Consider the following 226,754-nt stretch of genomic DNA (forward strand, 5'->3'; position numbering starts at 1 on the left):
ATCAGTTGACTAAACAGATTGCCGCCGATTTATTTAATACCGGCATCCGTTGCAATGCGATTGCACCAGGTTATTTTTTGACAGAAATGGTGGCGGAGTACTTTGAGACAGATCAGGGTAAAGAAGAAATTGCTCGTCTGCCATCCAAACGAGTAGGACAAGTTGAAGAGTTGTCCGGGGTTGTTTTGCTGTTGGCGAGTAATGCCTCCTCTTTTATTAATGGTGCGGTTATTCCCGTTGATGATGGACAGGTGTTGCAGCTCGCCTGATTTGACACTTAAGAAAAATAAATCTAATAGAGGACAAAGTAATGAGCGCAGAGCAAAACAAAGCCATTGTAGCGAGCTTTTGGCAGGCTTTTTCAACAGCTAAATATGACCAGGCGTTAGATCATTTGGATGATCAAGAATTTACCTGGTGGATTGCCGGTGACAAAGCAAACTTTCCATTGGCGGGTAACCGCAACAAGGCCGAGTTTGCTGAGCTGCTTTACGGTGTGGCTGACAGCTGTGAGGATGGTATCACCATGACGCCCTCTGCGTGGACGGTTGAGGGTGACCGAGTGGCGATGGAGGCAGAGTCGTATGCCGTGGTTAATGGTAAGGTCTACAATAACCTCTACCATTTTTTGATTGTGGTGAAGAACGGTAAAATTCGCCAAGTTAAAGAATATTTGGACACGACCCACGCCAGTGCAGTGCTGTGTTAGGACTAGGCTTGAAAGAGCGCGTCGCCCATAAAATGTGCTTGGCGATGCGCCTTCTGCTGCTCTGCGGTACATTCATTTAAAGCAAAACCGGATAACGTTATGACGAAAAAAATTGGGGTGGGGATCATTGGTGCCAGCCCGCAACGAGGCTGGGCAACAGATGCTCATATTCCCGCATTGTCGGCACTGGACCAGTTTGAGTTTGTGGCGCTTTCCACCAGTCGTAAGGAATCAGCCGACGCCGCCGCTAAAGCTTTTAAGGTGGATTTAGCTTTTGATAATCATATGGATTTGGTGAACCGTCCGGAGGTGGACGTAGTGGCGGTGACAGTCAAAGTCCCTTATCACTACGAGCTGGTTAGCGCAGCAATAGCAGCGGGTAAAGCGGTGTATTGTGAATGGCCGTTGGGTAATGGTCTTGAAGAGGCCGAAGCTATGGCCGAGATGGCCAAGAACAAAGGCGTGTACAACGCCGTGGGCTTGCAGGCCCGGTCTTCGCCTGTAATTAATTACGTCAAAGCATTGATCGCCGAAGGTTATGTCGGTGAGGTGTTGTCATCCAGCATTGTGGCCGATGCTATGAACTGGGGGGCAGAGGTTATGGATTGCTATCGCTATCTGCTGGATAAGAAAACCGGCGCGTCGATGATGACGATCCCTTTTGCCCACACCATGGATGCGTTCTGTTTTACCCTTGGCGAATTTACCCAGCTGTCGGCGACGACGGCTACCCGGCGCAAGCAGGTCAAATTGCTAGAAACCGGTGAGATGATTCCCAGCGATGTGGCAGATCAGCTGGCATTACAGGGCATTTTGCAAAATGGCGCGGTGGCGTCGGTGCATTTTCGGGGTGGCATGTCCCGATCTACCCATTTTTTATGGGAGATTAACGGTACCGAAGGTGACCTGGTGATTCGGGCAGATGGTGGCCATATCCAAATGTTGCCGCTACGTCTCTTTGGCAGCCAAGGCGATGCGCCCTTGGCCGAATTGCCGGTGCCAACATCTTACGATCCCGTGGCTGGCTTATTGCCAGATGGCCCCTCAGCCAGTGTGGGTCGAGCCTATTCCCGGCTATCCCTGGATCGGGAGGGATCGCAGCAGCTTCCTAGTTTTGACGATGCCGTGCTGCGGCACCGGATGATCGATGCGATTGAACGCGCTGCTGCAACGGGTAAGGCCCAAACTTATCTGTAATATTTCTACGTTTTCAGCCACGTTGTCTGCAATATGCGTGGCGGTTGCTTGTTTTTTTAAACGACTGCCGCTGCAAAGCAGGCGAGAAATTCTAAAGGGTATTACATACACTACCCATTAAGCTGCGCCCACTCAGCGATAAGCCAGTCATCAATAAACGGCTGCAAGCCGCGATGTTGCTACCTCCTCAAGCTCATCTTTACTGACAGCAGCCCTCGTTTTGCGTGACCCAAAGGCCGGTAATTACGGTAGCTGCGTTATTTTTGTCATTGATGGTAAAACTCCCGTTGTGTCCTCATTTTCGTCGAAATAACGCAGATCACTGCTCTATGTGTCGTCAAGGTTCTGATAAGGCCTTTAGCCGCGCTATTGATCTAAAACATTTTTTTTGCACTAATTACTTATTCTGTGCCATTAATATATAGCTTGCGAACTACTGTGCTCAGAAGTTCGCTATGATGTACTCGGGTTCCGAGATAAGGAATCGCTGATAACTATAAAGAAAGAGAGGGTGCCGTATGATGAAACTCGCCGATGCTGGCTTTTTACTTACCGATACAACGCGGAGTAATGCCCAAGTCAGTATGCTGACAACGTGGTATTTACCCAAAAATGCGAAAGAAGACTTTTTGTCCAGCTTGGTGGAGCAATGGCGCAAGAGCGTAAAATTTGCTGAGCCGTTTAATTTACGTCTTAAGCCGGGGATTTTGCCAGATTGGGAGGTTTTAACCGCCGATCAAATTGACTTGGACTATCACCTGCGTCATTCGGCATTGCCCAAGCCCGGCGGCGAAAAAGAGTTAGGTATTCTGGCATCGCGACTGCATTCCAATCCCCTCGATAAAAAGCGACCGCTCTGGGAAATGCATGTTATTGAAGGCCTGGAGCGCGGGCGCTTTGCGGTGTTTTTGAAATTGCACCATTCTCAAATTGACGGCATGGGCGCCATCCGTATGTTAGAGCGGTTTTTGTCGCCGTCACCAACGGCGAATGACCTGCCCGCTTGGTGGGAGGTGGCACCGCGCAAGAGTGCTCCCGCGCCAGAAGAGCCCGCTAAAAAGAAAATCAGTTTTAAGAAAATCCCCCGTGTCGATAAATTGATGGGGGCGTTGGGCGACGCCTATTTAAACTCAAACCCTTATAATGCAGCGCCATTCTCAGCGCCGATGACACCGTTAAATGTGCGTCTGGGGCCCGCTCGTCGGGTGGCAACTCAGCTCTATGCGGTAGAACGATTAAAGAAAATAGCCAAAGCGGCCAGCGTGTCGATGAACGATGTGGTGTTGTGTATTTGCGCGGGAGGTCTGCGTCGCTATCTAATCGAAAACGATCAGCTTCCCACAAAAACCATGACCACGGGGGTGCCGGTTTCGGTTCGCGACAATGAACAAGTCGGTAACGCCATCACCTTTATGTTGGCTAAACTTTATACCGATATTGAAGACCATGAGGAGCGGTTGCAGGAAATTCACCACTCCACGTTGCTGGCCAAAGATCGCCTGCACGGCTTGCCGGATAAAGGCAGCCGGGAGATGTTTGGTGCTGCCATTATGGGACCGTATATGGCGCAGCTGGGCCTGCAAATGGCGGGACGGTTCAGACCGGTGCATAACATTGTTATTTCAAATGTTCCCGGTCCGGATAAGCCCTATTATATGTATGGAGCCAAGCTGGAGGCCTTCTTTCCTATCTCGGCAATTATGGATGGCCAAGCTCTTAATATTACCTTTTTGAGCTATGCCGGTTACTACGGTGTGGGTTTTACCGCTTGTCGGGAGGCCTTACCGAGCATGCAGCGAATTGCGGTATACACCGGGGAGTGTCTTGAAGAGTTGGAAGCGTCGCTGGGTTTAACCGAGAAGTAATTAGCCCTAGCGCTTAGTTTGCTACAGCCCCGTAATATCTCCGATGTTGCGGGGCTGTTTTTATTTGAGAACTAACGCAATCTTCTAGCTACAGTTTATTGCTACTTTACTAACAATAATGCCGAGAGGGTTTTACTCTTTTTACGACAAAGGGTTTAGCGCTGCTTAAGATAATAAAAACGGAAGAGGTCGATTTGTGAGAGCACTCCCAAAACGTATTTTTGCCAGTGTGTTGGCCAGTACTATGATTGGCTGTGGTGGTGGCAGTAGTGGTGGGTCGGGAGGCGGTGTTGATAACGCCGTGAGCGTGACGCCAACAACGCCAGAAAATCTCGACACAAGCTGCGATGAAGCGACATTCCCGTCGTTGGCCTTAACAAACTGCGAAGTGGGTAACTATGCCCGTACTCTGGAGGCGACCACCGAGCAGCTGGATGTGGCTTTTGGCGTTCGCGTTGCCGAACAGATGGTGACCAACCTCGCTAATTTTACCCAGCGAGCACTTGATGATCCAAGTTGGTTGTCGCCATTGTCGGGGAATACTCCAGTGACGCCGGTGTGTGCCAGCTGGGATCTGCATTGTGTTGGCGATCCCTTTCGCTATCCCGAGGCAGATGGGCCGGATGGCGCCGGGTTTTATGAAAATGAAGCCCATGTTCAGCCCGTTGTGTTTTATGACCGTGATTGCGCTCGGCTGTCGGGACGGGTATGGATGCCCAGAAATGCTGATGAAGGTCGCTTGCCAGCGGTGGTGATTACACCGGGCTCGTTCCAAGCGACGGAAACGGCTTATTGGTGGCTTGCTCAGCGTTTGGTGCGGGGAGGTTACATGGTGATGACCTTCGATGCTCGGGGGCAGGGCATGTCTGATTTTCAAACACCCAGCTTTCAGCAGGGCAGCAATTTAAACGGCAAAGTGTTTTGGGAGGGACAGGTCGATGCCATAGATTTTATATTATCCTCACCTGAGCAGCCGTATATTCACGACCAAAACTGCGCGGATAGCTACCCAACGATAAGCAATAACCACAACCCTTTTTATGAAAACCTGGATCCGAACCGCTTGGGTATTGCCGGTCACTCCTTGGGCGCCATCGGCGTGTCTGTGGTACAAGGTTATGGTGGCGAGGGGGCTGCGCCTTGGCCGGGCACGCAAACCACAGAAAACCCCGTTAAGGTCGCTGTGGCCCTCGACAGTCTGGTCACCCCCGATGTTGAAGGCTTTGCCCCGGCGAGCAATCTAGGGCTGAGCAATGAGCTGACTCAGATTGTGATTGATGCTGGTATTCAAGCGGAGGCACCGGCATTTAATGCCAATGTGCCAGCACTCAGTTTTGCGGCAGATTACGCCGTTGCTCCTATTACCTATTTAACGCCGCCAGACCCTCAGGGCCACAAACAGGTGTTTGATGTGTGGACGGCGGCGGATCAAGCAATTTATGTGATTAGCTTTCAAGGCACCACGCATTTTGACTTCAGCTTATTTTTGGCAGCACCGGCAACATCCTGGTGTGCAGACACCAGTACAGGTGCCTGTCGGGGCAGCTGGGGGCGTGAGGCCATTGAATATTACTCGCTTGCTTGGTTCGACCGCTGGTTAAAACAGGCCGGTGAGGCAGGTTATGACGATGCCGATGCACGCTTGGTCGACGATGCGGGTGAGCATGGCGCGACCAAAATGAGTTTCTATTTTGAGTCTGCCCGCAATTTTGTGGATCGTGGCGGCAAGCGGCAACGCTGTGACAATATTCGCGCAGGCTGTTTGTAAGACGGTTTTGTAAAATGGCATCACTGCGGTCAGTGGGTATTCGTCCCTCCTTGACCGCTTCTTGTTTGGCTTCTTGCTCCCAGCTTTTTTGTGGCCACGACACCCATGTTGTCGGCATTGGTGCCCTAGGCCTCTTTTCTTTGTGCGCTGTTAATGCTAAAAAGTGCAGCAAATAATGTTTACAGTGTAAATATGCCTAACAAACAAAACAGCGCTTCTAAAATTCAATACGACTATGACGTGATCGTGATTGGCTCGGGCTTTGGCGGTAGTGTGTCTGCGCTGCGGCTGGCAGAGAAAGGCTACTCCGTTGCGGTAATGGAAATGGGCAGACGTTGGACTCCCGAGCGTTTACCCAGCAGTAATTGGCGGTTCTGGAAGTATCTCTGGCGTCCCGGTTTGGCACTGCGGGGCTTTTTTAGCTTGCGGGTGTTTCGTCACGTTATGGTTCTGCACGGCAATGCGGTTGGCGGCGGCTCGGTTACGTATGCCAATACCTTGTTGGTGCCGCCCAAGTCGGTTTGGGACGACGGCAGTTGGCGAGAGCTGGACGACTGGAATGCGGTGATGCCAGCCCACTATGCCACCGCAAAGAAAATGTTAGGCGTTACCGAAAATCGCCGGCTGGGCGCCGCTGATAATGCCTTGCAAAAGATGGCAGCAGCGCAAGGGGTTGGAGAGAGTTTTTATCGCACCTCGGTGGGCGTTTTTTTTGGGGATGAGAGCGACGAAGGCGGTGGGCGACCCTACAAAGACCCTTATTTTGGTGGCGCTGGCCCAGAGCGTCATAGTTGCATTGCCTGCGGCGGCTGTATGACCGGCTGTAAATACAATGCTAAAAACTCGCTGGATAAAAACTATTTGTATCTGGCGGAGCAACTGGGCACCAAGGTTTATGAAGAAACCCGGGTCAATCGCGTCGAGCCCCTCAACGGCAGCGATGGCAGCGACGGTTATCATATTAGCACCGAAGATACCTTTGCGATGTTTAACAAAAAACGTCGCCGCTTTACCGCAAAAAAAGTGGTGTTTGCCGGTAGCTCCCTGGGGACCCAGGCGCTGTTATTTCAGCTAAAACAATCTGGCGCGATGCCCCATATTTCCGACCAGCTGGGCAACCGGGTTCGCACTAATGCAGAATCTTTGCTGGCAGTGAGGATGCCGGGTGGCGAGGATATGTCCAAAGGCATTGCGATTGGTTCGGGCATTTATCTTAAAGATAATACTCATATCGAAGCAGTTCGATACGGTGCGGGTCACGATTTAATGGGGCTGTTGTTTACGCCGTTAACTCACGGTAAACCGGGGCCGGGGCGAATCCTGTTATGGCTGGCGACCTGTTTTAAGCTGTTATTTACCCGGCCGAGCTTGTTTATCAAAAGCCTGAATCCAAAAGGCTTTGCCCAGCAATCCATTATTTTTCTGTGTATGCAGACTATTGATGGTTATTTGAATATGCGCTGGCGGCGACCCTGGTATTTCCCCTTTAAAAAAATGCTTTGTTCTGAGGGCGATAGAATTCCCACCTATATTCCCACGGCCAATGAATTTGTCGATCGTAGCGCCGATATCATGGGGGGAGTAGGGGCCAGTACCATTACCGAAATTCTGTTTAATGTGCCGGCCACAGCCCACTGCATGGGTGGCTGCGCCATGGGCGAGAATGCAAACAATGGCGTCATAGACAGAGAAAACCGTTTGTTTGGCTATCGTAACGCCTATGTGTGTGATGGCTCGATGCTGGGGGCTAATTTGGGCGTCAATCCCAGTTTGACCATTACCGCCTTAACTGAGCGGGCTATGAGTTTTATTCCTGCTAAGGACTCAGCCAGCAACGGCGGATAGCCTGCTTACAGCCCTTAAACAGCCTGTCGTGGTTCTCTATCCCAGTTGAGAAGGCTACACTAACTTCAAATGGAATGAGGTTAGTGATGAATTCAGATTACAAAGATACCCACCGGCTCAGCCAATTTTTAGCCTATTCACTGTATGCGCAACTGGCTGTATTGGCGTTGATGTTGTTTTCACACTATCTGCAGCTGCAATTATTTTACGATTTTAAAAGCGGCATATATGTCACCGACTATCAAGCAACAATCGATGCCGAGGCCAGTGACCGTCGGCAGATGATTATCGGTGGCGTTTACATGCTGTCCTTTCTTGTGTCTGGCATCCTGATTTTGCGCTGGATATACAGTGCCAATCACAACAGCCGTCAACTGGGCGCCGAAAAAATGGACTTTAGCCCCGGCTGGGCCGTGGGCTGGTATTTTGTGCCCATTGCCAACCTGTGGAAGCCCTATCAGGCTATGAAGGAAATTTGGCAAACCAGCCATCATTTGCAGAACTGGTCTACCAGTAAAGTCCCTCCGTTATTGTTTGTCTGGTGGCTGCTGTGGTTGTTTTCAGGCTTGTTTAGCAATATTGCTCTTCGTAAGTTAAATGAGAGCAGTGCCATCGACGAGTTCATTACCATGAGCTATTTTCAAATGGCTGATGCGGTGGTGAATGGCATATTGATTCTGGTGTTTTTGAAAGTCGTCAGTGCGATACAGACTGCTCAGGAAACGCGTTATGCTGAACAAAAGGGGCTTGAGCAAGAACAGCTTGCTGTTGAGCACCGCAGCAGCGAGACCGAATAAATCTGTTAATTAGCCGTTTTGTTAGGGTTGCGTAGGGGTTGATAAAGAAGTTGATCTATCCGCTGCTCGGTATTCAGGCGAAATTCTTTTAAGCCTATTTCCATCTCCTGATGCCCCAGGCTTGGCTGGGCACAATAACTGCTGAAAATCCGGTCCCAGCAACTGAGATTAAAACCGAAATTAGAGTCAGTCTCTTTTTGAATACTGGAGTGGTGTACCCGGTGCATATCGGGGGTCACAATAAACCAGCGCAGCCATTGGTCGACTTTTTTGGGAATATAAATATTGCCGTGATTGAATATCGAGCTGACATTCAACAGCACCTCAAAGATCAATACCCCGATAATGGGCGCACCAAGGATAAAAATAATCACGGCTTTGAATAACAATGACAACATGATTTCCAGCGGGTGAAAGCGAATACCGGTGCTAAAGTCGAAGCCAGTATCGGAGTGGTGTACCCGGTGCAGCCGCCACAACCACGGCACAAGATGAAACAAGCGGTGCTGAAACCAGATAGCCAGATCCAATGCGATAATGCTGAGAAAAATGGCGATTAAAGGGCCGGGATGTATGTGGTTAAGCAAGCCCCAGCCCCGTTCTTGCGCCAGCGCCGCAAAACCCAAGGCGGAACTCGGGAAGATGATTCTGGCCAAAACACTGTTGAATATCAGTAAACCGGCATTGCTAAACCAGCGCTTTCGGCCCACAGGCGGGAGGCTGCGCCGGGGTTTAAGCCCTTCCCACAGTGCGATAAGCAAGATGATGCCGATGGCTGCGGTCAGTCTGATGTAGGCATCATTTTCCACCGTGTTATTACCGCCTCCGGGAGCTAAGAGTTTGTGCTTGATATGCTCGGCTTAGGCACTTTATGCGTAGCAAGTAGGCTGCGAGCAAAAAACCTACTGGTATTGTAATAATTCGACTTTTAGCAACGTCTTATTGCACAGGCGAATTAAAATTAACAGGAGAGACTCATGCATGCCACCCTGCCGCTTCTTGAAGTCAGCGATTTTCCGGCGATAAACCGCGGCCAGCTCGATACCCTCCAAGTGAATTTGGGTTACAAGTGCAATCAGAGTTGCATTCACTGCCATGTTAACGCTGGGCCCCAGCGAACCGAGATGATGACGCCTGAGAATCTGGCGCTGATTTTACCGGTAATAAAGGCTCAAGGTATTTCTACCTTAGATTTGACTGGCGGCGCACCAGAACTCCATGAGCATTTTCGGCGTTTGGTGGCTGAAGCCAGTCAGGCGGGAGTGAACGTCATTGATCGCTGTAATTTAACCATTTTGTTTGAGCCGGGGCAGGAAGATTTAGCGCCGTTTTTGGCTGAGCACAAAGTAGAGATTGTTGCATCACTGCCTTGCTACTCGCTGGAAAATGTCGATCAGCAACGGGGCAATGGTGTTTTTGATAAAAGCATTAAAGGGCTGCAGTGGCTCAATCGCTTGGGTTATGGCGTTGAGGGGTCGGGCTTGGTACTCAACCTGGTTTATAACCCGCAAGGTCCTTCATTACCGCCGAATCAGCAGGCATTAGAAGCGGATTACAAGCGCGAGTTACAGGCTCACTTTGGCATTCAGTTCAATCAGCTGTTTGCCTTGGCCAATATGCCGATCAAACGCTTTGGCTCTACTTTAATCTCCAAAGGGCAGTTTGGTGATTATATGGATTTATTAAAAAACAATTTTTACGCCAGTAATCTCGACCAGCTGATGTGTAAAACCATGGTTAGTGTTGATTGGCAGGGCAATCTGTATGACTGCGATTTTAATCAACAACTCGAACTGGGCTTGGGCTCAACACTGGGGGTTGATACAACGCAGTTGGGCAATCCGCAACGGCATTTGCGCGACCTGCTTAATGGCAGTGTAAACGGTGACGGCATTCGGGTTGCCGATCATTGCTTTGCTTGTACCGCGGGGCAGGGTAGTAGCTGTGGTGGTGCGCTCTAGCATGAGTATTAAAAAACGAGTGTTGCTGGCCGCAATTGTACTTTTGATTGCCGCATTTTTTTATTTTGACCTACAGCAACAGCTGAGTTTTAACGGTGTGAAACAAGGGCTGGGGCAGTTTACCGCCTGGAAAGACGCCTCTCCTGTGCTGGTGTCGGTACTGTTCTTTTGTCTGTATGTATTGGTCACTGGCTTGTCGCTACCCGGCGCGGTGGTCATGACGCTAGCCGCGGGGTCCTTGTTTGGTTTTTTGTGGGCGGCGGTGTTGGTGTCTTTTGCCAGTGCAGTTGGCGCCACGCTGGCATTTTTGGTGTCGCGTTATTTACTGCGAGATTGGGTGCAGAACAAATTTGGTCGTCGCTTAAAATCGATCAATGAAGGTGTTGAGCGCGATGGCAGTTTTTATCTGTTCAGTTTGCGTTTGGTGCCCGTGTTCCCGTTTTTTCTGATTAATCTGTTAATGGGGCTGACCCCCATTCCGGTGCGAACATTCTATTGGGTCAGCCAGGTTGGCATGCTGGCGGGCACGCTGGTGTACATCAATGCGGGCACCCAGTTGGCACAGCTCGACAGCTTGGGGGGGATTGTTTCGCCCAGTTTATTGCTGTCGTTCTGCTTATTGGGGGTGTTTCCCCTTGTTGCCAAATCGATACTCGCCCGCATTAAAGCGCGTCGGGTGTATCGCGGCTTTAGCAGGCCCCGTCACTTTGACCGCAATATTATTGTGATTGGTGCCGGTGCGGGCGGCTTGGTCAGTGCTTATATCGCCGCTGCGGTAAAGTCGACGGTGAGCTTGATAGAAGCGCATAAAATGGGAGGCGACTGCCTTAACTATGGCTGTGTGCCCAGCAAAAGTCTTATCCAATCGGCAAAGCTGGCCGCCCAAGTCCGTGATGCAGAACGTTATGGGGTCGGCAAACTGAAGCCTGAAATTGATTTTGCCGCAGTGATGCGTCGGGTTGCCGATAATATTAAAGCGATAGCCCCCCACGATAGCCCGGAGCGTTATCGGCAATTGGGAGTCGATGTTGTTCAGGGTTACGCCAAACTCCTGGACCCTTGGCGAGTTGAGATAAGCACTGGCGGTGACGAAGCCGTTCGTCAGCTCAGCGCACGCAGCATTGTGCTGGCAACCGGCGCAAGGCCGGTGATTCCTGATATACCGGGTATAGCAGCCGTTAAGCCCTTAAGCAGTGATTCGCTGTGGGCGCATTTAGCTGAGCTGTCGTCGCCGCCAGAGCGGGTCGCCATTATCGGCGGTGGGGCAATTGCCTGTGAACTGGGTCAAAGCTTGGCTCGGCTTGGTTCAAAGGTGAGTCTTATTGTTCGATCAGAGCGATTGTTAAAACGAGAAGATCAAGACGCCGTCGACTATGTTTTGACCGCATTGGCAGCGGATGGTGTTGAGGTATTGCGCGAGCATACACCGCTGCGTTTTGACGTCGATGCCGGCGTAAAACGCTGCTGGCTGGATCATCGTGGGCAAGAGCGGAGTATTGATTTTGATATGCTGCTTTGTGCGGTGGGGCGTCAAGCCAGATTGAGCGGTTATGGCCTGAATGAATTGGGCTTTGATGAAAATGCTGATATTGAGGTTAACGATTATTTGCAAACCCGTTTTCCTAATATCTTTGCCGTGGGGGACTTGGTTGGTCCTTATCAACTGACCCACGCCGCGGCGCATCAAGCGTGGTATGCCGCGGTAAATGGTCTGTTTGGCCAGTTTAAAAAATTCCGCGTTGATTATCGGTTTATCCCTTGGGTGACCTTTACCGATCCCGAAATTGCCAGAGTGGGTCTGACAGAACAGGAGGCTCAGCAACAAGAAATACCGTATGAAGTGAGTCGCTATGATCTTGCGGATTTGGATCGAGCCATTGTAGACGGCGAAGCTAAAGGTTTTGTGAAGGTGTTGACCGAGCCTGGCAAAGATCGAATTTTAGGGGTGACGATAGTGGGCAAAAATAGCGGTGAGTTGATTGCAGAATTTGTGCTGGCAATGAAACATAATTTGGGATTGAACAAAGTGCTGGGGACGATTCACGCGTATCCCACCTGGGTTGAAGCAAATAAATTTGCCGCTGGTGAGTGGAAAAAAGCCCACGCTCCCGCCCGAGTTCTGGCGTGGTTGGAGAAGTATCATGCTTGGCGTCGCTAAGTACTTGTCTCGTGCTTGGGCATTCGCTTTCGTGTGCTGTTGCTTGATTGCTGTGGCACTTATTTTTGCTAGCGCCGGGCTGGCCCAGCCGCAACAGGAGCATAAGCAGGATCAACAACAGCACGTCGATCATTCGCCGTGGTCGTCGTTGTTAAGCCAACATGTTTATCCCCTGGCGGGGGGCCGGGCCACCGAAGTGGATTACCAGGGCTTTAAGGGCGATACCCAAAAGCTGAAAAGCTATCTTAACAATTTGTCGGCGGTTGATCAGAATCGCTTTGATGAGTGGGCCAAGCAAGAACAGCTCGCTTTTTTGATCAACGCCTACAACGCCTGGACGGTGGCCTTTGTACTGCAAAAATGGCCGGACCTGAATTCCATAAAAGACTTGGGTAGTTGGTTTCAATCGCCTTGGCGCAAAAAGTTTATTCCCTTGTTGGGTGAAACACGCTCGCTGGACAATATTGAACATGAGTTGATACGCGGTTCGGGGCGCTATCAAGAACCGCGCATTCACTTTGCGGTGAACTGTGCCAGCGTTGGTTGCCCCGCACTTAGGGATGAAGCCTACACGGCAGATAAACTAACAACGCAGCTGGAGGAACAAACCCAGTTATTTTTAGCGGACCAGTCCCGCAACCGTTTAGCGGATGGCGAGTTGTTACTGTCGCCAATCTTTAAATGGTATCGGCAAGATTTTGAACAGGACTGGCAGGGTTACACGCGGCTACAAGACTTTTTGTTAGATTATGCTGCAGCATTGGCTTTAGATAATACCGCGAAGGCGTCGCTAAAAACGGGAAGTATGCCTATTGGGTTTTTGGACTACGACTGGAGCCTGAATGCCAAGTCCAAATGAGCAAGCTAACCCCGGTGATCAAACACGCTCTAGTAAGCCGCCAAGCCCTGTGCAAATCAGCATTATTGTGCCGATGCTAAACGAAGCTGATCAGCTTTCTGGCCTGTGTTCCCACCTCAATGCTTTGAAAGACAGTGCTTGTGGTATTCATCAACAAAGCCATTGTGACATTATTATTGTTGATGGCGGTAGCCATGACGGCAGTGAAACGCAAATGCGTGAGGCTGGCTTTACGGTGATTTGCTCAGAGCGGGGGCGGGCGAAACAGATGAATGCTGGCGCGGCGATGGCAAGCGGCGAGCTTCTGGTTTTTTTACATGCCGATAGCCAGTTGCCAGAGCAAGGCCTGATGGCGCTTCAAAACATAGTATCTACGGCCGATGATGTTTGGGGGCGATTTGATATCAGCCTGCAAGGGCAGTCCTGCATGTTGCCCATTATCTCCTGGTTTATGAATAGGCGTTCACGGCTCAGCGGCATTGCGACTGGAGACCAGGCTATGTTTATCAGCCGTAGCCTGTTTGAGAAGGTTGGTGGCTTTGCAAGCCAGCCCTTGATGGAAGATATCGAATTATCCTCGCGGCTGCGCAAGCTTATGCCACCGCGGTGTGTTGCTGATAAAGTGCTTAGCGCTGGTCGTCGTTGGGATGAGCGAGGCCCGTGGTCAACCATCGTTTTAATGTGGCGGCTGCGTTGGCAGTATTGGCGAGGGGTGAGCCCTGAGCAGTTGGCGGAACGTTATCGTTGAATACTCAAGCCCAGTTCAAATATCACGTTATTGTTTTTGCCAAAGCGCCACTGCCGGGCTATGCAAAAACCCGGCTTATTCCCGCATTGGGTGACGTGGCCGCTGCCGAGCTGGCAGCCAAAATGCTGCGCCGAACAGTCTGTGCCGCTTTGGATGCGGGGGTGGGGAGTGTCGAGCTTTGCGTTGCCCCCAGCGCCGATTTAGAGATTTGGCAGCAGCTGGATTTGCCAAACGTTAGCATCAGCGAACAAGGTAATGGTGATCTGGGGCGGCGAATGGCTCGGGCGATGGCACGAGGACTCAGTAATCACAGCGGCGTCTTGTTGATGGGAACGGACTGCCCCGACCTGACTGCAGCAATAATCACCGAGGCAGCAGCGATGCTGCAAAACCACGACTGCTGCATGGTACCGGTGGAAGATGGTGGTTACAGCCTGATTGGACTCACACACTTTGATCCCCACATTTTTAATGGTGTGACATGGAGTAGTGAATTCGTTGCTGAACAAACCCGACAACGCTTGGCCGATTTAACATTGTCATTGGCAGAACTGGCATGCCTGCGGGATATCGACAACCCCGACGATTTGGCAAACCTGCCTTCCGAATTGCTGAACGGATAACAGCAATAACAACATTGGTTTAAGCGGATCAGCGGACTGTTTTCGTCTGTGTAGCAGATAATTCCGTGTTCTGCGTGAAAATAAATCTGTCCCCTTTTTATTCCACTGTCGTCATGTCGGTTTGCTTCAATTAATCAGACCCTTCTTAAGTTGAGCGCAGTGCTGACTACCAGTGATACCTATAACCATCACCATGTAATAAAGTGATCTGCAAGTAGCAGCAACTGAGCTTTGCTTCTTTCAATTTTTAGTCAAGAGGTGTCGCTGGGCCAAATATCTCACAATGGCGCTGTTTTTTAGGATATCCCAATGTTTCTAAAAGGTTATCTAATGCACCCATAAACGGTTTTGGGCCACAAAAATAAACGTTAGCATCACGATTTTTTAACCAACTATTTAGTATGGCGCTATCTAAGTATCCTTGATGGTCTGCCCCTTCCTCTTTTTCGTATGCGACTTTATATATGAATCCGTACTCTTTGCTCAGGGCTTTTAATTTATCTTTCATAATGTGGTGAGCAGCATTACGACAACACAAGATAAATGTAATGCCATCACCATTCCCGCGCTCATCTAGGCGATTGAGTAACATACTCAGTAATGGAGTGATACCCACGCCACCAGAAATCAGTACTAAGTCCTCGCTGTTGTTCTCAATAGTGAAGTCTCCTGTAGGGGGTTGGAGATGCAGCCTATCCCCAATGCGCGCTTTATGGATATAGTGAGAAACGCGCCCGGGGTAATCTACATTGCTTGCCTCAGACTTAACCGTAATACGATAAAACGGCTCACTAGGTGCCGCAGACATTGAGTATTGACGAATCTCATCATACTCACCACCGAGCTTCTTAATTTTAACGCCAACATATTGTCCAGGCTCGAAATTTACTATATCGCCACCGTCCTCTGGCTCTAAGTAGAACGAGGTCACATCTTCAGCTTCTGGAACAATTTTGCTGATAACGAATGGTCTAAAACCACGCCATCCTCCAGGCTTATTTGCATTATCGCTGTAAATTTTTTCTTCTGTGTTCACGAAAATTGCCGCCAGTTGTTGATAAGCATCTGACCACGCACTAAGAATTGGATCATCTGAAGGTAAGTTAAGATGTTCCCCAATCGCTTCGAGGAGGTACTTACCAACTACTGGATATTGTTCCGGGGCGACGGACAAGCTGGCATGCTTATGCGCTATTCGTTTTACTAGCGGGCCAAGTTCCTCAAGCTTATCAATATGACTTGCGTATTTGAATACTGAGTCTGCCAACGCACGAGGTTGATCTCCCTGTATTTGGTGAGTCATATTAAACACATTCTGTAATTCAGGATGGTTAACGAACAGCTTCTGATAAAACAACTGAGTAATCTTTTCGCCTTCCTTAGCCAGTATGGGAGCGGTACTCTTAACTATGTTAATTACTTCGCTTTGCAGCATAAAGAAGATTCCTATAATTGACGGATTGGACCCGCGATAAACTATGAATGTTGTGTGATATCTTGCCAATCTATAAACATGCATATTATATGCATGTTTATAGATTGGCAAGATACCCCTTTTATTATTTCATTCTATTTCTATTAAAAATGATTAAGGAATAGGAATAGGAATAGGGGACAGATTTATTTTTGCAAATACGTTCCAATAGAGTTTAGATGCCGTACTGCGCACAGCAGATAAACGCTAAGGAGTTAAAAGTCTAGGCGACGATCTTGCCAACCTCTCAAAAAAGGTATAATTTTTATACCTATGTATTCATTCGAATTTGACCCGAAGAAGAGCGAATCTAACCTAGAAAAGCATGGTATTGACTTCGTTGATGCTCAGGCTATCTGGCAAGATTCTGATTTTGTTGAAGTTATGGCTAGATCGGATGATGAACCAAGGACTTTGGTGATTGGCATGATCGGCGGGAAGCATTGGTCAGCAATTATTACTTACCGTTCGGACACGATTAGGATTATCTCCGTCAGGCGGTCCCGAGATTCTGAGGTGGCACTGTATGAAAGCTAAATCACTGGATAAGAAATTCGACGATAACCAATCGGATATCGTCGATGAACTCGATCTATCAACCATTAAGCGTCCTAATCAAGCGCAGAAGCGGGTCAACGTAGATTTTCCCACCTGGATGGTTGAGTCACTCGACAAAGAGGCTTCACGGCTGGGGGTTACACGTCAGTCTATTATCAAGGTGTGGCTTGCCGAACGTTTGGAGCAGTCAACTTTTAACAAGCAAATGCGGTCGACGCAGAAAACGCGCGGCTGATTTGGCGTTAAATGGGTCATGAAAGGAAAAGGGGACAGATTTATTTTTGTTTAAACCTTGATGCACTTCGGCTAGGAACTGCGTGGAAATAAATCTGTCCCCCTTTTTATCGAAGTTCATAGATAACAGGTGTTGTGAGGCGTATGAAAATCTGTGTTTCCTTGAATTAGAAATTCTACAGCCTCGTTATGTTGTATGGAGATAAATTGAAAGCCTCAAGGATAGTCAAATACACTTTCATCATATTGGTAGCGCTTACAGCATTAAGTACATTTACGAGTATGGTGATAGGTGTCGACAATTTAGCGGCGCTTTCGTTTGGCGAATATTTTATATATCGATTACTACCGCCATCTACACTAGCAGTATTCATGTATGCGCTAATGGCGAAACGAGACGTAGCTAAAGCCTGGAGCTATGCTGCCAGTGTATTTATGCTCGGCTTCCTATTAAGCGCTTTAATCCTTTCGTTGCTAATGCAAGAGCTGTATATCTCACCAACATGGTTCGTAGAGCTGCCTTTGTCCATAGCCTCAGCTATTGTTGGTACTTTAGCCGGGATAAAGTGGGGTACAAAAAATGCAATTGCCACATAACAAGGGAAAATCATGGTTTTTCAATCATACAAGCACAGCAGGCGGACAAATTGCTCGCTGCGCTCCCAATTTTCCACTGTTGCGGTCGTTATGAGTAATCATGGATAAAACGCTATCGCCAACTCAGAGGGAGCTCTATAGAAGGATCGATGAGGTTCTTTTCTATAAATGGGACCCAATAGGTATTTCCGATAGCGACTGGGATCGAGATGAGTACCAAGTGTACCTGCCTCAGGTTTTTAGGCTGGTACTTGAAAATGAAAGCCCGGAGCCAATTGCTGAATACTTGACCAAGGTGGCTTCAGAGCGAATGGGTCTTGGCAAAGCCGCGAAGCACGATCTAGATATCGCGGAGCTTGTTTTGTCTATTAAAGAAAAATGCTTGGAGTAGTTTATGGGCGTTACTCATAACAAATACGCGCAGTTGCCGCTGAAAAGCGCGGCGGGACAGCCAAAACTCCGCGCGTTTTTGTGCATTCGCTGCGCTCAGTGTCGCACAAAAACGCGCTCCATTTGGAAAAATGGGGACAGATTTATTTTTGCTTAGTGCTATTCAAGGCAGTGAGAAACTGAATGGATAAACGCAAAATGAGCAAGATGGGTTTGAACGAATAAATGCGCGCACAGGGCTGTGCGCGCATTGTTTTGTTGGTTTAACGAGGTGTGATTTCTACGCCGTTAACGGCATCTTCTTCGCTTACTTGGGGAGAATCTTTAAATTTCTCCAGGTCGTTGCGACGCATTACTGGCAGGTCGGGACGTGCACAGGCAATGCCGGTTTCGGGTCCACACATTCCTGCGCCTTGGGTAAAGAAGGCGGGCAGATCATCTGGGAAGGGGTCTGCATTGGCGGTGAACAGGGGCATTGGCAGCACATAAAGAATCACTTCAACCACTGAGCAGAAACCAATAACGGCAACGCCACGAACGATGGACTGGCGGAAGTTTGAGTTTTTGCAGATGTCGAGTTTATCCACACCGCGTTCAACCCAAGTCCGACCTTTGTCGTCTTTGAAGTAAACCAATACGCTGGTGCAACCGACCCATGCGCCGAACAGGCATTCGTAGATGGGGAACTGGTACCAGTGGCCGCCCCATAAGCTTAGTGCTCTGATCGAGCCGGGGTAAGCGTAGATGCCAGAGAAACGAATCAGCAGGCTTTCCAATACCAGGTCCACTACCATGGCCGCAAAAATACCGCAGGCTGACAGGGCAACGTTGTTGATCTCGGGGAAGCGGGCTTTAACAAACCGCATGGTGGCCAAGCCGCCCATGGTCATCCACAACAAAAAGCCGGGATAGCCGCCAGCCCAGGTTAGTAGGGGTTCTGGCAGGCGATGACCGTTGATGCTTAACCAGCCGGGAATTTCAGCAGATAAAAAGCCAAGGTTGGGCGCATAAGGGTTGTAGACGCAGCCCACCTGAATCCAGTTCATGGAGGGGTCCCAGAAGATCATCACAAAAAACGCGATGCCTAACAGTCCCAATGTGTTGGGTTGGCCGGTCTGGCGAATGGGCTTGATGATCTGGGTCCAGATCATATACAGCCATACCAGTCCCATGCCGATGGTGACGGTCCAAACCCCAATTTTAAAATTAATGGGCACTTCAACACCGGGCGCCAGTTCAGTGGGGCCAAAGTACGGGGCGGTTACCCACTGGTAAATAACGTACAGGTAAAAGGCGATAAACACGGCCCCGATCGCGCCCCAGGTTTTGATGGGGCTGGTCGGGTCCGTGCCAGCCACATCCCGCGGCTGATTTGAGCTAGTGGATTTATCCATTGTATTTCTCCGGTCGATAACGCAAAACGTTAAGCAATACGATAGCGGGCATAATTTGTGTGAACAGACGTGGCCTGCTTTTTTCGATATTACTTACCACCCTCCAGGCAGTAATGCCTTATTTTCGGGAAGCCCCTGCGGCCCAGAAGGGCAGGCAGGGGCTTCCCGAAAATTCTTTTTTGTGAACAGCTTAAGCGACTTTTTTCATGGCGGTGGCAATGGCCGACTCAACCAGTTGGTGGAGTTTTGGCACGAGTTGCTCACTGCGGTGAATCGCCAGATAGTTGCTGGCACCGTACACTTTTTCTAGACGTTTTTTGTCGGCATCGCTGCCAACACTTAAACAGACACAGGCCACACCTTGGTCTCTGGCTTCTTCTATGGCTTTGCTGGTGTCTTCCCCGGCGTACTCGCCCTCGTATTGGTCGTCGTAGGGATAGCCGTCGGAGATCAAAATTAACAGTTTATAAGGCGTGCCAGCCTGTTCTTGCATTTGGGCGGTGGCATGGCGGATAGCGGCACCGCAGCGAGTATAGCCGGCGATGGCCATATGCCGAAGTCGAGATTCTAATGCGGCCCCAGAGGGTTCATCAAAGGTTTTTACAGTTTGAAAGCGCACCAGGCCCCGGCCCCAAGAGTTAAAACCGTGCATGGCGACCCGATCACCTAAGGTGGCGAAGGCGCGACATAGACTCCAGCCGGTTTGGGCTTGCAGGTCAAAAACCCGTTTGCCGTCAGCGCTGTATTCCAAGGTGGAGCTGGACGCGTCTAATAAAATGGAAACGCTTAAATCCCGGCGGGTTTTTAAACTGGCAGAGTAAATTCGTTCGTCGCCGCTGTGGCCGGTGCGGATATCGATGGCCAGGCGCACCATTTGGTCTAATACCAGGTCGTCACCCTGGGGTTGGCCGCGATGGCGTTGAAAGCCCAAGTACAGCCCCGCCAAAGCGCGCTGAAAGGGCAAGTTGCTGCCGCTTAAGGTGCCGGGCTCAAAATTGGATTCCAGCGCGTGGGGGTCGGTTTCTTCCACGCTGACCCAATCGGGTTTGTATTGTTTTTTGTGACAGTCCCATTCGTGATAGCTGTGGGCACCGGCCTCCGCGTGGGCAAAGGCGCTGGGCAAGGTAATATCCATTTCTGAACGTATCGCCATGGCGATGTCCCGAAAGCGTTGCGCAGCGCGACCCGATACCATTTGTGAGCCTGCACTGCCTTCGTCGGACTCTTCCTGACCTGGGGATGAACCCATATCCAGCAAGTCTTGCAGCATTTTGGAGAGAAATGATTCTTTACCTAACGGTGAGGTAAACCACTTCCAGAAGCTGGCTTTTTGGATATTTTCGTCGTCTTCTTCCTCGTCATTTTCTTCTGTGATCATTGCCAGCTGAGCTTCCAGCTCGGCCAGTTTTTGTTCGGTCATGGGTTTGCTGCCGCCCTGGGCATTGCGGCGCAATACCCGCCAAGGACGAAAGCCCCCGTACCATTCCGGGGGCTTTGGCAGGCTTTTTCTGCTTTGGGCTATTTCCAGAGAGGCCTCGGCATTTTGTGGTGTAAAGCCGCTGCGGTAGGGCGCCAGCATGGTTATCAGCTGGGAGGGCAGTCGAGATTCAATTGCCATGCAGCAACGTTCAACTTCCAGTACTAAAAAGCGCTCTGATAACTCGGCCCGACCCAGAATCCGCTGCATGATCTTGTTAGAAAATGCCCCGCCGCTGATTAATGCCGCTTGAATCATGACCTCAATACGGCGGGTAGATAAATCTTCGTGGGCGGGCAAGTAAATACGGTCGCCGTCGCTATAACTGCGGGCCTTGTCTTTCATGACATAGGTAATAGAGACAGGGTGGCCAATGACGGCGGCAGCGAGGATCCGCAATGGCCGGTCGTCATGATCGACGTCTTTTGATACGGGCTGTTTTGCGGTGAGTTTTGCCACGGCGTATCGGCTCAGTCTGCCAGATAAGATTGTATGACTTCTGCCAAGCCGCGCTGCACATCGGCGTCGTCAGTCAGTGGCATTAGCATAGCTGCTCGGGCAGCTTCCCGCGGTGACAAGCCTTCTTGCATCAGCAAGCCAGTCGCCACCAAGGAGCGGGTGGACGACACCTCGGGCAGGGTGCTGTTATCGAGCTTGCGAATGGCGCTGGCGAGCTTGACCAAATCTTTGGCCGCCTGCTCGGTGATACCAGACTCCTGCATCACAATCTTCACTTCGTGATCAAAACCGGGGTAGGTCATTTCTACTGCCACCATGCGTTGGCGGGTAGAGGGTTTGAGATCTTTCAGTACGCTTTGATAACCGGGGTTATACGACACCACCAGCATAAAGTCGTCAGGGGCTTTTAAGGTTTCACCCAAACGTTCAAGGTTCAGCTCCCGGCGGTGGTCGGTAAGGGGGTGAATAACCACGGTAGAGTCGGCCCGGGCTTCAACAATTTCATCTAAGTAGCAGATGGCACCTTCTCTGACCGCGCGGGTAAGCGGGCCATCGACCCAGACGGTTTCGCCACCGGTAAGCAAATAGCGCCCTACTAAATCGGCGGCGGTAATATCTTCGTGACAGGCGACACTGATTAAGGGGCGTCCTAATTTGTGCGCCATATGCTCGACAAAACGGGTTTTACCACAGCCTGTAGGGCCTTTTAGCATGATAGGGAGCTTGCGCCGAAACGCGGCATTGAAGACGTCGATTTCATTGCCGGTAGACAAGTAATAGGGTGCTGAATTATCCGTATTGCTGGCTGTGTCCGATGAACTCATTGTTGACCCTGTCTGGTAGTGAGCTTGCGTGTTACAAACTGGATGCTGTTTTCATTTGCTAAGAACAACGCGTCCGGCTCTGCTAGCAGTGGCTTAAGTAGCAGGTCAGTACGGTATTTATTGAGCATTAAGATTGATAACAGCAGGATTGTCGTTATAAAAAAATCTCAGATCAGTCGGAGATTACATTGATCTCCAACTTGATCTGAGACAGTTCCACCCTTGCGTATTTTGAATTAGTTTATCGCGATTGTTGACCATCGCCCCACCATTATCGCCTATTGGCCAAATCGTGATGAGTGTGTCTAACTAACTCGCAACGGCGGAGATGTTGACAAAAAAGCGAATATTCCGTCAAATCACTAATCTTCTCAAGGTATTCTGTTTTGTAATATATGAACGTCGTTAAATTAAAGAATGTTATCGCCGTCGATCAGTTTGGCTCATTTTCTGCTGCGGCCAAAATTGTTCATCTTACCCAGTCGGCCCTCACCAAGCATGTTGCCGATATTGAACAAGACGTTGGCTTTGCCCTGTTTGAGCGCCACGCCAAAGGTGTGCACGCCACGGCTGAAGGCCGGGCCTTTATCGATAGGGCGACACGGATTGTGGCGGATTTAGAGCAATTGTCCTCTGATACTAAAGCGGGGCATATTCTTGGCGTGCCCAGGCTGCGGGTGGGCATTAGCCCACCATCGCTGGTGTCTTTGCTCAATGCGCCATTGACCAAAGTACTGGAGCGACACCCTGCTATTCGACTGGAGGAAACCGCAGGCTGGGCCGAGCAAACGGTACAGCAATTAAAAAATGGGGATATTGATGTGCTTATCGGCCCCGCTGGGCCTATTCAACAACATAAACAGTTTAAAGTTTATGATCTTGAGCCATTTACGATGTGTTTCTTTGTTCGCAAAGGCCATCCGCTGAGCAAGGTGACTAAACTCCGGGTGGAGCACTTGCACCAATATCCCATTGCCTTGGCCGACCGAAGTGCCGCCACACTGGATTTAATCAATCAGTTGTTTGGGGTGCCGGAAATCCCCCAAGAGAAGCAGGTACACATCATTGGTCACTTTCCCCTGACCTGCAAAATTGTCGCAACGTCTGACACCGTGGGTAATGTGGGCGCGGCATTTCGGCGCGATGAGCTGTTTTGTCAAAAATTTTCGATTCTTGAGTTTGATAGTTTAAAGCCGATTCCGTTGGCGATAGCTTACGACGGCAAACGACAACCCGCGCCGCCCATTTTGGAATTGGTGAATCTGTTGCGGTCTGAGCCGCATTGGGCGCGGGGCGAGTAAAGCGCTTGTCAACTCAAGGATTTATTTAACCTGCTGCTTTGCCAGCTTACGGGCCAGGGTGCGTCGATGCATTCCCAGCCGCCTTGCCGTTTCTGAAATATTAAATCCCGTTTCTGCCAAGGTCTCGTGTATACGCTCCCACTCCAGAGTTTTGATAGAAGTGGCTCGGCCGCGAATCTCGACTTCTACATTACCTTCGGCGTTGTTAAAGGCGGCTTCGATATCGTCGGTGTTTGAGGGCTTGGCGAGGTAGTGACAGGCACCGAGTTTGACGGCCTCGACGGCGGTGGCAATGCTGGCATAACCGGTTAGCACGACAATGATCATCTCGGCGTCGTGCTTATGCAGGGCTTGCACACACACCAGCCCAGAGGCTTCACCATCCAGTTTTAAGTCGACCACGGCGTAGTCTGGGTTGTGGTCTTGGAGCAGTGCCAGTGCTTTTTCTAGTCCATTAGCCGTTAACACTTGGTAGCCTCGGCGTTCAAAGGAGCGGGCCAATGTGCGAGCAAAAGCGGCATCGTCTTCAATAATCAGCAGGGTGGGTGAGTCTAATTTGGCGAGTTCGTCGCTCATGTTTTTGGGGTCAGGCATATTTTTTTGATCAGTCACGGCATCAGGCCTCTTTCAACATCAGGGCATCTAGCGGCAGTTGCAGGCGTATTTCAGCGCCGCCCTCATCACGATTGCTTGCCTGCACTGTGCCGCCCAGTATACGGGCAACATTAAACACCAAAAACAAACCCAGGCCGCTGCCGGGTCGGCCTTTGGTGGACTGATAGGGCTGCCCTAAGTGGTCAAAGACTTGCTGCGCAAAGCCGGGACCTCGGTCGACAACTTGGATGATAAGGGTGTCGTCTTGCCGAAAAACTTCAAGGCTGACCCATTGGGGTGAGGCTTCTAAGGCGTTGTCTAGCAGATTGCAGATGGTTTGTTTGAGCACCGTGTCAGAGGCGATATCGAGGTCTTCGCCAAAGTGGTTTTTAAATTCCAGCTCGGTTACTTTGCGGGTGTGTCGCCATTCATCCACTAATTCTTCAAAAAACTCGCAGATGGTGGTTTCGCCAGAGGACTCGCCACGGGTTTCGCCCGCCGACATTAAAATGCCGCTGACGATGGTTTTACAGCGTTGGATTTGGGCCTGCATCTCTACAATTTCTTCATTCATATCGGGGTCATTGGCAAGGCTGGGCATGCGTCGCCAGTCGCCCAGAATGACCGCAATGGTAGCCAGTGGCGTGCCCAGTTCGTGGGCCGCCCCAGAAGCCAACAAGCCCATGCGCAAAATATGTTCTTCTTCTGCTGCCCGCTGGCGCAATTCGGCCAGTCTGGCATCGTGCTCTTGGCGGGTACGGGTAATGCGATTGATGAAGACCACCAGCAAGGCAGCGGTCAGCATCAGGCAGATGAGCATGCCTTCTAAATAATAGCTGCGAATACCCAAATGATAATCTTGGGGCAGTGCCAGAGGCTGGGCTTTTTCTGCCAGCCACAGAAAGCACAGCGTCGAGATGCCCAGCAGCGAATAGGCATAAGGGGCGGCAAGTAGCACCGCGGCCAAACCGACTTGTAACAGATACAGGTAAACAAAGGGGTTGGTGGCACCGCCACTGAGGTAGAGCTGGGCGGTGAGGGCGGCCATATCCACCAGTAAGCCCATAAACAGCTCAATGGTGCGTACCCGGTGGCGAAAACGCATAGCGAGTTCATTGGCCGCGTTAAACACCGATAACGCAGCCAAAATACTCAACATGGTTTGGAGCGGCAGTTCTACGCCAAAGCCATAATGAGTGACCAGTATGGTTAGCAGCTGTCCCAGCACGGCCATCCAGCGCAGTAATACCAATTGCCGCATATGCTTGCTGAGGGTGTTGCGCTCATTGTCATTGGAGTCGGTTTGGTCGAGGGGGATATCGTTGCCTACTACTCTTGCGGTATCTGTCATTGCTTAGCGCCTACGGATATAGATTGGCGTGTCACGGCTGAGTGTTTTTATACGGGGCATGTGTTGGCCCTTTTTTAGTTTGGCCAGATTAGTCGCGACCGTTTTCATGTGGAGCAGTATACGCCTTGCCGCGTGTTAAGCGCGCTTATCTCGGCGGCCTTGCTCTCGTTTTACCAGTACAGCGGCGCCGATAACCATCAGCGCAAGACCGTACCAGGTAATGGCATAAACCAGATGACTGTTGTGAAATTGGATGATGGTCAGGCCGCCCGTTGGGCCGGGGGCTCCGGGGCTGCCGGGTTGGTTGGCGGCAGCATCAATAAAATAGGGGGCGAGCTGCAGATCTTGGGCCTGGCCAATAGCTTGGGTGTCACGGGAATACCAGCGGTTTTGGCTTGGCTGGTTGTCACGTAGCACGCTGCCGTGTGGTTCGCTAATACGCAGCAGACCCGTTACTTCAACGTTGTTGCTTGGTGCTGGCGTGGGCGTGACGCCTTGATTAATAAACCCCCGGTTGACCAGAATCAGGCCGCCGGATTCACTCCGAAACGGGGTCATGACCCAGTAGCCGCTACCCAGCTCACTGGCACCGACCACCAGGGTGTCGCGGTCGGCAAGAAACTGTCCTTGGAGAGAGAGCTTGCGGTATTCGTCGGCTTCTTGGCTGATTTGCGGCCACTGGCTCTGCTTGGGGGCCGCTTGGGGAGCCGCGTGAGCCCGCTCATTAACCCGCTCAATCAGGTCCAGCTTCCACACCCGACGCTCCAGCTGCCAATTTCCCAATGCAACAAAGCCACAAAAGGCCAGTAGGGCGCAAAGGCTGATTAACAGCTTGGCAGGTCGCCGGGGTGCGGGTGCCGACATGGGCGGGCTTAACTGCCGCTCATCATGGACGGCATCATATTGACATTCATGTGGTACATCACCCAGAGGGAGCCGAACAGAGTAATGAACAGCAAGACCATGGTGAAAATTAGCGACAGCATGGTCCAGCCGCCTTCTGCGTGAAAATTCATATGCAGGAAGTAAATCATATGCACAAGAATCTGCACCACGGCAAAGCCGATGATGACCGCAATGGTGACGTTGCGCGATGGTATGACATCACCCATGACCAGCCAGAATGGCAGTGCTGTTAGCAGTATTGAGGCAAAGAAGCCAATCATGTAACCGCTAAAGGTGCTGTGAGGACCTTCTTCTTCGTGATGGTCGTGGTGTTCGCTATGTTCGCTCATGTCATGGACCCCATCAGGTAAACAACAGTGAAAACGCCAATCCATACCACATCCAGAAAATGCCAAAACATGGATAGGCAAAATAGACGGCGACGGTTGGCACCGGTCAAACCGTGTTTGCGAAGCTGAAATAACAGCGTCACCAGCCAAATGATACCAATGCTAACGTGTAGGCCGTGGGTGCCGACCAGGGCAAAAAAGGCTGATAAGAAACCACTGCGTTGAGGGCCAGCCCCTTGGTGAATCATGTGTTGAAATTCGTACATTTCCACACCGAGAAAGCAAAGCCCGAACACGCCGGTAATGGCCAGCCAAAGCATGGTGCCGCCCAGTTTCTTTTGCTGCATTTGCAGCATGGAGAAACCGTAGGTGATCGACGAGAACAACAGAAATGCCGTGTTTAATGCCACCAATGGCAGGTCAAATAGCTCGGCGCCAGAAGGGCCGCCGGCAAAGTTTTGGCTCAGCACCGCGTAGGTGGCAAACAGGGCGGCAAAGATGAGGCAGTCGCTCATCAGGTAAAGCCAAAAGCCCAGCAAGGTGCCGTTGGCAACGTGGTGTTCGCCGCGTTCTAAAAAATCAATATTGCCGGATTGACCGGGGGCCGATACTGCTGCGGAAGTAGACATCTTAAGCCAGCACCTCGTGTGTTTTGTCTGGGTTTGTCTTGCTTGCGAATTCCGCTTCTACCGCTGCCACCTCATCGGCGGGAATATAGTAGTCGCGGTTGTAGTTAAAAGTATGGACGATGGTGACAATAATCAGCGCCGCAAAAGACAGTCCTGCAAACAGCCACATATGCCAGATCATCGCAAAGCCCAGTGCCGCACTGATACCGGCAAGGATGATGCCCGCTGCCGTGTTTTTAGGCATGTGGATGGGCAGAAAGCCATCTGTGGGACGCTTAAAGCCGTGGGTTTTCATTTGCCACCAGGCATCGTTGTCGTGCACTTTTGGCGTAAAGGCAAAGTTGTATTGGGGTGGCGGTGACGATGTTGACCACTCCAAAGTCCGGCCATTCCAGGGGTCGCCGGTTTCGTCCCGCAGCTCGTCGCGTTTGCGATAGCTCACGTAGAGCTGAATTAAGAAGCAGAGAATACCGATGCCAATTAAGACGGCGCCGACCAAGGCGATCTGGAACCAGATTTGAATAGACGGATCGTCAAAGTGACTCATGCGCCGGGTGACACCCATCAGGCCCAACACATACAGCGGCATAAAGGCCAGGTAGAAGCCGATTAACCAGCTCCAAAACGAGGCCTTGCCCCAGAACGGATCCAGCTTGTAGCCGGTGACTTTGGGGTACCAGTAAGTGATGGCCGCAAAGACGCCAAAGATGACGCCGCCGATAATCACATTGTGAAAGTGGGCGATCAAAAACAGGCTGTTGTGCAACACAAAATCTGCCGGGGGCACGGCCAACAAGACGCCGGTCATACCACCGATAACAAAGGTCACCATAAAGCCGAGGGTCCACAACATGGGCACATCAAATTGAATGCGGCCCCGGTACATGGTGAACAGCCAGTTGAAAATCTTCGCCCCGGTGGGGATGGAGATGATCATGGTGGTGATGCCAAAGAAGCTGTTAACGGTGGCCCCTGAGCCCATGGTAAAGAAGTGATGCAGCCACACTAAGTACGACAGGATGGTAATAACCAGGGTGGCGTAAACCATGGACGAGTAGCCGAACAGGCGCTTACCGCTGTAAGTGGAAACGATTTCTGAGAACACCCCAAACACCGGCAGAATCAGAATGTAGACCTCGGGGTGACCCCAAATCCAGATCAGGTTGACGTACATCATGGCGTTGCCGCCAAGATCGTTGGTAAAGAAATGGAAGTCTAAATAGCGGTCTAGTGACAGCAGCGCCAGTACCGCGGTGAGTACTGGGAAGGCGGCCACGATAAGGATGTTGGTGGCCAATGCCGTCCAGGTAAAGATGGGCATTTTCATCATGTTCATGCCCGGCGCCCGCATCTTGACGATGGTGACGACAAAGTTGATGCCCGATAACAGGGTGCCCACCCCGGCAATCTGCAGGGACCAGATATAGTAATCTACTCCCACCCCCGGACTCTGTAATATCCCCGTTAGCGGCGGATATGCCAGCCAGCCAGATTTGGCAAACTCGCCGATAAACAGCGATACCATAATCAGTACGGCACCGGCAGCGGTCATCCAGAAACTGAAGTTATTCAAAAAGGGGAAGGCGACATCTCGGGCGCCGATTTGCAGCGGCACAATGTAGTTCATCAGGCCGACCACAAAGGGCATGGCCACAAAGAAAATCATGATGACGCCGTGGGCGGTAAAGATCTGGTCGTAGTGTTCTGGCGGTAAATAGCCGGTGGAATCACCAAAAGCCATGGCCTGATGAATACGCATCATGATCGCGTCGGCAAAGCCTCGCAGCAACATGACGATGCCCAGAATCATATACATCACGCCAATGCGTTTATGGTCGATGCTGGTAATCCATTCTCGCCACAGATAACCCCACACTTTGTAGTAGGTCAGTGCTGCCAGCAACGCGCCGCCACCGAGGGCCACCATAGCGAAGGTCGCGATGATAATCGGGTCGTGGAAGGGGATGGCGTCCAAGCTGAGCCGGCCAAAAATAAGCTTGCTGAGTTCGAATTTATCAGACATGAGGATACTGGCGCTCTGTCGGTGAATGGGGCGTATTAAAATGAGGTGTCGTGATGCTAGCCAGCGCGTAGGCGCTGATATAACTAATGGCTTGCATGGGGTGCCTCGTGCTTATCTGCGGCCGATTTGTCATGTTTTTTATCATGACCGGCGTGATGGCTATTACCGTGGCTCATCATGTCTTTCATGCAGATGGTGCCGGGTACAACGCAGCGATTAAGAATTTTGTCGTATAGCTTGGGGGCGACACGGCTGTAGTACTGAACTGGGTTGTATTCGCTGGGTTTTTCAAGCTCGCCATAAACCTGACGGCTGAGCGGTTCGCCTTGGGTTTTGACCTTGTTCACCCACTTATCAAAACGTTTTTCGCTCATGCCATGAAATTTGAAGCGCATGCCGTTAAAGCCGGCGCCGGAATAGTTGGCAGAGAAACCGTCGTAGGTGCCGGTTTCGTTAATCACCGCGTGGAGCTGGGTTTCCATGCCGCCCATGGCGTAGATTTGCCCCGCCAGTGCCGGAATATAAAACGAGTTCATCATGGTGGTGGAGGTGATTTTAAATTTAATAGGTCGATCGACTGGCGCGGCCAGCTCATTGACCACGGCGATACCGTGCTCCGGGTAAAAGAACAGCCATTTCCAGTCCATGGCGACCACCTCGACCACCAAGGGCTCAGTGCCTTCGGGAACCGGTTGGTCTTTGCTGATGCGGTCTATTGGTCGGTAGGGGTCCAGCTGGTGGGTGCTGACCCAAGTCAGGGCCCCTAGGGCTATAATGATGGCCAGCGGCGCGGCCCAGATAACCAGCTCCAACAGTGTGGAGTGGTCCCACTCGGGGTCGTAGGTCGCCTCTTTATTGGAGGCGCGATAACGCCAGGCAAAAAGCAGTGTCAGTACAATGACAGGCACGACAACAATGAGCATGAGAATTGTCGCCCATACGATCAAGTCTGCTTGTTGCGAGGCAATATCACCGGACGGTGACATGACTACGGCATCGCAACCGGCTAGCAGAAAAGTCGAACTGACGGCCAGGAAAATCATGCTTTGGGTTCTGGAAATAGGCATCGCCACTCGCATATCCGGATGTTAGTAGGAGAGAGGGTGAACTCTAAGCTAAACGGCAGTGAGAGAGAATTGGACAATTTGTCCTATGGTCGCCTCGATGCAATCGGAGTAGTCTTTCCAATATTACCGCTTCTCAATTGGATACCGCCACGCCATGGCCAGTACGACTAACTCAGTTTCAGCCAACAATTTGCAAACTCCCGCAGGGCATTCGCCTGTTGCCCCAGGCGAAATCGCCATCGGGGTTGTTGTAGGCCGAGCCTCGGAACACTTTGATTTCTTTGTGTTTGGCATGGCCTGCGTGCTGGTGTTCCCCGGTGTGTTTTTTCCCTTTGCAGATCTTCTGGAGGGGATACTCTACGGTTTTGCCATTTTCTCTATGGCCTTTGTGGCGCGCCCCTTTGGTACCGCCATGTTTATGGCCATTCAACGCCGTTGGGGCCGCAGTGTAAAGCTCACTACTGCGCTGTTTTTATTGGGGACTGCCACAGCGGGTATTGCTTTTTTGCCCAGCTACGAAACCATTGGCGGCGTATCCATCTTTTTGCTGGCGATGTTCCGAGTGCTGCAGGGGTTTGCGCTGGGCGGTTCTTGGGACGGGCTGCCGTCGTTATTATTGCTGAATGCGCCACCGTCCAAGCGCAGTTGGTACGCGATGATCGGCCAGCTCGGCGCGCCGACCGGTTTCTTAATTGCCAACCTGTTGTTTCTGTATTTAATTAGTAGCGTCACCATTGAAGACTTTCAGTCCTGGGCCTGGCGTTACCCCTTCTTTGTCGCCTTTGCTATTAACGTGGTTGCCTTGTTTGCCCGGTTGCGGTTGGTGTTGACCGAAGAGTACACCTTGGCCCTGGAAGAGAGTGAACTGGAACCTATCAGCACGCGAGAAATGCTAGACAAGCAAGGGCCCAATGTTTTTCTGGGGGCCTTTGCCTCTCTGGCCAGCTATGCCTTGTTTCATATTGTGACGATTTTCCCTCTGTCCTGGATCGCATTTAGCGAATCCCAGACCATCTACCGGGTACTGACTATTCAGATCTTTGGTGCCTGCGTCGGGATTGTGGCCACCATTGCCTCGGGCTATATCGCCAACCGGATTGGTCGCCGCACCACTGTCGGCTTAATGGCGGTGTTGATTGGCGTGTTTGCCCTGTTTGCGCCGTTGCTGATGAATGGCGCAGCGTGGATGCAAAATACCTTTATTCTGGTGGGCTTCGCTTTGCTGGGCGTGTCCTATGGTCAGGCTTCTGGCACCTTGACCGCCAACTTCGAGCGACGCTTCCGCTATTCTGGGGCGGCACTAACCTCCGATTTGGCTTGGCTGTTTGGTGCTGCTTTTGCGCCGCTGGTTGCGTTGGGGGTCTCTGTACATTTCGGCCTGTCAGCGGTAAGTCTGTACCTGCTTTCAGCTGCAGTGTGTACCTTGGTCGCGCTGCGTATTAACCGTCAGCTTGAAGCGGCTGATTCTGATTAGTCGCTTTGCTCTTACATTTCAACTTTCTACATTATCTCGCTAAGCCGCCGTTTATTATGGGCGGCTTAATGCGGTCTGCCTTCTGAAGATAGTATTACTTCTCGCGGGACATCATTTGCTGGGAAGTGATGCGTAGGGTATCGAGTTCTTTTTTTAAGAACTCAATTTTTTCATCAAGGCTGACGTTACGGGGCATTTCCTTGTGAATCGCATTGTGGCGGATACTCAAAAATTCCTGCGCGCTGAGTTTTGGCAGCGTATCTAAATTAGAGAAGCTTGCCACTTTGCTATTGTAGCGGCGAACAGGGATGCGCTTTACCGGTGTTGCGGGATAGATATTTCTTCGACCACGGTCATCGTTTGAATCGTACATCTTCATGGCCTCTTGTTCTGATAGGTCAATAAAAACGTTTATAAAGACGGATATTGCCCGCGTCTAGGCGGCTAAGCTCGTCGGTGCTTTTTGATTGTAGACGTGTTTTGTTTCACTTTATTTGTTTGCTGGCAGCCTAGTGCTGACGAGACCAGCGGCCAGCGGCGGCGCCATTCAGACAGTTGGTTGCTGAGTAACGGGGGTGATACCAAGGCTCCCTGAGCGAAGTGATTTCCCAGCGAGGCCACGGCTTGCCAAGCTGCGGCGTCGTTAATACCGTCAAATACAACGTAGCAGCCAGATTTAGACCAGTCGTTTAGTGACTTACTCAGCGTTAGATGATGTCCCGCTGCCGCATCGGCAATCAGCACAGACTGATTGAGTTTTATCAGATCCAGCGGGATAAACTCCGGTGAAGCTTCAGGAATTTTGTTCATTTCGCTGTGTTGTACCGACAGTGCAACACCACTGCGTTTTAATGTTTGTATTTGGCGCATTTTTTCCGGCGATATGCGGCCGTTTTGGGGAAGACATATCCCAATCACCAGGCAAGAAAGTGGCACCTCAGATTGGAGTGCACAGGCCTGTAGGGTATCGATGAGCTCTCGGTTAATATCTTGTGTGTGCAAAGACAAGAAAATAGGGGTGTATTCATTTTGTTTATGGAGCGCTTCCATCCCTGCAAAAACCTTGGCAATCGCACTGTCTATAAAAATTTGTGCCAGCTTTGGCTTGCTGTTTCTGACCTGAGTAATGACGGGATGACTAAAGGCATAGTCACGATCTTGCTGGCGGGCAAATGCTTCAAGAGCCACCAGTCGCCCATTTTGCATATCCACAATGGGTGAGAACGATAAATCGAATTTATTAACATTAAATGCGGCAGTGTTTTGTAAGTCTGTGCTGCTCGCCTTGAGGTCAGTTGCCATGTTGCTCCGTGCGCTATTTCTAGATGCTGATCTCTCAGCGTATGATGAGTAGTTTCGTTACTTTTCCAGTCTAGTGAGTTGGATTTGTATCGGAACGAGTTTGATTAAAGCTGCTTCAAAAGCTAGATACCACCATCAGGATATTACTTCGTATTGTTTATAGATCTATGACAAATTTCGTTTTTGTGATCGCCCATTGAGACTCAAATTTCCAGAGAAAATTCCCGGTTAAACCATCAATATGTGATGGTCGCCACATGCTTTAGAATGTGATGGTCGCCACATGCTTTAGACTAAGCAAAAATCGTGACGTTTTTATGAGAGCGGAACGAGATAAAGGTCTCTGGATTTATTGCATCTAGCTTTATAGCTGTGACTAACTTTATAGATGCGACTTTGCCGGTAATGCTCTTAGGGCTTGCAGATAGCAAGCTTGGCAGAGCTTAATTGAGGTAGACGCAGAATTTGGAACAGCATCAGCCGTGTTACCGGTAATAAAAGGCAGGAATTATGATGAAAAAGCGTGAACAACACCGGGTCGCAGTAATAATTAAACACCATAATGACTACTTGGTGTGTCAGCTCCCCGGTAAAACATCTAGCTCAAAGTGGGAGTTCCCAGGGGATCATATTCGTGATGGCGAAGCCCTTAGTGATGCCGCCCGTCGCATTGCAGAAAAAAAACTGGGTATGTCGGTAAGCAAGGTGGGCGATGTCGTGTTTGCTGCCGACGAGGCGTTTGTCCCCTTGAAAGAAAGTTTTTTTGAAGTCGACGCCACCGGCCCCGTTAATGCGCCAGCGTATACCGACAGTGCTTGGTGCTCTCTAGATGACTTGCTCAAACTGGATATGTGGCTACTGGATAAAACCGTGGTAGATATTTTGCGTAATGGTAGCCATTAGTATTGAGTACGGGTTTTGTAGTAACGGACTGATGAGCGGCTAAAAGGGAGTTAACAGAGTGAGATGAGTGCCATCCTCCGTTAAATTAATGGGGTAGAGCCGGAGAGTCTCTAAACCCAGTTCTCGGTTCGGAGTCCTTTCACTCGCTCGAATTCACCGAGATTATTGGTGACAAGAACCAATCCCTCACTTCGGGCGTGGCCTGCAATATGTAGATCGTTGACGCCAATCACCTTACCCTCGCGCTCCAGGTCGGCACGAATATCGCCATAATGCCCCGCTGCTTTGGCCCCATATTCCAGCACCTCTAGCCGTGAAACAAAGTCCTCCAATGCCTGACGGTTTTGTTCCGGCCTGGTACTTTTCTCCACGCCATGAAGAAGCTCCGCCAGGGTGATAGTGCTAAGGCAAAGCTGACCCGCGTGGGCGCCGAAGGTCGGCATGATCTCTATCGGACGGCGCTTGATAACATAGATAGCAATCTTGGTATCTAGCATGTGCTTGAGCATTTAAAACGCTCCCCTCGGCGTTTGATCCTGGCTCGCCCGCTCATCCATAAAATCATCGGTTACGGCCTCGCCCTCCAGGAAAAAGCTATCCCAGGTATTCTCGAGCGGCGAAATGATCCGGTCTTTGCCCTGAACCCGAACGTTTACTTTCTTGATTCCATCAGGAAAGCGTGAATCAGCCGGAAGTCTAACTGCCTGGGTGCGGTTGTTTTCAAATACGGTGCCTGTAGACATAGAAATCTCCTAGATCTTGTATATAGCTAGCGTATATAGCTATTCGGTTGGGGCGATGTACTACCGATCTTACCTTATAATCAAGGTGATAATATTGGAATGGAAATGAGCCAGCCGGTAGAGCCACATATTTGTCGTCATCCCGGACGCCATCAGGCGATCCGGGATCCAGCATCGGAGTAAGGTATTTACTAAGGCGGAGGTGTATCGCACCGAGGTTGACTGGATACCGGCTTAAAGCCGGTATGACGAGAGAGATGAGTGCCATCCCCCGTTAATGGGGTAGAGCCGGTAGAGCCCAGTTTCTTAGGGTAGGGTATAAAGTGGTGGGCCCACCAGGACTTGAACCTGGGACCTGCCGATTATGAGTCGGATGCTCTAACCAACTGAGCTATGGGCCCTTCATGTGCAGCTTGTCTCAAGGACCGCTGTTTTGAAGTGGGCGCATTATAAAGGTGGATTGCGACCAATGCCAGCACCGGGCGGTGAGAGTTTTACGCCAGGCTTGTGGCGTGGGGTGTGGTAATTCTGCAGTGTAGTGCCATAATCGTTCGCCAATCTTGCCAAATATTTGGGGGCTGTCCTTGGCTGATAAAGACCGCATATTTAAAGCCTATCTCGATGACCTTAATCAATCATTGCAGGCGCCGTTGCAATCCATGTCTGCTTATACTGAGGCCTTGTTAGAGCATCCCACGGTGGCGGTGAATCAGTCGCTCAGGGACGATGCGCAGCGTATTTCTACTGCCTTGGATGAGATGATGCAAACCTTGGCGTCTTTGTATGAGCTGGCGCCGGGGGATGAAGTGGCGGTGTCGCGGATGCGGCATGATTTGCGCAATGCCATTGGTGTTGTTGATGGCTATGGTGAGATGCTGCGGGAGGATTGTGGTGAGGATGAAGTTCAGCATTTTCTGGGCTTGATACAGCGGCAATCTCGGCTCTTTCAAGAGCGGCTTGAGAGCTTTTCTTTACGGCGGGAGTCGCCTTCTCGCAAAGACCCTATTGCCGGTATTTTCCGCAGTTTTAAGCGCGGTGTGATTCGCGAAGACGGTCAGCAGCTTAACGGCACAATTCTGGTGGTTGACGACAATGATAGTAGCCGGGAGTTATTGGCGCATCAGCTGCAGCGCCAAGGTCATTTGGTGATAGAGGCAAGTAGTGGCGCCCGGTGTTTAGAGGTGATGCGCAGTGCCGGGCCCGATTTGCTGTTGTTGGATTTGGTGATGCCAGATATGAATGGTTATGAGGTATTACAAACCATTCGTGCAGACGATAACTTGCGGCACATTCCGGTACTGATTATTAGCGGTATGCAGGATGAGGCTGGGGCGGTGCATTGTATCGATGCCGGCGCCAGTGATTATCTGCTTAAGCCCATTAATGCCACGTTGCTTAAAGCGCGGCTAGATGCTCTGCTGGAAACCAAAAGCTGGCGTGATCGTGAGCGTGAGTATTTGGCCGAATTGGAAAAGAGTCAGCGCTTTATTCGTAAAGTGTTTGGCCGGTATCTCTCTGATGAAATTGTCCAGCGTCTACTAGATGATAATGACGGCCTTCAGCTGGGTGGTGAGCGTCGTAAAGTCACCATTCTGATGGCGGACATCCGGGGGTTCTCAGGTATTAGTCAGCAGCTTAATCCTGAGCAGTGTGTACAGCTGTTAAATAATTATTTGGCGGTGATGACCGAAGTCATTCAGCGGTTTCGGGGCACGGTCGATGAGTTTGTTGGCGATGCCATTTTGGCGATCTTTGGCGCGCCGGTGAGCGATAACGATGACTGCGACCGAGCGTTGGCTTGTGCGGTGGCCATGCAATTGGGCATGAGTGATGTTAATGAGCGTAATCGCCGAGATGGTTTACCGCAATTAGAAATGGGGATCGGCTTAAATACAGGCGATGTGGTTGCTGGCAATATTGGCTCCGAGCTGCGTTCTAAATATGGGGTGGTGGGGCATAACGTCAACCTGACATCTCGAATAGAGTCCTGCACGATAGGGGGACAGATATTGGCGGCACCCAGCACGCTGGATGATACGGCGCTGCAGGTGTTGCGGGGTAAGACGGTGACGGTTGCTGTAAAAGGTGCAGAAAAGCCGTTGGCCTTGTCGGAAATTCTGGGTGTGGGTTTGCCCTACGATTTGATTTTAGATCGTCAACAGAGTCCGTGGCAGACGTTGGCTGCGCCATGGCCGCTGTCGGTGATTGTTATGAGCGGTAAGCAACTGGCGGGTGAGCCGTTGCCTTGCGAATTGGTGGCTTTTGCGGATCATACTTTGCAGATAGTTTGTGAAGCGCCGTTAAAATTATTGGCTGATATTCAGTTAAGCGGTTTGGCAAAAAATAAAGTGATATACGCTAAGGTCACTGCTGTAGAGGCTGATTATTACGAAGTGGCTTTAACCTCGTTGAGCGATGATTTGCTCGGGGCATTAAGTGAATTAAAAAAGCCTGCGTTGTAAGGGAGTAACCATAGGCTATGGCGAAGCTATTATTAGTTGAAGACAATGAAATGAACCGGGATATGCTCAGCCGTCGTTTGGGGCGCAAGGGCTATGATGTCATTGTGGCGGTAGATGGCGAACAGGGCTTGTCGATGTGCCGTGATAGCCAACCAGATTTAATGCTATTGGATATGAGTTTACCGGTGAAGGATGGCTGGCAGGTCGCCTCTGAAATGAAAGCCGATACGGATTTAAAGGCGGTGCCAATTATTGCCTTAACGGCCCATGCAATGGCGGATGATCGCCAGCGGGCGTTGGCTGCTGGCTGTGATGACTACGACACCAAGCCGGTCGATTTACCACGGCTATTGGGCAAAATAGAGGCGTTGCTGAATTGCACGGAATGAGTTTTACCCGCCGTTTAACCCTGTCTTTTGTGGCCATTTTGATGTTGTCACTGATCAGTGTGTTAATTCAAATTTGGAGTAACGACACGCGTCGCCGCAATGTTTGGATGCTGCAACACGTTATTCGCGCCCAGTCTCAAGTCAATAGTTTTAGCCAGCGCTTATACACTACGCATCGCAAAGTGTTGGTGATAGACGCGTTGTCCCAATCGGTGGCTGGAAACAGTATCAGCAACGAGGAACGTCAGGAAATATTGGCATCTTTGCGAGAGTTGCGGGAGATGCAGGAGGAGCTAAATAGGGATCTTCAAGAGTATCTCGAAGAAGGGAATTATCAGCTGCTTAGTGCGGAGCCTTTATTGGCAGCGTGGCAACGCTATCTTGATGACGGCAAGCCGATTGATTCCGACCGGCTGATTCGGATTTACGAAGAGTTAAGTAGCCGTCTCAGTTCTGATGAATGGTATTTGCTGAATCGCTCAGACGAAATTAATGCCCGTTTGAAAGATGTGGTAAGCCTGACAAACAAAATTGCCCTCGGCGTATTTGTGTTTACGCTGCTGATTACTTTTTTGCTTGGCTACTACATTACCCGCTATACCCGCCGTTCTATTCGCCAGTTACAGCGTGGCACTTCGGAGTGGGGGCAAGGGAATATGGACTACAATATTCCCGCCATGGGCCACGATGAATTTGGCCAATTAGCAGACTCCTTTAATGACATGGCCTTGAACCTGCGGGCGGCAATGGGTCGAGTCAGGGAGGCGAGCCGTCGAGCTGATGCGGCAAACCAGGCGAAAAGTGGGTTCTTGGCGAATATGAGTCATGAGCTTCGCACGCCGATGAATGCGATTATCGGCTATTCCGAAATGCTGCTGGAAGAAATTGAAGAAGAGAGTGATCTCAGCGCTGATGCCTTACAGCCAGACCTGGAAAAAATTCAGGCTGCGGGCAAACACCTTTTGACCTTAATCAATGATGTACTAGATATTTCCAAGATTGAGTCGGGTCGAATGGCGGTATTTTGGGAGGACGTGGATATCAGTGGTGTGCTGGCGGATATTGAATCTACGGCCGAGCCGCTGATGGCAAAGAATAATAATCGCTTTCGGTGTCACTATGATTTGCCTAACCCGGTATTGCGCACAGACGTTACCCGCTTGCGGCAAATCCTGTTAAATCTATTAAGCAATGCTGCCAAATTTACCCAAAATGGTGCGGTAGACCTGACCGTAAAAGAGCTGAATGACTCTGGGGAGCGGCTGTTATTTGTTGAGGTGAAAGACACGGGCATTGGCATGACCCCAGAACAGTTGGAGCGGATTTTTGACGCGTTTGTGCAAGCGGATTTATCCACCACAAAGCAATACGGTGGTTCGGGGCTGGGGCTGACGATCTCGAAGAAATTTGCGGAGTTAATGGGCGGCAGTATTCGTGCAGAAAGCACGGTGGGTGAGGGGGCGAGTTTCGTTCTGCGTTTGCCCTTGGTGCAGCAAGCATTAGGCTTGCAAGAAGAGCTGGGCGAAGGTGATAGCAGTAAAGGCGAGGTGTTGGTTATTGATGATGATCCCGCTGCATTGGATTTGGCTCGCCGGGTGTTGGGTAAAGAAGGGTATCGGGTGCGTATTGCAGACTCGGGTCCCAAGGGTTTGGCGTTGGCCAGAACGATTAAGCCCGATTTGATTGTATTGGATGTCATGATGCCGGGAATGGATGGTTGGCAGGTTTTGCATTCCTTGCGAGGTGATTCAGAACTGGCTGAAATTCCGGTGTTGATGCAATCTATGCTCAATGAGCGAGATTTGGGATTGCTGCTGGGGGCCAATGAGTATCTGGTGAAGCCGGTAGAAAAAACCGACCTGACCACTGCAGTGCGCGATTTACTGCCCGCTTCGGCGGTGGGGAATTTGTTGCTGGTAGAAGATCAGCCGATTCTCGAAAATACGATTTCAGCGCTGCCGGGGGCCGAGCACTGGGCTGTGTACAGTTCTGGAGATCTTCGGCGGGTGGGCAGCCTATTAGATGAATTGCCGTGGCAGCTGGTTGTTATTGGTCGCCATGCCGATGAAGAAGGAATTAGCCGCTTGCTGGACCGCTTGCACGATGAGCAATGGCGGCGAGTGCCGGTGATGTTGGCACGAACCGAGTCTGATCACCAAAGCCTCAATGATCAGTTGGCGCATTATCTTAATGCTCTGGGTGATAGGCCTAAAACAGAGAGCGACAGACCTAAAACAGATAGTGATTAATATGCTTGTTTTGGGGGCTTGTAGATTATTGCAGAGTAATGCGGCGCAGCCGTTCCAGTGCCGTTTCCAACCCTTTGACACGATTCTGCAAGGCGCTGATTTCGGCCTGTTGCTTGACACCCGCTTGCTTTAGCTGGGTGAGCAATACGGTGTTTTCTAGCAGCTGTTGCAAGCTATTAAACTGCAAACGCTGGGCGCTATTGTGGCTTAATGTGGCGTTTAGCTGGTCCATCATTTCAATCGCGGCATTCATATCAAAACCTGGGTTGTCAGGCTTTAAGTACAAGATCGTTAAGCTGATTAACGCGTGCTGTCGCAATGCGGAATTTTGTTGCGGGGCTGCCGCTACTGAAAGATAGAGCTTCTCTGCTTGAGTGTAATTACCTTCGCTGACCGCATTATTGGCTGCATTAAAGGTATCTGCGGGGTTAGCTGGGGGATGAGCTGCTGTCGGCTTAGGGCTTGCTGCTGCCTTGGCTTGTGGCGCTGGGCTTGAGTTGGGCGAAGGGGCGGAATTGTCAGAGTTAAGGCTACCGTTAAAGCTGCTGCAGCCGCTTAAGCCAACAGCCAGTGCCAGTAACATAGCGTGAGAGCGAATTGCCAAAGCACACTCCATCGAGGTAGGCGTTATATCGTTAGGCAATAAGCCCCCGGCAGGCGGGGGCGTATTTGCTTACTCGTCCAGGAAGCTGCGCAGATGATCTGAGCGGGTGGGGTGACGAAGCTTGCGTAGGGCTTTAGCTTCAATTTGACGGATACGTTCCCGAGTAACGTCAAACTGCTTACCCACTTCTTCCAGCGTGTGGTCGGTATTCATATCAATACCAAACCGCATCCGCAGGACCTTGGCTTCACGTGCGGTCAAGCCAGACAGTACGTCGCGGGTCGCTTCGCGCAGGCCTTCGCCTGTGGCTGAATCCACCGGTGAAGAGATGGTGCCGTCTTCAATAAAGTCGCCTAAATGCGAATCTTCATCATCGCCAATGGGGGTTTCCATTGAGATAGGCTCTTTGGCGATTTTGAGGACTTTACGGACTTTGTCCTCAGGCATTTCCATGCGCTCGCCCAGCTCTTCTGGCGTAGGTTCGCGACCCATTTCCTGAAGCATCTGCCGTGAAATACGGTTGAGCTTATTGATGGTTTCAATCATATGCACCGGAATACGGATGGTGCGGGCCTGGTCCGCAATAGAGCGGGTAATAGCCTGACGAATCCACCAGGTAGCATAGGTTGAGAACTTGTAACCGCGGCGATATTCAAACTTGTCTACGGCTTTCATCAACCCGATATTGCCTTCCTGAATCAGATCCAGAAATTGCAGGCCACGGTTGGTGTACTTTTTGGCAATAGAGATAACCAAGCGCAGGTTGGCTTCGACCATTTCTTTTTTGGCGCGACGAGCGCGGGCTTCGCCAATTGAAATGCGGCGGTTTATCTCTTTAATGTCAGAGATAGTCAGGTCTTGACGCTCTTCTATAATGCCAATTTTGCTTTGAATACGGGCAAGCACATCCTTGTAGTCCGCCAGATTCGGGTATTCCTTCATCTGCTCGGTTACCCACTTGGGGTTGGATTCGTTGCCTTGGAAGCTGCGAATAAACGCTTTGCGCTCCATGCCGACGTTCTTAATGCTGATCACCATGATTTCGCGCTCTAGGGCACGAATGGAACTCAGCGTAGTGCGAACTTCTTCAACTAATGGCTCGAAAAGAGCTGGTGTCAGTTTAAAGAATTTAAAAATTTCAGCTAACTCGGCCAGCTCTTTAACGGTCTGTTTGCTGTAACGACCATTTTTGGCAAGGCTTTTTTCGACCTTGTCATACTGTTTTTGCATGGCGCCAAAACGCCGCGCCGCTTCTTCGGGGTCTGGGCCAGAAGGCGTTTCATCGTCGTCGTCACTGCTTTCGGCGGCTGCAGCAGCTTGAGCTTGGGGCGAGGGTACGTTGTCTTCGGGGTTCAGGTAGCCATTAATGATGTCGCCAAGGCGGCGCTCTTCGGTGGCGACCTTGTTGTACTCACCCAAAATGCCAGCGACCACACCGGGGTAGTAAGACAAGGCAGCCATGACTTCACGGATGCCTTCCTCTATACGTTTGGCGATAACTATTTCGCCTTCACGGGTCAGCAGTTCAACCGTACCCATTTCCCGCATGTACATCCGTACGGGGTCAGTGGTCCGACCGGTTTCGGTCTCGACTGCAGCCAGTGCGGCGGCAGCCTCGGCGGCGGCGATATCGTCTGGCGAATCGCTGCCTGCCATGATCAGGGTATCTTCATCGGGGGCATGCTCAAAGACCTGGATACCCATGTCGTTGATCATCTGGATGATTTCTTCCACCTGATCCGGATCAGAAATATCTTCCGGAAGATGGTCATTCACCTCAGAGTAGGTTAAATAACCCTGCTCCTTGCCTTTGGCAATGAGTTGTTTGAGGCGAGATTGATGATTAGCGTCACTCATTCTGGCAATGTACTCGTGGGCTGAGGGTTAAAAAAATAGCCGCGAATTATACTGCATCCGCCTAGTGTAGGACCAGTAAAATTCCAGCTCGTTCTTGGTGCGTTTACCGTTTATGCCGTTGTTGCAGCATTTCTTGGATCGCTGTTAGGCGCTTTTTTTGCTCTTCATCAAGTTGAGCGTAGTTTGCGCTTTGGCTTTTGTCGACTTTCTGACCAGCTTCTTTAGCTGTTTGAGGCTTGTTTGTTTGAGATAGTGCTTGGAGTTGTTCCAGCTCGTTCTGTAGATATTGGGCCATTTTTTGTTTTTCCAAGTGCTTGAGCACATCAAAAAATGCCGCGCTGGCGAGGTCATCGTTTAGAGAGGGGCCCAGCAGCTCAATGGTTTTTAGGGCTTGGGTTAATTCTTCGTATTCAGGCTGGCCGTGCCAGTAACCCAAAATGGCGGCGGTATTGGTGTCCGGGCGCCTGCGGAGCAGCTGACTCAAGTCTTTGAGTAAGGTGGCGGCTTTGGAGCCCTCAATGTCAGGAAGGGTCGCCGCTTCGCCGCTAACCATGCAGCGCGGGTTGAATAAAAGCATGGCCAAGGCAAACTGCAGTGGATCCCGTTGGCCTTTGGGCAGCTTTGCAACCAGTGCCCGATCGGCCCGGCGGGGCTTGGGGGCGGCAGCGGCATTTGAGTCGGTGGGCGCCTCAGGAGTCGCGACCGTTTGCTGATTCGCAATGAGCTGATCGAGGGCGTTGCGGCTTAAGCCTGTGCGCTGGGCCAGATCGTCCTGCATGAGCTGGCTGAATACGCCCTCGGGTAGCAGAGCCAGCATCGGCGCTGCCAGCTTTGCCAGTCGGGCCCGGCCCTCCATGGTGTCTGGGTCTGCTTGACTGCGAAAGTTGTCAAAAAAGAAAGTTTCTAGGGGCGTCGCTTGAGCAAGCAATTTATGAAAGCCGCTGCTGCCTTGGGTTCTTACCAGGCTGTCGGGGTCTTCGCCGTCGGGTAAAAATAAAAACCGAATCTGGCGGCCATCTTCCATGGCGGGGAGGGCATTTTCCAGTGCGCGCTGGGCTGCACGGCGACCTGCATCATCGCCATCAAAGCAAATAACGACTTCATTGCAATAGCGAAAGGCGGTGCGGAGGTGATCGGTATTGCTGGCGGTGCCCAGTGTCGCGATGCCAGTGTTAATGTCGTGTTGAGCTAGGGCGACAACGTCCATGTAGCCTTCGACAATCACGAGCTGTTCCAGGTGGCGATTGCGCTGTCTGGCTTGATATAAACCGTAGAGCTCGCGGCTTTTATGGAAAATGTCGGTTTCTGGGGAGTTCAGGTATTTGGGTTTGTCGTCGCCCAATACCCGGCCGCCAAAAGCGATGATACGGCCACGGTTGTCCCGAATCGGAAACATAATCCGGTCGCGAAAGCGGTCATACACTTTACCGTCTTCCCGCTCGACCAGCATGCCCGCGTCCATCAGCTGCTGGCGCTGTTCTTCGCTGCTGCCAAAGGCTTTAAGCAAGCCGTCCCAACCGGGTGGGGCGTAGCCGATATCAAAATCTCGGGCGATGCGACCGCTGAGGCCGCGGCTCTTGAGATAGTCGATGGCGCGGCTGGCTTGGGGATGGTCCCGCAGTTGCTGTTGGTAGTGTTTGCCAATCTGATCCATCAAGTCGTAGATGGTGCGTCGGCGCTGTTGCTTGGCGGCTTGGCGGGGGCTGAGTTCTTCGCGGGGAACTTCAAGCCCCGCGCTGGTGGCCAGATTTTCTACCGCGACCGGAAAATCGTGGCGCTCGTAGTCCATTAAAAAGCCGACGGCATTGCCGCTGGCACCACAGCCAAAGCAGTAATAGAACTGTTTGTCAGGGTTGACGCTAAATGAGGGGGTTTTCTCATCGTGGAACGGGCAGCGGGCCGTGTAATTGCGGCCGGCTTTTTTCAAGGGCACTCGACGATTTATAACGTCGACGATATCCACTCGGGCGAGGAGGTCGTCGATGAAATACTGTGGAATGAGTCCTTTGGCGGCCACGTAGGAGCTTCCGTTAACGGTAAGGAGAAAATCGTATCACAGGCTCCGGAAATTCCGGCAATTTACCGTAGCGTTGCGAGCTTATTGCAAGCTGGCTTTAATTTGCTTGCTGACGGCGGCCATATCGGCTCGACCTTGAAGTTGGGGTTTGAGAATCCCCATGACTTGCCCCATGTCTTTCATGCTGCTGGCGCCAGTTTGGGCGATGGCATCATTAATCAGTTCTGCCAGTTCGGCGTCACTGAGCGGGGTGGGCATAAACGTCTGGATAACGTCCATCTCAAAACGTTCTATGGCGGCAAGTTCTTCCCGGCCAGCATTTTCGTATTGGGTGATGGAGTCTCGGCGCTGTTTGCACATTTTATCTAAAATGGCCAGCACGCGAGCATCGTCGATATCGATGCGTTCGTCGACTTCGATGCGTTTGACGTCTGAAAGGATAAGCCGAATGGCAGACAGGCGCTCTTTTTCTTTAGCTCGCATGGCGTCTTTCATTGCCGATGTGAGCTGTTCTTTAAGAGTCTGATCTGCCATGGCGTAAGCTACAATGGTCTCTTAGTAGAGACGTTGTTGCTTTTTGGTGTCGCGAGAAACTTTTTTGGCGTGGCGCTTTACTGCCGCGGCAGCTTGGCGTTTACGCACTGCAGTTGGCTTCTCGTAAAATTCGCGGCGGCGTACTTCTGCCAATACACCGGCTTTTTCGCAAGAGCGCTTAAAGCGGCGCAGGGCGATATCAAATGGTTCGTTCTCTTTGATTTTCACTGAAGGCATTCGTTAAACCTGTCCTGATATAGTGGGCAAAGTTGCGTCTTTATTGCACATGATGTGGCCTTCTCTGAAGTCACACCTCTAAGGGCGCAGAATTCTATACCTTGATGCGGAAAAAAGCAAAGCCTAACAAAGAGATATTCTTTAGCGCCGCTGGTGTGGGTAGGCTGAACTCAGTATCATGCGCTCCTTCTTTATTAACCGATATTTTGGGCAGTGTTGTGCGGGTATTAGGAATAGAAACCTCCTGTGATGAAACTGGTGTCGCTATTTACGATAGCGAGGCCGGTTTGCTGGCGCATGCTCTCTATAGCCAAATTGCCTTGCACGCCGAATTTGGTGGCGTTGTGCCGGAGTTGGCGTCTCGGGATCATATTCGCAAATTGCTGCCGCTGGTAAGCCAGGTGCTGGCTGAAGCCCAGCTGGTCGCGACAGATATTGATGCTGTGGCTTACACCGAAGGCCCTGGTTTGGCAGGAGCACTAATGGTGGGTGCCTGCACGGGCCGGTCGTTAGCGTATGCATGGGGTGTGCCCGCGGTAGGGGTGCACCATATGGAAGGGCACCTGCTGGCGCCCATGCTTGAGGTTGATCCGCCGGCGTTTCCGTTTATTGCCTTGTTGGTATCGGGTGGTCACACCCAGTTAGTGCGGGTTGAGGGTATTGGCCGTTATCGCCTGCTGGGTGAATCGCTGGACGATGCCGCGGGTGAAGCGTTTGATAAAGCTGCCAAAATGCTGGGGCTGGGCTATCCCGGTGGTCCGGCGGTTGCCAAACTGGCGGCAACGGGTGATCCGAAACGTTTTACCTTTCCCAGGCCCATGGTGAACCGGCCGGGCCTGGACTTTAGTTTCAGTGGCTTAAAAACCTTTACCCTTAATACTGTTGCGGACTGCCGAGGTGACGGGGTGTTGAGCGTTAAAGACCAGGCTGATATTGCGACCGCGTTCCAGCAAGCTGTGGTGGATACCTTGGTGATTAAATGCAGCCGGGCGCTACAGCAAGAAAATCTCAGCCGTTTGGTCATTGCGGGTGGCGTTAGCGCGAATATTGAGCTGCGCCAAAAGCTGGAAGAAAAGTTAAGCAAATTTGGCGGTAAAGTGTATTACCCCCGACCCGAATTTTGCACCGACAATGGTGCCATGATTGCCTATGCTGGTAGCTGTCGTTTAATGGGTGGCGCAAGCGAGGGTTTGTCACTGAAGGTTCGGCCTCGCTGGCCAATGGATGAACTGCCGCCAGTGCCGAGCAATCAGGATTAAGATCAGGATTATAAGAGATGGATATTGTCTACATTCGCGGTTTGCGAATTGACACGGTCATTGGGATTTTTGACTTTGAGCGCGCGCACCGCCAGCCCGTTGTGCTGGACTTGGAAATGGCGACGGATATTCGCCCTTCCGCAGCCATTGATGAAATCGGCCTGACCGTCAGCTATAAAGACGTCAGCGAGCGCTTGATCGCCTTTGTTGAAAACAGCGAGTATCAACTGGTAGAAACCTTGGCTGAAGAGTGCGCTGCCTTGGTGATGAACGAATTCTCGGTGCCTTGGTTGCGCCTACAGCTGGGTAAACCACAGGCACTCAGTCGCGCCGCTGATGTGGGCATTATTATTGAACGAGGCGTTAGGCAGGGCGGCGTCGATTGTGGCTGAGGTTTTTCTTGGCTTGGGCAGTAATCGCGATCGTTACCGGCACCTTAGTTTGGGCTTGGATGCGTTGAGTGACCGTTTTGGATCATTGGGCTTGTCCCGCGTGTTTGAAAGTGAGTCGGTGGGTTTTGAGGGCAGCCTGTTTTTGAATATGGTGGTGTCGTTAAGCACTGAGCTGTCAGTAGGCGAGTTGTCACAGTGTATTCGAGAGATTGAAGTGGATCATGGCCGCATTCCCAATGCCGCCAAATACAGCCCTCGTACCCTGGATATTGACTTACTGCTATACGATGATGTGGTGGGTGTGGTCGATGGTGTTGAGCTTCCCAGAGGGGAGGTGTTAAACAACGCCTTTGTGCTGTGGCCCTTAAGCGAATTGAGTCCTGAGCGGGAACACCCCGTTGCCAAACGACCTTATCGACAGCTTTGGCAGAATTATTCCTCCTCTCAAAAATTGTGGCCAGTGGACTTTCAATGGCAGGGGCGGTGTATTTCTACACCTTAAGCCCTTACTTTAAGCCCTTCATTCTATGATGTGTTCTTGATGAGAAAGGCGAATTAAAGAATGCGGCCGATGGCTTCTACCCGAGCCTGTCGCAGTGCCTCCCCCAATGCTTTGCCTGTTATTCCTTGATCGATCAGTGTGGCTGCCTGGATTTGTCGCGCTTGGGTGGCGGCTTGTTTCAGCATATTTAATGCGGGCTTGGTATTTTCTGAAATAAGCAGGGCTGCGCCCGCGGTAAAGTCGGTCAATAATTCGGGTCGGCGCAAGTAATCAAAACGTTCTAAAGTGGCGAGTATAGCGTCGGCGTCTGTTAGGGTTGGCAACGGGATGTGCTGAGCATAGAGCTGGGCTAACTGTTGGGCGGCCTTGCTACTGCGCAAGCTCTCACAGAGCTGTCGACACTCGTCCACTGTTAGCTCGGCGCAGCTGATGGCAAAGCGAATATCCACGGATAAGGCCTGCTCGGCAGCAGCGGACAATGCTTGCAGAACGCGGTTGCTAAGTGCGGGTGGCCACTGGGGACAAAGGCTTTGCAAGGCGCCACAGTCGACCAGTACCTGCAGAAATACCTGAGGGTTGCGACCCGATAATGCTCGACTAAATTCCACCCATAAACGCTCGGCGGCAATGGTTTTCAGCTCGCCACCTGCGCTCATGGTTTGCATGAGCGCCATGGTTTCGTCGGCAACCTTAAAGCCGAGATGCGCATAGCGAGCAGCATAACGAGCCACCCGGATTACCCGCAAAGGGTCTTCACTAAAGGCAGGGGAGATATGGCGTAATACCCGATCTGCAATATCTTGTTGGCCGCCGAAAGGATCGACGATATTGCCGTCATCGTCTTTAGCCATGGCGTTGATACGTAAATCTCGGCGGCTTAAATCTTCTTCCAGGCTAATTTCGGGGCCGAAGTCACAAATAAAACCGTGGTAACCGCTGCCTTGTTTGCGCTCTTTTCTTGCCAGCGCATACTCTTCTTTTGTTTGTGGATGCAAAAACACCGGAAAGTCTTTGCCGACCTGCTGATAGCCTTGATCCAGTAGCAATTGTGGGGTGGCGCCCACCACTACCCAGTCACGGTCAGAGTAAGGGTAGTTAAGTAATTGATCGCGGACGGCGCCACCGACGAGATAGGTTTTTGCTGAGGGTGTTTTCATAGTGGCAAAGTATAACGAGGCATTGCATTTCAGGATACGGCTGAGGCTTTGCATCGCTTAAACAATGCGCTAAGTTAGCTGCCGAATAAGACCTGTGATGTTTTTGAGAAAATAATAATGAGTTCTTTCCAGTTTTTCTTCACTGTAATCATTCCCATTACGTTGATTACCATTATGGTTGGTATGGGGATGAGTTTAACCCCTGCCGCGTTCAAGGTACTGCTGCAAAAGCCAAAGGCGGTGGTGTTGGGTTTGCTAGGGCAGATGGTGTTTTTGCCCTTGGTGGCGGTGACGCTGGTGAGCATTATCGACGTGCCCGGGCATGTCGCTTTAGGGTTGGTGTTGTTATCTACTTGCCCGGGTGGCGCAGCCTCGAATGCGATTTCTTTTGCGGCAAAAGCTGACGTGGCGTTGTCGGTGGGGCTAACTGCCGTCAATAGTGTTCTTATTGCGTTCACTATGCCGTTGGTACTGACTTTTGCCGCTGGTTTACTGTCTGCTGATGCGGTGGGGAATGTGAGTATTCCCAAGGCGCTGATGGCGAAGCAGCTCTTAATGCTCTGTGTCGCGCCGATTGCTGTGGGCATGTTGATACGGCATTTTTTTCCGATGTTTGCCATTCGCTCAGAGAGCAAAGTGCGTGCTTTTACTGCGCTAATGATGCTGGTTGTACTGTTGGCGTATGTGTTTAGCCAGCGGCAATTATTACTGGAAAACCTTTCCACCATGGGTGTTTTGGTGATGCTCTTTATGGTGTCGGTGATGTGTGTGGCGTGGATAATTGCCAAGCTAGGGCGACTAAATGCCCAGCAGGAAACCACGATAATCATCGAGGTGGGTTTGCAAAATACCTCGGTGGCGGTATTTGTGGCGACCAGCGTACTAGGTGCCCAAGAGGTAGGGATGGTGCCGGCGACATACGGGGCGTTGATGCTGTTTGTGGTGGGCTGTTACTCGGGTGTTCGATTTTTGCGTCATCGTCAGGCGGTGGATGCCACCGCCTGATAATTTGCCTGGTTTATTTTCCTCGCCATTTGGTTTGGTACAGGTCGTGACGCCGGTCTCTGAGGTTTTGCACGGTGCCGCTATTGCGGGCAATGCGCAGCGCCTCGGGGCGCAGATCGGCAATGGCAACCGTTTCCACGTTTGGCGTAGTATCGGCGGCAATACCATCCCGGGCAAAGTGGAAATCGCAGGGCGTTAAAATACAACTCTGTGCGTATTGAATATCCATGTTGGCGACATTGGGCAAGTTGCCTACATTGCCTGACATGACCACGTATACCTGATTTTCTACCGCCCGAGCTTGGCAGCAGTAACGCACCCGCAAATAGCTTTGGCGTTCATCGGTACAGAAGGGCACAAAAATAATTTCTGCGCCCTGGTTCACCAGGTGTCGAGACAGTTCGGGAAACTCCGAGTCGTAGCACACTAATACGCCGATGGGGCCGCAGTCGGTGTCGATGACATTCAGGTCGTTACCGCCTTCGATATTCCACCAGAACACCTCGTTGGGGGTGGGGTGGATTTTAGGTTGCTCGTCAATGCGGCCGTCCCGGTGAAAGACATAAGAAATATTTTCTACCCGACCGTTGGGCACCCGAGTAGGGTGACTGCCACCAATAATGTTGATGTTGTAGCGTACCGCCAAGTCTTGCATCGCCTCGGTGAAGCGTGGGGTATATTTGGTCAAGGCTTCGATGGATTGGATCGGTGTCAGTTCTTGGTCTTCTATAGATAATAGCTGCAGGGTGAGCAGCTCTGGAAAGACCACAAAGTCGCCTTTGTAGTCAGCAACAACATCCACAAAGTACTCAACAAACGACATAAACTCGACAAAGGAATGCACCCGGCGTTGCATATATTGCACGGTGCCAACTCTGACCGTGTCGGGCTGGCGGCCACCATAGCGTTTAATGTGGGCATCGCTGGCTTCGGTATCAATGGAGGGGTTTTTCCAAACCAGGTGCACGCCGTAACCGAGTGAGTCCAGGTCGGTGGAGAGATAACCGGGAACGAGGTTGAGCACTTCAAAGCGGTTTTGCAGTTGAAATGACAGAACGGGGTCTTTGGCTTTTTTGGCCTGTACAGCTTCGAGGTAGGCATCGGCAGAGCCGTAGCGGCGAATGCGTTTAGCCAGCCCCGGCAAACGTCCTACAAAGACAATACCTTTGAGGCCCAGCGATTCGCAGAGTTTTTTGCGGGCGTTATACAGTCGCTGACCAATGCGATAGCCGCGCACGTCTTTGTCTACGCAGACTTCCATGCCGTATAGCCATTCGCCGTCGGGATCATGTCGTGAGCCGTAGCCATCGGCGGTGATGGACTCCCAAGTGTGGGGTTTTAAACATACTTCGCCACTTACCCGGAACGTGGCGCAGTAGCCCACCACTTTATCGTCTAGCATGACGACAAACTTCCCTTCGGGAAAATGGTTGAGCTGGCCGCGCAATTCGGCCCGGGAATAGGGGTCGATGCCGGTGCCGTTATAAACCCGCTTAGAGAGCTCTGCAATGGAGGCTATATCGGCAACTTGGGCGCCACGCACCCGCAGCACTTTACCGGAGGCGGTGAGCTTTTGGCCGCCGGAATTGGATTTGTTCATCATGGTTTACAACTCGTAATTAAATGCGCCGGCTGACTCTTATTTGGATGCGGCTTTTTTCGCTGGACTGGGACGTCGGCGGGTTTGTTTGGGTTTGACTGGCGAGTCTTCCTCGTCATCATCTTCGGCGTCAGCGCCACGCCGGTTAGTGGCATAGGCGCTGAGAGATTTAAGGATTCTTGCTGAGAGGTCGACGGTTTTCAAGCCTTCAGTGAAGGCTGTTTTGGCGACTTGCTGGATCATTTCTGAGTCGCCGTCCGACACGCGCTTATACACGGCATCCCAAAACGGTTGCACGTCAGGAAGACCAATAAATCGACGTAGCTCTTCAGGCGAGAGTTCGACTTCAAGGTTTATCTTCATTTTGCTGCTCCCCACATAACAGGCTTTGAGTATGCCACCGGTCGCAGCTATCGCATAGCTTGTTTCGACCGGTGTCGTCTCACTTTTGTAGCTGCGCTAAAACGTATTGCAATATCCCGCCGTGGCGGAAATATTCTACCTCTTGGCCGGTATCAATGCGTGAACGCCCCAAGACCTCGTGGCGGCTACCGCCCTGACGGGAGAAAATAATTCGCACACTTTGTTTGGGGCTAAGTTTGCTGTCACAGGGGATAACATCAATTTGCTCATCGCCCTGCAGGTCCAGCATTTCCAGGTTTACCTCGCCATCTAACTCAATGGGCGCAATCCCCATGCCTATGAGGTTGGAGCGGTGAATGCGCTCAAAGCTTTCGGCAATGACGACTTTGACACCCTGCAATAAAGGCCCCTTTGCGGCCCAGTCGCGGCTGGAGCCTGTGCCGTATTGGCTGCCCGCAACAATAGCCAGAGGGGTGCCGTTGTCGATGTGTTTCATTGCTGCATCGTAAACGCTCACCACGTCTTTACCGTTAGGGGCGAGGGTGTAGCCGCCTTCTTTGTCTACCAATTTGTTGTTGAGTCGAACATTGGCAAAGGTGCCCCGCATCATGACTTCGTGATTACCTCGGCGGGAGCCGTAAGAGTTAAAGTCGTCGGGTTTGATACCCAAGCTTTGCAAGTAATGGCTGGCGGGGCTATCCAGGGAAATTTTGCCAGCGGGGGATATATGGTCGGTGGTAATACTGTCACCGAATAAACCGAGCATGCTGGCGCCGCGAACCTCCGGAAAGAGATAGTCTTGGGTTTCTAAGTTTTCAAAAAAGGTCGGGCAGCGAATATAGCTGGAGTCTTCTTTCCATTGATAGGTATCACTGGCTTCAATCTCGAGTGCTCGCCATTCTTCGGTACCGGTATAAACATCGTTGTAGGCTTGGCGATACATGGCACCGCTCACGAGACCGCGAACGTCTTGTATCTCGGCGCTGCTGGGCCACAGGTCTTTTAAGAAGACCTTATTACCGTCTTTATCTTCGGCAATGGCTTCACTTTGTAGGTCGATCAGGGTGGTGCCTGCCAGCGCATAAGCGACCACCAGCGGAGGCGACGCCAACCAGCTGGCTTTAACTTGGGGATGGATTCGTCCCGCAAAGTTGCGGTTGCCCGACAGCAGCGCCGATACCACCATGTCTTTGGCGTCAATGGCTTTGGCAATGGGGTCTGGCAACGGCCCCGAGTTACCGATGCAGGTGGTGCAACCATAGCCCACCAAATCAAAGCCCAAGGCATCTAAATCTTCTTGAAGTTCGCTTTCTGCTAAGTATTGGCTGACGACTTTGGAGCCGGGTGCCAGTGAGGTTTTTACCCAAGGTTTAACCCGTAGGCCGCGCTCCCGGGCTTTGCGAGCCACCAGGCCTGCCGCAATCATCACATCGGGGTTGGAGGTATTGGTGCAACTGGTGATAGCGGCAATGACGACATCACCGTGATGAAGCTCTTTTTCCATTTCGGTGATGGTGGACGACTCGTCAATATCTTTGCCACTGAGCTCGATAAACTCTTCCATCGATTTTCTTAAACCGCTTAGCCCCACTCGGTCTTGAGGCCGAATAGGGCCAGCCAGGCTGGGTTCTACATCTTCTAATTGCAGCTTGACGGTATTGCTGAATACGGGAGCGTCGCCGGGCTTGCGCCACAGCCCTTGGGCTTTGCAGTAGGCCTCGGTCAGATTGAGTACTTCCTTGGGGCGGCCACTCAATTCTAAATAGTCGAGGGTGGCTTCATCCACGGGGAAATAGCCGCAGGTGGCACCATATTCTGGCGCCATATTGGCGATGGTTGCCCGGTCAGCAACAGTGAGCTGGGCCAGGCCGTCGCCAAAAAACTCTACGAATTTACCCACCACCCCTTCTTTGCGAAGGATTTCCACAACGGTTAAGACCAGGTCAGTGGCGGTGACCCCTTCGGGCAATTTGCCCTGCAGTTCAAAGCCGACAACTTCAGGTAATATCATGGAGTAAGGCTGGCCCAGTAATGCCGCTTCTGCCTCGATACCACCAACTCCCCAGCCCAAAACGCCAAGGCCGTTGACCATGGGAGTGTGGCTGTCGGTGCCCAATACCGTATCTGGAAAGGCGGTAAGACCGTCTTCAGTCTCGCGGTGCCATACCACTTGGGCTAAATATTCCAAGTTGACCTGATGACAAATGCCGGTGCCGGGCGGCACTACGTTAAAGTTTTTAAAGGCAGATTGTCCCCATTTTAAAAATTGATAGCGTTCAACATTTCGCTCCATTTCTTTAGCGACGTTTTCGCCAAAGGCTTGGGGTGAACCGAATTGATCGACGGTGACCGAGTGGTCAATAACCAAGTCGACGGGTATCTGTGGGTTAATGGCGGTAACGTCACCGCCGCGTTTGGCTACAGCGTCGCGCATGGCTGCCAAGTCGACAATAGCCGGTACCCCGGTAAAGTCCTGCATTAACACCCGCGCAGGGGAAAAATTAAGATCTTCGCCGCCGCTGGGTTCATCGACCCACTTAGAGAACGCGGCGATGATATCGGCACCGATGTTTTTGCCGTCGAAATGGCGAAGCTGATTTTCCAGCAGAATTTTTAAGGACTTGGGCAGTTTATCTACCCGGCTATCGTCCAGTTTGTTGAGATCATAGTAGCGGTATTGCGTGTCGTTGCACTTTAAGTCTGACAACAATGGTTTAGTCGACTGCATGGCAAACTCCTTTAGGCTCTCCGTACTTACCTTTCTACACTAGCATAGCTCTCGAGAAATCGTCAGGGGCGTTATGCATTCGGCTGATCACTGAATACAACTGGGGCCAGCAAAGATGCGAAATCAGCGAGCACTAAAAGACGGATTGCTGTGAAATGTCGGCGGGTAAGGGTGTTCAGTGGGAGGCGACAGCACTGCTAAACACAGGCCTTGTGAAACAATGTGCCGATCATGGCCACGGATTAAGGGCTTAGTAAAAAAGCTTAGCGATAAGCGTGGGGAGGGCGGTTTCTACTTTGAGGATACGCTCCCCAAGCGAGAAGCCCTGCAATCCTGCTTCCAACAATTTTTCAAATTCGTAGGGAATAAACCCTCCCTCGGGGCCAATCGCTAACAGGGTAGGGGTTGTTAACGGTGTAGATGCGACCAGCGGCGATGCGTAGGGGTGGGCAACCAGGCCCCGGCGCTGCTGTAACAGCTCGGGAAGTTGGTCTTCTACAAAAGGCTTGAATAAACGCTGTCGCTGCAAGGTAGGTAACATGGTATCGCCCGACTGACTCAGGCCTTCTAACATAGCGTTGTGAAGATGCGCGTCGTCTACCAGTGGGCTTTGCCAATAGCTTTTTTCGACGCGATAGCTGTTGAGAAGGATGATCTCTGATACGCCCAGCTCGGTGGCGGCGTGGATGATACGTCGGGCGACTTTGGGTCGCGGCAGCGTTAGCAATAATGTCAGTGGTAGCTTGGGCGGGGGTGGGGAATTTAAGCTAACGTCTAGCTCGCATTGCATAGGCTTAATGCTCCGCACCGTGCCCATACCGCGCTGGCCACCCAACAGGCCAACTTTAAGCTGCTGGCCCACTTCGGCTTTTAATACCTGTTGGATATGTTGCGCGCGTTGTCCCAAGAGGATGACTTTTGCTGGGTCGTTGTTAGACCTCGGTTGGTCTTGAAAGTCGTTTTCTTGGAGCAGAATCAAATTCACGCCGGCTCGGCCCAAAGGTCGTATTCATCGGCACCGATGATATTCACCACCAAGGCATCACCGGGGCTCACGTCGGTTACGCCATCGAGGTAGACCTTGCCGTCAATTTCTGGGGCATCGGCAATACTGCGGCCAATGGCGCCTTCTTCATCGACATGATCAATCAGGATTTCTTGCTGGCTGCCAATTTTTGCCTGTAAACGTGCGGTGGAAATTTTCTGGGCGACGGCCATAAAGCGTTCCCAGCGGTCTTTTTTAACATCGTCGGGCACGTGGTCTTCCAGCTCATTGGCGGTGGCACCATCAACGGGGGAATATTCAAAACAGCCGACCCGATCAAGCTGGGCTTCTTGTAGCCAGTCCAGCAGCATTTGAAAATCTTCTTCCGTCTCGCCGGGAAAGCCGACAATAAAGGTGGAGCGAATCACTAGGTCAGGACAAGCTTCCCGCCACGCTTTGATGCGGCTCAGGGTTTTTTCTTGATGAGCGGGCCGTTTCATCGCTTTTAGCACTTTGGGGCTGGCATGCTGAAAGGGGATGTCTAAATAAGGGAGAATTTTGCCCTCTGCCATCAGTGGAATTACATTGTCGACGTGGGGGTAGGGGTAGACATAATGTAGCCGTACCCAAACGCCCATTTCGCCCAGCGCTTCACACAGTTCCAACATCCGGGTTTTTACTGGACGACCGTTCCAAAAGCCGGTGCGGTATTTTAAATCGAGGCCGTAGGCGCTGGTGTCCTGCGAGATCACCAGCAGTTCGCGGACGCCAGAATCCACCAAACGTTTGGCTTCTTCCAGGACATCGCCGATGGGGCGGCTAACCAGGTCGCCACGCATGGACGGGATAATGCAAAAACTGCAGCGATGGTTGCAGCCTTCAGAGATTTTGAGATAGGCATAGTGCCGAGGCGTTAACTTGATACCCTGAGGGGGGACGAGATCGACAAAGGGGTCGTGGTTTTTTGCCGGTGGTGCCCACGCGTGTACGGCGCCAACCACTTCTTCGTAAGCGGCGGGGCCACTGACGGCCAACACGTCGGGGTGCACGGCACGAATTTTAGCGTCGTCACCCATACAGCCGGTAACAATAACTTTGCCGTTTTCTTTCAGGGCTTCGCCAATGGCATCCAGCGATTCTTGCTTGGCACTATCAATAAAACCGCAGGTGTTGACCACAACCACGTCGGCGTCGTTATAGCTGGGTACCAGGTCGTAGCCTTCGGTACGTAGCTGGGTAAGAATGCGCTCTGAATCGACCAGCGCTTTGGGGCAGCCCAGACTGACAAAACCGACTTTAGGGGGCGTGGCCATAGGTAACCTCGTGATCTGTCCCGGGGGACGTTGCAGGAAGACGGTACGCTATTGCGGCATCTTCCAGTAGAAAGTCGCGCATTTTAGCGGATTGCTGTCGCCGCGCCTATGGTGAGACTTGGCAAGTTTTGGCTTTGTGTTGAGTGGACGGGCGGGGCTGTTGAGGTATCCGTAACACTGCGGTTGGCAAACACCTCGTCTTTCTGCTTGAATCGAGCTTGAGGTCAGCACTTTATTCATTTAGCGCTTTTGATGGTAAAGGGCGACTCGGTGGTTTTTTGATGGAAAGGATGAGTAATGATTCAGTCTCCAAATGACGCTTCTTTGTCGTTGCCACTTCCCGATGAGGATGCACTAGATGATTATATAGAGTTCGTCATTGATAACGGCGAAGATGCTCGAGATCGTTATATGACGGTTATTGTTGACGATCAAGGCCATGCTTACACCTTGCTGGCGGGTCTAGATCGCAAAAACGTGTATGCCTTGCTTGATAGTTTTGAGGGAAGGCCTAAAAGCCGCAGTGGTCGTCGCATTCACTGGAACGATCTTCCCGATGCCTGTCAGCGGTTAATGTGGCAGGAGGTACTCAATATTAATTCGCAGTATGAATGAAACTTAACCCCTCCTATTTTAGTTTCTTCCGGCATTGGCGCTCGTTCGGTATGTGAGTGGGGCGAGCTTACTTAGCTTGGTATTCACTGCATCTCTGGCTTTTAGACTCCGTGTATTTCCGCGTTGGGCGATTATCAGAACGGCCTTGCGCCAGCTCATAGCTATGACATTTAAATAGATATTCCTCAACACGCACCAACGGAACTTGGCGCTACTGCACATTTTTAAAAAAATGGTCTGGATATTTAATGTCATCTCCCAAAAGATGGCGCTCCTGCGCGGAGCTTGCTGCGTGGGATATATTGGACCAATACCTGCAGCTACTAGCTGCTATCGTTTTCCCTATCGTATAAAAGTCAGTCTTCAATAAGGTGGTAGCCGTTGTGGCTGCCACAAAATTTCAATGTCTTGGTGCTAAGGTCTTTGCCGAGTATTGCCGAAACAAGTTGTATGGATGCGTGTATGACAAAAACTCTAGATCCTGATTTTCCGCTTAGCAATGAAGATGCGCCTTTTTTATCGCAGCTCGACAGCACCGTGGTCCGGCCTGTTTTTATTATGGGTTTGCACCGCTCTGGCACGACGTTTTTATACAGCTGTATGGCTAAGTCGTTTCCGCTGGCAAATCTCAGCCTTTACCATCTTTTCTATTATGACCGTCTGTTGGCGAATAAAAGTGATGATGGCTGCGAGAACAAAGACAAAGCACTGCTGAATAATTATTTGTTGTCATTGGGGGTGGGTGATCGGGGGCTCGATAGCACTGAAGTGAACGCAGATAGCGTAGAAGAATATGGATTTTTATTGCGGCAGCGATTTTCCAGTTTTAAATTCAGTGACAAAAATGCGCCATTTTTTGACCAGATGTGCCGCAAATTGTTGTATGTGCAAAAGGGCAGTGAAGCAGTGCTCCTCAAAAATCCATGGGACACTGGCAATGCGGAGACCATTTTAAAACACTTCCCGCAAGCGCGATTTGTTTACATTAACCGAGAACCCATCGCAGTGCTTAACAGCATGTTAAACGCCATGCTGTCTTATCTGGAAAGCCCACAACATTATCTGGAGTTACTGCTGAGCCCGAGTGGTAACCGGCAAAGTTATCGGGGTGCTTATGTGCTATGGCGCGGTTTGAGGCTGGTACGAAAACTTATTGGCCGCAATGCGATGGCCAGGCTGTTGCGGCCTGTTATGCGCAAAAACCTTGCTGTGCAATTGGCGGGTTATCGTGCAGAGATTGATAATTTACCTAAAGATAAAGCAGTTGAGGTGGATTATCAGCAGTTGGTTGCTGATCCCCAAGCTGTCATGGCAAACCTGCAACCCCTGTTGTCCCTGCCGTTGCTGAATGCTGATCTGACGATGAATGTACGACAACGATTTTCGTTAAACCCTATTTTACAAGGGTATGAGAGTAAATTGATGTCTTACCTGAAGACGCGAGGCGTGCTTTAGACGCCTTGCTTGAATTTTAATTACGCTTTGTTGCAGCAAGTCCAACAGCTTAGATACTTATTTCTGTGTTTGTGAATTGGCACTCGTTTTTGAAAACCATAGGGTTTTATTTTTATGTCTGGGCACAATGATTGCTCAGTGTGAATTAGTAGTGATGTTAAATATTATTTTGAATACATGAATGGGGCAGTTGTACTGCAAAAATTAGATCGTATCTTTATAGAAAGTGAGTACGGTTTTATCACTCGCTAAGTCTCAGATTGTAGCGTTTGCTGATAGCAGTTGTGCTCCCTGGTCAAGTTTGTCTCGATAAATAGAGTGTTTTGATGTTATTTAGACGAGTCAACGCCGTTTTTTAAAAAGCAGCTCTACTTAGCTTTTAATTTATTTGTGCTATTAAAAACAGCGCACGGGTTTCTATTGCCTGAAATTTTTGATCGATGGGAAAGGGGGATTAAATGAAAAGGCGCATTGCAGAATCGTCTCAGTTGGATACAAAAAATGCTAATCTTGATGACGCGTATTTTTCTGTGGGTCGGGGGCAATTTTTGGAAGGCATTAAACCGGTTCAAGAATGGCAGTCTGCTATGCGACGTTTGCCTTTGTCTGTTTCTCAGCGAGGAATGTGGATGGGCGCCAAAATTGGCCCTAAGGACGCCACATTTAATTTGGCTGAATACTGCGAAATTTTAGGGCCAGTTGATCCTGGCTTGTTCATTGCCGCTGTTAAGCGTGTTGCCAATGAAGCCGAAATTTGGCGAGTTCAAATTATTGATGACGAAGATGGCCCTTATCAATTGTTAGCGCCGGTCAGTGTTCGTCCCGTCCCCTTTGTCGATGTGAGTCAGCAATCAGATCCTAAAGCGGCTGCGGAACGTTGGATGATGGATGAGTTATTACAGCCCGTTGATGTTGCGGTTGATCCGCTGTGGTGTTGTGCGCTGTTTAAAATAGCGGAGGATCGGTATTTTTGGTATCACCGCAGTCATCATATTGTCTTAGATGGTTTCTCTGCGGGGCTGCTCAGCAGGCGAGTGGCAGAACTTTATAATGCTAGCTTAGAAGGGCGCGACCCCGGCCCCAATCCTTTCCCCGGTCTAGAGCAGCAGTTGGCGCTGGAAAAAAACTACCGGGAATCCAGCCGTTTTCAACGGGATAAAGACTATTGGACGACGCGCCTGGCAGCTTTGCCCGAACCCAGCTCTTTGTCTCGCCGCAGCGCTAAGGCGGGTGGTGGACTTCGTCGCAGTACGGCCCGGCTTAGTGTGTCTGAGTCGGCGGCGTTGCGCCAGATTGGTGATGTTAGTGGCGGCAGCTTGCCCCAAGTCTTGATCGCGCTAATGGCCAGCTATATTTATCGCCATACCGGTGAGGATGATCTGGTATTTGGTATGCCTGTCTCTGGCCGTAGTAGCAAGGCCATGCGGGAAATTCCTTGCATGATGGCCAATGCGGTCACTATTCGTTTGCAAATGCGGGCAGATATTACTTTGGGTGAGCTAATTGGCCAGGTGGCTAAAGTGGTTCGTAGCGCCCTGCGTCATCAACAGTATCGCTACGAAGAGCTGCGTCGTGACTTGGGGTTATTGGCAAAGGGGCAGCAAATCTCTTTGGTGGGGGTCAATATTGAACCCTTTGATTACGATTTGCGATTTGGTGGTCATCCTAGCATTGCTCACAATATGTCCAATGGCACTATCGAAGATCTCACGTTTTTTGTTTACGACCGTGGTGACGAAAAAGGCCTGCGTATCGATCTGGATGCCAATCCGTCTTTGTATTCGCAACAGGAATTAGACGAGCATCGTGATCGCTTGCAGCGTTTGCTGAGCGGCTTGCTGGCCACTCCTGAACAAGCGATCACCAATATTGATTTGCTGTCAGCAGCAGAGCGGCAGCAGTTATTGTATGACTGGAATCAAACGGCAGCCCCCACTGCGGAGCAGCGTTTTGATCAAGCTTTTGCCGCGCAAGCTGTGGCAGCGCCATCCGCCGTTGCCTTGCTCTGCGATGGTCAGCGTATGTCGTATCAGCAGCTGGATGAGCGTGCCAATCAATTGGCCGCGGAGTTAGTCGCTCAGGGTTTGGGCCCCGGAGACTATATTGCCGTGGCGCTGCCTCGAAGCAATGATTTGGTGGTGGCGTTGTTAGCTATTATGAAATCGGGAGCGGCCTATGTCCCACTGGATCCCCAGCAGCCCGCACCGCGCCTGAAGATGATTCTGCAAGAAGCCCAGCCTGGTTTATTAATCAGTACTGAAACAATAGCCGAAGCCTTAGGTGAAGGTGTTGAACGTTGTTTAAATTTGGCTGCTCTGGATTGGGCCGCACTACCTTTTCATCAAGTGAAACCTGCTGGAATTATCGATAGCGAATCTCCCGCTTATGTGATTTATACATCGGGGTCGACCGGTAGGCCAAAAGGTGTGGTCATTAGCCATGCCAGCTTAATGAACTTTCTATTGGGTATGAATGAACTGCTGGAGATTACTCAGCAGGATAAAGTGCTGGCCTTAACCACTATCTCTTTCGATATTGCGGCATTAGAAATTTATCTGCCGCTAATGATCGGTGCTCAGGTGGTGATGTGTAGCAAAGAAACTGCGAGAGACCCAGACCGGCTTTTTGGCATTATTAAAGCCTGTGATGTTTCAGTTATGCAGGCCACGCCTTCACATTGGCAGGCTCTATTGCTGGACCATCTCGATGAATTAAAAGGTCTGAAGCCCTTGGTTGGCGGCGAAGCCTTGCCGGTTAACCTGGCTAAACAACTATTACAGCTGGGCCGCGGGGTGGTGAATTTATACGGGCCGACAGAAACCACGGTGTGGTCTACCGCAATGCAGCTAAGTTGGGGCGATGTGGAAAGTACGCTGTCTGCGCCACCCATCGGCAAGCCCATTCGCAATACCCAGGTGTATGTGCTCGATAGCAGTAAACAACCCGTTCCCCTCGGGGTGATTGGTGAGCTGTATATTGGTGGCGCCGGCGTGGCGCAGGGGTATTTGAATCGACCGGAATTAACCGCCGAGCGTTTTGTGGATAATCCCTTTGCTACAGGAAAAATGTATCAAACTGGCGATCTGGCCCGCTGGCGAGAAGACGGCGTTTTGGAATATTTAGGCCGCAATGATTTTCAAATGAAAATCCGCGGCTTTCGAATTGAGGCAGAAGAAGTCGAAGCTCAATTACAGACCTGCGCCGGGGTTCAGCAAGCGGTGGTGAGTTTGCGACAAGATCCAACGGGTGAAAAACGCTTGGTGGCGTATTTATTAGCAGAGGATGATCAGCAAGACAGTTTTGATCCAGCTGCGTTAAGAAAGTCTTTGGAGGCGGTACTGCCAGATTATATGGTGCCGGCGGTGTATGTCAGTGTTGATTCCCTGCCTTTGAATGTGAATGGCAAGCTCGACCGCAAGGCCTTACCCGAGCCTCAGTGGCTGGTAAAAACTGAGTATTTCCCTCCCCGTAATGAGCTTGAGCGTCAGTTGGAAATCCTGTGGATGGAGATTTTTCAATGCCAGCGGGTGAGCATTCACGACAGTTTCTTTGAGTTGGGTGGCGACTCCTTAATGGCGGCCAAAATGGTATCGCGCATTCGGGATATTACCGGGAAGCCCGTGCCAATGGTGGCGATTTTTGAAGCAGCTAGCATTGCCGAATTAGCAGAGCAACTTGAAGCGAGCTGGAATTCAGAAAGCCCCGTTAAAGATCCCCTCGACAGATTGCTGACCTTACGGAAAGGTGGCAGTAGTGAGCCGCTGTTTTGCATTCATCCGGTGATTGGTTTGGGCTGGGGGTATGCGTCGTTAAGTCGTCATCTACCTGATGACCGACCGCTTTACGCGTTACAAGCCAAGGGGCTGAATGGCGAGGGTGAGCTGCCGCAAAGCATAGAAGATATCGCCGCTGATTATATTCGTGAGATCCGCCGAGTTCAGCCCTCCGGGCCTTATCATTTTCTGGGTTGGTCAATGGGCGGCATTATCGCTTATGAAATGTCCCGGCAGCTGCAAGCCGCAGGTGAAGGCATTAGCATGTTAGCTATTCTCGATGCCTACCCTTTTGTGCAGCGTGCTGACAAGGTATGGAATAACGAATTGGCATTGGTGGAAAATGCCCTGGCGTTTTTGAATCTGGATGTCAGTAAGGGCGAAGCCATGCCCCAGACGATGGATCAACTCACCGAGTTTTTGTGTCGGGAATACGCTATTTTTGACTTGCCTGTAGTGCAAGAAATGCAGCGTGCCGATATTGATATTGTGAGCGGTATGCGCAAGGTCATTGAAAACAATCTTGAACTTGTCCGGCATTATCAACCCGGTCCGCTGACGGCCGACATTTTGTTTTTTCAGGCGGCCCATAGCAGTCAAGTAGCGATGGGTGAGCTACTTCACCATCAGCCAGAAGCCTGGCGAACAGCACTGGATGGCGAGCTGATTGTGTATACCTTGGAGTGTGACCATCAACAGATGCTGCAAGACGTTGCGACAGATGTGATGGGGCCAGTTTTAAACGATGTTTTGCAGCCCGAAGCGGCGATGCAGGCTTGATAAGCGATGAGAATTACTGTGTTTTCAATCGGCACCCAAGGCGATGTGCGGCCGTTTGTGGCCTTAGCCCTAGGCTTACAAGCCCAGGGGCACGAGGTTTGTATTGCCAGTGGCAAGAGTTGCGAAGCGCTGGTTCGTCGGTTTGGAATTAGCTATGCGCCGCTGACAGCCGATTTTTTGGAATGGATGGCAAATGATCCAAAGGCCCTGCAAAAAGGCTTAAATCCTCTAAAGTTTGTACGCACTGCCAGAAAAGCCTTGGCAGAGATGTCGGTAGATTGGGCAGAGCAAGGCTTGGCCGCTGCCAAAGGCGCTGATTTGCTGCTGGGCAATGGCATGGTGTCAGTACTGGCGGCATCGCTGGGCGAGTCGTTGTCGATTCCGGTGGTAGAAACGCATTTGCAACCGGTAACGCCCTGTGGGGATATTCCGCCGATGATGCTAAAGCCCCCTAAGCGACCGCTACCGGGAAGGCTGAATTTGGCGCTGTATCACAGCCTGCGGGTGTTGACCTGGCAGATGTTAAGCGCTGCCTATAGTCCACTGCGGCGGGCGCTGGGGCTAGATGCGATTCCTTGGTACGGACCGTATTTTCGCCGTGATCGGGTAAATCATCGGCTGTTGTATGGTTTTAGTCCAACGCTGGTGACGCCATCTTCCAGTTGGCCGGATAGCGTCCGCGTTGCGGGTAACTGGTTTTTAGATGAAGGGCAGAACTGGCAAGCACCTACTAAATTGGCCCACTTTTTGGCGACAAGCCCCGCAGATTCAAAACCGGTTTATATCGGTTTTGGCAGCATGTTAAGCACTGAGACGGATGAGTTTAGCAAAATAATTTATCAGGCTATTAAGCAATCAGGGCAGCGTGCGGTGGTGGCCACCGGCTGGGGCGGGTTAGAGGCCAGCTTGCTGGACGATGACGACATCTGTGTTATCGATGCCGCTCCCCATGACTGGTTATTACCCCAGATGTCGATGGCGATACATCACGGTGGGGTGGGAACTACCGCGGCGGCGCTGCGGGCAGGTATTCCCTCGGTGGTGATTCCCTTTTTTGGTGACCAACCTTTTTGGGCTTGGCGGCTAAACCAGCTGGGGGTGGCACCGCCGGGTTTAACGCGTAAAAACATAACGGTGGAGCAGTTGCTGGCAGCCATCCATTTTAATTTAGATGAGGCAGTTGTGCGCCGGGCAGCTGCGCTTGGCGACCAAATGCGATCAGAAGACGGAGTGCGGGTGGCAATAGATCAGTTAACAGCGTGGGGGCTTTTGACAAGCACTGCCATGGAAAGCAGCCAGAGAGACGTGAAAGCGCTGAGCTAAAAAGAAAAAGGCCAGCGTGGCTGGCCTGATAATGCTGATGGCGGCAATCAGTATTTAATACTGAGGCGCTTAATACTGCGATTCGGGGAGTTTGATAACCAGACCATCCATTTCGTCGGTGACGGTAATCTGGCAGCTTAAGCGGCTGGTGTCTTCAGGATCCAGCACGCAGGTGAGCATATCCTGCTCAATATCCGTGGCGGGGCCGACTTTATCCATCCACTTCTCGTCTACGTAACAGTGGCAGGTGGCGCAGCTGCAAGAGCCACCACATTCAGCGAGAATGGCATCAATGCCATTGTCGATAGCAGCTTGCATAACGGTAGTCCCGGTTTCTGCTTGGACGTCTACTTCATTACCGTCATGACTTACAAATTTAATAGCGGGCATAGTTGTTCCTATCAATCCTGTCAGGGAATAAAAATATCTTTTACTTCAACTGATTCATCAGCGACCAGTTTGGGGTCTGCAGTTTTACCCTCAGTCAGAGCGCGTTTGCTCATCATGAATTCTTTGGGGCGGTTGACGGCATCAACAGCGATCATCCGGCCTTCTTTGTAGTAGAACGCGGCAAAACTGCGGCCTGATTCTACACTGCCGCGCACAACCACTTGGTCGAAACCTTGTGATAGTCCGGCAATTTGCAGCTTGAGGTCATATTGATCAGACCAGAACCACGGCAAGGCATTATACACAACTGGCTTGCCGCAGAGCGTTTTCGCAGCAATTCGCGCTTGATCGGTTGCATTTTGCACTGACTCAAGACGAAGTGTGGTTTTGTAAATGGGGTTGTAGTGGCTGGTGCAATCGCCAGCTGCGACAATATCGGGATGGCTGGTGCGGGCGTGTTCATCGACCACAATACCGTTGTCGATTTTTAAACCGGCTTTTTCTGCAAGCTCGGTTTCAGGAATGACACCAACGCCAATCACTACCAAATCGCAGTCGATGCTGTTGCCGTCAGCGAGTTTTACGCCCCGTACCTTGTTGTCACCGGTAATGGCTTCTATACCTACTTCGGTGCGCAGATCCACGCCTTCTTCTCGATGGACACGGGTGTAAAAAGCTGAGACTTCAGGGGCCGTCACCCGTTGCAGTACCCGTGGCAGGGCTTCTAATACGGTGACTTCCATGCCCAGTTTGCGCAGTGATGCGGCGGTTTCCAGACCGATGTAGCCGCCGCCAACAATGACCGCGCGCTTGCCTTTGGTAACGTACTTTTTGATTTGATCGACGTCTTTCAAATCTCTGAGGTAATAGACCCCATTCAGTTCGCTACCTGGAATCGGGATTTTGCGTACTTTGGCGCCAGTAGTGAGAGCCAGCTTAGTGAAGGGAATGTCGCCGCCATCGTGGAGAACGACTTTTTTAGCGTCAAGATCAATATCAACGACCCGTGAGCCCAGCACCATGTCGATATTATTACTTTCATAAAACGAGTCGGGTCGAATCAGAATTTCATCGCCAGATTTGTCGCCACAAAAATAGGCTTTAGACAGTGGCGGCCGGTGGTAGGGCAGATGTGGTTCGTCACCTACAATAGAAATCGCACCTTCCCAACCTTCGGTACGCAGGGCGGCGGCCAGCGAGGCGGCTCCATGGCTGGCCCCTACGATGACGCAATGTTCATTACTCATAGCTTCTGTTCTCTTTAATTTTATCGTTGCTTTGTCGTGGTTTATATCAGTGAGTGCGACATATTATACCGAGCCAAAAGCGATGACCATGCCCCAGTGGTTACCGGGAAGGGGCAATTTAGGACAAATCACCCACTAAGGTGTTTTTAAGTTTTGATTAAATGATGACAGTTGGTTTACCAGTGCCGCTGGCAGAAAGCGATGATCTCGGCCTTGGTTTGTTTGGCTTCGGGAAGAAAGCCAAAGAAAGGATAAATATGGCAAAGGCCATTGGCCATATGCAGCTCGCTTTCGCCGCCCTCGGCAATAATCTGCTCGTGCATGGCGACGGCGGTATCTCTTAATAACTCGCTTGTGCTGGTGGTGAAAAAGCAGGGCGGGAAATTTTTGAAGCTGCCAAAAAGCGGCGATACGGTGGGGTCAATCATATTTTGGCCTGCAAGATAGAGGTGGCGCAAAAACAAGAATGAGCCGATTCGGAACATGGGATCTTTAGCTTCATTGACGAAATACGAGCGACCACTAAACGACCAGTCCCCAGCGGGGGAGATTAACACTGCTGCGGCGGGGCGATGGTCTGGGTTGTGAAGGGTGGCTTGCAGTACCGATGCCGTTAGGCCGCCACCGGCTGAGTCGCCGGCAATAATGATGTTTTTGGCGAGATAGCCTTCTTCCAGCAGTTTGCTATAGCACAAAATGCAGTCGTCAATACCTGCTGGGTGGGGGTATTCGGGAGCTAAACGGTAGTCAGGCATGATGCCGATACAATTGAGCGCGTCGCAGATTTCGGTGATGGTGATTTTGTATAAATTAGGTGAGCGCAAACTGTACGCGCCGCCATGTAGAAACAACATGAGCTTTTGTTCTGCTTTAGGCAGCTCAGGCGCATTGCGTGCATGATAGCGGTCAACTTGATAGTCGCCGCAGCCGTAATGATCCCAGCCTTGGCTGATAGCTTTATTTTTACCCTGCCAGGTATCTAGCCGAGCAAAGGTCCGACGCAGGTTGCTCAGGTGGTCAAAATGCTGCAGCAACCCTCTGTTTAGTCGTAGCAGTATGTTCAATAAATAACTTTGCCAACTCATTGGCGTCTTGCCTCCCTCTGTTCTGTCTAACGCCTTTATTGTTAGGCAGGTTATAGCACGTTGGTGTGTATTTGAGTAAATATCGACGATAGTGGACTATCGATTTGGCTGAATCAAAGCGGCATGATTTGAGTGTTAATTTGAGGGTGAGAAATTGTGTTGACTGGCGTTAGTTTGCTTTGCGGGGACCAGCCAGATTACCTGGCCGTTGGCCAGTATCACATTCAGGGTATGTAAGCCCCATTGGCCGCCAAATTTATTGGCGTAAACATTGGCTTTGCCTTCCGCCTTGGGACCGGATATTGAGTAGTTTAAGGCAGCGCTGCCATTGGGGCCTGAGCTGTTGATACTGCCAGTGACAAACCAGCCTGCCGATAGGGGCTCGCCCATTGCCTGTATCACTGCGGGGTTTTCTTGGATGGCGGCAAAACTGATTTTAAAGGCCTCACTGCTACGCATCATGGTGATGGGCAGAGAAATGCAGCTGGGGAGAATGACCACAAAAATGATGAGGCCAGCCACAGCCCATTTTCGTTGTACTGATTTAAAGTGGGCGGTATCGCGCCATATTCGGTTTTGCCACGCCCATTGATTACCCTTGGCGCCAAGGATAAAGGGCATAATGAAGTTAAGCAGCGGAACAAACATCAGCAGGGCAATAAAGCTGCCGTTAGCGATGCCCCAAATCCAGTTTAGGAAAAACGCGCCCCAATTCCAGCCGCGGATCTCTGCAGGTATTTCGGCATTTTTCCCTTGCCCAGAGGTGTTTTGGAGCGGCTCATCCATGGTTCTTGTCTCCAGTTTTTTGCTGCTCTAAACGGCAAAGGATACGATTAAACCGTGATATTAATGTGCGTTAAAAGCCTGTACACAGTAGCCTTTTTCCTTGGCCTCCTGAATTTGCGGGTCTTTACCCAGCCCGCTTTTTTTGTCGGCTAATACCCGGTTGTCGAGGTGTTTGCGCTTGTCGATGTTGACATCGCGAAAGCCTTCTTTCATAACAAACAGCTTGGCGAGTTGCTCTGCGCCAAACAGGTCAACAAAGTCGATGTAGACAATAAAGGGGACTTCCTCTCCCTCTTTAAAATCACCTTGGGTGGTTTTGGATACAGCATTAATAGAGAACAGGTACATTTCAGTGTTCCTTAGCTGACGACCGCAAGGCGTAGGGCAGCCATATTGAGTTTGAGTGAACTGAGGGCGTCTTCACCACGCTGACTATCGTCGTCAAACTTTGCCAGAGCCGCGTCATCGATATCAGGATTGCGGTCCATTAAGTGGACCATGCGTTGACGTTCTTGATCGCGTTCCTGACGATAGTTTGCCAGTGCCTGTTGTTGCCAGTTTTCCGACTCGGTTTTGGCCTGACTTTCCAAGTGCTGGATCATCGTGCCGAGGCTTTCTCTCACTTCTCGTAATAGCGCCGGAGCGAGGGTTTTCTTTACGCTCTTACACAGTTGGTTCAATTTGCTGTGGGCCACACCTTTACTGAGGTCGCGCAGATCGTTGTCTATGACCAAACGCAGGCTTTGGGCCGGTAATTGGCGTTGCAGTTGCAGCCATGCCGGAGCGTGTAAGGCGGGGTTGAAGAAGACTTCTAATAACAGTGTTCCCGGTTTTAAACCTTTTACCGGCAGTGTACACAGCGAGGCGCTACCAAAGTCGCCGCTGAGAATGATATCCATGGCGCTGCGCACTAGCGGGTGTTCCCAGCTGAAGTAGGCCATGTCTTCTCGGCTCAGCGCCCGGTCTCTATCAAAGGTACCGGTGATGCCTTCTTCTGGCAAAAAGGGCAGCGCGTCAATTTGCATATGGTCGCCGGGGCGAAGAATCACGGCGTTTTCACTGTGTTCTTCGTGCTCTAAGCCGAACTGGTCGGTAAATATTTCGATATAGCTGGCTAGCGCATCGCTGCGTTGTTCGGCCTCGAGTTGCTCTACTAAGGCTCGAGCCTCGTCGGGTTTGCAGGAGTTAAGCTCCAGCAAACGGTTGCGGCCACGGCTGAGGCTGTCTCTCAGATTTTGTGCCTGTTCTTTTGCTTGGCTTAACAGCGCATCAAAATTGGCGCTGGCCGTTTTCAGCTCTTGCTGTAGCTCGCTACCAAAGTGGGTCATCATGGCATCGCCGATGGTGCAGGGCGATTGAAAGATTCCCAATGCGTCGTTGTACCAGCTTAGTAAGCGCTGTTGGGCGCTGTCTTGGTAATAGGGGACGTGGAGCTGAATATCACCTTGTTGGCCGATACGGTCGAGTCGACCAATGCGTTGTTCCAGCAAGTCGGGATTGAGGGGTAAGTCAAATAACACCAGATGTTGGGCAAACTGAAAGTTGCGGCCCTCGCTGCCAATTTCCGAGCACACTAATAATTGGGCGCCATCTTCCGGGTCTGCAAAATAGGCGGCGGCGCGATCTCGCTCCAGCAGGCTGAGACCTTCAAAAAAGAGTGCACTGGGAATGCCCCGGCGTATCCGCAAATACAGTTCAAGATCCTGGGCGGTGTTGGCGTCGGCGCAGATGAGCAACACTTTTTCGTCGTCGAGTTGCAGCAAATATTTTTCTAGCCACTGTACTCTGGGGTCTGTTTTTAACCAGTTGTCACCCAGCAGCTGTTCGGGACGTAGCAACTCCGTTAATGAGGCATCGGCCGCAGCGGTTACATAATCTGCGGGGGCAGCTAAGGGGTGTGCCTGTAGTTGTCTGGCGGGGAAACCGCCCACGGAGTTACGTGTGTTGCGAAACAGGAGTCGGCCGGTGCCAAAGCGGTCCAGCAGGTCGCGAACGGTATTGTCGATGCTCTCGGCATCGGCCTGGTTTTGTAAGGACGTAAGCTGCTCGTCGTCGAGGTAATCGGCCAAGGCTGTACAAAATGCCTTGTCTTGCAGGTTTTGTTCGGGCGCGTCGAGCAGGCCCTGAATTAAATCGCTGATGCCTTCGTAGGCGGCTTGCTCTTCTTTAAAGTCGGTAAGGCTAGAAAAACGCTCAGGGTCTAGCAGTCGCAGCCGAGCGAAGTGACCTTCGACACCGGTATTTTCAGGGGTCGCCGTGAGCAGCAGAACCGATGCAATTTGCCCGGCAAATTGCTCTACGCATTGATACTCGGCCGAGGAGCTGCCGTCTTCTTGCCAGTCCAGATGGTGTGCTTCATCCACTACCATTACGTCCCAGCCCGCATCTAATGCTTGCTGTCGGCGCTGGACATCATCGGTTAACCAATCCACCGAGCAAATGACCAGCTGGGCGCTCTCAAAGGGGTTGTCTTCTTTGCTTTCCAGTGCCGCTAGCGCGGCTTCGTCGGGTTCATCGTCCATGTCATCCATGGCGAATAGGTCTTCTGGCTCGTCGCCCAATGCGCAGCGGGCTTCGTCCAGTACCGTAAAGTGCAGGTTAAAACGCCGCAGCATTTCTACGAGCCATTGATGAACCAGACTGTCGGGAACCATCACCAACACGCGCTTAGCGCGCTCGCTCAGCAATAACTGGTGAATAATTAAACCGGCTTCTATGGTTTTACCCAGTCCCACTTCATCCGCTAACAATGCCCGAGGTTGTGGACGGCTGGCAATTTCTTTAGCCAAGTAAAGCTGGTGGGGGAGCAGCTGGACCCGGGGGCCGAGTAGGCCAAAGGTATTGGCCGCTTGGGCGGTATTGCGTTGCTCCAGGGTGGCGGCTCTTAGTTCAAAGCGCTTTGGGTGCTCCAGCTGACCTGCCAGCATGCGCTCTTTGGGGCCGCTAAGACTGATAACGGCACTCAGTATTTGTTCGGGAACGGGGTGGATTTCACCCTGGTCGTCCTCGGCAAAATACACAATGCAACCGTTGTGTTCCTGTTGGTCGGTAACGACAAGACGGCCCTGATCAGGCACTGAGATTTCATCACCATTTTGAAACTGCACCCGAGATAAGGGTGCGGCTTGGGCAGCGTAGGTTCGTTCTTCTTCTGCGGCGGGAAAGGCGATAACAACACGGCGGTTTACCGCTTCTAGAATAATGCCCAATCCCAGATCGGGTTCGGGGTTACTGATCCAGCGCTGGCCGGGAAGAAAGACTAAAGACATAGGGCTCTGGGTTCACACATTCTCGGGGGTGGGAATGGTACGCGCCAGAGCGGCTGAGTGGAAGGTTTGGCTTGGCTTAATCCTCGATTTGGGGTGCATCTTTTTGGCAGGAATATTGGCTTTTTGCGTTGTTTTGGTGCGAATTTGACTGGGGGTGAAAATGCTTTAAATGTCCATTTTTGAGGCGTTATTGGATTTTTAATGGTGCATTTAATATGCATCTTTGTTTTCTTGCTTGAGCGAATTCTTATCAATAATTAATAAAAGTGTTTAAAAACAGTTGCTTATGTATTTGGTGAGGAAATGGCAAGCAAATTGCTCAGGCTACTGCATACCTAGGGTACAGCAATGCCGTGGACCCAATAGATACCTATACGGAGAAACATCTGCTGATGGCGCAGCGCAATATCGTCAAGACGGCCCCCACGCCTTCGAAGAAAAAGGACCTGCCAATTATTATCGTTGGCACAGGTCCTGTTGGGATTCGCCTTGCCGAAGAATTGGTTGCTCGGGGTTGTTCGCGGCCCATTCAGCTATTTGGGGATGAACCATGGCAGCCCTATGACCGGATTCGTCTTTCTTCTTTACTGGCTGGCGAAGCGAATTTGTCGGAGCTCCATTCGCCGCCCAAATTCACCGCGGCAGCAGTCCACTGCCATTACAATTGTTCGATTGTAAAAATTGATACCAGCTTGCGGACGGTTGTGGATGCACAAGGTCAACAGCATCCTTATAGCGACCTTGTTCTGGCCGTGGGCTCCCAACCATTTCGCCCCAGTATTCCCGGTGTCGACGCACAACGGGTGTATACCTTTAGAGATTTAAACGATACCCAGGCCTTAATGGCCCGCTCAGCAGGAAGTCGCCATGTGGTGGTGATTGGTGGCGGATTATTGGGTTTGGAAACCGCCAGAGCCATGCAGCGCGCTGGAACCGATGTCACGGTTATTCAGCAGGCCGATCGTTTAATGAATCGCCAGCTGGATGCTGAAGCCGGAGCTCTACTGAGAGATAGCGTCAGAGCAAAAGCGATCTCGGTGCGCTTAGGGGAAGGGGTGAGAGAAATCATTACCGCTGACCAGGGTTTGAGCCGTCGCAAGGTTGCAGGGGTCAGGCTGCGTAGTGGCGAAGAAATTGTTTGTGACACGGTTATTTTATCGGCGGGAATCAGGCCCAATATTGAACTGGCCCGCCAAGCCGATATCGGGGTAGCACAAGGAATTGTCGTTAATCGATTTTTGCAGACCTCTTCAGAGCAGGTATTTGCGGTTGGCGAATGTGCAGAGTTTGCGGGTCAACTCTATGGTCTGGTAGCGCCGGGTTATGAGCAAGCGGCGGTATTGGCCGCGCGGCTGTGTGGTCAGTCTGTGGAGTATCGCGGTTCGATTAACGCGACTGAACTGAAAGTAGTGGGTTTGCCGGTGTTTAGTGTTGGCGAGCTGGAAGGTGAACGGCAGCGTTCTTGGCGTATCGCCAGCTGGGTATACCGCAATCGCAGCCAAGGTATTTACCGGAAGCTTGTTTTTCGGCGAGGCAAAATGACAGCGGCGATAGCCGTGGGGGAGTGGCCAGAAGCCAAGAGGGTGCAAGAGGCCGTGAGTATTCAGCGCGGTGTCACACCAAGTCAGTGGCTACGTTTTGTGTTGACCGGTAATTTGTGGCCTGCAACCGCAGGGAGCGGCGTCTCCCGCTGGCCTGCGAATGCCGTGGTCTGTAATTGCCGGGGCCTGAACCGTGGCAACTTGAGCAATATGTTGGCCGAATGTGGCGATAAATCCACGCTGATTGCCCGCAGTGGTGCCAGTACCGTGTGTGGGTCCTGTGCGCCACTGATTGCTGAGCTCTGTGGTGAGACAGCGGCCAAGGCCACATTGCAGCGTGGTTTGTTAATTGCTGGTTTAGTGGCCTTGTTGTTGGCCGTTGTCATTCCTTTAGCGACCCCCATTCCCTATGCCGTGTCTGTTCAGCATGGGTTACGCAATATTGATTCGCTTTGGTCCAATGGTCTCTATAAGCAAATTAGTGGCTTCTCGCTGTTAGGTTTATCTTTTGTGGGCTTATACCTGTCACTAAACAAACGGCTTAAGGCGCTCTCGTTTGGAAAATTTAATTTCTGGCGCTTGTTTCATACGGTATTGGGGGTGTTGTGCTTATTGATCCTGTTGGCCCACACCGGTTTGCGACTGGGCGAGAATCTTAATGCCTATCTTATGAGTAACTTTTTGGCGTTGGCTGTGTTGGGTGCCATTACCGCTGGCGTTATTGCGACAGAATCCTCGCTGGGGGCGCAGTTGGGAAAACGCCTGCGGCGCTGGTGTAGCTGGGGACATATTGCCTTATTTTGGCCGCTGCCAACGTTGCTGACCTTCCATGTAATTTCAGTTTATTACTTTTAATGATGTTGTGAGAACAAGGCATGGCGGGCGGCAAAAAATGGCTTTGGGTGTTGTGGTTAATTTTGAGTATTGGCCTTGCAGGCTATTTTGCGTTGCCGTTGGTGACAAAGCAGGATCAGGGAGTGTTTTTGATGGGTGAAACCACACAGGGTCACCACCAGATAGAGCTGGAATGCGCGGCTTGTCATACCGATCCCTTCGGCGGCAAAGAGGTTTTGCAGTCTGCCTGTGTCAACTGTCACGGCGATGAATTAAAAGCGGTGAACGATTCTCATCCCAAGGCAAAATTTACCAACCCCCGCAATGCCGATCGGGTAAAAGCATTAGATGCGCGGTATTGCGTTACCTGCCATGTCGAGCACCGTTTGGACAAAACCCACGCTATGGGGGTGACGCTGCCCACGGATTTCTGCTTTGAATGCCATCAAGACGTAGCCGAGACCCGGCCCAGCCATGAAGGCCTGGATTTTGAGAGCTGTGCCAGTTCGGGCTGCCATAACTTTCACGACAATATGGCTTTGTATGAAGACTTTTTACTGGAGCATGCCAAAGCGCCAATGTTTGCCGAGGTTGCCAGAGTGATTGGTCGCAATGCGGAACAGTTTAGCGCGAACCCCCACCCATCATTGCAATTGAATCAGGCTGATGCAGGCAACAACATAACCGCAGAAATTGCAGCGCAATGGCAGCATTCAAGTCATGCCGAAGCGGGGGTGAACTGCAGCGGCTGTCATGCTGAGGATGCGACTTCGGGGGGGAAACAAGGCTGGGTAGAGCACCCCGGTCAGCAAGTGTGTGCAAGCTGCCACAGTGATGAAACTGAAGGATTTTTGGCGGGCAAACACGGTATGCGAGTGGCGATGGGCCTGTCGCCAATGACGGTGGCGGCGGCAAAAATACCGATGCATCAAGCCGCCGCCCATAAAGAATTAAGCTGTAACAGTTGCCACGCGCCCCATAGTGCAGACACCAAAACCGCTGCCGTGGAAGCCTGTGTTGGCTGCCACGCATCGGAGCATGTGAGCAATTTTAAACGCTCGCCTCATGCCCAAATTGCAGAAAAAGAAGGGCTGCACCCCGATGAGGTCGTGACCTGTGCAACTTGCCATATGCCGCGTATCCAAGCTGCCGATGGACGTGTGAGAGTGCAGCATAATCAAAATGCCAATTTACGTCCCAATGAGAAAATGATTCGAGGGGTGTGCATGAGCTGCCATTCTCTGGCGTTTTCGATAGATGCATTGGCTGATCCAGAAGTGATTAAACGTAATTTTAAAGGGCAGCCCAGTGTGCATATTGAATCTATTGATATGGCGGTGGAGCGAGATGAGAAAAAGGGGCATAGAAGCTCTGTGTACAACTGATTTTTGCGTTTTTTGCAGAACGTTGTTTTTGCAGAACTTTGTTTGAGCTTGGAGCGGTTGGGAAGAGACTGATCCGAAAGTTGCAGCGTTAACAGAAGAGGTGGCAACAGTGTGTACAACATTATGGGGTAATTTGAGGAGAGACAAATGAAAAAAGTAATGACTATTATATCCGCGGCAGTTGTGCTCACTGCCTGCGGGGGTTCTGAATCAGCCGGAGGTATTGCACCAAAGGTTTATACCGATTCGCTATTTGCGGTAATGAAGGCAGACCGCACCAATTACACCAAGTTGATTATCAAACGGCTTGGTCCCGCAGGTTCCGGTTCAATATCGCCAGAAGAGCATTGGCAAGACAAGAATAATGGCGCGCCATTACCGGCGCAGATGTTTCGGTTTGGCGCCGAGGCTGTGGCGGAAATGACCAGTGATTTCAGTTATAGCCTGCAGTCTATCTGGCCGGTGAACTCGCAAAATGCACCCCGTACCGAAGTGGAAAAAATTGGTTTGCAATTTATTGTGGATAATCCGGGAGAAAACTACTACGGCGAAGAGGAGCTGGGCGGGGTGAATTATTTTACCGCTGTCTACCCAGACGTTGCTGTGGCAGCACCGTGTGTTGATTGCCACAACGGCCATAAAGATTCACCCAAAACTGATTTTCAACTGGGTGATGTGATGGGCGGTGTGGTGGTGAGAGTGCCTTTGTAAATCGAGCGTGCCTTTGTAAATTAAAGGAGCCCACAAGGAGGGTGCCGAAGATGAAGCTCTACGCTATTACCATGCTGACGGGGTTGGTGGCTGGCATAACTGGGTGTGGTAAGGACCCTCGGCTTGAAAAAGGGGAGGCTGTGTTTGTGGCTAACTGCAAAGTCTGCCACGCCCAAGGCATAAACGGCGCGCCGATTGTTGGCAACATCAAGATGTGGGGACCAAGGTTAGAGCAGGGACACGAGGTTTTAGTGTCCCATGCAATTACGGGTTACGGTTTGATGCCTGCTCGAGCCGGCAGGCTTGATTTAAGCGATGAAAATATTTCTAACGCTGTGCTTTATATGATGTCCACCGTGGAAAACCAATAGGAGTAATGCCATGACACCTGTACAAAAAGAGTTGGTACAAAGCAGTTTTACAAAAGTTGAGCCTATTTCAGATACAGCGGCGGAGCTATTTTATGCTCGCTTGTTTGAACTGGATCCGTCTTTAAAACCCATGTTTTCGGGGGATATGGAACAACAGGGTAAAAAGTTGATGACCATGTTAGCTACCGCAGTACGCTCACTGGATAATTTAGATGCCTTGGTCCCCGTCGTAAAACGCTTGGGTGAACGCCACGTTGCTTACGGTGTACAAACGGGGCATTACGTTACGGTGGGCAATGCCTTGCTAGATACCTTGGACAAAGGTTTGGGGGATGATTTTACCCCCGAGGTAAAAGAAGCGTGGACGGTGGTGTATGGGGTGCTGTCCAGTACCATGATTGCCGCTGCGGATGAGGTGCAGGCTCAGTAGTTTCGGCTTAGGTAACGACGGATTATCCAAGGTGGGATTGCACAGCGTGATCTTGTTTTTAGCACAGCTATGGATACATGTTGTAAAAGCCAATCAAGCCCGCAAGGCGGCGGGCTTGATGAAGCTCATACCATAATGACGAAAGTAAGCTTCGGCTTATTTTCGATAGTGACAAATTTACAAGAGTTTTGGGTCGTAATCTTGATTTTTGTCTATCTGATCCAAGGACATATTGGCACTGATCATGCCCGCGTCCGAAACACTGACGTTATTGACTCTTACGGTGCGAAGTTGTTCGTCAAACAGCGAGTCGGTCTCTAATTCGACGACGTAATGACTGATCTTTCCAGATTCAGGGTTGATCAACATATCCGCAATTTCTAGCGATTCGCCGCTTGAAAAAGCCATCTCTTCGTTCAAGAGTTGACTGACTAAACGGTCTTTAGCTTGTTCTTTGGTCAGTGAAAGCTGATTGTTTTTGCTGTCGAGCATAGACTCATCAATAGTCACATCAATACCAGGGCTGTTAAATGACAATCCTGTTTTATTGCGGTACTTGAAGTAACGACTCTCCGTTTTCGTAGGTAATGAAGCATTCTCGCGGGGCAATTCGTAAACTACATATTCGATACGTTTGTTGGTTTTATCTAAGATAAGATATTTGGTATTACCAATTGATTCCAGTTTGTTTTTTACCTCACCAGATCGTAAACCTTCAACAGAAACAGCTTCTTTATGCATTTCTTCCCACGGCGTAGCTTTCTGGTTTTCAGGTTGCTTGGCGGAGCTTGGGGCGGCAATACTTAAAGCGGGTGTGATGAGTGTTGTGAGTAAAATGGCAGAATTTGCATGTTTCATATTTTCTCCCTTCTTTTCTTTGAGCCCATTCTTCTTCGCTACAGTTTCGCGTTAGTGAATATTGGGCGCTCTAATTCAAAGTTCGAATATTTTATGCTGTTGCGTGATTGTGACATTGCCAAATGCTGATGAGTTCAGCGTGGCAGTTGAGATTGCCTTTGAGAAAGCAGTAAAGCGGTCTTTCTGTGAGCAGCGTTAAAGACGCATTGCCATAAAAAACCGCCTACTGTTACTTTGCCTGTTCAGCGGCTACGGGACGGGAGGCCCACCAGATCAGGGCGATTAACAATACCTGCAAGACTAAACGCAAACTGAGCAATAACTCGGGAACGTCTGGAAAACGTTCGGGATGCATCCACATATAAAGGTTAGCTGGGCTAACCGACAGGGTCAGGGCGATAAGGCCGATACCTGCAGCGGGACGGAATTTCTGGTTTAGAAAAAGGAAAGCGAAGGCAAGTTCAAATACGCCGCTGATATAGACTGCGGGGTAATATAAGTCTTTATTAATATAATCGGGCATGATCTTTACAAAAAAATCGGTCGCCAGAAAATGACCGATCCCCCCAATAAAAAACCATAGAAATACAAAGCCGATGCCAATTCGTTTAGCTGCAGATAATGTCATTGTTGTTGCTCAAGGTTAGTGATCAGTTTGGCGGCTTACTTTTCAAAGATCATGGCGACTTGCCTGCCAAGCAATGCCAGCTTACCGTTGGGTGCCCAAAGCTGACCGCTATTATGGTAATAAGTATTCGCTGCCGCTTGACAACGATAATCGTAATACCACCAGTCATCAGTGGCTTGGTCGGTAACATCATTGGGACATTCCAGATACCAACTTAAGGAGCTGCCCATGCTGGGAAATTTCACGCGATTTAAACCCGGAATGGGCGGAACGTCCCCCAAGGCAATTAATCGATATATGTCCATTGGCGCAGAATCTTTAAAACGAATCCACACTGCATAGTCGGCTGTGTCGCTGCCGCTAAAAGGCCAAGCACCATGGGCCAAACGTATATCAAAATGTTGTGTGAATGCAGGGGTCACACCGTCGATTTGGGGCAAATCCTGACAGTCCTCCGGGGGGCGGGCTTCAGGTTTGCTATTGCTGCTTTCGACTACCGTCGACGCGCGGTCTACACCAAAGGCAGCACTGGCATTTACGGCGATATCACCATTGCAGATCAGTTCGCCATAACGATGGCTGACGGAACCGCCGTCCCGTAAGGAACGAGTATGAAGCTCGTGGTTTCCGGGGGACGTTGGGCCAATAAAATTAACCGATAGTGCTCGCAGTCTGCGACTGGATTCCAGGTCTTTGCTTAAGGCTTTAGCGAGTAGGGCTGCAGTAAGGCCGCCAAATGCGGTGCGCCCTTGAAGCCAACTCGCGTCAACGGCGCAATGAAAACGATGATTTTGGTCGCTTGTTATGGGGCTGACGTTATCGATCAATTCCTGAAAACGGGTCATAGGAGGAGTTCCAGATGAAATATATCAAGCAGGATACTGCCATATGTTTTCAGTGTAAACAAAGTCTGTGGTTTAAGGCGCGCTCAAAAACTGAGCTATAGCCATAGCCGGGTTGTGTTGCTAATATTCTTGCTGTTGTAAATTTAGTCAATTAAGTTTTTACGCAGAAGATGCTCACATCATTCTGCAAACCAATAATAATTAATCGAGTGCTGCGGGCGTCTGGGGTCGCATGTGGGCTCGATGGGAGAACGGTAATGTCTCAATGCACCACCTATACTCACTGTACTATTTGTGTCGCTTGCTGCGGGTTGAAGGTCACCAGCGAGGACAATACCGTCATTAAAATCGAGCCTGATAAAGAAGCGGTTAATTGGCGGGATTTTTGTGTCAGAGCGGCAGAATCCCACCGGTCACTGCAGCACCCCTCACGTATTACCCAGCCCATGAAGCGAGTGGGTGATGAGTATGTGCCTGTACCGTATAAGCAGGCGGTAAAAGAGATTGCGCAGCAGCTTGGTGACATTGTTCAACGTCACGGCCCCCATGCACTGGGGTCGTACACCGGCAACCCTGCCACCAGTAACTTTGGTGCGTTTTCGTTTTTCAGTTTGTTTCTTGATGCAATTGGTACCGATAACCGATATTTCGTTGGCTCCTTAGATCAAAATTCGCACCACTATGTGTGCGAGGAAATGTACGAGCTACCCTGGGCATTTCTGCAACCAGATGTTGAAAATACTGACTGCCTGTTACTGGTCGGTGCTAACCCAGCGGTTAGTGAGTTGGGTTGGGTGTTTTCTGTGAGTGAAGGTTGGAAAAAAGCGCAGGCGATGCGTGCCAGGGGTGGCACAGTCTATGTCGTGGACCCACGTCGTACCGAATCCGCCGCGAAAGCGGATTGTCATATTAGCCCACTCCCAGAGACGGACTGGGCGCTGCTATTGGCGATTTTGCATGTTATTGCCAGCAACGCCTGGCATGACCCGGCTGTAGCAGAGTATTGTGAAAACTTCGACGAATTAATTGCCATGCTGAAAGCTCAGGATGTTGAGGCCTTAAGTGCTCGCTGTGAGGTTCCGGTGGCGACCATTGAGGAAGTGGCGAGAACTTTTTCTAAAGGTAGTGGTATTTGCCTGGCCCAAACTGGGGTTGGTCAAACCAGCACGGGGTCGGTGAGCTTGTGGCTGTCACACTTACTGAACTTGATTACGGGGAATATGCGGGGAAAAGGCGGTCTTTATCATAATAAAGGCGGCCTCGATATGGTGAAAACCGGCGGCGAGTTTTTTCCGAAGGTGCATCGTACAAGCCGAGTGAATCAGGCTTCCTCTGTGGGTGGCTTTTTGCCGTTTGCGGAAGCCGTGACCGAAATGCTAACGCCAGGTGAAGGGCAAATCCGCGCTTTTATTATTCACGGTGGCAACCCCGTTATTACTGGCCCAGAAGGTGAGAAGCTGAATGCCGCTATGGCTGATCTTGATTTGCTTATTGCCGTTGACAGCTTTCAGCGAGAGAGCCACCGTCACGCCGACTGGCTGATTCCTGCGCCTTCTTACTTAGAGTTGGACGAGGTCTCGATCTTATTGCAGGAAATTGCCAATGCACCTTCGCTGCAGATGCTTCGTTCAGCGGTAAAAAAACCCGATGGCGTACCGTATGAGTGGGAGTTTTTCCGGGATCTTACGCTGGCGATGAACAAGCCTCTTTTGTTGGGAAAACCGGCCTTAAACTGGTTGGTAAAAGGCTACTCGCTCATTGCCAAGATAACTGGCAATCCTTACGACGGTTTTAGCCCCAAGCAGGTCGCCAAGCAGATGTATAAAACTGGCGGCCAGGTAAGCTATAAGCAAATTGAAAATAGCCCCCATGGTTATAATCTTGATCCAACGATAGATTACGAGTATCTCACCGATAACCTCCCGACCGAGTCGGGCAAAGTGCGTACATTGCCTGTGGATTTGTATGCACGTCTTAATGCCTTGTTAGCCAGCCCATCGGTGCGGCCAGATAAAGCCGAGTACCCTTTGCAGCTGATTAGTCGTCGGCGCAAGCATATGATGAATTCTTGGCTTACCGAGGGTTCGATGCAGCAAATGAAGAGACCTGAGTCAGATATTATTGAAGTGAATCAGGAGGACGCCGCACGCTGGCAATTGCAAGATGGCGAGTGGGTGTCGGTAAGCTCCAGGGTGGGGGCTGTACAGGCGCAATTGCTGGTTAGTGATAAAATTCGTCCCGGCGTTGCGGTTATGAGCCATGGTTGGGGCAACAACACCTATAACCCCAACAAAAAAGGAGACGTGACCCCTTCTGGGGGAGTCAACCGCAATCTGTTGGTGGCCAACGATGATCGCGATCCTCTCACGGGAGTGCCCAAACTCAATGGCACCTCAATTAAAATAGAAGCTTTGCAGCGAGATGTGGCTTGAGAAGGCTGGCCAGGCCCTGGTGCGAAGTAGCGGGATGTGTTTAAGCTGGAATGGCCGCAATGGCCATTCCTTTGTGCTTTAATTTTCTAGTGATAGGGTTTGTTAGAAGTAATTCTGGCCAAACCTTTAATCACTTTATAAATCGACCAGATCCAGACGCCAAGCAGTACAAAATACCCGATAACAATGAATGTCAGTACCACCCCGATGATGGTGAAGAGCAGCGACCACCAAAAAGTGGAAATAATATTGCTGTAGTGATCTTCAAAGCGGGTTCCGGCTGCGTCACCTTTTTTAACCATGGCCCAGATAGCGCCAACCAGCCACAAAATGCCAGTCAGTATGCCCGCAAGCATCAGCCCGTAGGCGATTAGGGCATGGGTCTTTGCGGCGTCATCAGCGCTTGTTAAGGCGGAGTTTATTGGATTAGGGAAGGTCTGCACAACCTCCCTCGTTCATAAAAATACCGCTAAAAATACGCGTTAGTTTCTTGGGCCGCGGTGATTCTCAGCTTTTCCCGGCCTGTAACCAGCCATTTGGCTGATTACAGGCGCACCTTCCCTACGAAGGCAGATATTTCTCCGCTCTCAGCAGGTTGGTAAACGCCGAGAGGACATACAGGCGATTGGTGTTTTTCGCCAGTCCACGGTAGCGAACCTTCCCATAACCAAACTGCTGTTTGATCGTCCGGAACGGATGCTCGACTTTCGCACGCACGCTGGCCTTTATTCCCTCCAGCATTTCCTGTAGCTGGTCAGCCAGCTTGCGCCGGGTGCCGGGGCGTAGCGCGATACGCCAATCGACATCCCGATCTTTAAACTCATCTCGCTTATGGATGCCGGTATAACCCGCATCACCCCAGACCCGCTGCTCTTCTCCGTGAAGAAGCTGATCTGCCGCAGTGAGATCATGCACATTCGCGGCTGTGGTCTCGATGCTGTGAATCAAGCCGTCCCGGTCATCCACGCCAATATGCATCTTCATGCCAAAGTGCCATTCATTGCCTTTCTTTGTCTGGTGCATCTCCGGATCCCGCTCCCCGTCCTGATTCTTGGTTGAGCTGGGCGCGGCGATAATCGTGGCATCAACAATGGTGCCTTCACGCATCATCAGACCCTGCTGGCGCAGCTGGGCGCTCACGGTATCGAAGATCACTTTGCCCAATTTGTAGCGTTCTAAAAAATGACGGAAGCGGAGAATGGTGCTTTCATCCGGTAGCCGATCAGACAAACGGAGCCCGGCAAAGCGGCGCATCGACTCGATCTCGTACAGGGCATCCTCCATCGCCGGATCACTGAGGTTGTAGAACAGCTGCAGGCAGTGAACCCGAAGCATTATCGCCAGCGGGTACGGCGGATTCCCGTTCTCACCCTTGGGATAGTGCTTGCGGAGCTTCTTCTCCAGCTTGGCCCAGGGAATCAAGCCATCCATTTTCTCGAGGAACAGCTCCCGCCGCGTCTTGCGCTTCTTGTTTTGGTATTCGGCTTCGGCGAAAGTCAGTTGGCTCATGCTATATTCCGGTTGAAATGGGTCATCACGAAATTATCTCAAATTTTCGAGGTTGTGCAGAGGTTCCTTAGATGTTTCTTGCAGTTCTGACATATTGTTTCCTTCCATAGATCGTCAGTGACATGATTGTTGCAGGCGCTGCTATCAACCAGTGGGTGTTAGCTGCTTCCTGCAGCACAGTGCTTGCCCGTTAGTTATAAACTGAATTAGCTAATAAAACCAGTGGCTAAATAGAGACGATAAATCACGCCCCATTGATGTGAGGAAAGCATTCACATAGTGCCCAGGCATCGCGCCGTGTTTTGGGATTAGCGCGTGTTGTTTTGGGCGGGCTGCTGGCGTTTAACTCGATACATACTTTGATCAGCGGCTTTTAATAAGCTTTCATAGTCATGACCATGCTTAGGATAAATTGCGTAACCAATGCTGGCACTGGGTTGATAGCTAATGCCGTCGATATCCATTGCTTGGGCAAGAATGTGACTAAAGTCGGTGAGCTTTTTGGCAATGACTTTTTCGTCATTCATTTCTTTCAGCAAAATGCTGAATTCGTCGCCACCTAGTCTGGCGACAAGGTCATATTGACGTGTGTGTTCCTGCAGGCGTTGTGAGAATTGGCTGAGTATTTGATCGCCAAAATGATGACCGTGTTGGTCATTGGCCGATTTGAAATAGTTCAGATCGAAATACAAGATACAGAAAGCACCATTTTTGTTTTTGGCCTCGGCAATAGCGGCTTCTATTGCGGTGATAAAATGACGGCGATTTGCTAGCTCTGTCAGGCTATCGTGGTTGGCAAGATGCAGGTACATATCATGTTCTTTTTCTACTTGATTGCGCAGACGCTTGGACAACAGCTCATAATAAATGGCGATTACAGTCAAAAAAAGATTACTGGTAATCAGACTCAGGTAGATAGCCAGCTGCCGATTATCTGCATTCATGACATTTTGGGGCAATAAGCCCGCGCGGTCTGCGAGTACGTAAGGAATTGTCATTGTGGCCAGCAATACACTCCAAGCCACTCCAGCCCAGACACTGATACTGAGTGTGGCCAGTGGCGGTAAAATAAGTGTGCAGACAATGGCAGGTGAGTTAATGCCGCCTGTGTGCAGGGTGACATACATAAACCCCAGCAGCATGCTGCTTAAAAATAGCTGTAGTGCTAAATTCCGCTGGCCTGTTTTACGGATGATCGCCAACGATGCAACGATACCCAATGTCATCCATACGCCAAACTGTAAAACCAGCCTGCTGCCGGCCGGTTGTAGGTTCAGAAAGCTGTAATTTAAGCTGATAACCACAAGCAGATAGAACAGTGTGCTGAGTAGTATCGACACAACAAAGCGGTGATGATAGATATCACGCGGGCCTGTCGCTAAGCCAGCGGGCTGCCAAGCATCTATAAATGGAATGGGTTTTGGCGATCTTTGGTTCATGCTGCGGACTGATTTTCTGTTTAAAAAGACGATTGTCTAAATTAGTTGAGCTGCTTGAGCCCACCCCTTAAGTAGCAATAATATGGTAAAGAGAAGTTGTCGTAATAACGAGGCAAATATGCCGATTTTGCGGCCTTTGTACGTGATGTAGTCGACAAGCTGAGCAATCTATAAACAATTTGAAGGGTGTGAAGACAACAATGCGTAGCCCCAATCGATTAATGGATAAGCACCTTGCCAATCTCGGCAACGGCAACTTGGAGTGGATCGGGCTGCGACCTCAGCGCAAGCAAGCTATGATCGAAACGCGGCAGGTTGAGGCGGTAGCGGGCTTGGGCTTGGAAGGCGACCGTAGAATGGCAGGGCGTAGCGGATCGGCTCGGCAGGTCACCATAATCAGTGCCGAGTTTGTCAATTGCATTCGCCAGCATATGCAGCTCGATGGGTTAGAGCCAGCGTTACTGCGACGGAATTTAATGGTGTCAGGGATTAATTTAAATGCATTGCGCTATCGGCAATTTCGCATCGGCGGCGCGATATTTGAGGCAACAGCATTGTGCCACCCCTGTTCGCGCATGGAATCGGCATTGGGGAAAGGGGGATTTGCCGCAATGATGGGGCTTGGAGGCCTATGTGCCAGGGTTTTAGAGGGCGGCACGATAACCGTGGGGGATGCGGTTATTCCGTTGCCGGTGTCTCAGTAGTGCTGGCATGGCTGTTTGAAGTAAGCAGTGGCACATACACAATAAAGCTCAATATCGCCATTAGCGGCGGCGCAAATAAACAGAGTCTAGCCAGCCAGTTTAGTCCGGGATCGGCACCCAAACCGACGATGACCCCTAAAAATTGCAGGGGGTAAGCCAGCGCGATCAGTAACAGCGCCATCAGTAAACGTTTTCCCGGCCGGGTTTTACGCAGCAAGAGCGCCGCAATAAAGTGCAGCACCACCACGATGGGCGGCAGCATGACGAGTAAAGACACTAAATCATTTCCTCTTTACAGCAAGCGTGGACAAAGATTGTCTCGGTAATTTTAAACACGTTTGCTCGACGCTGTCTAAGCACGCGCTTTATTGCCTTTGGGGCCCCAGTGGCGCAACAGAGCAGGCAGCAATGTTAAGTCAGCGAGCAGAGCGATAATAACTGCTGCGGCAGTGAGCCCACCAAACATCACGCTGGGTAAAAAGTCGGAGCCCATCATCAGGGCAAAGCCCAACGCGATGATGGTCGTGGTGTAAATGAGGGCAAAACCAACGCTGTGCTGGGTGTTTCTGGCTGCCTGTTCTGGGGTTTGGGACTTTAGCTCAGCCAAATAGCGATGGGTGTAATGAATGGTGTCGTCTACGGCAATCCCCATCGCAATAGCGGCAATAGTCATGGTCATAAAGTCCAGGGGAATGCCCAGCCAACCCATTAAGCCCAAAATACTCATGGCCGCCAAAATATTGGGAACCATCGATAATACCGCGACTCGCAATGACCGAAATACGACCCAGAAGACTAAGGTCAGCGCGGCAAAAACGGCGCCCAAGGTGAGTATTTGCGAGTCAAACAGCTGTTGTAGCATGGCCTGATATAGCACAAAGAGGTTGCTAAGCTGGTACTGGTCTTCGGGGATACCTAACTCCGCCATGCCATTTTTAATGTCTTGCAATAATTGCTGACGATTTAAGCCTTCGGTGCTGTCTTGAATTCGGGCGCTGATTCTCAGTCGAGGTGGCGAATCGATAAAAAAACTGCCTAGCAAGTCTTCGCGAATCGACTCATCTAAAGTCCAATACACGGCGGCCAGCTCATATTCGGTAAGAGGTCTGCCACCGTTAATATTCTTGGCCAATTGGGTGAAGTTCACCACCGACAGGGTCGTGCCCATCGCCGTTTGTTGATCGAGCATATCTTGAATGCGGTGGGTGTTTTGCACTTGCTTGGCGCTGAGGGGGAGCTTGGACGAAGCGGTGTTTTGCGCTGTCTCGGGAGTATAAATAAGGTCTAGCGGGGTGGAGCCACCAAAATCCTGATCGATAAATTGCAGTTCTTTATGGATTTGGGCGCCTTCGCGAAAATAATTAATAAAGCTGTTTTCAACATTCAGTTTCATTGCTCCAATCACGCTCAGTACCAGTATTCCTGCACCCGCAAAAATAACCAGATAGCCTTTGTTTAAGCTGAGATCACTGCAGGCTTTTAAGGGTTTTTGAAACAGCGTGGACGGTTTGCGAGGGGCTTCTTTAGGGAAGAGCAATAATAGCGCAGGAAACAGCAGCAGCGTGCTCACCAGGGTAATGCCCATCGCCAGCATCATCATTAAGCCAAATGCCGAGACAGGTTCGATATTACTCAGCATCAATGAGGCAAACCCTACCGAGGTGGTCAGGCCGGCAAAAAAACAGGGGGCGAGCTTATTGGCCAGGGTTTTTTCAACCAAGGTTTGCTTGTCAGCGTCGGGGTCGGCCTGGCTTTCTTCCCGGTATTGCACAATCAAATGAATGACAATGGCCAGGCTCAGTATCAACAGCAATGCAATAAAGTTAGCGGAGATGACGGTGGCTTTTAAGCCCAGCAATGCAAAGCTGCCCAGGGTGATAAACAAGGTACTGGCACAGCAGCAAGCGGTGATGAAGAGCCAGCGAAAGCTGCGAAAAATCAGCAGCATCAGCAGGGCAATCGTGGCGGCAATAGCGCTACCAAAAATGAGCAAGTCACTCTGAATAATATTAATAAGCTGATAGGCCAGCACGTGCACGCCACCTAAATAGATGGTGGTATGGTCGGCATAGTCATTGGTGATTTTACGAATTAAATCAATTTCGCGGCTGCGCTGCTCTCGTAAGGTTTTTTTAATGCCCTCACTTTTTTCTTTCAGCGATACCAGTTGCTGGCTTTGCGCTTCGCTGAGAGGCGCGTCCAGCTGTTTTTCTTGAAGCGCGAGTTGCTCTCGCTCTAGCCGGGCTAGCTCGGGGTGTTCTTTAAACAGGACTTGAATGCCACTGACCGTCTGCTCAGGATTAACCAATAGCCCTTCGTAAATAGGGTGGTTTTTAAAAATCTTTTTAAGCTCTGCAGGGCTTAGCTTGAGTTTAGCTTGGGTAAGTTTGCTGGGGTCAGTGTCGGCGCTTAATGTGTCGGCGCCTGCTTGTAACAAGGGTACACTGAGAATAGACCGCACCGCCTCAACCCGTTTAAAGCTTTGCAGGCGTTGACTGATGGCGGCCACATCCTGCTGGCTTTTTGGCGAAAAAATATCGCCGCTGTCGGGTTTATACGCCAGAATCAAAAATTCTTCGGGAGCGAATTCCTGATTGATTTTTTGGCTGCGAATGAAATCCCGGTTGCCTTCAGAAATCAGCGTATCGGCAGAAGCATTAATCTCAAAATTTTTGCTTTGTAAGCCCAAAGCGATAACCGCCACCAGAAAAACAGCAATAATGATGAAGGGGCGCTTTATCAAAAATGCCATGCTTATTCCTCGGCGTCGTCAGCGGGTTGGGCTTGTTTGGGAAATTGCTGATCTCTTAGCTGACCCTGTAAATATAAATTGCGAAAGAAAATATAAGGATCGTCGCTTTTTTCCCGTAGTGTTTTGTAAGTATTAGCCTTACCAGAAAATCCCTGCATGGCGTCGGTGGCCATGATAATGGTGGTGTCAGGCTGCTCAGTGAGATAGGGGATGGGGTTGAGGAAGTAATCCGCCACCAGACCGGTGCCACTGCGTAAATCTGCAGGCCCTAAAAAGGGCAGGACGATATACACGCCAGAGCCAGTCCCGTAGTCGGTTAAGGTGTCTTTAAATCCGGTGGTTTCTTCTTTGATATCCCACCATCCCTCGGCTGGGTCGAAGATGCCGGCAATTCCCAGTGTGGTGTTCACCAAAAAACGCAAAGTTGTGGTGCCAGCCTTACTGGCCTCGCCCTGCAGCAGGTGATTGATAATGGAGATAGGCGATTTGATATTGGCAAAAACATTAGCCACCCCGGTGCGTACCGGCGCAGGAACATAACCTTGATAGGCATTGGACACCGGGATCATCAGGTAGCGATAGGTCACATCATTAAAACCAAAAATAGCCCGATTAAACCCCATTAGCGGGTCGTCAAACTCTTGCTCTTTGTAGGCAACGACGGTGGCTTCTTCGGCAGGAAGAACGTTGGCCTGCTGGTAGCTCTCTTCGGTTTTTTCCTGTTCGCCAGTACTGGCGCAGGCACTGAGGCTCAGTAACAGCGCAATGATTAAACCCCGACAGACATAGCCCCAGGGCCCTTCTTTGCTTACACGCCTTGATTTTGTATCGGACCTTCCTTGCATCCATCACCCGCTATTTGCCGTTGTTATGAGTCTGACTGTTTTGAATGAAGCTAACTTGAGGTCTTAGAAGCACTCGTGGGTAAATCGTTCATTGTTTAGCGTGGTTACTTATTGTTTACATAGATACTTTGTACGATAACTCTGGGTAGCTTGGATGTCCCTGATAGCGCAAGGTACTGGCGGTTGAGCACGAAACTTGCAGTCTGCTTCAGCCTTGCATGGTTTTGTCGACGCTATTTAACTGGCGGACAAGCTAATTGGCAGACACGTTAATGAGCGAACAAGCCTTGAGCTTACAGGCTATAAGCTTTCGCTAGAACAACGGATGGCAAACAGCTGCGCATGGGAGCACTTCTTGTTTTGTGCGTTGTCCCAATGAGCGAGTGGTGGCGCTGGCTTTTAGGCTTGGTGCCGAGTACCTGGTCTCTGGTGCCTGGTACCTTGTACTGGCTGACCATTCCCCCTCAGCTTGATTACTGGCTGTTAGGGTGCCTAAACCGCGTTGATTTGTGGTGTTGATACCTAAATGTACATGGAATTGTTAGAGCCCTGTGGGCTCGTACTCAGGAGAGTGATATGGCCCGGCCTCGTGTTCGCGAAAAAATATTGGATGCCGCGCATCGTTTGCTTAATCAGGAACGCACAGCAGCCCTGACAACACGCAATATTGCATTGGAGGCCGGCACCACGGAAGCCAGCGTGTTCAATAACTTTACGGATAAGTCCGGTTTGTTCCGGGCGCTCATCAATGAGCGCTTAGTGGTGGTGCAGCAGCTGGTTAAAGTCATCGAGGATGACGTCATGCCCATAGAAACATGGCTGGCTGAGGTGTATCTCAGTGCGAGAGCCAGCTATTTAGAGGTGATGCCTTTGGCAGCGACGTTATTGAAGAAAAACACCGATTTACACAGAATATTGCAGTTTGGTCCGTTAACGCTAAACCAAGCTGTGGCGGCATCACTGGCGCGACGAGGGCTATTTTCACACAAGGGGAAGGACAGTACCGAACAGGAGGCGGATTTCGCCGCCATTGTGTTGGGTACGGCCATGCACGGTGCGGTAGGTGAGGTGTTTGACCGCAGTGCAAGTATTTCTCATGCCCCCAACGATGATGCAAGGCGCATCACCCAGATGCTGCTGACGTTACTGGTCAAGACACCCCGTTAAGTTGCTTTTACTTTTTAGTGCTTGCTGTAGTGCTCCGAATATACGTTGTCGGCGTAGAAACGTCGGATAACAATATATGAAAGGAAGGCTACATGGACCCCATTATTCTTGCCGAGCGTGGCTTGGTGCCCGATCCCTTATTACGTCGTGGTATTCGCAAGCAGTTGGCAGAGCGACTGGCTCAGGAGCACCACGGCGATTTGCAGAGCAGTGAAAACCGTCGCAGACAGTTTAGAGAAGAGCTGCGTGAGTCTGCCATTACCATTAATACCGTCGACGCCAATGAGCAGCACTACGAAGTACCTGCCGCCCTGTTTGAACTCATGTTGGGCCCCCGGCTGAAATACAGCAGCTGCTGGTGGGACGATAACTGCAAAAACCTGGAAGAATCGGAAGAAGCCATGCTGAGGCTGTATGCCGAGCGGGCTCAGTTGGCCGATGGTCAGCGCATATTAGACATGGGTTGCGGCTGGGGCAGCTTCACCTTATGGGCAGCAGAGCATTATCCCAACTCACAGCTGACGGCCATCTCCAACTCCCACGGTCAGCGCGAATATATTGAAGGCCAGGCGGCAGCCAAGGGGTTGACTAATATCAAGGTGATTACCTGTGATATTGCCGAGCTGGAACTGAACGAGCGTTTTGACCGGGTGGTGACCATCGAAATGATGGAGCATGTGCGCAACTACCGGGAGCTGTTGGCCAATGTCTCGCGTTGGCTGGAGCCAGAAGGGCTGATGTTTGTGCATATCTTCTGCCATGCCTTTTTGCATTATCCCTTTGATGGCGGCTGGATGACTGACAACTTCTTCAGCGGCGGCCAGATGCCAGCCTTCGATACCCTGATGCACTTCTCTGAGCACATGCGCATCGTCGACAGCTGGCGGGTCAATGGCGTGCATTACTCCAAAACTCTGGAAGCCTGGTTAGATAAGCTGGATGACAACAAAACCCAAGCCCTGAAAATCCTGAAAGACGCACCGTCCCCCAAAGTCCAATTGCAACGCTGGCGTATTTTTTTACTGGCCTGCTCAGAGCTGTTTGCTTACCACGGTGGCCAAGAGTGGTTTGTGGGGCACTACTTGCTGACACCGGGGCAATTGGCAGATTGAATAGGCATTGTTGGGTGAATGTGCAGTATTTACACTGAATGTGAATGGGTTTTCCCGGTCACATAAGAGAGACAAATAGAAGCCGTTATATATCAACGGCGACATAAACCCTATGGAGGAAACATCATGAAAGGGAAATACACACTCCTTACCGCATTGTTACTGAGCTCACTGGCCCTGGTAGCGTGTTCAGACGATAAAGCCGCCAGTGGTGGTGGCGGTGGCGAGAATTCCACCGCATTGAGTATTGATACCGGTGACGGTTCATTCTCTTACAAAAATGACGATGGCGGTGGTAGCACCTCAGTCAGCGTCGATGCCGATGAAGGCAAAGGCAAAAAGTAATACTTATCTGATCCGGCCGAAAGGCCGGATTTTTTTATCTGCTGTTTCTGCTTATAGCCCTTCCTTTTAAACCTAAGTCATATCCTTGCTCACGCTTAAGAGTCGCAGGCGTTGCGAAAATATCCCATATTTTCACTTAAAGCGTTTTCCGTAGTCTCTGGGCCGTTAACCCCGCAGATTAGCAATTCGCATATCCCATGACCGGTTCATTCAATCAGAACACTCTGATTAATTCGGGTTGTACTCTTGTCTGGGCGCTAAAGAATTTCGCGTTCAGTAACCTATGGCTCACTAATTTTAAAATCACATGGTAAGCCGTTGATTAATATATGAGTGAGTATATGATCAGGGGAAAGGAATGATTGTTAGAGATACAGGGAATGCGTCTTCATTTGCCGGTATTGCGCTGATGGCGTGTCAGGCAGCTCTTTGAATTCCCTCGTTTTTTCAAAAAATTCTGCAGGGAAAAGGGGACAGGTTTATTTTCAAGGAAAAGGGGTTTTATACAGCATTAGCCGATTCTGCGGTTTGTGCAAGAATGGGTGTCACATTGACGTTTTTGGCCAGGTGGCTGGTGCAGGTCAAGAAAGGAATTCGATGAATAAACAAAGGGATAGTCAATGAATTTAAAAAACCTTTCGTGGATATATGTCAGATTGCCGTGTTTAAACACGGCAATCTGATGTTGAATTAGCTGTTAAAGGTCCTTCATGTTTCAGTGCCCACACTGCAAGGAAAAAGGAATAGGAGTCTGGGCCAAGTTTTGGTGCGGCTCTGATACGCCCGCCAGATGTAGGAACTGTGGTGAACTAAGCTATGTTCATTCTAAGTACCGTATTGGTTGCCAGTCAGCGTGGCCATTCTTGGTTTCGTGGCTGGCCATCGCGCTGTGTATTTATATTTTCTTTGTCAGTAACAATATTTATGCATTGCTGTTTGCGCCAATATTGTGGTTTGCAGGTCGTTTTGGAGAGCTTGCTTTGCTCCCAATGCAGTCCATCACTGAGCAGGAGTCAGTTGCCAATCGCAAGTTTGGAAACTGGTTTATTTTATGTTTAGCAATTTTAGTGATAGCAGGTATTACAGTTGGCAACCTTTAACAAGCGGCGGTTGTTGCCCCTGCGGGGCTGGGACAGCCAAAAACGCTGCTCTTATTTTGTCTGCCCCAACGCCGGGCGTTGAGGCTGTAGAATTACTAGCGCGGATTTTCAAAGCGCGGCTCTGGTTGATTTTTGATCTATAAATAGCCTGATTTTTTGAAATCCGAGAGAATTGAGCTGCGATTACTTGCGGAAATTTCACGTAGTGCCGCGAAATTCTATAAGAAATGGATCGGCTGGAGAAATTCTACAGCCTCATTAGGCTTTACTCATGCCCATAGTTTATGAAGCTAGTTCAGATAAGGATTGTGTTCGTTACAAACACTTTTCACTAGTCGTTTTCTACCTCAGCAATGCGAGGCGTCACGCCAAACTTGCTTTAGAAAACCATGATGACAGCATCCTTCAGTCTGACTCAATATCAGCGATAGTATTTTCAGCAATGTGTATCGAAGCCTTCGTTAACGAATCCGCGGAAAATGTGTTGAATAAAGAACAACTAAATGATTTTTCGTTCATGAAGAATGAGTTTAAACGCAGGGGAAAAGGTTCATCTTTGTCAAAGAAGGTTAAACTGATTTTCGATATTGCGTTCAATGTATCTCCCGCTAATGAGCTAACAGAATCTATCGATGATCTAGTCGACCTAAGAAATAATCTAGTGCATTACAAGCTTACTGATACAGCAATGAAGTATATTTATCCGCCATTGGAGCACACGGAAACCGGTGATGATCAAAAGTTTACTTGTATAGATTTTATGCAGGAACCAAAACGAATTATTGTTCCTTTCGTAGAGAAAGTTACAGGTCAAGCAGCTATGAAATGCTACGAAACTGCAGATTCCGTCTTGGAGTTATGGAATTCTAAGGTCGAAGAAAGTACCACTAATGAAGCCTAGTATAAGGAAAAGGGGACAGATTTATTTTTGTTTAAACCATGATGCACTTCGGATTTGAGACCGCATGAAAATAAATCTGTCCCCTTTTTGCAGCATTAGCCGATTCTGCGGTTTGTGCACGGAATAGGTGTCACATTGACGTTTTTGGCCAGGTGGCTGGTGCAGGTCAAGAAAGGAGTTCAATGAATAAACAAAGAGATAGCCAATGAATTTAAAAAAACTTTCGTGGATATATGTCAGATTGACGTGTTTAAACACGTCATTTTAATGTTGAATTAGCTGTTATGCATTAAGGAGGAAGTAATGACAAGGATTGAGCCAAGTGGACACATCTTTATATCAGCAAAGCAGTTCTATGATGCGGCAGAGCTTATCTGGCAGAAAACGAACGGTGCAGTTGGGAGCTACGTCTACCCAGTTATCGTGAACTACGCTCTTGCATGTGAGCTTGCGCTTAAGGCCTGTGAAAGCACTACTTCGTCCGCGCTAGTACCTGAGGGTGCGCTGTTGCCCACGGCAGAAATAAATTCGACGATCTGGGGGCACAAACTCTCAAAATTATTCGATACCTTGGCAAGCGACACTCAGCAGCAATTAGCTGCGGAATTTTATTCAACTGTTGGTGTTTCGCTACAGCCCTTGCTAGCTGAGTGTGATGGCTACTTCATCAAAGCTCGGTACGCGTGGGAGAAAGACAATAAATGTGTATTCCATTTGTCAGGCGTTCGGCAGTTATCATCGGGTCTTATTGCTGTAGTCCCAACCTTGGGTGCCAATAATGCATAACAATCGCAGGCAATCCGACGGCTTTTTCGTTCCGCCTGCGGCTACACTACAAAGCCGCGGTTGCTGCGGGCGTTAGGTGGCTGAGGTAAGTTAAGTGCCAAGAATAAAGGGAGGGGACAAATAGAATGGCTTGGTATCTGCGAAAGTCGGTTTCAGTTGGACCGATCAGGTTCAACCTATCCAAGAGTGGTGTTGGTGCCTCGGTGGGAATCACAGGATTTCGCATCGGCATGCGGCCGGATGGATCATCATATGTGCATGCAGGTCGGCATGGCTTGTATATGCGTGAGGAGCTTGGTGGGCGTCGAGGTGGTGGGAGCCAGCCGGTCTATTCTCAACCTGAAGAACTGCCTCCGACCCAAAAGTTTGATGCAGTAAGTACGCGCGATTTAACGAGCCCTGAGAGAAAGCAGCTTATTGATCGCCTTAACAAGTCATACAAGGATTTCAGGCTCGACTATCTTGTTTTCGTGGCTGCAGTCGTAGCCTTCGGAGCCGCTTGGCTTAACGAAAGTCAGCTTGGAATGGCCATCGCTGGTGGAGTCGGTATCGTCCTTGGTATAGCCGCGTCAGTATTCGAATCACGTCGTCGAACGGTAAAGATTTTCTACGACTTCGAGGCAGATGATACGTCCTCGTTTTCGAAGCTCGTACAGGCAGTAAACCACCTCGCTGAATGTAAGCGACTTTGGGCCTACGTTGATTCGCGCGATTTAACGTCTGCTCATGAGTCGAAAGTCAATGCAGGCGCTTCTAGCCTCGTAAACAGAGAGGCCGCTGCGGTGGGCACCGGAACACCGCCTTGGGTCGAAACCAACGTGACTATTCCTACGCTGAAGGCAAGGGGCGTTACTGCGTATTTTATGCCCGATTGCATACTCGTTTATGATAGCTCTGGGGTTGGTTGCGTCGAACACGCATCACTCTCTTTTTCCACAAGTGCAGAGCGCTTCATCGAAGACGGGCCGGTTCCGCCGGATTCCGACGTAGTCGATACCACGTGGAAATATGCCAATAAGCGTGGCGGCCCAGATCGTCGTTTCAAGGACAACAAGGAAATTCCAATCTGCCTGTATGGGAAGCTAGATCTAAGTACTTCCGCAGGACTTTTGTGTCATCTGCAAACATCTAAAAACGGCGCGCCACAATACTTCTCAACACAGTATTCGGCATACCTAAAAACCATTGGTGTAGGTCGTGCAGCTGCCACCTAACAAGCGACTGTGATCCAAAATCAAGCCTATAGGCGACTATGTTTTAAAACTGCCAAGCGATACCCACTCCCAATTTAGCCAATCTATTGGCCTGCAACTGTAAATATTAGACATAGCCGCAGGCTCACTAAAATTCTCCACTGCCGTCAAAACCTACCGCCAAAGACTTGGCTTATCTGCAAATTGGAACGCCGCCAAAGTTTTGTCAAACCGCTATAAAAACCCATAAGCCTTTGATAAATATAAATATAATTCATTGGCACAGGGATTGCTAAATCTAAGCAGACGCGTGTTTTCAAGCTCTTGTTTCTCACGGCAAGAGGCCAGCTTAGGTGAAGAAATGAAGTTCAAAATTATATTAATTGTTGCTCAAATTGTTCTTCTGGCAGCGGTTGCTGGTGGCGTTTGGTGGTTTACCAAACCCGATCCGGTGCTGGTTGAGGGCGAAGAGGCTGCGGCGGTTGAGCAGGCCTTGAAAGAGCCAATCTATTACAGCATCGATCCTTCTTTTGTTGTGAATCTGATGGACAGCCGTTCTATCCGCTTTGTGCAAATTCAAGTGGACCTGATGACCCGGGACGAAGAAGTGGCTGAGTTATTGGAGAAATACCTGCCCCGAATTCGCAATGACTTAATTATGCAATTCTCAAAACTGAATCGGGAGGCGATTGAAGGCGAAGCTGCACGCATAAAGATTCAGCAAGAGGCGTTGAACACCGTTAATGCGGTATTAAAGGCTGAAGCGGGTCGCGGCGGTGTTGAAGCCGTGTACTTCTCTAAGTTTGTGATGCAGTGAGGGCATAAATAGTGACCGGTGTTCTCGAACCAGAAGAGCTAGAGGCGTTTATGGACTCGGCGGAATCTGCCCGTGACGGCAATGGTAAGTACGACTTTGCGCGTCAGGATTACGCTTTGCAGCGCTTATTGCCTGCCTTAAACCAATTGCAGCTTCAGTTTGCCGAGAGCGGAAAAGAATCACTGCGTACGCTGCTGCCCACCCTTACGTCTATCTCGATTGATAACACCAGTGCAATGCGGTTTGACGAGCTGCGTCGCCGTTTGCCTGCACCTTGCAATATTGCTTTGTATAACGGCCTGGCCGATGGCGCGAGCATGCTGATGGCAATGGAGTCAGAGCTTATTTTTCAGATGGTAGACCGTTATTACGGCGGCTTTGGCGGTGCGGTCCCCATTCGGGAAAAGTTCTCGGTGACGGAAGAAAGCTTTAGTGAACAAGCCAATGAACTACTGAAGGCTGATATCGCCAAGGCGTGGAAGACGCTGTTGGTCCAGACGCCCAGCCTTGTTCAACAAACATCGGATATCCGCACAATAGAAGCGTTTGGCGACCAGGACTCGATGGTTGCTTGTCGTTTTGTATTGGATTTTGGCGGTGGCAGCGACAACGTTGGCTTGTGGTTGGCTTTGCCGTGGACGGCATTGGATGACTTTAGAGAGCGGCTTGACGATACACCTCGGCCCAGTCATGGCGATGCCGATGTGCAGTGGCAGCAGCGTTTAAGCAAACGTCTGGAACTGACGCCAATTGAAATGACGGCGATTTTGGCCGAAACCGAAATCAGTCTAAAGCGAGTGTTGGGTTTTAAACCCGGCGACATTATTGATATTCCCGCTGCCGACGCCGTCACCGTATGCCTGGACGGCCAAAGACTGATGTTTGGTCGCCTAGGTGCCCAGCAGGGCAATTTTGCTGTTCGTATTGAGGGCCATTGTGCCCCAGAAGAAGAATAGGAGAGGCCCGGTGAACGATCCAATTATGCCTTCGAATGAACCACCTCAAAAAGCAAACATAAATGAATTTGGCGAATCGTCGCCAGCGCCAGCCGCCGCATCGGCCAACCAGCAAAGTAAACAGCAAAAAGGTGTAGAAATGGGTGATATGAGCCTGGACATGATTATGGATGTCAACGTTAACGTTTCTGTGGAAGTGGGGCGTAGCCGGATGAGCATTCGTGACCTGCGGGAGATGAAGCAGGGCGCCATTATTGAGTTAGACCGGGCTGCGGGCACCCCGCTGGACGTGCGGGTAAACGGCACCTTGGTGGCCAAGGGTGAGATTGTTGTCGTCAAAGAAAAGTACGGCATTATGCTTACCGAGGTTGTCAGCCAAGACGAACGGCCTCGGCGTCAGGACTAAGATATGCGACAGCTGCTAAGCGTTATTCTGTTCAGTTTTTCTGGCATGGTTATGGCCCAAAGCCCGGAGCCCAGCGCGGTTAAAACTCCAACAGCAGCTTATGCTGGGGTTGATATTAGCGGCATGTTAGGCGCCTTTGTTTTGGTACTGGGCTGTTTGTTTGTGGTCAGTTGGTTTTTGCGTCGCAGCCGTTTGGTGTCTGCGCCCAATCAGGCTGGCGTGAATGTGATTGCTCAGTTGCCGCTGAATATGAAAGAAAAACTCTTGGTAGTACAGGTAGGCGAAGAACGCTTATTACTGGGGGCCACTCCCGGTTGCATTCGCACTCTGCACAGTTGGAAGGCTGATGCGTTACCGCCACCAGCAGCACAAGAAAGTTTTGCCAGTGTGTTAGGGGGCAGCGTTTTGGGAAGCAAGCTGGCCAAGCTAAAAGCCAAGGGCGATGAGAATAAGGCGTCAATATCATGAAGCGGGTGCTGATCTTGCTGGCATTGCTGTTGCCTTTAGGTGCAGCCGCCCAAGGTTTATCAATGCCTGCCGTCAGCTCGGTGGCCAATGCCTCCGGCGGTCAAGAGTACAGCGTATCGCTACAACTGTTGGCGGTGATGACAGCCTTAACTCTGTTGCCAGCCTTGCTGTTGGGTATGACGGCTTTTACCCGAATTATGATTGTGCTGTCTATTTTGCGTCAGGCGCTGGGTACCGGGCAGACCCCATCTAACCAAGTGTTACTGACCTTGGGTTTGTTTTTGAGTTTGTTTGTTATGTACCCGGTTGGCGAAATTGCTTATCGCGAGGCGGTACAGCCTTATATCGCCGAAGAAATCCCCTTTCAGCAGGCCATTGAAAAGGGCGCGGCACCGTTCAGAGAATTTATGCTCCGCCAAACCCGAGAAGAAGACATTGCCCGCTTTGGCGAAATTGCCGGTTATCAAGGCTTTGATAAACCCGAAGACGTGCCGTTTTCCATATTAATGGCATCGTTTTTAACCAGTGAACTGAAAACGGCATTCCAGATTGGTTTCTTATTGTTTATTCCCTTTGTGGTGATTGATCTGGTGGTTGCCAGCGTGTTGATGTCGATGGGGATGATGATGTTGTCGCCCATGATGATCTCGCTGCCTTTCAAAATTATGTTGTTTGTTCTGGTGGATGGCTGGGGGCTGATTATGGGCTCACTGGCGGCCAGCTTTTACCAGTAGGAGCGCGCAAATGAACGCCGATACCGTTATTGAACTGGGCCGCCAAGGTATGAACATCACTGTATTGCTGGCAGCGCCCTTGTTATTGGTGGCACTGGCAGCGGGTTTGTTTATTGGTATGTTTCAGGCCGCCACCCAAATTCAGGATATGACCCTGAGCTTTATTCCCAAACTCATTGCCTTGGTGGTGGCGCTGGGTTTAACCGGGCCGTGGATGCTCACTCAACTCGTTGATTACACCCGTCAGTTATTTGAAATGATTCCGGGTCTCGTCCGTTGATGTTTACCGAAGCCTTTACCGGGGCGCAACTCATGGGCTGGTTAAGCGCTGCCTGGCTGCCATTTGTGCGCATTGGCGGCGCCGTTATGACCGCGCCGCTGTTCAGTGCGGCCTATGTGCCTATGCGTATTCGCTTAATGCTGGCGGTGTTTGTGAGCGCGGCATTGCTGCCAATGATTAATAGTCAGGGCCCAATCAGCCCGGCGATTAATCTCATTGGAGTAGAGGGCATTGTACTGGCCGCCAAAGAATTGCTTATCGGCATTTGTCTGGGCTTTTTTTTGCAATTGGTTTTTGAGGCGGTAGTGGTGGGCGGTCATCTTATTGCCAACGGCATGGGCTTGGGCTTTGCGATGATGGTTGACCCCCAGCGCGGCGTTCAGGTGCCTGTGTTATCGCAATATCTCTTGGTCATTACCATGTTGCTGTTTGTCGCCATGGATGGGCACTTAGCTTTTTTGGCGATGCTGGCAAGAAGCTTTCAATTGTGGCCGGTCAATGGTCCGGCGATGAATGTTGATCAGCTTCAGCTGGTTTTTTCCCAAGGCTCGGCCATGTTTGCCGGCGCGATTCAAATTGCGATTCCCGCTGTTATTGCTTTGTTGCTGGTACAGATTGCGGTCGGCGTTATCAGCCGGGCAGCTCCCACCCTTAACTTGTTTGCAGTGGGCTTTCCACTGGCCATGCTAGTCGGCTTTTTGTTGCTGGACCGTATTATGCCTAATCTGCTGCCCCAGCTGAGCAGTCTTGTTGATAGCACTTACGCTGTTATTGCTGAGTTTTTGGGGGCTTAGACATGGCAGAGAATCAGGACGGACAAGAACGTACCGAAGACGCGTCGGCCAAGAAGCTGACCGACGCAAAGAAAAAAGGTCAGGTTCCCCGCTCTAAAGAACTCTCTACCATGATGGTCACTGTGGCGGGAGCCGCCACTTTAATTACCACTGGCGAGCAACTGGCTGCGGCCATGAGTGGCTTAATGAGCCGAGGTTTGTCACCCCAAGCGTTGCTGCGTCCACAGCAGGAAATGGGCGGCGAATTTATGCAAAGCCTTATCACCGGACTGCTGTCAATTTGGCCGCTGCTGTTGGTGGCGATTATTGCCACCTTGGTCTCGTCTATTGCGCTGGGAGGCTGGACATTCAGCTTGAGCTTTAAGCCTGAACGGCTCGATCCCATCAAAGGTATTGGCAAGTTATTCTCGCTGCGCAGTTTAGGCGAATTGGCTAAATCTATTTTAAAAATGTCAGTGATTGGCGTCGCTGCGTACATTCTGCTTCGCAGTACCGAGGCGGATATTTTACTGCTGGGCCTGCAGCCGCCGGAATCGGCCATTGCCAGTAGCAGCCTGTTGTTGGCGTGGTTCTTTTTACTCGTCAGCCTGCCATTAATATTGATTGCCGCCATCGACGTGCCGTGGCAAATGTGGAATCACAAAAAAGAACTGAAAATGACCCGGCAAGAAGTGCGGGACGAACACAAAGAATCCGATGGTCGCCCAGAGGTTAAAGCCAAACTGAGAGAAATGCAGCAAGCCGCCGCTCGTCAACGCATGATGGAAAAAGTGCCCACTGCAGATGTGGTTATCACCAACCCCACTCACTTCTCCGTCGCGCTGAAATATGACGAGGCGCGGATGACTGCGCCCATCCTTATCGCCAAAGGCGCCGACAATATTGCCGCCCGGATTCGGGAGCTAGCCGGTGAAAATGATATTCCCATTGTTGAGTCTCCCCGCTTGGCGCGGGCGGTATTTGCCAGTGTGGACTTAGACGGCGAGATCCCCGGTGGCTTGTATTTGGCGGTGGCGCAAATTTTGACGTACGTCTACCAGCTGCGAAGTTGGGAGGGCATGGGTGGTGACAAACCCGATGTGCCCCATCCTGAGATTGATGACGCATTTTTGAAAGACTTGTTGTAAAGATTGCTTGTACAAATTGGTTGTAAACACCGCACGGCAGATTAACGAGGCAAAGCATGGCAACTCAAACAATTACAATGCCCAACTGGATGCACCACGTAGCAGGCAGTGGCCTGGGTGTACTGGCCTTGTTGGTGGCCTGCCTTGGCATGCTGGTGTTACCCATGCCTCCGTTTTTGTTGGATTTGTTATTTACCTTCAATATTACTTTGTCGCTGGTGATTATTCTGGCGGTAATCTATGTTCAGCGGCCCATTGATTTCAGTGTGTTTCCCACCGTATTGCTGCTGGCCACCTTGCTTCGTCTTGCCTTGAATGTTGCCTCTACGCGGGTTGTGTTGTTAGAGGGACACAGTGGTCCCGGTGCTGCGGGTAAGGTAATTGAGTCTTTTGGTGAGTTTGTTATTGGCGGCAATTATGTCGTGGGTATTGTGGTGTTCATCATTTTGGTGGTCATCAATTTTGTGGTGGTGACCAAAGGCGCTGGCCGAGTCTCTGAAGTTACCGCGCGGTTTACCCTGGACGCCATGCCCGGCAAGCAAATGGCCATCGACTCCGATTTGAATGCAGGTATTCTCACCCAAGAAGAGGCCAGCCGCCGCCGAGAAGAAGTGCGTACAGAAGCGGACTTTTACGGCAGCATGGACGGTGCCAGCAAGTTTGTTCGCGGCGATGCCATTGCCGGTATTATGATTTTGTTTATCAACGTTATCGGTGGCTTGGGTGTGGGTATGAGCCAGCATGGCTTGAGCTTTTCTCAAGCCATGCACAACTACACCTTGCTGACCATTGGCGACGGTTTGGTGGCGCAACTGCCCTCGCTGCTGCTGAGTGTTGCCGTGGCCATCATCGTTACCCGTATTTCTCGCCCGCAAAACATGGGCGAACAAATTGGCGAGCAAATGTTTGCCAATCCCAATGTCTTGTATCTGGCAGCGGCGCTGCTGGGGCTGATGGGGATTATCCCCGGCATGCCTAATTTGGTGTTTTTGCTCTTGGCCTCGGTTTGCGGTGGTGCTGCGTATTGGTCGGCGCAAAAGCGCAAGCAGCAAGTAGAGCTTGTCGATGAAGAGTCCCCCGTCGAGGCCCCTGTCGCCACGAATGAACCTGCAGAATTGAATTGGGAAGAAGTTACCCAGCTGGATATTATCAGCTTGGAAGTAGGCTATCGCTTGATCCCCTTGGTCGATCGTAATCAAGGCGGCGAATTAATTAACCGCATTACCGGCGTGCGCAAAAAGCTCTCTAAGGATTTAGGGTTTTTGATTCAGCCCGTGCATATCCGCGACAACTTAGAGCTGGCTCCGGGTGCTTACCGCATTCAGTTTTTAGGTGACACCATTGCCCAGGGGGATATTCAACCGGGGATGGAGTTGGCCATTAACCCCGGTGGTGCTCAAGGTTCGTTAAGAGGCATGGCCACTAAGGATCCGGCCTTTGGTATGGATGCAGTGTGGATTGATGGCAGCCAACGGGAGCAGGCTCAAACCATGGGTTATACCGTTGTTGACCCTTGCACGGTTATCGCTACCCACCTCAGCCAATTGCTTAAACAGCATGCCCATGAGTTATTGGGTCATGAAGAAGTGCAGCAATTGTTTGATCGCCTGGCTAAAACAGATCCAAAGCTTGTTGAGAATTTAGTGCCTAAGCAGCTGCCTCTTAGTGTGGTAGTTAGGGTTTTGCAAAGCTTGCTTAAAGAGAACGTCTCTATACGTAGTATCCGCATCATCGCCGAATCTTTGGCGGAGCAAGCGCCAAGAACCAAGAACCCCGACGAACTTTTGGAAGGGGTGCGTATTGCATTAGGTCGAATGATTATCCAAGAAATCAATGGCTTATACGAAGAGTTAGATGTTGTTGCGCTAGATCCTGATTTGGAACAGTTGTTGCAAGATCTAACCCGAGGCGCCAATGGAGCGGCGGGCTTGGAGCCTGGTATAGCAGAGCGATTGCAAAACCAGCTAGCCGAGTTTGCGCAAGGACAGGAATTGGGAGGCAAGCCAGCAGTGGTATTGGTATCGCCCTCTATCCGGTCTTGGTTGTCGCGGTTTACCCGTCGCAGCGTGCCCGGTTTAAACGTGCTGTCCTACAACGAAGTGCCAGACAGCAAACAAGTTAAGTTGCTTTCTACTATAGGACAGCAGCCACGCTTAAATAATTAATCGCTATTGCCAATGGCGAGTGGCTAGCGGGATTAGCCCGCAAAAGAGGTTAGGCCATGAACGTGAAAAAATACCGCGCAGCGGATACCCGCCAAGCCATGAAAATGGTGAAAGCCGCCCACGGACCTGATGCAGTGGTGCTGGATTGCTATAGCATTGACGGTGGTGTCGAAATGGTTGTCAGCTGGGAAGACGCAGAGCTTAGCCAAGCGGCAGTCACAAGTGAGCTCAGTGCGGTAGATGTGCTGCGTGCTAGACAAGAAGCGGCAAAGCAGGCTCCGACGAAGCCGCAAACTGAAACGGGCCCAAGCCAAGGTTCTGGCGCTGGGCCTAAAGTGGTCTGGTCTCAGGATGACGAACTGCTGACGATGAAGAAAGAGTTGGCATCCATGAAGACTTTGCTGATGGCCCAGTTAAAAGGCCACAGTTGGAAAGATGCAGATCATCAAGTCCCTGAGCAATGTCAGTTAAATCAGTTTATGGCTGCAATGGATATTGATCCCGAACTGGGGCGTAAGCTTGCCGAGCAGATCCCCAGCGATGAAGAAGACAGTATTCAGCGAGAAATTTTTAAAATGCTGCTCAGTCGCAACTTGCCGGTTATCGCGCCGCCAAGTTCTGGTGCTATCGCTTTAGTCGGACCCCAGGGTTCAGGTAAAACCACCACCATTGCCAAGCTCGCCGCTCAGCATGTGCTTACCCATGGAAAAGACAGTGTTGCCATTTTGAGCACCGACAATGCACGGGTTGGTGCGCAAGAGCAGTTGCGGGCCTATGGCAGTATTTTGCAGGTGCCGGTTCACTGTGCCGATAGTCCCGATGAGGCTGCAAAAATATACCGGGTGTTGCGTAAAAAAACCTTGTTGCTGGTCGATACCGCAGGGGTGTCATTTCGAGACCGTCAGGGTTTGCAGCAGTTAGAGGCTCTATTGAGTGTTATGCCCGATGTGTCGGTGTATTTAAATATTCCCGCCGACGGCCAGAGTCATGTTCAAAAAGAAATTATTCAGGCTTATCAGCCCTTAAATATTCAGGCAGCGGTGGTAAGCCGTATCGATGAAGCGACTCGCTTGGGTGGCGTTATTTCTAATTTGATTGACTCGAAATTACCGGCGGCCTGGTTTTCTAATGGTCCCAACGTTCCTCGAAATCTCTCTAAAGCGGACGCTGGGAAGCTGGTCAAAATGGCGGTGCGAATGAGTACCTTCTTTGAGCGAAACACGCAAGCGACACCGGCGACAGACGCTGATCGTCAACGCGTTAGCGCCCTGGGATAAGAAAAATGGAGAACGCCAGAATATGAATCCGGTAAAAGTCATTGCGGTAGCCAGTGGTAAGGGCGGCGTGGGCAAAACCAATGTGTCGGTCAATCTGGCCTGTCAGCTGGCAAAAATGGGCCGCAAGGTTCTGTTGATGGATGCCGACTTGGGGCTTGCTAATGTCGACATTATGTTGGGACTGCGGCCCAAGTGGAACCTGTCCCATGTTTTGAACGGTCAATGCGATATTCAAGACGTTATCGTGAAGGGCCCCAATGGTATCGATATTGTTCCAGCAGCATCGGGCATTAAGAAAATGTCTGAGCTGGGCGCCGATCAACATGGCGCCATTGTTCGTTCGTTGAGTGCGCTTCAAGATCAATACGAGGTTTTAATTGTGGATACCGCTGCGGGCATTTCCGATAGCGTTGTCACCTTTAGTCAGGCCAGCCAACACGTGTTGGTCGTGGTAACCGACGAGCTGACATCCATGGCAGATGCCTACGCTTTAATGAAAGTGTTAAACCGGGATGCGGGCATTCGGCGTTTTAAAATTTTGCGCAATATGGTGGATAGTCAGCAACAAGCGCGAGACGGTTTTAATCGCCTGGATGAAGTCACCCGGCGATTTCTTGATGTGCATCTTGAATACAGTGGCTATGTGCCTCGTGACCCCTATTTGGTTAAAGCGGATTCTCGTCAACAAGCGGTGAGCGAGTTGTATCCCGGTGCTGATTCCTCGCTGGCATTTAAGCGTTTGGCCGAAACGGTGGAAAAATGGGAGCTGCCGGTTTCCCCCAGTGGTCATATCCAATTTTTTGGCGAGCGCTTAATAGACACAAGGGAGGGTGAGGGCGAGGGTGTAATATTGTGAGTGTGCATAACGCCTACCTTGACGTGCAGCGGGGCAGTCGTGATGAGCTGGTAACTCGCCATGCACCCTTGGTTAAGCGTATTGCCTACCATCTTATCAGCCGCATGCCGGCCAGCGTTGATGTCGATGACTTGATCCAGGCGGGCATGATTGGTCTGTTGGAAGCGGGCAGTCATTTTCAAGGGGACAAGGGCGCGAGCTTTGAGACCTATGCTGGTATTCGTATTCGCGGCGCCATGTTAGACCAGCTCCGACAGAGCGGTTGGGCTCCTCGGTCTATTTCTAAGCAGTTAAGAGAAATGGGCGTAGCGGTGGCTAAGGTCGAGGCGCGATTAGGCCGAGAAGCGTCTGCGGCAGAGATAGCAACAGAAATGCAAATAAGCTTAGACGACTATCACCAGCTGCTTCGAGACACTAGTTCTGTGCGCTTGTTTAGTCTGGATCAAATTCAAGAAGATGCAGGCGAGCAGGATAGCTTTGCTGGCGATGATCGTTACGCGCCAATGGAAAGCGTCTTGGAAGCCAACTTTCAATCCTCGCTAGCGACCCAGATTGACGGCCTGCCAGAACGCGAAAAACTGGTATTGGCTCTGTACTACGATCAAGGTTTAAACCTGAAAGAAATCGGCGAAGTGTTGGAAATTAGCGAATCCAGAGTTTGCCAAATACACAGCCAAGCCATTGTTCGGCTTAAAAGCCGCTTACGGGACTGGACCGGCGATTAGCTTTAAAACCAAAAGTTAAAGCCGGGCCGAGTGTGCCCGCTGGAGAATAAAACTGATGAATGAAGCCATTCGTAATTTATTAGACGCCGTTGCCCCCATGCTGAATGGCTTAATGAACATGTCTGCCGCACAAATTATCGGCGCCATCTTTACCCTGCTCGGTGTAGGCTTGTTAATCTACGTTTCACGATTGCGTCGTAACCTACGCGAGCAGCGAGCGGCGGAAGCGCTAGCCGCAGTCAACGCCGAAAAAGATGCCCGCATTGCCAGTCTGGAGCAAACCGTCGCTGCTCAAAGCAGTGCTTTAGACATGGTGGGTGACCGAGTATTGGCATTAGAAGATTACTTGGAGATGCTAGGGGTGAAACAGCAGAAACTGGCAGCCGATAAAAAAGGCCCCGCGTTTTATGCCCATTTGCGTAATCTTGCCGACAAAGGTATGAATGCCGCTGAACTTTCCCGCCGCTTTGGTATATCCGTTTCAGAAGCGTCATTGCTGACGGCGATGAATAAAAAAGCGGTTTAAACGCTAAGGCACCTCTGATTAATTCGGTAATGTTTCAACGGAGTCTCTGGCGCGCACTGGCAAGGCGCGATGCGAAGATTAAGGCTGGTTGTCCTTAATGAGCATGGCAACGCAGTCCAGTGTGCGCCAGAGGCCCGCCCCTCGGGGCTTAGCCAAACACGGCTCAACTGCGTTGCCGCCACTTGAAAGGCAACCAGCATTCCTTCATGTCGGCGCCTTGTTGAGCCGCTTTTGGCTAAGCTTGAGATATCACCGAATTAATCAGAGGTGCCTTAATGTTTAATCGCCGTCACGTTGAAACCACCTCTTATCTACGTGATAGCATCGTAAGCTACTGTTCTGGTTAATAAGCTGTTATAGCTATACATGCCAATCACGCTAGCAAGCTAAGAATGCAACTTACAGCCTTGGATACTGCCTATTGTATTGACGATTTGGATATCCCGGGTTACCGACTGCACTCATTAAAAGGTAGCCGAAAAGGTCTGTGGTCGATTACTGTCAGTGGTAACTGGCGAGTTACTTTTGAGTTTCATGAAGGCCATGTTTTTATCGTCAACTATGAGGATTATCATTAATGACTATGTATAACCCCCCTCATCCTGGTGAGTTTATTCAGGCAACATATATGGAGCCCTTTGATATTAGCTGTCGCAATCTTGCCAAGCATCTTGATGTAGCAGCTTCAACTCTTAATAGGCTTATAAAAGGGCAGAGTGGAATCAGTCCTGAAATGGCTTTAAGGTTGGCTAAGGTTTTAGGTCGAAGCCCAGAAAGCTGGCTTACCATGCAAGACAATTACGATTTGTCTGTTGCAAAAAAACAGTTAAAGCTCTCCAATGTACTCCCCCTTGATTTAAATGCCGCGTAACAAGGTCATTTTTTGAGTCTCTTATGCTGTGTTTCAATTGGTAAATTAGGGGGATGTTGAAGCCGAAGGCGCATTCACCAAATAAAGCCTTTCCCCATGCGTTCAACAATACAGCACCCATTACTTGCGCCACTTAAAAAGTTGATTTATCCCAGCCCGATTCTATTTTTGCTAGTAAACCGTTCGCATGCTTCCCTCAGTAATGCACGTTGCTAAAACTCTTTGCTTGTATTCATACTAGCCAGCCCTTTCTTGCCCATTGATTTTAGATAAACTTACGGCTTTGCTGAGGGCGGGATAATCGCGCTAAGCTTCTGGAAAGGCGAGGTAGTCTGACGGCTTCGTATTTGTAGATTACATAATGTACAGGCTCGATGTTATGACAAAGCAATCCGCTATCGATGATCCAAACTATGGGGCGACAGTTGTTGTTACCCATCGGCTACGTTCTGACAAGCATGCCGAGTACGAGGAGTGGTTGAAAGACATTGCCCCGGTTTGTAAGACCGCAGCTGGTTTTTTGGATTTGCATATTATTCGTCCGGTAGCTGGCTTAACAGATACCTACACGGTGGTGATTCGCTTTGATTCCAGGGCGCATTTAAAACAGTGGATAGAGTCGGAGGATCGAGCCAGACTGATTGAAAAGCCCCAGCCCTTATTTGTTACCGGCGACGACTTTTTTATTCGCAGCGGGCTGGATTTCTGGTTTGCCCCCACGGAGGCTAAGGCGACTATCCCTGTACGCTGGAAGCAGTTTTTACTGACATGGTCGGTAATTTATCCGTTGGTACTTGGCGTGCCGCTGCTGATTGTGCCGATGTTACAAGCGCTGGGTGTGCCGCCCATCCCGCCATTGTCCACGCTGGTGGTTACTGGGGTCATCGTCTTTTTAATGGTGTATATCATTATGCCTCGTTATACCCGGCTGGTGCAGCGTTGGTTGTTTAGCTGAATTCATCTAATAAGCTGAGTTTAATGCGACTGTTGCGATTCCTCCTATCTTTAAGTGCTTGTTCCGCAATTTCACTTTGGCATATTGTGATGATGTTCTGGTAGGAGGAGCCCCTATCATTCGTTAAGCTTCAAATCAGCACTTGACGGCGTAACCCAATAGGTTACAATTGGTCGATGATTATTAGCTTCGTACATAAAGGGCTTGAGCGGTTCTACCGTTCAGGCACAACTTCGGGTATTCAATCGAAGCATGTTAAACGTTTGAGGCTAATTCTTACCAACTTGGACCAAGCTGAAAACCCCGATGATATGGATTTGCCAGGCCTCCGCTTACACGAGCTGAAAGGAAACCGTAAAGGTATATGGTCAGTATCTGTAAGTGGTAATTGGAGGGTTACTTTTCGCTTTACAGGAAAGGACGCTGAAATAGTTAACTACGAGGATTATCACTAATGAGTATGCACAATCCGGCGCATCCGGGCGAAATTCTCAAAGAGTTAGTAATTGAGCCAACCGGCGTAACAATTACTGATGTTTCTGAACACCTTAATATAAGCCGAAAAACACTATCAAAAGTTTTAAATGGTAGGGGTTCTATCACTCCTGAAATGGCTTTACGTCTTGAGCTGGCATTTAAAAAGCCATCTGCAGATCATTGGCTTCGATTGCAAAATGCTTATGATCTTTGGTCAGTTCGCCAACATCAATCTATATTGCAAGTTCGCCCGTATGAATTTGCGTCACAAGCTTAATAAGGTAAATCACGCGGATCTCAAAATCTCCGCTTCACTTTGGTTTTGTCACCGATGTTTGCGACGTTGAAACTGTAGAACACTCCAGAAACTTGGCTGCTTTTCAAGCCCGCCATTGATAAGTATGAAATCTACTAACTACGGTGAGCGTTTCGCATTCGCCTGTCACTGAAATTTTCCACGCGAGGATTAATACGAACAAGCCCTGCGCCAAAAAACCTGCTTGAACCGCCCGCCAAAAAAATGGCAAAGTACTGCCTGTTTTTTTTAAGTTATTGAAAATAATAATAAAATATTGATGGCATGCTGATTGCTTTACCAAGAACAAAGCGACTTTTGGTAGGCGTTAGTATGATGAAGATAGTACAACCGAACCCGATCAAATCTCCGATTAGTGCAGAAGACATGTTGGCAATGGAGCACTGTCAGCAAGAGCTGAATATTGCTAATGAGCGCATGTTGCAATTTCTGGCGTCGTTAACCACGCAAGCTAAGCCAGCATTACGTGTGGTGCCTCATCATGGCTGATCTTATCGCGGCTGATCTGGCCTCTAAAACAGTGAAAGGCCTCGCGCGCCGGGTCGCAATGACCGATGCCACGGTGCTGCTCTGTGGGTCCAGTGGTGCAGGTAAGGAAATTTACGCAAAGTATATTCACAGCCAGTCGGCTCGTAGTGATGCGCCTTTTGTGGCGGTGAACTGTGCGGCGATTCCCGACAATATGTTGGAAGCCATGCTGTTTGGTCATGAGAAGGGGGCTTTTACGGGCGCGGTGAATAGCCACTCGGGAAAATTTGAACAAGCCCAGAGCGGCACCTTGCTATTGGACGAAGTGTCTGAAATGGACTTGGGTTTGCAGGCAAAGTTGCTGCGGGTGTTGCAGGAGCGAGAAGTCGAGCGCTTGGGCAGTCGTAAGACCATCAATTTAGATGTACGAGTGATTGCTACCACTAACCGGGATTTAAAAGCGGCAGTAAAAGCGGGTTTGTTTCGAGAAGATTTATTCTACCGCCTGAATGTATTCCCCTTGTATGTGCCCCGTTTAGCCGAGCGTCCTGGCGACATTCTGCCCTTGGCTGAATACTTTTTGTCGCGCCAGCCCGGCGTTCGTCATCCCGATGCCATGCTGAGTGATGGCGCTAAACACAAACTCTGTAATTACAGTTGGCCCGGCAATGTACGAGAGCTGGATAACGTCATTCAGCGGGCGATGATTTTGCGTCAAGACTCTATTCTTCATGAAGACGACATTCAGTTTGAGATTGGCTTGAGTTTTATGTCTGCAGGGGCCTTGGAGCATAACGACATCGATATTGACTCCAGTACCGCCCCAGCCGATGACGTACCGCTGAGCGGTTTAATACGGGATCAAGAACGACTGGTAATTAATGATGCCCTGAAACGCGGGAAGTCTAAAAAAGAAGCTGCCGAAATTTTGGGTATTAGTCCCCGCACCCTCCGTTACAAGATGGCTCGTCTCCGCGAGCACACGGCCACATAGGCCATAAGCAAATAGGTAATACGCTATGAGCGATAGCATGAGTGTTAATCAGTTGTTAGGACAAATTCGCAGCATTCGCGAACAGACTTCTATGGCACCGCCAAAATTCAATGAATCGGGTCTGGATGTCAAAGGCCTGGATGGCCGCCTTGATGTTAAGGGGCTAGGTGTTGGTGGGCTAGGTGTTAACGGTGTAGAGCGTGCTGGTTTTTCGCAATTGCTTAGTCAGTCAATTGATGCGGTAAACCAAACTCAGAAAAACGCAGGGGCATTGGCTGCAGCTTATGAACGCGGCGCCGACGATGTCAGCCTCACCGAGGTTATGGTGAATTTGCAAAAAGCGGATGTGTCTTTTAAAGCCTTGGTAGAAGTGCGCAACAAGTTTGTGGATGCCTACCAAGAAGTTATGCGCATGTCGGTATAGGTCTGGGGCTGAGAAATCACTATGGCTGAATCACAGGGCAAGGCAGCAACGGCGCTGCTTAATCAGTTGGCGGGCAACGCAGTGATGCGCCAACTCTTAATTCTGGTGGGCATCGCTGCCAGTGTGGCCTTGGGTGTGGCTGCCGTGCTGTGGTCCCAGGGGCCAGATTATCGCAGCCTCTACACGGGCTTGGCACCTGACCGGGCTGCGGCGGTGGTTGACGTTCTCAGTGCGGCGAATATTCCATATCAAGTATCTGATGGTACTGGCGCAATTAAAGTGCCGGCAGAACAGCTTCACGATGCCCGTCTTAAATTGGCTGGCCAAGGCGTGATGCGCGATGGCAGCGGTATGGCCATGCTGGAACAGGAGCAGGGTTTTGGCGTTAGCGAATTTATGCAGTCTAAAAAATATCACTACGCGTTGGAGCAGGAGCTGGCCAAAACCATTGAGAGCATTCAGCAGGTTCGCAAGGCCCGAGTGCATTTAGCCATTCCTAAACAATCCGTATTTGTCCGGGATCGCAAGCCCCCAAGTGCGTCGATTATGCTGGATGTCTATCCGGGCAGTCGCATTCAAAGAAATAGTGTTGATGCCATCGTCAATTTGGTGGCAACAAGTATTAGCGGCATGAGTGCCGAAGACGTGACCGTGGTAGATCAGCTAGGTAAACAGTTGTCTCAGAAAGAAGATAACAGCGACCAGCTCAGTCATAGTGCCCGGCAGTTTGATTATCAGCGGCGTATTGAAAAAGCCTACGAAGATCGGGTTGCTGAACTGATTCGGCCTTTTGCCGGTTCGGGGCGGGTGCGGGTACAGGTCGCTGCCGATGTGGACTTTTCGACTGTACAAGAAAGCCGCGAAAGCTGGAATCCCGATAAACAGGTGGTTCGCAGTGAGCAGATAAACGAGCAAGTACCGGGTGAGGGCAACGCAAATACCGCCAGTGGTGTCCCCGGTGCGCTTAGCAACCAACCGCCTTTGGCGGGTACGGAGTCGGCTAAAACAGACAAGGACGCCAACGGTAGTCGCTCGGTGGTACGCAACTATGAGATTGAACGGGTGTTAAACCACACCGTTAATCCCAGCGGCATGATCCGACGTTTGTCGGTTGCGGTGGTAGTGGATAACCGTCGGGTACTGAATGACGCCGGTGAATTAGTCTCTGACCCCATTAGCGAAGCTGAGATTAATCAGCTTAGCCAGTTGGTAAAAGACGCAGTAGGTTTTGAAGACGGCCGGGGTGACAGAGTCACGGTTATGTCTGCGGATTTCCGGGATGATCTTAGCGTCGAGGAGACGGTTTCCGGCCCTGGATTCTGGGAGCAACCCTGGTTTGCGAGTTTGGTAAAGCAAGGGCTGGCAGGTTTGGCGGTGTTGTTTATTGTGTTTGCCATTTTGCGTCCCGGTATGCGCAGCTTGATGGCGGCAAATCAGCCTCGATCAGTTCCGGCATTGCCGGGTGGCGAAGAGGGGCTTCAGGGCGAATACATGCAACCGGCAATGGCGGCTTTAGCTGGGCCAGGTAGTGCAGGGTTTGAACAAAAAATGGGTGATGTCCGGGCTGCTGCAGAGCAAGATCCGCGGCGGGTGGCGCAAGTGGTGAAAAAATGGGTGTCCGAAAATGGCGAGTCTTAATGCAATGACCGTAGCCGGTAGCGAGAAAGCAGCACTGCTTCTGTTAATGCTGGGCGAAGATCAAGCTGCCAAAGTATTGCAACACGTTGATGCCATGGACGTGGAAAAAATCGGGTCGGCAATGGCCGCTATTCGCAATGTCGACAATAAAAAAGCCGAGTCGGTGGTTAATGAATTTCATCGGGCCTTGTCGTCAGAAACCGCATTAGGTGTGGGCGTGCCCGGTTATGTTCGCAAGGTGTTGACCAATACCTTGGGCGAGCAGAAAGGCGGCAGCTTGGCTAACCGCGTATTAGGTGACGAGCAAGCGCTGGAAATAGATTCGCTGCGCTGGTTAGACACCGAGGCGCTGGTACAGATGCTAAAAGATGAGCATCCCCAGATTATCGCCATTACGTTGGCCCACCTGGAAAAGGAGCAGGCGGCGAAGGTGTTAAAGTCGCTGCGCAGCGATTTGCAAGAAAACGTAGTGATGCGTATTGCGACCATGCAGACAATTCCCCAAGCGGCAATGAAGCAGTTACAAAATGTCTTAAAGAAAAAACTGTCTGTGTCGGCCTCGTTTAAAACCAGCACCGTTGATGGCGCAATGACGGCGGCGAGTATTATTAATTCCTTGGATTCCGACTCTGAAGCCAGAGTGTTGGAAGCCTTGACCAAGTCTGACGAGAGCCTGTCTGAACGTATTCAAGATCTGATGTTTGTCTTTAGCAATCTGGCTGATCTGGCTGACAAGAGTGTGCAGCTGTTGTTGCGTGAAGTGGCCTCTGATGTGTTACCTACGGCCCTTAAGGGCGCAGAAGAAAAAGTACGAGACAAAATTCTGAACAACATGTCCAAGCGCGCCAAAGAAATGGTGATAGAGGACATGGAGGCCCGGGGCCCCATTAAACTCAGTGATGTCGAAGCCGCTCAAAAAGACATTTTAGCCATTGCCCGCAAGCTTGCCGAAAGTGGCCAGATTGATTTGGGCCGGGGCGGCGATGACTATGTTTAATATGTTTAAAGTGATGTTTACAGGCCCGCGTGCGGGTATTGGCATGCAGGGCTTGATGAGATCGGCCTATGTCTGAGGCATTTCAAAGCTGGGCGCCTCGGCGGATTGATGAGGCGGTAGAGGCCGCTGCGCCGGCACCCACGGCCCAATGTTTGCCAGAAGATATTAGCCCCTGGTCACCACCCGATATGACGGCGCCGCTTGCGGTTAGCCCACAATCGTTGGCAGCTAAGGCCAGTAATAATAACCTTGCTGCTCAGGAGCTGGACAATCAGCGTGAATTGGCTAAGCAAGAAGGCTATCAAGAAGGGCTACGGTTAGCCGAGGCTGAATCTCATCAGTTGCTGGGCCAGCAAAGTCAGCAGTTGCAAAACGCGATTGCCGCGCTAAGTAAGCTCAGTCATCAGCTGGATGATGCGCTGGAGTCTGAAATTGCGGCCTTGAGTGTGGGGCTGGCCTGTCAGCTTTTGCGACGGGAGTTAACACAGCTTCCGGGTAATTTTCTTGAACATATCCACGCTGCCGCGACCACCTTGACCGGCTTAAATGGCAAGCTGGAGGTGTATTTAAATCCTGATGATATGGCAACGCTGGAAGGCCATGTTGCTGACACTGGTCAAGAGCTTGAGCCCAACTGGCAACTGATTGAGGACCCCAGTATTACTGCCGGTGGTTTCAAACTCAGTGATGATAGCTCCAGAATCGATGAAACCCTTGAAACCCGGCTCGCTAAAATTGTGCGGCAAGCGTTTGCGGGTAGCGCATTTATTGGCGGCGGTGAGCACAGTGAGTAATGCCGCTGTAGCCAAAAGTGCATTGACGGAGCGGTTGGCTTTTTATCGCCAGCGCTTGGCTGACTACGATTCACCCGTCATTGAGGGCAAGCTTAAGCGGGTTGTGGGCACCATGCTAGAGGCGGTGGGCTGCAAATCGGCGGTGGGCGGATACTGTTTAGTCGAAACCGTTGATGGTTCTTGGTTAGAAACCGAAGTGGTGGGTTTTTCTGCAGATCGCTTATTGCTCATGCCTACGGGTGAGCTGCGGGGAGTGATGCCCAACGCTAGAGTGATTCCTATCGAAAAAGGCTCTGATGTGCCCGTGGGTGATGGCTTGCTGGGGCGGGTGCTCGATGGTGCCGGACGGCCGCTGGATGGGCGAGGCAGCTTACATTGCAGCGAGTCGCGGCCTTTATCGGGTGAGCCAATCAATCCATTGTCTCGTCAGCCCATCAGACAGCCCCTCGATGTGGGTGTGCGCGCGATAAATGCCTTGTTGACGGTAGGCCGTGGCCAGCGGCTGGGCTTGTTTGCCGGCAGCGGGGTGGGTAAAAGCGTATTGCTAGGCATGATGACCCGGTTTACCAGTGCCGATGTGGTGGTGGTTGCTCTTATCGGTGAGCGGGGTCGTGAAGTAAAAGAATTTATCGACAGTATTCTTGGTCCTGATGAAATGCGCCGGGCGGTGGTGGTTGCTACCCCTGCAGATCATCCACCGTTGATGCGAATGCGGGCGGCTTGGTTGGCGACCTCCATTGCCGAACACTTTCGGGATCAGGGTAAGCAAGTGTTACTACTTATGGATTCGTTAACCCGATTCGCCCAAGCTCAACGAGAGATAGCCTTGGCCGTTGGCGAGCCGCCAGCAACCAAGGGTTATCCGCCGTCGGTGTTTGCCCGGTTGCCCGCTTTGGTTGAACGGGCAGGTAACGGCGAGGCAGGAGGGGGCTCAATCACCGCGTTTTATACTGTGTTGGCCGAGGGCGACGATCAGAATGATCCGATTGTGGACTCGGCTAGAGCGATACTTGATGGGCACATCGTGTTGTCGCGCCAACTAGCCGACGCCGGACATTTTCCGGCTATCGATATCGAAAAATCCGTCAGTCGAGCGATGAATGATATTACCGAAAAAGGCCATCAAGATACGGTACGTTATTTTCGGCAGCTCTATTCGCTGTATCAGCAAAATCGCGATCTGATTACGATTGGCGCGTACCAGCGGGGCAGCGATCCCAGACTGGATGAGGCGGTAACGTTATGGCCTCAGCTAAGCGGATTTTTACAGCAAGCCTACGACGAGTCAGAAAGCTTTGATCGTAGCCTGGATGAACTGAGCATACTGGTGAGTGGATCATAATGAAGAAGTCCCAGCGCATGAACAGTGTTGTACAGCTTGCCGATAAGGCCGAGCGGCAACAGGCAGAACGTTTCTCAAAAAGTCAGCAGTACTGCGACAACCAGCGCCGTAAGTTAGAAGAGTTGCAGCAATATTATCAAGAGTATAACGCCAGTGCCGCCGCTCCCGGGTCCAGTATGGACTTGCAGCGGTTGCAAGAAACACGTCACTTCATGAGCAAACTGGCTCATGCTATTAGCCTCCAAAAAGACCAGTTGCGCCAAGCCGAAAGCAATATGTCAAAGGAACGTGGTCAGTGGTTGTCATCTCGGCAGCGCAGCATGAGCATGGAAAAGCTTAAAGAGCGCTATCAGGATGATGAACGCTGTGAAGAAAATCGCCGGGAACAGTTTGTTTCTGACGATATGAGTGCGCAGCGATTTTTTTGGGCTGCTCGCACTGCCGAATCTATGGCATAAGACTTGCTCTGTGTTAGATAGTTATCAATAAACTGCAGTGAATTGCCGCTTTTTAACGTCGATTTCTGCAAAGGTTACTATGAATTCAGGGCCGATGTACTATGCAAACCTCCTTCATTCCTGCTGTTAAAACTGCCGAGTCTCGACCTGCCAGCAACAACGCTGATACGGTTGGAACAACAGCTGATGCGCCGTTTAATCAACTGTTTGCCGCCCAGCAGCTCAGTTTGCTGGGGGGACAACCCGAAGCTTTCGCCGCTATTCAGGCTCAAGCCTTAGCGCGTTTTAGTGAAGAACAGGGTGAACAAATGTCGGCAGCGTCTCTGTTGACAGAAGTGGGGCTAGCGGGTTCTGAGCTGTTAGCTGGCGGCGGCAATGCTTTGCCGCCCACCACGCCAAGCGTTGCCGCAGTCACTTTAACCGGGGAGGCCACCAGCGCGGGACAACATGCCAGTAGCGACAGTCAATCTTTAGCAATGATGCTAAATGCCCGTGGCCATGCCTCAGCCAAAGCAAGTGACAGCTTAAACCCGGACAATGTGCAGAAGGGCGTATTCGTTAATTCTTCTCAAAATACCGAGTCGTTTAACACTGATCTTTCAAGTTTGGCCTCCCAGACTGCTTCCGCAGATAAAGACCCAAAAGCCTCGGCAAACTTTTTTAGTGAAGGTTTAAGACAAGCCGCCAATGTAAATAGTCAGGATGCCACTGGTGAGCGGCTGGGAAACGTGGGCGATAAAGTCGAGAGTGATTTGGAGTTGTCCAGCTTGTTGCGTGAAATTCGCAGTGCGCAGGCACCGGTCCAAAGCAAAGCGCCGGTTAGCCTCAATGTTAGCCAAAATGCCTATACCGATCCTGCCTGGGGCCAGGCCATGACTGCTAGAGTGTCGTGGATGATAGGCAGCGGTGTACAAAACGCCACCATCCATTTACATCCAGAAGAACTGGGGAGTATTCAAGTACAGGTGAAACTGGACGGTGATCACTCCCGAGTGCAATTTCAAGCTCAGCAAGCTGAAACCGGTGAGCTGATAGAAAAAATGCTGCCACGGCTGACGCAAGGCTTTGAGCAGCAGGGCCTGCGTTTGGATGAAGTGAAAGTCAGTGTGATGAACAACCCAAATGGCAACGCCAATACCAATAGCAGCCAAAGTGGTGGCGAAGGTTTTGCTCAGACCGCCGATGAACAGGGCAAGTCGCACGAATGCGATCTGTCTGGCTCAACTGAAGCTGACGCTCCCTTGATCGACCCCTTGCGCAGTGTCATTTTAGGGCCTGCCAGCGGCGTTGATGATTACGCCTGACCTTTGTACTCCGACTTTACTCCCTGCTGATTAAACCGGTATTGTCCTGCTTTAATGCTTCCCAGTTCATATATCTTAGGCACCTCTGATTCATTCGCTAATGTCTCAGCGGAGCCTCTGGCGTACGCTGGCAAGGCGCGGCACGAACGACTGCATGGATGCAGGAGGTAGCGCAACGCAGGAGCAGTTGCCGAGATTAAGGTTGGCTCTGTCCTTAATGAGGGTCGCAACGCTGCCCAGTGTGCGCCAGAGGCCCGCCCTTCGGGGCATAGCCTGAGGCATCACCGAATTAATCAAAGGCTCCCTTAATAAAATGGCTGGTTTTTACAGTAGAGTAGTCGACGGCCAACTACTTAAGAGGTGAATATGAACGACATGGAATATGCGGGTTTTTGGGTAAGAACCGCTGCCGCAGTCATTGATACAATTTTGATATTCATCATTATTGTGCCGATGTTGACGCTTATTTATGGCCAAGCGTATTGGATAAGCGAGTCGGTTTTTGTTGGCTTTTGGGATATTGCCTTTAATTATCTGCTGCCTGCGCTCGTGGTCATTTTGTTCTGGATCTATAAATCTGCAACGCCAGGAAAGATGGCCTTCAAGCTAAGTATTGTCGATGCCAAAACAGGAGCTAAGCCCTCGAATGGACAGCTTATTGGTCGATATTTTGCTTATTACATATCCATCCTGCCTTTTTTCCTTGGGATTATCTGGGTGGGGATCGATAGACGAAAACAAGGCTGGCATGACAAGTTGGCAGGCACTGTGGTGGTCAGAAGCTTGACAAAAGAGCCTGTAAAATTTGAAGGTCAGGTTTAATAAACGCTGTTTGTTTACCTCTACCTTGGCGCGCCTTTGAGAGCGTTACGGGGTCATCCTTCTATCTCCTGTTGTGATTAAAATAATTCCATGAAGTCTAAAAGTTACCGTTTAGATCGTTTTATCAGCAAATATAGCGCTTTTTCTTTATCTGATACGCGGCTGTTGATTGCGCAAAAACGGATTTTTTTGGATGGGCAAGCGGCGGATTCTATTCAACAGAAAGTGACAGAATTCACTCATGTGGTGTTGGATAAGGTCTGTCTGCAAGATAACAATCCCGTATACATCATGCTAAATAAACCACCTGGGGTTGTGAGTGCGACTAAAGACCGTAAACACACTACCGTGTTGGATCTGATTGAACATCCCCAAAAAAATGAGCTGCATATTGTTGGTCGTTTGGATTTTAATACCACAGGCTTGCTGTTATTAAGCAACGATGGGGCGTGGTCCCGGAAGGTCAGCCTGCCAGAAACGAAGTTAGCCAAAGTGTATGAGGTTACCCTTTCTAAACCGCTGAGTGATAAATATATCAGTGTTTTTAATGAGGGTATTTATTTTGATTACGAAGGTATTCGTACCCAGCCCGCTAAATTAGACATACTGTCTGAATACACCGCCAGGCTTACCCTGGTGGAAGGCAAGTATCATCAAGTGAAGCGAATGTTTGGCTTTTTTCAAAATGAGGTGTTGGCGCTACACCGTGTCTCCGTCGGGCTTATTTCCCTTGGCGGGCTTGAAGTGGGGGAAAGCCGACCACTGACTGATAGCGAGTTGGGCTTTGAGCTTGATTAACTCATAGATGCTTTGAATATTTATAACTCGTCATACCGGCCCTGAGCGGGTGTCCAGAGACCACCGTGCTATGAATAAAGGCCTTGAGTGAGTTCGTGTTGTGGGAGCTGGATCCCGGATCGCTCATCGCGTCCGGGATGACGGTAGGGTGGTGGTTTTGGCAAGGTCAGGAATGACGATGATGTATCTAAGCCGTCATACCGGCCCTGAGCCGGTATCCAGCAACCGCCGTGCTATGAATAAAGGCCTTGAGTGAGTTCGTGCTGGGGAGCTGGATCCCGGCTCGCTGATCGCGTCCGGGATGACGGTAGGGTTGGAGGTTTGACTGGGTGAGGGATGACGATGATGTATCTAAGCCGTCATGCCGGCCTTGAGCCGGTATCCAGCAACCGCCGTGCTATGAAAAGGCCTTGTGTGAGTTTGTGCTGGGGAGCTGGATCCCGGCTCGCTAACCGCGTCCGGGATGACGGTAGGGTTGGGGGTTTGACTGGGTCAGGGGTCACGTCAGGTTTGGGGTGCTGAATGGAGAGGTGATGGTTTGACGTTTTATTGCGCTAGGCATAACAGTGCGATGCTTATAAATATTGATAAGCTGTCATACCGGCCTTGAGCCGGTATCCAGAGACCGCCGTGCTATGAATAAAGGCCTTGGGTGATTTTGTATTTGGGAGCTGGATCCCGGATCGCTAATCGCGTCCGGGATGACGATAGGGTTGGGGGGTTGACTGGGTCAGGGGTGACGATGATGTATCTAAACCGTCATACCGGCCTTGAGCCGGTATTCAGAGACCGCCGTGCTGTGAATAAAGGCTTTGAGTGAGTTTGGTGTTGGGGAGCTGGATCCCGGATCGCTAATCGCGTCCGGGATGACGGTAGGGTTGGAGGTTTGACTGGGTCAGGGGTGACGATGATGTATCTAAACCGTCATACCGGCCCTGAGCCGGTATCCAGAGACCGCCGTGCTATGAATAAAGGCCTTGAGTAAGTTTGTGTTGGGGAGCTGGATCCCGGCTCGCTAAACGCGTCCGGGATGACGGTAGGGTTGGGGGTTTGACTGGGTCAGGAATGACGATGATATATCTAAGCCGTCATACCGGCCTTGAGCCGGTATTCAGAGACCGCCGTGCTGTGAATAAAGGCTTTGAGTGAGTTTGGTGTTGGGGAGCTGGATCCCGGATCGCTAATCGCGTCCGGGATGACGGTAGGGTTGGAGGTTTGACTGGGTCAGGGGTGACGATGATGTATCTAAACCGTCATACCGGCCTTGAGCCGGTATCCAGAAACCGCTGGATTATGAGAAAACGCTTTGCTTGGGTTTACACTGGAGCTTGGCATCGTTAACGGTATTTGTAATACCGATAGGACACATTTTATGTCGTTGTTATTTGAAGAAATAGATAGCCAGTCCTCATCTTTAGGGGAGATATCGTTGCGCAAGCGGCGCATGCCAATACTTGGCGACAGAGATATTTATGAGGTAAAGCTGGGCGACGAGTTTTTAATGTCGAGCATGTTTGTCGAGGCGGAAGAGGCCTTGGCTACCTTGGGCCTGGCAGCAGTGCAGGGCGAGCATCTCAGTGTAGTGGTCGGTGGCTTAGGTTTGGGGTATACCGCTGTGGCGGCATTAAACGATCCGCGCATTAACGAATTGCTGGTGGTTGATGCCTTGGATGCGGTTATCGGTTGGCATAAAGATGAGTTAGTACCGCTGGGAAAAATACTTAACGCGGATGAGCGTAATCGCTATGTGCTTGGCAGTTTCTTTGATTTGGCCACGGCTCCGGATAGGGGCTTTGATCCTGACAGCAACGGCAAAAAAGTGGATGCCATTTTGTTGGATATTGACCATTCGCCCACAGAATTTTTAAACGCCGCCAATGCCTGTTTTTATAGCACTGATAACTTGGCTTTGATGGCACAGCAACTTAAACCCAATGGTGTGTTTGCGATGTGGTCACAAAACCTACCGGATGAGGGGTTTGAAGCCTTGCTGAAAACGGTGTTTGCCAAGGTTGATTCACATGTGGTGTCGTTTTATAACCCTTTCCAAAACTGTGAATCGACCAACTCGGTATACGTTTGTGTGAAAGGCGGGGCTGTCGGATAAAGAATTTGCAGAAGACAGGCAGGCCGTAGCAGCTGATTTGGCCAGCTTAAAAGCGCTGCTTGAGAACTGAGCGTTTATAGAAGGTCGCGCGTTAGGCTTTGGCTATCGCGTGGGTTGAGGCCGTGCTGTGGCTGTCGCCCCGGGCATTGTAGACGGGATTGTCGTCACCCATACCCAATACCTCTAGTGCGCGTTTGGTATAACGCAGTTGGGTATTAATAGAGGCGCCCGCTTGCTGGTTGAGTTTTTGGCAGCGTTGTAAGCAGCGTTCTATATCTTCAGGTAAACCTGGGTCTTCAAGGTTTTGTTCTGCCAAATACCGCTTCCGCCATAATGCCAGGTCGTTAATTTTCTGACTTAGCTCGGTTTTCTTTTCGGCAAACTCATGCAGTAGTTCATGGTCGGGAGCGTTGGCAACAAGTTCACCTTCGTCAATCAAGATCAGTTCCAGTGCGGCGCTGCATTCGGCAATGGACTGTAGGCAGTCTTGAAGCTTCATATTAACTTCCTGTCAACATTTCTAAATCGACAAAGGCTGCTGCCACGCGATTGGCATCCACCGTAAATTCGCCATTGCGAATAGCGTTTTTAATGGCGTCGACTTTTTGCCGATCAACACCGTCACTGGCATTAACTGCAGTTTGGGCGCTGGCCAACAATGGTGTATCCACTGTGGATTTGGTTGGGCTGTTTGTGACCTCAGTCGTAGCCTTGCTTGACGGGGATTTGTCCGTACTGCGGCTGCTGCCTAAGCTGTTAGTTTGGCCTTGCGAGGGCCCATCAACACGATAGATCATGATTTTTGTCCTTTAAGCGTATCGCTTTGCCTTTATTATCGACTCCGGGGCCGAAAACTTTAGGTTTTTTCTGCGTGTTTGTACCTATTGAATCAGCACACTGTGATCCGATTCTACAATGCCTTCTAACTGCTTTCCTGAGCTGAGATTCTTCACTCGAATACGGCCACCCAGCGCGCCATTTTGCAGAGCAATACCCGCCATGCTGACTTTGACACTCCCGGCCAAGCTACTGAGATGCACTTGCTGGCCTTTTTGAATAACGCTGTCGGCTTCTACCATATTTGGGGTAATAACCGCCCCTTGAGCGATGCTGTAACGGGCTCGATAACCGCCGGCACCTTCCAGTGAACGTAAATAGCCATAACCTAAGGTGGCAATATCCCGTTTGCTCCAGCTGATATCAGCGGCGCTGATAGGGCGTCCCGGTGCAATGGGGTGCCGGCTCACCATAACCTTGGCGTAGGCGGCGATATTAACCGGCACATAAATTTTCCAGGGTTTGCCGCTGCTACAGCGTACGCCCACGGTGGTTCTTTGTTTAATGCGACCGCCCGGTGGCAAAAAGGCTTCTAGTGGCCCCTGGCATTTTTCCAGGCGACTGCGTGGATCAAGTTTTTTAGTTGTGACGCTGGTTTCCATATCACGCCATGGGTGACGAGCGGCTATATACGCTTTCGCCGTCGCGACGATACGGGCAGTGCTTTCACGCTCTGCTTGTGCAGGCCCCGCGATGCTCGTTGCGATAGCTGCGGCGATTAACCATAAATAAATTTTCTTAAGCCTCATCGTTACTTACCAAGCTGCGCCAAAAAACCGTCACTGAATGCTCTCTATGGTAGAAGTAGCAATAGCTATGCCATAGCAAGAAATTTATTTTTTACAGATAAAAACGATACAAATTAGCTGCGACGAAGGATTGCCGCTCAAGCGGAAAAGGTCTGCCGTTTTTTTGGCACTACGAAGTGTGTTGTTGTTTAAGTTATTGAAAAATAACAACTAAAAAATATGGCACGGCCTTTGCCTCGCATTAGATAAAGCAAGACGCTGTGATAATAAATCGACCTTACAAGGTATATCGACAGCAACGGGTAAAACTTTAATGGTATTTCAATGGCAATAAATTTTGACAAAGCTCTAGGCATACACGAACAGGCTTTATATGTCAGGGAGCGGCGCAACGAGGTTTTGGCAAGCAATATTGCCAATGCAGAGACGCCGGGATACAAGGCCAGGGATATCGATTTTCGCGCTGTACTGGGACAGGCCGCGGCTACTCCGCCAGCTCAACTTTCTGTGCAGCAGACCCACGCTGGTCATCAGCAGCTCGGTCCGGTAGGTGGTTTGAATCCGAATATGGCAGACGAGCAATTGATGTACCGCATACCTAAACAGTCTTCACTTGATGGCAATACGGTGGAAGCGCATGTCGAGCAAGCCGAGTTTGCCGACAACGCCTTGCGCTACCAAAGCACCTTACAGTTTTTAGGAAGCCGTTTTAGCAGTTTGAAGTCCATTTTACAGGGAGGGCGTTAAGCCATGGCAAATCCTCTTGATGTTGCCGCTTCGGCAATGAGCGCGCAAATGCTGCGGCTGAATACCACCGCCAGTAACTTGGCGAATGCCGACAGTTTGAGCAGTAGCGAGGCTGAAGCCTACCGGGCTAAACAACCGGTTTTTTCAGCGGTAATGGACCAGCAACAAGCGATGACGGCCGTTGCGGTAAGCGGTGTAGTCGAAAGCGATGCCCCCATTCCAAAACGCTATGAACCCGGTAACCCGATGGCCGATGAGCAGGGCTACGTCTACGGTTCTAATGTGAACACGGTTGAAGAAATGGCCAATATGATTTCTGCTTCACGGGCCTATCAGAATAATGCAGATGTGTTTTCTACAACCAAAACATTAATGCTGCGCACGCTGCAGCTCGGTCAAAACTAGGAGCTGAGTGATGGAATTGCGAACGATTAGTGATTTACAGCAAGCCACGGCCACGCCGGCAAAAAAAGATGCCAGCTCGCTGGATCAGCAGGATTTTATGAAGCTGATGCTCCAGCAGCTAAAAAGTCAGGACCCTTTTAAACCTACCGATAACACCGAGTTTATCAGCCAGATGGCTCAGTTGACCTCAGTGAGTGGGATCAGCGAAATGAACGCCAATCTTGCGACACTAACCGAGTCTCTTTATTCCGCACAGTTGTTGGAGGCGTCTTCACTAATAGGCAAAGAAGTGCTGATCAACTCAGATCAAATTGCCTTGCCCACGTCTGGCAATGTCAGTGGTCAGTTATCGTTACCAGTCAGTAGCACGGCGGTGAATGTTGAGGTGCTGGCGCCCAGCGGTGAAGTGGTAGGCAAAATGTCCCTGGGGCCACAGCGCGCTGGAGAAGTGAACTTTGATTGGAATGGCGTTGGCCTGAGTGGTGACCGCCTGCCCCCCGGTAAATACACTTTGCAAGCTTCTTACCGCAACGGCAATACCGTTGAGGCAGTGGCCACGCAGGTGAATGCGTCGGTAGATAGTGTGAGCGTGCCCAGCCATGGCGGCAGCGCACAATTACAACTCGATGGCTTGGGCAGCGTGGCGCTGTCTCAAGTTGTGGAAATTCGATGATCCCGGTGGGATCGCTTAGTTTAGTAGCAGGAGTTACCTTATGAGCTTTCGTATCGCACTGAGTGGATTAAACGCGGCGTCCAGCCGCTTGGATATTACCGCTCAGAATATTGCTAACGTAAATACCACCGGGTTTAAGAGCTCCCGCGCATCTTTTGCCGATGTGTACGCAAGCTCAAACAATGATATTGCCGCGACCACCCCTGGAACAGGGGTGCGATTGGATGCGATTAACCAGACCTTTTCTCAAGGCGGAGTTAATTTCACTGGCAATAACCTCGATTTAGCGATTAGTGGCGAAGGATTTTTCACTATGGAGGGCCCCAAAGGAACAACGTATACCCGAGCGGGCTCGTTTAGTGTGGACCGTGAAGGCTATGTGGTGAATAACAACCTGGAGAAATTACAGGTATTTCCGGCTTCTGCCGACGGCACTTTTGCCGCAGGTTCGCTGGCAGATCTGAAATTGCAAATCACCGAAAACCCTCCCCAGCAAACCAGCAGCACCGAAATTGGTTTGAACTTGCCTGCTAATGCTCCAGTACCCTCGACGGCGGATTTCGACCCCTCTTTGTCATCGAGTTATAACCATGCGACCTCCATGACGATTTATGACTCCCTTGGCACCTCGCATACCGCAACAATGTATTTTGTTAAAGATGCGTCGGCCAATAACTGGAATCAATACCTGTATGTGAACGATAACCCGGTGGGGGAAGCTAACTCTTTGAGCTTTAACAGTGCTGGTGAGCTGATGTCTCCCGAGTTGGGTTTAGTAACTTATCCGGCCTATGATCCCGGTACTGGCGCGGCTGATTTGAACTTGAGTTTTGATTACAGCAAGACCACCCAATATGGCCAGGAGTTTGGTATCAATAGTTTGCAGCAAGATGGTTATACCACTGGACGGATGACGGGAGTTGCTGTCAGTGATAACGGGGTTGTGTCTGCCCGGTTTTCCAATGGCCAGTCTAGCCAGCTGGGAAAAGTTGCCATGGCGATTTTTGCAAACCCCAATGGTTTGCAGCAAAAGGGGGATACTTCCTGGGCGGAAACCACTGCTTCCGGCGGCCCGCGTTTGGGTGAAGCTGGAAGTTCTAATTTTGGCTTGCTGCAGGCGGGCGCCCTCGAAGGCTCGAATGTGGATCTGACTGCACAGTTAGTCGAGATGATTACCGCTCAGCGTAACTTCCAGGCCAATACCCAAATGATCTCCACTTCTGATCAGCTCACCCAAGCGATTATTAATATTCGCTAATCAATAAAGGCTGAGGTTGCATTATGGACAGACTGGTTTTTCTTGGCATGACGGGTGCTAAACACACGCAGATGGCCCAGACCAACAACGCCAATAATCTTGCCAATATGAGCACGGCAGGATTTCGCGGTGATTTTCAAAGTCTGATCGCCGAAACCATCAGTGGACCGGGCATGGAAACCCGGGCCAATGTGGTATCCGCGGGCACCCAAACCGACTTCAGCCCTGGCGCAGTAATGAGCACTGGCCGCGATTTAGATGTGGCGATTCGTGGTGAAGGCTGGTTTGCGGTGCAGGCTGCCGATGGTAGCGAGGCCTATAGTCGGCGCGGCGATTTCAGTCTGACCAGCGACGGTATGTTGATTAACGGTGCAGGATTAGCGGTGCTTGGCGATGGCGGCCCGGTTGCTATTCCCGAGCATCAAAGTCTTAGCATTGGCGATGACGGCACGGTGTCAATTGTGCCGTTGGGACAAGGTCCAGAATCCCAGGTGATTGTTGACCGCATTCGATTGGTCAATGCCGACCCCGCTCAGCTGCAAAAAGGTGACGATGGCTTGCTGCGATTGAAAGACGGCGGTCAGGCCGAAACCTCGGCAGATGTCCGGATTAGTTCCGGTAATTTGGAGTCATCAAATGTGAACTCGGTGGACGCGATGGTGAATATGATCGCGCTGGCCAGACAGTTTGAAATGCAGGTTAAGGTCATGAACACCGCTGAGAAACTTGATGAAGCAGGCGGCCGCCTGATGCGAATTGAATAAGAGGATTTAAACAATGAACTCATCTCTTTGGGTAGCTAAAACCGGTTTGGATGCACAACAGACCCGCATGCAGGTGACCAGTAACAACTTGGCCAACGCCAATACCACTGGATTTAAGCGTGACCGAGCCTCTTTCGAAGACCTGTTATATCAAAACCAGCGTCAGGTCGGCGGCCAAACATCGCAACAAACGCGCTCCCCCAGTGGTATGAACGTTGGTACCGGGGTCAGGGTGGTGTCCACTGAAAAAATCCATCAGCAGGGCAGCATGAATCAAACCGGAAATTCACTGGATATGGCGGTTCAAGGACGGGGTTTTTTCCAAATTCGTATGCCCGACGGCACCATGGCGTATACCCGTGATGGCGCGTTTCAATTAGATGATCAGGGTCAACTGGTCACCAATAGCGGCAATATTGTTGAGCCGGGTATTTCTGTTCCCCAGGGAACCTTGAGTGTCACAGTGGGCAGTGATGGGGTGGTGAGTGCGCAGTTGCCTGGTGACCCGTCTCCCATTCAGGTAGGCAGTATTCAGCTTGCCGATTTTGTTAATCCGGCGGGTCTTCAGGCGCGGGGTGAGAATCTTTATCTGGAATCAGCCTCGAGTGGCTCTCCCCAAACCGGGACACCGGGACTGACAGGCATGGGCAGTATTGCTCAGGGCGCGCTGGAAGGGTCAAACGTGAATGTGGTGGAAGAGCTGGTCAATATGATCGAAACCCAGCGGGCGTATGAGATGAATTCCAAAGCCATCGCCACCAGCGATCAAATGATGCAGTACGTGAATAACAATATGTAACAGCGTCTTGGCATGGGACACGAGTAATGAATGTAATGAAGCGAAAAAGTCTGACCGTGTTAATGCTAATGGCATTACTGGGTGCATGTGCTCAAAACCCTGCCGCGAAAGGTGGCCCCCAGTGGGAGTCGGCGGCGGTTCCTGTGGAGCCTATGCCTGCAGCAACGGCAGGTGCGGTGTATCGGCCGAATTATGGCATGAGCCTGTTTCTTGATCGTCGGGCCCGGCAGGTTGGCGACATCATTACTGTGACCCTGCAAGAGAAAACCGACGCCAGTAAATCTTCCAGTACGGCTACCGCCAAAGAGAGCAATATTGCGATTCCTGGGGTTACGGTACTCGGGCGGGGAGTTACCCATGAGGGGGTTCCGATTTTAACGACCGGGGTCAATTCCGATCAGGATTTCTCGGGGCAGGGTACCAGTTCCCAAAGTAATAGCCTTACCGGCAGCATTACCGTAACCGTGTCAGAAGTGTTGGCCAATGGCAGTTTGCGGGTACGGGGTGAAAAGTGGGTCACTATTAATCAGGGTGAGGAGTTTATCCGCTTGCAAGGTATTGTCCGGCCGGAAGATATTGGTGCCGACAATACCTTGCCGTCATACAAAGTGGCCGATGCCAGAATTGCCTATAGCGGCAAGGGTGCTCTGGCCGACGCTAATTCAATGGGTTGGCTAGGGCGCTTATTCCAATCTGTGTTATCACCATTTTAAAGGGGCTGGATATGTTGATGAAGCGTTCACAGGCCATTTGCAAAACGATGTTGTCGGCCCTGATGGTTTCGATGTTGCTTATCGCGGTTAATCAGCCCGCAAGGGCAGAGCGGGTTAAAGACCTGGTGAGTGTTGCCGGCGTGCGTGACAATCAGTTGGTAGGCTACGGCTTGGTCGTGGGCTTGAGTGGTACGGGTGACCAAACCAGCCAAGCGCCATTTACTATTCAAAGTATTCGGAACATGCTCACCGGCTTTGGTATTCGGGTGCCAGATAACGTTAATCCCCAGCTGAAAAACGTGGCGGCGGTGACGATACATGCCGATTTACCAGCTTTCTCTAAACCCGGACAAACGATTGACGTTACGGTGTCATCCATTGGTAATGCGGCGAGCTTAAGAGGCGGCAGCTTGTTAATGGCACCGTTGATGGGGGCCGATGGTCAAGTGTACGCCATTGCTCAGGGTAGCTTGCTAGTGGGGGGGCTGGGTGCTTCAGGTAATGATGGTTCTCGGGTAACGGTAAATATTCCCAGCGCAGGACGTATTCCCAATGGTGCCACGGTTGAGCGTGCTGCGCCGAGTGTTATGGCGTCTAACGGTGAAGTTATGCTGAACTTAAATAAGCCTGATTTCACCACGGCTCGGCGCCTTGCCGAACAAATTAATACTACGTTTGGTCCTGGCACTGCCAGCGCAATGGATGCTGCCAGCGTAAAAGTGTTGGGGCCGAGCAATGCTGACCGCAGTGTGACGTTTATTTCTATGCTCGAAAGCCTAGAGATTACACCTGCAGAAGCGGGTGCCCGGGTGGTGGTTAACTCCCGCACTGGCACCATTGTGATTGGTGGCAATGTTCGGGTTATGCCTGCGGCTGTCACCCATGGCTCGCTGACGGTGTCGATCTCCGAGAGTGTCAATGTCAGTCAGCCTGGTGCATTTAATCGTGGTGGCCAGACGGTAGTGACGCCAGAATCGCGCATTGATGTGACTGAAACGGGATCGCGCATGTTTCTGTTGGATGCCGGCGTCACCTTAGAAGAAATTGTTAAAGCCATTAATTCGGTGGGGGCAGCTCCTGGCGATTTAGTGGCGATATTAGAAGCGCTGGATCAGGCGGGTGCCTTGCGCGCCGAGCTGGTGGTGATCTGATCATGGACGTAAAGCCCAGTAACTATCACGACTTCTCTGGTTTAACAGCCCTTAAAAAAGAGGCAGGTCAAAGCCCTGAGGAGGCCGCGTTACCGGTAGCCCGTCAGTTTGAAGCACTGTTTGTGCAAATGATGTTAAAGAGCATGCGCGCTGCTGTGCCAGAAGGTGGTTTGTTTTCTGATTCCAGTCAAAAAATGTACATGGATATGTTGGACAGCCAGTTGTCGGTGTCGGTGGCTGATGGGGGCGGTATTGGTTTGGCAGAGGTGATTGCCAGCCAGATTGCCCAGCAAGATGGCGGCAATGATTCGACCACGGCTGACGCCAGTGCCGAAGCGCTGCGAATGCAACTGCGACAATCCCGTATTCAGGAATACACCCAATCTGCCGATATGTCGGCACTAAAGTAAGAGGTTTGTTATGGGTGATATGTTAGGTAATGCGTTGTCGGCGCTGGTTTCGTATCAGCGAGCCATGGCAACAACCAGCCACAATATTGCCAATGCCGATACTGAGGGCTATAGCCGTCAACGGGTGGATTTTGCCACCCGCAGCCCGGAGCAACTCGGCAGCCTGACAATTGGCTCAGGGGTCAATGTGTCTTCAGTACGGCGGGTTTATGATGAATTTGCTGCCAGTCAATTGCGTGATGCCACCGCCGGTTTTAATCAGCTCGACAGTTATTATCAGCTCTCGGTACAACTGGATAATGTGATTGCCGACCCGGATATTGGCCTCAGCGCGTCATTGTCACGTTTTTATAACAGTATTCAAGATGTGGCCGATGATCCCGGTTCAATGTCGTCTCGACAGTTGATGTTGGCCGAGGCCAATAGCTTGACTGGGCGGATTGCCGGTTTAGATTCACAAATGGCAACCTTGAATAAAGAAGTCAATCTGCGAATCTCCAGCTCGGTGGCCGAGGTGAATGATTTGACCGGGCAGCTTGCAGAACTTAATCGTTTGATTGTAGAAGGTCAGGGTCAGTTTGGCACCGCAGCCAACGACTTAATGGATCAACGGGATCAAACCCTGCTGAAACTGAATGAGCTGATTGGTATTAAAACCGTGGCCCAAGACGATGGCGCGGTGAATGTTTTTATTTCTAATGGTGAATCGCTGGTGCTCGGGGAAAAAACCACCAAACTGACGGCGGTTGCCAGTCAGTTTGAGCCGGGTCGCATCGAATTAGCAATGCAAAAAAGCAATAGCAGTCCGATTATTTCTGACATTGTTGGCGGCGGGGTATTGGGCGGTGTGCTGTCTTTTCGAGATGGTATTTTGGCTGAGGCTCAGGGGGAGTTGGGCCGGATTACCATTTCTGTTGCGGATACCCTCAACCAACAAAATCGTGCGGGTTTAGATTTAAATGGCAATCTGGGACAAGACATCTTCCAGTTAGCAGACCCTCAGGTATACCGGTCCAGCAGTAATCAGGGCAGCGCAAGCTTAGATGCGCAAATCAGTGATGTGTCTCAACTTGGCGGCGATAATGTTCGGCTGCGGTTTGATGGCAGTGATTGGCAGTTTTATTCCCAAGGTAGCAGCGTTCCCATCAGTGGTATTAATGGCATGGGCAGTGCGTCTAATCCCTTTGTTATTAATGGCGTGAATGTGGTGGTTAATGGCAGTCCGCAGGCGGGGGATGAATTTTTACTTCGCCCCACTGCCGATGCAGCAACGGGCTTACGAGTGGCGTTAACTGACCCAGCACTGGTGGCTGCCGCAGCGGCAAGCCGCAGTCGCACCGATGGCAACAATCTTGGTGGTGGCAGTATCTCTGAAACTGACATTGTCGATGCGACAGATCCTAACTTGCTGAGCAATGTGGAGATTAGCTTTACATCAACCGGCAGCTACCAAATTAACGGCACGGGTAATTTTACTTATACGGCGGGTGAAGCCATTGAGCTTAACGGCAGTCGCGTTGTTATTTCTGGCAATCCGGCGTCTGGGGACCGCTTTTATATTGAGGCCAATTACGGTGGTGTTGCCGATAATCGCAATGCTCTGAAACTGGCCACGACAGAATCCCAAGCCATTCTTAATGGCGGCACAACAAGCATTCAAGATGCTCTCAGCGGTTTGGTTGGCGATGTGGCGGTAGCGACCCGCAGTGCTGAGGTGAATAGACAGTCGCAAGAGAATTTGCTGAGCCAAACCCAGGCTCGTCAGCAAGAAGTTTCTGGGGTGAACCTGGATGAAGAGGCGGCCAATCTACTCAAATATCAACAGGCCTATCAAGCCGCAGCTAAAGCTACCAGTACTGCCAATGATATGTTTCAGGCTTTGATGTCGGCCTTTCGCTAAGGCGATCTACGACGTGATGACGTAGCGAAATGAAGAGTAACTGACTATGAGAATTTCCACCGGACAGATTTTTGCGAATGGCCTCAGCAGCATGCTGGAGCAGCAAGCGAAGCTGGCAAAAACCCAGGAGCAAGTGGCGACCGGAAATAAAATTCTATCGCCATCAGATGACCCGGTGGGCAGCGTGCGTGGGCTGGAACTGAACCGCTCCTTGGAGCGCACCCAACAGTTTCAACGCAATGCCAATATTTTGGACAGCCGCCTGAGCTTAGAAGAGGGGATGTTGGCCAACAGTGTGGATATTTTGCAGCGGGTCAGAGAGCTTGCTTTGCAGGCCAATAATGCGACCCAAAGCAATGAGTCTCGGGCAGCGATTGCCAGTGAAGTGTCACAACAGCTGGATATGTTGCTGGGTTATGCCAATACCCAAGACCCTTCGGGTAATTATATTTTTGGAGGTCATTCTCAAGGGGATAGACCCTTTGACCTTGTGAATGGTGAGGTTGTGTACCGGGGTGACGATGGCCAGCGAGCACTGCAAATTGGTCCAGCGGCAAAGATCGCCGATGGCGACCCTGGCTCCAAGGTGTTTATGCAAGTGGCAAGTAACGCCAGTAGTTATCGTCTGGCTCAAGGTGAGAGTAATGGCGTTGCCTTGTCCGCAACGACCTTAGCCCAGTTAAATCAGTTTGCTGGTGACACCGTCACCATCGCGTTTACCCAGGCAGATGAATATCAAGTTGTTGATGCTGCCGGTAATGTATTGTCTACCAATAGCTATCAAAACGGCGACAGCATCCAGATCGGTGGCGTAGACGTGACGCTGCTGGGTACGCCGTTAAGTGGCACCGAAATAACCCTTAACAGTCGGCAGCCAGTGGATGTGTTTGCTTCTTTGTCATCGTTAGCGGCAACGCTGTCTCAACCTATTAATGCGGCAGAAGAGCGGGAAGCTCTAAAAGCAAAAATAGACACGGCTATAGCTTGGTTGGATCGTTCTATTGATCACATGGTGGACAAGCAGGCCGGGGTCGGGGCAAGAATGCAGTCGCTGGAACAACAAATGGACACCAACGCCGGCGCTGAAATTCAGCTACAACAAAGTCTCAGTGATCTCACCGCACTGGATTACGCCGAGGGCATTAGCCGTATGAACCAGCAGTTGTTGGGTTTGCAGGCGGCTCAGCAGGCTTTTGCCAAGGTGCAGGGCTTGTCGTTATTCAGTTATCTATAAAGCCTTGAGTTTTCAAAGCCTATGCACTATTTCTCTGGCGGTGCCATGTGCTCCATGATGTTTTCTAGGCGATCGGCAAGAAAACGGCTGGCGGCAATCTCCATTGCCCGTCCTAACTCTGCGTCTACCACTATCTCTGCCATCGGCCGCATACGCCAAACCAGCTCGGCGATTTTTGGAAATTCTTCTTTCGGCGGTAGCGTTTGATCGCCGTAAGGTTCTAGCACGTGGTGAGAGATTAACTTCACAAACTCATTTGCTACTCGCTCTACATTGCCTCGCATCATTCGTAAGATACTTAGCAGCTCTTCCAGGGGAATGCCTGTTTTACAAAGTTCAGCGGCAACGTTGAGGGTGCTCATGCTGGAGACTCGCACTTTGGTGCCACTCAGGGAAAATAGCCCCAGGTCCGATGCCGTTTTAATGGCACTGGGGGTGAGCCGGGTGCCAAACATTGAGATCAGTTGGGTCATGGGAACGGTGATGGGTTGCTCATTGGTCCAAGGTGAGCTCAATGCCGTCTCCATGCCCAAGACTTCGCTTAGGCCAACCCCTTTTTCGATGGCCGACAGCAATTCTCGGATGCTGGTCAGGGTGTAGCCTCGATCCAGTAAATTTGAGATAAGGGTTAGCCGCGATAAGTGGCTATTGTTGTAGATACCTTTGCGGCCTCTCAGGCTTGGAGGGGGGAGGACGCCCCGATCCTGATAGGCACGAATATTTCTTACCGTGGTATTGGCGGCCAAGGCCAATTCTTCAACACTGTATTCCTTGCCGGTATCACTGCTCTCATCAGAGCCAAGTTCTGTCGAATTTGGCAGATATTGGGCCATGTTAGAGATAGTGTCCTCTGGAAACTTCATATTGCTTACGTCCTATACCTGACTATAAAAAGATTTTTGAGTGCTGATCTACTAAATTGCTTCTATCATGTTGACAATGAACACGTCAGGCGTTTATGTTACATCGTACAGTGTCAGATAATAATAACACGATAGTTGAGATGTGTTCGTATGAGAAAGTCCACCTTATTTCCGGCAGTGCTATTGGTATCTTCGTCCTTGGCTGCAACTTTAGCAAATGCTGCAAAGCTTGAGGAGGTGGTAGTAACCGCCCAAGTTCGTGAGCAGAACCTGCAAGATGTGCCGGTATCTGTCAGCGCCATGTCGGGTGAGAAAATGATGGAAGCGGGCATTAACCGCATGGAGGACCTTCAAGCCTATGTCCCAAATTTGACGGTAACCGAAAGTGGTATCAGTACAGATATTTTTATCCGCGGCATTGGTACTGGTATGAACCAAGGTTTTGAGCAGTCAGTAGGGATGTATGTTGATGGTATTTACTACGGTCGGGCGCAGCTTGCCCGGGCACCTTTTCTGGATTTGGCTCGGGTAGAAGTGTTGCGAGGACCGCAGAATATTCTTCACGGTAAAAACAGCATTGCCGGGGCCGTTAATATTGTTACCGCAAGTCCATCTGATGAGTTTGAAGGACTGATTTCTGCCTTGTACGAGCCAGAATACGATGAGCGTGTTTTTGATTTGATGTTATCTGGGCCGGTGACAGATACGGTGGGGTTTCGTTTTGCGGGCCGGGTTAGGGATACCGGGGGCTATGTGGAAGATCCATTTTTGAGTTTGGATGTGCCCCAGTATGATCAAGCGACGTTTAGAGGCAAGCTGCAGTGGCTGGCCAATGATCAAACCACCATTAACGTAAAACTGGAGTTGGGTTCCTTTGACTCCTTGGGTCGCCAAGCGGAAATTATCAACAATGAACCGTCTACTTCGAGTAACCCCGTACTGGCGGGTCGAACCCAGGCGGAAATTTTGGATAGAACCTTTTTGCCTCCCTTTGTGAACTTGGACACTGACGACTCGGTTACTAATACCACCCAAGATTATGTGCATTCGACTAACGGCAACTACAGCAATAACGATACCCAAAACCTTACGGTAAACGCCGTTTGGGAAAGCGATAGTGGCCACACAATTACTTCAATTAGTGGTTACTTGCACTACAAATACGATGATCTCTGCGATTGTGATGCCACTGCGGCTGAGCTTTTCAAATTTGGCTTAAAAGAGAATTACGATCAATTTAGCCAGGAGCTTCGTTGGGTTTCTCCTGGCGGGGAAGCCGTTGAATATATTGGCGGTATCTATCTTCAACATAATGAGCTGCACTTTGAAGATGTTTTAATTCAAGACTCTGATGTCGTGGTTCAGTTGATAAATGCTCTTGATTATCTCGAGCTGGGTATGCGTGGCGACCTCGATCCGCTAGCCGGTGGCTTATCACCAGAAGAGGTGCTTGGCGTGGGTGATGCCGGTAATGCGATTGCTGATATTACCGCCCCCCGAGATTTCTACAGTGAATCCGATATTGCTTCGGCCTTTCTTCAGTCTACCTTTAACCTGCGAGATGATTTTCGGTTGACCCTGGGTGGTCGCCTTACGTACGAAAAGAAAACCGGACGCCGCAAGCTGGATTACGCAGATTTAGACGGTAATGTACTGCCCGTAGGTGAGGTGGATACTGTTGCCGCGATTACGTTTGCAGCCGAACGTCACGATTTGCAGGGGTCTCGTAGTGAGACCCACTTTTCACCTTTAATCAATATTCAATGGGATTATTCCGCCGATGGCATGGCTTATTTTACCGCCACGCAGGGGGTAAAAGCCGGCGGCTTCGATGCTCGTTCAAACGCGTCTCCCAGTGATGAGCTGGTGGTAAGAAACCCCGGCGCCACAGTGGCCAACCAAATTGCCCTGATTGGTACTTTTGAATACGACGAAGAAGTGGCCACCAGTTTTGAGGCAGGATTTAAAACCGGTTTGCTAGACGGTGCTGCCGAATTGAATCTCGCCTATTTTTACACCATTTATGAAGATCTGCAGGTCAGCCTTTTTGACGGCACCGTGGGCTTTAAAGTTGGTAATGCCAAAGAAGCGGTGACTCAAGGTATTGAACTGGATGGTCGCTGGCAGATTACGGACTACTTTATGCTTGGTGGTGCTCTAGCCTTATTGGATTTTGAATTTACTGATTTTAGTAACGGTCAATGTATTCAAGATCAAATCCCCGATGCCGCTAATGGCCGGGACTGTGATTACACCGGTAAAACCAACCAATATGTTTCGGACTGGTCAGGCACATTTTTGATGGGCTTAAAAGCCCCCCTTACCGAGAGCTTGGGTTTTGGTGCGCAGTTGGATGTGGTCTTCTCTGATAACTACAACCCCTCGTCAAACTTAGATCCCCGGGTAGAGCAAGATGGCTTTGCAAAACTCAATGGCCGTTTGGGAATTGGCGCTATTGATCGCAGCTGGGAGTTGTCGCTGGTAGGCAAAAACCTGACCGATGAAGCGGTGATTGTGTATGTTGCGGATACACCGTTGTCAAAAACCTTATTTGGTGTGACCAGCCATACGGCGTTTGTTGAGCCGCCCCGCACGATTGCATTGCAGTTTAATTATCGGCTTTGAGCTGGAGAAGGGGAGGTTAACGATGAATCTGATAGTCAGGGTTGCTGGTCGATTACTTGCGGTGTTTGTGCTGATGCAATATGCAAGCATCATTTCAGCGAACGAAAACTGGGAGCTTAAAAAGCAAGCCTCGGGTATCTCGGTATATACCCGTGAGGTACCAGGTTCCGATATTCGTGAATTCCGCGGTGATATCGAAATAGCCGCCGGGTTAAATTCGCTCATGGCCGTGTTGGACGATACGGAAGGGTTTTGCAAGTGGATGCATAATTGCAGTGTGGCCAAATTAATATACAAACCCAGCCTGTTAGAGCGTTATCAATATCTCGTAAATGATTTTCCGTGGCCTGCGAGTGACAGAGATATGCTACTGCGCAATGATATTTCACAAGATCCGGTAACTGGGGTGGTCACCGTTGCGCTGACAGCGGTGCCATTAAGTGAACTGCCCGATGCTCAGCAAGTGGCTGTACCCAACAACGATGATTTGCGACGCATTGAACGCTTACAGGGTTTTTTTGAATTAACGCCAATTTCTAATGCTAAAAGCAAAGTGCGCTTTCAGCTGCACATGGACCCTGCCGGGAGATTACCCGCCAGCTTGGTAAATTCTTTAATTGTTGATAATCCTTTTGAAACATTGCAGGGCTTACAAAAACAGGTTTTGCGGCCAGAATATCGTCATTTTGATCCCTTTTGAGTCGCACGAAAATTTTTAAGTCACTGTTATTTAAAATAAAAATAAATACTCTTAGTAAATTTTGCCTAAGTCAAAATATTTACAAAAATTAACTTTACATCAAATGATGTTGTATTTAGTATTTGACATTAAATGATGTTACATAAATAAGTGGTTTATTTGGGAGGCGCTCAATGTCTACTGCGATTCGTCCAGTTCATCGAAATCTAACATTCCATTTACCTGCTCACCGTATTCATGATTGGCATGTGGAAGGTGTGCATGTCAGTCATTTTTACAATGCGCTATCGGTATTCTTTCCTGATGGCGAGCGGTTTTTTATTGATAGCGTCCGCAATTATCGTGATCAAATTGAAGACCCTGAGTTGAAGTTGGCAGTGCGGGGGTTTATTGGTCAGGAAGCAATGCATGGTCGCGAGCATGAAGATTACAACGAAGCACTTGAAGACCGCGGGATTCCAGTTAAGCGATATAGCGCTATTATTTTGGGCCTACTTAACACCATGCGACGTTTTCTACCCAAAAAAATGCAACTGGCGACGACTATTGCGCTAGAGCATCTCACGGCTATTTTGGCCCACCAGTTATTAACCGAGCCTAAAATGCTGGAAGAATCCGACCCGCGTTTTGCGGCGATCTGGCGTTGGCATGCGCTGGAAGAAACCGAGCATAAAGCGGTGGCTTATGATGTGTATCAGGCAACCGTTGGCAAGGGGTTGGGTGCGTATCTTCATCGCTGCTTTGCACTGATTTCAGTGACGACAGTATTTTGGGCGATGGTGCTGCCTATGCATATTGATATGGTGCGGCGGGAAGGCGAGCTTTTCAGCATTAAAGGCTGGTGGAAGGCCATGAAGTTTCTTTGGGGACCTGTGGGCTCGTTACGAAAAACCATTCCCGACTGGCTTGATTATTTTAAGCCGGGGTTTCACCCCTGGGACCATGACAATAGCCAATATCTGCAAGAGCTGGATGGACTTGCAGAGACCGTTCGGAGTTATTCTACTGCCGAGGCAGGGGCGTGAACATGCCTCTGCAAGCGAGTAAGACTGTCAACTTTGAGGAAATGAATGCCTTGTTTTCTCAATCCGCGTTGTCTCAATTTGATGATGGGGTGTTAAACGCTTGGCGGCCTTTACGACGCTCTTTATGGCGCTACATGCAGCCAATTATGGGGTTTCAAGCGGCGTGTCGTACAGAGTATGCCCAGCTGGATGATCATCGAATTTGTTTTTGGCAAGCAGGCAGTGCCGAAGAAACTGTGTTGTTATTGCATGGTTTTGGCTCAAGCAAAGAGAATTGGGCTTTTGTGGCAAGCAAATTTGCTCACTGCCGGATTGTGATCCCCGATCTCCCCGGTTTTGGCTGCAGTGATTTCCATTTTGGGGCCGACTATTCTCTTGCGGCTCAGGCTGAGCGTTTGGCGGATTTTATAGAGCAGCAAGATATAAAAAAATGTCATGTGGTTGGTAGCTCAATGGGAGGGGCAATAGCCGCCTTGCTTGCAGTCAATCAGCCGGAAAAAATTGCCAGTCTTACCTTAATGAATGCGGCGGGGGTGTCTGCCGAGCGCAGTAGCTTACTGGAAAGCAGTCTGCTTGATGGCGTTAATCCCTTAGCACCTGGGAGCCGAAAAGACGCGGCCATGGTTTTTGCGATTTGTTTATATAAGGGCCACCGGGCTTTGGCGGCTTTTCTTAGTTGGGTGTTGGCGGGGGAGATGAGTCACCGTAAACCCGTCAATGATTATTTATTCAGTTTATTAATTGTCTCCCAGCAGCATGTTTTCAATAACTTAAAGAATGTTTCCGTTCCCACCCTTATTTTATGGGGTAGTGAAGACCGGGTATTAGATGTTAGCTGTGTCGGGGCTTTTCGCCAGCAAATTCCCCATGCTCGGTCTCGGATTTTAGCCAATATTGGCCATTTGCCTATGCTGGAGTCTCCGGGATTGACAGCGAAAATACTGAAAGAATTCTGGCAAAGTCTCAAATAATTAAGCGAGATGGACATGAATAGCGCAGTTGATAAAAAACATACTCCCCCGGCTGAAGCAGTCGATAACACCGATATTATAGAAACAGCTATTATTGGCGCGGGCTTTGGCGGGATTGGCCTCGCTATTCGGATGCAGCAACAGGGTTTGCAGGATTTTCTGATTTTTGAAAAAGCCGACGATGTTGGTGGAGTCTGGCGAGATAATATTTACCCAGGTGCGGCCTGTGATGTGCCGTCTCACTTGTACTCATTTTCTTTTGAACCGAATCCTGACTGGGGGCGGCGATTTAGTCCTCAGCAAGAGATTTACAGCTATTTACAATATTGCACACGTAAACATAATCTGAAAGATAAACTCTGTTATGGCCATGAGTTAAACAGCATGCGCTTTGATGAGGAAAGAGGATTATGGATTATTGAGTTTACCGAGGGTCGCCGCCAGCTAGCTCGGAGTGTGGTGATGGCCATAGGCGCATTAAATATCCCTCAGTATCCTAATATTAAAGGCTTGCAAGACTTTAAAGGCCGCTTAATGCATACCGCTGAATGGGATGCAGAGTTCAAGCCAAACGGCAAGCGAATTGCCGTTATTGGTACTGGGGCAAGTGCGATTCAGGCCATTCCCGAGCTGCAAAAAACGGCTGACTCGTTGGCGGTGTTCCAGCGTACCCCCCCTTGGGTTATGCCCAAGTTTGATAAGAAAATTAAACCATCTGAAGCACGTCGCTTTCGTCGTTTTCCCTTTCTTCAGCGTCTTTCCCGCGGGGTGCAATATAGTATTGCCGAGTCGGTAGTACTCGGATTTTTATGGGACAGTTTTTTAACCCGGATTTTTGAAAAAGTCGGTCGTTCGCATTTGCGTAAGGTAATTAAAGACCCTGTTTTGAGAGAGAAGCTGACGCCCAGTTATTCTATGGGGTGTAAGCGGGTCTTGCTGTCAGACGACTACTATCCGGCCCTGCAAAAGCCGAATGTGAGTCTTATAGACAGTGGCATCAGCCACATAGATGAAACCGGTGTTGTCGATGCCAATGGCCAGCATCATGAGTTGGATGCCATCGTCTTGGCAACGGGCTTTAAAGTGCCGGTAGCAGGGTCGCCAATGCCGGTTTATGGCATGGCGGGGCGAAATCTCAATGACGATTGGGCTGAAGGCTCCGAAGCTTATAAAGGTATGACCGTCAGTGGCTATCCAAATATGCTGTATATGATGGGGCCGAATACTGGTCCGGGAAATACCTCGGTGATTTATTATATTGAGTCACAAATACATTACGCGCTGAAATATCTGAAACGTTTACGGCGACAGCCTGAGCATTACTTAGATCTGCGCAAAGATGTGCAGCGCCGCTTTAATGATGACTTGCAAGCTAAAATGGAGGGGACGACTTGGACCTCTGGCTGCAACAGCTGGTATCTCACCCCAAGTGGTAAGAATACAACGCTGTGGCCCAGTTTTTCTTGGCGTTATCGCCTGATGACCAAGAAATTCACCTTTGCCGATTACTATGCGTTCAAGGTCGAGCCGGATCAATTGGAAACATCAGACGAACAAGTGTTGGCGTCCTGAGGCGAATGAAATGAAAGTAAACAATAAAATTGTTGCAGTTACCGGGGCTGGGTCAGGAATTGGTCGCGCTTTGGTGGAAGAGTTGTTGTTAATGGGTGCTTCTGTGGCAGCGTCAGATGTCGATAAGCAGGGCTTAGAATATTTACGTGGCAAGGCACCAGAGGCTCGCTTGTTACTGTCCATAGTTGATGTGGCAGACCAGCAGGCAGTAACAGCATGGCAAATGGAGGCCGAGCATTATTTTGGTGGCGTAGATATTATTATCAATAATGCCGGGGTTGCCTTGAGCAGTCATGCTGCACGACAAGCTCGGGAGCAAATGGAGTGGCTTTTTAATATTAATTACTGGGGCGTCATTAATGGTACGGAAGCATTTCTGCCGAGCTTAATGGCACGCCCTGAAGCCTATATCGTGAATATCTCCAGCTTATTTGGTTTGCTATCGGTGCCATCGCAGTCGGCTTATAACGCGGCCAAATTTGCGGTAAGAGGCTATTCAGAGTCTCTGCGTCAAGATCTTAGGGACAGCCATGTTAAGGTACTGACGGTTCATCCTGGTGGCATCCAAACCAATATTGCCAATAATGGTCGCCACTTTGATGCTATGACCAGCAGTAGTGGTGATGTTGAGCGTACAGCAGAGCTGTTTAATGCCATTGCCAAGACCAGCCCGCAGCAGGCGGCAAAAGCAATTCTCCGTAGCATCAGTAAAAATAAGCGTCGTTTGTTAATTGGCAGTGATGCGAAATTATTGGACTTGATCCAACGGCTGTTTCCGGGCTCCTATGACCGCATACTATTGCCACTGGTTAATTTTGGCTCGCGCCGTATCTTAAAAAAGCTGGATGCAAAGCGGCGCAATGCGGTTAAAGCCTCTTAATTCCTTGTTAAAATAGCATGCCTGGCGGCTTTGAAGAATAACAACTACCTTGATAGGTACATCTACTAACGAAAAAGTTTTAAAGGTTTTTCCTAAGACTCCGATACATAGTTTGAAAGCGCAATAAGGCCAAACGGCTGATGCTTAACTAGAAGACGATAGTCTTTATCTCAAAGAGATTAGGAGAAACACCATGGCACTTAGCATTAACACCAACGTCGCTTCTTTGAACGCACAGCGTAACCTGTCGCGCTCACAAGAAACGTTAAATACCTCACTACAGCGCCTGTCCACCGGTTTGCGCATTAACAGTGCGAAAGACGATGCAGCGGGTCTGGCAATTTCTACACGCTTCACTACCCAGATCAACGGTTTGAACCAAGCTGTGCGTAATGCCAACGACGGTATCTCGCTGGCACAAACAGGTGAAGCCGCTCTGGATGAAATTACCAATAACCTGCAACGTATTCGTGAACTAGCGGTGCAGTCTGCTAACTCTACTTACTCTGCATCTGATCGCGCCGCTTTGGACGCAGAAGTTCAACAACGCCTGGCTGAGATTGATCGTATCGGAGGTCAAACCTCATTCAACGGCACCAAGATTCTCGACGGCAGCTTTGGTACAGCGACCTTCCAGGTTGGCGCAAACGTGGGTGAAACCATCTCTGTTAACTTAAACAGCGGGGTTAAATCCAGCCAGATTGGTCAGGTGGCCAGCCAAACTAACACCGTCACAGCTGGCGCATTGGTTTCTGGCGGTCTGACTTTGGCAGTGGGTGACGCAGCCGCTGTCACCGTGGGCGCCTCAGCAGCGGGCTCAAAAGGGATTGATGCAACTCTGACTGAAGGCGGACAAGCCGCTTCCAGTGCTTATGCCAAGGCTGAAGCGATTAATGCTGCCGGTATTTCAGGTTTGTCTGCACTGGCTAGTACTGAAGCTACTATCGCTTTTACTGATGTGACCAGTGCGGGTGGTGCAGGTACCTACAGCTTAAAAATTAACGACACAGATATTTATGACACCGCAGTTGTCGGTTCAACTCTGGATATCGGAACTGTTGCCGCGGCCATTAATGCCAAGTCAGCCGAGCTGGGTGTGACCGCTGAAGTAAGCGGCAGCGACATTGTGTTGACTGCTGAAGATGGCCGTACCATTCAGATTGATGAGACTCTGGCGGGTGACACAGCAGGTGGTGTTAGCGACTCGACTAACTACGGTGAAATCACCTTATCTGCTTCTGAGGCCATCACTGTTGGCGGTACTGCGCCAGGCACCACGGGCTTCTCTGCGGGTACCGTTGCGCTGGGTAGCGATACCTTGGCTTCTGCAAGTGTTGGCGATGTAGATAGCGCAAACGACGCTATTCAGCGTGTTGATGCTGCTTTGACCTCGGTCAGTAATCTGCGTAGTGACTTTGGTGCGGTTCAAAATCGCTTTGAGTCAACCATCACTAACTTGCAGACCATTTCCGAAAACCTGTCAGCTTCACGGGGACGGATCTTGGATGCAGATTTCGCGGCTGAGACAGCTAATCTGACCAAGGCGCAAATCCTGCAACAAGCGGGTACTGCGATTCTTGCTCAGGCTAACTCCCTGCCGCAAAGTGTTCTCAGTCTGCTGCAATAAGCTGACACAAGTCTCGCAGCCCTCAGGGCTGCGAGACTGATTAGCTTCAACAAACTGTTTTGAAACTGGCGGTAGGGGCTTATAGCTCTTACCGCTGTTTGCGTATGTCGGTAGCTAAAACCATACCGACAAGGCGGTGAAAAAATGAACAGTAATGTCAATATCACAAATACTACAGCCAATACGGTCGGGGTGGCCGCAGCAAAGCATGATCTTATTAAACCGCAGCAGTTAAGTGCTACCAGCCAGCTTGAATTGCCAAAACAACAGACTAAAAGCGCAGACCATAGTCGAATGGCGCTGGCTTTGCTTGCAGAATTTGGCCGTGCAGACTCCATTGAAAAAACAGAACAGGCGGTAGCCAAGCTGAATGAATTTCTCAAGGACAGAGAGCGAGAGCTGGAGTTTTCTGTTGATGATGCGACTGGGCGAACGATTCTTAAGGTAATTCATGCGGAAAGTGGCGAGGTTATTCGTCAGATTCCCCCTGAAGAACTGTTAAATGTAATCCGTACCTTTATCGAAGGCACTGGAAGCCTCATTGATGAACAAGCTTGATTGGAAATATGTTATCCCTACATGGATGACTCAGTGTGGGAGTACGGGTTTTTACGAAATGTAAATATTGCTGCTAAGCAGTACTGTTTGAAAGAGTTGTAAATTTCTGGAGACATCATGGCATCATTAACCGCGTCAGGTATTGGCTCTGGGCTAGACATCAACAGTATTGTTTCTCAGTTGGTTTCTGCCGAGCGAGCGCCACAGCAAAACCGCCTGGATGCCAAGGAAGCGCTGATTCAGGCAAGGATGTCAGCCTACGGTACTTTAAAATCTGCGCTCACTGAATTTCAAGGTAGTCTGGCGACGCTTAAAGAGAGTGAGACCTTTGCCAAACGCAGCGCGACGGTGTCGGATTCTAGTGTGTTTACTGCCAGTGCCGATTCCAGTGCTGTACCAGGAAATTACGCTGTATCGGTGGAGCAGTTAGCTAGCCGCCACAAAATTGCTACTCAAGCTTATGCCAATGCTGATTCTGTTGTGGGAACCGGCAACGTAGAGATAGCAGCCAATGGCCAGTCTTTCTCTGTGGCTGTTGTATCAGGAGAAGATTCATTATCGGCAATCCGCGATGCGATCAATAACAGCGAAGATAATTTTGGCGTAACTGCCAGTATTGTTAATGGCGAGGATGGTAGTCATCTGGTGCTTAGCGCCGATAAAACAGGCTTAGAAAACCAGCTTACTGTGACAGCTTTTCCTGATGCCTTAGATACTGGTGATCTGAGCCAACTGGCTTTCGATCCTCAGTCTTTAACTAGCCCAATGACAGAAAAAGCGGCGGCGACAGATACTATTGTCATTGTTGATGGTTTCACACAAACCAGCGCCAACGATCAAATTACCGGCATGATTCAAGGTATTACCCTTAATCTTAATGAAGCTAAACCGGGCGAAAAAATTGACCTGGTGGTAAGCAAAGATGTCAGTAGTGTACGTAAAGCGATAGAAAGCTTTGTGGAAAACTACAATACCTTGATCTCTACTGTTAAAGACCTCACTGCCTATGACCCTGAAGCAAACACAGCAGGCTTACTTCAGGGTGATACCACCACCCGAAATATAGCTAATCGTCTGCGCCAAGAAATTAGCGCGGTAACCGTTGGTGCAGATTCAGAGGTAGATAGCTTGGCGGAGCTGGGTATCACCACTACGGATAATGGCAGCTTAGAAATTGACCCGGGCAAGCTAAACCAAATTTTAGATACAGACTTTGACAGCGTTCCAAGTATTTTTGCGGGTGACAGTGGTTATGCAACACGCCTTGATGGCTTGGTAGCTAACTTAACAGAAAATAATGGTCTGCTATCGACCCGTACTGGTGGCCTTGAGAGTCAAATTGAAAGAATTGGCGATCAGCGTGATGCATTAGAGCGGCGTATAGCGACCATTGAAGCTCGTTATACGGCTCAGTTCTCGGCCTTGGATAGCCTGATTGGTCAGTTGAGCAGTACGGGTGAATTTTTGACCCAGCAGCTAGCTAATTTGCCAGGTATCACGCAAAAGAATTCGTAATCAGGTCTAGTGCCGAGATTATCGTGTTATGTCGTGTGATTATTGAATTACCTTACGGTATCGCCAGTAAGTTTTTGGATGTCAGATCATTTATTTTCAATCATGCTTTTTTCAACATGTGGCATCCGTAAAAGTACGGGGTTAATTTGGGGTAAAGAAGCCAGCAAGTTTGCCGATACGCTATATAACATGGGTAAACACGAGGCACTAAAATGACTTACTCTGCAGGCATGGCCAGTCGAGCGTACAACAGTATTGGAGCACAGACCCAAGTAGCCGGGGCGAGCCCGCATCGTTTGATTCAATTACTGATGGAGGGGGCTCTTGATCGTCTTGCTACCGCTAAAGGTCAAATTCAGCGCAGTGAAACGGTTAATAAAGCGTCGACTATTGGTAAAGTAATTTCTATTATTGATGGCTTGCGCGTTAGTTTAGACCACGATGTTGATACTGAAATGAGCGAAAATCTTGAAAATTTGTATGACTATATGAACCGTCGATTATTAATCTCAAATATTAACAATGATGTGCTTGCGCTGGATGAGGTCACGTCGTTACTAAAAGAATTGAAAGAAGCTTGGGATGCTATCCCTGACGCTACTCACTTTATGGGCGAGTCTGATACTGCTGCGGTTTAAGGAGGTCATCGTGTCGATTATGAACTTTAGATATCAAGATGTGATGAGCCCAAGACAACGTGAGCTGAAGTCACTGCTTGACCTTAGTGAACAAGTATTGAGCTTTGCAGAGCTGGGCGATTGGGGGTCTGCAGTCAAACTGCAGCGGCATCGCCGGGCGAGTATGGAAGAGTTTTTTGCACAGGGTTGTTCAGCTGGTGAGAGTGAACAAGTGGCGTCAGTAATCAAGTATATTTTGGATATTGATCAGCAGGTCTCCGATGTGTTGTACGGCTATAGGAATAAGCTCGTGCAGGAGTCAGGCCTGGCCTCCAGAAATATTCGCCAGCTGGATAACTATATTTCTAATAGCTTGTAACCCAGCTACTTAATAATATTTTTGTACGATAACTTTGTACAAAATTTAATCTTATCAGTGAAGTTATGAGAGCTCACCGTCAAGGTGGAAAGTCTGATGTGATGTAACGCTAGCACGGTTTTTCGCTAGATAAAGGGTATTAGCGCATTAGTTTTGCTTGCTTGAGTCTTTCGTCTACGTGGAAGCGCTTATTTGCTGATGGTGTTGGTGTTGGCACACTTCCTAAAGGGTTTGTTAACACCTTTGGCAACGCCGATTTAAAAAAACAATAATTAGCGTTAAGAAGTTCTACGTATATAGAGATCTTCCTGCTCTGTTTAGTATGAGTGTTAAAACCTGCAAACGCTGTGATGAATCTTCTGGATCAACGCTGAAGACTGAATTCGCTTATGGGATATTGTTTAGGTGGCGATGGAGTGGTAACGAATCCGATGCAGAAAAAACTTCAGAATTCATTCTCGCAATCTAGTGGCTTGGTCTCTAACGCTATGAAGAACTTGGATCGTTTGGTCAAGCAAGTTGCCGAGTTTGATACGCTAGTTTTAATTCGCGGTGAGTCTGGTGCTGGTAAAGAAGTGATTGCTCGCCGGGTTCACGAATACTCTCCACGAGCAGGCAAGCCATTTATTCCCGTTAACTGTGGTGCCATTCCCGCTGACTTATTAGAAAGTGAGCTTTTTGGCCATGAAAAAGGGGCCTTTACCGGTGCGGTAGCCACTCGGAAAGGCCGTTTTGAAATGGCTGAGGGCGGTACACTGTTTTTGGACGAAATTGGCGATATGAGCTTGCCTATGCAAGTAAAACTGCTGCGAGTGCTTCAAGAAAAGTGTTTTGAACGTGTCGGCAGCAATGTAACCCAGGCATGTAATGTGCGTATTCTGGCAGCCACTCATCGCAATTTAGAAGAAATGGTTACCGAAGGGAGTTTTCGGCAGGACCTGTTTTATCGTTTAGAAGTTTTTCCAATTGAAGTACCACCCTTACGAGAACACCCAGAAGATGTTGCAGTATTGATGGGCAAGTTCATGGCAAAGCTTGAGGCGAAGGGGATGAGAACCCCGCGTTTTTCAAGTTCTGCTATGCGATCACTGCAGCTTTATAGCTGGCCTGGTAATGTCAGGGAGTTGGAAAACCTGATGGAGCGTATGGCCATTACCCATGCCGAGCAAGTGGTGCGATCCAGTGATCTTCCCAAGCAGTACCGAGTTTTGGATGTTGTAGACCTGGATGATGAAGACGATACCGTTGATGGCGCAGATCAAGCGGCACTGCTCAATGCCCTAACCCGTGATCGTGGTGAGGAAGATGAGCTGACTACGCCCCAGGTACATGATGGTCAGCCTGTACTACCGGATTCGGGTCTTAATTTGAAAAATTATCTTCAAGACTTAGAGCAGTGGTTTATCAGTGAGGCTTTGCGCAAGGAAGATGGGGTGATAACCCGGGCAGCTCAACTGCTGGGTTTACAACGAACGACCTTAGCGGAAAAAATGAAAAAGCTTGGCATTAGCTGAGCTTCTTTATATTGCTCTTGTTTGGTCGTTTTCTATAACGGCTTCCTCTTTAATATGTAAACGTCTTAGAAGGTTTCGTCGGGGGTATAACCGGGGGGAAGCTTATCTTTCAATTTATAGGCAAAGGATAAAACTTCCGCTACCGCGATATACAAACCTTGGGGAATTTCCTCATCCAACTCCAGACGCATTAATAAGCTGAGTAATTCGGAGTTCTGGTAAATAGGCACATCATGCTCGGTGGCCAAGGCCAGTATTTGCTGGGCAATTTCTCCTTGCCCTTTGGCGCTTAACTGGGGAGCACTGACCCCGTCGTAGTGCAGTGATACGGCAAGCTCGCCGCAGGTAGTTGGTTTTTCCATCAGGCTGTAACCTTTACAAAACTTAGATTTTGCAAACCTTGCGGTGGTTCACTAGGCAGGCTTCCCAAATTAATTTCCAGCTCAGGCGCTTCCAGCCCTTGCGCCACCAGTCGATCTATTAGCTCATTGCGGTTACTGGAGAACAAGGCATGGGTGTTGGGGTTGGCGATATTAACGTTCAGCGTTAAGGCTTCTCCACGCATTTGCAGCTGAGCCCTTATTGCGCCTAGACCGGGCAAATCGACATTTAAAGTGAATTGCCAATGTCGCTCGCTATTTTTTTTGGCGGGGTCATGTGGGTGGTCTTTATCGGGTTTGGGATGTGGCTGCTCAAAGTTTTGCAAGCGAAGCTGCCAGAGATCGATGCCATCTTTGTCTCTGACGGGCAGCTCAATCAATAAGGGGCTGTGTTGTGACTCACGGTTTTGCAGGTGCAGCAATTGATGGGACTCAATTCTGGCCAGGGCACCATTGATGTCCTGCAATAAGCGGGCAGGGTTTGCTGTTATAGCGAGGCTGTTTACCGCCTGGGCTTGCCGAGGCAGCGATTGTAATGTGCCTGGTAAATCTGGGTTTCCAGTCGTCACTGGATACGCCTTTGCCAATGGTTGTTGTTCGCCAGAAGAGAACGTTGTTGTCAGCGTGTTACGTGTTGGAGCGGTATAGGTATTGTCGATGCGCAGCTGCAGGCTAGTTGATGGTAGGGGTTTGTTGAGCAGCTGCTGGCCAGGTTTAAGATCGTTATTCTCAGTGCGTTGAAACAGGACTTTATCCTGTGATGTAGAAGCGGGTGTTTTGCTGTGTTGCTCCAGCTGGCGGGCAAGTCGTAATAAGGCGGTTTTTAAATCGCCTTGGGCGACATTGCCTGCCAGTAATTGGCTTTCCAGAAACATCCCGCTATTTTTTAATGCCGCCAGTAATGTTTGGGGGTGGCTGACCTGCTCCCGATCTGGCAGTCGGGATAAAAATTCTTTGGCGGCATCGTTTACCGGGCTTGTAGAGTTACTTTGGGCTAAGGTCACTAAACTGGCCAGTGCTTGAGTTATAGGGCGCTGCTTTGGCATCGCGATACCCAGCTGCTGGGTAATGGCAGTTTGAGCGGGGGGCAGCACCTTCATGCGTATTCTATGCTGGGCATCCCGGCCATGAAATTGCAGCGTTAGTTGTTCACCATTGCGCAGGGCGGTTTGGCTTTCTGCCATTAAACGCAAATTACCGGAGGCGAGTTCATAAAGATGGTTGGCCCGTTGGCTTAGTACGGTTGCGATTAATACTTTATCCGTGGGGATGATAGGCGCAGGACCAGCTGGCCGATTAAAGGCAGCTGGTTGGGTCTGGCTTGTTGGGTTGATAATCACCATCAATATAACGCTCCGGTTCCTTAATCTTATATCGGCATTGGCGACTCAATCTTTAGCTATAGTGAGAATTGCGATATTGTGCTTGGATAGCGGGTGTGTAAAAAAGGGTCAGTTAAATCAAGGTTTTGGGGATTTTTTGACCGCTTAGAAATTTTTATGAGATTTTCATAGCTGTAGCGTTGACAGCATCCGGCACCTTCAATATAGTACGCCCCCTCGACGCGCTCGTAGCTCAGCTGGATAGAGTACCTGGCTACGAACCAGGCGGTCGGAGGTTCGAATCCTCCCGAGCGCGCCATTATTAAGCTGTTCATCAGCATAAAAAAACCCAGCCTTGGTGCTGGGTTTTTTATGCCTGAAATTCCCCTGTGACATTCGATAATAACCGTTTCAATGAAGGCTAAATTTTCCCTCTAGCTACCATCGCTGTGCCCCGTTAATGATGAAGAGCTCATGATGAAGCGCCGACCAACCTGGCTAATGCCACAGAATCATTAGCCAGGTTGGCACTGTGGCGGAAAGGATAAACAGCACGCCATGTAATAAAAACGATTGGCGCGGGGTAACGGACCAAAACAAGGCGACCAGAGAGGTAATTGCGCCGATATGAAAGACGGTTAGGTCGCGCTCTGTGTTATCCAGTGGTAGGCGCAAGCTGAGTTCAGCGGTGGCGATAATGGTCGCATAGACGGCCATGCTGGCAATACTGCCGCGCAATATCAGTTTATAGGACATGAACACTAATGCAGCGTTTGCGACGTGGACGCTACGCTGGCACTTCGGTAGATATGAAGTCGTGGGTAGAGCGCGGCAGTATTGGCTCGGGATAAATGCAGTCCTGCGTCCAGCATGGCCTGGCTGAGGTTGCGGAGTAAGGTGACCACTAATTGTTGATTGCTTTCCGACAGTCGCTCTGCAAGGGCGAGGTTCAGTCTTGTCTCGTTGTCATGTTGAGCGAGAGTGACGCAGGCAAGCAGCCAGTGCTCGTCCGGGCTCGCAACAGGACAGGCGTAATATTTCACCATGGGCGCGGGCCTGCTCGCTGTAAATATCACAGCAAGCAAGGTATTGAAATGTTGTTGGGCTGACGAACTCAAACCGACGGCGGCGAAGCCACTGCGCCAGTCGGGCGCTGACTCTGTTCGAGCGTCGTGGCAGTGTTCCTGGGCCCACAGCCGAATACAGATCACAAGAAAGTTGTCGGTTGACGGCAGTTCGCGCAGCGGTCTACCGGCTGTTTCGGCGTCAAAATTGGGATGTAAGCTCATTGGGTTCTCCAATCTTTTTTTGTTCAATCCCAAAATACGCTGCTTTTAAATTTGATGCAAATGATAATTACTATCATCTTTTGGGTGAGGTTAATAATCTTCTATTTACTGCGACAGGGAGCAGTTTTCCCTCCTTAAAATCGCCATGATGTGTGTAAGGATGAAGGGGCTGGTACTTAGCTTGTGGGCACTTTAAATTACTGGTTTGGCAATCTTGTGGAGACGAGTTGTGTGAGCAATCCCGCCATAAAGGATGATTGTGCTGGCGTCGGTCCTGTGAACGTAGCTTTATCTGAGTCGCTAATGGCATTGACTTAAGCCTGTCATTCCCTGTGGGGGAATGACAGAAGTCGGGGGGTTTACCTTTAAGTTGGTGCTTTTTTAGAAACTATAGCGCGCGCTGACCATTATCGACCGGCCCGGCTCCAGCAGGGTTTTTACCGTGGTGAATTCCTGCCCGTAACTGGCCCGGTCGGTGTAGCCTTCGTTGGTCAGGTTGTCGATGGACAGGCGCAGGTTTAAGGCCTCAGACACCGCGTAATTAAGGTAAGCATTAACGACAGTGTAGCTGTCCTGTTTGGCACCGTTGCTTTCCAGATCATCGTTTTCCAGAGCATGTTCGGCATCTGCCCCAAGCGTTACCGGAACCTTGTCAAAATGGTAGCTGCCGCTGACAGTGATGATTTCTCCTAGCGGAATGGTGAAGTAGTTGCCGTCGTAGGAGCTGGCGACTACGCCATCCATTTCTGATTCTATATTGGCGTATTTGATGGTGAATTCACTACGCTCACCAAGATAGCCCAGCACCAGATCGTAGCCATCAATTTTAAAATCCGATGTTAAATTGGCGCCCCCATCGTAGGAAGGTGTGCGACCGTTTTCGATGTCGGTTTTATACATTGTGGCTTCAGCGAAAACCTGTTCGAGCTGAGTGCGAAGGCCAACACTGTAATTATCGGCTTCCACTGCTTTGACGTCGTCGTAAGTCCAGGCGCCGTTGAGAATAAAGTTTTCTGCCAGCGCGACACCGCCCCACACATGGGCGTAGGCGGCTTTGGCGGTGAGGACGTCGTTGATGTAATAGTCGGCAGCAATATTGCCGCTGGTGCCGCTGTCATCGTGGCTGGAGCCGTCGGTGCCGGTGAATTCCTGACGGTCGTGGCGCAGGCCGTAGGATAAATCCAGTTTTTCGCCAATGGTTTGCCGAAACTGAATGAAGGCCCCAATGTTTTCGGCTTGTTCTTCCAAGTCGGGGTCGCCTTCATACTGGAATACGGCGCTGTCGTCATAATGGTCCAGCCCGGCCACAACTTCGCCGAAACCGGTGTAAAAAGTGTTCTTGAATGTCGCGGACTGACTGTCGGTGATGCCGGTATAAACGATCAGGGCGGTGGGGTCGGCCAGTGGCACCTCACGGGTTTCCAGCTCGGTTTCGCCCTTGGCAATCGTTACGCTAGGGTTCCACAGGCCTTGGGCAGTATCGCGGCTGTAATTAAAAGTTAGATTTTCGCGGCTTAAATCGTAAATCCGAGATTCTGGCACCGGGCGACCTGCACTCAGGCCGACGAAGTTGGCGCGGTAGGGACGCTGGGATTCGTCATTGACGTTTTCCATGGTCAGTTCAAAACGGTCGGATTGATCATTTTCATAGGCGACCTTCATCAATCGGCTGAGCAAGCCTGGCTCGGTAAAGCGTACGGTGTCGCCTTCGCCATCTTCGTAGTCATCGCCGTTACTGTGGTTCAGGTAGGCTAGGGCTTCAAAGCCGCCGTTGCGGCCATATACCGAGCCACCGGTAGTGAGTTGATCACCATTGGAGCCGTAACGGCCGTCAACAAAGCCGCCAAAATTATCTTCGGGGTCGAGCAGGTCCGCCACGTCAACGGTTTCGTACACCAGGCTGCCGCCAATGGCGCCGGGGCCATCGTCGGCAGGGGCAACCCCGGCGGAAGCACGTACGGCTTTCAGCAATGAAGGATCAATCAGGTTGGTGGCATTGTGGTGGAAGACCTTGTTGTTCTGGCGACCACCGTCAATGGTGACGGCCATAGCGGTTTCTTCAACACCCCGTACATACACCTTCTGGTTAACGGGAATGGAGCCGCCGACGGCCACAGCGGCATCTTTCTTGAACAGCTCCTTGATGTCTCGCGGTTGCACCGCATCGATATCGTCCCGTCCGTAATCCAGCGATGTTTGGGGCGAGTTTATCGCAGCTGCGCTGATTTTGACGGGGGGAAGGGTAGTGGGGCCAGCGCTATCTGGCACGGCGACGAGTTTGACCTGAGCTTTCCCAGTGAACTGGAAGTCTACGCCAGACCCTTGTAGCAGTTGTCGCAGTGCTTGCTCCGGGGTGAGTTGCCCGGAAATGGCTGGCGCCTGTTTCCCTCGTAAGAGGGCGGCGTCACCGCCAATTATCAAACCGGTTTGCTCTGCCAGGTCCAGCACCGCCTGATCCAAGTCCTGGGCGGGCATATTGATGGTAACCGCGCTGTCCGCCAGCGAAACTATTGGTGTTGCCAGGCCCAAACCCAGTGAAAGGATGGCTGCGTACAGTGGACTGCGTTGAACGGTCTTGCTCATGTGAAGTGCTCCTGAAGGTAGTTTTAGGGTCTGTCCACACTAATTGGCTTGCCACTGCTGGCGGTCATTTTTGCCTCCAGCTAGGCGGAGCGAATGAAGTTTGGTGGTTCCAAATAAATGAGCTCCAACAACGCTGGGGGCAAAAATGGCCCCAGCCCCGTTCTCTACAAAGAAAGGGGTTGTGGCTAAAAATGCGCCACTCTTCGTTGCTCGTCTCTCATTGGGAACCACCAAACCACGTTCCTCGCGCCTTGATTGACGCATTTTTAGTCACAACAGTGATAAGCCAAGTAGTGTGAACAGGCCCTAGTTGCTGCTTTACCGTTAATGACAAAGCAGGAGCGAAATCGGGCAGAGGTTTTGAAAAAATTTTTGTTGTCGCTTCGAATGATGGAATTATTCTTTCATCATGGCTTTGCCGAAGGCTTTAGATACGTTAACCAAGACGTCATGCTGTGAACATCCAGGCCCATGCTGCTGCTTAGCAGCTTGATGGCGGCCTCGGTGTCATCGCTGGGCAGTACGCCGGTGAAGCGCCGTTGATGTGCTGTGGTATCGCTGCTGAGTTTGATCATGCCTGAATGATAGGGTTGTAGACGGGCAATCACTTCCTTCAGCGGCGCGTTCTGAAAGATCAGTCTTTGTCGAGCCCAATCGGGGTTGCTGGCTAGCTTAAGGTCGCGTTTAACGATGCCGCTGTCATCTACTACGGCCTGTTGGCCAGCGTTTAGCAAAGTGCTGTGCTGGCTGCTTGTGGAGCTGACCCGGACTTGGGATTCATACACGGTTACGAGACTGGTGTTGTCGTGTTGGGCAACGCTGTAAATCGTACCCAGGGCTTTGGCGTTAACTTTGTTTGTAGCAAGGACAAAGGGGCGGCGCGGGTCTTTGCTGACATCCAATAAGACTTCGCCGCGAATCAAGTTGATGCGCCGTTGGTTGTGGCTGAAGTCTACGTCGATGGCGCTGTTGGTATTAAGAGTGGCAACACTGCCATCGGGCAGGGTGATGGCTTGGACTTTGCCAATCTCGGTGCGGTAGTCGGCCTGCCAGTATTGCCAGGGCAGTTGCAGGCTGAGTAGGGTGGCGACCAGAAATAAGCCTGTTATTGCCAGATGCTGGCTGAGTCGGTTGGTTTTTTTCGGCGCCTGGGCAGCGCTCCAAAGGTTTTGCATTTGTGAGAACACTAGATTATGGCGCTGATCTTGGTTCAGCCAGTGTTGAAACGCATCCTGCTGCTCAGAGCTGGTTTCCTCGTCCAGCTGTATTAGCCAGTTCGCCGCTTCTTCCCGCATGGCATCGGTGATACTGGGGTCGATGACCGTCATCAATCGGCCTCCGCAAACTCGTTGTACAAGCTCTTGTGGCAATGCATTAACGCTTTGGCGATGTACTGCTTGACGCTGCTTTCGGATACGTCCAAACGTTTTGCAATTTGTCGGTAGGCCATGCCGCCAACTCGCGCCATCAGGAAGGCCTGGCGGGGCTTTTTCGGCAGTTCCTCGGTCAACATCAGTAGCACCCGGTGGAGCAGATCTCTGGCGGCAATGATCTCTGCTGGGCCTTTGTCGTTACTGGTGTCCAGCAGATAAGCCACCTGCTGGAGAACATCGGCTTCTACTTTTTTACGGCGGTAGCGGTTGATCATCAGCCGGTTGGCTATCACCAGCAGATAAGCTCGGGGTTCTCTGAGGCTGGCGAGATCAACAGACAACAGACGCAGAAACGTGTCCTGACTCATATCCCCTGCGTCAAAAGGGCAGCTGAGCTTGGCCCGCAGCCAATTGAGCAACCAGGGTTGATGCTCGCGGTACAGCTTGTCCAGATCCCGGGTGGCCGGGATGGCATATCCGGGTGGCGTTATGTCGGGCGGGAGCTGTGACATCAGGATTGCATCTGCGCAGGTGAACGATATTTTAGATAATGATAGTCATTATCATTATCAGGTGCAAGCAGCCCAGTCTTGAAGTGTTAGAGGCCGGTTAAGCGGTTTGCGCGAAAATTTTTACCCCCCTTTTAGGCGTCATGTTCCTCATGCGTGAGGGGCTAATGATTTGGCAGATAAAATAAGCCGTTTCCGAGGGAGCCTGCTAGCGCAAAAATGCCGTTGCGTATTGTGATCAATATTTCGACAATGGCAGTTAGGTATTTTTGTGAGTGCTGGTCGCAGAGGTCTGAAGATCGAGCTGTCTTTCTGGGATGCATCGCAGTAGAGGGGCTTTATTATGTGCAAAGATAGCCGAGTAATTAATTGCTGGAGTAGCTGAACCAAGCCGGTGGACGATTGTTCTAACGCCGTGAGCATCTGTGATAATAGCGAATGAATAAAAGAAGGTGACTGGAATGCAAAAACAGGAATCAAGTTCTCTCAGTGCCGTTATTTTAGGCTTGGCGCTGGTGTTGGGTCTGGCATCACTGGGCTACTTGCTGGGCAAGGCTGCGGTAGATGTTAAAGAATATGAGCGCAGTGTTACGGTCAAGGGCTTGTCTGAGCGGGAGTTTGCGGCAGATGTAGTGATTTGGCCGATTCAGTTTACCGAGGCCAGTAATGATTTGGCGGGCTTGTACCGTAATATTGAAACAAGCACGGATAAAATCCGCGGCTTTTTATTGAAAAATGGCGTGACTGAAGATGAAGTGTCGGTGTCGACCCCCGCAATTACCGATAAGTCCGCCCAGCAATATGGTAATAATGGCCGGGCGGAATTCCGTTATACGGCCACGCAAAATGTAACGGTGTATTCCAATAACATTGATAATACCCGCAAGGTAATGAGTTCGCTGTCTGCTTTAGGGAAAGAGGGCATTGTATTTACCGGCGGTAATTATCAGGCACAAACCGAGTATTTATTTACCCGCTTGAATGACATTAAGCCCGCAATGATTGAGGAAGCGACCCGCAAAGCCAGGGAAGTGGCAACGAAATTTGCGGAAGATAGCAACAGCACCTTGGGTAAAATTCGTCGGGCTTCACAGGGCCAGTTTAGTATTCAAGATAGAGACCGAAATAACCCCCATATCAAGAAAGTGAGGGTGGTTTCGACGGTTGAATATTATCTTTCTGACTAAGCCATCCCGTTAAAAGCACTCAGGTTGCACCTGCCTTGGCAGAAACGTGCTAACCCTGTTTTGGGGTTGGGGGCGGCTATACCCGGTACGGCGGGGCGATACTATGAAAACCCTACAAAAACGGGCTAGGCCTTTATGCAGCCTTCAATGCCAAACTGCCTTATTGGTAGCCCCAGTTTGCGCAGTTCTTCCAGCAGGCGACCGCTATCATCTTTATTTAAAAAACGACCGAGTGCTATTTGTTCTCCGCAGTGGCTAAGACTGATGTGCAGGGGATCCCATGGGTGGGGAAGGACGGTGACTAAGACGCTGCAAGTCTGGCGGGGCCATTGCCAGCGTTGTTCCAGGTAGCGGTGGCCACTTTCAATAAGTAGCTTTTGGCTGTCGAGGCGAACAATTTGTTGAAGTTGGAGTTTGCTGAAGACTTTGCGAAGCACATGCCAGATCAGCAATAGCTCAAGTCCCATAAAGGGCAATACTAACCACGCCCCCATCGCGACAAAGCCGCTGGCAAAAAATACATTCACCATTAATACAGCGGCCAGAATACGTTGATTACTTTGCCAGCTCGCAGAGCAGTTGGGGCGCAGGGTAATTTGAGCCTGTTGCTGTTGGTATTCGACGTTCACCATAATGCGAATCCTCGATGCCTGAGACGCTTTTAGCCTGATCAAAGAGCCTCCCTGGATGAAGTTTAGCAGTGGCAATGAGAAAATGCCCAAATCGCGACACTTTTTGGAGAAAATGGTATCTAGTAATAAGCTTTTCGGTTTGAGGTTGGTTAGCCTTGCTGAATTTATAAATACACGATTTTGTAAAGGGGTATGGACGCTATGTTAAAAGGCGCGGTTGTCTTTGGAACAGTTTTGGGTTTTTCTGCAGTTTTGTTTGGCTGCGGTGGTAGCAGCAGTAGTGGTGGGAGTGGCAGCCCTTCGCCAACGCCGTCAGCAGGCTCAACAATTGCTGAGCAGCGTGTTGAGGCCAATTGCAGTGATACCCCCACCAGCACAGGCGCTTATGACATCAATAGTTACCATGCCTGTGGTGATGAAGAGGGTGGAATCAGCGGTTTATGGATGCTGGTAGCAGACTATCAGGTCAGTAGCTTGTTGCAGCCCTCTTTTGAAGGTCAGCTACGTATGGGGTTTAGGATTGATGAGGGGGAGTCGGGAGAGTTGACCATTACGTCTTGCCCGGGGTTAAGCTCTTCGCCTTCGCAAATTATTATTTCCAGTGCTGAGAATGATGCCGAGCAAATTGAGCTAACGGATCCTATGACCGGGGCGACAATTTTATTAGATGTTGTGGATGCCTTGCACCTTGAGGGCGAGCACCAGTCAGATGGTTTGATTGGTCAATATACGGTGGCGCGCAGTGCGGTTAGTGCCCGCAAACTAACCGAGGACACCAGTTTGCAGTTTGGTGCCACGGACCTTGAGGTTCAACTGGGTGATGAAAATGTTATGGCCAGTGGCGCAGCAGTACCGTGTTTTGTTCATGCCTTAGGTGAATCGGTCCAGCCAGGTAGTATTATTCCGCGTTCTGAAATTATCACGGTATTTAGTGATGTGGGTGATGAAAGCAGCCCGCAGTATGTCAGTGTGAATACACTGGTTGCCCAAGACACGGATGCCGACGGTGAGCCAATAGATGACTTTGAAGCCTATCAGGCGGTAGAAGTGTATTTGTCAGCCACTGAGTTTGTGAGCAGTGATGAAATGGACGGTACCGAGATTGAATATCTCAGCAACAATAATGTCAGCATCGAACAAGAAGTCGTGGTGGAAGATGAAGACGATGCTAATGACTTTGCCAGCAGTTCAAGCAGCCTAAGCTTTTGAGTTTTGGCTAGGGCTGGGGCCTAACCGGAAAGCAAAAATGACTTCCAGCAGTGACAATTGGATTAGTGTGAACAGGCTCTAAATAAAGTCGGCGCTGCTGCTGACGTTGAGCCACTCTTGGGTCTGGGGGTGGCGAAAACGTAGGCGGCTCGCATGCAGTAATAACCGTGGTGACAGCTGTTTAGCGTGGCTGTGGGCGTAAAACTCGCAGCCAAGTATGGGGTGGCCAAGGCTGGCCATATGGACCCTGAGTTGATGGGAGCGGCCGGTAATGGGTTTGAGCAGTAATTGCGTATGGCCGTCGGCGGTGAGACGCTGTTTTTCATACCAGGTTTGAGATGGTTTACCGTAATCAAAATTCACATGCTGACGAGGGCGGTTGGGCCAATCGCAGGCCAGTGGCAAATCCACAAGACCGTGGTCAGCCATAAGGTTCCCGTATACGGTAGCTTGATATTCCTTCTCGACCTGCCGTTGCTGAAAGAGTTTGCTGAGGCCGCGGTGATTGTCTTTACCTCTTGCCAGCACCATTAACCCTGAGGTGGCCATGTCTAAACGGTGAACGATTAATGCGTCGTTAAAGTCTTGTTGTACTCGGGTAATAAGGCAGTCTTGGTTTTCTGCCAAACGCCCTGGCACGGACAATAACCCCGGTGGCTTATTGACGACTAGCAGGTCGGTATCTTGGTGCAGAAGTTGATAGTCCTCGGTGCAGGCCGGAACAATAAAAGGGACGTCTGACATTGTTTGGGTGTTATCCCACTCCCTGTAGGCTGTCGGGAATCAAGCCGAAAAAAGCATCGCTGCCGTCTTCGTAGTACCAGCCAAGGTGGGTATCACACTCTTCGCAATGGGCGTATTGCCAGCAGTAGCCCTGAAACCAGCTGTGCTCATGAGTAGCTTGACCGATAATGGTGGCGCCGGGCGCCCACTGAAAGCAGCAGACGTCGTATACTTGTTTGCTGGGGTTCTGATAACGATGCTGATGACCGCCATTGACTCTGATTCGAAAGTTTTCTGCGGTTATTGCTCGCTGGCAACATCGGCAATGCAATAGCTCCTTGTCGTTAAACTCACTGGGTTCACTCAGCTCATCCAGCAGGTTAGCAATAGCGTGTTGACTCATAGGACGATTTCCAAATAACACTAGGGGCCTTCAACTGGCCTATGTAAAGGCTATATCAAAAAGGGTGGCAATGTCTTACGCAATACTAAAGACAGAACAAAAATTATCGAGGCACCTGGCCAGCAATATTCCAAATGCTACGCTCTCGGCCCAGTCGTTGCCGTTGGTGCCCGAGATTAAACTGCTGTTGATTAACCAAGACTATCCCCAGCAACTGCTGTCGTCAGAACAAATTCAACAGATTATGAATTATCCCGCGTACTGGAGTTTTTGCTGGGGCAGTGGCCAGGCGTTGGCTAGACATATTCTTGACCAGCCAGAGCTGGTGGCCGGTAAACGGGTACTGGATTTTGGTTGTGGTTCTGGGGTGGCCGCGATTGCGGCGGCGATGGCAGGCGCAAGTCAGGTAACGGCGTGTGATATTGATGGGGATGCGATTTTAGCGAGCCAGATCAATGCAGCCTTAAATGACGTTGAGTTGATTTATAGCCCCGACTTTTTTGCCGATCAGCAGGTTTATGAGCTGATTTTGGTGGCCGATGTGTTATATGACCGAGCCAATCTGCCCTTGTTGGATGCGATTTTGGCAAGAGCTAAGGGCGTGTTGCTCGCCGACTCCCGGGTGAAAGACTTTCAGGTGCAAGGGTATCGACATATTGGCCGCCAGCGCGCGACCACTGTGCCTGACCTGGCTGAGTGCGAGGCTTTTTCGCATATCAACCTGTACTGGGGTGAGTCACCCTAAAAAAGTTGAGGCGGTCGACAGTTTGCTATTGAGGCTTGGCAGGGGTTGGCAGCAAATCTAAAAAGTTTTGCCCAGCCAGTCCTTGAGCCACGTCTTTGGGGAGGGCGTCTAAAAATGTGGAAAAATCCTGCAGGTTTTTACCTAAGTTATCAAACTTACCCAACAAATCTGAGCCGATGAGAAATCGTGTTGGATACTGTTCTACCAGTGCCACCCAGTCTGCATTGGGTTTGCCTTGCTTGTTTAAGAGGTAGGGTGTAAGGACGGTCCAAGATAAATCGATAAAGACATTGTCATGCTCTGACAGCAATTTTTTGATACTGGGCAGCAGAAAATCCATCTTACCTTGGTAGCGGTGCAGGGTTTTACTGGTGCCTGCGTGGGCCCAGATGAAACGCACCTCGGGATGACTCTTAAGTGCCTCCTCTAGCTCACCTAAGTAGAGAGGGTTTTTCTCCCGTTTTGAGGTGATGTTGGAGTGCAGTAATACCGGCAGATTATATTTGGCCGCCAACTTGTATATCTTCTGCATGGCTTCGCTGTTGGCTCTGGGCGGCTCGTCCTGGGTGAGGGTGGTGAGGTCGTCATGCCGGGTTAATACCTCTCCAATGCCTTGCCAAACGCCGGGGTAGGTCTCTATGAGTTTTTCTAACTGGGCGCTGGCATTTTTGTCGGTGGGATTAAAGCCCGCAATAAAGGGGTGAAGACGCTTTTGACTGTCTTTGGGAAGTGCTTGGTAGGCCTGCATAACATAATTGTCAGTGGCGCTATACCAATACAGTGCGCCATTATCACCGCTGTAGTAGCGCGGTTTTTTGGGCTCGTTTTCATGCCATTTTTTCATCAGCGGGATGCCCGCAATCATGGCGTGTTCGACCTTGTCTTTATCCATTTGGCTAATCAGCGATTTGAGCGATTCACCTTCTTGAAAAAAATCCACAATATGCAAATGACTGTCGCTATAACGGTAGTCTGCCAAGCTGATGTTGGCTTGAAAAAGCATGACGGCAGTCATAAAAATCAGTCGGGTTTTTGACCCCATTTGTTTCTCCAGCTGTGTTATTTGCCGCTGATGAGACTGCGAGAAATGACCCCGGTTCCCATGGGTGTTTGATGCAACAGCAATGGGCGTGTTAGTGCGCTATCAATTTTTTGTTCTCAAATAGCATTATTTCGGTATATGTAGGGCTTCTAGAAAGGCGTTGGCAAGGGGGTTCAGGTGTTTGCCTCTGGGGTGGGCACTACACCAAGAGCGGCGAATGGGAAAACTGTTGACGGGTAGTTGAACCAATTCGCCGCTGGTCAGGTATTTGTTGGCGGTTTCTTTGGGAATAACCGCGTAATCGCTGAGTTGCGTGTTTCTTTGTGAAAGCAGTGCCATCAGGATGCTTTGGTGGCTGCCGAGTTGACGGCTATTGCGGAGGGTCAGGCTGTGTTCCCGGCAAAAGTTTTCAAAAATTTGGCGACTTCCCGATCCTGCTTCTCGTTGCAGCAAGCGATAATTTGTTAAATCGAGCAGGCTCAGCTGCGAACTTGCCGCTAAAGGGTGTTCAGGTTTAGCGACGGCAATCAATTGGTGCTCGGCAAAGGGCGTGTAGTTAAGACTGCGGTCGCCCGGGACTTGGGTCATGATGGCCAGGTCGTCTAGATTGTCTTGCAGCCTTGCTAATAAGCGTTGATGGTTTTCGACGTGGAGAACAATCTCGGCATCACTGTGTTGATCGCAGAAAGGCAGAATGTATTGGGGTAATAGATATTCGGCGCTGCTTTCAATGGCGATGTTCAATGTGCCCGAGAGGCGGCCGTGCATTTCGGTGAGCTCAATTTCTAAATGGACCAATCTTTGCTTTAAATCCCTTGCGGCCCGTTCCATCAGCTCGCCTGCGGCGGTGAGGTAGAGCTGTTTACCAATGTAGTCAAACAGAGGCTGTTTTGTTAATTCTTCCAGGCTTTTGATTTGGCTGCTTACTGCCGGTTGGGTGAGGGCCAGTTGGTTGGCAGCCTTTGAGTAGCTGCGGTGCTGGCAAACCGACAAAAAAATATCGATTTGTCTTAGTGTCAGGCGATTTAGAAAGCTGAGTTTCATAGGGGGCCAGAGTGTTTGGAGCCAGAGGGTTATTTGAGTATAAGTAATTACTTATGCGTGTTAAAACAATTATTAATTTTTTATATTGTGCTCTTTTGGTTAGGGTTCTAAACATTAGCAACAGGGAGATGATCACGGTGAAGTCAATGCGCTTAGAGGGAGCCCTAAGATGTTGAAGAAAATTCTCATCGCCAATCGCGGCGAGATTGCAGTGCGTATTGTGCGTGCTTGCGCAGAAATGGGGATTCGCTCGGCGGCCATATACACCGAACCGGACCGGTTTTCGCTGCATGTAAAGCGCGCAGACGAGGCTTATAACGTCGGTGAAGATCCCCTTGAAGGTTATCTGAACCCTCGAAAACTGGTGGCGTTGGCTGTCGAAACCGGTTGCGATGGCTTGCACCCCGGTTATGGTTTTCTATCCGAGAACGACGAGTTGGCTGAGATTTGCGCTCAGCGTGGCGTTCGGTTTATTGGCCCCAGCGCTGAAGTCATTCGCCGAATGGGTGACAAGACCGAAGCCCGGCGGGCGATGACAGCGGCTGGAGTGCCGGTGACCCCCGGCACCGAAGACAATCTTGCCGATGTTGATGAGGCTGTTGCCGTGGCCGCGGATATTGGCTACCCCGTGATGCTGAAAGCCACTTCTGGCGGTGGCGGCCGGGGTATCCGGCGCTGCGATAGCGAAGAGGATTTGCGTCGTCAGTTTAGCCGCGTGGTGTCAGAGGCAACCAAAGCCTTTGGCCGTGCCGATGTGTTTTTAGAAAAATGCATTGTGAATCCCCGTCATATCGAATCGCAGATTTTGGCCGATAGCCAGGGCAATGTGATTCATTTATTTGAGCGGGACTGCTCCATTCAGCGCCGCAATCAAAAGCTGATTGAAATCGCACCGTCTCCCCAGCTTACCCCCGAGCAGCGCGCTTATATTGGTGATCTGTCAGTTCGCGCCGCCGAAGCGGTGGGCTATGAAAATGCCGGCACGGTGGAATTTTTGCTGGCAGATAATCAAATTTACTTTATGGAAATGAATACCCGGGTACAGGTGGAGCACACCATCACCGAGCAGATTACGGGGGTGGATATCGTTCGGGAGCAAATACGCATTGCTTCGGGTTTGCCTTTGGCGTATCGACAAGAGGACATTTCTTATCGGGGATATGCCATGCAATTTAGGGTGAATGCAGAAGACCCTAAAAATGATTTTCTGCCAAGCTTCGGCAAAATCAGCCGCTACTATGCGCCGGGTGGGCCGGGGGTGCGCACCGATACCGCGATTTACACCGGCTATAACATTCCGCCGTATTTTGACTCAATGTGTCTCAAACTCATTGTGTGGGGCCTGACTTGGGAGGAAGTGCTTAATCGAGGCGAGCGAGCCTTGAACGACATGCGCTTGCAGGGGGTAAAAACCACCGCCTCTTATTACCAGCAAATTCTCAAGCACCCTGATTTTCGGGCCGCGAATTTTGATACCAGTTTTGTTGAAAGTCACCCGGAATTGATTCAGTACTCTGATAAAAGTCGTCCAGAAGAAGTGGCCCTGGCGGTAGCTGCCGCCATTGCTGCTTACGCTGGCCTGTAACGCGAAAGGAATTGATGATGAGTAAAGCCAAAGCTGTAAAAATTACCGATGTTGCTCTTCGAGATGGTCATCAGTCGCTGATTGCCACCCGGCTGCGTACAGAGGATATGTTGCCCGTTTGCCCAGAAATGGACGAGGTGGGATTTTGGTCGATGGAAGTGTGGGGCGGGGCGACCTTTGACGCCTGCGTACGGTTTTTGAAAGAAGATCCCTGGGAGCGATTGCGTCAGCTTCGGGCGGCATTGCCTAACACGCAATTGCAAATGCTGTTGCGGGGCCAAAACCTGCTGGGTTATCGCCATTATTCCGATGACGTGGTGAAGGCCTTTGTCAAAAAATCTGCCGAAAATGGCATGGATATTTTCCGGATTTTTGATGCGATGAACGATGTCAGAAATTTGGAAACGGCCATCGTTGCGGTTAAAGACGCTGGTAAACATGCCCAAGGCACATTGTGTTACACCACCAGTCCGGTCCATAACACAAAGGTGTTTATGAAGCAGGCCGAGGCAATGGTGGCGATGGGCGTGGACTCCATTGCAATAAAGGATATGGCAGGATTGCTGACGCCTTCGGCCACAGCAGAGTTGGTGGCCGCGTTGAAAGACAAGTTTGAGGTCCCGATTGCGCTCCACAGTCATATGACGTCTGGTTTGGCGGGTTTGTGTCAGCAGCGGGCTATCGATGAAGGGGTAGATATTATTGATACCGCTATCTCAGCCTTTGCCAATGGCACCAGTCATCCGGCGACTGAAACCATGGTGGCAGGTTTAAAAGGCACAGCGCGAGATACCGGTTTGGATTTGGAAAAACTACAGAGTATTGGCAAAAAGCTCTGGGCTGTGCGCAAAAAATATCACCAGTTTGAAAGTGAATTTACTAAAGAAGATGTCGGTGTACAGATTAGTCAGGTACCGGGCGGCATGATGTCCAATTTGGCGAATCAGTTAAAAGAGCAGGGGGCGCTTAATCGGATTGACGAGGTTTTTGCGGAAATTCCCGCCGTGCGTAAAGATTTAGGCTACCCGCCATTAGTGACACCCAGCTCGCAAATAGTCGGCACTCAAGCAGTGATGAATATTCTGGCCGATAAACGCTATACCACCATTACCAATGAAGTGAAGCGTTATCTGCAAGGTCATTACGGGGCGGCGCCCGCTGAGGTAAATGCCGAGCTGCGTGCGCGCGCTATTGGCAGTGAGGATGTGATTGATGTGCGCCCCGCAGACTTGATCCTCCCGGAGTTAGAAAAGCTGCGGGGTGAAATTGCCGAGCTGGCTGACAGCGAAGAAGATGTTTTGACCTATGCCATGTTCCCGGATTTGGCGAAGGATTTTCTTCAGCAGCGCCGAGATGGCAGCTTGCAGCCCGAAATCTTAGAGGCAGCAGATGGCGGCCAGCGTCCGGTGAGTGAGGGCGGGGTCCCCACCGAGTTTGTTATTGATGTGCATGGTGAGAGCTATCAAGTGGCGATCACTGGCGTGGGAATTAAAGGGGCAGGAAAGCGTCATGTTTATTTGACGCTGGATGGTATGCCCGAAGAAGTGGTGTTCGAAGCCCTCAATGAATATCAAGCTGAAGGCGGAAGCGGTCGCAAACAAGCCAGCAAACCCGGTCATGTAACAACAAATATGCCGGGTAATATCGTCGAGGTCTTAGTGGCGCAAGGAGATAGCGTGTCAGAAGGACAGGCGGTCTTGGTCACCGAAGCCATGAAGATGGAGGCTGAGGTTCAGGCTCCTATTTCTGGGACCGTGATCGGTATCCATGTCAGCAAGGGTGATCGAGTAACACCGGGTGAGGTGTTGATAGAAATCGAGGCTTCTTAGCCGCCATGGTTGGCGGGGAATAAAAACTTAGCGACAGTGCTTGCAATTAGTAATGATAATAATTATCATTACTAGCAAGTCTTCGGTGCTGAGTCATGTCTCCCCCCTCATCACACACCTCGGCACTGAAGGTTTGTCTCTCCGTATTGGCCCCGGCTTTTTAGCCGGGGCTTTTTTATGAGTCAGGTTTTTATGGGTCGGGTGTTGGCGGCGTTGTTTGCTGCAATGACAGACATTGTGCCTGGCGACCAGACGCTTCTATAATCCATGGCCTTAAAACGATAGTTTCAATCCGTTTTCATTGAGCTGTGGTCGAATACAGAGGGGTAATTTCTTGAGTGCAATCACTGAGGCCGTGATGTTTTTTCAAGACGGTGAAATCGTCAAAGAGATGTATTTCACAGAGTTTGAAGCGGTATTGGATGAGGTGGTTGGCATTCCTGATTTTGCAGACAGTGAAATTCAATCCGTTTTTTTACCCATCACTTCTCAGCTTAAAGTGACCGCTGCCGTTTTTTTTCTGATTCGTTTTGATGCCCAAGGTCGGGTAACAGGGCATTGGAATATCCCACTTCGACATTTGATGGATTATGCGACCCTTGGCCCGGATTTGGGCGCCGGGCCAATTAAGGTTGCCTGTTATAGCGCCTGTCCTGAAGAGTGGTATCAAAAACAGCTTTGGGATCCTGATATGGAGGAGGATAAAACTTTTCGACAGATCAGTGCTGCAGCCGAGCGGAACCGCTTGGGTATTTTGACGGAGCCAAGCCCCGAACAGGCAGCCTCTCACGGTACAGTGTTTCAGCCGTTCGCTAAGGTTTCATCGAATCGAGATCAAAGCTCGACTGAAAATACACCACAACCGGTATTTCATCGACGTTATCGACAAAAGCGTCGGGCTTTGTTGGCCCAGCAGCGTTTGGCCCTGGCCACCCAAACTCGGGAATGGCGGCAGCGGGTAGAAGCTTTAGAAAATGAACATGTTGAAAAGTTGGCTGACCGAGATGCTCTTGTTGAGCAACTGCAAGCTAACTGGGACAGTGAGCAAAAACAACGGAAACAAGCGGAATCTCAGTTGCAACAACTGCGCAGGCAGTTGGCTGATAAAGCCACAGAGCTGGAACAGTCGCTGGCTGACAGCGGTCAAGAATATCGGTCTCAATTGGAGGCTCTTCGCCAGCAATATCAAGGTGATTCTGAGCAGCGCGTGACCGACATCACCGCTCATTATGAAGAGCTGGTGAAAAAACGTGAGCAGGAACTTTACGCCCGGTCGACCGAAATCGTAGAACTTCGTGCCCAGCTAAGTACGTTGCGGGAGCAAAATAGTGGTCTGATGTTGAGCAGTGATGACCATGTTCTTGATGAAATGGTGAAGAAGGGCATTGTTTTTGTGGCCTATCATCCCGGAATTGAACATTTGTTGATTGCCAAGGAGGAAATGCCCCAGTACCTCGGTGATCCTACCGCCTTTGCAGCCGCGCGTTGTGAGGTATCTGAAGCTCATTACAAAACATGGCTGGCACATTATCGTCTGCCTATTTGTCGGGCACTGGAAGAGGGTCACTACTGCGGTCAACCTATTGATAAAGTTATTCGACCACGCCTGTTTCGTAGCGGAGAAAGCGACCGCTGTCAGCGCCATATTCACGTCCCGGATGAATAAGACTACCGCCGTTTCACACGCTTTACTTGAAACGATTCAAATTGAGGGGCGCAGTGTGGATGTGTTGCGCCTGGATCGTCATCACGGCCAAGCTCCCGGCAATAAATGGTTTAAGTTAAATCATAATCTTGGTGACGCGCGTCAGCTGTCTGCCCGCACGCTGGCCAGCTTTGGCGGTGCTTGGTCAAATCACTTGCACGCCCTGGCAATAATCGCTGCAGAGACAGGTTTTGCCAGTGTGGGCTGGGTTAGAGCTGATGGGCTAGAAACTGCCATGCTGCAAGATGCACAGCAGGCGGGTATGCAGTTGGTGTTTCTCAGTCGTAGTGAATACCGGCGGCGTCATGACCCTGGTTTTGTCGCGGAGCTGCTTGGCGATATTGATGCGCCGTTTTATATTCCTGAAGGTGGCGGTAATCTTGCTGGTGTGCAGGGTTGCGGTGATATTTTAAAACTGCTGCCAAACGCGGGTGCCGATTACGACGAGATTATGCTGGCCTGCGGCACGGGTACCACCTTGGCTGGGCTGGTCGCCGCTTATCAGGGGCGGGGCTGTATTACCGGGGTGCCCGTATTAAAGGCCGAGAAATTTATGGCGGCGGAAGTTAATAAACTACTGGCTCAGCTGCCGGTCTCTTCTTGCCAGTGGCGCTTAGATCATCGTTTTCACTGCGGCGGCTATGCAAAGCTGCCTGATTATTTACGGTGCTTTATCCAACAATTTGAGTCTAAGCAGAGCATTCCATTGGAGCCGGTGTATACCGCAAAAGTGTTTTATGCCGCGCAACAGCGAATCCGGGCGGGGGAGTTTGCGCCTGAGGAGAAACTGTTATTGATTCATACCGGTGGATTGCAAGGCAGGCGTGGTTTTCCCGATTTGTACCCCGACTTGTACTCCGATTTATACAATGGTGGCTAAGTTAGCTTGGGCCATTCGTTTGGGGTGAGGAAAATACATTCCTGGCGCGGGTTAATTAGCATAAGCGGGCGATTTTCCGCGAGTTGAAAGACCTTTGCGGTCAGGGCTTCAGCACAACTGTAGTGGCTGTCCAGCCAGTTTGGTTTAGCTAAGTATCGCCAATCCGCTTTATCCGGGCGTGCCAGAAATTGCGATATGCTTAGCCAGTGTCCTCGAGGGTAGTTGCTGACAAAGGCACTGTTATCTGGTGCTTCTATACCAAGTGATGTAAAAACCCGGCCACTGATCTGCACTTGTCGCCGAGTTACTGGAATCCCTTGCTCTTGCAAGCACTGTTGCCCGGCTGGGCTTAATGATAGGGCGAGTTGATGGCTGCGAAGCCGGTTGAGCTTGCGGTCTAGTCGATCTGCTTGGTTTGGTCCTAGCCAGCCGCTATACGCGTTGTCGCCGTGAAGTTCTCCGACAAAGAGATAAAACTTTACCGCCAATTCCAGATGAATGATTTCGTCCAGCTGTTTGCAGCGATAAATCACGTCGTATTCGCCCAAGGTGCGGCCTTTGTCTCGCACGGGTAAATTGTGGGCGAGCAGCTCGGTTTGGGGGTCGTTAATTAAAAAGAAGTGCCACAGGCTTTCAAATACCAAACCTAATCGTGGGCTGGAGCAGTGCGCGGCAAGGTATTCGCGCAGTGGTGTGTCGTCGTGATTAAGGCGCTGTAACCACTGGAGTCTTTCCTCGGTGAGCGGTAGCTGAGGCCGCGAAATGCTCTCGACATTGTTTTCAGTGCTGCTCAGGCCTGGCAAAAGTGTAGAGCCAAAACAGCTCCAAGCCAGTGATCTGACAAGACTGGAATTAAATTGCGATGGTGTGGTGATAGGGATGGGGAAATCCTTTTGGGTGAGCGATAGCTTGGCCTGTTTGGCTTGCGGATGCCGTTCTTTGCCTACACACTGCCGGGGGCGTTCTTTTGTTATCAACAGGGTATAATAGCCCCCCGTTTTTCGGCTGCAGCTTATATGGAACAATTTCGCAATATAGGGGTGATAGGCCGCGAAGGCAACGGTGTGGTAGAAACCCTCAACCGATTGTTAACGCTGCTTGAGTCCCGTCAGCTCACTGTTGTGCTGGATGATAGCGTCTCTGCGTTATTGCCTGACCATGGGCTACGGGTGTCTCCTCGACGCATGATGGGTGAGACCTGCGATTTGATTATCGTGGTCGGCGGTGACGGTAGCTTGTTGGGCGCTGCTCGGAGTTTGACCCGTCACAATGCGCCGGTGTTGGGGGTAAACCGCGGTCGACTCGGTTTTCTTACTGATATATCTCCCGGTGAGATTGAAACGCAGGTAGGTGCAGTACTGGATGGTGAGTACGTACTGGAGAAGCGCTTTTTACTAGACGTAGAAGTGCTGCGTGGAGGGGAGCGCATTGGTCGCGGCGACGCCCTGAATGACGTGGTTCTTAATTCGGGTACCTCGGGCCATATGATGGAGTTTGAGCTTTACGTGGATGGCGAGTTTGTCTACCGGCAACGCTCCGATGGGCTGATTGTGTGCACGCCAACCGGCTCCACTGCGTATTCTCTTTCTGCCGGGGGGCCGATTATGCATCCCCGCTTGGATGCCATTGCGATTGTGCCCATGTTTCCGCACACCTTAAGTAGCCGGCCGATTGTGATTGGTGGCAATAGCGAAGTGAAAATGGTGGTTTGTGACAGCAATGTTGTTAATCCGCCGGTGACCTGTGATGGCCAAGTGAAAATTACTACCCAGCCCGGCGACATTATTTATGTGCGCAAAAAGCCCCACAAATTGCGCTTGGTTCATCCTATCGATCACAGTTTTTACGCGAGCTGCCGGGATAAATTGGGTTGGGGAGCGCATTTGCCATTAGAGGACAGTGATGACTGAGCATATTGCGCTGCGCCAGCCATTAAGCACGGACCTTAAGCCATTATCACAATTACTGCGTCGGGGCGGTTTGCCCCACCGAATTGTCGAGCAGCGCGGGGAACAGCTGGTTTGGGTCGCCTCTGAAGAGGATGCTTTGCGAGTGCAGGCGGTTTTTTCGAAGTTGGAGACGGGCGAGCTGGATGAGTTTTTAGCGTCCCCTATGCCTGCAAGCAACGCGTCAGAAAAAAGCCGGGCTTTTTTCCGGTATCCCCTCAAGTCAGTTCCCATGGTTATGGTAATACTGGGGCTCAGTATTGTCGGCGCCTTGATTGCGTGGGTAGATACTGATTTTACGATTTTACCTTGGCTGAGCTTTTATCAGTTGAGCATCGTCGATCGCCAGCTGGTGGGCGAGTGGCCTGCCGGTCAGTTGTGGCGTTTAGTCAGCCCGATTTTTCTGCATTTTAGTTTGTTGCATATCGCTTTCAATGGACTCTGGTTGTGGGAACTTGGCGGCATGATCGAGCGTCGTCAGGGCCACGTTCGGATTTTGGGGGTGACGTTGCTGGTGGGAGCGGGATCAAATATCGCCCAAGCGATGGCGGGGATGTCGTTATTCGGCGGTTTGTCTGGGGTAATTTACGGCTTGTTGGGGTATGTTCTGGCTTGGAATAAATTGCGACCAAGCCAACGCTTCCCGCTGGTGCCCGGCGTAGCGGTGGTGATGATTATATGGTTGCTGCTGTGTATTTTCGGCTTTTCTAGTTTGCTGGGCTTTGGCGATATTGCGAATACGGCCCATGTGAGTGGTTTACTGTTGGGGCTACTACTTGGTGGCGCTGCGGCGCTGTTGGATAAGCGGCCTGCCTTCTGAACGACAACGGAATGAATTTGCTATAATGCGCGGCTGGCTGGCCTATCGCAAAATGCGATGCCCATTCCTCTTTTGGGCGCGGCGTCTTTTTTAGACAAGTTTTATTTAGACAAGAGCGACAATGACTTTTCAAGATTTAATCGACAATATCAATCCAACGGTATACGAAGCCTTAAAGCGTGCTATTGAAATTGGCAAGTGGCCAGATGGTCGAGCGCTAACGTCAGAGCAACGTGAGCACTGTATGTCGGCGGTGATTGCCTACGATTTGCAATCTCAGCAAGAAGAGCAACGGGTTGGCTACATTGACCGGGGGCCGAAAACAGAAGGTGAGGTCTGCGGTGATGATCACTCCCATGACCAAAATGCCGAGCAAACGCTGAAGTGGGCTAAATAGCCCATGGCGATGACCGAGTTACAGGGCGGCATTCGAAAAATGCGCACTTCTTTGCAGGAGGGCGTTGCCCAATATCAACTTCCTGTTGGCGACCAACTGTTGCCGATGAATGGCTTGATAGGCAAGCGTGTAAGCCTTAATTATCTGCAGAAAATTCATTGTGTTCATTGCGGAAGATTGACTAAAAAGAGTTTTAACCAAGGTTACTGCTACCCGTGCTTGCAGCGCCTTGCCCAATGCGATAGCTGTATCGTGAGCCCTGAAAAATGCCATTACTTTGAAGGTACATGCCGCGAGCCCGAGTGGGGTGAGGAACATTGCATGATTGACCATATTGTCTATCTGGCCAATTCCTCGGGGGTAAAGGTGGGCATTACCCGCAATACCCAAGTCCCCACGCGCTGGATTGATCAGGGCGCGGTGGCAGCGCTACCTATTTTTAGAGTGAGTAATCGCCTGCAGTCGGGGTTGCTTGAAACTGTTTTTAAAAATCACGTGGCTGACAAAACCAGCTGGCAAGCCATGTTAAAAGGCGAGCCTGCTCCCGCAGATTTAGCTGCTCGGGCGCTAGAACTGGCCGCTGAATGTGAGCCCGAGATTGCCCAGCTGCAGGACAAATTTGGTTTACAGGCTATTCAGCCGATCAACGATGCTGAACGGCTTGATATTTCATACCCGGTTGACGAGTACCCCATCAAAGTTAAGTCCTTTAATTTAGACAAGCTGCCGTTGGTAGAGGGAACCTTGATGGGCATAAAAGGCCAGTATCTGATTTTTGATACCGGCGTTATTAATATGCGCAAATATGCCGGTTATCAATTGGCCGTCAGTAGTGAGTCCTGAGTAGGACGGGAGAGTTTTTAATGCGCGATGCGCAGCCAAGTACCATATATCTTAAAGATTACCAGCCCCCGGCGTTTCTTATTGACAAGACAGAACTGCGTTTTGACCTGCAAGAAAGCGAAACCTTGGTGCAAAGCCGATTACACTTGCGACGCAACCCGGCGGCGGTCAGCGGCACGGCATTAGTGCTCCATGGTTGTGAGCTGGAGCTGCTATCACTGGCGATTGATGGGACGGCATTGTCGCCATCAGACTGGCAGCAAAACGGCGAGCAGCTGAGTTTAAATAATGTGCCAGACGATTTTGTGCTGGAATGCGAAACGCGGATCTTCCCCCAGAACAATACCTCTCTTGAAGGGCTGTATAAGTCCTCTGGTATGTTTTGCACCCAATGCGAAGCTGAAGGCTTTCGCAAGATAAGCTATTACCTGGACCGGCCCGATGTGATGTCGGTGTTTACCGTTGAAATCATCGCTGAAAAATCGCTTTATCCGGTATTGCTGTCCAACGGTAATTTACAGTCTTTAGAAACCTTAGCCGATGGCCGTCAGCGTGCGGTGTGGCACGACCCTTTTCCAAAGCCTGCGTATCTCTTTGCCTTGGTGGCGGGAGATTTGGCCTGCGTCAACGACAGCTTTACTACTCGCAGCGGCCGCAAGGTTGACCTCAATATTTATGTTGAAGAAAAAGACCGGGATAAGTGCGATCACGCCATGACTTCCCTGAAAAAATCCATGCGCTGGGACGAAGAAGTGTATGGCCGGGAATACGATCTGGATATCTTCAATATTGTTGCGGTGGATGACTTCAATATGGGGGCGATGGAAAACAAAAGCCTCAATATTTTTAACACCTCCTGCGTGTTGGCTAAGCCAGAAACCACCACGGATATGGGATTTCAGCGAGTAGAAGGCGTTGTCGCCCACGAATATTTTCATAACTGGTCTGGTAACCGCGTTACCTGCCGGGACTGGTTTCAGCTCAGTTTAAAAGAAGGTTTTACGGTCTTTCGGGACTCTGAGTTTTCTGCTGACATGGGCTCCCCGACGGTGAAGCGCGTCGAGGATGTGTCACTGTTGCGGACCGCGCAATTTGCTGAAGACGCGGGACCGATGGCCCACCCGATTCGCCCAGATTCGTTTATCGAAATCTCCAATTTTTACACCGTGACCATCTATGAAAAAGGTGCGGAAGTGGTGCGGATGATTCATACCTTGTTGGGGCCAGAGCGGTTCCGGCAGGGGAGTGATCTGTATTTTGATCGCCACGATGGCCAAGCGGTAACCTGCGAAGATTTTGTCAAAGCGATGGAAGATGCCAGCGGGGTGGATCTTGGTCAGTTTCGCAACTGGTATTCTCAAGCTGGCACGCCCGAGCTGAATGTGACCGGACGCTATGACGCCGATGCTGGCAGTTATACCTTAACGGTGAAACAGTCTTGCCCGGCAACGCCGGGGCAAAGCGAGAAAGCGCCGTATCATATTCCCTTAGCCATGGCGCTGATTGGTGAAGCGGGTGCACTGCGCTTGAATTTGGCAGGTGTGGAGGCCGACCCAGAAACCGCAGACAATACTCAGTGCGTATTGGATGTTAGGGCGCCAGAGCAAGAATTTGTGTTTACTGATTTGCCCGAAGAGCCCGTGCCGAGTTTGTTGCGAGGTTTTTCTGCGCCGGTGAAATTGCATTTCTCCTATAGCCGTGAGCAATTATTGCGTTTAATGCGCAACGACAGCGATGGCTTTAGCCGTTGGGATGCGGGCCAACAATTGGCGTTGATGGAAATAGACGCGGCTGTTGAAGCACTAAAAGCCGGTAAGGCGGTGGTTGCGGACGATGACTTTATTGAAGCCTGCAGGGCGGTTCTGGCAGATGAGTCGCTGGATCAAGCCATGGTAGCGCTAATGATGCAGCTGCCGTCAGAGGCATATTTGGCTGAGCTTTATCGGCCCGTGGACGTACATGCGCTGCACGATGCCCGGGATGCGCTTCGTAAAGCCATTGCTGTTGCGCTGAGTGATACCTTCTGGGCAGTGTATCAGCGTTGCCAAAGCGACGAAGACTACGAACCTAGTGCCGGGCAAATTGCCCGCCGCAGCCTGAAAAATTGTGCACTGTCTTATGTAGTGTGTACGGGTAGTGATCAGGCCATTGCCGCTGCCGTCAGCCAGTTTGAACAAAGTCGTAATATGACTGATCGTTTGGCCGCGTTGAGCCAGTTGGTGAATAGTGACAATAGCTATAAAGCCCAAGCCTTGCAGCGCTTTTATCAAGACTGGCAGCACGAGCCCCTAGTAATTAATCAATGGTTTCAAGTGCAGGCAATGTGTCAGCTTCCGGGGACCTTGGAAAAAGTCCAAAGCCTGATGGGGCATCCGGCCTTTGATATTCGCAATCCCAATAAAGTAAGGGCGCTGATTGGTGCCTTCTGTGGTCAGAATACGGTGAATTTTCACCGTAAAGACGGCGCTGGGTATGGCTTTTTAGCCGATCAGGTAATCTCGCTAAATCGCAGTAATCCGCAAATCGCCTCGCGCTTGCTGGTGCCTTTAACCAAGTGGGCCAAGTACTTACCCACGGTACAAGAGCGGATGCGCGAGCAATTGCAAAGAATTATGGCTGAGCCGGATTTGTCCAATGACGTTTACGAAGTGGTGTCCAAAAGCCTCGCCGAATAGGGGGATGTTGCTTGGGCCTTGCGGGTAGAAATGCTCACTCAGGGGCGAGGGTATATAAATTCAGTTTGTTATAACTATATGCTTTAATGTTATAACTAGCTGATTTATATAGAAAAATATTCCAATTTTCGATGTTTGTGGTAAAGTGGCGACCCTGTTATTCAAGTAAGCCGATTATCATGCAACTCGACCTGGACGCACTTAACACCCAATTGCGAGACAAGTCTGCCCAAGAAATCATCCGCTGGGCAGCGGGCTTGGGTGAGCCAATTATGTCTTCTACTAGCTTCTCCCAGAATTCTGCGGTGATGTTAAAGCTGGTGACGGACGCTGCGCCAGAAATGCCAATTGTGTGGGCGGATAGCGGCTACAATGTGCCAGATACTTATCGGGTGGCCGAACAGCTCATCAAGCTGCTTAAACCTAATCTTAAGGTGTATACGCCTGAAATGACGGCGGAGCGCCGCAATGCCATTATGGGCGGCATTCCCCATCCCGATGATAACCCCGAGCTGCACAAAGAGTTTACTCGGCAGGTCAAGTTGGAGCCTTTTGATCGCGCGTTTCAAGAGATTAACCCCAAAATTTGGGTAACGGGTATTCGTAAAGAAGAAACGGCTTTTCGTCAGGGATTAGACGTTTTGTCTTGGGATGGTCGCGGTATTCTCAAGGTGGCGCCGATTTTTTATTGGTCTGAGCAGGATGTGCTCGACTATATGAGCGATCATCAGTTACCCAGCTGTAAACACTATTTTGATCCGACAAAAGTCGCAGAAAATCGTGAGTGCGGCTTGCACACATCAGCCTAGTGTGAAAACCGCTGCCGTTGCGCTTTGTTGCGGCGCGGCTTTTCGGTATCCTTCCCGCTCCCTTCAGAAGGTTGTTTTTCATGTACAGCATTTTGCGCCGCGTGCTTTTTTGCCTCCCTACGGAAACCGCTCACACCGTTTCCCTAAGACTGCTTTCTGTGCTCGAAAAGCTTGGGCTGAGTCATCTTATTGCCACCACTTTGCCGCCTCAGCCCCGGGAGGTGATGGGGATTCAATTCCCGAACCCGGTGGGTTTGGCAGCAGGACTGGATAAAAACGCACGCCACATTAATGGGCTTGCGGCTTTGGGGTTTGGCTTTATTGAGGTGGGTACCGTCACGCCAAAACCGCAGCCGGGCAATCCCCAGCCCCGTTTATTTCGCTTGCCAGAGGCAGGGGCAATCATCAACCGGATGGGCTTTAATAATCAGGGTGTTGATGAGCTTATTGCGGCAGTTAAAGCCAGTGGTTATCAAGGTGTACTGGGTATTAATATTGGTAAAAACAAAGATACCCCTGCAGAGCAAGCAGTGGACGATTATCTGTATTGTTTAACCGAAGTTTATCCCTATGCCAGCTATGTTACCGTAAACCTTTCTTCACCAAACACCCCGGGCCTGCGTGATTTACAGTTTGGTCAGCCGTTAATTGATCTCTTATCTAAACTCAAAGCTGCACAGCTAGCGTTAGCTGATAAATATGGCCGTTATGTGCCATTGGCGGTGAAAATTGCCCCAGACATGGCCGATGACGATATTCGCCAAGTGGCCAAGGTTTTTGTCGAACAGGGGGTTGATGGTGTTATCGCCACCAATACCACCATTGATAAAGGCGCTGTGCAGGGGCTTGCTCATTGTCACGAAACGGGTGGCTTGAGTGGCTTGCCCGTAAAAGACAAGTCGACAGCGGTTATACGGGTGTTAGCCGATGCTTTGGCGGGCAGCATGCCCATTATTGGCGTGGGTGGCATTGATGACGGTGAGAGTGCTGCAGAGAAAATAACGGCGGGGGCGTCGTTGGTCCAGATTTACACCGGGTTTATTTATAAGGGACCATCGTTGATCGGGGAATCTGTTGCAGCCATTGCTGAACTAGAGGCGCGATAGATGGCCTTAACCGGTGTGCTAGAAAGTTTTACTCTTTCCTTAACCACCTTTTTTGCCATGATAGGACCTATTGATGTGGCCGCTATGTTTGCGGCCTTATCAGCTGGGCTTACCGAGCGGGAGCGGCGTCGTGCCGCAGTCCGGGGTGTTTTGATTGCCAGTGGTATTTTGTTGGCATTTGCTCTTGTGGGCGAGTGGGTGCTCAATATTATGGGGATTTCACTGGCAGCATTGAGAACGGCCGGCGGCGTTTTATTATTGTTGATTGGCATCGAGTTGGTTTCTGCGCGAGCGTCTGGCGCCACGACGACGACCTTGGAAGAAGATCAAGAGGCAGAGCAACGGGAAGACATTAGTGTGTTTCCATTAGCGACCCCCTTAATTGCTGGCCCAGGCGCGATTGGTGCGGTGATATTGTTAATGGCCCATGCCGAGGGCAATTTTTTAGAGCAGTCAGCTGTTGTAGTGAGTTTAATTTTGGTCATGGCCATGACTCTATTGTCATTACTGTTGGCAAGCCAGCTGCAAGATCGTCTGGGTGTCACCGGTATGCACATGATTAGTCGCGTGTTTGGTGTCTTATTGTGCGCCCTCGCGGTACAGTTTTTGTTTGATGGTATTGCCCAGAGCGGCTTGCTGTCAGGTACATTGAATTAAGCAGAGTTGCCCTAAACAGTAGGGTGTTATTTTGCGCTTGCCCTCTTGCCTGTGTAGTCTAAAAATCACCAAAGCCTGCTAGGCTTGTCTTTTTCTCCTGCCGTTGTTTTAAAATTCGGTCAGACATACAGCCATAGTCGGCTGCTGCTTACCGGTGTATCTTGGTTCTACTTTAGCCATAGGGTCAAAGGAGTATTTGCTTGAACAATCTCAATCGTCAGTCTGTTATAAAAGGGAGCGCCGCTCCCAAAATTGGTGTTGCCGAGCTTGGGGTTCGCGGTTCGTGGCGCATGGCTCAGACGCTTGTGGCGGTCTACCCTCGGGCATTGAAGTGGTTAATCGAATGGCGCAAACCTACGCCCAAAGATGTACGGGAGTTATTTGAGGCGCTAGGGGCCACATATATAAAGTTGGGGCAATTTATTGCCAGCTCACCGTCTATTTTTCCAGCAGCCTATGTTGAGGAATTTCAACGCTGTCTTGATCAAACACCGTCCCTGCCTTTTGACAAAATTAAACAGATTATTGAACAGGACTTGGGTAAACCCATTTCTCAGGTGTTTTCTCATATCGATACAAAGGCCTTAGCTTCAGCCTCCATTGCACAGGTTCACGCCGCAAAATTGCTCAGTGGCGAAGATGTTGTGGTGAAGGTGCAAAAGCCGGGTGTGCAGGCGGTGCTAACGACAGATATGAATGCGGTGTATTTATTTACTCGTATTTTTGAGTTGATTCTGCCCAATACCGATAAGGATGCGGTGGCCGGTTTGGTGAGTGAAATGTATCAGTCGATGATAGATGAATGCGACTTTTACAAAGAGGCAGACAACCTGCGCCAGTTCCGCCAGTTTCTCCAGGACAGCAATATCGATACGGTGGTTGCACCAAAACCGTATAGCCAAGCCTCTGGCAGTCGAGTGCTGACAATGGAACGATTATACGGCACAGCGTTAACTGATCCTGAAACTCTGGAAAAACGCAATATTGACCCCGCTCAGGGACTTTTTAATGCCTTGAATACGTGGTTTGCCAGTTTGACCCAGTGCACTTTTTTCCACGCTGATTTACACAGTGGCAATCTGTTGTTATTGGATGATGGCCGGGTCGGGTTTATTGATTTTGGTATGGTGGGGCGGATTCAACCGGAAGCATGGCAGGCAATGTTTTCGTTATTTGCTGGCGTTAGCGCGCAAGACTACCGTCAGATTGCTGAGTCGATGCTCACGGTGGGGATAACCCGGGACAAAATTGATCTTGATGCCCTGAGCAATGATATTCGCGATTTGTTTGAGGGGCTTAATGCGATGGATCCTGCCAAAGTGTTGAACAATAGCGGTGGAGACAATATCAATAAAATGATGGCCGATTTAGGCGGGATAGCGCGAAACTACGGCATTCGCTTTCCTCGTGCTTTTACAATGCTGTTGAAACAGTTTTTGTATTTTGATCGCTATATGGAAATGCTGGCCCCGGGGGCAGATATTTTTCAGGATGATCGGGTGGATTTTTTCCTCAATTAAAACCATCCGCTACCGGTTTTTTCTAGGAGGGCCGGGTTGCTGATGCAAGTCTGTGTTGGCTGTGGATTGTACCTATTTGTGTCTTTTTCGCTGCATTTAGAGTCTTGTTTCTAATATTTGTAAGAGTTTTCTTACAATTCTAAGTAGTAACCAGGCAGCCAATTCGATAGAGTTAAGCATAGAGTTTGCTAAGGCATTGTGGTCTCGAAGATTAAAAAGGGTGAAGTGTGAAGAAACTTGAAAGAAAGCTGGGGCAGGCGGCCAGTTACGAAGAGTGGAAAACGTTGGCCCTAGAGCATGATCGATGTTCGGGTCGTGAGCATTGGAAAAAAATAGATAAAACCAGCCTTTACGACTATGCATCTATTCGTTCGCGATTGGAGCGCCTTCGGTATTTTCGTGATAACGGTGACAATATCGGTTTGTTGTTTACCTTAAACGAAGGTATTCACGGCAATATGGGCGGCATGGGTAAGCCGGTGTTATACGCCCGGGCCAAGTTTGGTACTAAACAACTCATTCAAGATTATGTCGACGAAATTACCAGTGCACTAGACCATTTGGCACGGCTGGACGGCGATTGCCCCAGTTTTTTAGAGCGGCTTGATTTCTTTCGCCGAGCCAGTAAATGTTTTGGTAAGTCTGCACTGATGCTGAGTGGTGGTGCTGTCCTGGGTAATTTTCATGTGGGCGTAGTTAAAGAGTTGCTTGGTCAAAATTTACTCCCCGATGTGATCTCCGGTTCCAGTGCGGGATCGCTTCTGGCGGCGGTGCTTGGTACTCGTACTGAGGAAGAATTAAGCCATTTTCTCGAAACCAAAAACCTGTTGAAGGACCTCCTCCATGAGGAGACCCAATTGGTTAATCAGCAAAACAGCGCGTCTCCACGTATCAATCACCAAGTTTTAAAAGAAAAGATCGCCAAGCTCATTCCTGACTTGACCTTTCAGGAGGCGTTCGAGAAAACGGGTCGGCATATCAATATTTCTATTTCACCTTCGGACGTGCATCAAACCTCGCGGCTTTTAAATGCCATCGCGTCGCCCAATGTTTATATTCGTAAGGCGGTATTGGCGTCTTGTGCCATTCCCGGTATTTACCCGCCGGTGATGTTAGAGGCTAAAAATGTACACGGTCACCCCCAGCCTTACTTGGCGACCCGGCGGTGGATTGATGGTTCCCTGAGTGATGATTTGCCCGCCAAGCGCTTAGCTCGGCTTTACGGCGTCAATCATTTTATCGTTAGTCAGACCAATCCCCTGGTGCTGTGGGCGGTACACGATGCAAAAAGCAGCAGCAGTATGCTTGGTGCCGTGAGGCAGCTGGGGGCCCGCAGTGTTAAAGAGTGGTCTAAGGTTGGTAGCAGCTTGACCCGTCGTTACTTTAAAAATTCACCTCGAGTCAGGCGAATGGCTAATCTGGTTTATTCGGTTATTAACCAGGAATACACAGGCGATATTAATATTATTCCCCGCTACCGATTTTTTGACCCCAGAAGCCTACTGACTGAGGTGAATGAAAAGGAGCTTCTCGAGTTTATCCGTGAGGGGGAGCATGCCACTTGGCCTAAAATAGAGATGATTCGAATTAGCACCAAAATCAGCCGTAAATTGACAGAAATTTTAGAAGTCTATGAAGCTGAAGAGTTAAACCGCTTGGGTAAAAGTCATCATGCCCTCGGTGCTGAAATGCCGAGAAACCATCTTTCTGCCTGATTGTAATTGTTAAATTATAACGTCGCGTAAACCAGCTTGTAATTTGAGCTGGTTTTTTTTGAATGCTATAAATATACTGCGGGGGTATATTTGAGCGGCAGCTTACTTTGTGCTTAAATTTTAATAAATATTACTTTTTGGTTTGGGGTTAAATATGGTTCCGGCAACCGAGTTCACGCCACTAATATCGGTTATTGGTGGTGTTTTGATTGGGGCCTCAGCGTTGTTGCTAATGTGGTCTGTGGGTCGTATTGCCGGAATCTCCGGTATTGTTGGCGGCGCATTGACACAAAAAGGCAGCGAACGCTCCTGGCGATTGGTTTTTATCGCAGGTCTTTTTCTCGGAGGTTTTCTCGCCGCCTACTTTAGTGGCGCATTAGAGGGTGTTCAGCCTGTGAGTGCCTGGCCTGTTTTGTTGCTTGCAGGCTTGTTGGTGGGGTTTGGTACGCGGATGGGGTCGGGATGCACCTCTGGTCATGGTATTTGTGGTTTATCCCGGTTTTCTAAGCGTTCTTTGTGGGCAACGGTGACTTTTATGGCGAGTGGGTTTGTTACCGTTTTTGTGCTTCGCCACGTGATTGGAGCCTAAATGATGTCACTATTATTGATATTAATATCTGGAATCTTGTTCGGGGCAGGTATTGCTTTGTCTGGTATGGGTGACCCTGCAAAAGTGCAGAATTTTTTGGATTTGGCGGGGCAGTGGGACCCCAGTTTAGCGTTTGTGATGGGGGGCGGCTTGTTGGTGACCACGCCTGGATTTATGTGGTTACTTAAACGTGAGCGCCCTTTATTCGCCGATGTTTTTTCACTGCCTACAAAACAAGACCTGGATGGCAAATTGCTTGCCGGAGCCGCGATGTTTGGCGTCGGCTGGGGCTTGAGCGGTTTATGTCCCGCGCCAGCGTTGGTTGTGTTGCTATCAGGTGGGGCAATGTTTTTATTGTTTGCCGCCGCGATGGCTGCTGGAATGTTGATGCATTATGTTGTGTTTGAGCGCGAATGATTTGCTAGCGGCGGTCTCGCTTTTCTGTCGTTCTGGAATACACTGAATAACAGCAATAACAAAAAGAGTAGATGCATATGACAGTAAGCTGTGACTTTTCACAAGATCTTGATGCGGTCTTAAGCAAACTCAAAGACGAGTCTTTTCGTCGACAGCGATGCGCGGCCCTGCATGAAGACATGCTGAGTTTTGCGATTGCAGAAGAGGGTGATGGTTTTGTTGTTACCATGAGCCGTAATGTTCGACGAGAGTTGCCGTCGGTGTTGGCAAAAGTCTTTAGCTCTGTACAGACCTTGGATTTTGAGGAGCGCTGGTGGCCTGTGGGGGATGGCTGGCAGGGCAGTTTGAAAATGGATATTCGAAGCCAACCGGCGACAGTGAAGGGGGATTTCAGTTTGATGCCGACCGCCAAGGGTTGTCGATATCAGATTGAGCATCGCTGTAACGCCAAAATTCCGCTGATTGGCGGAAAGGTCGAGAAATATGTTTGTGCCCAAACGGATGGCGGTGCAGAGGCCGAGTTACAGTATTTGCACTCTGAGCTTGTAAGCTAGGCCGCTTGAATCCGGGCGGTCGTTCTCAGTTTTTGAGTTTCGAGTTGGTTTGCCAGGGCAAGCCGCAATTCCGCTATGCCCGTAAGGCGCTTAATCTGAGTGAACAATTGCTCAGCTTCAGGGTAGTGCCGGCGAAGATATCCCAACCATTGTTTGATCGGGCCGCCAACGTGGCGGGCTTGGCAGGTTGCCACACTGTCTTCAAACATAATTTGCAGTAGCGCTAATACCTCAAACCACGCCAAGGCTTGGTAATCATCGCCTTGATGACGTGATTTGATCTGCCGAGCCAAGTCTGGGCGGGCCAGTAAGCCACGGCCAATCATGACGTCATCACAGTTACTCTGAATACGACATTGCCGATAATCGTCGGCATTCCAGACCTCACCATTAGCCACAATAGAGAGCTTGTGGCGTTGCCGTAGCGGTGCAATATGTTGCCAGTAGGCTGGGGGTTTATAGCCGTCTTCACGGGTACGGGCGTGAATGGTGATTTCATCGGCTCCTGCGGAAACCAATGCATCACTAATGTCGGTTAGTAAACTGGCATCTTGGTAACCCAAGCGGATTTTAGCGGTGACAGGGATGTGCTTGGGTACGGCGTGACGCATGCTGGCGACAATGTCATGCAGTAACTGGGGCTCTTCCAGCAATATTGAGCCACCGCGATGGCGATTAACACATTTTGCAGGGCAACCAAAGTTGGTATCAATGCCGGGAGCACCAAGCTCGGCGGCACGCTGGGCATTTTCGGCCATCAACACAGGGTCGCTGCCCAGTAGCTGCAGGTAAACGGGTATCCCGCTGGGAGTGAGCCCGTGGTGGTTTAGTTCTGGACAGAGGCGATAAAATACCCGGGGCGGCAGAAGTTGGTCTGATACCCGAACAAACTCCGTGACGCAGCGGTCTATCCCGCCGATACCTGTCAGCAGTGCCCGCATTCTGGCATTGACTACCCCCTCCATGGGGGCTAAATGAATTCGCATTGCGTGGTAACGTGTCGTTTCTCAAAAAGCGCGAGTATATCTCAGCTGAGGGAATATGGATAAAATGCCAACGATATACATGGATTAAGGCGAGTTGTCGGTGAAAGTGAAGTTAGTACAAGGCGCGATTTGTGCCTGCATTGTCACATTGACGCTGTATGGTCTAGCCCAGCTAGATTTTTTGCAGAGACCACCGACTCAGGCAGAACTGGAAGAAGCACGAATATTTAATTCTGACGATGCTCAGTGGTTTGGTGAAGATCCGGATTTTGGTATATCGGTAAAGCTTGAAAATATTGCGGAAGATGCTTCTTTTGCGGTGGTTACGGTGGCGGGACAAAGAAAAAAGGTCGCTGTCGGGGCAACATTGTTACCCCCTTGCTTGCTCCTGACTGAGGTTTTAGCTGATGCAGTAGTGCTTGATCAGTGTGGCAGCTACTCTTTATTGCGCAGTGGCAAGGGGGTATTGATTACCCTGCCCACCGACGTTGATGTTGATCCTCAATCCAAATCTACGTCACCTAAAATTGTAGATATGCGCGGCAATAATGATGTTGTGGCCTTGGTGGCAGAATATCGCCAAAAGCTTTATAACAAGCCGCTGTCATTGCGGGGTCAGCTTGAGGTGGACGTTCGTAAAGATAATCGCGGTCTGCGGCGTTATTTTATCTCTCCAGGTAAGGATATGCGTCTATTTACCGCATTACCGCTGGAAGCAGGGGATCAGGTTGTTGCCATTAACGGTACGCCGATGGCAGGGAAAGAGTCGATCAGTGATATATATGGACAGCTTAATGAGGCAGACAACTTGACCGTGACGCTGCTCCGGGGGCGTCGTGAGCTGGTGGTGCTGTTGGGCTTTTAAAGTATTTTAGATGCTGTCGGTAATTTGATGGAGGTCTGCGTAGTAGCTCGCTGATTTTTCAGGTAAAACACCGTCGTCATTAGCTGCCCCCGAGGCTAGAGCTCTGTTACACTTTGGGGGTTGATGTACATAATTGAGTAGACAATCATGAAAATAATACCGCTTGGGAGTGTGTTGCTGGCGTTGTTGACCCTGTCAGCCTGCGCACCGGAAGTTGGCAGTGAAGCGTGGTGTGCGGCAATGAAAGAAAAGCCCAAAGGGGATTGGTCAGCCAATGAGGCGGGTGATTACACTAAGCATTGCGTTTTTAAATAACGACACGGGCAATGTGCTAAGCCACAATGTGGTGGCGCGGCTACATCTGTGTGGGGCTTGTTTGCCCAGCTGGTGTAACAAGACTGTCATACACCTTAACTAGTATTCGCGCGGTTGCCTGCTTGCGGCCGCAACGGTCAAATATCCTGATATTTGCCACTTTTGCGGTCACATTATTGGCCGGTTAAGCTCAGAAATGCCTCTGACAACGCTCCTGTTTGAGGAGATAAAACGGAACTATTGTGGATAGCGCTATCGTACTGACTAAATTATTAAAACCTGGGGTGTTACGCCCTTTGTCGGTGCTGCTGGCGATACTCGTCCTTTATTTGCTTGCAGGCTTGATCTGGCAGTTTGTTGAACTGGGCCGGGAAGCACCATTGTCCACAGCAATAACGGAAAGCCGTACCCAGTCTGTTACCCGCGAAACAACCAATTACAATGTGCAGGCCCTATTGGCGGTGCCGCTGTTTGGTGTAAAGCCGAGTTCGGCTGTAGAGCAAGATCCGCTGTCTTCAGAAAATGTCAAAGTCTCTGCGCTAAAAATTAAAGTAATGGGCCTGGTCGCGGGTAATGATGAAGCGGGTATTGCCGTACTCCAATACGGGAGCAAAACCCGCGCCTACGCGGTGGGCGAAAAGATCGAAGTGCCCGGCGACGTTCGTTTGCTGGCAGTAAAAGCGGATCACGTCTTAATAGAAAACAACCGCCGCCGTGAAAAGATTGAGCTGGATAAGCGTCCTGCAGTAAGCGGGGTTAGCAGTTCTGTGGCTGAGCAACATAGCGACGTTGTGGATATACATACTCCTGAAATACAGGCGTTGATTGGAGACCCTAGAGAAACCGTTCAGAACAGCCCTTTGAAATTGGCGCGGTTTTTTGCGGTATCACCGGTTAACGAGGGTGGCCAATTAGTGGGTTATTCATTGGCGCCGGGCAGAGATAAACGCTTATTTGAGTTGCTGGATATAAAATCTGGCGATGTTCTGCTCTCTGTCAACGGCCAAGCCTTGGCCGATGTGTCTACACCTGAATTACTACGAATGATGGAAGATACCAGCAGCTTTGAGCTGTTGGTGAAACGCGGCGACGCGATACTGACCAAAAGACTTGAATTATGAAACAACTTCTCTGGGCGTTTAGTCTGATCAGCCTGCTGTCTATGCCGCTTTATGGCTATGCTCAGGAGCGCTATGAGCTGGATATGCAAAATGTCGATATTGCCGATTTTATCGATACGGTGGCTAAGCAAACGGGCAAAACCATTGTTGTGGACAGCCGGGTAAAGGGCAAAATTACGATACAGAGTCATCGTAAACTGGATGCCGATGAGTTGTATCAAGTGTTTCTACTCCAGCTTGGCGTAGAGGGCTATTCAGTTGTTGAAGTGGGCAATGGTTTATTAAAAGTCATTCCTAACCAGGCAGCCAAAATTGAAGGTGTTGAGGTTCAGGGTAATAGCACGGTAATGGGGCGCAGCGAATCTATCGTGACGCGGATTGCCCATGTGGAAAATGCCGATGCCGATGAACTGGTTAAATCATTGCGTCCTTTGGTGGATAACAAAGTTGGGGTCATTACCAGCTACGCCGATTCCAATATTGTGTTGATTACTGATAGGGAGTCGAATGTTCGCCGTTTAATGTCGATTATCGATTCGGTCAATTCGGTAGATTCCCAATTGATGGAAACCGTCGCGTTAAAGAATTCCTCTGCCGAAGAAGTGGAACGCATTCTTTCAAAAGTGCTATCTCAGCAGACTCGCCGGCGGGGTGCATCTAAGCCCGTTGTGGCGGCAGATCCAAGAACCAATACCTTAATTTTGTTTGGTGATGAGGAGGCGCGTAGTTATTTACGTGAGCTGGTCGATGATTTGGATAGCGAGGTTGGCTCCCAATCTAATATCAAAGTGGTGTATTTGAAATACGCCAAAGCCAAAGATCTTGTACCGGTTTTACAGAGTATTAGTGACACCATCGTAAAAGAAGATGAGACAACCGGCCGGACAGCTGGGGGAAGTGCACCTTCTAATATTAATATAGAAGCCCACGAGCAAACCAATGCGGTGGTGTTGTCAGGCAGCCCTCATATTATTTCTAATTTACAGCAGGTGATTCGTGACCTCGATATTCGCCGGGCACAAGTTTTAGTCGAAGCGATTATTATCGAGGTGTCGGATAACCGTGCTAAAGAGCTGGGTGTGCAATGGTTATTTCGCGGTGCCGATGATGGTAGTCGTCCTATCGGCGGCATCAACTTTGGCGGTGGCGGTTCTGGTACCTCCAGCACACCGGGTATTGTCAGTCTGCTTGCTGGCGAAGAAGCGGCGGCCTCGGCGGCCAGCGGCCTGCGAGGGGCGGCATTGGGCGTGGGCAAAGTTGCAGATGGCGCATTTAGTTTTGCCGCACTGCTAACGGCACTCTCCAGTGACTCTCAGTCCAACATCCTGTCTACACCGAGCTTGCTGACTCTGGATAATGAAGAGGCGTCAATTTTGGTGGGGCAAGAAGTGCCGGTGGTGACCGGCTCTACCGCTAGCTCGACAAATACTAATCCCTTCCAAACCATTAGCCGCCAAGAAATAGGGGTAAAACTGCTTGTCACGCCCCAGATTAATGAAGGTGATGCGGTCCAGCTGGCGATTGAGCAAGAGGTTTCCTCATTGTCTACCAGTAATCAGGCGGCGGATGTTATTACCAATAAGCGCACCATCAAAACAGCGGTATTGGTTAACGATGGCGCCACTATTGTACTGGGTGGCTTGATTGATGATCAGGTAGATGAAAGCTCGGCAAGAGTCCCGCTTTTAGGTGACATTCCCTTACTTGGGCGCTTGTTTCGGGCGGACAACACCAATATTGTGAAACGCAACCTGATGGTGTTTATTCGTCCAACGATTGTTAGAGATCAAGCGACGCTTTCCGAGCTCAGTAGCAGAAAATATAACTATATTCGGGCCGAACAACTCTCCAAGAAAGACTCGGGTATTAACTTGTTTCCATTCTCTGAGATGGCAGTTTTACCGGCTTGGACAGGGCTTGAGCCTACAGATCCAAACCAGGTACCGCTTAAGAAAATTCCTAACCCGCTATCACCTGCCGAAGATACGGTGATGAAAAAACAACAGGAATTAAAGCGCCAAGGTAAAACAGAAGGCGAGGACGACGGTGTTATTCCCGCGTCGACTCTGCCTGAGACGGCGAATTAATATGTCCTTGGGTTTAACGTATGCCTTTGCCAGAACCCATCGTGTTCTGGTTGTTGACGGTGACGAGGGTGGCTTGCAGCTGCTGTGTTGCAAGACTACGACGCCAGCTGCGATTGCCGAAGTAAAGCGAAGCCTGGTGCCAATAGAAGTACGCTTGGTGCTTTGCGAAGAAGACGCATTGCAAGATCAAATCAATGACAGCTATCAGCGCAAGCAAGGCGATGCAATGTCGGCGATTGGCGATATCTCTGATGAGGTTGATCTTGATCGTTTGGCGGAGGAAATTCCCGAGTCTCAAGACTTGCTCGATGCCCAAGACGATGCACCAGTTATCCGGCTGATTAATGCCTTGTTCGGTGAAGCATTAAAACGTGATGCTTCAGATATCCACATCGAAACCTATGAAAGAACCATGTCGGTGCGGTTGCGCGTTGATGGCATTCTACAAGAAGTCTTAACCCCGAGCCGACGCTTGGCACCGCTGCTGGTTTCCCGAATCAAAGTGATGTCCAGGCTCGATATTGCTGAGAAACGTGTGCCTCAGGATGGCCGGGTCTCGTTGCGCATTGCCGGGCGTTCGGTCGATATACGGGTGTCGACGATTCCCTCCAATTACGGCGAGCGGGTGGTTATGCGCTTGCTGGACAAACAAGCGGCGCGAATTGACCTTAATCACCTGGGCATGCCTGCCAGCCAGTTGGCGACACTGAAAGACTTACTCCATCAACCCAATGGCATTATTTTGGTGACCGGTCCAACGGGGTCGGGTAAAACCACTACGCTTTATGCGGGATTGATGGCGTTAAATGATCGCCGCCGTAATATTCTCACTGTGGAAGACCCGGTCGAATACGATATTGAAGGTATTGGTCAAACCCAGGTTCATGCCAAGGTGGGGATGACCTTTGCCCGGGGCTTGCGAGCTATTCTCCGCCAAGACCCCGACGTGGTAATGCTCGGTGAAATACGCGATCAAGAAACCGCTGAAATTGCCGTACAAGCCTCATTGACGGGGCACTTGGTGCTCTCTACTTTGCACACGAATACAGCGGTGGGGGCCATAACCCGCTTGGTTGATATTGGGGTTGAGCCTTATCTGATTGCTTCTAGTTTAAAAGGCGTATTGGCTCAGCGTTTGGTCCGGCGGCTTTGTGGTGAATGTCGAGAGCCGATAGAACTGGATCGCGCCGAGGCGCGGTTATTGGGTGACGCCGATTTGGAAGGCCAGCCTGCGTTTGCCGCTAAGGGTTGTGACAGTTGTCAGCAAACAGGCTACCGGGGACGTCAGGGGGTTTATGAGCTGCTGGTGGTGGATCGGGAGGTCGCAGATCTAGTACATAACAAAGCGGGTGAGAATGAGATTATCCGCTATATGGGCAATAATATGCACTCGCTCATGTCTGAAGGCCGCCGCTTGGTCCTAGAAGGCAAAACCAGCATCGATGAATTGCTGCGTAGCGTACGTGAGGGCACTGATGCCGGCGTATGAGTACCGTGCCCTAGACGCGGCAGGCGCAACACGTAAGGGCATGATTGAAGCTGACTCCAGCCGCCAAGCCCGGCAGTTGTTGCGAGAAAAAAAGCTTTTCCCCGTCGATGTTCGCCAGACCCGTGAGAAAAACTCGGGAAATCGTCGCAGCTTTGGCCGCGGTCGGGTGGGGGTTGCCGATCTGGCGCTCTTTGTTCGGCATCTTGCTACGTTGGTTCAGTCTGGTATCCCAGTTGAAGAAGCCTTGGGCGCAACGGCTAAGCACAGCCGAAAAAACTCCCTCAAACGCATTATTCTCGACCTTCGTTCTAGAGTATTAGAAGGGCATTCGTTGGCCGAAGGGCTCAACGATCACCCGCATGTGTTTAATTCGGTGTTCCGGGCCTTGGTTAGCTCAGGTGAAAAATCTGGCGATCTGGCATTAGTGTTAAATCAGCTTGCCGAGTACACCGAAGACAGTCAAAAACTACGTGGTGTGATTGTACAGGCCGCGTTGTATCCGGTTGTTTTGTGCCTGGTCGCTGTATGCGTTATTGCGGCTTTGATGATTTATGTGGTGCCGAAGGTAACGTCCCAGTTTGATCATTACGGTGAGGCATTACCGCTGCTGACCCGTATCCTTATTTCTGTTAGTGATGGCTTATCGGCCTATTGGATATATATTGTCGCAGTGATTGTGGCCGCTATTTTTGCCATAAAATGGTGGTTGCGAGATCCCCAGCGACGCTTGAAAGCAGACCGGCTGGTATTGAAAGTTCCGCTTTGGGGGAGCTTATTGTTAGAGCTGGATGCAGCAAGAATGCTACGCACGTTGGCAATCTTAATGTCGTCTGGCGTGCCTTTTTTAGAAACCTTAAAGGTGGCTTGCAGCACCTTGAGCAATAGTCATATAAAACAAAGTATGGATCGTGTTCGAGAGCAGGTCCGGGAAGGGAATAGTTTTAGCCGCTGTTTGCAGGACGAAGACCTGCTGCCGCCCATGGCGATTTATATGATTGCCAATGGCGAAGCGAGTGGTGAAATGGACGACATGACTCAACGCGCTGCGGCTAATTTGGAGCGTGAGTTACAGGCCCGTGTGCAAATGTTTGTCAGCTTATTTGAGCCTTTGTTGATTGTTGTACTCGGATTGGTAGTGTTATCGATAGTATTGGCAATCTTGTTGCCAATGCTGCAGTTAAATAATTTGACCCAGTTTTAGGAGATATAGCGTGACTAAGCTAAAGAATATGGCCAAGTTACAGAGCGGCTTCACCCTGCTCGAAATTATGGTGGTTATCGTTATTTTGGGTTTGTTGGTGGCCGTCGTAGCGCCCAATGTATTGCAAAATCAAGATCGTGCTATGGTCGAAAAAGCCCGGGCGGATATCTCCGTGCTAGAACAGTCTCTAGATATGTACAAGTTGGATAATCATGTTTATCCCACCACTGACCAGGGCTTGTCGTCACTGGTGAAGCGTCCTGAGCGTAGCCCAGAACCCAAAAATTACCGCAGTGATGGCTATATCAAACGTCTTCCCGACGATCCTTGGGGCAACCCCTATGTTTATATTCAGCCGGGTGAGCATGGTCGTTATGACCTGTATTCCACTGGCGCTGATGGAGAGGAAGGTGGCGAAGATTTGGCCAGCGACATCGTTAACTGGGAGGAGTAATCGCGGTTTTTCTCTGCTTGAGTTGCTGGTGGTTATTTTTATCATTGGCTTACTCAGCGGAGTGGCGGTACTGACTTTGCCGGGCAAAGATGGCGCGGCGCTACTCAATGAACAGCGTTATTCACTGTTGGCAGGCTTGCGTAGTGCCCGAGCAGAAGCCGTATTTAGTGGCCGTAGCTTGGGTTTGGTCTGGAAGGGCGCACAGGGTTCCTTTCATGTATTGACCCAAGAAGGGTGGCTACCCATTCAAGACGGGGTGTTGGCTAAACCGCTTAAGATGGATAGCGCAGTGCAGTCTGAAATTACCGTTGCTGGCGAGCCGCTGAAACAGCCGGAAGCGCAATCTGCAGACAGCGACGACGAAAAAAATACCACCCCGCAAATTCTGTTTTTAGGTGATGGTCAAGTGTCTCCTTTTGAGTGGCGACTGCTAACTGATGGGGCTGAATCTGTGATGATAGATCAATCCCTGCGTTTGGAGGATGATCAGTGATAGCGCAAGGTCATTCACATCAGCGGGCTCACCAGTTTGGCTTTACCTTGCTGGAAATACTGGTTGCCTTAATGATTTTTGCTACTGCAGCGGTGGCGCTAACCAATAGCGTTACTCAAAGTGCGAGCAGCACGTCTGCCTTGGAAGAGCGTCAATTTGCCGATTTGCTTGCCAATAATCTGCTTATTGATTTTTTACGAGAAGGCACCGGAAATAAAACCAGTGGTGCCGAAACCTTAGCGGGCTACGATTATCGTTGGGAGCGTGAAATTTCCGATACCCCGCATCCAGATATGCGCCGAGTGGATATTAAAATTCTTCTTCAAGATCAGAGCGATGTCCTGGCAAGCCGCTCGGCCTTTTTAAATCGATGAACCACTATCCTGCCACAAAACCGCTCGGCTTTACTTTGGTTGAGTTGTTGATCGCTATTGGCATTATGGCCTTACTGGGCGCAGCCGCCAGTGTGATGTTGAACTCCGCCCTGAATAATCAAGATGCGATTCAACAGCGACAACAGGCGTTGGAAGAGCTGGCGCTGGGCTTGCTGACAATACGTCGTGATCTGGAGCAGTTGGCACCGCGAATTCCAAGAGACGTTCAAGGAGACCCATTATCCGCTAGATTGCTGGGTGAACAAATTGGCGAAAGTAGCGAAGTTGAATTTGTTCACGATGGTCGCCGTATTTTGCCGGGGCAGCGTATTGTCAGCAGTTTGGAACGCGTGCGCTACCGGGTTGAAAACGGTGATTTACTGCGGTTTAGCGTCGCAGTTGCAGATCCGGCAAGTAATACGGACTGGCAGAAAAGAGTGCTGATTCGGGATATTAAACGATTCATTGTCAATTTTTATGACGGCGATCGTTGGTCGCCATTCTGGCCACCCAGCACCCAGATTTCCGCACCACAACCTGCAGGCGTACAGATCATTGTCGATACCGAAATTTGGCCCGATATCCGGATGAATGTTTTATTACCCGAGATCAACCAATGACCGTGCCGTCACAACAGCGCGGTGCGGCATTAATGATGGTGATCTTGATGGTTGCCATTATGACGGTGTTGGCAGTGACCCTGGTGGATTCGGTTCGCTATAACAGTCAGCGATTACTCAACCAGCGCATTATGGATCAGGCCTATTGGTATGCGCTGGGTGGTGAGCAAATTGCCAAGTTTGCGCTTCAAGATATTAGTAGTGAGTCGACAATCCATTTGGCCCAAAACTGGGCCAGAGAAGATATTGTATTCCCGATAGAAGGCGGATCGATTGCCGGTTTGATCAGAGACGAACAAGCTTGTTTTAATATTAATAATTTGTATCGAGCGGGTGCGACAGATGCCAGCCAGCCAGCGAACAGCAACTTTGCGCCGGCAGAAGTGTTTACTAATTTGTTGCTCAACTTGGGTATACCTCCCCAGCGAGGAGAATTTATCGCCGAGCGGGTGAATGATTGGATTGATGAAGATTTTGCGCCTGAGGGGATTTATGGTGCTGAAGATTTATATTACTCGGATAAAGATTTTCCTTATATGCCGCCAAATCAAATCATGGTGAATGTCACGGAGTTGAATTTAGTCGCCGAGTTTGAAGAGGGTGAATGGCAAAAATTGCAGCCATATTTATGTGCATTGCCAGAAGTCTCTACCCCCATCAATATCAATACCCTGCCGCCAGAAAAGGCAATGTTATTGGCGGCAGCACTGGGAAATGTGGTCTCGGTGGATCAAGTGAAACAATTACTGGAGGCACGACCTGAAGACGGTTGGCCAGATGTGGCCACTTTGTTTAGTGATTTGGCGCTGCCGCCAGAGCAGCAGCCTGCTACAGAATTAATACAAGGCTTAGCCGTAAAATCGAGTTATTTTAAAGGCTTGGCAGATGTGTTTTATCAGCAAAGGCAGCTGCGACTCTACAGTCGATTTGTGATAAAAGGTGGCAAAGCCGTCGCCTATGCCCGTGAATATGGAGAAGTTTTTTGAACAAGCTCTTATTGCTTGATATGCCAATACAGCCCGACCAGCCTGTGGCGTGGTTGCTGTGGGAAGAGGGTCAAGCGTTGGACAGTGGTGACTTGGCCGTCGATCAGCTGGCCACACTCTGTACAAGATATGGCACTGTGCCTTGCTATGCACTGATCAATGGTCAGGCTGTTAGTCATCATCAGGTGGTTTTGCCTAAGGGCGGCCGGGTGGGCTTGTCCGCACTGCCGTTTCAGTTAGAAGAACGCCTATGCACGGATTTAGATAGCGTGCATTTTGCCTATTCAACAATACGTGCCAATGAGCCAGCTGATGTTCTGGTTATTGGTCGGGAACTAATGACGCGTTGCTTTGAAACCCTAAAAGCTTCTGGATTAGCCGTTAAAGCCATGCTGCCAGATTATGCTTTTTTACCTGAAAACGTTGCGGTGCTGGATCAACGTTGCACCAGTATCCGTTTGGCAAGTGTGGCTGTGGGAATGGATACCGCTAATTTTCCCGTATGGTGGCAGATCGCTGCCGGAGAAGAACAGAGTCCAGAACTGAGTGTTTATGCGGAAGAAAATTGGTCCGGCGATCTGGCTTTACCGCAAATGCCCCAGCAATATTTTAAAAACCGACTGGCGGTATTTGGACAATGTTTTTCACCCTGGCCTGTCAATTTACTTTCGGGTGAATTTGCGATTAAAGACGAGCGTCAATCTTCTTTACGTGGATTGCGGTGGCCGATTATTTTGTTGTTGTTAGCCGTGACCTTGCACTGGGCGGGTTTGGGCTTAAATGTGTATACCAGCAATGCCGAAATTGACCGACTGGATGCGGCAATGGACGATTTATATCGACAAAGTTTTCCCGGCGCGAGGGTCGTGAATGCAAGAGCTCAAATGCGCAGCCAGCTCAGTGCATTACAGGGCGCAGAGGTTCAGCAGTCCATGTTGCTGCCTTGGTTGGAGGTCGTGGCCGAGGTAAGTCGGGGACAACAAGCTATTCAGTTAAAACAGTTTAGTTACGAAGACGATCCCGCAGTAATGAAGCTCCAAGTGAAAGCAGAAAGCTTTGAGAGCTTAGATAAATGGCTGGCGGCCATTGCAGCCAAAGGACTGTCTGTGGACCGCGGTGCCTTTAATCAAGAGTCCGGTGGCATTGTCGGGCAGCTTAGCCTGCGGGGAGAAGAGCAATGAAGCAGCTGGATAAATTGCTAGCGGGCCGAACTGAAAGCGAACGTCTGACACTGCTGGTGGGCGCCCTTGTGGCGATCCCTCTTTTTGTCTGGTTGCTGGTATGGCAGCCGTTATTGAGCGCGAGTGCCAGCGCCGAAACAAAGCTTGCTCAAAAACAAAAGTCCCACCAATGGATGCTGGGGGCGGCTGCCCAAATCAAAGCGCTTGCTCCTCGGGGGACGCAAAGAGCATTGGGTTCACCGTCACAGCTGATCACCAGTGCAGGACGGGAGCAGGGGATTAGCATCAATCGTATTGAGCCCCAATCGGGTGGGCGTTTTAATGTTTGGATTGCTCGGGCAGATTACAATGCCGCCGTGCGTTTTGTGGATGTGTTAATAAGCAGTGGCCTTGTGGTTGAAAATGCCACTATGGCGGGTGTAGACGTGCCGGGTATTGTGTCGGTGCGATTAACTGTGGGAGCCAGTGAGTGAAGCGTGTGTTGTGGCCACTGGGGCTTCTTGTTGTATTTGTTATTTTTTTGCTGGTCAAGGCACCGGTTTGGCTGGTGTCTGATCAAGTGGTAAAAAACGTACCGGGTTTAGAGCTTGGTGGCGTTGACGGCAGTCTTTGGCATGGTCATGTGCAGTCATTAAATTATCAGGGTATCACTGCCCAGTCGCTGAACTGGGATTTACAGGTGTTGGGCTTTTTGGGTGGCTGGCCCTTAACGGTCTCTGTTGAACAACCATTAACACTACAGGCTGAGTTGGGATTGGCCGAAAATCAGCAGCTGAAAGTCAGGCGTCTTAAGGCGAATGGTGATATCGCCCCCTTGTTGATTGCCGCGGGTCTGCCCACCATGGGGTTTGAGGGACAGTATTCAGCTACGATCGATTCTGCTGTTTTGGGACCCAATGGATGCCAAACCGTCGTGGGTGAATTTACGGTTTCGGGTTTAAGAGGTGACGTTGATGGCATTGATATGTTGGGCAGCATTCCCGCTGTGCTTGCGTGTCGCGGTAATGCGTTGCAAATCAGTATAGATGGAAATAACCCGGCAAAAGTACGGGGCCAATTACGTATCCCTTTTAATGGTCGTGTCAGTGGTAGAGTGACATTAACTCCGCCGCCAAGCTCGGCGCTACACACTAGTTTGCAACAATTTCTTGGGCGCCCCAAAAACGGCAAAGATTTTATTCTTAGCTTGTAACTCCTTTCTGGTTTCAGGGGGCAGAACACTTGTGTCTGCCTCCATCAAACTTTAGTCTTTCAATATCAGCCACAGGCAAGGAAGATGTTATGGGACAGTTTTTGCTGGCAATTGACCAAGGAACCACTAGTTCAAGGGCCATTGTCTTCAATCGCGAAGGCGAAATTTGCGGTGTGGGTCAAGAAGAGTTTCGCCAATATTATCCCCAAGATGGCTGGGTAGAGCACGACCCGGAAGAAATTTGGCAAACCACTCTCAATAGCTGTAAAACGGCGTTAAAAGATGCTGGCATCGACGCTGAGCAGGTGGCGGGCATTGGTATTACCAATCAACGTGAAACAACCCTGCTCTGGGACCGCGAAACAGGAGAGGCGGTTTACCCTGCGATTGTTTGGCAAGATCGCCGTACCGCCAAATATTGTGCCGAACTTAAGTCACAGGGCGTCGAGAGCATGGTGACTCGGCGAACGGGTTTATTACTCGATCCTTATTTTACCGGTAGTAAACTCGCTTGGTTGCTGGACAATGTCCCCGGTGCCAGAGATAGGGCAGAGGCGGGTGAGCTGGCCTTTGGTACAGTAGATACGTTTTTATTGTGGCGCCTAACCGGTGGTAAATCCCACGCTACAGATGCCACCAATGCTTCCCGCACCTTGCTATTTAATATCCATGAGCAGCAGTGGGATAGCGAACTGCTAGAGCTAATGAAAATTCCAGAGGCAATACTGCCGGAAGTCAAAAACACCTGCGATGATTTTGGCTATAGCGAAGCATCGCTATTAGGCAAGGCCTTACCAGTAGCTGCGATGATTGGTGACCAGCAAGCGGCTACTGTCGGCCAAGCATGTTTTACACCGGGCATGGCTAAAAGCACCTACGGGACGGGCTGCTTTTTAGTGCTGAATACCGGCAGTAAGGCGATGAGTTCAAGCAACCGTTTGCTGACTACGGTGGCATATCGAATTAATGATGAAGTTTGTTATGCCTTGGAAGGCAGTATTTTTATGGCAGGGGCTGCAGTGCAGTGGTTGCGTGATGGCTTGAAACTCATTGCGGCGGCGTCAGAAACCCAAAAACTAGCCGAAAGTGTAAAAAGCTCCGGTGGCGTGTATATGGTGCCCGCATTTACTGGCTTAGGCGCGCCTTATTGGGACCCCGAAGCCCGGGGCGCCATTTTAGGTTTAACGCGAGACACCAATAGTGCTCATATTGCCAGAGCGACATTGGAATCGGTGTGCTATCAAACCCGAGATTTGATTGAGGCCATGCGGGGCGATGGCGCCAATCTGAAGGATATTCGGGTTGACGGTGGCATGGTAGCCAATGACTGGCTTGTGCAGCGACTGGCCGACATGCTGGGCTGTCATTGCGAGCGACCTGTGATTACCGAAACCACGGCATTGGGCGCGGCTTATATGGCCGGTCTTCAATTAGGTATTTACCAAAGCCTAGAAGAGATTGCTGAAATGTGGCGAAGTGAAAAACGCTTTGCCTCAAAAATGGCTGAGAGCGATAGAGAGCGTCGCTACCACGGCTGGAAAAAAGCCGTGGAGCGAGTCAGATCTTAGTTTCGTGGCCTCGATTTATCAGCTGGGTCATCTACATAATTATAGATTCTGGGTTTATACGTTCTAAGTTTATAAGCCCGGATTTATAGGATGATTCTTTGAGTAAGTGGCTTAGAGTAGGTGCGTTAGCGACATTTCTAAGTTGAGGGCATCCAGTGGCATTGGCCGAGATAAGTAATAACCCTGGGCGTACTCAGCGCCCATTTCTTTAATTATTTCCATCGCTTCTGCGGTTTCTATCCCTTCAACAATCACTTGTTTATTGAGGCTGTGACTCATGTCAATCATTGAGCGGACCAATGCTTGATCATTGGGGCGTTCATGGATGAAACGAACAAAAGATTGATCGATTTTAATAAAATCTACCGGCAATTCTCGAATATATTCAAAAGAGGTAAAGCCGACGCCAAAATCATCCAATGCGATTTTGGCGCCGATGCTTTTAAAGTTTCGCAGCAAAATATTTGCTTCATCGATATTCTCTAGAGCATCGGTTTCTACTACTTCAAAGATTAATTTTTTGGGATTGGCTTCAGTGCTATCTATTAAGCTTTTCAATTGTTGTTCAAAATCGGGCAGCTCCATTGTGTGGGCCGTTAAATTAATACTGAGGCCAATATCTACGCCTTGATCTTGCCAGCGTTTTTGTTGTTGCATGGCCATCTCTATCACAGCAAAATCAATTTGGCTCATTAAGCCTAATTCTGCGGCCACGCCGAGGAACTTGAAGGGTGGAATAAATTGGCCTTGTTCATCTAATAGGCGAACAAGGCATTCGCAGTGACTGACTTTTTTGTTGCGAATATTGACTATAGGCTGATAAAACAACAACAGTCGGTTTTCTTCTAATGCACGTTGTAACAGGTCTTTCATGTGGTATTTCTCTTGCCGAGAAATACGATCAATATGCTCTTCTGTAGCCAGAAATACTTGGCCTTTTGATTTTTTCTTTACTTGAGCCATTAGTGCAGTGGTGTCGGAGATAAGTTGGTCGACACCAATGTTTCGGTCTTGAGAAATATGGTTGACTACAATCGATAGCTGTATTGTTTCGGTGCCTGATTCTGTTTCTATATTATATCGGGTTAAGGCATTAAAGGATTCTTTATCATCTGCTGTGTTGATAGTAGCGCTGTTATCAAGTAAAGCCATAAACTCGCCTGAACCACTGCGAGCAAGGAGGCAGCCGTCCGGTAAAGCAAGGCTAATGTTGCGAGCTAATTCCAGAAGCAGTTTGTCTCCTGTTGAGAAGTCAAAGCGATCATTAAATTTGGCGAAGTTGTCTATATCAATCAGAATAAGATCGAACTGGGCCTCTTTGGAGGCCTCCGCGATATGGTTTTTTACTTCTTCAATAAAACTCAAACGATTTAATAAACCAGTAACCCGGTCGTGCCTACCTAACCATTGAAGGCTGCGCATGGCTTCGTGTTGCTCGGTAATATCCATTCCCATGGATAATATTCGGGTTTGGCCTTTTATGCGAATGGATCGGTGAACCCAAAGTACCTCAATTCTTAAACCATCTTTATTAAAAAGCGGCATCTCGCCCTGAATGGATTTACCATTATAATGCAGTAAAACGGCTAAGGTTTCGGATAAGCTTCGCTGTTGAAAGTCGCTGCGAATCCACTCATTAATATTTCGATGTTCGCCTGCTTTAGCAGGCGGTCCAATTAGCTCTCTTCCTAATGCGTTAATGCTATGAATATTGCCGAAGCTGTCGTGAATTAAAATGATGAGTGGCGAAGAATCTAGCAACATATCGTTAAATTGTGTTGCCTCGGTGAGCTCAGTGATTTTTTGTTGGAGTGTTTCTTGGTGATTCACACTCTGTTGATTGAGTTGTTCTAAGTCGTTAATCACGTTCCCAAGACTTTCTTTAAGTACGTCTGTTTCATCGCGATGCAGTTTATTGCGTTTTAGATGGGATAACTGTGATTTTGCCGATGTAAAATCACCTTGAGGTAATAACTTAAGGAGATTGGCGAGTTCTAGTATTTTTTTAAGTGGTGGTCGTAGGATGAGTGTGATGGCAGCCATGCTGAACAGTAGTGTTAAGCATAGCGTTAGCATGGTGTCACGAATTTCACCATTAATAAGTTTCTGGGTGCCATTCTCTTGAGTATAAACGAGTACTTCCAATGAAGGGGTAAGAGGGCTGTCAATATAAAAGCGTTTGGCACTGTAGTAGTTGTCGTGAAGTTTGCCAAAAAACGCATTATTCTTTGTGCCTTGGTTAGTGATTTTTTCTAAAAGAGGCAAGATCCGATTACGATTTTCGGCGGCATTACTGGTTAAAAGTAAGGACTCTATCGTGGGGCTATTACGATTTTCTTTGGTGAGTATTGCGATATCGATATGCGTGAGGTCATAAAAATCTTGAATTAATAAGTTTGAATTACGGTTGATATTAACAATCAGCTCGCTGCCATTATTGGCAATTATAGGGACAAATACTTTTTGTAAGCATTGTTGTCTGCAGTCAATAAAGCCCGTAGGGTGCTGGGTTTTGGCAACCTGTTGTAAGGCCTGTGTTATCGATTCAGGCAAGCTGGAGCTAATGAGGCTGCCGTTTGCATCATGGTTTAGTAGATTTTTGCCATCGGCTGAAAAAAAGCGAACTGATTCTATGCCTGCCAAGAGTGAGGGTTGAGCAAAACGCGCCAGGGATTTGGCTTGAAGGTTCTGAATATTGTAGCTGTCAGCAATCCGGAAAATTTCAGAATAAGAATCCTGTAATAATGCAGAAAAAGTGGTTTTAGAACGTTCTATGTTTTCAAGAACGGCTTCCCTGTGATTTTGCATATTGCGTTGAAAACTAAGATATTCCAAACCACATAAAACGATCACAAGAACAATAAAAATTGCAGTGCTTAATTTGCGCTGAAGGCTGATTATTTTGGTGTTGGCAGGGGGCATTATGATGTTGGTTTCCTACGCTAAAATCGATATGCGATCATGGCTGCGACCAGCGTTGTGTATTTTTCCTGCTCACGGTTTTTGTTATCTATTGCGGGTATTCCGCCGGTACCTTCAATAGAGTACACATCAAGCGCGAGCACCCAGGCTGGTTTCGGAGACCACTGCAAGCCCAATACCCAGTGCTTGTTATTGCTGATATTGCCCTTGTTGTTGTCTTCATAATTGCCGTGTTCATAGCGAAGGGTGGTCACGAATTCAGAGTTGAATCGATACCGGGATTGTAAATAAAATGTGGTAGATTCAGCATTTTGAACTTGTGTGTTGCCTAAGTAGCTGTCTAGATTCACCAAACCATATTCTGCACTGAAAGACCACTTGAGGTAGTTTTTTTCTGCTGACAAAACGACCCCTCTTGCTTCAAGACTGCTGCTTAAGCCTTCTGGCGTTGTGGTATCGGCTCTAAGGGCAATATCTAGAGCAGAAATAGCGTAACGTGTTTTGCCTCCATCACGAATATGCATCACTTGAGCATAAAATGGACTTTTGATTGTGGCTTCTTTAAGCATGCCCGAGCCACCCGATAGGGTGTTCAGAGACTCTTGGGACAACTCTTTATCTAGCCCTATTGAAGCGCTGAAATAAGTGGAGTGCTGAGGCTCATCCCAATAACCGTAAATTTGTATGCCGTCGCTTGAAAACAGAAACTCTCTTAAACCGTTACCTTCAAAGTAAATTGCTTGTGGCATCAGTATGCTGGGACGGGTGAAAATGACATCTCGGGTATCGTTGTAGAAGCCGTAGCTGTTGCGGACTCTGCCGATTCTGGCGCCAAAGCCAGATTGATCATCTTCGGTTAATTTATAGTCGCCAAACAAATAGTCTATCGTGACGTCTCCGTTATCGGTATTTCCGGCGTCACGAGTTAAAATTTGGCCAGCAAAATGAAGTCGATTGTTGAATTGCCAGTTGCCATTAATGCCGGCCTCCATTAATTCAAAAGAACCATCTCTACTGTTACCGTAGAAGTTATTACCTTGGCTTTTTAAAAATGCTTGGGAGATAAAGCCGTTAATTTTAATGTCATTTGTGTTGGCATACGCTGCTTCCGTGTTAAGAAGCCCAAATGTACCCGCGCATAGGATGGGCAAGAAGCTCAGTACTCTTCTCATGGCTCGGTCCTTTTCTCGGGGTGAGCTGCTTGTGCAGAAAGGTTTAAAATATGAATGCTGTTGCTATGAGGATTCATTGAACGGATATAACCGATAGCGCCAGGAGTGTGAGCAACAATGTGCTTTAAGTCTTCTTCGCTTTTGGCAAGGATGGGAGCTGTTCCGGTGCCGCTGAAGGTTATCCTGTCCCAGTGATCTCTAAGAACATAGGGATACATTTTTAAAACACGTCTGCAAAACTGTTTATGTAGAGTATGGTCGTCAGGCAAGACCACAACAGTGATCGTTTGGCCGTTTTCCCAGCTGCGTTTTCGTTTGGAAAAAATAGAACGGAGGGTGAGCAAGGATAGATCTTCTACTACATTATGATTTACTACTATTGAGACATCCTCGTGGAAGGTGTCGTCAGCGTACAACAGCTGTGGCATAAGGATCCCGCAGATAATGAATGAGACTGCGGAAAGTACCAGCTTGTAAATGTCGAAACCGGATTGTGGTCGGTTATCTATCAAATCAGTGCCCTGATTGCTCTGTTCAAGCTACTTAATCGACTAAGGATACGCCTACTCAGAAAATGAGTCACTGCGGGTAAATACTGAGGCAAGCGTTGTTAATGTCTGCCTGACGTTGGCCTTGGTAAATTTTACTTTGTGTGAAATTGGGAGATTTTTAGAGAGTGGTTTCATCATGTCTCTACTGTTGTCATGATAGCTTTCTAGATAGTTTTATCAATAAAAATCGTTAAAACAAAGGCATATAGCTGACTTTAAAAATTTTTATTAAATTATAGGTTTGTCTTTGCAGCGTTTGTTACATTGATGTCCGCGGTGTGTAATAGTTTGATTTTGTAGTAGCTATACATGGCCTCTGAGAAAATTGTGAACGTCCAACTAAATATTGGTGATAATAAAGAATGCCTGACATTCAGCTAAACGCATCGTGGTTGTCTAAAATTGGTAGTGAGTTTGAAAAAACTTACATGCAAGATTTGCGATTGTTCTTAAAGGATAAAAAGCGCCATGGCATAGAAATTTATCCTTCTAATGACAACTGGTTTGCCGCTTTAAATGCCACTGCATTTGACGATGTTAAAGTCGTTATCTTGGGGCAGGATCCTTACCATGGTGCGGGTCAAGCTCATGGCTTATGCTTTTCAGTGTTACCTGGCAGCCCCGTGCCGCCTTCATTGCGGAATATTTATAAGGAGCTGCATGCTGACCTCGGTATTGATATTCCCTCTCATGGTTATTTACAACGCTGGGCAGACCAGGGTGTGCTGCTGTTAAACAGCGTCCTAACGGTTGAAGACGGTCAAGCTGGTGCTCATCAGGGCCGAGGCTGGGAACAATTCACGGGCGAAATCATCTCGGCTTTGGACCGCGACCGCAGTGGTTTGGTTTTTATGCTTTGGGGCAGCCATGCTCAGAAAAAAGGTGCAAAAATTAATCGAGATAAGCACTTGGTGTTAAAAGCGCCTCACCCGTCACCGTTATCGGCATATAGAGGTTTTTTAGGGTGCCGACATTTTTCTCAAGCTAATGCTTATTTAGGGCAACGGGCGGTTGATTGGACGCTCCCGGTCGAGCCTTAGGCTCACGTTCAAGACGCTCCTGCGTCATTCGGGGACGGGGTAGGGGAGCGGTTTGATAGTCAGAGATATATTTGATTCTGGAGATAGGCAGACTTCTCCAGCCTGGGCGGCCTCGTTATTTAAAACGGCCAATATCTGAAGCGATGTTTGATTGTGTACTGCGCTGACGATATTGCCGATTGCCTTGTCTTCGCCCGGTTTGTACACCGGGGCGCCGAGTGTTGCACTTTGTTCGGTCTCTTGGCCGCTTAAGTCAGAAATTGATGCATGGTACATACGTTTTTTTAGCTTGCCGCGGTATTCCATTCTCGCTACGACTTCTTGCCCGGTGTAGCATCCTTTTTTGAAGCTGACACCCCCGGTGAGTTGCATATTTAACATTTGTGGCAGGAAGAGATCGGCGGTGGCTGCGCAGACTTCACCAATGCCCGCATCAATATTGAGTTGTTCCCAGGCTTTCGTGTCGCGTAAATCTGCAGCTTCAGACAAGTCTGACCAAAGCGTTTCAATATGGGCTGCTGGAATCCAGCATTCAAAGCGCTGGCCCTGCTCATCCAGTTGTAAGGCCATGCCATTGTCGCTGCTAATTGCCTCCAAGGGTTGTTCAGGAGATGTGCCAAAGAGATTTGCGATAAGCGCCGCTGCATTGGGACCGACAACACCGATCGCCGCCCATTGTTCACTGGCGTTGTGCATTTTCGCTTTTGAAAAAACAATGTATTTCGCCAGCGCGGTGCAGAAGTTATCGCAAAGGTCCTCGCTCATCCGCAGTAATACATCATTTTCGTTTAGCATTCCGCCCAAAAAGTTACTCTGAACCCGGCCTTTGATATTGCAATAACTGCCCCGGCTAGCTTTGCTTGGGGTGATGTTTTTCCAATCGCAACTGGTTTGTCCTTGTAGAAACTTGCCGCTATCGGGTCCTGCTATAGAGACAAAACCATAGTGGCAAAGGGGGGCGAACCACGTTTGCTTGCCTTCGTTAGTTTGGGCTTGCTGGTTGAGGTGCCAGTATCCCTGGGCGTCCCATGTTCCGGTGGGGTGGAGTGCGTCAAGAAATTGCCAGACTGCTCGCATGGATAAGTTTCTGCCTGTAGTTTTGAGAGTGGGTTAGACCTGCTAATACAAAAAACCAAGCTGAGATAAGGCGGTCACCTCAGTGACGGAAATTTGGCTTGTGTTTGCAGGTGCTAATGCTTCGTTTGGCGGTCTGCGGCTATAATAGCGCTTTTAATCGGGAAGCCGCAGTCTTAACTGGGGCCAAGTAGTGGAAAATAATGCTTTCAGAAAGTGAGTTCAAGCGAATTCGATGGGCTTGTCGGCGGGGAATGCTGGAGTTGGACCTGATGATGGTGCCTTATGTTGAAGACCGGTTTGCCACATTGTCGGAGGAGGATCAACATCGTTTTGTTCGATTGTTGGAATGTGAAGATACTGAGCTCTTCAAGTGGTTTTTAGGTAAGGATAGCCCAGAAGACCCAGAACATGCTTTGATCGTCAATGACATCATCAGCTACGCCAAGTCCAAATAGCTTCGTTTTAGCAGAATCTACCCTGCGAAGAAGGTATTTGTGCTTAGTACATACTCTGACGGCATTGTTTTGCGCGTATTTATTCCCTTGGCCTATTGTGATTTTACCACTTGTGGTTATTGCTGTGAGCCTTTTGGCTTACCGGCAAGGTTTTTTTAAGCCAGCCGCTACCCAATCCAGGCAGCTAAGTTCATTAGCTTATCGCGGTGATCATTGGCTGCTTGGTATGGGAGCTGACGCGGTGGCAGGATCCCTTTGCTGGTGTCAGCTGGGGCCTGGTGTGCTGGTTGCGAAATTCGACCTTGGTGGTCAAGGTCGCCGTCAATTTACGATATTCTCAGATCAGCTCAGTCGCGCTGGATGGCGCAAGCTTAGGGCGCTGCTAATTCATGCGCGCCCCGTAGATAATCCATTGTAGCCTGTATAAACCTACGTTTTTGCGGTGTGTTCAGGGGTGAGAATCGTGTCGTGAGCAGTGGGTAGCTGGTTTGGATAATCGAGGGTGTAGTGCAAACCTCGGCTTTCTTTTCTGTCCATGGCTGAGCGAATAATCAGTTCTGAAACCATGGCGAGATTCCTCAGCTCTAGTAGATCGTTGCTGACCTTGTAGTTTGAGTAGTATTCCGCAATTTCTTGCTGTAATAGCCCGACTCGATTCAGTGCGCGTTGCAGTCGTTTATTCGTGCGCACAATTCCCACGTAGTCCCACATAAAGCGTCTTAATTCATCCCAGTTGTGAGAAATCACCACATCCTCGTCGGAGTCGGTTACCTGGGATTCGTCCCAGTGTGGCGCTTGTGGCGGCGGGTTAAAATTGGGGAGAATTTGTAGGATGTCCGCAGCAGCGGCGCTGCCGTATACCACGCATTCCAGCAATGAGTTGCTGGCTAGGCGGTTAGCGCCATGCAGCCCTGTAAATGCGGTCTCACCAATGGCATACAGACTTTGGATGTCTGTGTGGCCATGTTTGTCGGTCATCACTCCGCCACAGGTGTAATGGGCGGCGGGTACGACGGGAATAGGCTCCCGGCTAATATCAATGCTTAGCTCCAAACAACGGGCTTTGATTGTGGGAAAGTGCTCGAGTAAAAACTCGGGTGATTTATGACTAATGTCTAAATATACGCAGTCAACGCCCAGGCGCTTCATTTCGTGGTCAATGGCTCTGGCGACCACGTCCCGGGGCGCAAGTTCGCCACGTTCATCGTAGCGAGGCATAAATCGCTCGCCATCTGGGTTAAGTAATATCCCGCCTTCGCCGCGAATAGCTTCAGTAATTAAGAAAGATTTGGCTTTAGGGTGGTAAAGGCAGGTGGGGTGGAACTGGTTAAACTCCATATTGGCCACTCGGCAGCCCGCCCGCCAGGCCATGGCAATACCGTCACCGGACGCGCCATCGGGGTTGCTGGTATACAAATAGGCTTTGTTCGCGCCACCGGTTGCCAGCACTGTAATTTTTGCGTGGAACAATTTTACGTGGCCGCTGTCTCTGTCCAGCACGTAGGCGCCGTGACACCGCTTGTCTTTGGATTTATCGCCGGATTTGTCGCCAGTATGTTTGCGCTTTGAAATAAGGTCGACTGCGACGTGTCGAGTAAAGAGCTGTATATTAGGGTGCTGTTGGGCGTTGAGGGATAGGGTTTCTGATAGTGCCCGCCCGGTGGCGTCTGCAGCGTGAATGATTCGGCGATGGCTGTGTCCTCCCTCCCGAGTGAGGTGGAATTCTGCCCGGTCTGTTTCGTAGCGACTAAAACGAACGCCCTGAGCAAGTAGCCACTGAATAGAGGCTGTACTGTTTTCGACGGTAAAGCGAACAGTGTCCTCGTGGCAGAGTTGGCCCCCGGCATCTAAGGTGTCTTGAACGTGGGCGTCGACAGAATCCTTGTCGTCGAGTACCGCAGCGATACCGCCCTGAGCCCAGTAAGTGGATCCCTGGTTAAGCTGACCTTTGCTGACAATGGCGACCCTGGTGCCATGCTCGGCTAACTGTAATGCTAATGTCAGGCCGGCAGCACCGCTGCCAATGACGAGAACATCGTGTGAAAAATACTCGCTCATGCTGAAAAGTTGCTCCTGTCAGAAGGCGGTTTTAATATGCAGCTCGGAATTGAAACTGGCGCAAAGTATACTGAGCGCACGCCGCCATACCAACATGCGCTGCTGAGAGAATATTAGATTCACAAAAAGTGGAAATTAAGAGGCATTATGGCAGAACTTCTAAATGCACTGGCGGTCTACTGCACCAGTATGGCCAGTAGGTTGAAAGTGAGGCCCTATGAGTGAGGCTAAGCACACTGACCAGCAGCTGGTTGAACGGGTTAAAAAAGGGGACAAACGAGCCTTTGACTTGTTGGTCCTTAAATATCAGCACAAGATTTTTGGGTTGATATCGCGGTATATAAAAGATAACGATGAAATTCAGGACGTTGCTCAAGAGGCCTTTGTAAAGGCGTATCGTGCTCTTCCCAAGTTTCGTGGTGATAGTGCCTTTTATACTTGGTTATACCGTATAGCAATTAACACAGCGAAAAATTACCTTGTGGCCAGAAATCGTCGGCCCCCCGGTGTTGATGTCGATGTTGCTGATGCGGAGTACTTTGAAGGTCCCTCTGCATTAAAAGACATTGAAACGCCGGAGAATCAGCTCTACGGAGAGGAGCTGAAGAAGGTGGTTCAGGATGCAATTAAGGCTTTGCCAGAAGATTTGCGTGCAGCCTTAACTTTAAGGGAATTTGATGGTCTGAGTTATGAAGACATCGCCGCGGTTATGGATTGCCCGGTGGGAACAGTGCGGTCGCGCATTTTTCGGGCTCGTGAATCGGTGGATAGCCGAGTCAAAGCCCAGGTGAGTGGTGAAGAGGTGGGAGTATGAACGATACCCTTAAAGAATCATTATCAGCGCTGCTGGATGGCGAAGCTAATGATCTTGAGTTACGACGAGTGCTGGGTTCGGAAGACAAAGAGCTACGGGAGCACTGGGCAGAGCTAAATCGTGCCCAGCAGTTGCGCCAGGACGGTGTGTTGCCGTTTGCGAATTTGGACATCTCCCAGCGGGTGATGGCAGAAATTGCAGACGAGACCTTGGTGACTAAAAACACCAATGGCTGGCGGCAGGCTCTTTCTGGTGTTGCGGTTGCTGCGAGTGTGGCTGCAGTCGTGGTGTTTGGGGCAATGGGCACGGATATGTTGGGCGGAAGCTCGGATACGGTGGTTGCGTCAGCTAGTCCAAATACCGGTCGGGTTTATCCGGCTCAAGCAGCGCAAAGCAATGTTGGTGGCGTGCCAGTCAGCGCCCAGGTGCAAACAGCTCCAGCGCCGCAACCGGCATTGGATGATGAAGCCCAGAAACGCTTTGAAATGTACCTGCGTCGGCATACCGACAATGCGGCCCAAAATAGCGGCCAAGGCGTAATGACATATAGCCGTGTGGTAGCGCCGGAGTCAAAGTAAGGTGCTAAGGCAGACAACAGCTTCGTTTTTATTGTTGTTTGCCAGTTGCGATGGGCTGGCGCAAGACTCGGTGCCTGAGTGGTTGGCAAAAATGGACGCCAGCCAGCGCAGTCTGAACTACGAAGGCGTATTGAGCTATCAATACGCCGGTTCTGCCCATAGCTTAGCTGATAGGGTCTATGGCCTTAGGGTCAGGCACTATATTAAAGACGGCCTTGAGTACGATCATATAGAGACGCTCGACGGCCCGGAGCAAGAAATTGTTCGCGAGGGCCACGATGTTAATTGTGTCCACGCTGGCCCAAAGCTCATTCAACGCTCAATGCAATCCTCCCAAAGTGGTTATAAACGCTATTATGACGTAGATGTCGGTGGCGCTGGCCGAGTTGCGGATCGTGATACTGTCCGTTTGGAAATCAGGCCTAAAGACGTTTATCGCCTTGGTTATTTGCTCAGCCTTGATAAAGAAACTGGTTTACTGCTGCAATCTGAGATTATCGACCAGCAGGGGCGAGTTCTTGAGCGATTTCAATATTTGATGGTGAACCTGGAGCCATCGTCGTCTGATGAGTTAACCGCACAGCGCTTAATGCCCTCTCAAGCTCGCTCTCAGCTCGCTTCCCAAGAAAATGCGCCGCATCTTGAAACACCGGATGGCCGTGACGCTGAGCCACCACCTTGGCAGCCCAGTTGGTTGCCAGCAGGTTTCACCTTGGCCCAGAGTGACGGTCAGTTTCCAGAAGGCTTAAGTTATACTGACGGAATGGCGGTGTTCTCGATATTTGTCGATTCCTTAATGGCGGCAAATAATGACACCCTATTGGCTACTGAGGGCGTACAACGCAGAGGGGCTTCGGTAAGTTATACTACGACGCTTCCGGATCACCAGGCTTTGGTGACAGTGGTGGGAGAAATTCCGCTGTTAACCGCAAGACAGGTGGCGACGTCCTTGGTATGGGTCAACTAAATGAGTATTGAAAGTGGCAGAGTTGTTGGGGTAGAGACGTCACGGCTTTGGCTGGAGACAATAAGCCGTTCGACCTGCGGGAGTTGTAGCGCTCAAAAAGGGTGTGGCCAAGGGGTGATGAATCGCTATATGTCTGGTCGCCGAAATCATTTGCAAGTCAATATGGGGAAATTCTCCGCCGCGGATTTTCAGTTGAATGACGAAGTGGACGTTAGTGTGTCTAATAAAGCCCTGTTAAGCGCGGCGTTTGTCGTCTATTTGCTACCGCTGTGTAGTTTAATTGCCGGTATTCTTATTGTGGGGCAGTTTTCTAACCAAGATTTATACAGCGTCATCGGTGCCGTTTTGGGCTTTTCTGCAGGCCTGCTGCTGGTGCGTATATACAGCATGATGGTTGCCAATCGGCCCGACTACCAGCCTGTGGTAGTCGCTATCCGCCCTAGTGGAGCTTCCCCTGTGGGCATAATCCCTTCAATATCGGGCACTTCTGTATCGGGCTAAGCCCGCTGCTCATAGCTTAGCTGCCCGGCTTTGCGATACAATCGCGCCTTTAAAATTTACCACACCTATTTTTGAGGTTTTAAGCCAGCGTGCACAGTCTTGAGCTGATCCGAAATTTTTCAATTATTGCCCATATCGATCATGGAAAATCCACCTTGGCAGACCGTTTTATTCAGGTTTGCGGCGGTTTGACGGAAAGAGAGATGGCTGAGCAGGTTCTCGATTCGATGGATATCGAACGGGAGCGCGGCATTACGATTAAAGCTCAGAGTGTCACCCTGAACTACACCGCTAATGATGGTAAAACCTATCAGCTCAACTTTATCGACACCCCAGGGCATGTGGATTTCTCCTATGAAGTATCCCGCTCTTTGGCGGCTTGCGAAGGGGCGTTGTTGGTTGTCGATGCAGCCCAGGGCGTCGAGGCGCAATCTGTTGCCAACTGCTACACCGCAATTGAACAGGGTTTAGAAGTGTTGCCAGTCCTCAACAAAATGGACCTTCCCCAAGCTGACCCTGATCGTGTGAAGCAAGAAATTGAAGAAATCATTGGTGTTGATGCCACTGAGGCGGTGCCCGTCAGCGCCAAGTCGGGCATGGGCGTGCCCGAAGTGCTGGAGTATTTGGTTAAATTGGTGCCGCCGCCGGAAGGTGATGCAGAGGCACCATTGCAAGCCTTGATCATTGACTCCTGGTTTGATAATTACCAAGGCGTTGTATCACTGGTTCGGGTGAAAAATGGCGTTCTGCGCAAGGGCGACAAGATCATTACCAAGTCTATTGGTAAAGGTCAAATTGTCGATCATGTGGGCGTATTCACCCCCAAACAAACCAATACGAATATCTTGCGTGCGGGTGAAGTGGGTTTTGTTATCGCCGGGATTAAAGATATTTTAGGTGCGCCGGTGGGGGACACGTTTACCCACGCATCTACGCCAGATACTGCCGCGTTGCCGGGTTTTCAGAAAGTGAAACCCCAGGTTTATGCTGGGTTGTTTACGGTCTCAACAGACGACTATGAAGATTTTCGTGAAGCATTGGGCAAGTTAACTTTGAATGATGCCTCACTTTTTTATGAACCAGAAACCTCAGATGCGCTAGGTTTCGGGTTTCGCTGTGGTTTCCTTGGCACCTTGCACATGGAAATTATCCAAGAACGTCTAGAGCGAGAATATAATCTAGACTTGATCACCACCGCACCCACGGTAATTTACGAGGTGTTAAAGAAAAATGGCGAAGTTGTGCAGGTGGACAACCCCTCGTCTATGCCTGATCCCGGTGAGCTGGAAGAAACCCGCGAGCCCATTGCCATCGTCAATATACTGGTTCCCCAAGAACATTTGGGCAATGTGTTAAGCTTATGCGCTGACAAACGTGGCGTTCAAAAGGATATGCAGTTTCTGGGGCAGCAAGTCTCGGTGAACTGGGAAATTCCAATGAGCGAAGTTGTACTGGACTTTTTTGATCGATTGAAGTCGGTCAGCCGGGGGTTTGCGTCTCTGGATTACAGTTTTGATCGTTTTCAGACTGCGGACTTGGTTAAGCTTGACGTGCTTATTAATGGTGATCGGGTCGATGCTTTGGCTTTAATCGTTCACCGGGACCATGCTCATGCCCGAGGACGACAGCTGGTTGATAAGATGCGCGAGCTAATCCCCAGGCAGATGTTTGACGTTGCTATTCAGGCAGCTATTGGTGGACATGTTATTGCAAGGCAGACGGTTAAAGCACTGCGCAAAAATGTGACAGCCAAATGCTATGGCGGAGATGTTTCACGGAAAAGAAAATTGCTGGAAAAACAAAAAGCGGGCAAAAAACGCATGAAACAAGTGGGGAATGTCGAAATCCCTCAGTCAGCGTTTTTAGCCGTATTAAAAGTAGATAGTTAAAAAAAGGCGCGGGGCCGCATGGTAAATCTTATTCTTGTCATTGTTGCGGCGGTGTCGCTGATTATTTGGTTGCTGCAAGAAGTTAAAGGCCGAAAGCAAATGCAACAGGCTTTGCAGTGGTGTGCCGAAAAGAAAACGGCCAGCGATGCGGAGTCACTAAAACAACAGGTGGTGCCGGGCTGGCTTGAATGGAGCTATCGGCTGGTCGTTTTTCTTTGGTTTGTTTGGCTCGCCAGTGTGGTACTGATTAAAGATGGCGATTTTGCCTTGGCGTTGGTTATTTTAACGTTTTTAGCAGGCATTATTGGTGGCTTGGATCGCTTCGTATTTGAAAAAGCACGACAGGCCTTTGTGCGGGCCGGCAATGTCGCTGTGTATATCACCTACTTTGTAAAACAAGACCAGGATGGCCTCAAGTCTCAATTTGGGGGCACTTTACCCATTGCGGAGAATGCGCGTTCTTTTTTCCCGGTGCTGCTGGTGGTGTTGGTCTTGCGCTCATTTGTTGTAGAACCCTTTCAGATCCCTTCGGCCTCAATGGTCCCCAGTTTAGAAGTGGGTGATTATATTTTGGTCAATAAGTTTGAGTACGGTATCAGACTGCCGGTGATAGGAACCAAATTGGTCGAAGTGGGCGAACCTCAGCGGGGCGACGTCATGGTGTTTTTCCCCCCCAATGACAAACGTTATTTTATTAAGCGGGTTGTTGGCTTGCCGGGTGACGAGATTCGTTACGTTAATAAAAAGCTGTATATCAATGGCAAATTGATACCACAAACCTTGGTTGCCGAAGTGCCACCACTGCAAGCGGTTACCCAAGTTTTGCGTGAGCAACTCGGCAGTGCCGATCACTTAATTCACCACGACAAACGCATTTATCGTGGTGATTTTGAAACAACCGTAAGCCCCGGTCATTACTTCATGATGGGTGACAATCGCGATAACAGCAGCGATAGCCGAGTCTGGGGTGAAGTTCCTGAAGAAAATATTGTGGGTAAAGCGTTTGCTATCTGGATGCATTGGCGAGGAATTAGCCAACTCCCTAGCTTTGATCGAGTGGGTCAAATTCGTTAATCACCCTCATTTATAAGGGGTTCAATTATGCGTAAACAACAACAGGGTATTAGCATGCTCGCCGCGTTGGTTTTGATCTGCGTAGTGCTTGTGCTGGGAACTGCGGCCGCGCGATTGCTGCCTATCTATCTAGACTGTTGGACCCTAAATAATATTATTGACGATGTGGTTGAAGATAATCGCGGCAAAACGACTACCCCTGCACAAGTGCGGCAATCATTAAGCCGCCATTTTACAACCAACCGAATTGAGTCTGTTTCTTTGCGGGATATCGAAATTAGTACTAATAGTGAGGGTGTGTTGATTGATGCCAGCCATGAAAAGCGCACACCATTAATCTTCAATATTGATGCAGTGGTGAAGTTTGAAGATATGACCTATTTGATCCCCCGGAGTTAATGGTGACCGATAAGCAGTCGCTTTTTGATCGTATTGATTACCAGTTTCAAGACCCCACACTGGTCGATGTTGCTTTAACTCACCGCAGTTTTGCTGCTGAAAACAACGAGCGCTTAGAGTTTTTAGGCGACTCATTGTTAAATATGATTATTGCCGAAGCCTTGTATCTCAAGTTTCCCAGTGTTCGGGAAGGGGAGTTGAGTCGAATGCGAGCTGGCTTGGTAAACGGTGAGACGCTGGCGGTTTTAGGTCAAGAGTTTGCGCTGGGCGATTATCTTCGTCTCGGAAGCGGTGAAAGCAATACCGGTGGCCGTTATCGAGAATCTATTCTCGCCGATACGGTAGAGGCACTGATTGGTGCTATTTATTTAGAGAGTGGTTTTGAATCTTGCCGCACTAAGGTTTTGCAATGGTATGGCGCTAGATTGGACAAGGTGAATCCAAAAGCCAGTCACAAAGACGCTAAAACCTTGTTGCAAGAATTTTTACAGGCCCGCAAACAGTCTTTACCCAATTATCAGCTGGTTGAGACCACTGGCGCAGAACACGAGCAAGTTTTTACCGTGGCATGCCAAGTCGACATGCTCAGCAGTGCAGAAGTTGCTTCGGGACAGAGTCGTCGTCGGGCTGAGCAGGCTGCGGCAGAGAAAGTACTACACAAACTTCAAAATCAACATTAAGCCATTTGGGCCAAAATTTATGAGTGAACAACGCTGTGGCTATATTGCGATTGTAGGGCGGCCTAATGTTGGTAAGTCTACTCTGCTTAATCACATTCTTGGACAGAAGCTAAGCATTACATCTCGCAAGCCTCAAACTACCCGTCATCAAGTCTTGGGCATTAAAACTGAGGACGATATTCAAGCCGTTTACGTTGATACGCCCGGTCTTCATTTAAAAGAAGCCAAGGCCATTAACCGCTATATGAACAAGGCTGCCAGTTCAGCACTAAAAGGTGTGGATTTGGTGTTGTTTGTCGTGGATAGAGACCGCTGGACCGATGAAGACGAGCTGGTTTTATCGCGGTTAGAAAATCAAGATTGCCCGGTCATGTTGGTTATTAATAAAGTTGACCGTATGGACGACAAAGGCCAGCTGTTACCACTCATTGCCAGTTTAAAAGCCCGGGGAAATTTTACAGAGGTGGTGCCGGTATCGGCATTACGCGGCCACAATCGGGATGATCTTGAGGACTTAATCAAGCAATACCTTCCTGAAAGTCCACATATGTTCCCTGAGGATCAGATTACAAACCGCAGTGAGCGGTTTCTCGCGGCTGAATTGGTCCGTGAAAAAATTATGCGTCAGCTAGGTGAAGAAGTGCCTTATGCGATGGCGGTTGAAATAGAAGAGTTCAAATCGTCCCCTCGACTGACAGAAATTAGCGCTTTAATTCTGGTCGAGAAAGCGGGTCAAAAGAAGATTATTATCGGTGATGCCGGTAGTCGGTTGCGGCAAATAGGAACTGAAGCCCGTAAGGATATGGAAAGGGCTTTTGACAGTAAGGTTATGCTGCGATTGTGGGTGAAAATAAAATCAGGTTGGTCTGACGATGAACGGGCCTTACGCAGTCTTGGTTACACTGACTTCGATTAAACAATGAAACGCGTTGAAGGTGAGCCCTGCTTTATTCTCCATCAACGACCCTATCGCGAGACCAGCGCACTATTGGAAGTGTTTAGTCTCGATCATGGCCGTTTTTCTGTTATTGCTAAAGGCTTGCGAGGCGGTAGCCGTGGTCGACAGGCTTGGCGTTCTGCACTGCAACCCTTTAATTTGCTAGCGCTCTCTTGGTCGGGACGGGGGGAGCTAAAAACACTGACGGATGCTCAGCTGCAAAAGGCTTTTTCGTTACAGGGGCGGGCGCTATTTTGTGGTTTTTATTTAAATGAATTGCTAGAGCGTTTGTTGCATCGCTTTGACCCCCACCAAAACCTATTTCATCATTATCAATACAGTTTGGACCGTTTGCTTAATGGTGAGGATGAAAAGCGTTGTTTACGTCGCTTTGAGTTCTCGCTGTTGGCGGATCTTGGATACGGGTTTTCATTACACCTAGATGGCAATGGCGAAGGTATTATTGCTGATAATAACTACGTTTTTTTGCCAGAACAGGGGTTTATTCCAGCAAGACAGCAGGAGGAAATTGTATTTTCTGGCACGCATTTGTTAGAGCTGGCTAAAGACGATTATTCTGCCGAAGCTGAATTAACGGGGCGCCGATTGAGTCGTTTACTGCTAGGGCAGCTGCTGGGGAGTAAACCGCTGCGCAGTCGGGAGTTATTTGCCGCAACTTTTGCTAGCGATTCAAGCGGCAAAAATCACAGATAGATCATGATTGTCTTTCCAACTGAGTAGTGCGGCAATCTCTGTTAGCACTGCGTCCACCGCGGCGCTTAGATCAACTTCCGATGACTCAAGCATCTTAGCTAAGGTCAAGTTGGTGGCCTTGAGTGCCGGTGCACCGGTATAGCAGCAGGCGCCTTTGAGGTCGTGACTTATGGCTGCAATCTGTTGCCGGTTGTCGTTGTTTTTTGCTTCTGCCAGTGATTGAGCTTGGTCTGGCAGACTTTCTAAAAGCATGCGTAACATTTCCTCAGCTAAGCCATTCTTACCTTTTGCCAAGCGCAGGCATTCTTGAATATCAACGGGCCTGGGAGGTGTTTTTGACACCGCTGGCGGATTACTGGCGGTTCGCTCAAAAAGACGTAATAGTTGCCGGTCATCAATCGGTTTACTGAGAAAGTCATTGATACCCGCTTCTCTTAATTGCTTGGGGTTTTCTGGCGCAAGATAGGCTGACAAGGCAATAATCGGCGTGTGCTTGTTCAAACTACTGTGGCGAATCTCTTTACTGGCTTGAATGCCGTCGAGCTGAGGCATTTGGATATCCATGAGGATCAAATCAAATACTTTTTCTCTACAGCGCTGTAGGGCTTCAATACCATTTTGGGCGGTTTGGCTTTGTACCGACAAATCATCTAGAAAGCTTTTTAGCATTAACAGGTTTGCTGGGTTGTCATCCACCGCCAAAACGCGCATATCCGGAAATTTTAGTTGGGGCGCGGTTATATGTTGTGAGTGTTGAAGGTTAAAAGCATCAAATAATTTAATTTGCGATACGGGTTTCTGTAGAAAAATAGCGTTGATACGGTTGTCATACTTTTGTGGCTGGGGGGATAACACAATTGTGGGGTGTTCGCTGTTTTTCGGGATAGGCAGGGTCGGCAAACTTTCGTCAATAGCGACACTTAAAATGCGATAGTCGCAATTTTGTCTTAGATTTTGAATGTCATCACAAGGATAAACGTTCATTCCCCAGCTTTGTAGCAGTTGTTGTGTGGCTGCAGTTTGCAAGACGCTTTTGTCATACATGGCAACTGTTTTACCGGTAAGAGAAGCAAAGTTTCTCATTCGAATTGCGTTTTTAACAACTGGCAGCCGCAGGGTGACCCAAAACGTAGCGCCCTTACCGGCCTCGCTGATCACGCCAATCTCGCCGCCCATTTGTTCGACCAGGCCTTTGACGATGACGAGTCCAAGACCCGTGCCGCCGTATTGCCGGGTAATCGATGCGTCAGCTTGGGTAAAACCTTGAAAAAGTTGTTGCTGCTGGTCTTTACTAAGACCAATTCCCGTGTCGCTGATTTGCAAATTTAAAGAAATATTCTGACCATCGTTGCCTTTGCAAATGGCATCAATACGAATATAACCTGATGCCGTAAATTTAATGGCATTGTTAAGTAAATTGCTCAGAATTTGCTTTAATCTCAAGCCATCAGAAAGCAACATGTCAGGAATGCTTGGGTCGAAAAATAACGCCAGCTCCAGCTTCTTATCGAAGGCTGTTGGGGCCAGTATCTGCAGGGTGTCTTCGATAATCTCTCTGATATCGACGGGCGCCTCATCGAAAACCAGTTTTCCGGCCTCCATTTTTGAGAAATCAAGAATATCGTTGATGATAGTCAGCAAGCCGTCGGACGATTTGCGGATAGTCTCCACAGCATCGTATTGTTGTTGCTCCAGTTCGGACTTAAGCAAAATTTTGGTAAATCCAATAATGCCATTGAGGGGAGTGCGAATTTCATGACTGGTGTTGGCTAGAAATTCTGACTTAATTCTATTGGCATTCACGGCTTCACGCCGGGCTAGATCCAACTCAATATTTTGAATTTCCAGCGTCTCTAAGGTTTCTCTTAGGTCGCTATTGCTTTGCTCAATATTTCGTTGAAGTTCCTGTAATTCTTGTTGTTGCGCGGTACTCAGCTGGTTGAGGAGGTCTGCAATTTCACTAAATTCATCGTCGCCACTTAGGTGGGCTTGAAAACTTTTGTTACCATTTATCAGTTGTTTGAGGATTGACTTCAGCGCATCAAAATCGCTGCGCAATATTTGAGTGATATAGCTAACCAACGCAACGGATAGCAGCAGTGCAATGACAAAAAAGATGATCCCTGCTAAAAATGTTTGATATTTATTAACCTCGTAGTGGTGCCAGCTAAAGCTCGTGCAAAGCCAGCCTACCGGCTGTGCCGCACTGTTAATGGGTGTAATGATTTTTAGCCCGTCTTCATTAAAAATAATTTGTGGGTCGAGACTGGCTGGAGATGAGTTGAGATCTTTTAGGCCGCTACTAGCAGGCCCTGCCTGAACTATTTGCTGTTTTTCACTATCAAAGATCACGACATTGCGCAGCCCTCGCTCTTCCAGCGCTGCGGTGACGAGTTTCTGAAGCGCCTCTTTATTTAAGGGCTTGAGGAATTGCGCCGATAAAATAGCGAGTTGCTGGCTGGAGTGGTTGGCCCGTTCAACGACAGCCGTTTTGGCATCTTGAAGCTGATTGAATACAAGAAAACTACCCAAAGTCAGACTGATACCCAGGGTAGGCAGCAACCCCATCAGCAGGATTAGTTTTTTGATACCCAGTCGTTTACGCATTCCCAAGTGGAGCCCTTCATATCCGCAGTGGTATTATGATGACCTAAAATTCTTGATGCTTCTATTGCTCTGGCTGCCAAGGGCAGCATCATCACCGTTGTTGGAGGCTTTTGCGGTCGACGCAGCGTCGACGACCGAGGTTTATAGGTGTTATGAAACAGTTTCCCAGTATTGATCAATTTATAGGCAACACCCCGCTGGTACGCTTGCAGCGGTTGCCAGGGCGTACCAGCAACACCATTTTGGTGAAATTGGAAGGTAATAACCCCGCTGGCTCCGTTAAAGACAGACCCGCAATCAGCATGATACAGCGAGCAGAAGACCGGGGCGATATTTCTCCTGGCGATACTTTAATAGAGGCGACCAGTGGCAATACCGGAATTGCATTGGCGATGGCTGCGGCCATAAAGGGCTATCGTATGGTGCTGATCATGCCTAACCATATGAGTACTGAGCGCAAATTGGCGATGGCAGCCTACGGCGCAACGCTGATTGAAGTGACCAAAGAACAAGGCATGGAAGGGGCGCGCGACTTGGCATTAGAAATGCAATCTGCGGGAAAAGGCAAAGTACTGGATCAGTTTTCTAATGGGGATAATCCTCGTGCGCATTATGAGGGCACTGGCCCGGAAATTTGGCGAGAAACAGAAGGCCGTATTACCCATTTTGTCAGCTCAATGGGAACAACGGGCACCATTATGGGCGTGTCTCGATATTTAAAAGAGGTTCAACCTGAGATAGAAATTGTCGGCTTGCAGCCAGACGATAGCTCTAGTATTCCGGGTATTCGCCGGTGGCCAGAGGCGTATTTGCCGAGTATTTACGAGGCGCCAAGGGTGGACAGGATAATCGATATGGATCAAGACACCGCGGAGCGAACAATGCGAGCGCTGGCTGCAGAAGAGGGAATCTTTTGCGGCGTCTCTTCTGGGGGCGCTGTTGCCGGTGCGCTACGTTTAAGTGAGCAGGTAGAAAATGCGCTTATCGTCGCGATAATTTGCGATCGAGGAGACCGGTACTTGTCGACAGGCGTATTTGATGCGGCTTTGAATTAAGGTCTTTTTGCGACCAACCTCCATAGTGCTTAATACTTTATCGATAGTATGTAGTACGTTTTGCTAAATACTGTGGAGAGAACGAGTAGGGAAAGATGGTAAAGGTAAGAGAGGATTTTCCACAGCTAAACGACGGGCGGGTTGATTTGGAGCGCTGGATAGCGCGCCTACCGATCGACGCTACCCACGTTTCTATTGACCAGCTTCAGCAGGCTTTTGAGTTGGCAGAAGCGTGTGCGGCACGGCCATCTCAGCTTACTGGCGAAGAAGATGCCGCTCATATTAGTTTTTTTACAGCGTTAGAAATGGTGGAGATTCTCGCCGATTTACACCTTGATCAAGACAGCTTAATTGCTGCGGCGTTGTTTAGGGCTGTGCGGGAACATCGCCTGACAATTAATGATGTCAGCAGTCAGTTTGGCATGTCTGTTGCCAAGTTAATTGATGGCGTGCTGGGTATGGCGGCTATTTCCAAAGTTAATGAACAGTTGGATGTGCCTGTCTTGGGGCAGTCAGAGGCCCAAAGTGAAACCATCCGCAAAATGCTGGTGGCTTTGGTGGATGATGTCAGGGTTGCACTAATTAAGCTGGCGGAACGGACTGCCGCTATCCGGTCAGTGAAAAATAATACGGATAAACGTCAGCGCGTTGCCCGGGAAGTTTTTGATATTTATGCGCCGCTGGCCCACCGTTTGGGTATTGGTCATATTAAATGGGAGTTAGAAGACCTCTCTTTTCGTTACCTGCAACCTACCGCCTATAAAAAAATAGCCAAGCTGTTGGACGAAAAACGCTTGGATCGCCAGCGTTATATCGACGAAGCCATCGATACCTTGGGTAAGGCGTTGCAAGCGGATGGTATTGATGCGGATATCGCGGGGCGCGTTAAACATATCTATAGTATTTGGCGAAAAATGCAGCGCAAGGGCATTGGCTTTTCTCAGGTTTACGATATTCGAGCGGTCCGGATATTGGTTCCTGATTTAAAGTCTTGTTATTCAGCGCTGGGGCTTGTGCATGGTTTGTGGCGAAATATCCCCAATGAATTTGACGATTATATTGCCAACCCTAAAGAGAATGGTTATCGCTCTTTGCATACCGCCGTTATTGGTCCTCAAGGCAAGGTGCTGGAAATTCAAATTCGCACTCGAGCCATGCACGAAGAGGCGGAATTTGGCGTTTGCTCTCACTGGATGTACAAAGGGACTGATAAAAACGCCAAAACCAATTCTAGTTATGACGAGAAAATTGCCTGGTTGCGGCAAGTTTTAGACTGGCATGAAGAAAGCGGTAGTAATAGCGATGTCGCAGAGCAGTTTAGCCGTGCCCAGGATCGGGTTTATGTCTTTACCCCAGAAGGACATGTAGTCAACCTACAAAGTGGCGCTACGCCGTTAGACTTTGCTTATCATATTCATACTGAGGTGGGTAACCGATGCCGGGGGGCTAAAGTGAATGGTCGCATTGTGCCATTAACCTATACCCTCAATACCGGTGAGCGGGTAGAAGTGCTCACCGGAAAAGACAGTGAACCTCGGCGAGATTGGCTACAGGGTAATTTGGGCTACCTAAAAACCTCTCGAGCTCGCACAAAAGTGCAGCATTGGTTCAGGCAGCAGGCGAAAGAAGACAATATTGCCGCGGGTCGCGCGTTGTTAGAAAAAGAATTTCGCCGTTTGGCTTTAAATAGCATTGATTACAAGTACATTGCCGGGCATTTGCATTGCCCCAGCGTTGACGATATGTACGCGTCGGTGGGCGCCGGTGAAATTAGCACCTTGCAAATCATCAAGGCGGCTAACCAAGTCGCGGGTAAAGATGAAGCTGACCAGAGTGAGATATTACGCCTGCGGCAGCCGAGTCAGGCCCGTAAAGGTGATCAGGTTAGGATTAGTGGAGTGGGTAATTTGATGACCCATTTTGCTCGCTGTTGTAAGCCATTGCCCGGTGATGGTATTGCGGGATATATCACGATAGGGCGTGGCGTCAGTGTTCATCGTCAGGACTGTAATAAATTACTGCAATTACAGAGTGTTGAGCCTCAGCGGATTATTACCGTGGACTGGGCCGGGGATCACATTGATACCTATCCCGTGGATATTCTTATAACAGCTTATGATCGGCAGGGGCTGTTGCGGGATATCACTCTGCAACTTGCTTCAGAGAAGGTTAACGTCATCTCTATGAATACGGTAACCGATGCTGAAAAGCATCTTGCCAATATGAGTATCCGATTAGAAATTTCGGATTTGGCTGCGCTGTCGGGGTTGTTCAACCGTCTCAATAGCCTGCCCAATGTGATATCGGTAGAACGGATTAGAGAAGGATAAGCATGGCGTACTCCTTACAGGACTTGCTCTACTTAATGGGACGTTTAAGGGACCCCATCACCGGTTGCCCTTGGGATCTCAAGCAGCGCTTTGACACCATCGTGCCCCATAGTCTTGAAGAGGTTTACGAGCTGGTCGACGCCATAGAAGCGAATGACTTAAATCAAGTGCGTCAAGAGTTGGGGGATGTACTGTTTCAGGTGGTTTTTTATAGCCGCTTGGGGGAGGAGCAGGGTTTATTTAATTTCGACGATGTTGTCGATGGTATTACGACTAAATTGCTGCGGCGTCACCCTCATGTCTTTCCCGATGGCAGCTTGCAGTCAATACGCGATACTGAGGCACCCAATGATGGTGCTATCAAGCAGCGCTGGGAGGACATAAAACAGGCTGAACGCAGCGAAAAATCCCAAGGCAGCGTCATGGACGATATTCCACAGGCACTGCCAGCATTAACCCGTGCGGCCAAGCTGCAAAAGCGAGCCCGCAATATTGGCTTTGACTGGTCGGATATCGACGAGGTCATTGCGGCATTTCACGACGAAATCAGAGAGCTGGAAGACGCTAGGGTCGAGGGTGATGCGAATGCCATTGCTGACGAAATGGGGGACGTGCTGTTTTCGGCAGTGAACGTCTGCCGCCATTTAGGTTTAGACCCCGAAGCCGTTACCCGCGCTGCTGGCAAGAAATTTGAGCGCCGCTTTCGGTTTGTCGAGCAGCGCTGCCAAGAGTCTGCAATCGATAACAGCACCGGCCAGGCTAGTGCTCAGTTAGAGCTGTTTTGGGACCAAGCCAAAGCGGCGGGTCTATAGGTCAATCAGCTTGTCGACCTAATGGTCTTGATGTTTTTTGTAGTTACTCAGGTATTTGTCAGTTAATGACAGATACCGAGGCGTAGGGCCAATGTCTTCATACAAGGGATCCCCTAACTCGTCTCTGGCAACGACTTTTGAGCCCCTGACGTAGGGCATAGCACTTTCTAATTCATCCAGCGAAGCCGTGAGCAGATCCGTGATGAGATCTTCTATACTGCGGCGCGGATAAAGTTCAGACAGCGCTTTGAGTCGGGCTGCATCTTTGATGGGAAGTCGTACTGAAAAAGAATCTGCGGTTAAGGTGCCGCCGGCAGTTTCTTCCCAGAGTGATAACAAATCTCGCACATTCATAAGCCGATTCCTGTTCTGTCATCGATCATGTACAAACAAACCGTGTTGTCACTGTTTCAGCGCCAGCTGATCAATATTTTGCTGACACTTAATTTATAGTACCGACATAATCCCCCATTAGGCTAGCCCGGTAAGCGTTAAGATTGTCATTATTTTACCCAAGACTCAGGGGAACTCCCTGGGGCGTGCTCACACTAATCCGATTGTCACTGCTGGCAGTCATTTTTGCCTCCGGCTAGGTGCCAGACGCGCCGTTTAGCCACAACAGTAATAATCGGATTAGTGTGAGCAGGCCTTAGCTTGGCGCCCAAGCTACATGGCCCGAAGTCTTGTGCAAGAGGGCCTATCTGTGTATTGTTGTCGGCTTTCGTAATGGGCCTAAAAGGCCCTGTTGTCGGCGTTGTACGACCCATAAGCCGTGGTTTCCGGTTAAACCGTACTAATGACCTCGATACCCGCTACTCTAAAGTAGTGGTTTCTGCTAGGTAAAATATCCGTCATTGTATTTTTACGACGTGGATATTTCGCAAATTTACCGCCGTTTCTGTGCTTCAAGTGGATTATGGTCAAAAATGGCCACGCGAGAGGTATTTGCGGTGACAAAAATGATAGTTTTGAGGAGTTTTGTATTATGCGCGTCATTCTGTTGGGACCACCTGGAGCAGGCAAGGGCACCCAAGCCCAGTTTATATCTGAAAAATTCGCTATTCCGCAGATTTCAACTGGCGATATGTTACGTGCGGCAGTAAAGGCAGGTAGCCCCCTGGGGTTACAAGTTAAAGAAGTGATGAGCTCTGGCGGCTTGGTCTCTGATGACATTATTATCGCGCTGGTAAAAGAACGTATTCAAGAAGCAGATTGTGCTAATGGCTTTTTGTTTGACGGTTTTCCCCGGACTATCCCCCAAGCAGAAGCCTTGCAAAAAGCCGGGGTAAAAATCGATAAAGTCATTGAGATTGCCGTGGCTGACGAAGAAATTGTGACTCGCATGAGTGGTCGCCGGATGCACGAAACCTCTGGCCGGACTTATCATGTGGTATATAATCCGCCTAAAGAAGAGGGCATCGACGATCTTACCGGTGAAGCACTTATTCAGCGAGACGACGATAAAGAAGAGACTGTCAGAAATCGTCTGAATGTCTACCATGATCAAACCAAACCCCTGGTCGCGTTTTATAGCGCATTAGAGGGCGATGATGCACCGGATTACGCTAAAATTGATGGTGTTGGCGCGGTCGACGATATTACCGCTCGTGTGTTTGCGGCCTTAGAAAAGTAAGCCGTAACCAGCACGAAAGCAAAAGGCACCTTGAGTGCCTTTTTTTGTGCCTAAATAATACCAGTGAAACTGGCATTAAATTTTGATCACTGCCATCTTAATTGGGTGATAGTGCGTATGTTGGGAAAGCCTTAGGAGAGCACTGTGAAGTCAGCGATAATATTTATCAACTTGGGGACCCCAGTCGCCCCTGACAGTAAATCCGTTCGTGCCTTTTTAAGAAGTTTTCTTGCAGATAAACGGGTAGTAGAGGTGCCTCGGCTTATTTGGTATGTCATTCTCTATCTCATTATCTTGCCGTTTCGTTCGCCAAAAGTGGCTGCAGCTTATCGCCAAATCTGGATGCCAGGAATTTCGCCACTTCGTTATTTTAGTGAGGCCTTGGTGGCAGGGGTTCAAAATAAACTAAATATCGAATTTCCAGACCAAGACGTTGAAACGGCATTAGCAATGACCTATGGCGAGCCAAGTATTGCTAAAACGATTAGCCGGATGCGTGATAATGGCTGTCAGCGCTTTCTTTTTATTCCGCTATTTCCTCAATATTCCGCAACGACGACGGCGGCAGTACATGATCAAATTTGCCGATATTTTGCCGGTTGCCGAGATATTCCCGAGTGGTCTTGGGTACGGGACTATCATGATCATCCTTTGTATATAGAAGCGTTGGCCGATTCTGTAAGACGGCATTGGCAAGAAAATGGGCAGGCCGAGAAACTGCTCATTTCTTTTCATGGTATCCCACGTCGTAATGTTGACTTAGGTGATCCCTACTTGCTGCATTGCGAAACAACAGCCCAGCTTCTTGTTAACGCTCTTGGATTGAAGCCAGAAAGCTGGCAGTTAAGTTTTCAGTCTAGACTTGGTAAAGCGGAATGGCTCCAGCCTTATACCGATAAAACGGTTATTTCTTTGGCAGAGAATGGCATTAAAAAACTGGATGCAATGTGCCCAGCGTTTGCTGCTGAATGTTTGGAAACGCTAGAAGAGATTGATGGCGAGGCTAATGAATTGTTTCGTGAACATGGTGGCGAGCAATTTAATTATATTCCCTGCCTCAATAATAACAGCCAGCATCAAGACTTGATGCTGGCGTTAAGCCGTGATTTTTTGAAGAAAAATTGGCATTAAGTCGCGAAAGTGCCAAAAAAATCATTAAAATTTCTCTACGAAGTGGCGTAAGTTTTGCGTTGGCTATTTTGTATGCTATTTTTACAATAATAATTTAGCGAGGCCACCGCTTAGGAGAACTATATGCCTGCTGCAAAGAAAAGAGCAAAAGCTGCAGTTAAAAAAACTGCGCCCAAGAAAACCGCTGTTAAAAGACAGAGTGCTGTTGCTGGAAGCCCTCTGGTAAAAAAAGCAGAGGATGGTTTGAAGAAAGTAGAGGCGATGGTCGCCGCTGAAAGAAAAGCCGTTGCAGCTGCAAAAGCCAAATTGGCGAGCGCCCAAGCGACAGCCAAGAAAAGCGCCAAAGCGGTAGATAAAAATGCAGCCAAACGCGCAGCCACTGCTGCACAAAAAGCCAACGCTAAGCTGAAGGCAGCTCGAGCCAAGCTGGCCAGTAACAAAGCGTCATATAGCAATGCCAAGGCGCTGGCTAAACTTAAGGCTTCTGAGGAAGCGGTTAAGCAAAAGCTCCAAGAGCGTTCACAAGCCTTGGCTAGCAAAGCGGAAACGGATCTGGCAAAAGCAGTTAAACTGTTTGAACAGCGTTTTATGAAAAAGCGCACCGCAGAAAACAAGGCCAAATTGGCGGTTATCGAGCGCAAGCTTGTCAATAAGCACAAGCAAGCTGTAAAGCAAGTGACCAAGAAGATCGACGATCCAAAGGTACTTTCTGAAGCTAAAGCCAGTGCTAAAAAAGCCTCGGTAAGCAAAGCACCTGCTAAAAAGAAAGCGGCAGCTAAAAAGGCGGCCCCAAAGAAAGCCGCAGCTAAAAAAGTTGCCGCTAAAAAGAAAGCTGCACCTAAGAAGGTAGCTGCCAAGAAGAAGGCGGCCCCCAAAAAGACAGCGGCGAAAAAACCAGCTGCTAAAAAGGTAGCAGCAAAGAAAGCACCTGCTAAAAAAGTGGCTCCGGCGCCTTCGGCACCGCCAGCCCCAAGCGAAAACAGCTAGTCACTGAAAGATAAGAACGGGAGCTTCGGCTCCCGTTTTTATTTCTGCCTTATTTACTCAACAGTTCTTTTTGGGTATTAAAATTCTTAAAGCTATCATGGCAATCGCTGAAATCAACGTGTATAGCGGCTTCTTGTTTATACCAATGCCTCACACTGCGCTGGCCCTGATCGAGATAATTTTGCAAAGACCTGCGCATGGATTTTTTAATGAGTGCGAACAGGTACTGTTCACGCTGACCGTCCCATGCATAGCAGATGGTTTTGTCGGTCTTTTCCATGCTCTTCAATAATCGACTAAATAGTTGTGGTGGTGGCTGTGGACAGTCGCAGGGTAATACAAGCAGTAAATCAGTATTTGCTTGATCCATTCCGGCTAAAATACCTGCTAATGGACCCTGGTATTGCAAGTTACCGTCAGTCACGGTTTCACCGTAGCGGCGGTAGTCTTCAAGGTGTCTATTACAGCTAATTAAACATTGCTGATAGCTCTTTGGTAGCGTTGCAATGAGGTGCTCTACAAGCGCTTTGCCATGCCATGGCATTAAGCCTTTATCTTGGCCGCTCATTCGCCGACCTTCGCCACCTGCTAATATCAACAAGCTATAGGGCTGCGAATGGAGGCTGGTATTATGGATAGTGCTGACGGACATTAATTCATACCTGATTTTTTGCTGTGATATGATACCGGCTCCAGAATACCATTCCCTATAGCTGTTAGCGGTCTTTTCATGACAAGTATTCTTGCAATTGACGCTGCGACCGAGGCTTGTTCGGTTGCGTTGTTAGATGGCGATAAAGTGCGAGAAGATTTTCGCATGTTGCCGCGTACCCATACCCAGTTTTTGCTACCCATGGTAGATCAACAATTGCGAGAAAGCGGTAGAAGGCTTCACGATCTTGATGCCATTGCGTTTACCGCCGGCCCCGGATCATTTACCGGTTTGCGAATTGCCTGCGCAGTGGTGCAAGGCCTGGCTTACGCTGCCGATATCCCTGTTATTCCTATTTCTACTTTACAGGCGATGGGCCAGCTTGCTTTACAAGAGGATGAACTGGAGGAGGGGGATGAGATCTATCCGGTTCTAGACGCGCGAATGTCAGAGGTGTATTGGGGGGCTTATCGGGTGAGCAATGGCCTAGCCTTAGCTGCGTGCCATGATCAACTGTCAGCGCCGTCTGAATTGAACTTTTCACTTTCTAATTCAGAAAAGTCCGTGGGGGTCGGTAACGGTTGGCAGTATCGGCAGGCGTTCTCTTTGGATGTTTTGCCAGTAAAGGTGATTGAAGAGTGTTATCCCCGGGCGGCTGCAATGCTGCCCTTGGCAGAAAAGCGATTTACCGATTCTGATTTTGTTTCTGCAGAACAGGCTCAACCCGTTTATCTGCGTGACAGTGTGGCGTGGCAAAAAAGTTGAGTTGAACCACATAACGTTGGTTATCAACAAGACAGTAAAGATGAATATGACAAAAGAAAGGACCTGCATATAAATGGACGCTTTTCAGGCAGTGGTATTAGCGGCAATTCAAGGGCTCACCGAGTTTCTTCCAATCTCAAGCTCCGGGCATTTGGTTTTACCTCAGACCTTGTTGGGTTGGGAAGATCAAGGATTGGCGTTTGATGTAGCAGTGCATGTGGGATCTTTAGTTGCTGTACTTTGGTTTTTTCGTCGCGATGTCTGTAATTTGCTTTTAGCTTGGGGCAGCAGTATTTGTGGCAAGGGGCATGACCAAGATTCAAAGCTTG

General features: G+C 49.9%; 222 protein-coding genes and 2 tRNA genes (2 of these 224 cut by a window edge). 154 read left to right on the forward strand and 70 right to left on the reverse strand.

Annotated elements, in window-relative coordinates:
• From IMCC21906_RS08000 to IMCC21906_RS08030, 7 genes are all read left to right on the forward strand, one after another.
• A protein-coding gene (locus IMCC21906_RS08000; protein WP_047011731.1) for an SDR family NAD(P)-dependent oxidoreductase crosses the window boundary here: on the forward strand, positions 1-269 show its 3' portion. It extends 508 nt beyond the left edge of the window; 269 of the gene's 777 nt are visible here — the last part of the coding sequence; its start codon lies beyond the left edge, outside the window; it ends in the stop codon at positions 267-269.
• Between the two features lie 41 nt (positions 270-310).
• Positions 311-709, forward strand: a complete 399-nt coding sequence (locus IMCC21906_RS08005) for a nuclear transport factor 2 family protein (protein ID WP_047011732.1) — start codon at positions 311-313, stop codon at positions 707-709.
• Positions 710-808: 99 nt separating this feature from the next.
• On the forward strand, positions 809-1,906 hold the full coding sequence (locus IMCC21906_RS08010; protein ID WP_047011733.1) for a Gfo/Idh/MocA family protein: 1,098 nt from the start codon (positions 809-811) through the stop codon (positions 1,904-1,906).
• Positions 1,907-2,424: 518 nt separating this feature from the next.
• Positions 2,425-3,771, forward strand: a complete 1,347-nt coding sequence (locus tag IMCC21906_RS08015) for a wax ester/triacylglycerol synthase family O-acyltransferase (RefSeq protein WP_047011734.1) — start codon at positions 2,425-2,427, stop codon at positions 3,769-3,771.
• Between the two features lie 196 nt (positions 3,772-3,967).
• Complete coding sequence (locus IMCC21906_RS08020) at positions 3,968-5,539, forward strand: alpha/beta fold hydrolase (protein ID WP_047011735.1); 1,572 nt, start codon at positions 3,968-3,970, stop codon at positions 5,537-5,539.
• Positions 5,540-5,731: 192 nt separating this feature from the next.
• A complete protein-coding gene (locus IMCC21906_RS08025; protein ID WP_047013254.1) occupies positions 5,732-7,384 on the forward strand; it encodes a GMC family oxidoreductase in 1,653 nt (550 codons plus the stop codon).
• Between the two features lie 86 nt (positions 7,385-7,470).
• A complete protein-coding gene (locus tag IMCC21906_RS08030) occupies positions 7,471-8,181 on the forward strand; it encodes a DUF4328 domain-containing protein (RefSeq protein ID WP_052763441.1) in 711 nt (236 codons plus the stop codon).
• A gap of 5 nt (positions 8,182-8,186) precedes the next feature.
• Here IMCC21906_RS08030 and IMCC21906_RS08035 read toward each other — a convergent pair whose 3' ends face one another.
• Positions 8,187-8,990, reverse strand: a complete 804-nt coding sequence (locus tag IMCC21906_RS08035) for a sterol desaturase family protein (protein ID WP_047011737.1) — start codon at positions 8,988-8,990, stop codon at positions 8,187-8,189.
• A 168-nt stretch (positions 8,991-9,158) separates the two neighbouring features.
• On the opposite strand from IMCC21906_RS08035, the gene arsS reads away from it, so the two are divergent.
• Genes arsS through IMCC21906_RS08060 form a run of 5 tightly spaced genes read left to right on the forward strand, consistent with a single transcriptional unit; the run spans position 9,159 to position 14,530 of the window.
• Positions 9,159-10,142 (forward strand): arsenosugar biosynthesis radical SAM (seleno)protein ArsS, encoded by a 984-nt coding sequence (gene arsS / locus IMCC21906_RS08040; protein ID WP_047011738.1) that lies wholly within the window; start codon positions 9,159-9,161, stop codon positions 10,140-10,142.
• A 1-nt stretch (position 10,143) separates the two neighbouring features.
• Positions 10,144-12,300, forward strand: a complete 2,157-nt coding sequence (locus tag IMCC21906_RS08045) for an FAD-dependent oxidoreductase (protein WP_197085877.1) — start codon at positions 10,144-10,146, stop codon at positions 12,298-12,300.
• Entirely contained in the window at positions 12,284-13,159 is an 876-nt protein-coding gene (locus IMCC21906_RS08050; protein WP_082117410.1) for a DUF547 domain-containing protein, read from the forward strand. Before IMCC21906_RS08045 ends, IMCC21906_RS08050 begins: the two co-directional genes overlap by 17 nt.
• Positions 13,143-13,907: a TIGR04283 family arsenosugar biosynthesis glycosyltransferase gene (locus tag IMCC21906_RS08055; protein WP_082117411.1), complete on the forward strand. Its 765-nt coding sequence runs from the start codon at positions 13,143-13,145 to the stop codon at positions 13,905-13,907. Before IMCC21906_RS08050 ends, IMCC21906_RS08055 begins: the two co-directional genes overlap by 17 nt.
• A complete protein-coding gene (locus tag IMCC21906_RS08060; protein ID WP_047011739.1) occupies positions 13,904-14,530 on the forward strand; it encodes a TIGR04282 family arsenosugar biosynthesis glycosyltransferase in 627 nt (208 codons plus the stop codon). The genes IMCC21906_RS08055 and IMCC21906_RS08060 overlap by 4 nt, the downstream gene beginning before the upstream one ends.
• A 247-nt stretch (positions 14,531-14,777) precedes the next feature.
• On the opposite strand, the gene hmpA is transcribed toward IMCC21906_RS08060, so the two are convergent.
• Positions 14,778-15,965 (reverse strand): NO-inducible flavohemoprotein, encoded by a 1,188-nt coding sequence (gene hmpA, locus IMCC21906_RS08065; RefSeq protein WP_047011740.1) that lies wholly within the window; start codon positions 15,963-15,965, stop codon positions 14,778-14,780.
• 312 nt (positions 15,966-16,277) lie between these two features.
• On the opposite strand from hmpA, the gene IMCC21906_RS17235 reads away from it, so the two are divergent.
• The 4 genes from IMCC21906_RS17235 (at position 16,278) to IMCC21906_RS08085 (ending at position 17,784) form a co-directional block, all read left to right on the forward strand.
• Positions 16,278-16,541 (forward strand): BrnT family toxin, encoded by a 264-nt coding sequence (locus IMCC21906_RS17235; protein ID WP_047011741.1) that lies wholly within the window; start codon positions 16,278-16,280, stop codon positions 16,539-16,541.
• A complete protein-coding gene (brnA, locus tag IMCC21906_RS08075) occupies positions 16,531-16,797 on the forward strand; it encodes a type II toxin-antitoxin system BrnA family antitoxin (protein WP_047011742.1) in 267 nt (88 codons plus the stop codon). The genes IMCC21906_RS17235 and brnA overlap by 11 nt, the downstream gene beginning before the upstream one ends.
• A 188-nt stretch (positions 16,798-16,985) precedes the next feature.
• Positions 16,986-17,393: a hypothetical protein gene (locus tag IMCC21906_RS08080; RefSeq protein WP_047011743.1), complete on the forward strand. Its 408-nt coding sequence runs from the start codon at positions 16,986-16,988 to the stop codon at positions 17,391-17,393.
• A 100-nt stretch (positions 17,394-17,493) separates the two neighbouring features.
• The gene (locus tag IMCC21906_RS08085; protein ID WP_047011744.1) at positions 17,494-17,784 is read left to right on the forward strand and encodes a hypothetical protein; all 291 of its coding nucleotides are present in this window, start codon (positions 17,494-17,496) and stop codon (positions 17,782-17,784) included.
• A gap of 262 nt (positions 17,785-18,046) precedes the next feature.
• Here the strand turns inward: IMCC21906_RS08085 and IMCC21906_RS08090 are convergent, their stop codons facing one another.
• The 3 genes from IMCC21906_RS08090 to IMCC21906_RS08100 all read right to left on the reverse strand — a co-directional run bounded on the left by IMCC21906_RS08090 (position 18,047) and on the right by IMCC21906_RS08100 (position 21,937).
• The gene (locus tag IMCC21906_RS08090; RefSeq protein WP_047011745.1) at positions 18,047-19,177 is read right to left on the reverse strand and encodes a spirocyclase AveC family protein; all 1,131 of its coding nucleotides are present in this window, start codon (positions 19,175-19,177) and stop codon (positions 18,047-18,049) included.
• A gap of 190 nt (positions 19,178-19,367) precedes the next feature.
• Positions 19,368-21,113, reverse strand: coding sequence for a nitric oxide reductase activation protein NorD (locus tag IMCC21906_RS08095; RefSeq protein WP_047011746.1), 1,746 nt, complete (start codon positions 21,111-21,113; stop codon positions 19,368-19,370).
• Between the two features lie 11 nt (positions 21,114-21,124).
• Positions 21,125-21,937, reverse strand: a complete 813-nt coding sequence (locus IMCC21906_RS08100) for a CbbQ/NirQ/NorQ/GpvN family protein (RefSeq protein WP_047011747.1) — start codon at positions 21,935-21,937, stop codon at positions 21,125-21,127.
• Positions 21,938-22,332: 395 nt separating this feature from the next.
• Between IMCC21906_RS08100 and IMCC21906_RS08105 the strand changes: the two genes are divergently transcribed.
• Positions 22,333-23,238 (forward strand): LysR family transcriptional regulator, encoded by a 906-nt coding sequence (locus IMCC21906_RS08105; RefSeq protein WP_047011748.1) that lies wholly within the window; start codon positions 22,333-22,335, stop codon positions 23,236-23,238.
• Between the two features lie 21 nt (positions 23,239-23,259).
• Here IMCC21906_RS08105 and IMCC21906_RS08110 read toward each other — a convergent pair whose 3' ends face one another.
• The 7 genes from IMCC21906_RS08110 to cyoA form a co-directional block, all read right to left on the reverse strand.
• The gene (locus tag IMCC21906_RS08110) at positions 23,260-23,850 is read right to left on the reverse strand and encodes a response regulator transcription factor (RefSeq protein WP_231580237.1); all 591 of its coding nucleotides are present in this window, start codon (positions 23,848-23,850) and stop codon (positions 23,260-23,262) included.
• Between the two features lie 4 nt (positions 23,851-23,854).
• Positions 23,855-25,183, reverse strand: a complete 1,329-nt coding sequence (locus IMCC21906_RS08115; protein WP_047011749.1) for an ATP-binding protein — start codon at positions 25,181-25,183, stop codon at positions 23,855-23,857.
• A 135-nt stretch (positions 25,184-25,318) separates the two neighbouring features.
• Positions 25,319-26,047 carry an SURF1 family protein gene (locus tag IMCC21906_RS08120; protein WP_082117412.1) on the reverse strand — a complete coding sequence of 243 codons (729 nt, stop codon included), beginning with the start codon at positions 26,045-26,047 and terminating at the stop codon, positions 25,319-25,321.
• Between the two features lie 8 nt (positions 26,048-26,055).
• Positions 26,056-26,418 carry a cytochrome o ubiquinol oxidase subunit IV gene (gene cyoD / locus IMCC21906_RS08125; protein ID WP_047011750.1) on the reverse strand — a complete coding sequence of 121 codons (363 nt, stop codon included), beginning with the start codon at positions 26,416-26,418 and terminating at the stop codon, positions 26,056-26,058.
• Positions 26,415-27,047 carry a cytochrome o ubiquinol oxidase subunit III gene (cyoC, locus tag IMCC21906_RS08130; protein ID WP_082117413.1) on the reverse strand — a complete coding sequence of 211 codons (633 nt, stop codon included), beginning with the start codon at positions 27,045-27,047 and terminating at the stop codon, positions 26,415-26,417. The genes cyoD and cyoC overlap by 4 nt, the downstream gene beginning before the upstream one ends.
• Before the next feature lies 1 nt (position 27,048).
• Entirely contained in the window at positions 27,049-29,070 is a 2,022-nt protein-coding gene (cyoB, locus tag IMCC21906_RS08135; RefSeq protein WP_047011751.1) for a cytochrome o ubiquinol oxidase subunit I, read from the reverse strand.
• Between the two features lie 83 nt (positions 29,071-29,153).
• A complete protein-coding gene (gene cyoA, locus IMCC21906_RS08140; RefSeq protein WP_047013261.1) occupies positions 29,154-30,137 on the reverse strand; it encodes a ubiquinol oxidase subunit II in 984 nt (327 codons plus the stop codon).
• 154 nt (positions 30,138-30,291) lie between these two features.
• Between cyoA and IMCC21906_RS08145 the strand changes: the two genes are divergently transcribed.
• Positions 30,292-31,611 (forward strand): MFS transporter, encoded by a 1,320-nt coding sequence (locus IMCC21906_RS08145; protein WP_047011752.1) that lies wholly within the window; start codon positions 30,292-30,294, stop codon positions 31,609-31,611.
• Between the two features lie 94 nt (positions 31,612-31,705).
• Here the strand turns inward: IMCC21906_RS08145 and IMCC21906_RS08150 are convergent, their stop codons facing one another.
• Positions 31,706-31,984 carry a hypothetical protein gene (locus tag IMCC21906_RS08150; RefSeq protein ID WP_047011753.1) on the reverse strand — a complete coding sequence of 93 codons (279 nt, stop codon included), beginning with the start codon at positions 31,982-31,984 and terminating at the stop codon, positions 31,706-31,708.
• Positions 31,985-32,055: 71 nt separating this feature from the next.
• The gene (locus IMCC21906_RS08155) at positions 32,056-32,913 is read right to left on the reverse strand and encodes an EAL domain-containing protein (RefSeq protein WP_047011754.1); all 858 of its coding nucleotides are present in this window, start codon (positions 32,911-32,913) and stop codon (positions 32,056-32,058) included.
• Between the two features lie 510 nt (positions 32,914-33,423).
• On the opposite strand from IMCC21906_RS08155, the gene IMCC21906_RS08160 reads away from it, so the two are divergent.
• Positions 33,424-33,816, forward strand: coding sequence for an NUDIX hydrolase (locus IMCC21906_RS08160; RefSeq protein ID WP_082117414.1), 393 nt, complete (start codon positions 33,424-33,426; stop codon positions 33,814-33,816).
• A 110-nt stretch (positions 33,817-33,926) separates the two neighbouring features.
• Here IMCC21906_RS08160 and vapC read toward each other — a convergent pair whose 3' ends face one another.
• From vapC to IMCC21906_RS08175, 3 genes are all read right to left on the reverse strand, one after another.
• Positions 33,927-34,325, reverse strand: coding sequence for a tRNA(fMet)-specific endonuclease VapC (gene vapC, locus IMCC21906_RS08165; protein ID WP_047011756.1), 399 nt, complete (start codon positions 34,323-34,325; stop codon positions 33,927-33,929).
• The gene (vapB, locus tag IMCC21906_RS08170; protein ID WP_047011757.1) at positions 34,326-34,559 is read right to left on the reverse strand and encodes a type II toxin-antitoxin system VapB family antitoxin; all 234 of its coding nucleotides are present in this window, start codon (positions 34,557-34,559) and stop codon (positions 34,326-34,328) included.
• Positions 34,560-34,883: 324 nt separating this feature from the next.
• Positions 34,884-34,960: transfer RNA gene (locus tag IMCC21906_RS08175), tRNA-Ile, on the reverse strand.
• Positions 34,961-35,143: 183 nt separating this feature from the next.
• Here IMCC21906_RS08175 and IMCC21906_RS08180 point away from each other — a divergent pair.
• From IMCC21906_RS08180 to IMCC21906_RS08190, 3 genes are read left to right on the forward strand one after another with little or no spacing between them, the layout of a single operon-like run.
• Positions 35,144-37,021: an adenylate/guanylate cyclase domain-containing protein gene (locus IMCC21906_RS08180; protein ID WP_052763442.1), complete on the forward strand. Its 1,878-nt coding sequence runs from the start codon at positions 35,144-35,146 to the stop codon at positions 37,019-37,021.
• Positions 37,022-37,038: 17 nt separating this feature from the next.
• On the forward strand, positions 37,039-37,410 hold the full coding sequence (locus tag IMCC21906_RS08185) for a response regulator (RefSeq protein WP_047011758.1): 372 nt from the start codon (positions 37,039-37,041) through the stop codon (positions 37,408-37,410).
• On the forward strand, positions 37,407-39,659 hold the full coding sequence (locus IMCC21906_RS08190) for an ATP-binding protein (RefSeq protein WP_052763443.1): 2,253 nt from the start codon (positions 37,407-37,409) through the stop codon (positions 39,657-39,659). The genes IMCC21906_RS08185 and IMCC21906_RS08190 overlap by 4 nt, the downstream gene beginning before the upstream one ends.
• Before the next feature lie 25 nt (positions 39,660-39,684).
• Here the strand turns inward: IMCC21906_RS08190 and IMCC21906_RS08195 are convergent, their stop codons facing one another.
• The 5 genes from IMCC21906_RS08195 to rpsU form a co-directional block, all read right to left on the reverse strand.
• Positions 39,685-40,263, reverse strand: a complete 579-nt coding sequence (locus tag IMCC21906_RS08195; RefSeq protein ID WP_156166016.1) for a hypothetical protein — start codon at positions 40,261-40,263, stop codon at positions 39,685-39,687.
• Positions 40,264-40,332: 69 nt separating this feature from the next.
• Complete coding sequence (rpoD, locus tag IMCC21906_RS08200) at positions 40,333-42,120, reverse strand: RNA polymerase sigma factor RpoD (protein ID WP_047011760.1); 1,788 nt, start codon at positions 42,118-42,120, stop codon at positions 40,333-40,335.
• A 103-nt stretch (positions 42,121-42,223) separates the two neighbouring features.
• Complete coding sequence (gene dnaG / locus IMCC21906_RS08205) at positions 42,224-44,137, reverse strand: DNA primase (protein WP_047011761.1); 1,914 nt, start codon at positions 44,135-44,137, stop codon at positions 42,224-42,226.
• Positions 44,138-44,218: 81 nt separating this feature from the next.
• Positions 44,219-44,671 carry a GatB/YqeY domain-containing protein gene (locus IMCC21906_RS08210; protein ID WP_047011762.1) on the reverse strand — a complete coding sequence of 151 codons (453 nt, stop codon included), beginning with the start codon at positions 44,669-44,671 and terminating at the stop codon, positions 44,219-44,221.
• Positions 44,672-44,692: 21 nt separating this feature from the next.
• Complete coding sequence (gene rpsU / locus IMCC21906_RS08215; protein ID WP_047011763.1) at positions 44,693-44,908, reverse strand: 30S ribosomal protein S21; 216 nt, start codon at positions 44,906-44,908, stop codon at positions 44,693-44,695.
• Positions 44,909-45,126: 218 nt separating this feature from the next.
• On the opposite strand from rpsU, the gene tsaD reads away from it, so the two are divergent.
• Genes tsaD through folK form a run of 3 tightly spaced genes read left to right on the forward strand, consistent with a single transcriptional unit; the run spans position 45,127 to position 47,061 of the window.
• Complete coding sequence (gene tsaD / locus IMCC21906_RS08220) at positions 45,127-46,167, forward strand: tRNA (adenosine(37)-N6)-threonylcarbamoyltransferase complex transferase subunit TsaD (RefSeq protein ID WP_047013264.1); 1,041 nt, start codon at positions 45,127-45,129, stop codon at positions 46,165-46,167.
• Positions 46,168-46,184: 17 nt separating this feature from the next.
• Positions 46,185-46,559 carry a dihydroneopterin aldolase gene (gene folB / locus IMCC21906_RS08225; RefSeq protein ID WP_047011764.1) on the forward strand — a complete coding sequence of 125 codons (375 nt, stop codon included), beginning with the start codon at positions 46,185-46,187 and terminating at the stop codon, positions 46,557-46,559.
• Positions 46,552-47,061, forward strand: coding sequence for a 2-amino-4-hydroxy-6-hydroxymethyldihydropteridine diphosphokinase (folK, locus tag IMCC21906_RS08230; protein ID WP_156166017.1), 510 nt, complete (start codon positions 46,552-46,554; stop codon positions 47,059-47,061). The genes folB and folK overlap by 8 nt, the downstream gene beginning before the upstream one ends.
• A gap of 53 nt (positions 47,062-47,114) precedes the next feature.
• On the opposite strand, the gene IMCC21906_RS08235 is transcribed toward folK, so the two are convergent.
• On the reverse strand, positions 47,115-48,218 hold the full coding sequence (locus IMCC21906_RS08235; protein ID WP_047013265.1) for a hypothetical protein: 1,104 nt from the start codon (positions 48,216-48,218) through the stop codon (positions 47,115-47,117).
• A 117-nt stretch (positions 48,219-48,335) separates the two neighbouring features.
• Between IMCC21906_RS08235 and IMCC21906_RS08240 the strand changes: the two genes are divergently transcribed.
• Entirely contained in the window at positions 48,336-49,223 is an 888-nt protein-coding gene (locus tag IMCC21906_RS08240) for a bile acid:sodium symporter family protein (protein ID WP_047011766.1), read from the forward strand.
• Positions 49,224-49,236: 13 nt separating this feature from the next.
• Here IMCC21906_RS08240 and IMCC21906_RS08245 read toward each other — a convergent pair whose 3' ends face one another.
• The 5 genes from IMCC21906_RS08245 to rimO all read right to left on the reverse strand — a co-directional run bounded on the left by IMCC21906_RS08245 (position 49,237) and on the right by rimO (position 56,212).
• A complete protein-coding gene (locus IMCC21906_RS08245; RefSeq protein WP_231580238.1) occupies positions 49,237-50,826 on the reverse strand; it encodes a bifunctional GNAT family N-acetyltransferase/carbon-nitrogen hydrolase family protein in 1,590 nt (529 codons plus the stop codon).
• A gap of 36 nt (positions 50,827-50,862) precedes the next feature.
• The gene (locus tag IMCC21906_RS08250; protein ID WP_047011767.1) at positions 50,863-51,186 is read right to left on the reverse strand and encodes a DUF6489 family protein; all 324 of its coding nucleotides are present in this window, start codon (positions 51,184-51,186) and stop codon (positions 50,863-50,865) included.
• Positions 51,187-51,265: 79 nt separating this feature from the next.
• Positions 51,266-53,914, reverse strand: a complete 2,649-nt coding sequence (gene acnA, locus IMCC21906_RS08255; protein WP_047011768.1) for an aconitate hydratase AcnA — start codon at positions 53,912-53,914, stop codon at positions 51,266-51,268.
• 250 nt (positions 53,915-54,164) lie between these two features.
• Positions 54,165-54,899, reverse strand: a complete 735-nt coding sequence (locus tag IMCC21906_RS08260) for a 16S rRNA (uracil(1498)-N(3))-methyltransferase (RefSeq protein WP_047011769.1) — start codon at positions 54,897-54,899, stop codon at positions 54,165-54,167.
• The gene (gene rimO / locus IMCC21906_RS08265) at positions 54,896-56,212 is read right to left on the reverse strand and encodes a 30S ribosomal protein S12 methylthiotransferase RimO (RefSeq protein WP_047011770.1); all 1,317 of its coding nucleotides are present in this window, start codon (positions 56,210-56,212) and stop codon (positions 54,896-54,898) included. The genes IMCC21906_RS08260 and rimO overlap by 4 nt, the downstream gene beginning before the upstream one ends.
• Positions 56,213-56,509: 297 nt before the next feature.
• Here rimO and IMCC21906_RS08270 point away from each other — a divergent pair, with 297 nt between their 5' ends.
• The 4 genes from IMCC21906_RS08270 (at position 56,510) to IMCC21906_RS08290 (ending at position 64,158) form a co-directional block, all read left to right on the forward strand.
• A complete protein-coding gene (locus IMCC21906_RS08270) occupies positions 56,510-56,827 on the forward strand; it encodes a hypothetical protein (RefSeq protein WP_047011771.1) in 318 nt (105 codons plus the stop codon).
• Between the two features lie 462 nt (positions 56,828-57,289).
• The gene (locus tag IMCC21906_RS08280; RefSeq protein ID WP_047011773.1) at positions 57,290-58,282 is read left to right on the forward strand and encodes a sulfotransferase; all 993 of its coding nucleotides are present in this window, start codon (positions 57,290-57,292) and stop codon (positions 58,280-58,282) included.
• 458 nt (positions 58,283-58,740) lie between these two features.
• Entirely contained in the window at positions 58,741-62,835 is a 4,095-nt protein-coding gene (locus IMCC21906_RS08285) for a non-ribosomal peptide synthetase (RefSeq protein WP_052763445.1), read from the forward strand.
• 6 nt (positions 62,836-62,841) lie between these two features.
• On the forward strand, positions 62,842-64,158 hold the full coding sequence (locus IMCC21906_RS08290; RefSeq protein WP_047011774.1) for a glycosyltransferase: 1,317 nt from the start codon (positions 62,842-62,844) through the stop codon (positions 64,156-64,158).
• Between the two features lie 69 nt (positions 64,159-64,227).
• Here the strand turns inward: IMCC21906_RS08290 and IMCC21906_RS08295 are convergent, their stop codons facing one another.
• The 6 genes from IMCC21906_RS08295 to rapA all read right to left on the reverse strand — a co-directional run bounded on the left by IMCC21906_RS08295 (position 64,228) and on the right by rapA (position 70,935).
• A complete protein-coding gene (locus IMCC21906_RS08295; RefSeq protein ID WP_047011775.1) occupies positions 64,228-64,548 on the reverse strand; it encodes a 2Fe-2S iron-sulfur cluster-binding protein in 321 nt (106 codons plus the stop codon).
• A gap of 20 nt (positions 64,549-64,568) precedes the next feature.
• A complete protein-coding gene (locus IMCC21906_RS08300) occupies positions 64,569-65,795 on the reverse strand; it encodes an NAD(P)/FAD-dependent oxidoreductase (RefSeq protein WP_047011776.1) in 1,227 nt (408 codons plus the stop codon).
• A gap of 176 nt (positions 65,796-65,971) precedes the next feature.
• Positions 65,972-66,880, reverse strand: a complete 909-nt coding sequence (locus IMCC21906_RS08305; protein ID WP_047011777.1) for an alpha/beta hydrolase — start codon at positions 66,878-66,880, stop codon at positions 65,972-65,974.
• Positions 66,881-67,015: 135 nt separating this feature from the next.
• A complete protein-coding gene (locus IMCC21906_RS08310; protein WP_047011778.1) occupies positions 67,016-67,666 on the reverse strand; it encodes a cytochrome c oxidase assembly factor Coa1 family protein in 651 nt (216 codons plus the stop codon).
• A gap of 60 nt (positions 67,667-67,726) precedes the next feature.
• Entirely contained in the window at positions 67,727-68,014 is a 288-nt protein-coding gene (locus IMCC21906_RS08315) for a hypothetical protein (RefSeq protein WP_047011779.1), read from the reverse strand.
• 11 nt (positions 68,015-68,025) lie between these two features.
• Positions 68,026-70,935: an RNA polymerase-associated protein RapA gene (gene rapA / locus IMCC21906_RS08320; protein ID WP_047011780.1), complete on the reverse strand. Its 2,910-nt coding sequence runs from the start codon at positions 70,933-70,935 to the stop codon at positions 68,026-68,028.
• A 392-nt stretch (positions 70,936-71,327) separates the two neighbouring features.
• Between rapA and IMCC21906_RS08325 the strand changes: the two genes are divergently transcribed.
• From IMCC21906_RS08325 to IMCC21906_RS08345, 5 genes are all read left to right on the forward strand, one after another.
• A complete protein-coding gene (locus tag IMCC21906_RS08325) occupies positions 71,328-73,331 on the forward strand; it encodes an FAD-dependent oxidoreductase (protein ID WP_047011781.1) in 2,004 nt (667 codons plus the stop codon).
• Between the two features lie 20 nt (positions 73,332-73,351).
• Positions 73,352-74,695 carry a cytochrome c3 family protein gene (locus tag IMCC21906_RS08330; protein WP_047011782.1) on the forward strand — a complete coding sequence of 448 codons (1,344 nt, stop codon included), beginning with the start codon at positions 73,352-73,354 and terminating at the stop codon, positions 74,693-74,695.
• Positions 74,696-74,842: 147 nt separating this feature from the next.
• Positions 74,843-75,406: a DUF3365 domain-containing protein gene (locus tag IMCC21906_RS08335; RefSeq protein ID WP_047011783.1), complete on the forward strand. Its 564-nt coding sequence runs from the start codon at positions 74,843-74,845 to the stop codon at positions 75,404-75,406.
• A 50-nt stretch (positions 75,407-75,456) separates the two neighbouring features.
• Complete coding sequence (locus IMCC21906_RS08340) at positions 75,457-75,777, forward strand: cytochrome c5 family protein (RefSeq protein ID WP_047011784.1); 321 nt, start codon at positions 75,457-75,459, stop codon at positions 75,775-75,777.
• Between the two features lie 10 nt (positions 75,778-75,787).
• The gene (locus tag IMCC21906_RS08345; RefSeq protein ID WP_047011785.1) at positions 75,788-76,207 is read left to right on the forward strand and encodes a globin family protein; all 420 of its coding nucleotides are present in this window, start codon (positions 75,788-75,790) and stop codon (positions 76,205-76,207) included.
• A 177-nt stretch (positions 76,208-76,384) separates the two neighbouring features.
• On the opposite strand, the gene IMCC21906_RS08350 is transcribed toward IMCC21906_RS08345, so the two are convergent.
• The 3 genes from IMCC21906_RS08350 to IMCC21906_RS08360 all read right to left on the reverse strand — a co-directional run bounded on the left by IMCC21906_RS08350 (position 76,385) and on the right by IMCC21906_RS08360 (position 78,538).
• Complete coding sequence (locus tag IMCC21906_RS08350; protein WP_047011786.1) at positions 76,385-77,065, reverse strand: hypothetical protein; 681 nt, start codon at positions 77,063-77,065, stop codon at positions 76,385-76,387.
• Between the two features lie 229 nt (positions 77,066-77,294).
• Positions 77,295-77,693, reverse strand: a complete 399-nt coding sequence (locus tag IMCC21906_RS08355) for a hypothetical protein (protein ID WP_047011787.1) — start codon at positions 77,691-77,693, stop codon at positions 77,295-77,297.
• 35 nt (positions 77,694-77,728) lie between these two features.
• Entirely contained in the window at positions 77,729-78,538 is an 810-nt protein-coding gene (locus tag IMCC21906_RS08360) for an acyl-CoA thioesterase II (RefSeq protein ID WP_047011788.1), read from the reverse strand.
• A 257-nt stretch (positions 78,539-78,795) separates the two neighbouring features.
• Between IMCC21906_RS08360 and IMCC21906_RS08365 the strand changes: the two genes are divergently transcribed.
• On the forward strand, positions 78,796-80,970 hold the full coding sequence (locus IMCC21906_RS08365; protein ID WP_047011789.1) for a molybdopterin-dependent oxidoreductase: 2,175 nt from the start codon (positions 78,796-78,798) through the stop codon (positions 80,968-80,970).
• A gap of 86 nt (positions 80,971-81,056) precedes the next feature.
• Here IMCC21906_RS08365 and IMCC21906_RS08370 read toward each other — a convergent pair whose 3' ends face one another.
• The 3 genes from IMCC21906_RS08370 to IMCC21906_RS16320 form a co-directional block, all read right to left on the reverse strand.
• Positions 81,057-81,413: a membrane protein gene (locus IMCC21906_RS08370; RefSeq protein WP_047011790.1), complete on the reverse strand. Its 357-nt coding sequence runs from the start codon at positions 81,411-81,413 to the stop codon at positions 81,057-81,059.
• A gap of 118 nt (positions 81,414-81,531) precedes the next feature.
• The gene (locus IMCC21906_RS08375) at positions 81,532-82,479 is read right to left on the reverse strand and encodes an IS5 family transposase (RefSeq protein WP_047011319.1); all 948 of its coding nucleotides are present in this window, start codon (positions 82,477-82,479) and stop codon (positions 81,532-81,534) included.
• 308 nt (positions 82,480-82,787) lie between these two features.
• A complete protein-coding gene (locus IMCC21906_RS16320; protein ID WP_052763446.1) occupies positions 82,788-83,918 on the reverse strand; it encodes a GGDEF domain-containing protein in 1,131 nt (376 codons plus the stop codon).
• A gap of 200 nt (positions 83,919-84,118) precedes the next feature.
• Here IMCC21906_RS16320 and IMCC21906_RS08385 point away from each other — a divergent pair, with 200 nt between their 5' ends.
• Entirely contained in the window at positions 84,119-84,622 is a 504-nt protein-coding gene (locus IMCC21906_RS08385) for an MOSC domain-containing protein (RefSeq protein WP_047011791.1), read from the forward strand.
• Here IMCC21906_RS08385 and IMCC21906_RS08390 read toward each other — a convergent pair.
• The 3 genes from IMCC21906_RS08390 to IMCC21906_RS08400 all read right to left on the reverse strand — a co-directional run bounded on the left by IMCC21906_RS08390 (position 84,597) and on the right by IMCC21906_RS08400 (position 88,219).
• On the reverse strand, positions 84,597-84,899 hold the full coding sequence (locus tag IMCC21906_RS08390) for a hypothetical protein (RefSeq protein ID WP_156166018.1): 303 nt from the start codon (positions 84,897-84,899) through the stop codon (positions 84,597-84,599). The two genes, IMCC21906_RS08385 and IMCC21906_RS08390, sit on opposite strands and share 26 nt — an antisense overlap.
• A 75-nt stretch (positions 84,900-84,974) precedes the next feature.
• A complete protein-coding gene (locus IMCC21906_RS08395; protein WP_052763447.1) occupies positions 84,975-87,374 on the reverse strand; it encodes an RND family transporter in 2,400 nt (799 codons plus the stop codon).
• A 2-nt stretch (positions 87,375-87,376) separates the two neighbouring features.
• Entirely contained in the window at positions 87,377-88,219 is an 843-nt protein-coding gene (locus IMCC21906_RS08400) for a VacJ family lipoprotein (protein ID WP_082117417.1), read from the reverse strand.
• Positions 88,220-88,795: 576 nt separating this feature from the next.
• Between IMCC21906_RS08400 and IMCC21906_RS08405 the strand changes: the two genes are divergently transcribed.
• The 37 genes from IMCC21906_RS08405 to IMCC21906_RS08580 all read left to right on the forward strand — a co-directional run bounded on the left by IMCC21906_RS08405 (position 88,796) and on the right by IMCC21906_RS08580 (position 120,719).
• Positions 88,796-89,386, forward strand: coding sequence for a TetR/AcrR family transcriptional regulator (locus IMCC21906_RS08405; RefSeq protein WP_047011793.1), 591 nt, complete (start codon positions 88,796-88,798; stop codon positions 89,384-89,386).
• 92 nt (positions 89,387-89,478) lie between these two features.
• A complete protein-coding gene (locus IMCC21906_RS08410) occupies positions 89,479-90,498 on the forward strand; it encodes a cyclopropane-fatty-acyl-phospholipid synthase family protein (RefSeq protein ID WP_047011794.1) in 1,020 nt (339 codons plus the stop codon).
• A 126-nt stretch (positions 90,499-90,624) separates the two neighbouring features.
• On the forward strand, positions 90,625-90,843 hold the full coding sequence (locus IMCC21906_RS08415; RefSeq protein ID WP_047011795.1) for a hypothetical protein: 219 nt from the start codon (positions 90,625-90,627) through the stop codon (positions 90,841-90,843).
• 863 nt (positions 90,844-91,706) lie between these two features.
• The gene (locus tag IMCC21906_RS16980) at positions 91,707-91,943 is read left to right on the forward strand and encodes a hypothetical protein (RefSeq protein ID WP_197085878.1); all 237 of its coding nucleotides are present in this window, start codon (positions 91,707-91,709) and stop codon (positions 91,941-91,943) included.
• 271 nt (positions 91,944-92,214) lie between these two features.
• The gene (locus IMCC21906_RS08425) at positions 92,215-92,844 is read left to right on the forward strand and encodes a hypothetical protein (RefSeq protein WP_047011797.1); all 630 of its coding nucleotides are present in this window, start codon (positions 92,215-92,217) and stop codon (positions 92,842-92,844) included.
• 303 nt (positions 92,845-93,147) lie between these two features.
• On the forward strand, positions 93,148-93,630 hold the full coding sequence (locus tag IMCC21906_RS16325; RefSeq protein ID WP_052763448.1) for a hypothetical protein: 483 nt from the start codon (positions 93,148-93,150) through the stop codon (positions 93,628-93,630).
• Between the two features lie 125 nt (positions 93,631-93,755).
• Positions 93,756-94,844: a DUF4236 domain-containing protein gene (locus IMCC21906_RS08435; protein ID WP_047011798.1), complete on the forward strand. Its 1,089-nt coding sequence runs from the start codon at positions 93,756-93,758 to the stop codon at positions 94,842-94,844.
• A 340-nt stretch (positions 94,845-95,184) separates the two neighbouring features.
• The gene (gene fliL, locus IMCC21906_RS08440; protein WP_047011799.1) at positions 95,185-95,640 is read left to right on the forward strand and encodes a flagellar basal body-associated protein FliL; all 456 of its coding nucleotides are present in this window, start codon (positions 95,185-95,187) and stop codon (positions 95,638-95,640) included.
• 11 nt (positions 95,641-95,651) lie between these two features.
• Entirely contained in the window at positions 95,652-96,596 is a 945-nt protein-coding gene (locus tag IMCC21906_RS08445; RefSeq protein WP_047011800.1) for a flagellar motor switch protein FliM, read from the forward strand.
• A gap of 10 nt (positions 96,597-96,606) precedes the next feature.
• The gene (fliN, locus tag IMCC21906_RS08450) at positions 96,607-97,002 is read left to right on the forward strand and encodes a flagellar motor switch protein FliN (RefSeq protein ID WP_231580239.1); all 396 of its coding nucleotides are present in this window, start codon (positions 96,607-96,609) and stop codon (positions 97,000-97,002) included.
• Between the two features lie 3 nt (positions 97,003-97,005).
• On the forward strand, positions 97,006-97,470 hold the full coding sequence (gene fliO / locus IMCC21906_RS16330; protein ID WP_052763449.1) for a flagellar biosynthetic protein FliO: 465 nt from the start codon (positions 97,006-97,008) through the stop codon (positions 97,468-97,470).
• Positions 97,467-98,204, forward strand: a complete 738-nt coding sequence (fliP, locus tag IMCC21906_RS08460; RefSeq protein ID WP_047011801.1) for a flagellar type III secretion system pore protein FliP — start codon at positions 97,467-97,469, stop codon at positions 98,202-98,204. Before fliO ends, fliP begins: the two co-directional genes overlap by 4 nt.
• A 10-nt stretch (positions 98,205-98,214) precedes the next feature.
• The gene (fliQ, locus tag IMCC21906_RS08465; RefSeq protein WP_047011802.1) at positions 98,215-98,484 is read left to right on the forward strand and encodes a flagellar biosynthesis protein FliQ; all 270 of its coding nucleotides are present in this window, start codon (positions 98,215-98,217) and stop codon (positions 98,482-98,484) included.
• Positions 98,484-99,278 carry a flagellar biosynthetic protein FliR gene (gene fliR, locus IMCC21906_RS08470; protein WP_047011803.1) on the forward strand — a complete coding sequence of 265 codons (795 nt, stop codon included), beginning with the start codon at positions 98,484-98,486 and terminating at the stop codon, positions 99,276-99,278. Before fliQ ends, fliR begins: the two co-directional genes overlap by 1 nt.
• Positions 99,279-99,280: 2 nt before the next feature.
• Positions 99,281-100,405: a flagellar biosynthesis protein FlhB gene (flhB, locus tag IMCC21906_RS08475; RefSeq protein ID WP_047011804.1), complete on the forward strand. Its 1,125-nt coding sequence runs from the start codon at positions 99,281-99,283 to the stop codon at positions 100,403-100,405.
• Positions 100,406-100,482: 77 nt separating this feature from the next.
• Positions 100,483-102,570 (forward strand): flagellar biosynthesis protein FlhA, encoded by a 2,088-nt coding sequence (flhA, locus tag IMCC21906_RS08480; protein ID WP_156166085.1) that lies wholly within the window; start codon positions 100,483-100,485, stop codon positions 102,568-102,570.
• A 56-nt stretch (positions 102,571-102,626) separates the two neighbouring features.
• The gene (gene flhF / locus IMCC21906_RS08485; RefSeq protein WP_047011806.1) at positions 102,627-103,847 is read left to right on the forward strand and encodes a flagellar biosynthesis protein FlhF; all 1,221 of its coding nucleotides are present in this window, start codon (positions 102,627-102,629) and stop codon (positions 103,845-103,847) included.
• A 22-nt stretch (positions 103,848-103,869) separates the two neighbouring features.
• Positions 103,870-104,703, forward strand: coding sequence for a MinD/ParA family protein (locus tag IMCC21906_RS08490; RefSeq protein WP_047011807.1), 834 nt, complete (start codon positions 103,870-103,872; stop codon positions 104,701-104,703).
• Positions 104,700-105,428 carry an RNA polymerase sigma factor FliA gene (locus IMCC21906_RS08495; protein WP_047011808.1) on the forward strand — a complete coding sequence of 243 codons (729 nt, stop codon included), beginning with the start codon at positions 104,700-104,702 and terminating at the stop codon, positions 105,426-105,428. The genes IMCC21906_RS08490 and IMCC21906_RS08495 overlap by 4 nt, the downstream gene beginning before the upstream one ends.
• Positions 105,429-105,483: 55 nt before the next feature.
• On the forward strand, positions 105,484-105,954 hold the full coding sequence (locus IMCC21906_RS08500) for a DUF2802 domain-containing protein (RefSeq protein WP_047011809.1): 471 nt from the start codon (positions 105,484-105,486) through the stop codon (positions 105,952-105,954).
• A gap of 392 nt (positions 105,955-106,346) precedes the next feature.
• On the forward strand, positions 106,347-106,532 hold the full coding sequence (locus IMCC21906_RS08505) for a type II toxin-antitoxin system RelE/ParE family toxin (protein WP_082117418.1): 186 nt from the start codon (positions 106,347-106,349) through the stop codon (positions 106,530-106,532).
• The gene (locus IMCC21906_RS08510; RefSeq protein ID WP_047011811.1) at positions 106,532-106,825 is read left to right on the forward strand and encodes a HigA family addiction module antitoxin; all 294 of its coding nucleotides are present in this window, start codon (positions 106,532-106,534) and stop codon (positions 106,823-106,825) included. Before IMCC21906_RS08505 ends, IMCC21906_RS08510 begins: the two co-directional genes overlap by 1 nt.
• Before the next feature lie 379 nt (positions 106,826-107,204).
• On the forward strand, positions 107,205-107,780 hold the full coding sequence (locus IMCC21906_RS08515) for an antibiotic biosynthesis monooxygenase (RefSeq protein WP_047011812.1): 576 nt from the start codon (positions 107,205-107,207) through the stop codon (positions 107,778-107,780).
• Between the two features lie 176 nt (positions 107,781-107,956).
• Positions 107,957-108,235, forward strand: a complete 279-nt coding sequence (locus tag IMCC21906_RS08520) for a type II toxin-antitoxin system RelE/ParE family toxin (protein ID WP_047011813.1) — start codon at positions 107,957-107,959, stop codon at positions 108,233-108,235.
• A complete protein-coding gene (locus tag IMCC21906_RS08525; protein WP_047011814.1) occupies positions 108,235-108,534 on the forward strand; it encodes a HigA family addiction module antitoxin in 300 nt (99 codons plus the stop codon). Before IMCC21906_RS08520 ends, IMCC21906_RS08525 begins: the two co-directional genes overlap by 1 nt.
• A 351-nt stretch (positions 108,535-108,885) precedes the next feature.
• Positions 108,886-109,062, forward strand: coding sequence for a hypothetical protein (locus IMCC21906_RS16830; RefSeq protein ID WP_156166019.1), 177 nt, complete (start codon positions 108,886-108,888; stop codon positions 109,060-109,062).
• Positions 109,055-110,035 carry a sigma-54-dependent Fis family transcriptional regulator gene (locus IMCC21906_RS08530; protein ID WP_052763450.1) on the forward strand — a complete coding sequence of 327 codons (981 nt, stop codon included), beginning with the start codon at positions 109,055-109,057 and terminating at the stop codon, positions 110,033-110,035. Before IMCC21906_RS16830 ends, IMCC21906_RS08530 begins: the two co-directional genes overlap by 8 nt.
• 25 nt (positions 110,036-110,060) lie before the next feature.
• Complete coding sequence (fliE, locus tag IMCC21906_RS08535; protein WP_047011815.1) at positions 110,061-110,459, forward strand: flagellar hook-basal body complex protein FliE; 399 nt, start codon at positions 110,061-110,063, stop codon at positions 110,457-110,459.
• Positions 110,460-110,480: 21 nt separating this feature from the next.
• Positions 110,481-112,097, forward strand: a complete 1,617-nt coding sequence (fliF, locus tag IMCC21906_RS08540; RefSeq protein WP_047011816.1) for a flagellar basal-body MS-ring/collar protein FliF — start codon at positions 110,481-110,483, stop codon at positions 112,095-112,097.
• Positions 112,084-113,094: a flagellar motor switch protein FliG gene (gene fliG / locus IMCC21906_RS08545; RefSeq protein ID WP_047011817.1), complete on the forward strand. Its 1,011-nt coding sequence runs from the start codon at positions 112,084-112,086 to the stop codon at positions 113,092-113,094. Before fliF ends, fliG begins: the two co-directional genes overlap by 14 nt.
• Positions 113,095-113,162: 68 nt before the next feature.
• On the forward strand, positions 113,163-113,888 hold the full coding sequence (locus IMCC21906_RS08550; RefSeq protein WP_047011818.1) for a FliH/SctL family protein: 726 nt from the start codon (positions 113,163-113,165) through the stop codon (positions 113,886-113,888).
• The gene (fliI, locus tag IMCC21906_RS08555; protein ID WP_082117419.1) at positions 113,800-115,230 is read left to right on the forward strand and encodes a flagellar protein export ATPase FliI; all 1,431 of its coding nucleotides are present in this window, start codon (positions 113,800-113,802) and stop codon (positions 115,228-115,230) included. Before IMCC21906_RS08550 ends, fliI begins: the two co-directional genes overlap by 89 nt.
• A complete protein-coding gene (gene fliJ / locus IMCC21906_RS08560; protein WP_047011820.1) occupies positions 115,230-115,688 on the forward strand; it encodes a flagellar export protein FliJ in 459 nt (152 codons plus the stop codon). Before fliI ends, fliJ begins: the two co-directional genes overlap by 1 nt.
• A gap of 101 nt (positions 115,689-115,789) precedes the next feature.
• Complete coding sequence (locus IMCC21906_RS08565; RefSeq protein WP_047011821.1) at positions 115,790-116,992, forward strand: flagellar hook-length control protein FliK; 1,203 nt, start codon at positions 115,790-115,792, stop codon at positions 116,990-116,992.
• Between the two features lie 366 nt (positions 116,993-117,358).
• On the forward strand, positions 117,359-117,814 hold the full coding sequence (locus IMCC21906_RS08570) for an RDD family protein (protein WP_047011822.1): 456 nt from the start codon (positions 117,359-117,361) through the stop codon (positions 117,812-117,814).
• A 90-nt stretch (positions 117,815-117,904) separates the two neighbouring features.
• Positions 117,905-118,612 (forward strand): pseudouridine synthase, encoded by a 708-nt coding sequence (locus IMCC21906_RS08575; RefSeq protein ID WP_047011823.1) that lies wholly within the window; start codon positions 117,905-117,907, stop codon positions 118,610-118,612.
• A 1,372-nt stretch (positions 118,613-119,984) separates the two neighbouring features.
• Positions 119,985-120,719, forward strand: coding sequence for a spermidine synthase (locus tag IMCC21906_RS08580; protein ID WP_047011824.1), 735 nt, complete (start codon positions 119,985-119,987; stop codon positions 120,717-120,719).
• A gap of 91 nt (positions 120,720-120,810) precedes the next feature.
• Here IMCC21906_RS08580 and flgN read toward each other — a convergent pair whose 3' ends face one another.
• The 3 genes from flgN to flgA form a co-directional block, all read right to left on the reverse strand.
• Complete coding sequence (flgN, locus tag IMCC21906_RS08585) at positions 120,811-121,218, reverse strand: flagellar export chaperone FlgN (RefSeq protein WP_047011825.1); 408 nt, start codon at positions 121,216-121,218, stop codon at positions 120,811-120,813.
• Between the two features lies 1 nt (position 121,219).
• Positions 121,220-121,516: a flagellar biosynthesis anti-sigma factor FlgM gene (gene flgM, locus IMCC21906_RS08590; RefSeq protein WP_047011826.1), complete on the reverse strand. Its 297-nt coding sequence runs from the start codon at positions 121,514-121,516 to the stop codon at positions 121,220-121,222.
• Positions 121,517-121,600: 84 nt separating this feature from the next.
• On the reverse strand, positions 121,601-122,305 hold the full coding sequence (flgA, locus tag IMCC21906_RS08595) for a flagellar basal body P-ring formation chaperone FlgA (RefSeq protein ID WP_052763453.1): 705 nt from the start codon (positions 122,303-122,305) through the stop codon (positions 121,601-121,603).
• A 324-nt stretch (positions 122,306-122,629) separates the two neighbouring features.
• Here flgA and flgB point away from each other — a divergent pair, with 324 nt between their 5' ends.
• From flgB to flgL, 11 genes are read left to right on the forward strand one after another with little or no spacing between them, the layout of a single operon-like run.
• The gene (gene flgB / locus IMCC21906_RS08600; RefSeq protein ID WP_047011827.1) at positions 122,630-123,052 is read left to right on the forward strand and encodes a flagellar basal body rod protein FlgB; all 423 of its coding nucleotides are present in this window, start codon (positions 122,630-122,632) and stop codon (positions 123,050-123,052) included.
• A 3-nt stretch (positions 123,053-123,055) separates the two neighbouring features.
• Positions 123,056-123,457 (forward strand): flagellar basal body rod protein FlgC, encoded by a 402-nt coding sequence (flgC, locus tag IMCC21906_RS08605; protein WP_047011828.1) that lies wholly within the window; start codon positions 123,056-123,058, stop codon positions 123,455-123,457.
• A gap of 10 nt (positions 123,458-123,467) precedes the next feature.
• On the forward strand, positions 123,468-124,130 hold the full coding sequence (locus tag IMCC21906_RS08610) for a flagellar hook assembly protein FlgD (protein WP_047011829.1): 663 nt from the start codon (positions 123,468-123,470) through the stop codon (positions 124,128-124,130).
• 40 nt (positions 124,131-124,170) lie between these two features.
• Positions 124,171-125,388: a flagellar hook protein FlgE gene (gene flgE, locus IMCC21906_RS08615; RefSeq protein WP_047011830.1), complete on the forward strand. Its 1,218-nt coding sequence runs from the start codon at positions 124,171-124,173 to the stop codon at positions 125,386-125,388.
• A gap of 23 nt (positions 125,389-125,411) precedes the next feature.
• Positions 125,412-126,152, forward strand: a complete 741-nt coding sequence (flgF, locus tag IMCC21906_RS08620; protein ID WP_047011831.1) for a flagellar basal-body rod protein FlgF — start codon at positions 125,412-125,414, stop codon at positions 126,150-126,152.
• Between the two features lie 13 nt (positions 126,153-126,165).
• A complete protein-coding gene (gene flgG / locus IMCC21906_RS08625; RefSeq protein WP_047011832.1) occupies positions 126,166-126,951 on the forward strand; it encodes a flagellar basal-body rod protein FlgG in 786 nt (261 codons plus the stop codon).
• 35 nt (positions 126,952-126,986) lie between these two features.
• Positions 126,987-127,664 carry a flagellar basal body L-ring protein FlgH gene (flgH, locus tag IMCC21906_RS08630; protein ID WP_231580240.1) on the forward strand — a complete coding sequence of 226 codons (678 nt, stop codon included), beginning with the start codon at positions 126,987-126,989 and terminating at the stop codon, positions 127,662-127,664.
• A gap of 17 nt (positions 127,665-127,681) precedes the next feature.
• A complete protein-coding gene (locus IMCC21906_RS08635; protein WP_369795742.1) occupies positions 127,682-128,815 on the forward strand; it encodes a flagellar basal body P-ring protein FlgI in 1,134 nt (377 codons plus the stop codon).
• Between the two features lie 2 nt (positions 128,816-128,817).
• Positions 128,818-129,225, forward strand: a complete 408-nt coding sequence (locus IMCC21906_RS08640; RefSeq protein WP_052763454.1) for a rod-binding protein — start codon at positions 128,818-128,820, stop codon at positions 129,223-129,225.
• A gap of 10 nt (positions 129,226-129,235) precedes the next feature.
• Positions 129,236-131,125, forward strand: a complete 1,890-nt coding sequence (flgK, locus tag IMCC21906_RS08645) for a flagellar hook-associated protein FlgK (protein WP_052763455.1) — start codon at positions 129,236-129,238, stop codon at positions 131,123-131,125.
• Between the two features lie 46 nt (positions 131,126-131,171).
• Positions 131,172-132,359, forward strand: coding sequence for a flagellar hook-associated protein FlgL (gene flgL / locus IMCC21906_RS08650; RefSeq protein WP_047011835.1), 1,188 nt, complete (start codon positions 131,172-131,174; stop codon positions 132,357-132,359).
• 26 nt (positions 132,360-132,385) lie between these two features.
• On the opposite strand, the gene IMCC21906_RS08655 is transcribed toward flgL, so the two are convergent.
• Complete coding sequence (locus IMCC21906_RS08655; RefSeq protein WP_197085879.1) at positions 132,386-133,222, reverse strand: MerR family transcriptional regulator; 837 nt, start codon at positions 133,220-133,222, stop codon at positions 132,386-132,388.
• Between the two features lie 150 nt (positions 133,223-133,372).
• Between IMCC21906_RS08655 and IMCC21906_RS08660 the strand changes: the two genes are divergently transcribed.
• From IMCC21906_RS08660 to IMCC21906_RS08715, 12 genes are all read left to right on the forward strand, one after another.
• On the forward strand, positions 133,373-135,847 hold the full coding sequence (locus IMCC21906_RS08660) for a TonB-dependent receptor (protein WP_047011836.1): 2,475 nt from the start codon (positions 133,373-133,375) through the stop codon (positions 135,845-135,847).
• 22 nt (positions 135,848-135,869) lie between these two features.
• Positions 135,870-136,547 (forward strand): START domain-containing protein, encoded by a 678-nt coding sequence (locus tag IMCC21906_RS08665; RefSeq protein WP_047011837.1) that lies wholly within the window; start codon positions 135,870-135,872, stop codon positions 136,545-136,547.
• Positions 136,548-136,720: 173 nt separating this feature from the next.
• Positions 136,721-137,572, forward strand: coding sequence for a metal-dependent hydrolase (locus IMCC21906_RS08670; RefSeq protein WP_052763456.1), 852 nt, complete (start codon positions 136,721-136,723; stop codon positions 137,570-137,572).
• Positions 137,573-137,574: 2 nt separating this feature from the next.
• Positions 137,575-138,543 (forward strand): alpha/beta fold hydrolase, encoded by a 969-nt coding sequence (locus IMCC21906_RS08675; protein ID WP_047011838.1) that lies wholly within the window; start codon positions 137,575-137,577, stop codon positions 138,541-138,543.
• Positions 138,544-138,558: 15 nt separating this feature from the next.
• Positions 138,559-140,115 (forward strand): NAD(P)/FAD-dependent oxidoreductase, encoded by a 1,557-nt coding sequence (locus IMCC21906_RS08680; protein ID WP_047011839.1) that lies wholly within the window; start codon positions 138,559-138,561, stop codon positions 140,113-140,115.
• Between the two features lie 10 nt (positions 140,116-140,125).
• Positions 140,126-140,995, forward strand: a complete 870-nt coding sequence (locus tag IMCC21906_RS08685) for an SDR family oxidoreductase (RefSeq protein WP_047011840.1) — start codon at positions 140,126-140,128, stop codon at positions 140,993-140,995.
• Between the two features lie 193 nt (positions 140,996-141,188).
• Entirely contained in the window at positions 141,189-142,622 is a 1,434-nt protein-coding gene (locus tag IMCC21906_RS17185; protein WP_047011841.1) for a flagellin, read from the forward strand.
• A 144-nt stretch (positions 142,623-142,766) separates the two neighbouring features.
• The gene (locus tag IMCC21906_RS16655) at positions 142,767-143,180 is read left to right on the forward strand and encodes a flagellar protein FlaG (RefSeq protein ID WP_082117420.1); all 414 of its coding nucleotides are present in this window, start codon (positions 142,767-142,769) and stop codon (positions 143,178-143,180) included.
• 117 nt (positions 143,181-143,297) lie between these two features.
• Positions 143,298-144,695 carry a flagellar filament capping protein FliD gene (fliD, locus tag IMCC21906_RS08700; RefSeq protein WP_047011842.1) on the forward strand — a complete coding sequence of 466 codons (1,398 nt, stop codon included), beginning with the start codon at positions 143,298-143,300 and terminating at the stop codon, positions 144,693-144,695.
• 212 nt (positions 144,696-144,907) lie between these two features.
• The gene (gene fliS / locus IMCC21906_RS08705; RefSeq protein WP_052763457.1) at positions 144,908-145,333 is read left to right on the forward strand and encodes a flagellar export chaperone FliS; all 426 of its coding nucleotides are present in this window, start codon (positions 144,908-144,910) and stop codon (positions 145,331-145,333) included.
• Positions 145,334-145,352: 19 nt separating this feature from the next.
• Positions 145,353-145,691, forward strand: coding sequence for a flagellar protein FliT (locus IMCC21906_RS08710; protein WP_047011843.1), 339 nt, complete (start codon positions 145,353-145,355; stop codon positions 145,689-145,691).
• A gap of 389 nt (positions 145,692-146,080) precedes the next feature.
• Positions 146,081-147,205: a sigma-54-dependent Fis family transcriptional regulator gene (locus IMCC21906_RS08715; RefSeq protein WP_231580241.1), complete on the forward strand. Its 1,125-nt coding sequence runs from the start codon at positions 146,081-146,083 to the stop codon at positions 147,203-147,205.
• Between the two features lie 65 nt (positions 147,206-147,270).
• Here the strand turns inward: IMCC21906_RS08715 and IMCC21906_RS08720 are convergent, their stop codons facing one another.
• Together IMCC21906_RS08720 and IMCC21906_RS08725 are read right to left on the reverse strand one after the other, a co-directional pair.
• A complete protein-coding gene (locus IMCC21906_RS08720) occupies positions 147,271-147,567 on the reverse strand; it encodes an EscU/YscU/HrcU family type III secretion system export apparatus switch protein (RefSeq protein WP_047011844.1) in 297 nt (98 codons plus the stop codon).
• On the reverse strand, positions 147,567-148,928 hold the full coding sequence (locus IMCC21906_RS08725; RefSeq protein ID WP_047011845.1) for a flagellar hook-length control protein FliK: 1,362 nt from the start codon (positions 148,926-148,928) through the stop codon (positions 147,567-147,569). Before IMCC21906_RS08725 ends, IMCC21906_RS08720 begins: the two co-directional genes overlap by 1 nt.
• Positions 148,929-149,149: 221 nt before the next feature.
• On the opposite strand from IMCC21906_RS08725, the gene IMCC21906_RS08730 reads away from it, so the two are divergent.
• Positions 149,150-149,226, forward strand: a tRNA-Arg gene (locus IMCC21906_RS08730).
• A 179-nt stretch (positions 149,227-149,405) separates the two neighbouring features.
• Here IMCC21906_RS08730 and IMCC21906_RS08735 read toward each other — a convergent pair.
• The 5 genes from IMCC21906_RS08735 to IMCC21906_RS08755 form a co-directional block, all read right to left on the reverse strand.
• Complete coding sequence (locus tag IMCC21906_RS08735; protein ID WP_047011846.1) at positions 149,406-149,663, reverse strand: hypothetical protein; 258 nt, start codon at positions 149,661-149,663, stop codon at positions 149,406-149,408.
• Between the two features lie 5 nt (positions 149,664-149,668).
• On the reverse strand, positions 149,669-150,196 hold the full coding sequence (locus IMCC21906_RS08740; protein ID WP_047011847.1) for a hypothetical protein: 528 nt from the start codon (positions 150,194-150,196) through the stop codon (positions 149,669-149,671).
• 381 nt (positions 150,197-150,577) lie between these two features.
• Positions 150,578-152,779 (reverse strand): TonB-dependent receptor, encoded by a 2,202-nt coding sequence (locus IMCC21906_RS08745; protein WP_047011848.1) that lies wholly within the window; start codon positions 152,777-152,779, stop codon positions 150,578-150,580.
• A gap of 407 nt (positions 152,780-153,186) precedes the next feature.
• Positions 153,187-154,107: a FecR family protein gene (locus tag IMCC21906_RS08750; protein WP_047011849.1), complete on the reverse strand. Its 921-nt coding sequence runs from the start codon at positions 154,105-154,107 to the stop codon at positions 153,187-153,189.
• Positions 154,107-154,664: a sigma-70 family RNA polymerase sigma factor gene (locus IMCC21906_RS08755; RefSeq protein WP_047011850.1), complete on the reverse strand. Its 558-nt coding sequence runs from the start codon at positions 154,662-154,664 to the stop codon at positions 154,107-154,109. Before IMCC21906_RS08755 ends, IMCC21906_RS08750 begins: the two co-directional genes overlap by 1 nt.
• Before the next feature lie 458 nt (positions 154,665-155,122).
• Between IMCC21906_RS08755 and IMCC21906_RS08760 the strand changes: the two genes are divergently transcribed.
• Complete coding sequence (locus IMCC21906_RS08760; RefSeq protein ID WP_047011851.1) at positions 155,123-155,848, forward strand: SIMPL domain-containing protein; 726 nt, start codon at positions 155,123-155,125, stop codon at positions 155,846-155,848.
• A 125-nt stretch (positions 155,849-155,973) separates the two neighbouring features.
• Here IMCC21906_RS08760 and IMCC21906_RS08765 read toward each other — a convergent pair whose 3' ends face one another.
• Positions 155,974-156,522, reverse strand: coding sequence for a DUF2244 domain-containing protein (locus tag IMCC21906_RS08765; RefSeq protein WP_156166020.1), 549 nt, complete (start codon positions 156,520-156,522; stop codon positions 155,974-155,976).
• Between the two features lie 159 nt (positions 156,523-156,681).
• Between IMCC21906_RS08765 and IMCC21906_RS08770 the strand changes: the two genes are divergently transcribed.
• Complete coding sequence (locus tag IMCC21906_RS08770) at positions 156,682-157,689, forward strand: hypothetical protein (RefSeq protein ID WP_047011853.1); 1,008 nt, start codon at positions 156,682-156,684, stop codon at positions 157,687-157,689.
• A 78-nt stretch (positions 157,690-157,767) separates the two neighbouring features.
• On the opposite strand, the gene IMCC21906_RS08775 is transcribed toward IMCC21906_RS08770, so the two are convergent.
• Together IMCC21906_RS08775 and IMCC21906_RS08780 are read right to left on the reverse strand one after the other, a co-directional pair.
• Positions 157,768-158,433: a pseudouridine synthase gene (locus IMCC21906_RS08775; protein WP_047011854.1), complete on the reverse strand. Its 666-nt coding sequence runs from the start codon at positions 158,431-158,433 to the stop codon at positions 157,768-157,770.
• Positions 158,434-158,443: 10 nt separating this feature from the next.
• Complete coding sequence (locus IMCC21906_RS08780; protein ID WP_047011855.1) at positions 158,444-158,815, reverse strand: cereblon family protein; 372 nt, start codon at positions 158,813-158,815, stop codon at positions 158,444-158,446.
• 70 nt (positions 158,816-158,885) lie between these two features.
• Here IMCC21906_RS08780 and IMCC21906_RS08785 point away from each other — a divergent pair, with 70 nt between their 5' ends.
• Entirely contained in the window at positions 158,886-159,560 is a 675-nt protein-coding gene (locus IMCC21906_RS08785) for a methyltransferase (protein ID WP_052763459.1), read from the forward strand.
• A gap of 25 nt (positions 159,561-159,585) precedes the next feature.
• Here the strand turns inward: IMCC21906_RS08785 and IMCC21906_RS08790 are convergent, their stop codons facing one another.
• Together IMCC21906_RS08790 and IMCC21906_RS08795 are read right to left on the reverse strand one after the other, a co-directional pair.
• On the reverse strand, positions 159,586-160,602 hold the full coding sequence (locus IMCC21906_RS08790; protein WP_156166021.1) for an amidohydrolase family protein: 1,017 nt from the start codon (positions 160,600-160,602) through the stop codon (positions 159,586-159,588).
• A 126-nt stretch (positions 160,603-160,728) separates the two neighbouring features.
• A complete protein-coding gene (locus IMCC21906_RS08795; protein WP_047011856.1) occupies positions 160,729-161,646 on the reverse strand; it encodes a LysR family transcriptional regulator in 918 nt (305 codons plus the stop codon).
• A 169-nt stretch (positions 161,647-161,815) separates the two neighbouring features.
• Between IMCC21906_RS08795 and IMCC21906_RS08800 the strand changes: the two genes are divergently transcribed.
• The 4 genes from IMCC21906_RS08800 (at position 161,816) to IMCC21906_RS08815 (ending at position 167,645) form a co-directional block, all read left to right on the forward strand.
• Entirely contained in the window at positions 161,816-163,231 is a 1,416-nt protein-coding gene (locus IMCC21906_RS08800; RefSeq protein ID WP_047011857.1) for an acetyl-CoA carboxylase biotin carboxylase subunit, read from the forward strand.
• A gap of 17 nt (positions 163,232-163,248) precedes the next feature.
• Complete coding sequence (gene oadA / locus IMCC21906_RS08805; RefSeq protein ID WP_047011858.1) at positions 163,249-165,060, forward strand: sodium-extruding oxaloacetate decarboxylase subunit alpha; 1,812 nt, start codon at positions 163,249-163,251, stop codon at positions 165,058-165,060.
• A gap of 334 nt (positions 165,061-165,394) precedes the next feature.
• Positions 165,395-166,726 carry a hypothetical protein gene (locus tag IMCC21906_RS08810; protein WP_047011859.1) on the forward strand — a complete coding sequence of 444 codons (1,332 nt, stop codon included), beginning with the start codon at positions 165,395-165,397 and terminating at the stop codon, positions 166,724-166,726.
• Positions 166,719-167,645 (forward strand): 1-aminocyclopropane-1-carboxylate deaminase/D-cysteine desulfhydrase, encoded by a 927-nt coding sequence (locus IMCC21906_RS08815; RefSeq protein ID WP_047011860.1) that lies wholly within the window; start codon positions 166,719-166,721, stop codon positions 167,643-167,645. The genes IMCC21906_RS08810 and IMCC21906_RS08815 overlap by 8 nt, the downstream gene beginning before the upstream one ends.
• Here the strand turns inward: IMCC21906_RS08815 and IMCC21906_RS16335 are convergent.
• Positions 167,642-168,622 carry a DUF1853 family protein gene (locus IMCC21906_RS16335; protein ID WP_052763460.1) on the reverse strand — a complete coding sequence of 327 codons (981 nt, stop codon included), beginning with the start codon at positions 168,620-168,622 and terminating at the stop codon, positions 167,642-167,644. The genes IMCC21906_RS08815 and IMCC21906_RS16335 overlap by 4 nt on opposite strands.
• Positions 168,623-168,661: 39 nt before the next feature.
• On the opposite strand from IMCC21906_RS16335, the gene IMCC21906_RS08825 reads away from it, so the two are divergent.
• The 13 genes from IMCC21906_RS08825 to IMCC21906_RS08885 all read left to right on the forward strand — a co-directional run bounded on the left by IMCC21906_RS08825 (position 168,662) and on the right by IMCC21906_RS08885 (position 181,693).
• Complete coding sequence (locus IMCC21906_RS08825; RefSeq protein ID WP_047011861.1) at positions 168,662-169,555, forward strand: NAD(+) kinase; 894 nt, start codon at positions 168,662-168,664, stop codon at positions 169,553-169,555.
• On the forward strand, positions 169,548-170,411 hold the full coding sequence (locus tag IMCC21906_RS08830) for a rhomboid family intramembrane serine protease (protein ID WP_047011862.1): 864 nt from the start codon (positions 169,548-169,550) through the stop codon (positions 170,409-170,411). Before IMCC21906_RS08825 ends, IMCC21906_RS08830 begins: the two co-directional genes overlap by 8 nt.
• Positions 170,412-170,532: 121 nt before the next feature.
• Positions 170,533-170,808 (forward strand): YeaC family protein, encoded by a 276-nt coding sequence (locus IMCC21906_RS08835; protein ID WP_047011863.1) that lies wholly within the window; start codon positions 170,533-170,535, stop codon positions 170,806-170,808.
• 9 nt (positions 170,809-170,817) lie between these two features.
• Positions 170,818-171,651 carry a DUF2797 domain-containing protein gene (locus IMCC21906_RS08840; RefSeq protein ID WP_047013286.1) on the forward strand — a complete coding sequence of 278 codons (834 nt, stop codon included), beginning with the start codon at positions 170,818-170,820 and terminating at the stop codon, positions 171,649-171,651.
• A gap of 20 nt (positions 171,652-171,671) precedes the next feature.
• Positions 171,672-174,326 (forward strand): aminopeptidase N, encoded by a 2,655-nt coding sequence (gene pepN, locus IMCC21906_RS08845; protein ID WP_047011864.1) that lies wholly within the window; start codon positions 171,672-171,674, stop codon positions 174,324-174,326.
• A 179-nt stretch (positions 174,327-174,505) separates the two neighbouring features.
• A complete protein-coding gene (locus tag IMCC21906_RS08850; RefSeq protein WP_047011865.1) occupies positions 174,506-175,135 on the forward strand; it encodes a phosphoadenosine phosphosulfate reductase family protein in 630 nt (209 codons plus the stop codon).
• A gap of 80 nt (positions 175,136-175,215) precedes the next feature.
• Positions 175,216-176,241: a quinone-dependent dihydroorotate dehydrogenase gene (locus IMCC21906_RS08855; RefSeq protein WP_047011866.1), complete on the forward strand. Its 1,026-nt coding sequence runs from the start codon at positions 175,216-175,218 to the stop codon at positions 176,239-176,241.
• Positions 176,242-176,898, forward strand: a complete 657-nt coding sequence (locus IMCC21906_RS08860; RefSeq protein WP_197085880.1) for a MarC family protein — start codon at positions 176,242-176,244, stop codon at positions 176,896-176,898. It begins immediately after the preceding gene.
• A 200-nt stretch (positions 176,899-177,098) separates the two neighbouring features.
• Positions 177,099-178,418, forward strand: a complete 1,320-nt coding sequence (locus IMCC21906_RS08865) for an AarF/ABC1/UbiB kinase family protein (RefSeq protein ID WP_052763461.1) — start codon at positions 177,099-177,101, stop codon at positions 178,416-178,418.
• 227 nt (positions 178,419-178,645) lie between these two features.
• On the forward strand, positions 178,646-180,133 hold the full coding sequence (locus tag IMCC21906_RS08870; protein ID WP_047011867.1) for a DUF3336 domain-containing protein: 1,488 nt from the start codon (positions 178,646-178,648) through the stop codon (positions 180,131-180,133).
• Between the two features lie 154 nt (positions 180,134-180,287).
• Complete coding sequence (locus IMCC21906_RS08875; RefSeq protein WP_047011868.1) at positions 180,288-180,722, forward strand: YeeE/YedE family protein; 435 nt, start codon at positions 180,288-180,290, stop codon at positions 180,720-180,722.
• Positions 180,723-181,139: a YeeE/YedE family protein gene (locus IMCC21906_RS08880; RefSeq protein WP_052763462.1), complete on the forward strand. Its 417-nt coding sequence runs from the start codon at positions 180,723-180,725 to the stop codon at positions 181,137-181,139.
• 77 nt (positions 181,140-181,216) lie between these two features.
• Positions 181,217-181,693: a DUF2505 domain-containing protein gene (locus IMCC21906_RS08885; protein ID WP_047011869.1), complete on the forward strand. Its 477-nt coding sequence runs from the start codon at positions 181,217-181,219 to the stop codon at positions 181,691-181,693.
• Here IMCC21906_RS08885 and IMCC21906_RS08890 read toward each other — a convergent pair.
• The gene (locus IMCC21906_RS08890; RefSeq protein WP_047011870.1) at positions 181,690-182,679 is read right to left on the reverse strand and encodes a tRNA-dihydrouridine synthase; all 990 of its coding nucleotides are present in this window, start codon (positions 182,677-182,679) and stop codon (positions 181,690-181,692) included. The two genes, IMCC21906_RS08885 and IMCC21906_RS08890, sit on opposite strands and share 4 nt — an antisense overlap.
• A gap of 100 nt (positions 182,680-182,779) precedes the next feature.
• Between IMCC21906_RS08890 and IMCC21906_RS08895 the strand changes: the two genes are divergently transcribed.
• From IMCC21906_RS08895 to glpK, 15 genes are all read left to right on the forward strand, one after another.
• Positions 182,780-183,544, forward strand: a complete 765-nt coding sequence (locus IMCC21906_RS08895; protein ID WP_047011871.1) for a hypothetical protein — start codon at positions 182,780-182,782, stop codon at positions 183,542-183,544.
• Positions 183,545-183,691: 147 nt separating this feature from the next.
• Positions 183,692-183,859 carry a DUF3012 domain-containing protein gene (locus IMCC21906_RS16660; RefSeq protein WP_047011872.1) on the forward strand — a complete coding sequence of 56 codons (168 nt, stop codon included), beginning with the start codon at positions 183,692-183,694 and terminating at the stop codon, positions 183,857-183,859.
• Positions 183,860-184,101: 242 nt separating this feature from the next.
• Complete coding sequence (gene gspC / locus IMCC21906_RS08905) at positions 184,102-184,980, forward strand: type II secretion system protein GspC (RefSeq protein WP_047011873.1); 879 nt, start codon at positions 184,102-184,104, stop codon at positions 184,978-184,980.
• The gene (gene gspD, locus IMCC21906_RS08910) at positions 184,977-187,067 is read left to right on the forward strand and encodes a type II secretion system secretin GspD (RefSeq protein ID WP_047011874.1); all 2,091 of its coding nucleotides are present in this window, start codon (positions 184,977-184,979) and stop codon (positions 187,065-187,067) included. The genes gspC and gspD overlap by 4 nt, the downstream gene beginning before the upstream one ends.
• A gap of 1 nt (position 187,068) precedes the next feature.
• On the forward strand, positions 187,069-188,556 hold the full coding sequence (gene gspE / locus IMCC21906_RS08915; RefSeq protein WP_052763463.1) for a type II secretion system ATPase GspE: 1,488 nt from the start codon (positions 187,069-187,071) through the stop codon (positions 188,554-188,556).
• Complete coding sequence (gene gspF / locus IMCC21906_RS08920) at positions 188,543-189,757, forward strand: type II secretion system inner membrane protein GspF (protein WP_047011875.1); 1,215 nt, start codon at positions 188,543-188,545, stop codon at positions 189,755-189,757. The genes gspE and gspF overlap by 14 nt, the downstream gene beginning before the upstream one ends.
• Before the next feature lie 28 nt (positions 189,758-189,785).
• The gene (gspG, locus tag IMCC21906_RS08925) at positions 189,786-190,211 is read left to right on the forward strand and encodes a type II secretion system major pseudopilin GspG (RefSeq protein ID WP_047011876.1); all 426 of its coding nucleotides are present in this window, start codon (positions 189,786-189,788) and stop codon (positions 190,209-190,211) included.
• Positions 190,168-190,704, forward strand: coding sequence for a type II secretion system minor pseudopilin GspH (gene gspH, locus IMCC21906_RS16340; protein WP_197085881.1), 537 nt, complete (start codon positions 190,168-190,170; stop codon positions 190,702-190,704). The genes gspG and gspH overlap by 44 nt, the downstream gene beginning before the upstream one ends.
• The gene (gspI, locus tag IMCC21906_RS08935) at positions 190,701-191,078 is read left to right on the forward strand and encodes a type II secretion system minor pseudopilin GspI (RefSeq protein WP_052763465.1); all 378 of its coding nucleotides are present in this window, start codon (positions 190,701-190,703) and stop codon (positions 191,076-191,078) included. The genes gspH and gspI overlap by 4 nt, the downstream gene beginning before the upstream one ends.
• Positions 191,075-191,698 carry a type II secretion system minor pseudopilin GspJ gene (gene gspJ, locus IMCC21906_RS08940; protein WP_047011877.1) on the forward strand — a complete coding sequence of 208 codons (624 nt, stop codon included), beginning with the start codon at positions 191,075-191,077 and terminating at the stop codon, positions 191,696-191,698. The genes gspI and gspJ overlap by 4 nt, the downstream gene beginning before the upstream one ends.
• Positions 191,695-192,684, forward strand: a complete 990-nt coding sequence (gene gspK / locus IMCC21906_RS08945; RefSeq protein WP_047011878.1) for a type II secretion system minor pseudopilin GspK — start codon at positions 191,695-191,697, stop codon at positions 192,682-192,684. Before gspJ ends, gspK begins: the two co-directional genes overlap by 4 nt.
• Positions 192,681-193,865: a type II secretion system protein GspL gene (gspL, locus tag IMCC21906_RS08950; protein WP_047011879.1), complete on the forward strand. Its 1,185-nt coding sequence runs from the start codon at positions 192,681-192,683 to the stop codon at positions 193,863-193,865. The genes gspK and gspL overlap by 4 nt, the downstream gene beginning before the upstream one ends.
• Positions 193,862-194,338 (forward strand): type II secretion system protein GspM, encoded by a 477-nt coding sequence (gene gspM, locus IMCC21906_RS08955; RefSeq protein ID WP_047011880.1) that lies wholly within the window; start codon positions 193,862-193,864, stop codon positions 194,336-194,338. Before gspL ends, gspM begins: the two co-directional genes overlap by 4 nt.
• Positions 194,335-195,057, forward strand: coding sequence for a type II secretion system protein N (gene gspN / locus IMCC21906_RS08960; RefSeq protein ID WP_047011881.1), 723 nt, complete (start codon positions 194,335-194,337; stop codon positions 195,055-195,057). The genes gspM and gspN overlap by 4 nt, the downstream gene beginning before the upstream one ends.
• A gap of 89 nt (positions 195,058-195,146) precedes the next feature.
• On the forward strand, positions 195,147-196,625 hold the full coding sequence (gene glpK / locus IMCC21906_RS08965; protein ID WP_047011882.1) for a glycerol kinase GlpK: 1,479 nt from the start codon (positions 195,147-195,149) through the stop codon (positions 196,623-196,625).
• A 111-nt stretch (positions 196,626-196,736) separates the two neighbouring features.
• Here the strand turns inward: glpK and IMCC21906_RS08970 are convergent, their stop codons facing one another.
• Genes IMCC21906_RS08970 through IMCC21906_RS08980 form a run of 3 tightly spaced genes read right to left on the reverse strand, consistent with a single transcriptional unit; the run spans position 196,737 to position 201,147 of the window.
• Positions 196,737-199,547, reverse strand: a complete 2,811-nt coding sequence (locus IMCC21906_RS08970; protein ID WP_047011883.1) for a bifunctional diguanylate cyclase/phosphodiesterase — start codon at positions 199,545-199,547, stop codon at positions 196,737-196,739.
• A 20-nt stretch (positions 199,548-199,567) separates the two neighbouring features.
• A complete protein-coding gene (locus tag IMCC21906_RS08975; RefSeq protein ID WP_047011884.1) occupies positions 199,568-200,719 on the reverse strand; it encodes a hypothetical protein in 1,152 nt (383 codons plus the stop codon).
• Positions 200,716-201,147, reverse strand: coding sequence for a hypothetical protein (locus tag IMCC21906_RS08980; RefSeq protein ID WP_047013293.1), 432 nt, complete (start codon positions 201,145-201,147; stop codon positions 200,716-200,718). The genes IMCC21906_RS08975 and IMCC21906_RS08980 overlap by 4 nt, the downstream gene beginning before the upstream one ends.
• Positions 201,148-201,632: 485 nt before the next feature.
• Between IMCC21906_RS08980 and ung the strand changes: the two genes are divergently transcribed.
• Entirely contained in the window at positions 201,633-202,310 is a 678-nt protein-coding gene (gene ung / locus IMCC21906_RS08985) for a uracil-DNA glycosylase (protein WP_047011885.1), read from the forward strand.
• A gap of 24 nt (positions 202,311-202,334) precedes the next feature.
• Here the strand turns inward: ung and IMCC21906_RS08990 are convergent, their stop codons facing one another.
• Entirely contained in the window at positions 202,335-203,387 is a 1,053-nt protein-coding gene (locus IMCC21906_RS08990; protein WP_052763467.1) for a folate-binding protein YgfZ, read from the reverse strand.
• 200 nt (positions 203,388-203,587) lie between these two features.
• Between IMCC21906_RS08990 and IMCC21906_RS08995 the strand changes: the two genes are divergently transcribed.
• Complete coding sequence (locus IMCC21906_RS08995; protein WP_047011886.1) at positions 203,588-203,842, forward strand: succinate dehydrogenase assembly factor 2; 255 nt, start codon at positions 203,588-203,590, stop codon at positions 203,840-203,842.
• Positions 203,811-204,260 (forward strand): protein YgfX, encoded by a 450-nt coding sequence (locus IMCC21906_RS17240; protein ID WP_369795747.1) that lies wholly within the window; start codon positions 203,811-203,813, stop codon positions 204,258-204,260. Before IMCC21906_RS08995 ends, IMCC21906_RS17240 begins: the two co-directional genes overlap by 32 nt.
• Before the next feature lie 11 nt (positions 204,261-204,271).
• Here the strand turns inward: IMCC21906_RS17240 and nadB are convergent, their stop codons facing one another.
• The gene (gene nadB / locus IMCC21906_RS09005; protein WP_047011888.1) at positions 204,272-205,900 is read right to left on the reverse strand and encodes an L-aspartate oxidase; all 1,629 of its coding nucleotides are present in this window, start codon (positions 205,898-205,900) and stop codon (positions 204,272-204,274) included.
• Positions 205,901-206,117: 217 nt separating this feature from the next.
• Here nadB and rpoE point away from each other — a divergent pair, with 217 nt between their 5' ends.
• The 10 genes from rpoE (at position 206,118) to recO (ending at position 214,453) form a co-directional block, all read left to right on the forward strand.
• A complete protein-coding gene (gene rpoE / locus IMCC21906_RS09010) occupies positions 206,118-206,714 on the forward strand; it encodes an RNA polymerase sigma factor RpoE (RefSeq protein WP_047011889.1) in 597 nt (198 codons plus the stop codon).
• A complete protein-coding gene (locus tag IMCC21906_RS16345) occupies positions 206,711-207,292 on the forward strand; it encodes a sigma-E factor negative regulatory protein (protein WP_052763468.1) in 582 nt (193 codons plus the stop codon). Before rpoE ends, IMCC21906_RS16345 begins: the two co-directional genes overlap by 4 nt.
• Position 207,293: 1 nt before the next feature.
• Positions 207,294-208,259, forward strand: coding sequence for a MucB/RseB C-terminal domain-containing protein (locus IMCC21906_RS09020; protein WP_047011890.1), 966 nt, complete (start codon positions 207,294-207,296; stop codon positions 208,257-208,259).
• Positions 208,260-208,760, forward strand: coding sequence for a SoxR reducing system RseC family protein (locus tag IMCC21906_RS09025; RefSeq protein WP_082117425.1), 501 nt, complete (start codon positions 208,260-208,262; stop codon positions 208,758-208,760).
• 89 nt (positions 208,761-208,849) lie between these two features.
• Positions 208,850-210,649, forward strand: coding sequence for a translation elongation factor 4 (lepA, locus tag IMCC21906_RS09030; protein ID WP_047011892.1), 1,800 nt, complete (start codon positions 208,850-208,852; stop codon positions 210,647-210,649).
• A gap of 18 nt (positions 210,650-210,667) precedes the next feature.
• Entirely contained in the window at positions 210,668-211,723 is a 1,056-nt protein-coding gene (gene lepB / locus IMCC21906_RS09035) for a signal peptidase I (RefSeq protein ID WP_197085882.1), read from the forward strand.
• 27 nt (positions 211,724-211,750) lie between these two features.
• Positions 211,751-212,122 (forward strand): DUF4845 domain-containing protein, encoded by a 372-nt coding sequence (locus tag IMCC21906_RS09040; protein WP_047011893.1) that lies wholly within the window; start codon positions 211,751-211,753, stop codon positions 212,120-212,122.
• Positions 212,122-212,802, forward strand: a complete 681-nt coding sequence (rnc, locus tag IMCC21906_RS09045; protein ID WP_047011894.1) for a ribonuclease III — start codon at positions 212,122-212,124, stop codon at positions 212,800-212,802. The genes IMCC21906_RS09040 and rnc overlap by 1 nt, the downstream gene beginning before the upstream one ends.
• Before the next feature lie 19 nt (positions 212,803-212,821).
• A complete protein-coding gene (gene era / locus IMCC21906_RS09050) occupies positions 212,822-213,718 on the forward strand; it encodes a GTPase Era (RefSeq protein ID WP_047011895.1) in 897 nt (298 codons plus the stop codon).
• Between the two features lie 3 nt (positions 213,719-213,721).
• Positions 213,722-214,453, forward strand: a complete 732-nt coding sequence (gene recO / locus IMCC21906_RS09055; RefSeq protein ID WP_047011896.1) for a DNA repair protein RecO — start codon at positions 213,722-213,724, stop codon at positions 214,451-214,453.
• On the opposite strand, the gene IMCC21906_RS09060 is transcribed toward recO, so the two are convergent.
• Positions 214,430-217,060, reverse strand: a complete 2,631-nt coding sequence (locus tag IMCC21906_RS09060; RefSeq protein ID WP_047011897.1) for an ATP-binding protein — start codon at positions 217,058-217,060, stop codon at positions 214,430-214,432. The genes recO and IMCC21906_RS09060 overlap by 24 nt on opposite strands.
• Positions 217,061-217,212: 152 nt before the next feature.
• On the opposite strand from IMCC21906_RS09060, the gene cysM reads away from it, so the two are divergent.
• The 3 genes from cysM (at position 217,213) to mazG (ending at position 221,257) form a co-directional block, all read left to right on the forward strand.
• The gene (gene cysM, locus IMCC21906_RS09065; RefSeq protein ID WP_047011898.1) at positions 217,213-218,115 is read left to right on the forward strand and encodes a cysteine synthase CysM; all 903 of its coding nucleotides are present in this window, start codon (positions 217,213-217,215) and stop codon (positions 218,113-218,115) included.
• A 95-nt stretch (positions 218,116-218,210) separates the two neighbouring features.
• Complete coding sequence (gene relA / locus IMCC21906_RS09070) at positions 218,211-220,445, forward strand: GTP diphosphokinase (RefSeq protein WP_047011899.1); 2,235 nt, start codon at positions 218,211-218,213, stop codon at positions 220,443-220,445.
• A gap of 2 nt (positions 220,446-220,447) precedes the next feature.
• A complete protein-coding gene (gene mazG, locus IMCC21906_RS09075) occupies positions 220,448-221,257 on the forward strand; it encodes a nucleoside triphosphate pyrophosphohydrolase (RefSeq protein ID WP_047011900.1) in 810 nt (269 codons plus the stop codon).
• 18 nt (positions 221,258-221,275) lie between these two features.
• Here mazG and IMCC21906_RS09080 read toward each other — a convergent pair whose 3' ends face one another.
• A complete protein-coding gene (locus IMCC21906_RS09080) occupies positions 221,276-221,611 on the reverse strand; it encodes a hypothetical protein (RefSeq protein ID WP_047011901.1) in 336 nt (111 codons plus the stop codon).
• A 631-nt stretch (positions 221,612-222,242) separates the two neighbouring features.
• Here IMCC21906_RS09080 and adk point away from each other — a divergent pair.
• Together adk and hemH are read left to right on the forward strand one after the other, a co-directional pair.
• Positions 222,243-222,890, forward strand: coding sequence for an adenylate kinase (gene adk / locus IMCC21906_RS09085; RefSeq protein ID WP_047013297.1), 648 nt, complete (start codon positions 222,243-222,245; stop codon positions 222,888-222,890).
• Between the two features lie 144 nt (positions 222,891-223,034).
• Complete coding sequence (gene hemH, locus IMCC21906_RS09090; protein ID WP_047011902.1) at positions 223,035-224,021, forward strand: ferrochelatase; 987 nt, start codon at positions 223,035-223,037, stop codon at positions 224,019-224,021.
• Between the two features lie 119 nt (positions 224,022-224,140).
• Here hemH and IMCC21906_RS16835 read toward each other — a convergent pair whose 3' ends face one another.
• Positions 224,141-224,641 carry a hypothetical protein gene (locus tag IMCC21906_RS16835; protein ID WP_156166022.1) on the reverse strand — a complete coding sequence of 167 codons (501 nt, stop codon included), beginning with the start codon at positions 224,639-224,641 and terminating at the stop codon, positions 224,141-224,143.
• Between IMCC21906_RS16835 and IMCC21906_RS16840 the strand changes: the two genes are divergently transcribed.
• Positions 224,610-225,008, forward strand: coding sequence for a histone (locus tag IMCC21906_RS16840; protein ID WP_156166023.1), 399 nt, complete (start codon positions 224,610-224,612; stop codon positions 225,006-225,008). The two genes, IMCC21906_RS16835 and IMCC21906_RS16840, sit on opposite strands and share 32 nt — an antisense overlap.
• Positions 225,009-225,057: 49 nt before the next feature.
• Here IMCC21906_RS16840 and mobA read toward each other — a convergent pair whose 3' ends face one another.
• Complete coding sequence (gene mobA, locus IMCC21906_RS09100) at positions 225,058-225,660, reverse strand: molybdenum cofactor guanylyltransferase MobA (protein ID WP_047011904.1); 603 nt, start codon at positions 225,658-225,660, stop codon at positions 225,058-225,060.
• Positions 225,661-225,738: 78 nt separating this feature from the next.
• On the opposite strand from mobA, the gene tsaB reads away from it, so the two are divergent.
• Together tsaB and IMCC21906_RS09110 are read left to right on the forward strand one after the other, a co-directional pair.
• Complete coding sequence (gene tsaB / locus IMCC21906_RS09105) at positions 225,739-226,425, forward strand: tRNA (adenosine(37)-N6)-threonylcarbamoyltransferase complex dimerization subunit type 1 TsaB (RefSeq protein WP_047011905.1); 687 nt, start codon at positions 225,739-225,741, stop codon at positions 226,423-226,425.
• A gap of 73 nt (positions 226,426-226,498) precedes the next feature.
• A protein-coding gene (locus IMCC21906_RS09110) for an undecaprenyl-diphosphate phosphatase (protein ID WP_047011906.1) crosses the window boundary here: on the forward strand, positions 226,499-226,754 show its 5' end (the start). Its footprint extends 545 nt past the window's final position; only the first 256 of its 801 coding nucleotides appear in the window; it begins with the start codon at positions 226,499-226,501; its stop codon lies off the right edge, out of view.

The sequence above is a fragment of the Spongiibacter sp. IMCC21906 genome (assembly GCF_001010805.1).
Taxonomy (GTDB): Bacteria; Pseudomonadota; Gammaproteobacteria; order Pseudomonadales; family Spongiibacteraceae; genus Spongiibacter.

What these genes read in the sequence shown, in the direction of transcription:
- IMCC21906_RS08005 (WP_047011732.1), top strand. Translation starts at nt 311, where the DNA reads ATGAGCGCAGAGCAAAACAAAGCCATTGTAGCGAGCTTTTGGCAGGCT.
- IMCC21906_RS08010 (WP_047011733.1), top strand. Translation starts at nt 809, where the DNA reads ATGACGAAAAAAATTGGGGTGGGGATCATTGGTGCCAGCCCGCAACGA.
- IMCC21906_RS08015 (WP_047011734.1), top strand. Translation starts at nt 2,425, where the DNA reads ATGATGAAACTCGCCGATGCTGGCTTTTTACTTACCGATACAACGCGG.
- IMCC21906_RS08025 (WP_047013254.1), top strand. Translation starts at nt 5,732, where the DNA reads ATGCCTAACAAACAAAACAGCGCTTCTAAAATTCAATACGACTATGAC.
- IMCC21906_RS08030 (WP_052763441.1), top strand. Translation starts at nt 7,471, where the DNA reads ATGAATTCAGATTACAAAGATACCCACCGGCTCAGCCAATTTTTAGCC.
- arsS (WP_047011738.1), top strand. Translation starts at nt 9,159, where the DNA reads ATGCATGCCACCCTGCCGCTTCTTGAAGTCAGCGATTTTCCGGCGATA.
- IMCC21906_RS08045 (WP_197085877.1), top strand. Translation starts at nt 10,144, where the DNA reads ATGAGTATTAAAAAACGAGTGTTGCTGGCCGCAATTGTACTTTTGATT.
- IMCC21906_RS08050 (WP_082117410.1), top strand. Translation starts at nt 12,284, where the DNA reads ATGCTTGGCGTCGCTAAGTACTTGTCTCGTGCTTGGGCATTCGCTTTC.
- IMCC21906_RS08055 (WP_082117411.1), top strand. Translation starts at nt 13,143, where the DNA reads ATGCCAAGTCCAAATGAGCAAGCTAACCCCGGTGATCAAACACGCTCT.
- hmpA (WP_047011740.1), bottom strand. Translation starts at nt 15,965, where the DNA reads ATGCTGCAAAGCGAAGTAATTAACATAGTTAAGAGTACCGCTCCCATA.
- IMCC21906_RS17235 (WP_047011741.1), top strand. Translation starts at nt 16,278, where the DNA reads ATGTATTCATTCGAATTTGACCCGAAGAAGAGCGAATCTAACCTAGAA.
- brnA (WP_047011742.1), top strand. Translation starts at nt 16,531, where the DNA reads ATGAAAGCTAAATCACTGGATAAGAAATTCGACGATAACCAATCGGAT.
- IMCC21906_RS08080 (WP_047011743.1), top strand. Translation starts at nt 16,986, where the DNA reads ATGTTGTATGGAGATAAATTGAAAGCCTCAAGGATAGTCAAATACACT.
- IMCC21906_RS08085 (WP_047011744.1), top strand. Translation starts at nt 17,494, where the DNA reads ATGGATAAAACGCTATCGCCAACTCAGAGGGAGCTCTATAGAAGGATC.
- IMCC21906_RS08090 (WP_047011745.1), bottom strand. Translation starts at nt 19,177, where the DNA reads ATGGATAAATCCACTAGCTCAAATCAGCCGCGGGATGTGGCTGGCACG.
- IMCC21906_RS08100 (WP_047011747.1), bottom strand. Translation starts at nt 21,937, where the DNA reads ATGAGTTCATCGGACACAGCCAGCAATACGGATAATTCAGCACCCTAT.
- IMCC21906_RS08105 (WP_047011748.1), top strand. Translation starts at nt 22,333, where the DNA reads ATGAACGTCGTTAAATTAAAGAATGTTATCGCCGTCGATCAGTTTGGC.
- IMCC21906_RS08115 (WP_047011749.1), bottom strand. Translation starts at nt 25,183, where the DNA reads ATGACAGATACCGCAAGAGTAGTAGGCAACGATATCCCCCTCGACCAA.
- IMCC21906_RS08120 (WP_082117412.1), bottom strand. Translation starts at nt 26,047, where the DNA reads ATGTCGGCACCCGCACCCCGGCGACCTGCCAAGCTGTTAATCAGCCTT.
- cyoD (WP_047011750.1), bottom strand. Translation starts at nt 26,418, where the DNA reads ATGAGCGAACATAGCGAACACCACGACCATCACGAAGAAGAAGGTCCT.
- cyoC (WP_082117413.1), bottom strand. Translation starts at nt 27,047, where the DNA reads ATGTCTACTTCCGCAGCAGTATCGGCCCCCGGTCAATCCGGCAATATT.
- cyoB (WP_047011751.1), bottom strand. Translation starts at nt 29,070, where the DNA reads ATGTCTGATAAATTCGAACTCAGCAAGCTTATTTTTGGCCGGCTCAGC.
- cyoA (WP_047013261.1), bottom strand. Translation starts at nt 30,137, where the DNA reads ATGCCTATTTCCAGAACCCAAAGCATGATTTTCCTGGCCGTCAGTTCG.
- IMCC21906_RS08145 (WP_047011752.1), top strand. Translation starts at nt 30,292, where the DNA reads ATGGCCAGTACGACTAACTCAGTTTCAGCCAACAATTTGCAAACTCCC.
- IMCC21906_RS08150 (WP_047011753.1), bottom strand. Translation starts at nt 31,984, where the DNA reads ATGTACGATTCAAACGATGACCGTGGTCGAAGAAATATCTATCCCGCA.
- IMCC21906_RS08155 (WP_047011754.1), bottom strand. Translation starts at nt 32,913, where the DNA reads ATGGCAACTGACCTCAAGGCGAGCAGCACAGACTTACAAAACACTGCC.
- IMCC21906_RS08160 (WP_082117414.1), top strand. Translation starts at nt 33,424, where the DNA reads ATGATGAAAAAGCGTGAACAACACCGGGTCGCAGTAATAATTAAACAC.
- vapC (WP_047011756.1), bottom strand. Translation starts at nt 34,325, where the DNA reads ATGCTCAAGCACATGCTAGATACCAAGATTGCTATCTATGTTATCAAG.
- vapB (WP_047011757.1), bottom strand. Translation starts at nt 34,559, where the DNA reads ATGTCTACAGGCACCGTATTTGAAAACAACCGCACCCAGGCAGTTAGA.
- IMCC21906_RS08185 (WP_047011758.1), top strand. Translation starts at nt 37,039, where the DNA reads ATGGCGAAGCTATTATTAGTTGAAGACAATGAAATGAACCGGGATATG.
- IMCC21906_RS08190 (WP_052763443.1), top strand. Translation starts at nt 37,407, where the DNA reads ATGAGTTTTACCCGCCGTTTAACCCTGTCTTTTGTGGCCATTTTGATG.
- rpoD (WP_047011760.1), bottom strand. Translation starts at nt 42,120, where the DNA reads ATGAGTGACGCTAATCATCAATCTCGCCTCAAACAACTCATTGCCAAA.
- IMCC21906_RS08210 (WP_047011762.1), bottom strand. Translation starts at nt 44,671, where the DNA reads ATGGCAGATCAGACTCTTAAAGAACAGCTCACATCGGCAATGAAAGAC.
- rpsU (WP_047011763.1), bottom strand. Translation starts at nt 44,908, where the DNA reads ATGCCTTCAGTGAAAATCAAAGAGAACGAACCATTTGATATCGCCCTG.
- folB (WP_047011764.1), top strand. Translation starts at nt 46,185, where the DNA reads ATGGATATTGTCTACATTCGCGGTTTGCGAATTGACACGGTCATTGGG.
- IMCC21906_RS08235 (WP_047013265.1), bottom strand. Translation starts at nt 48,218, where the DNA reads ATGAAAACACCCTCAGCAAAAACCTATCTCGTCGGTGGCGCCGTCCGC.
- IMCC21906_RS08240 (WP_047011766.1), top strand. Translation starts at nt 48,336, where the DNA reads ATGAGTTCTTTCCAGTTTTTCTTCACTGTAATCATTCCCATTACGTTG.
- IMCC21906_RS08245 (WP_231580238.1), bottom strand. Translation starts at nt 50,826, where the DNA reads ATGATGAACAAATCCAATTCCGGCGGCCAAAAGCTCACCGCCTCCGGT.
- IMCC21906_RS08250 (WP_047011767.1), bottom strand. Translation starts at nt 51,186, where the DNA reads ATGAAGATAAACCTTGAAGTCGAACTCTCGCCTGAAGAGCTACGTCGA.
- acnA (WP_047011768.1), bottom strand. Translation starts at nt 53,914, where the DNA reads ATGCAGTCGACTAAACCATTGTTGTCAGACTTAAAGTGCAACGACACG.
- rimO (WP_047011770.1), bottom strand. Translation starts at nt 56,212, where the DNA reads ATGGCCACGCCCCCTAAAGTCGGTTTTGTCAGTCTGGGCTGCCCCAAA.
- IMCC21906_RS08270 (WP_047011771.1), top strand. Translation starts at nt 56,510, where the DNA reads ATGATTCAGTCTCCAAATGACGCTTCTTTGTCGTTGCCACTTCCCGAT.
- IMCC21906_RS08280 (WP_047011773.1), top strand. Translation starts at nt 57,290, where the DNA reads ATGACAAAAACTCTAGATCCTGATTTTCCGCTTAGCAATGAAGATGCG.
- IMCC21906_RS08285 (WP_052763445.1), top strand. Translation starts at nt 58,741, where the DNA reads ATGAAAAGGCGCATTGCAGAATCGTCTCAGTTGGATACAAAAAATGCT.
- IMCC21906_RS08290 (WP_047011774.1), top strand. Translation starts at nt 62,842, where the DNA reads ATGAGAATTACTGTGTTTTCAATCGGCACCCAAGGCGATGTGCGGCCG.
- IMCC21906_RS08295 (WP_047011775.1), bottom strand. Translation starts at nt 64,548, where the DNA reads ATGCCCGCTATTAAATTTGTAAGTCATGACGGTAATGAAGTAGACGTC.
- IMCC21906_RS08300 (WP_047011776.1), bottom strand. Translation starts at nt 65,795, where the DNA reads ATGAGTAATGAACATTGCGTCATCGTAGGGGCCAGCCATGGAGCCGCC.
- IMCC21906_RS08305 (WP_047011777.1), bottom strand. Translation starts at nt 66,880, where the DNA reads ATGAGTTGGCAAAGTTATTTATTGAACATACTGCTACGACTAAACAGA.
- IMCC21906_RS08310 (WP_047011778.1), bottom strand. Translation starts at nt 67,666, where the DNA reads ATGGATGAGCCGCTCCAAAACACCTCTGGGCAAGGGAAAAATGCCGAA.
- IMCC21906_RS08315 (WP_047011779.1), bottom strand. Translation starts at nt 68,014, where the DNA reads ATGTACCTGTTCTCTATTAATGCTGTATCCAAAACCACCCAAGGTGAT.
- rapA (WP_047011780.1), bottom strand. Translation starts at nt 70,935, where the DNA reads ATGTCTTTAGTCTTTCTTCCCGGCCAGCGCTGGATCAGTAACCCCGAA.
- IMCC21906_RS08325 (WP_047011781.1), top strand. Translation starts at nt 71,328, where the DNA reads ATGGCGCAGCGCAATATCGTCAAGACGGCCCCCACGCCTTCGAAGAAA.
- IMCC21906_RS08330 (WP_047011782.1), top strand. Translation starts at nt 73,352, where the DNA reads ATGGCGGGCGGCAAAAAATGGCTTTGGGTGTTGTGGTTAATTTTGAGT.
- IMCC21906_RS08335 (WP_047011783.1), top strand. Translation starts at nt 74,843, where the DNA reads ATGAAAAAAGTAATGACTATTATATCCGCGGCAGTTGTGCTCACTGCC.
- IMCC21906_RS08340 (WP_047011784.1), top strand. Translation starts at nt 75,457, where the DNA reads ATGAAGCTCTACGCTATTACCATGCTGACGGGGTTGGTGGCTGGCATA.
- IMCC21906_RS08345 (WP_047011785.1), top strand. Translation starts at nt 75,788, where the DNA reads ATGACACCTGTACAAAAAGAGTTGGTACAAAGCAGTTTTACAAAAGTT.
- IMCC21906_RS08350 (WP_047011786.1), bottom strand. Translation starts at nt 77,065, where the DNA reads ATGAAACATGCAAATTCTGCCATTTTACTCACAACACTCATCACACCC.
- IMCC21906_RS08355 (WP_047011787.1), bottom strand. Translation starts at nt 77,693, where the DNA reads ATGACATTATCTGCAGCTAAACGAATTGGCATCGGCTTTGTATTTCTA.
- IMCC21906_RS08360 (WP_047011788.1), bottom strand. Translation starts at nt 78,538, where the DNA reads ATGACCCGTTTTCAGGAATTGATCGATAACGTCAGCCCCATAACAAGC.
- IMCC21906_RS08365 (WP_047011789.1), top strand. Translation starts at nt 78,796, where the DNA reads ATGTCTCAATGCACCACCTATACTCACTGTACTATTTGTGTCGCTTGC.
- IMCC21906_RS08375 (WP_047011319.1), bottom strand. Translation starts at nt 82,479, where the DNA reads ATGAGCCAACTGACTTTCGCCGAAGCCGAATACCAAAACAAGAAGCGC.
- IMCC21906_RS16320 (WP_052763446.1), bottom strand. Translation starts at nt 83,918, where the DNA reads ATGAACCAAAGATCGCCAAAACCCATTCCATTTATAGATGCTTGGCAG.
- IMCC21906_RS08385 (WP_047011791.1), top strand. Translation starts at nt 84,119, where the DNA reads ATGCGTAGCCCCAATCGATTAATGGATAAGCACCTTGCCAATCTCGGC.
- IMCC21906_RS08395 (WP_052763447.1), bottom strand. Translation starts at nt 87,374, where the DNA reads ATGGCATTTTTGATAAAGCGCCCCTTCATCATTATTGCTGTTTTTCTG.
- IMCC21906_RS08400 (WP_082117417.1), bottom strand. Translation starts at nt 88,219, where the DNA reads ATGCAAGGAAGGTCCGATACAAAATCAAGGCGTGTAAGCAAAGAAGGG.
- IMCC21906_RS08405 (WP_047011793.1), top strand. Translation starts at nt 88,796, where the DNA reads ATGGCCCGGCCTCGTGTTCGCGAAAAAATATTGGATGCCGCGCATCGT.
- IMCC21906_RS08410 (WP_047011794.1), top strand. Translation starts at nt 89,479, where the DNA reads ATGGACCCCATTATTCTTGCCGAGCGTGGCTTGGTGCCCGATCCCTTA.
- IMCC21906_RS08415 (WP_047011795.1), top strand. Translation starts at nt 90,625, where the DNA reads ATGAAAGGGAAATACACACTCCTTACCGCATTGTTACTGAGCTCACTG.
- IMCC21906_RS08425 (WP_047011797.1), top strand. Translation starts at nt 92,215, where the DNA reads ATGCCCATAGTTTATGAAGCTAGTTCAGATAAGGATTGTGTTCGTTAC.
- IMCC21906_RS16325 (WP_052763448.1), top strand. Translation starts at nt 93,148, where the DNA reads ATGACAAGGATTGAGCCAAGTGGACACATCTTTATATCAGCAAAGCAG.
- IMCC21906_RS08435 (WP_047011798.1), top strand. Translation starts at nt 93,756, where the DNA reads ATGGCTTGGTATCTGCGAAAGTCGGTTTCAGTTGGACCGATCAGGTTC.
- fliL (WP_047011799.1), top strand. Translation starts at nt 95,185, where the DNA reads ATGAAGTTCAAAATTATATTAATTGTTGCTCAAATTGTTCTTCTGGCA.
- fliO (WP_052763449.1), top strand. Translation starts at nt 97,006, where the DNA reads ATGCGACAGCTGCTAAGCGTTATTCTGTTCAGTTTTTCTGGCATGGTT.
- fliP (WP_047011801.1), top strand. Translation starts at nt 97,467, where the DNA reads ATGAAGCGGGTGCTGATCTTGCTGGCATTGCTGTTGCCTTTAGGTGCA.
- fliQ (WP_047011802.1), top strand. Translation starts at nt 98,215, where the DNA reads ATGAACGCCGATACCGTTATTGAACTGGGCCGCCAAGGTATGAACATC.
- fliR (WP_047011803.1), top strand. Translation starts at nt 98,484, where the DNA reads ATGTTTACCGAAGCCTTTACCGGGGCGCAACTCATGGGCTGGTTAAGC.
- flhB (WP_047011804.1), top strand. Translation starts at nt 99,281, where the DNA reads ATGGCAGAGAATCAGGACGGACAAGAACGTACCGAAGACGCGTCGGCC.
- flhA (WP_156166085.1), top strand. Translation starts at nt 100,483, where the DNA reads ATGCCCAACTGGATGCACCACGTAGCAGGCAGTGGCCTGGGTGTACTG.
- flhF (WP_047011806.1), top strand. Translation starts at nt 102,627, where the DNA reads ATGAACGTGAAAAAATACCGCGCAGCGGATACCCGCCAAGCCATGAAA.
- IMCC21906_RS08490 (WP_047011807.1), top strand. Translation starts at nt 103,870, where the DNA reads ATGAATCCGGTAAAAGTCATTGCGGTAGCCAGTGGTAAGGGCGGCGTG.
- IMCC21906_RS08500 (WP_047011809.1), top strand. Translation starts at nt 105,484, where the DNA reads ATGAATGAAGCCATTCGTAATTTATTAGACGCCGTTGCCCCCATGCTG.
- IMCC21906_RS08505 (WP_082117418.1), top strand. Translation starts at nt 106,347, where the DNA reads ATGCAACTTACAGCCTTGGATACTGCCTATTGTATTGACGATTTGGAT.
- IMCC21906_RS08510 (WP_047011811.1), top strand. Translation starts at nt 106,532, where the DNA reads ATGACTATGTATAACCCCCCTCATCCTGGTGAGTTTATTCAGGCAACA.
- IMCC21906_RS08515 (WP_047011812.1), top strand. Translation starts at nt 107,205, where the DNA reads ATGACAAAGCAATCCGCTATCGATGATCCAAACTATGGGGCGACAGTT.
- IMCC21906_RS08520 (WP_047011813.1), top strand. Translation starts at nt 107,957, where the DNA reads ATGATTATTAGCTTCGTACATAAAGGGCTTGAGCGGTTCTACCGTTCA.
- IMCC21906_RS08525 (WP_047011814.1), top strand. Translation starts at nt 108,235, where the DNA reads ATGAGTATGCACAATCCGGCGCATCCGGGCGAAATTCTCAAAGAGTTA.
- IMCC21906_RS16830 (WP_156166019.1), top strand. Translation starts at nt 108,886, where the DNA reads ATGATGAAGATAGTACAACCGAACCCGATCAAATCTCCGATTAGTGCA.
- IMCC21906_RS08530 (WP_052763450.1), top strand. Translation starts at nt 109,055, where the DNA reads ATGGCTGATCTTATCGCGGCTGATCTGGCCTCTAAAACAGTGAAAGGC.
- fliE (WP_047011815.1), top strand. Translation starts at nt 110,061, where the DNA reads ATGAGCGATAGCATGAGTGTTAATCAGTTGTTAGGACAAATTCGCAGC.
- fliF (WP_047011816.1), top strand. Translation starts at nt 110,481, where the DNA reads ATGGCTGAATCACAGGGCAAGGCAGCAACGGCGCTGCTTAATCAGTTG.
- fliG (WP_047011817.1), top strand. Translation starts at nt 112,084, where the DNA reads ATGGCGAGTCTTAATGCAATGACCGTAGCCGGTAGCGAGAAAGCAGCA.
- IMCC21906_RS08550 (WP_047011818.1), top strand. Translation starts at nt 113,163, where the DNA reads ATGTCTGAGGCATTTCAAAGCTGGGCGCCTCGGCGGATTGATGAGGCG.
- fliI (WP_082117419.1), top strand. Translation starts at nt 113,800, where the DNA reads ATGAAACCCTTGAAACCCGGCTCGCTAAAATTGTGCGGCAAGCGTTTG.
- fliJ (WP_047011820.1), top strand. Translation starts at nt 115,230, where the DNA reads ATGAAGAAGTCCCAGCGCATGAACAGTGTTGTACAGCTTGCCGATAAG.
- IMCC21906_RS08565 (WP_047011821.1), top strand. Translation starts at nt 115,790, where the DNA reads ATGCAAACCTCCTTCATTCCTGCTGTTAAAACTGCCGAGTCTCGACCT.
- IMCC21906_RS08570 (WP_047011822.1), top strand. Translation starts at nt 117,359, where the DNA reads ATGAACGACATGGAATATGCGGGTTTTTGGGTAAGAACCGCTGCCGCA.
- IMCC21906_RS08575 (WP_047011823.1), top strand. Translation starts at nt 117,905, where the DNA reads ATGAAGTCTAAAAGTTACCGTTTAGATCGTTTTATCAGCAAATATAGC.
- IMCC21906_RS08580 (WP_047011824.1), top strand. Translation starts at nt 119,985, where the DNA reads ATGTCGTTGTTATTTGAAGAAATAGATAGCCAGTCCTCATCTTTAGGG.
- flgN (WP_047011825.1), bottom strand. Translation starts at nt 121,218, where the DNA reads ATGAAGCTTCAAGACTGCCTACAGTCCATTGCCGAATGCAGCGCCGCA.
- flgM (WP_047011826.1), bottom strand. Translation starts at nt 121,516, where the DNA reads ATGATCTATCGTGTTGATGGGCCCTCGCAAGGCCAAACTAACAGCTTA.
- flgA (WP_052763453.1), bottom strand. Translation starts at nt 122,305, where the DNA reads ATGAGGCTTAAGAAAATTTATTTATGGTTAATCGCCGCAGCTATCGCA.
- flgB (WP_047011827.1), top strand. Translation starts at nt 122,630, where the DNA reads ATGGCAATAAATTTTGACAAAGCTCTAGGCATACACGAACAGGCTTTA.
- flgC (WP_047011828.1), top strand. Translation starts at nt 123,056, where the DNA reads ATGGCAAATCCTCTTGATGTTGCCGCTTCGGCAATGAGCGCGCAAATG.
- IMCC21906_RS08610 (WP_047011829.1), top strand. Translation starts at nt 123,468, where the DNA reads ATGGAATTGCGAACGATTAGTGATTTACAGCAAGCCACGGCCACGCCG.
- flgE (WP_047011830.1), top strand. Translation starts at nt 124,171, where the DNA reads ATGAGCTTTCGTATCGCACTGAGTGGATTAAACGCGGCGTCCAGCCGC.
- flgF (WP_047011831.1), top strand. Translation starts at nt 125,412, where the DNA reads ATGGACAGACTGGTTTTTCTTGGCATGACGGGTGCTAAACACACGCAG.
- flgG (WP_047011832.1), top strand. Translation starts at nt 126,166, where the DNA reads ATGAACTCATCTCTTTGGGTAGCTAAAACCGGTTTGGATGCACAACAG.
- flgH (WP_231580240.1), top strand. Translation starts at nt 126,987, where the DNA reads ATGAAGCGAAAAAGTCTGACCGTGTTAATGCTAATGGCATTACTGGGT.
- IMCC21906_RS08635 (WP_369795742.1), top strand. Translation starts at nt 127,682, where the DNA reads ATGAAGCGTTCACAGGCCATTTGCAAAACGATGTTGTCGGCCCTGATG.
- IMCC21906_RS08640 (WP_052763454.1), top strand. Translation starts at nt 128,818, where the DNA reads ATGGACGTAAAGCCCAGTAACTATCACGACTTCTCTGGTTTAACAGCC.
- flgK (WP_052763455.1), top strand. Translation starts at nt 129,236, where the DNA reads ATGGGTGATATGTTAGGTAATGCGTTGTCGGCGCTGGTTTCGTATCAG.
- flgL (WP_047011835.1), top strand. Translation starts at nt 131,172, where the DNA reads ATGAGAATTTCCACCGGACAGATTTTTGCGAATGGCCTCAGCAGCATG.
- IMCC21906_RS08655 (WP_197085879.1), bottom strand. Translation starts at nt 133,222, where the DNA reads ATGAAGTTTCCAGAGGACACTATCTCTAACATGGCCCAATATCTGCCA.
- IMCC21906_RS08660 (WP_047011836.1), top strand. Translation starts at nt 133,373, where the DNA reads ATGAGAAAGTCCACCTTATTTCCGGCAGTGCTATTGGTATCTTCGTCC.
- IMCC21906_RS08665 (WP_047011837.1), top strand. Translation starts at nt 135,870, where the DNA reads ATGAATCTGATAGTCAGGGTTGCTGGTCGATTACTTGCGGTGTTTGTG.
- IMCC21906_RS08670 (WP_052763456.1), top strand. Translation starts at nt 136,721, where the DNA reads ATGTCTACTGCGATTCGTCCAGTTCATCGAAATCTAACATTCCATTTA.
- IMCC21906_RS08675 (WP_047011838.1), top strand. Translation starts at nt 137,575, where the DNA reads ATGCCTCTGCAAGCGAGTAAGACTGTCAACTTTGAGGAAATGAATGCC.
- IMCC21906_RS08680 (WP_047011839.1), top strand. Translation starts at nt 138,559, where the DNA reads ATGAATAGCGCAGTTGATAAAAAACATACTCCCCCGGCTGAAGCAGTC.
- IMCC21906_RS08685 (WP_047011840.1), top strand. Translation starts at nt 140,126, where the DNA reads ATGAAAGTAAACAATAAAATTGTTGCAGTTACCGGGGCTGGGTCAGGA.
- IMCC21906_RS17185 (WP_047011841.1), top strand. Translation starts at nt 141,189, where the DNA reads ATGGCACTTAGCATTAACACCAACGTCGCTTCTTTGAACGCACAGCGT.
- IMCC21906_RS16655 (WP_082117420.1), top strand. Translation starts at nt 142,767, where the DNA reads ATGAACAGTAATGTCAATATCACAAATACTACAGCCAATACGGTCGGG.
- fliD (WP_047011842.1), top strand. Translation starts at nt 143,298, where the DNA reads ATGGCATCATTAACCGCGTCAGGTATTGGCTCTGGGCTAGACATCAAC.
- fliS (WP_052763457.1), top strand. Translation starts at nt 144,908, where the DNA reads ATGACTTACTCTGCAGGCATGGCCAGTCGAGCGTACAACAGTATTGGA.
- IMCC21906_RS08710 (WP_047011843.1), top strand. Translation starts at nt 145,353, where the DNA reads ATGAACTTTAGATATCAAGATGTGATGAGCCCAAGACAACGTGAGCTG.
- IMCC21906_RS08715 (WP_231580241.1), top strand. Translation starts at nt 146,081, where the DNA reads ATGGGATATTGTTTAGGTGGCGATGGAGTGGTAACGAATCCGATGCAG.
- IMCC21906_RS08720 (WP_047011844.1), bottom strand. Translation starts at nt 147,567, where the DNA reads ATGGAAAAACCAACTACCTGCGGCGAGCTTGCCGTATCACTGCACTAC.
- IMCC21906_RS08725 (WP_047011845.1), bottom strand. Translation starts at nt 148,928, where the DNA reads ATGGTGATTATCAACCCAACAAGCCAGACCCAACCAGCTGCCTTTAAT.
- IMCC21906_RS08735 (WP_047011846.1), bottom strand. Translation starts at nt 149,663, where the DNA reads ATGTCCTATAAACTGATATTGCGCGGCAGTATTGCCAGCATGGCCGTC.
- IMCC21906_RS08740 (WP_047011847.1), bottom strand. Translation starts at nt 150,196, where the DNA reads ATGAGCTTACATCCCAATTTTGACGCCGAAACAGCCGGTAGACCGCTG.
- IMCC21906_RS08745 (WP_047011848.1), bottom strand. Translation starts at nt 152,779, where the DNA reads ATGAGCAAGACCGTTCAACGCAGTCCACTGTACGCAGCCATCCTTTCA.
- IMCC21906_RS08750 (WP_047011849.1), bottom strand. Translation starts at nt 154,107, where the DNA reads ATGACGGTCATCGACCCCAGTATCACCGATGCCATGCGGGAAGAAGCG.
- IMCC21906_RS08755 (WP_047011850.1), bottom strand. Translation starts at nt 154,664, where the DNA reads ATGTCACAGCTCCCGCCCGACATAACGCCACCCGGATATGCCATCCCG.
- IMCC21906_RS08760 (WP_047011851.1), top strand. Translation starts at nt 155,123, where the DNA reads ATGCAAAAACAGGAATCAAGTTCTCTCAGTGCCGTTATTTTAGGCTTG.
- IMCC21906_RS08770 (WP_047011853.1), top strand. Translation starts at nt 156,682, where the DNA reads ATGTTAAAAGGCGCGGTTGTCTTTGGAACAGTTTTGGGTTTTTCTGCA.
- IMCC21906_RS08775 (WP_047011854.1), bottom strand. Translation starts at nt 158,433, where the DNA reads ATGTCAGACGTCCCTTTTATTGTTCCGGCCTGCACCGAGGACTATCAA.
- IMCC21906_RS08780 (WP_047011855.1), bottom strand. Translation starts at nt 158,815, where the DNA reads ATGAGTCAACACGCTATTGCTAACCTGCTGGATGAGCTGAGTGAACCC.
- IMCC21906_RS08785 (WP_052763459.1), top strand. Translation starts at nt 158,886, where the DNA reads ATGTCTTACGCAATACTAAAGACAGAACAAAAATTATCGAGGCACCTG.
- IMCC21906_RS08790 (WP_156166021.1), bottom strand. Translation starts at nt 160,602, where the DNA reads ATGGGGTCAAAAACCCGACTGATTTTTATGACTGCCGTCATGCTTTTT.
- IMCC21906_RS08795 (WP_047011856.1), bottom strand. Translation starts at nt 161,646, where the DNA reads ATGAAACTCAGCTTTCTAAATCGCCTGACACTAAGACAAATCGATATT.
- IMCC21906_RS08800 (WP_047011857.1), top strand. Translation starts at nt 161,816, where the DNA reads ATGTTGAAGAAAATTCTCATCGCCAATCGCGGCGAGATTGCAGTGCGT.
- oadA (WP_047011858.1), top strand. Translation starts at nt 163,249, where the DNA reads ATGAGTAAAGCCAAAGCTGTAAAAATTACCGATGTTGCTCTTCGAGAT.
- IMCC21906_RS08815 (WP_047011860.1), top strand. Translation starts at nt 166,719, where the DNA reads ATGAATAAGACTACCGCCGTTTCACACGCTTTACTTGAAACGATTCAA.
- IMCC21906_RS08825 (WP_047011861.1), top strand. Translation starts at nt 168,662, where the DNA reads ATGGAACAATTTCGCAATATAGGGGTGATAGGCCGCGAAGGCAACGGT.
- IMCC21906_RS08830 (WP_047011862.1), top strand. Translation starts at nt 169,548, where the DNA reads ATGACTGAGCATATTGCGCTGCGCCAGCCATTAAGCACGGACCTTAAG.
- IMCC21906_RS08835 (WP_047011863.1), top strand. Translation starts at nt 170,533, where the DNA reads ATGACTTTTCAAGATTTAATCGACAATATCAATCCAACGGTATACGAA.
- IMCC21906_RS08840 (WP_047013286.1), top strand. Translation starts at nt 170,818, where the DNA reads ATGACCGAGTTACAGGGCGGCATTCGAAAAATGCGCACTTCTTTGCAG.
- pepN (WP_047011864.1), top strand. Translation starts at nt 171,672, where the DNA reads ATGCGCGATGCGCAGCCAAGTACCATATATCTTAAAGATTACCAGCCC.
- IMCC21906_RS08850 (WP_047011865.1), top strand. Translation starts at nt 174,506, where the DNA reads ATGCAACTCGACCTGGACGCACTTAACACCCAATTGCGAGACAAGTCT.
- IMCC21906_RS08855 (WP_047011866.1), top strand. Translation starts at nt 175,216, where the DNA reads ATGTACAGCATTTTGCGCCGCGTGCTTTTTTGCCTCCCTACGGAAACC.
- IMCC21906_RS08860 (WP_197085880.1), top strand. Translation starts at nt 176,242, where the DNA reads ATGGCCTTAACCGGTGTGCTAGAAAGTTTTACTCTTTCCTTAACCACC.
- IMCC21906_RS08875 (WP_047011868.1), top strand. Translation starts at nt 180,288, where the DNA reads ATGGTTCCGGCAACCGAGTTCACGCCACTAATATCGGTTATTGGTGGT.
- IMCC21906_RS08880 (WP_052763462.1), top strand. Translation starts at nt 180,723, where the DNA reads ATGATGTCACTATTATTGATATTAATATCTGGAATCTTGTTCGGGGCA.
- IMCC21906_RS08885 (WP_047011869.1), top strand. Translation starts at nt 181,217, where the DNA reads ATGACAGTAAGCTGTGACTTTTCACAAGATCTTGATGCGGTCTTAAGC.
- IMCC21906_RS08890 (WP_047011870.1), bottom strand. Translation starts at nt 182,679, where the DNA reads ATGCGAATTCATTTAGCCCCCATGGAGGGGGTAGTCAATGCCAGAATG.
- IMCC21906_RS16660 (WP_047011872.1), top strand. Translation starts at nt 183,692, where the DNA reads ATGAAAATAATACCGCTTGGGAGTGTGTTGCTGGCGTTGTTGACCCTG.
- gspD (WP_047011874.1), top strand. Translation starts at nt 184,977, where the DNA reads ATGAAACAACTTCTCTGGGCGTTTAGTCTGATCAGCCTGCTGTCTATG.
- gspE (WP_052763463.1), top strand. Translation starts at nt 187,069, where the DNA reads ATGTCCTTGGGTTTAACGTATGCCTTTGCCAGAACCCATCGTGTTCTG.
- gspF (WP_047011875.1), top strand. Translation starts at nt 188,543, where the DNA reads ATGCCGGCGTATGAGTACCGTGCCCTAGACGCGGCAGGCGCAACACGT.
- gspG (WP_047011876.1), top strand. Translation starts at nt 189,786, where the DNA reads ATGGCCAAGTTACAGAGCGGCTTCACCCTGCTCGAAATTATGGTGGTT.
- gspJ (WP_047011877.1), top strand. Translation starts at nt 191,075, where the DNA reads ATGAACCACTATCCTGCCACAAAACCGCTCGGCTTTACTTTGGTTGAG.
- gspK (WP_047011878.1), top strand. Translation starts at nt 191,695, where the DNA reads ATGACCGTGCCGTCACAACAGCGCGGTGCGGCATTAATGATGGTGATC.
- gspM (WP_047011880.1), top strand. Translation starts at nt 193,862, where the DNA reads ATGAAGCAGCTGGATAAATTGCTAGCGGGCCGAACTGAAAGCGAACGT.
- glpK (WP_047011882.1), top strand. Translation starts at nt 195,147, where the DNA reads ATGGGACAGTTTTTGCTGGCAATTGACCAAGGAACCACTAGTTCAAGG.
- IMCC21906_RS08970 (WP_047011883.1), bottom strand. Translation starts at nt 199,547, where the DNA reads ATGCCCCCTGCCAACACCAAAATAATCAGCCTTCAGCGCAAATTAAGC.
- IMCC21906_RS08975 (WP_047011884.1), bottom strand. Translation starts at nt 200,719, where the DNA reads ATGAGAAGAGTACTGAGCTTCTTGCCCATCCTATGCGCGGGTACATTT.
- IMCC21906_RS08980 (WP_047013293.1), bottom strand. Translation starts at nt 201,147, where the DNA reads ATGCCACAGCTGTTGTACGCTGACGACACCTTCCACGAGGATGTCTCA.
- ung (WP_047011885.1), top strand. Translation starts at nt 201,633, where the DNA reads ATGCCTGACATTCAGCTAAACGCATCGTGGTTGTCTAAAATTGGTAGT.
- IMCC21906_RS08990 (WP_052763467.1), bottom strand. Translation starts at nt 203,387, where the DNA reads ATGCGAGCAGTCTGGCAATTTCTTGACGCACTCCACCCCACCGGAACA.
- IMCC21906_RS08995 (WP_047011886.1), top strand. Translation starts at nt 203,588, where the DNA reads ATGCTTTCAGAAAGTGAGTTCAAGCGAATTCGATGGGCTTGTCGGCGG.
- IMCC21906_RS17240 (WP_369795747.1), top strand. Translation starts at nt 203,811, where the DNA reads ATGACATCATCAGCTACGCCAAGTCCAAATAGCTTCGTTTTAGCAGAA.
- nadB (WP_047011888.1), bottom strand. Translation starts at nt 205,900, where the DNA reads ATGAGCGAGTATTTTTCACACGATGTTCTCGTCATTGGCAGCGGTGCT.
- rpoE (WP_047011889.1), top strand. Translation starts at nt 206,118, where the DNA reads ATGAGTGAGGCTAAGCACACTGACCAGCAGCTGGTTGAACGGGTTAAA.
- IMCC21906_RS16345 (WP_052763468.1), top strand. Translation starts at nt 206,711, where the DNA reads ATGAACGATACCCTTAAAGAATCATTATCAGCGCTGCTGGATGGCGAA.
- IMCC21906_RS09025 (WP_082117425.1), top strand. Translation starts at nt 208,260, where the DNA reads ATGAGTATTGAAAGTGGCAGAGTTGTTGGGGTAGAGACGTCACGGCTT.
- lepB (WP_197085882.1), top strand. Translation starts at nt 210,668, where the DNA reads ATGGTAAATCTTATTCTTGTCATTGTTGCGGCGGTGTCGCTGATTATT.
- IMCC21906_RS09040 (WP_047011893.1), top strand. Translation starts at nt 211,751, where the DNA reads ATGCGTAAACAACAACAGGGTATTAGCATGCTCGCCGCGTTGGTTTTG.
- rnc (WP_047011894.1), top strand. Translation starts at nt 212,122, where the DNA reads ATGGTGACCGATAAGCAGTCGCTTTTTGATCGTATTGATTACCAGTTT.
- era (WP_047011895.1), top strand. Translation starts at nt 212,822, where the DNA reads ATGAGTGAACAACGCTGTGGCTATATTGCGATTGTAGGGCGGCCTAAT.
- recO (WP_047011896.1), top strand. Translation starts at nt 213,722, where the DNA reads ATGAAACGCGTTGAAGGTGAGCCCTGCTTTATTCTCCATCAACGACCC.
- IMCC21906_RS09060 (WP_047011897.1), bottom strand. Translation starts at nt 217,060, where the DNA reads ATGCGTAAACGACTGGGTATCAAAAAACTAATCCTGCTGATGGGGTTG.
- cysM (WP_047011898.1), top strand. Translation starts at nt 217,213, where the DNA reads ATGAAACAGTTTCCCAGTATTGATCAATTTATAGGCAACACCCCGCTG.
- relA (WP_047011899.1), top strand. Translation starts at nt 218,211, where the DNA reads ATGGTAAAGGTAAGAGAGGATTTTCCACAGCTAAACGACGGGCGGGTT.
- mazG (WP_047011900.1), top strand. Translation starts at nt 220,448, where the DNA reads ATGGCGTACTCCTTACAGGACTTGCTCTACTTAATGGGACGTTTAAGG.
- IMCC21906_RS09080 (WP_047011901.1), bottom strand. Translation starts at nt 221,611, where the DNA reads ATGAATGTGCGAGATTTGTTATCACTCTGGGAAGAAACTGCCGGCGGC.
- adk (WP_047013297.1), top strand. Translation starts at nt 222,243, where the DNA reads ATGCGCGTCATTCTGTTGGGACCACCTGGAGCAGGCAAGGGCACCCAA.
- IMCC21906_RS16840 (WP_156166023.1), top strand. Translation starts at nt 224,610, where the DNA reads ATGAAAAAGCGCACCGCAGAAAACAAGGCCAAATTGGCGGTTATCGAG.
- mobA (WP_047011904.1), bottom strand. Translation starts at nt 225,660, where the DNA reads ATGTCCGTCAGCACTATCCATAATACCAGCCTCCATTCGCAGCCCTAT.
- tsaB (WP_047011905.1), top strand. Translation starts at nt 225,739, where the DNA reads ATGACAAGTATTCTTGCAATTGACGCTGCGACCGAGGCTTGTTCGGTT.